At 72.2% G+C, this 229,474-nt stretch carries 203 protein-coding genes, 1 pseudogene and 1 riboswitch (2 of these 205 only partly in view); of the genes and pseudogenes, 102 read left to right on the top strand and 102 right to left on the bottom strand.

Going from position 1 to position 229,474, the window contains the following annotated elements; all coding sequences use genetic code 11:
• The 3 genes from AMIS_RS25730 to AMIS_RS25740 all read right to left on the bottom strand — a co-directional run.
• On the bottom strand, positions 1-521 hold the start of the coding sequence (locus tag AMIS_RS25730) for an efflux RND transporter periplasmic adaptor subunit (protein ID WP_014445344.1). Its footprint begins 781 nt before the window's first position; 521 of the gene's 1,302 nt are visible here — the first part of the coding sequence; its start codon is at positions 519-521; its stop codon lies off the left edge, out of view.
• A gap of 65 nt (positions 522-586) precedes the next feature.
• On the bottom strand, positions 587-1,300 hold the full coding sequence (locus AMIS_RS25735; RefSeq protein ID WP_014445345.1) for a L,D-transpeptidase family protein: 714 nt from the start codon (positions 1,298-1,300) through the stop codon (positions 587-589).
• Between the two features lie 187 nt (positions 1,301-1,487).
• Entirely contained in the window at positions 1,488-2,024 is a 537-nt protein-coding gene (locus AMIS_RS25740; protein WP_197537971.1) for a CAP domain-containing protein, read from the bottom strand.
• A 289-nt stretch (positions 2,025-2,313) separates the two neighbouring features.
• Between AMIS_RS25740 and AMIS_RS25745 the strand changes: the two genes are divergently transcribed.
• The 8 genes from AMIS_RS25745 (at position 2,314) to AMIS_RS25780 (ending at position 12,845) form a co-directional block, all read left to right on the top strand.
• Positions 2,314-3,666 carry an acyltransferase family protein gene (locus tag AMIS_RS25745; RefSeq protein WP_014445347.1) on the top strand — a complete coding sequence of 451 codons (1,353 nt, stop codon included), beginning with the start codon at positions 2,314-2,316 and terminating at the stop codon, positions 3,664-3,666.
• 128 nt (positions 3,667-3,794) lie between these two features.
• Positions 3,795-4,280 (top strand): chemotaxis protein CheW, encoded by a 486-nt coding sequence (locus AMIS_RS25750; RefSeq protein ID WP_231859083.1) that lies wholly within the window; start codon positions 3,795-3,797, stop codon positions 4,278-4,280.
• Complete coding sequence (locus tag AMIS_RS25755; protein WP_014445349.1) at positions 4,277-5,761, top strand: CheR family methyltransferase; 1,485 nt, start codon at positions 4,277-4,279, stop codon at positions 5,759-5,761. The genes AMIS_RS25750 and AMIS_RS25755 overlap by 4 nt, the downstream gene beginning before the upstream one ends.
• On the top strand, positions 5,758-6,300 hold the full coding sequence (locus AMIS_RS25760; protein WP_014445350.1) for a chemotaxis protein CheW: 543 nt from the start codon (positions 5,758-5,760) through the stop codon (positions 6,298-6,300). Before AMIS_RS25755 ends, AMIS_RS25760 begins: the two co-directional genes overlap by 4 nt.
• Complete coding sequence (locus AMIS_RS25765) at positions 6,297-7,766, top strand: methyl-accepting chemotaxis protein (protein ID WP_014445351.1); 1,470 nt, start codon at positions 6,297-6,299, stop codon at positions 7,764-7,766. Before AMIS_RS25760 ends, AMIS_RS25765 begins: the two co-directional genes overlap by 4 nt.
• On the top strand, positions 7,766-9,829 hold the full coding sequence (locus tag AMIS_RS25770) for a hybrid sensor histidine kinase/response regulator (protein ID WP_014445352.1): 2,064 nt from the start codon (positions 7,766-7,768) through the stop codon (positions 9,827-9,829). Before AMIS_RS25765 ends, AMIS_RS25770 begins: the two co-directional genes overlap by 1 nt.
• Complete coding sequence (cheB, locus tag AMIS_RS25775; protein ID WP_014445353.1) at positions 9,826-10,893, top strand: chemotaxis-specific protein-glutamate methyltransferase CheB; 1,068 nt, start codon at positions 9,826-9,828, stop codon at positions 10,891-10,893. Before AMIS_RS25770 ends, cheB begins: the two co-directional genes overlap by 4 nt.
• Positions 10,890-12,845, top strand: coding sequence for a response regulator (locus AMIS_RS25780; RefSeq protein ID WP_014445354.1), 1,956 nt, complete (start codon positions 10,890-10,892; stop codon positions 12,843-12,845). The genes cheB and AMIS_RS25780 overlap by 4 nt, the downstream gene beginning before the upstream one ends.
• Before the next feature lies 1 nt (position 12,846).
• On the opposite strand, the gene AMIS_RS25785 is transcribed toward AMIS_RS25780, so the two are convergent.
• From AMIS_RS25785 to AMIS_RS25795, 3 genes are all read right to left on the bottom strand, one after another.
• On the bottom strand, positions 12,847-15,177 hold the full coding sequence (locus tag AMIS_RS25785) for an N-acetylmuramoyl-L-alanine amidase (RefSeq protein WP_014445355.1): 2,331 nt from the start codon (positions 15,175-15,177) through the stop codon (positions 12,847-12,849).
• Positions 15,178-15,283: 106 nt separating this feature from the next.
• Positions 15,284-17,839: an FtsX-like permease family protein gene (locus tag AMIS_RS25790; RefSeq protein WP_014445356.1), complete on the bottom strand. Its 2,556-nt coding sequence runs from the start codon at positions 17,837-17,839 to the stop codon at positions 15,284-15,286.
• On the bottom strand, positions 17,836-18,585 hold the full coding sequence (locus AMIS_RS25795) for an ABC transporter ATP-binding protein (RefSeq protein WP_014445357.1): 750 nt from the start codon (positions 18,583-18,585) through the stop codon (positions 17,836-17,838). Before AMIS_RS25795 ends, AMIS_RS25790 begins: the two co-directional genes overlap by 4 nt.
• A 121-nt stretch (positions 18,586-18,706) precedes the next feature.
• Between AMIS_RS25795 and AMIS_RS25800 the strand changes: the two genes are divergently transcribed.
• Both AMIS_RS25800 and AMIS_RS25805 read left to right on the top strand, forming a co-directional pair.
• Complete coding sequence (locus tag AMIS_RS25800) at positions 18,707-19,870, top strand: sensor histidine kinase (RefSeq protein WP_014445358.1); 1,164 nt, start codon at positions 18,707-18,709, stop codon at positions 19,868-19,870.
• Entirely contained in the window at positions 19,867-20,571 is a 705-nt protein-coding gene (locus tag AMIS_RS25805) for a response regulator (protein ID WP_014445359.1), read from the top strand. Before AMIS_RS25800 ends, AMIS_RS25805 begins: the two co-directional genes overlap by 4 nt.
• 43 nt (positions 20,572-20,614) lie before the next feature.
• Here the strand turns inward: AMIS_RS25805 and AMIS_RS25810 are convergent, their stop codons facing one another.
• Together AMIS_RS25810 and AMIS_RS25815 are read right to left on the bottom strand one after the other, a co-directional pair.
• Positions 20,615-21,613 carry a sulfotransferase family protein gene (locus tag AMIS_RS25810; RefSeq protein ID WP_014445360.1) on the bottom strand — a complete coding sequence of 333 codons (999 nt, stop codon included), beginning with the start codon at positions 21,611-21,613 and terminating at the stop codon, positions 20,615-20,617.
• A gap of 139 nt (positions 21,614-21,752) precedes the next feature.
• Entirely contained in the window at positions 21,753-22,640 is an 888-nt protein-coding gene (locus AMIS_RS25815; protein WP_014445361.1) for a DMT family transporter, read from the bottom strand.
• Between the two features lie 70 nt (positions 22,641-22,710).
• On the opposite strand from AMIS_RS25815, the gene AMIS_RS25820 reads away from it, so the two are divergent.
• Entirely contained in the window at positions 22,711-23,616 is a 906-nt protein-coding gene (locus AMIS_RS25820) for a LysR family transcriptional regulator (RefSeq protein WP_014445362.1), read from the top strand.
• Here AMIS_RS25820 and AMIS_RS25825 read toward each other — a convergent pair.
• The 4 genes from AMIS_RS25825 to AMIS_RS25840 all read right to left on the bottom strand — a co-directional run bounded on the left by AMIS_RS25825 (position 23,606) and on the right by AMIS_RS25840 (position 27,033).
• Positions 23,606-24,130, bottom strand: a complete 525-nt coding sequence (locus AMIS_RS25825; RefSeq protein ID WP_014445363.1) for a GNAT family N-acetyltransferase — start codon at positions 24,128-24,130, stop codon at positions 23,606-23,608. The two genes, AMIS_RS25820 and AMIS_RS25825, sit on opposite strands and share 11 nt — an antisense overlap.
• A gap of 25 nt (positions 24,131-24,155) precedes the next feature.
• Entirely contained in the window at positions 24,156-24,713 is a 558-nt protein-coding gene (locus AMIS_RS25830; RefSeq protein ID WP_231859084.1) for a DUF305 domain-containing protein, read from the bottom strand.
• The gene (locus tag AMIS_RS25835; RefSeq protein WP_014445365.1) at positions 24,698-25,462 is read right to left on the bottom strand and encodes a lytic polysaccharide monooxygenase; all 765 of its coding nucleotides are present in this window, start codon (positions 25,460-25,462) and stop codon (positions 24,698-24,700) included. The genes AMIS_RS25830 and AMIS_RS25835 overlap by 16 nt, the downstream gene beginning before the upstream one ends.
• A gap of 119 nt (positions 25,463-25,581) precedes the next feature.
• Entirely contained in the window at positions 25,582-27,033 is a 1,452-nt protein-coding gene (locus tag AMIS_RS25840) for a helix-turn-helix domain-containing protein (protein ID WP_014445366.1), read from the bottom strand.
• A gap of 155 nt (positions 27,034-27,188) precedes the next feature.
• Between AMIS_RS25840 and aceA the strand changes: the two genes are divergently transcribed.
• Positions 27,189-28,475, top strand: a complete 1,287-nt coding sequence (gene aceA / locus AMIS_RS25845) for an isocitrate lyase (RefSeq protein ID WP_014445367.1) — start codon at positions 27,189-27,191, stop codon at positions 28,473-28,475.
• A gap of 1 nt (position 28,476) precedes the next feature.
• Positions 28,477-30,102, top strand: coding sequence for a malate synthase A (gene aceB / locus AMIS_RS25850; RefSeq protein ID WP_014445368.1), 1,626 nt, complete (start codon positions 28,477-28,479; stop codon positions 30,100-30,102).
• A 51-nt stretch (positions 30,103-30,153) separates the two neighbouring features.
• Here aceB and AMIS_RS25855 read toward each other — a convergent pair whose 3' ends face one another.
• On the bottom strand, positions 30,154-30,792 hold the full coding sequence (locus tag AMIS_RS25855; protein ID WP_041830064.1) for a VOC family protein: 639 nt from the start codon (positions 30,790-30,792) through the stop codon (positions 30,154-30,156).
• Positions 30,793-31,260: 468 nt separating this feature from the next.
• Positions 31,261-31,566, bottom strand: a complete 306-nt coding sequence (locus tag AMIS_RS25860; RefSeq protein ID WP_014445370.1) for a DUF1905 domain-containing protein — start codon at positions 31,564-31,566, stop codon at positions 31,261-31,263.
• 105 nt (positions 31,567-31,671) lie between these two features.
• Here AMIS_RS25860 and AMIS_RS25865 point away from each other — a divergent pair, with 105 nt between their 5' ends.
• Positions 31,672-33,096: a sulfatase-like hydrolase/transferase gene (locus tag AMIS_RS25865; RefSeq protein ID WP_197537972.1), complete on the top strand. Its 1,425-nt coding sequence runs from the start codon at positions 31,672-31,674 to the stop codon at positions 33,094-33,096.
• Here AMIS_RS25865 and AMIS_RS25870 read toward each other — a convergent pair.
• From AMIS_RS25870 to AMIS_RS40820, 5 genes are read right to left on the bottom strand one after another with little or no spacing between them, the layout of a single operon-like run.
• Positions 33,071-33,616: a DUF402 domain-containing protein gene (locus tag AMIS_RS25870; protein WP_014445372.1), complete on the bottom strand. Its 546-nt coding sequence runs from the start codon at positions 33,614-33,616 to the stop codon at positions 33,071-33,073. The genes AMIS_RS25865 and AMIS_RS25870 overlap by 26 nt on opposite strands.
• The gene (locus AMIS_RS25875) at positions 33,613-33,999 is read right to left on the bottom strand and encodes a RidA family protein (protein WP_014445373.1); all 387 of its coding nucleotides are present in this window, start codon (positions 33,997-33,999) and stop codon (positions 33,613-33,615) included. The genes AMIS_RS25870 and AMIS_RS25875 overlap by 4 nt, the downstream gene beginning before the upstream one ends.
• Positions 33,918-34,670, bottom strand: a complete 753-nt coding sequence (locus AMIS_RS25880) for a phosphatase PAP2 family protein (protein WP_014445374.1) — start codon at positions 34,668-34,670, stop codon at positions 33,918-33,920. Before AMIS_RS25880 ends, AMIS_RS25875 begins: the two co-directional genes overlap by 82 nt.
• An 11-nt stretch (positions 34,671-34,681) precedes the next feature.
• Positions 34,682-35,362, bottom strand: a complete 681-nt coding sequence (locus AMIS_RS25885) for a phosphatase PAP2 family protein (protein WP_014445375.1) — start codon at positions 35,360-35,362, stop codon at positions 34,682-34,684.
• Between the two features lie 21 nt (positions 35,363-35,383).
• Positions 35,384-37,174, bottom strand: coding sequence for a methyl-accepting chemotaxis protein (locus tag AMIS_RS40820; RefSeq protein ID WP_172666625.1), 1,791 nt, complete (start codon positions 37,172-37,174; stop codon positions 35,384-35,386).
• 142 nt (positions 37,175-37,316) lie between these two features.
• On the opposite strand from AMIS_RS40820, the pseudogene AMIS_RS44690 reads away from it, so the two are divergent.
• Together AMIS_RS44690 and AMIS_RS40825 are read left to right on the top strand one after the other, a co-directional pair.
• A pseudogene (locus AMIS_RS44690) lies at positions 37,317-37,616 on the top strand (serine/threonine-protein kinase); the annotation flags it as partial.
• 79 nt (positions 37,617-37,695) lie between these two features.
• On the top strand, positions 37,696-38,892 hold the full coding sequence (locus AMIS_RS40825; protein WP_014445377.1) for a serine/threonine-protein kinase: 1,197 nt from the start codon (positions 37,696-37,698) through the stop codon (positions 38,890-38,892).
• Between the two features lie 4 nt (positions 38,893-38,896).
• Here AMIS_RS40825 and AMIS_RS25900 read toward each other — a convergent pair whose 3' ends face one another.
• On the bottom strand, positions 38,897-40,342 hold the full coding sequence (locus AMIS_RS25900; protein ID WP_014445378.1) for an ATP-binding protein: 1,446 nt from the start codon (positions 40,340-40,342) through the stop codon (positions 38,897-38,899).
• 180 nt (positions 40,343-40,522) lie between these two features.
• On the opposite strand from AMIS_RS25900, the gene AMIS_RS25905 reads away from it, so the two are divergent.
• Positions 40,523-42,046, top strand: coding sequence for a M28 family metallopeptidase (locus AMIS_RS25905; protein ID WP_231859085.1), 1,524 nt, complete (start codon positions 40,523-40,525; stop codon positions 42,044-42,046).
• A gap of 822 nt (positions 42,047-42,868) precedes the next feature.
• Here AMIS_RS25905 and AMIS_RS40830 read toward each other — a convergent pair.
• Positions 42,869-44,155: an FUSC family protein gene (locus tag AMIS_RS40830; protein ID WP_014445380.1), complete on the bottom strand. Its 1,287-nt coding sequence runs from the start codon at positions 44,153-44,155 to the stop codon at positions 42,869-42,871.
• Positions 44,156-44,247: 92 nt separating this feature from the next.
• On the opposite strand from AMIS_RS40830, the gene AMIS_RS25920 reads away from it, so the two are divergent.
• Entirely contained in the window at positions 44,248-44,805 is a 558-nt protein-coding gene (locus AMIS_RS25920) for a hypothetical protein (protein WP_014445381.1), read from the top strand.
• Between the two features lie 136 nt (positions 44,806-44,941).
• Here the strand turns inward: AMIS_RS25920 and AMIS_RS25925 are convergent, their stop codons facing one another.
• Complete coding sequence (locus tag AMIS_RS25925; RefSeq protein ID WP_014445382.1) at positions 44,942-45,865, bottom strand: alpha/beta hydrolase family protein; 924 nt, start codon at positions 45,863-45,865, stop codon at positions 44,942-44,944.
• A gap of 98 nt (positions 45,866-45,963) precedes the next feature.
• Between AMIS_RS25925 and AMIS_RS25930 the strand changes: the two genes are divergently transcribed.
• Entirely contained in the window at positions 45,964-46,614 is a 651-nt protein-coding gene (locus AMIS_RS25930) for a LysE family translocator (RefSeq protein WP_041831288.1), read from the top strand.
• On the opposite strand, the gene AMIS_RS25935 is transcribed toward AMIS_RS25930, so the two are convergent.
• On the bottom strand, positions 46,568-46,924 hold the full coding sequence (locus AMIS_RS25935; protein ID WP_014445384.1) for a hypothetical protein: 357 nt from the start codon (positions 46,922-46,924) through the stop codon (positions 46,568-46,570). The two genes, AMIS_RS25930 and AMIS_RS25935, sit on opposite strands and share 47 nt — an antisense overlap.
• Positions 46,925-47,247: 323 nt before the next feature.
• Between AMIS_RS25935 and AMIS_RS25940 the strand changes: the two genes are divergently transcribed.
• From AMIS_RS25940 to AMIS_RS25960, 5 genes are all read left to right on the top strand, one after another.
• Positions 47,248-48,369 (top strand): ABC transporter substrate-binding protein, encoded by a 1,122-nt coding sequence (locus AMIS_RS25940; RefSeq protein WP_014445385.1) that lies wholly within the window; start codon positions 47,248-47,250, stop codon positions 48,367-48,369.
• A 25-nt stretch (positions 48,370-48,394) separates the two neighbouring features.
• Positions 48,395-49,255, top strand: coding sequence for an ABC transporter permease (locus AMIS_RS25945; RefSeq protein WP_014445386.1), 861 nt, complete (start codon positions 48,395-48,397; stop codon positions 49,253-49,255).
• On the top strand, positions 49,243-50,040 hold the full coding sequence (locus tag AMIS_RS25950; protein WP_157435066.1) for an ABC transporter permease: 798 nt from the start codon (positions 49,243-49,245) through the stop codon (positions 50,038-50,040). The genes AMIS_RS25945 and AMIS_RS25950 overlap by 13 nt, the downstream gene beginning before the upstream one ends.
• Entirely contained in the window at positions 50,037-51,062 is a 1,026-nt protein-coding gene (locus tag AMIS_RS25955) for an ABC transporter ATP-binding protein (protein ID WP_014445388.1), read from the top strand. Before AMIS_RS25950 ends, AMIS_RS25955 begins: the two co-directional genes overlap by 4 nt.
• Before the next feature lie 182 nt (positions 51,063-51,244).
• Positions 51,245-52,633, top strand: coding sequence for a cellulase family glycosylhydrolase (locus AMIS_RS25960; RefSeq protein WP_014445389.1), 1,389 nt, complete (start codon positions 51,245-51,247; stop codon positions 52,631-52,633).
• Between the two features lie 120 nt (positions 52,634-52,753).
• On the opposite strand, the gene AMIS_RS25965 is transcribed toward AMIS_RS25960, so the two are convergent.
• A complete protein-coding gene (locus AMIS_RS25965; RefSeq protein ID WP_014445390.1) occupies positions 52,754-53,761 on the bottom strand; it encodes a sulfotransferase family protein in 1,008 nt (335 codons plus the stop codon).
• 85 nt (positions 53,762-53,846) lie between these two features.
• Here AMIS_RS25965 and AMIS_RS25970 point away from each other — a divergent pair, with 85 nt between their 5' ends.
• The 4 genes from AMIS_RS25970 to AMIS_RS25985 all read left to right on the top strand — a co-directional run bounded on the left by AMIS_RS25970 (position 53,847) and on the right by AMIS_RS25985 (position 57,599).
• Entirely contained in the window at positions 53,847-54,194 is a 348-nt protein-coding gene (locus AMIS_RS25970; RefSeq protein WP_014445391.1) for an MmcQ/YjbR family DNA-binding protein, read from the top strand.
• A gap of 97 nt (positions 54,195-54,291) precedes the next feature.
• On the top strand, positions 54,292-54,981 hold the full coding sequence (locus tag AMIS_RS25975) for a hypothetical protein (RefSeq protein WP_014445392.1): 690 nt from the start codon (positions 54,292-54,294) through the stop codon (positions 54,979-54,981).
• A 12-nt stretch (positions 54,982-54,993) separates the two neighbouring features.
• A complete protein-coding gene (locus AMIS_RS25980; protein ID WP_014445393.1) occupies positions 54,994-56,958 on the top strand; it encodes a sensor histidine kinase in 1,965 nt (654 codons plus the stop codon).
• Entirely contained in the window at positions 56,955-57,599 is a 645-nt protein-coding gene (locus tag AMIS_RS25985) for a response regulator transcription factor (RefSeq protein WP_014445394.1), read from the top strand. The genes AMIS_RS25980 and AMIS_RS25985 overlap by 4 nt, the downstream gene beginning before the upstream one ends.
• A gap of 9 nt (positions 57,600-57,608) precedes the next feature.
• Here the strand turns inward: AMIS_RS25985 and AMIS_RS25990 are convergent, their stop codons facing one another.
• From AMIS_RS25990 to AMIS_RS26010, 5 genes are all read right to left on the bottom strand, one after another.
• A complete protein-coding gene (locus AMIS_RS25990) occupies positions 57,609-58,397 on the bottom strand; it encodes an ABC transporter ATP-binding protein (RefSeq protein WP_014445395.1) in 789 nt (262 codons plus the stop codon).
• Complete coding sequence (locus tag AMIS_RS25995; protein WP_014445396.1) at positions 58,394-59,434, bottom strand: FecCD family ABC transporter permease; 1,041 nt, start codon at positions 59,432-59,434, stop codon at positions 58,394-58,396. Before AMIS_RS25995 ends, AMIS_RS25990 begins: the two co-directional genes overlap by 4 nt.
• Entirely contained in the window at positions 59,431-60,453 is a 1,023-nt protein-coding gene (locus tag AMIS_RS26000; protein WP_014445397.1) for a FecCD family ABC transporter permease, read from the bottom strand. Before AMIS_RS26000 ends, AMIS_RS25995 begins: the two co-directional genes overlap by 4 nt.
• 1 nt (position 60,454) lies before the next feature.
• Positions 60,455-61,450 carry an iron-siderophore ABC transporter substrate-binding protein gene (locus AMIS_RS26005; protein WP_014445398.1) on the bottom strand — a complete coding sequence of 332 codons (996 nt, stop codon included), beginning with the start codon at positions 61,448-61,450 and terminating at the stop codon, positions 60,455-60,457.
• A gap of 69 nt (positions 61,451-61,519) precedes the next feature.
• Positions 61,520-62,563, bottom strand: coding sequence for an ABC transporter substrate-binding protein (locus AMIS_RS26010; protein WP_014445399.1), 1,044 nt, complete (start codon positions 62,561-62,563; stop codon positions 61,520-61,522).
• Positions 62,564-62,677: 114 nt separating this feature from the next.
• Between AMIS_RS26010 and AMIS_RS26015 the strand changes: the two genes are divergently transcribed.
• Genes AMIS_RS26015 through AMIS_RS26030 form a run of 4 tightly spaced genes read left to right on the top strand, consistent with a single transcriptional unit; the run spans position 62,678 to position 67,196 of the window.
• Positions 62,678-63,727, top strand: a complete 1,050-nt coding sequence (locus AMIS_RS26015) for a FecCD family ABC transporter permease (protein ID WP_051042138.1) — start codon at positions 62,678-62,680, stop codon at positions 63,725-63,727.
• Positions 63,724-64,761 carry a FecCD family ABC transporter permease gene (locus AMIS_RS26020; RefSeq protein ID WP_014445401.1) on the top strand — a complete coding sequence of 346 codons (1,038 nt, stop codon included), beginning with the start codon at positions 63,724-63,726 and terminating at the stop codon, positions 64,759-64,761. The genes AMIS_RS26015 and AMIS_RS26020 overlap by 4 nt, the downstream gene beginning before the upstream one ends.
• A 28-nt stretch (positions 64,762-64,789) precedes the next feature.
• Positions 64,790-65,599 (top strand): ABC transporter ATP-binding protein, encoded by an 810-nt coding sequence (locus AMIS_RS26025; protein ID WP_014445402.1) that lies wholly within the window; start codon positions 64,790-64,792, stop codon positions 65,597-65,599.
• 13 nt (positions 65,600-65,612) lie between these two features.
• Entirely contained in the window at positions 65,613-67,196 is a 1,584-nt protein-coding gene (locus AMIS_RS26030) for a methyl-accepting chemotaxis protein (RefSeq protein ID WP_014445403.1), read from the top strand.
• A 116-nt stretch (positions 67,197-67,312) separates the two neighbouring features.
• Here the strand turns inward: AMIS_RS26030 and lhgO are convergent, their stop codons facing one another.
• The 6 genes from lhgO to AMIS_RS26065 form a co-directional block, all read right to left on the bottom strand.
• Positions 67,313-68,506: an L-2-hydroxyglutarate oxidase gene (gene lhgO, locus AMIS_RS26035; protein WP_014445404.1), complete on the bottom strand. Its 1,194-nt coding sequence runs from the start codon at positions 68,504-68,506 to the stop codon at positions 67,313-67,315.
• Positions 68,507-68,716: 210 nt separating this feature from the next.
• Positions 68,717-68,995 (bottom strand): hypothetical protein, encoded by a 279-nt coding sequence (locus AMIS_RS26040; RefSeq protein ID WP_157435072.1) that lies wholly within the window; start codon positions 68,993-68,995, stop codon positions 68,717-68,719.
• Positions 68,996-70,083: 1,088 nt separating this feature from the next.
• On the bottom strand, positions 70,084-71,490 hold the full coding sequence (locus tag AMIS_RS26050; protein ID WP_014445407.1) for a HAMP domain-containing sensor histidine kinase: 1,407 nt from the start codon (positions 71,488-71,490) through the stop codon (positions 70,084-70,086).
• Complete coding sequence (locus AMIS_RS26055) at positions 71,487-72,185, bottom strand: response regulator transcription factor (protein ID WP_041830068.1); 699 nt, start codon at positions 72,183-72,185, stop codon at positions 71,487-71,489. The genes AMIS_RS26050 and AMIS_RS26055 overlap by 4 nt, the downstream gene beginning before the upstream one ends.
• 33 nt (positions 72,186-72,218) lie before the next feature.
• Positions 72,219-72,620 carry an FMN-binding protein gene (locus AMIS_RS26060; protein WP_014445409.1) on the bottom strand — a complete coding sequence of 134 codons (402 nt, stop codon included), beginning with the start codon at positions 72,618-72,620 and terminating at the stop codon, positions 72,219-72,221.
• A 20-nt stretch (positions 72,621-72,640) separates the two neighbouring features.
• Positions 72,641-74,044, bottom strand: coding sequence for a ferredoxin reductase family protein (locus AMIS_RS26065; protein ID WP_041830069.1), 1,404 nt, complete (start codon positions 74,042-74,044; stop codon positions 72,641-72,643).
• Between the two features lie 158 nt (positions 74,045-74,202).
• Between AMIS_RS26065 and AMIS_RS26070 the strand changes: the two genes are divergently transcribed.
• From AMIS_RS26070 to AMIS_RS26105, 8 genes are all read left to right on the top strand, one after another.
• Positions 74,203-74,799 carry a DUF4956 domain-containing protein gene (locus tag AMIS_RS26070; protein WP_014445411.1) on the top strand — a complete coding sequence of 199 codons (597 nt, stop codon included), beginning with the start codon at positions 74,203-74,205 and terminating at the stop codon, positions 74,797-74,799.
• A complete protein-coding gene (locus AMIS_RS26075; protein WP_014445412.1) occupies positions 74,796-75,533 on the top strand; it encodes a polyphosphate polymerase domain-containing protein in 738 nt (245 codons plus the stop codon). The genes AMIS_RS26070 and AMIS_RS26075 overlap by 4 nt, the downstream gene beginning before the upstream one ends.
• A gap of 10 nt (positions 75,534-75,543) precedes the next feature.
• The gene (locus tag AMIS_RS26080; protein WP_014445413.1) at positions 75,544-77,328 is read left to right on the top strand and encodes a carbohydrate-binding domain-containing protein; all 1,785 of its coding nucleotides are present in this window, start codon (positions 75,544-75,546) and stop codon (positions 77,326-77,328) included.
• A gap of 144 nt (positions 77,329-77,472) precedes the next feature.
• Entirely contained in the window at positions 77,473-78,351 is an 879-nt protein-coding gene (locus AMIS_RS26085; RefSeq protein WP_014445414.1) for a helix-turn-helix domain-containing protein, read from the top strand.
• Positions 78,352-78,397: 46 nt separating this feature from the next.
• A complete protein-coding gene (locus tag AMIS_RS26090; protein ID WP_051042140.1) occupies positions 78,398-79,354 on the top strand; it encodes a phosphodiester glycosidase family protein in 957 nt (318 codons plus the stop codon).
• Between the two features lie 5 nt (positions 79,355-79,359).
• Complete coding sequence (locus tag AMIS_RS26095) at positions 79,360-80,430, top strand: GtrA family protein (RefSeq protein WP_014445416.1); 1,071 nt, start codon at positions 79,360-79,362, stop codon at positions 80,428-80,430.
• A gap of 51 nt (positions 80,431-80,481) precedes the next feature.
• The gene (locus AMIS_RS26100; protein ID WP_041830070.1) at positions 80,482-83,313 is read left to right on the top strand and encodes an NACHT domain-containing protein; all 2,832 of its coding nucleotides are present in this window, start codon (positions 80,482-80,484) and stop codon (positions 83,311-83,313) included.
• On the top strand, positions 83,306-84,055 hold the full coding sequence (locus AMIS_RS26105) for a hypothetical protein (RefSeq protein WP_014445418.1): 750 nt from the start codon (positions 83,306-83,308) through the stop codon (positions 84,053-84,055). Before AMIS_RS26100 ends, AMIS_RS26105 begins: the two co-directional genes overlap by 8 nt.
• A 9-nt stretch (positions 84,056-84,064) precedes the next feature.
• Here AMIS_RS26105 and AMIS_RS26110 read toward each other — a convergent pair whose 3' ends face one another.
• From AMIS_RS26110 to AMIS_RS44695, 3 genes are all read right to left on the bottom strand, one after another.
• Positions 84,065-85,360, bottom strand: a complete 1,296-nt coding sequence (locus AMIS_RS26110; RefSeq protein WP_172666626.1) for a type IV secretory system conjugative DNA transfer family protein — start codon at positions 85,358-85,360, stop codon at positions 84,065-84,067.
• A gap of 49 nt (positions 85,361-85,409) precedes the next feature.
• The gene (locus tag AMIS_RS26115) at positions 85,410-86,741 is read right to left on the bottom strand and encodes a type IV secretory system conjugative DNA transfer family protein (protein ID WP_041830072.1); all 1,332 of its coding nucleotides are present in this window, start codon (positions 86,739-86,741) and stop codon (positions 85,410-85,412) included.
• Positions 86,742-87,067: 326 nt separating this feature from the next.
• Positions 87,068-87,193 carry a hypothetical protein gene (locus AMIS_RS44695; RefSeq protein ID WP_269447694.1) on the bottom strand — a complete coding sequence of 42 codons (126 nt, stop codon included), beginning with the start codon at positions 87,191-87,193 and terminating at the stop codon, positions 87,068-87,070.
• Positions 87,194-87,477: 284 nt separating this feature from the next.
• Between AMIS_RS44695 and AMIS_RS40835 the strand changes: the two genes are divergently transcribed.
• From AMIS_RS40835 to AMIS_RS26140, 5 genes are all read left to right on the top strand, one after another.
• A complete protein-coding gene (locus AMIS_RS40835; protein WP_172666627.1) occupies positions 87,478-88,413 on the top strand; it encodes a GGDEF domain-containing protein in 936 nt (311 codons plus the stop codon).
• 336 nt (positions 88,414-88,749) lie between these two features.
• Positions 88,750-92,178 (top strand): AfsR/SARP family transcriptional regulator, encoded by a 3,429-nt coding sequence (locus AMIS_RS43740; protein ID WP_014445422.1) that lies wholly within the window; start codon positions 88,750-88,752, stop codon positions 92,176-92,178.
• Positions 92,179-92,325: 147 nt separating this feature from the next.
• Positions 92,326-93,267, top strand: coding sequence for a daunorubicin resistance protein DrrA family ABC transporter ATP-binding protein (locus tag AMIS_RS26130; RefSeq protein WP_014445423.1), 942 nt, complete (start codon positions 92,326-92,328; stop codon positions 93,265-93,267).
• A complete protein-coding gene (locus tag AMIS_RS26135; RefSeq protein WP_014445424.1) occupies positions 93,264-94,103 on the top strand; it encodes an ABC transporter permease in 840 nt (279 codons plus the stop codon). The genes AMIS_RS26130 and AMIS_RS26135 overlap by 4 nt, the downstream gene beginning before the upstream one ends.
• Before the next feature lie 424 nt (positions 94,104-94,527).
• Entirely contained in the window at positions 94,528-95,355 is an 828-nt protein-coding gene (locus AMIS_RS26140; protein ID WP_014445425.1) for a DUF1028 domain-containing protein, read from the top strand.
• Positions 95,356-95,435: 80 nt separating this feature from the next.
• On the opposite strand, the gene AMIS_RS26145 is transcribed toward AMIS_RS26140, so the two are convergent.
• Entirely contained in the window at positions 95,436-97,826 is a 2,391-nt protein-coding gene (locus AMIS_RS26145) for an ABC transporter permease (protein WP_014445426.1), read from the bottom strand.
• A complete protein-coding gene (locus AMIS_RS26150) occupies positions 97,823-98,677 on the bottom strand; it encodes an ABC transporter ATP-binding protein (RefSeq protein ID WP_083888829.1) in 855 nt (284 codons plus the stop codon). The genes AMIS_RS26145 and AMIS_RS26150 overlap by 4 nt, the downstream gene beginning before the upstream one ends.
• Before the next feature lie 111 nt (positions 98,678-98,788).
• Between AMIS_RS26150 and AMIS_RS26155 the strand changes: the two genes are divergently transcribed.
• Both AMIS_RS26155 and AMIS_RS26160 read left to right on the top strand, forming a co-directional pair.
• A complete protein-coding gene (locus AMIS_RS26155) occupies positions 98,789-100,132 on the top strand; it encodes a sensor histidine kinase (RefSeq protein ID WP_014445428.1) in 1,344 nt (447 codons plus the stop codon).
• Positions 100,129-100,779 (top strand): response regulator, encoded by a 651-nt coding sequence (locus AMIS_RS26160; protein ID WP_014445429.1) that lies wholly within the window; start codon positions 100,129-100,131, stop codon positions 100,777-100,779. The genes AMIS_RS26155 and AMIS_RS26160 overlap by 4 nt, the downstream gene beginning before the upstream one ends.
• Before the next feature lie 25 nt (positions 100,780-100,804).
• Here AMIS_RS26160 and AMIS_RS40840 read toward each other — a convergent pair whose 3' ends face one another.
• Together AMIS_RS40840 and AMIS_RS26180 are read right to left on the bottom strand one after the other, a co-directional pair.
• Positions 100,805-101,494, bottom strand: a complete 690-nt coding sequence (locus tag AMIS_RS40840; RefSeq protein ID WP_157435076.1) for a peptidase associated/transthyretin-like domain-containing protein — start codon at positions 101,492-101,494, stop codon at positions 100,805-100,807.
• Positions 101,495-102,399: 905 nt separating this feature from the next.
• Positions 102,400-103,605: an EAL and HDOD domain-containing protein gene (locus AMIS_RS26180; RefSeq protein ID WP_231859088.1), complete on the bottom strand. Its 1,206-nt coding sequence runs from the start codon at positions 103,603-103,605 to the stop codon at positions 102,400-102,402.
• A 175-nt stretch (positions 103,606-103,780) separates the two neighbouring features.
• On the opposite strand from AMIS_RS26180, the gene AMIS_RS26185 reads away from it, so the two are divergent.
• The 11 genes from AMIS_RS26185 to AMIS_RS26235 all read left to right on the top strand — a co-directional run bounded on the left by AMIS_RS26185 (position 103,781) and on the right by AMIS_RS26235 (position 119,201).
• Positions 103,781-105,328 (top strand): long-chain-fatty-acid--CoA ligase, encoded by a 1,548-nt coding sequence (locus AMIS_RS26185; RefSeq protein WP_014445433.1) that lies wholly within the window; start codon positions 103,781-103,783, stop codon positions 105,326-105,328.
• A 53-nt stretch (positions 105,329-105,381) separates the two neighbouring features.
• Positions 105,382-106,674 carry a hypothetical protein gene (locus tag AMIS_RS26190; RefSeq protein WP_014445434.1) on the top strand — a complete coding sequence of 431 codons (1,293 nt, stop codon included), beginning with the start codon at positions 105,382-105,384 and terminating at the stop codon, positions 106,672-106,674.
• A gap of 17 nt (positions 106,675-106,691) precedes the next feature.
• Entirely contained in the window at positions 106,692-107,687 is a 996-nt protein-coding gene (locus tag AMIS_RS26195) for a glutamate ABC transporter substrate-binding protein (RefSeq protein WP_231859089.1), read from the top strand.
• Positions 107,684-108,853 (top strand): hypothetical protein, encoded by a 1,170-nt coding sequence (locus AMIS_RS26200; RefSeq protein ID WP_014445436.1) that lies wholly within the window; start codon positions 107,684-107,686, stop codon positions 108,851-108,853. Before AMIS_RS26195 ends, AMIS_RS26200 begins: the two co-directional genes overlap by 4 nt.
• Positions 108,850-111,081, top strand: a complete 2,232-nt coding sequence (locus tag AMIS_RS26205; protein ID WP_014445437.1) for a serine/threonine-protein kinase — start codon at positions 108,850-108,852, stop codon at positions 111,079-111,081. The genes AMIS_RS26200 and AMIS_RS26205 overlap by 4 nt, the downstream gene beginning before the upstream one ends.
• 11 nt (positions 111,082-111,092) lie before the next feature.
• A complete protein-coding gene (locus AMIS_RS26210) occupies positions 111,093-112,556 on the top strand; it encodes a PP2C family protein-serine/threonine phosphatase (protein ID WP_041830074.1) in 1,464 nt (487 codons plus the stop codon).
• 9 nt (positions 112,557-112,565) lie between these two features.
• Positions 112,566-113,831, top strand: a complete 1,266-nt coding sequence (locus AMIS_RS26215) for a vWA domain-containing protein (protein ID WP_014445439.1) — start codon at positions 112,566-112,568, stop codon at positions 113,829-113,831.
• Entirely contained in the window at positions 113,828-114,460 is a 633-nt protein-coding gene (locus AMIS_RS26220; RefSeq protein WP_014445440.1) for an FHA domain-containing protein, read from the top strand. The genes AMIS_RS26215 and AMIS_RS26220 overlap by 4 nt, the downstream gene beginning before the upstream one ends.
• Positions 114,461-114,482: 22 nt before the next feature.
• The gene (locus AMIS_RS26225) at positions 114,483-116,726 is read left to right on the top strand and encodes a tetratricopeptide repeat protein (RefSeq protein WP_014445441.1); all 2,244 of its coding nucleotides are present in this window, start codon (positions 114,483-114,485) and stop codon (positions 116,724-116,726) included.
• Between the two features lie 96 nt (positions 116,727-116,822).
• The gene (locus tag AMIS_RS26230; protein WP_014445442.1) at positions 116,823-117,656 is read left to right on the top strand and encodes an alpha/beta fold hydrolase; all 834 of its coding nucleotides are present in this window, start codon (positions 116,823-116,825) and stop codon (positions 117,654-117,656) included.
• 189 nt (positions 117,657-117,845) lie between these two features.
• Complete coding sequence (locus tag AMIS_RS26235; protein ID WP_014445443.1) at positions 117,846-119,201, top strand: MFS transporter; 1,356 nt, start codon at positions 117,846-117,848, stop codon at positions 119,199-119,201.
• Here AMIS_RS26235 and AMIS_RS42975 read toward each other — a convergent pair.
• From AMIS_RS42975 to AMIS_RS26250, 3 genes are read right to left on the bottom strand one after another with little or no spacing between them, the layout of a single operon-like run.
• Positions 119,116-119,751: a hypothetical protein gene (locus AMIS_RS42975; protein ID WP_157435078.1), complete on the bottom strand. Its 636-nt coding sequence runs from the start codon at positions 119,749-119,751 to the stop codon at positions 119,116-119,118. The two genes, AMIS_RS26235 and AMIS_RS42975, sit on opposite strands and share 86 nt — an antisense overlap.
• Positions 119,748-120,989: a DUF3500 domain-containing protein gene (locus AMIS_RS26245; RefSeq protein ID WP_014445445.1), complete on the bottom strand. Its 1,242-nt coding sequence runs from the start codon at positions 120,987-120,989 to the stop codon at positions 119,748-119,750. Before AMIS_RS26245 ends, AMIS_RS42975 begins: the two co-directional genes overlap by 4 nt.
• A 29-nt stretch (positions 120,990-121,018) precedes the next feature.
• The gene (locus AMIS_RS26250; protein WP_331429008.1) at positions 121,019-121,858 is read right to left on the bottom strand and encodes an inositol monophosphatase family protein; all 840 of its coding nucleotides are present in this window, start codon (positions 121,856-121,858) and stop codon (positions 121,019-121,021) included.
• A 112-nt stretch (positions 121,859-121,970) separates the two neighbouring features.
• Here AMIS_RS26250 and AMIS_RS26255 point away from each other — a divergent pair, with 112 nt between their 5' ends.
• From AMIS_RS26255 to AMIS_RS26265, 3 genes are read left to right on the top strand one after another with little or no spacing between them, the layout of a single operon-like run.
• On the top strand, positions 121,971-122,675 hold the full coding sequence (locus AMIS_RS26255; protein WP_014445447.1) for a TetR/AcrR family transcriptional regulator: 705 nt from the start codon (positions 121,971-121,973) through the stop codon (positions 122,673-122,675).
• On the top strand, positions 122,675-124,459 hold the full coding sequence (locus AMIS_RS26260) for an AMP-dependent synthetase/ligase (RefSeq protein ID WP_041830076.1): 1,785 nt from the start codon (positions 122,675-122,677) through the stop codon (positions 124,457-124,459). The genes AMIS_RS26255 and AMIS_RS26260 overlap by 1 nt, the downstream gene beginning before the upstream one ends.
• Positions 124,460-124,468: 9 nt before the next feature.
• Positions 124,469-124,849 (top strand): VOC family protein, encoded by a 381-nt coding sequence (locus tag AMIS_RS26265; RefSeq protein WP_014445449.1) that lies wholly within the window; start codon positions 124,469-124,471, stop codon positions 124,847-124,849.
• A gap of 7 nt (positions 124,850-124,856) precedes the next feature.
• Here AMIS_RS26265 and AMIS_RS26270 read toward each other — a convergent pair whose 3' ends face one another.
• From AMIS_RS26270 to AMIS_RS26280, 3 genes are all read right to left on the bottom strand, one after another.
• The gene (locus AMIS_RS26270; RefSeq protein WP_014445450.1) at positions 124,857-125,210 is read right to left on the bottom strand and encodes an STAS domain-containing protein; all 354 of its coding nucleotides are present in this window, start codon (positions 125,208-125,210) and stop codon (positions 124,857-124,859) included.
• Complete coding sequence (locus AMIS_RS26275; protein WP_231859091.1) at positions 125,207-125,992, bottom strand: ATP-binding protein; 786 nt, start codon at positions 125,990-125,992, stop codon at positions 125,207-125,209. Before AMIS_RS26275 ends, AMIS_RS26270 begins: the two co-directional genes overlap by 4 nt.
• 248 nt (positions 125,993-126,240) lie before the next feature.
• Positions 126,241-128,997 (bottom strand): DEAD/DEAH box helicase, encoded by a 2,757-nt coding sequence (locus AMIS_RS26280; protein WP_014445452.1) that lies wholly within the window; start codon positions 128,995-128,997, stop codon positions 126,241-126,243.
• A gap of 74 nt (positions 128,998-129,071) precedes the next feature.
• Here AMIS_RS26280 and AMIS_RS26285 point away from each other — a divergent pair, with 74 nt between their 5' ends.
• Positions 129,072-129,809: an HAD family hydrolase gene (locus tag AMIS_RS26285; RefSeq protein WP_014445453.1), complete on the top strand. Its 738-nt coding sequence runs from the start codon at positions 129,072-129,074 to the stop codon at positions 129,807-129,809.
• A 20-nt stretch (positions 129,810-129,829) separates the two neighbouring features.
• On the opposite strand, the gene AMIS_RS26290 is transcribed toward AMIS_RS26285, so the two are convergent.
• The 7 genes from AMIS_RS26290 to AMIS_RS26320 form a co-directional block, all read right to left on the bottom strand.
• Positions 129,830-130,018, bottom strand: coding sequence for a hypothetical protein (locus tag AMIS_RS26290; RefSeq protein WP_014445454.1), 189 nt, complete (start codon positions 130,016-130,018; stop codon positions 129,830-129,832).
• A 41-nt stretch (positions 130,019-130,059) separates the two neighbouring features.
• On the bottom strand, positions 130,060-130,959 hold the full coding sequence (locus tag AMIS_RS26295) for a diacylglycerol/lipid kinase family protein (protein ID WP_014445455.1): 900 nt from the start codon (positions 130,957-130,959) through the stop codon (positions 130,060-130,062).
• Positions 130,960-131,112: 153 nt separating this feature from the next.
• Entirely contained in the window at positions 131,113-132,069 is a 957-nt protein-coding gene (tatC, locus tag AMIS_RS26300) for a twin-arginine translocase subunit TatC (protein WP_014445456.1), read from the bottom strand.
• A gap of 9 nt (positions 132,070-132,078) precedes the next feature.
• Positions 132,079-132,438, bottom strand: coding sequence for a Sec-independent protein translocase subunit TatA (gene tatA, locus AMIS_RS26305; RefSeq protein ID WP_014445457.1), 360 nt, complete (start codon positions 132,436-132,438; stop codon positions 132,079-132,081).
• A 135-nt stretch (positions 132,439-132,573) separates the two neighbouring features.
• Positions 132,574-132,816 (bottom strand): hypothetical protein, encoded by a 243-nt coding sequence (locus AMIS_RS26310; protein ID WP_051042568.1) that lies wholly within the window; start codon positions 132,814-132,816, stop codon positions 132,574-132,576.
• A gap of 15 nt (positions 132,817-132,831) precedes the next feature.
• Positions 132,832-133,818, bottom strand: coding sequence for a helix-turn-helix transcriptional regulator (locus tag AMIS_RS26315; protein ID WP_014445459.1), 987 nt, complete (start codon positions 133,816-133,818; stop codon positions 132,832-132,834).
• Complete coding sequence (locus tag AMIS_RS26320; RefSeq protein ID WP_014445460.1) at positions 133,815-134,798, bottom strand: helix-turn-helix transcriptional regulator; 984 nt, start codon at positions 134,796-134,798, stop codon at positions 133,815-133,817. Before AMIS_RS26320 ends, AMIS_RS26315 begins: the two co-directional genes overlap by 4 nt.
• Before the next feature lie 59 nt (positions 134,799-134,857).
• Between AMIS_RS26320 and AMIS_RS26325 the strand changes: the two genes are divergently transcribed.
• Together AMIS_RS26325 and AMIS_RS26330 are read left to right on the top strand one after the other, a co-directional pair.
• A complete protein-coding gene (locus AMIS_RS26325; RefSeq protein ID WP_014445461.1) occupies positions 134,858-135,835 on the top strand; it encodes a cation diffusion facilitator family transporter in 978 nt (325 codons plus the stop codon).
• A 9-nt stretch (positions 135,836-135,844) separates the two neighbouring features.
• The gene (locus AMIS_RS26330) at positions 135,845-136,927 is read left to right on the top strand and encodes a DUF3866 family protein (protein WP_014445462.1); all 1,083 of its coding nucleotides are present in this window, start codon (positions 135,845-135,847) and stop codon (positions 136,925-136,927) included.
• Between the two features lie 130 nt (positions 136,928-137,057).
• Here AMIS_RS26330 and AMIS_RS26335 read toward each other — a convergent pair whose 3' ends face one another.
• The 9 genes from AMIS_RS26335 to arc form a co-directional block, all read right to left on the bottom strand.
• Positions 137,058-137,705: an O-methyltransferase gene (locus tag AMIS_RS26335; protein WP_014445463.1), complete on the bottom strand. Its 648-nt coding sequence runs from the start codon at positions 137,703-137,705 to the stop codon at positions 137,058-137,060.
• A 39-nt stretch (positions 137,706-137,744) separates the two neighbouring features.
• Positions 137,745-137,897 (bottom strand): hypothetical protein, encoded by a 153-nt coding sequence (locus AMIS_RS40845; protein WP_014445464.1) that lies wholly within the window; start codon positions 137,895-137,897, stop codon positions 137,745-137,747.
• 132 nt (positions 137,898-138,029) lie between these two features.
• Positions 138,030-139,388: a Pup--protein ligase gene (gene pafA, locus AMIS_RS26340; RefSeq protein ID WP_014445465.1), complete on the bottom strand. Its 1,359-nt coding sequence runs from the start codon at positions 139,386-139,388 to the stop codon at positions 138,030-138,032.
• Positions 139,389-139,525: 137 nt separating this feature from the next.
• The gene (gene prcA / locus AMIS_RS26345) at positions 139,526-140,341 is read right to left on the bottom strand and encodes a proteasome subunit alpha (RefSeq protein WP_014445466.1); all 816 of its coding nucleotides are present in this window, start codon (positions 140,339-140,341) and stop codon (positions 139,526-139,528) included.
• A 34-nt stretch (positions 140,342-140,375) separates the two neighbouring features.
• Positions 140,376-141,215 (bottom strand): proteasome subunit beta, encoded by an 840-nt coding sequence (prcB, locus tag AMIS_RS26350; protein WP_014445467.1) that lies wholly within the window; start codon positions 141,213-141,215, stop codon positions 140,376-140,378.
• A gap of 197 nt (positions 141,216-141,412) precedes the next feature.
• A complete protein-coding gene (locus AMIS_RS26355) occupies positions 141,413-141,628 on the bottom strand; it encodes a ubiquitin-like protein Pup (protein WP_014445468.1) in 216 nt (71 codons plus the stop codon).
• Between the two features lie 80 nt (positions 141,629-141,708).
• Positions 141,709-143,226: a depupylase/deamidase Dop gene (gene dop, locus AMIS_RS26360; RefSeq protein ID WP_014445469.1), complete on the bottom strand. Its 1,518-nt coding sequence runs from the start codon at positions 143,224-143,226 to the stop codon at positions 141,709-141,711.
• 47 nt (positions 143,227-143,273) lie between these two features.
• On the bottom strand, positions 143,274-144,464 hold the full coding sequence (locus AMIS_RS26365) for an acyltransferase family protein (RefSeq protein WP_014445470.1): 1,191 nt from the start codon (positions 144,462-144,464) through the stop codon (positions 143,274-143,276).
• 60 nt (positions 144,465-144,524) lie between these two features.
• Positions 144,525-146,306, bottom strand: coding sequence for a proteasome ATPase (gene arc, locus AMIS_RS26370; RefSeq protein ID WP_014445471.1), 1,782 nt, complete (start codon positions 146,304-146,306; stop codon positions 144,525-144,527).
• A gap of 174 nt (positions 146,307-146,480) precedes the next feature.
• On the opposite strand from arc, the gene AMIS_RS26375 reads away from it, so the two are divergent.
• Positions 146,481-146,771, top strand: coding sequence for a ferredoxin (locus AMIS_RS26375; protein WP_014445472.1), 291 nt, complete (start codon positions 146,481-146,483; stop codon positions 146,769-146,771).
• Here AMIS_RS26375 and AMIS_RS26380 read toward each other — a convergent pair.
• From AMIS_RS26380 to AMIS_RS26390, 3 genes are all read right to left on the bottom strand, one after another.
• The gene (locus AMIS_RS26380) at positions 146,768-147,358 is read right to left on the bottom strand and encodes a hypothetical protein (protein ID WP_014445473.1); all 591 of its coding nucleotides are present in this window, start codon (positions 147,356-147,358) and stop codon (positions 146,768-146,770) included. The two genes, AMIS_RS26375 and AMIS_RS26380, sit on opposite strands and share 4 nt — an antisense overlap.
• A 61-nt stretch (positions 147,359-147,419) precedes the next feature.
• A complete protein-coding gene (locus tag AMIS_RS26385; RefSeq protein ID WP_014445474.1) occupies positions 147,420-148,373 on the bottom strand; it encodes a tRNA (adenine-N1)-methyltransferase in 954 nt (317 codons plus the stop codon).
• Positions 148,374-148,383: 10 nt separating this feature from the next.
• Positions 148,384-149,571 carry a site-2 protease family protein gene (locus AMIS_RS26390; protein ID WP_014445475.1) on the bottom strand — a complete coding sequence of 396 codons (1,188 nt, stop codon included), beginning with the start codon at positions 149,569-149,571 and terminating at the stop codon, positions 148,384-148,386.
• 320 nt (positions 149,572-149,891) lie between these two features.
• Between AMIS_RS26390 and AMIS_RS26395 the strand changes: the two genes are divergently transcribed.
• Complete coding sequence (locus AMIS_RS26395) at positions 149,892-151,004, top strand: RecB family exonuclease (protein WP_014445476.1); 1,113 nt, start codon at positions 149,892-149,894, stop codon at positions 151,002-151,004.
• Positions 150,997-151,848, top strand: coding sequence for a LuxR C-terminal-related transcriptional regulator (locus AMIS_RS26400; RefSeq protein WP_014445477.1), 852 nt, complete (start codon positions 150,997-150,999; stop codon positions 151,846-151,848). Before AMIS_RS26395 ends, AMIS_RS26400 begins: the two co-directional genes overlap by 8 nt.
• Here the strand turns inward: AMIS_RS26400 and AMIS_RS26405 are convergent.
• The 3 genes from AMIS_RS26405 to AMIS_RS26415 are packed head-to-tail and all read right to left on the bottom strand — an operon-like array spanning position 151,833 to position 153,477.
• On the bottom strand, positions 151,833-152,069 hold the full coding sequence (locus AMIS_RS26405) for a hypothetical protein (RefSeq protein WP_157435084.1): 237 nt from the start codon (positions 152,067-152,069) through the stop codon (positions 151,833-151,835). The two genes, AMIS_RS26400 and AMIS_RS26405, sit on opposite strands and share 16 nt — an antisense overlap.
• A 15-nt stretch (positions 152,070-152,084) precedes the next feature.
• On the bottom strand, positions 152,085-152,732 hold the full coding sequence (locus tag AMIS_RS26410; RefSeq protein ID WP_014445479.1) for an HAD family hydrolase: 648 nt from the start codon (positions 152,730-152,732) through the stop codon (positions 152,085-152,087).
• A 52-nt stretch (positions 152,733-152,784) separates the two neighbouring features.
• Positions 152,785-153,477, bottom strand: coding sequence for a neutral zinc metallopeptidase (locus AMIS_RS26415; protein WP_014445480.1), 693 nt, complete (start codon positions 153,475-153,477; stop codon positions 152,785-152,787).
• A 55-nt stretch (positions 153,478-153,532) separates the two neighbouring features.
• Between AMIS_RS26415 and AMIS_RS26420 the strand changes: the two genes are divergently transcribed.
• The 3 genes from AMIS_RS26420 to AMIS_RS26430 all read left to right on the top strand — a co-directional run bounded on the left by AMIS_RS26420 (position 153,533) and on the right by AMIS_RS26430 (position 157,998).
• A complete protein-coding gene (locus tag AMIS_RS26420) occupies positions 153,533-154,510 on the top strand; it encodes an aldo/keto reductase (protein ID WP_014445481.1) in 978 nt (325 codons plus the stop codon).
• A 180-nt stretch (positions 154,511-154,690) separates the two neighbouring features.
• Positions 154,691-155,464 carry an ABC transporter ATP-binding protein gene (locus AMIS_RS26425; protein WP_014445482.1) on the top strand — a complete coding sequence of 258 codons (774 nt, stop codon included), beginning with the start codon at positions 154,691-154,693 and terminating at the stop codon, positions 155,462-155,464.
• Entirely contained in the window at positions 155,464-157,998 is a 2,535-nt protein-coding gene (locus tag AMIS_RS26430; protein WP_014445483.1) for an ABC transporter permease, read from the top strand. The genes AMIS_RS26425 and AMIS_RS26430 overlap by 1 nt, the downstream gene beginning before the upstream one ends.
• A gap of 276 nt (positions 157,999-158,274) precedes the next feature.
• Here AMIS_RS26430 and AMIS_RS26435 read toward each other — a convergent pair whose 3' ends face one another.
• Complete coding sequence (locus AMIS_RS26435) at positions 158,275-158,829, bottom strand: hypothetical protein (RefSeq protein WP_041830078.1); 555 nt, start codon at positions 158,827-158,829, stop codon at positions 158,275-158,277.
• A gap of 116 nt (positions 158,830-158,945) precedes the next feature.
• Here AMIS_RS26435 and AMIS_RS26440 point away from each other — a divergent pair, with 116 nt between their 5' ends.
• The gene (locus AMIS_RS26440; protein ID WP_014445485.1) at positions 158,946-159,815 is read left to right on the top strand and encodes a PAC2 family protein; all 870 of its coding nucleotides are present in this window, start codon (positions 158,946-158,948) and stop codon (positions 159,813-159,815) included.
• 353 nt (positions 159,816-160,168) lie between these two features.
• On the opposite strand, the gene AMIS_RS26445 is transcribed toward AMIS_RS26440, so the two are convergent.
• The 3 genes from AMIS_RS26445 to AMIS_RS26455 form a co-directional block, all read right to left on the bottom strand.
• A complete protein-coding gene (locus AMIS_RS26445; RefSeq protein ID WP_231859092.1) occupies positions 160,169-160,402 on the bottom strand; it encodes a DUF397 domain-containing protein in 234 nt (77 codons plus the stop codon).
• A gap of 48 nt (positions 160,403-160,450) precedes the next feature.
• Positions 160,451-161,374: a helix-turn-helix domain-containing protein gene (locus tag AMIS_RS26450; RefSeq protein ID WP_014445488.1), complete on the bottom strand. Its 924-nt coding sequence runs from the start codon at positions 161,372-161,374 to the stop codon at positions 160,451-160,453.
• 115 nt (positions 161,375-161,489) lie between these two features.
• The gene (locus AMIS_RS26455) at positions 161,490-161,906 is read right to left on the bottom strand and encodes a DUF6232 family protein (protein ID WP_014445489.1); all 417 of its coding nucleotides are present in this window, start codon (positions 161,904-161,906) and stop codon (positions 161,490-161,492) included.
• Positions 161,907-162,214: 308 nt separating this feature from the next.
• Between AMIS_RS26455 and AMIS_RS26460 the strand changes: the two genes are divergently transcribed.
• The gene (locus AMIS_RS26460) at positions 162,215-163,006 is read left to right on the top strand and encodes a GntR family transcriptional regulator (RefSeq protein WP_014445490.1); all 792 of its coding nucleotides are present in this window, start codon (positions 162,215-162,217) and stop codon (positions 163,004-163,006) included.
• Here the strand turns inward: AMIS_RS26460 and AMIS_RS26465 are convergent.
• Complete coding sequence (locus AMIS_RS26465) at positions 162,998-164,287, bottom strand: alpha/beta fold hydrolase (RefSeq protein WP_014445491.1); 1,290 nt, start codon at positions 164,285-164,287, stop codon at positions 162,998-163,000. The two genes, AMIS_RS26460 and AMIS_RS26465, sit on opposite strands and share 9 nt — an antisense overlap.
• 109 nt (positions 164,288-164,396) lie before the next feature.
• On the opposite strand from AMIS_RS26465, the gene AMIS_RS26470 reads away from it, so the two are divergent.
• Together AMIS_RS26470 and AMIS_RS26475 are read left to right on the top strand one after the other, a co-directional pair.
• Positions 164,397-165,548, top strand: a complete 1,152-nt coding sequence (locus AMIS_RS26470) for a sensor histidine kinase (protein WP_014445492.1) — start codon at positions 164,397-164,399, stop codon at positions 165,546-165,548.
• Complete coding sequence (locus AMIS_RS26475) at positions 165,545-166,237, top strand: response regulator transcription factor (protein ID WP_014445493.1); 693 nt, start codon at positions 165,545-165,547, stop codon at positions 166,235-166,237. Before AMIS_RS26470 ends, AMIS_RS26475 begins: the two co-directional genes overlap by 4 nt.
• Positions 166,238-166,297: 60 nt before the next feature.
• Here the strand turns inward: AMIS_RS26475 and AMIS_RS26480 are convergent, their stop codons facing one another.
• Both AMIS_RS26480 and AMIS_RS26485 read right to left on the bottom strand, forming a co-directional pair.
• Positions 166,298-167,290 (bottom strand): IS481 family transposase, encoded by a 993-nt coding sequence (locus AMIS_RS26480; RefSeq protein ID WP_014445494.1) that lies wholly within the window; start codon positions 167,288-167,290, stop codon positions 166,298-166,300.
• Positions 167,291-167,594: 304 nt separating this feature from the next.
• On the bottom strand, positions 167,595-169,001 hold the full coding sequence (locus AMIS_RS26485) for a hypothetical protein (protein WP_014445495.1): 1,407 nt from the start codon (positions 168,999-169,001) through the stop codon (positions 167,595-167,597).
• A 134-nt stretch (positions 169,002-169,135) separates the two neighbouring features.
• Here AMIS_RS26485 and AMIS_RS26490 point away from each other — a divergent pair, with 134 nt between their 5' ends.
• Together AMIS_RS26490 and AMIS_RS26495 are read left to right on the top strand one after the other, a co-directional pair.
• On the top strand, positions 169,136-170,248 hold the full coding sequence (locus tag AMIS_RS26490; protein WP_172666628.1) for a sensor histidine kinase: 1,113 nt from the start codon (positions 169,136-169,138) through the stop codon (positions 170,246-170,248).
• A gap of 157 nt (positions 170,249-170,405) precedes the next feature.
• Positions 170,406-171,095, top strand: coding sequence for a response regulator (locus AMIS_RS26495; protein WP_014445497.1), 690 nt, complete (start codon positions 170,406-170,408; stop codon positions 171,093-171,095).
• Positions 171,096-171,117: 22 nt separating this feature from the next.
• On the opposite strand, the gene AMIS_RS26500 is transcribed toward AMIS_RS26495, so the two are convergent.
• From AMIS_RS26500 to AMIS_RS26525, 6 genes are all read right to left on the bottom strand, one after another.
• The gene (locus AMIS_RS26500) at positions 171,118-171,408 is read right to left on the bottom strand and encodes a hypothetical protein (protein ID WP_014445498.1); all 291 of its coding nucleotides are present in this window, start codon (positions 171,406-171,408) and stop codon (positions 171,118-171,120) included.
• Between the two features lie 227 nt (positions 171,409-171,635).
• Positions 171,636-172,880 (bottom strand): cysteine--1-D-myo-inosityl 2-amino-2-deoxy-alpha-D-glucopyranoside ligase, encoded by a 1,245-nt coding sequence (mshC, locus tag AMIS_RS26505; RefSeq protein WP_014445499.1) that lies wholly within the window; start codon positions 172,878-172,880, stop codon positions 171,636-171,638.
• A 296-nt stretch (positions 172,881-173,176) separates the two neighbouring features.
• Positions 173,177-173,992: an SCO1664 family protein gene (locus tag AMIS_RS26510; protein ID WP_014445500.1), complete on the bottom strand. Its 816-nt coding sequence runs from the start codon at positions 173,990-173,992 to the stop codon at positions 173,177-173,179.
• Entirely contained in the window at positions 173,989-174,591 is a 603-nt protein-coding gene (locus AMIS_RS26515) for a DUF3090 domain-containing protein (RefSeq protein WP_014445501.1), read from the bottom strand. Before AMIS_RS26515 ends, AMIS_RS26510 begins: the two co-directional genes overlap by 4 nt.
• Positions 174,592-174,700: 109 nt before the next feature.
• Positions 174,701-175,378 (bottom strand): histidine phosphatase family protein, encoded by a 678-nt coding sequence (locus AMIS_RS26520; protein ID WP_014445502.1) that lies wholly within the window; start codon positions 175,376-175,378, stop codon positions 174,701-174,703.
• The gene (locus AMIS_RS26525) at positions 175,378-176,400 is read right to left on the bottom strand and encodes an LLM class F420-dependent oxidoreductase (RefSeq protein WP_014445503.1); all 1,023 of its coding nucleotides are present in this window, start codon (positions 176,398-176,400) and stop codon (positions 175,378-175,380) included. The genes AMIS_RS26520 and AMIS_RS26525 overlap by 1 nt, the downstream gene beginning before the upstream one ends.
• A gap of 114 nt (positions 176,401-176,514) precedes the next feature.
• Between AMIS_RS26525 and AMIS_RS26530 the strand changes: the two genes are divergently transcribed.
• Together AMIS_RS26530 and AMIS_RS26535 are read left to right on the top strand one after the other, a co-directional pair.
• A complete protein-coding gene (locus AMIS_RS26530) occupies positions 176,515-177,504 on the top strand; it encodes an aldo/keto reductase (RefSeq protein WP_041830081.1) in 990 nt (329 codons plus the stop codon).
• A gap of 32 nt (positions 177,505-177,536) precedes the next feature.
• Positions 177,537-177,728, top strand: coding sequence for a DUF5703 family protein (locus AMIS_RS26535; protein WP_014445505.1), 192 nt, complete (start codon positions 177,537-177,539; stop codon positions 177,726-177,728).
• 147 nt (positions 177,729-177,875) lie between these two features.
• Here AMIS_RS26535 and AMIS_RS26540 read toward each other — a convergent pair whose 3' ends face one another.
• Positions 177,876-178,544, bottom strand: coding sequence for a hypothetical protein (locus AMIS_RS26540; RefSeq protein ID WP_014445506.1), 669 nt, complete (start codon positions 178,542-178,544; stop codon positions 177,876-177,878).
• A gap of 21 nt (positions 178,545-178,565) precedes the next feature.
• Positions 178,566-179,873, bottom strand: a complete 1,308-nt coding sequence (locus AMIS_RS26545; RefSeq protein ID WP_014445507.1) for a M20/M25/M40 family metallo-hydrolase — start codon at positions 179,871-179,873, stop codon at positions 178,566-178,568.
• A 64-nt stretch (positions 179,874-179,937) separates the two neighbouring features.
• Between AMIS_RS26545 and AMIS_RS26550 the strand changes: the two genes are divergently transcribed.
• Both AMIS_RS26550 and AMIS_RS26555 read left to right on the top strand, forming a co-directional pair.
• The gene (locus tag AMIS_RS26550; protein ID WP_014445508.1) at positions 179,938-180,486 is read left to right on the top strand and encodes a hemerythrin domain-containing protein; all 549 of its coding nucleotides are present in this window, start codon (positions 179,938-179,940) and stop codon (positions 180,484-180,486) included.
• 116 nt (positions 180,487-180,602) lie between these two features.
• Entirely contained in the window at positions 180,603-181,595 is a 993-nt protein-coding gene (locus tag AMIS_RS26555) for a LysR family transcriptional regulator (RefSeq protein ID WP_014445509.1), read from the top strand.
• 208 nt (positions 181,596-181,803) lie between these two features.
• Here the strand turns inward: AMIS_RS26555 and AMIS_RS26560 are convergent, their stop codons facing one another.
• On the bottom strand, positions 181,804-184,401 hold the full coding sequence (locus tag AMIS_RS26560; RefSeq protein ID WP_172666696.1) for an ATP-dependent Clp protease ATP-binding subunit: 2,598 nt from the start codon (positions 184,399-184,401) through the stop codon (positions 181,804-181,806).
• A gap of 159 nt (positions 184,402-184,560) precedes the next feature.
• Between AMIS_RS26560 and AMIS_RS26565 the strand changes: the two genes are divergently transcribed.
• From AMIS_RS26565 to AMIS_RS26585, 5 genes are all read left to right on the top strand, one after another.
• The gene (locus AMIS_RS26565; RefSeq protein WP_014445511.1) at positions 184,561-185,025 is read left to right on the top strand and encodes a PIN domain-containing protein; all 465 of its coding nucleotides are present in this window, start codon (positions 184,561-184,563) and stop codon (positions 185,023-185,025) included.
• Positions 185,026-186,275: 1,250 nt separating this feature from the next.
• Entirely contained in the window at positions 186,276-186,536 is a 261-nt protein-coding gene (locus AMIS_RS26570) for a hypothetical protein (RefSeq protein WP_014445512.1), read from the top strand.
• Between the two features lie 4 nt (positions 186,537-186,540).
• Positions 186,541-187,449, top strand: coding sequence for a hypothetical protein (locus AMIS_RS26575; RefSeq protein WP_014445513.1), 909 nt, complete (start codon positions 186,541-186,543; stop codon positions 187,447-187,449).
• Positions 187,450-187,479: 30 nt separating this feature from the next.
• A complete protein-coding gene (locus AMIS_RS26580; RefSeq protein ID WP_014445514.1) occupies positions 187,480-190,227 on the top strand; it encodes an FtsK/SpoIIIE domain-containing protein in 2,748 nt (915 codons plus the stop codon).
• Positions 190,224-190,931 carry a hypothetical protein gene (locus AMIS_RS26585; protein WP_014445515.1) on the top strand — a complete coding sequence of 236 codons (708 nt, stop codon included), beginning with the start codon at positions 190,224-190,226 and terminating at the stop codon, positions 190,929-190,931. Before AMIS_RS26580 ends, AMIS_RS26585 begins: the two co-directional genes overlap by 4 nt.
• Positions 190,932-190,991: 60 nt before the next feature.
• Here the strand turns inward: AMIS_RS26585 and AMIS_RS26590 are convergent, their stop codons facing one another.
• The gene (locus AMIS_RS26590; protein ID WP_014445516.1) at positions 190,992-192,197 is read right to left on the bottom strand and encodes a cupin domain-containing protein; all 1,206 of its coding nucleotides are present in this window, start codon (positions 192,195-192,197) and stop codon (positions 190,992-190,994) included.
• Entirely contained in the window at positions 192,194-192,454 is a 261-nt protein-coding gene (locus tag AMIS_RS26595; protein ID WP_014445517.1) for a hypothetical protein, read from the bottom strand. Before AMIS_RS26595 ends, AMIS_RS26590 begins: the two co-directional genes overlap by 4 nt.
• 90 nt (positions 192,455-192,544) lie before the next feature.
• Between AMIS_RS26595 and AMIS_RS26600 the strand changes: the two genes are divergently transcribed.
• Positions 192,545-193,330 (top strand): DUF72 domain-containing protein, encoded by a 786-nt coding sequence (locus tag AMIS_RS26600; RefSeq protein WP_014445518.1) that lies wholly within the window; start codon positions 192,545-192,547, stop codon positions 193,328-193,330.
• Between the two features lie 61 nt (positions 193,331-193,391).
• On the opposite strand, the gene AMIS_RS26605 is transcribed toward AMIS_RS26600, so the two are convergent.
• The 3 genes from AMIS_RS26605 to AMIS_RS26615 form a co-directional block, all read right to left on the bottom strand.
• Positions 193,392-193,814, bottom strand: a complete 423-nt coding sequence (locus AMIS_RS26605; RefSeq protein ID WP_014445519.1) for a TraR/DksA family transcriptional regulator — start codon at positions 193,812-193,814, stop codon at positions 193,392-193,394.
• A gap of 207 nt (positions 193,815-194,021) precedes the next feature.
• On the bottom strand, positions 194,022-194,651 hold the full coding sequence (locus tag AMIS_RS26610; protein ID WP_041831303.1) for a nucleoside/nucleotide kinase family protein: 630 nt from the start codon (positions 194,649-194,651) through the stop codon (positions 194,022-194,024).
• 170 nt (positions 194,652-194,821) lie between these two features.
• Positions 194,822-195,277, bottom strand: coding sequence for a winged helix-turn-helix domain-containing protein (locus AMIS_RS26615; protein WP_014445521.1), 456 nt, complete (start codon positions 195,275-195,277; stop codon positions 194,822-194,824).
• A 314-nt stretch (positions 195,278-195,591) separates the two neighbouring features.
• Here AMIS_RS26615 and AMIS_RS26620 point away from each other — a divergent pair, with 314 nt between their 5' ends.
• The gene (locus tag AMIS_RS26620; RefSeq protein WP_014445522.1) at positions 195,592-195,969 is read left to right on the top strand and encodes an ankyrin repeat domain-containing protein; all 378 of its coding nucleotides are present in this window, start codon (positions 195,592-195,594) and stop codon (positions 195,967-195,969) included.
• Here AMIS_RS26620 and secA2 read toward each other — a convergent pair.
• The 3 genes from secA2 to AMIS_RS26635 are packed head-to-tail and all read right to left on the bottom strand — an operon-like array spanning position 195,953 to position 200,369.
• Positions 195,953-198,244, bottom strand: coding sequence for an accessory Sec system translocase SecA2 (gene secA2 / locus AMIS_RS26625; RefSeq protein WP_014445523.1), 2,292 nt, complete (start codon positions 198,242-198,244; stop codon positions 195,953-195,955). The genes AMIS_RS26620 and secA2 overlap by 17 nt on opposite strands.
• Before the next feature lie 57 nt (positions 198,245-198,301).
• Positions 198,302-199,399 (bottom strand): zinc-dependent alcohol dehydrogenase, encoded by a 1,098-nt coding sequence (locus AMIS_RS26630; RefSeq protein ID WP_014445524.1) that lies wholly within the window; start codon positions 199,397-199,399, stop codon positions 198,302-198,304.
• Positions 199,392-200,369 (bottom strand): Gfo/Idh/MocA family protein, encoded by a 978-nt coding sequence (locus AMIS_RS26635; protein WP_041831304.1) that lies wholly within the window; start codon positions 200,367-200,369, stop codon positions 199,392-199,394. The genes AMIS_RS26630 and AMIS_RS26635 overlap by 8 nt, the downstream gene beginning before the upstream one ends.
• A 190-nt stretch (positions 200,370-200,559) precedes the next feature.
• Between AMIS_RS26635 and AMIS_RS26640 the strand changes: the two genes are divergently transcribed.
• From AMIS_RS26640 to AMIS_RS26665, 6 genes are all read left to right on the top strand, one after another.
• On the top strand, positions 200,560-201,558 hold the full coding sequence (locus AMIS_RS26640; protein ID WP_014445526.1) for a glucosyl-3-phosphoglycerate synthase: 999 nt from the start codon (positions 200,560-200,562) through the stop codon (positions 201,556-201,558).
• An 8-nt stretch (positions 201,559-201,566) separates the two neighbouring features.
• On the top strand, positions 201,567-202,682 hold the full coding sequence (locus AMIS_RS26645) for a glycosyltransferase (protein WP_041831305.1): 1,116 nt from the start codon (positions 201,567-201,569) through the stop codon (positions 202,680-202,682).
• 66 nt (positions 202,683-202,748) lie between these two features.
• Positions 202,749-203,489: an ATP-binding protein gene (locus AMIS_RS26650; RefSeq protein ID WP_014445528.1), complete on the top strand. Its 741-nt coding sequence runs from the start codon at positions 202,749-202,751 to the stop codon at positions 203,487-203,489.
• The gene (locus AMIS_RS26655) at positions 203,486-203,866 is read left to right on the top strand and encodes a chemotaxis protein CheB (protein ID WP_014445529.1); all 381 of its coding nucleotides are present in this window, start codon (positions 203,486-203,488) and stop codon (positions 203,864-203,866) included. The genes AMIS_RS26650 and AMIS_RS26655 overlap by 4 nt, the downstream gene beginning before the upstream one ends.
• 21 nt (positions 203,867-203,887) lie before the next feature.
• The gene (locus AMIS_RS26660; protein WP_014445530.1) at positions 203,888-205,726 is read left to right on the top strand and encodes a CheR family methyltransferase; all 1,839 of its coding nucleotides are present in this window, start codon (positions 203,888-203,890) and stop codon (positions 205,724-205,726) included.
• Positions 205,727-205,784: 58 nt separating this feature from the next.
• On the top strand, positions 205,785-206,516 hold the full coding sequence (locus AMIS_RS26665; protein ID WP_014445531.1) for an ATP-binding protein: 732 nt from the start codon (positions 205,785-205,787) through the stop codon (positions 206,514-206,516).
• 72 nt (positions 206,517-206,588) lie between these two features.
• On the opposite strand, the gene AMIS_RS26670 is transcribed toward AMIS_RS26665, so the two are convergent.
• Positions 206,589-207,728: a SigB/SigF/SigG family RNA polymerase sigma factor gene (locus tag AMIS_RS26670; protein WP_014445532.1), complete on the bottom strand. Its 1,140-nt coding sequence runs from the start codon at positions 207,726-207,728 to the stop codon at positions 206,589-206,591.
• Positions 207,729-210,234: 2,506 nt separating this feature from the next.
• Here AMIS_RS26670 and AMIS_RS26680 point away from each other — a divergent pair.
• Entirely contained in the window at positions 210,235-210,756 is a 522-nt protein-coding gene (locus AMIS_RS26680; protein WP_014445534.1) for a hypothetical protein, read from the top strand.
• Between the two features lie 185 nt (positions 210,757-210,941).
• Positions 210,942-212,420 carry a glutamate--cysteine ligase family protein gene (locus AMIS_RS26685; RefSeq protein WP_014445535.1) on the top strand — a complete coding sequence of 493 codons (1,479 nt, stop codon included), beginning with the start codon at positions 210,942-210,944 and terminating at the stop codon, positions 212,418-212,420.
• Here the strand turns inward: AMIS_RS26685 and AMIS_RS26690 are convergent.
• The 4 genes from AMIS_RS26690 to AMIS_RS26705 all read right to left on the bottom strand — a co-directional run bounded on the left by AMIS_RS26690 (position 212,396) and on the right by AMIS_RS26705 (position 217,053).
• On the bottom strand, positions 212,396-212,815 hold the full coding sequence (locus AMIS_RS26690) for a cobalamin biosynthesis protein (protein ID WP_014445536.1): 420 nt from the start codon (positions 212,813-212,815) through the stop codon (positions 212,396-212,398). The two genes, AMIS_RS26685 and AMIS_RS26690, sit on opposite strands and share 25 nt — an antisense overlap.
• Positions 212,812-214,158 carry a cobyrinate a,c-diamide synthase gene (locus AMIS_RS26695; protein ID WP_014445537.1) on the bottom strand — a complete coding sequence of 449 codons (1,347 nt, stop codon included), beginning with the start codon at positions 214,156-214,158 and terminating at the stop codon, positions 212,812-212,814. The genes AMIS_RS26690 and AMIS_RS26695 overlap by 4 nt, the downstream gene beginning before the upstream one ends.
• Positions 214,152-214,751 (bottom strand): cob(I)yrinic acid a,c-diamide adenosyltransferase, encoded by a 600-nt coding sequence (gene cobO / locus AMIS_RS26700; protein WP_014445538.1) that lies wholly within the window; start codon positions 214,749-214,751, stop codon positions 214,152-214,154. The genes AMIS_RS26695 and cobO overlap by 7 nt, the downstream gene beginning before the upstream one ends.
• Before the next feature lie 151 nt (positions 214,752-214,902).
• Positions 214,903-217,053, bottom strand: coding sequence for a VWA domain-containing protein (locus AMIS_RS26705; RefSeq protein WP_014445539.1), 2,151 nt, complete (start codon positions 217,051-217,053; stop codon positions 214,903-214,905).
• 36 nt (positions 217,054-217,089) lie between these two features.
• Positions 217,090-217,260, bottom strand: a riboswitch (cobalamin riboswitch).
• Between the two features lie 168 nt (positions 217,261-217,428).
• Between AMIS_RS26705 and AMIS_RS26710 the strand changes: the two genes are divergently transcribed.
• Positions 217,429-218,994: a gluconokinase gene (locus tag AMIS_RS26710; RefSeq protein WP_014445540.1), complete on the top strand. Its 1,566-nt coding sequence runs from the start codon at positions 217,429-217,431 to the stop codon at positions 218,992-218,994.
• Positions 218,995-219,172: 178 nt separating this feature from the next.
• Here AMIS_RS26710 and AMIS_RS26715 read toward each other — a convergent pair whose 3' ends face one another.
• On the bottom strand, positions 219,173-220,456 hold the full coding sequence (locus AMIS_RS26715; RefSeq protein ID WP_014445541.1) for a citrate synthase: 1,284 nt from the start codon (positions 220,454-220,456) through the stop codon (positions 219,173-219,175).
• A gap of 173 nt (positions 220,457-220,629) precedes the next feature.
• Between AMIS_RS26715 and AMIS_RS26720 the strand changes: the two genes are divergently transcribed.
• Positions 220,630-221,439 carry a universal stress protein gene (locus AMIS_RS26720; RefSeq protein WP_014445542.1) on the top strand — a complete coding sequence of 270 codons (810 nt, stop codon included), beginning with the start codon at positions 220,630-220,632 and terminating at the stop codon, positions 221,437-221,439.
• Positions 221,440-221,512: 73 nt separating this feature from the next.
• Positions 221,513-223,840, top strand: a complete 2,328-nt coding sequence (locus AMIS_RS26725; RefSeq protein ID WP_014445543.1) for a putative bifunctional diguanylate cyclase/phosphodiesterase — start codon at positions 221,513-221,515, stop codon at positions 223,838-223,840.
• A 7-nt stretch (positions 223,841-223,847) separates the two neighbouring features.
• Here AMIS_RS26725 and AMIS_RS26730 read toward each other — a convergent pair whose 3' ends face one another.
• Positions 223,848-224,471: a hypothetical protein gene (locus AMIS_RS26730; RefSeq protein WP_014445544.1), complete on the bottom strand. Its 624-nt coding sequence runs from the start codon at positions 224,469-224,471 to the stop codon at positions 223,848-223,850.
• 258 nt (positions 224,472-224,729) lie between these two features.
• On the opposite strand from AMIS_RS26730, the gene AMIS_RS26735 reads away from it, so the two are divergent.
• The 4 genes from AMIS_RS26735 (at position 224,730) to AMIS_RS26750 (ending at position 228,667) form a co-directional block, all read left to right on the top strand.
• Positions 224,730-225,506, top strand: coding sequence for an exodeoxyribonuclease III (locus AMIS_RS26735; RefSeq protein ID WP_014445545.1), 777 nt, complete (start codon positions 224,730-224,732; stop codon positions 225,504-225,506).
• 64 nt (positions 225,507-225,570) lie between these two features.
• A complete protein-coding gene (locus tag AMIS_RS26740) occupies positions 225,571-227,238 on the top strand; it encodes a PP2C family protein-serine/threonine phosphatase (protein ID WP_014445546.1) in 1,668 nt (555 codons plus the stop codon).
• Positions 227,235-228,254 carry a cobalamin B12-binding domain-containing protein gene (locus AMIS_RS26745; RefSeq protein ID WP_014445547.1) on the top strand — a complete coding sequence of 340 codons (1,020 nt, stop codon included), beginning with the start codon at positions 227,235-227,237 and terminating at the stop codon, positions 228,252-228,254. Before AMIS_RS26740 ends, AMIS_RS26745 begins: the two co-directional genes overlap by 4 nt.
• A 203-nt stretch (positions 228,255-228,457) precedes the next feature.
• Positions 228,458-228,667, top strand: a complete 210-nt coding sequence (locus tag AMIS_RS26750) for a hypothetical protein (RefSeq protein ID WP_231859094.1) — start codon at positions 228,458-228,460, stop codon at positions 228,665-228,667.
• 192 nt (positions 228,668-228,859) lie between these two features.
• On the opposite strand, the gene AMIS_RS26755 is transcribed toward AMIS_RS26750, so the two are convergent.
• On the bottom strand, positions 228,860-229,474 hold the 3' portion of the coding sequence (locus tag AMIS_RS26755; protein ID WP_014445549.1) for a LamG-like jellyroll fold domain-containing protein. The gene runs 135 nt beyond the window's last position; the window shows 615 of its 750 coding nt (coding positions 136-750); its start codon lies beyond the right edge, outside the window; the stop codon is at positions 228,860-228,862.

The raw sequence follows: 229,474 nt of genomic DNA on the forward strand, positions 1-229,474 counted from the left end.
GCCTCGCCGGCCGCCTCGGACGCCGCCGCGTACTGCTGCCTCGCCGCGGTGATCTGGTGTTTCAGCGCCTTCTTCAGCTCCGGATCGGCGATCTTGTCGGCCGCCGCGGAGGCGTGCTCGAACGCGTCGGCCGCCTGCTCGTCGGTGCGGTGCCGCACCGCGGCGAAGCCCGACGTCCCACGGGGGACGGTGACGACCTCCGACTCGTCAAGACTCCGCTCGGCGAGATCGCGCCGCTGCTCCAGCTCGGGTGAGTCGATCACGGCGAGGAGGTCGCCCTTGTCGACCCGGTCGCCGGACTCGACGCGCAGCTCGGTGAGGGTCCCGGCGGCCGGCGCGGTCAGGGTGGCGGCGGTCCGGGCGGTCACCGTCCCGGGCGCCTCGACGATCTCCTCGACGTCGCCGACGGCGGCCGTGCCGAGCCGGATCGCGCTGGGCTCGTCGTCACAGGAGGCGGCGGTCAGGGGAAGGAGCAGGAGGGCGGCGGCGGCGATGATCACGATGGGTGAGCGTCGGGACACAGAGGCCACTCTATGTCCTCATCGACGGAACGGGCCGCCCCCGATGCGGGGGCGGCCCGTGTGGATCAGGTGCCGGGACGGCGCCCGTAGACCTTCACCGTGGAGCCGATCTTGCCGAGGCTCCAGTACTTCTTGGCATCCTGCGGGAGCAGGTTGACGCAACCGTGCGAACCGCGCCACATGTCGTGGATGTAGGTGGTGGTCTGGTGGAAGCCACGTCCGCCGATGAAACGCTGCCAGTACGGCAGCCACACCTCGTACGGGTCCGACCACTCCTTCTTGGTCCGCTTGTTGATCTTGAAGGTGCCGGCCGGGGTCCGGTAGCCCTTCATGCCGGTCCGGGTGATCGTCGGCTTGACGTGCACCTTGCCGTTCTTCATCACGTACGTCGTCTGATTCTTCAGATCGACGCAGAACGTGATGCCCTTCTTCTTCGCCTTGCAGGCCGACGTCTTCGTCGACGCCAGTCGCTTGGCGACGTCGTAGGTTGTCGGGCCCGCAAGACCCTTGGCCGGCTGGATGCCGAACCGCTTCTGGAACTTGACGATCGCGGCACAGTCGGCGGCGGACTGCTTGCCGTCGACCGTGAGCGTCCCGTACCCGCCCAGCTTCTTGAGGTAGCCCTCGACCTGCTTCTGGTACTTGCCGGTCGCGCACGACGCGGCAGCCGCCTTGGTGACCACCGCGGTGGCCACGGACGTGGTCACCGGCGCTGCCGCACCGGCGCCCGCCGGCGTCAGCGCGAACGCGCCGAGACCACCGCCCACCAGCGCCGCCATCGCGGCGCCGATGAGGCGGGCGGAAACCCGTCTCACTGCCAAATCTGCATCCTCCCCAGGAGTTTCTGTCCGCACATCGAAGCACAGCCGTCCCACTTCCGGCGTACGGGGAAGGGCCGTGACACGAAACCGGTATGCCATCGGCACGCCGGTGACGCGCTTGAGAATCCGGGGAGTTGTCAGACCGTCAACGCGGAGTGGCGAAGTCCTGAACCCAGTACGGAGTGTCACCGCCGGCGATCGCCAATCCGACACCCATCTGCTCCAGCCGGCAGTCCAGGATGTTCTCCCGATGACTCGGGCTGGCCATCCAGTCGCCGACCACCTCGAACGGCGACTTCTGCCCCCGGGCGATGTTCTCGCCGTAGCGGCGCCACGAGTACCCCGCGTGACTGACCCGCTCGCCGGCCCGGTCGCCGCGCCCGTCCTCGTGGTCGAAGTAGTTGCGGCGCGCCATGTCCGCGGCGTGCCGGTTCGCGGCCTCGATCAGCCGCCGGTCCGCGGTCAGCGCGTCACAGCCGTGCCCGCGCCGGTTCTGGTTGACGAGTGCGAGGACCTCCTGCTGGACCGGGGCGGTGGGGCTGTCCGAGATGTCCCGCGCCGACACCGCGTCACGCGCCGTCCGCTCCAGCACCATCCCGCCCGGCTGCCGCGCCTGCACTGGTATCCCACCCGCGGCCAGCATCGCGGCGGCCGCGCAGGCCACCGTCAGAAGTCTCCGCATAACGTTGTCGATCCCGTCGATCAGGGCGTCCCGGCCGTTCCGCGACGCACGCCGGTTGACCAACGGCCGCTGATTCGCGCCGGACACTCGCCGCTTTCCGGCCCCTGAAGATCAACACCCTTCTCTGGTACGGGGTGAGCTGCGCGAACGTCGTTTCCCGGCAGCACACGCGTCGCACAATCGCACCGGAAAACCGGATCATTCCGTCTATCGGGGTAATCCGCTCAGGCGTTATTGACGGCCGCCCGGCCGGTCCCGATCCCTCCCCCGCCGCCGCTACTTTTTCGCGGTGCGAAATCGATACCTGGATCTTCTCCGCGCCGCCGCGATCATCCGGGTGATCGTCTATCACCACTTCGGATGGCCGATCCTGTCCATCGTGTTCCCGGCCATGGGCGTGATGTTCGCGGTGGCCGGCTCGCTCACCGCGGCGTCCCTGGCGAAGCGGTCCGCCGGGAGCGTGGTGACCTCCCGGATGCGCCGCCTGCTCCCCCCGGTCTGGCTCCTCGGCCTGGTCGCGGTGCCCGCCATGCTCTACGCCGGATGGCGGGGCGAGACCGGCGGCGAGCACCCGTTCCAGCCGTCCACACTGGTCTTCTGGCTGCTCCCGCTCGGCGACCCGCCGGGCAGCGACGCGGGGGCCTTCGTCTGGGACGCGCTCTGGTACGTCCGGACGTACCTCTGGCTGGTTCTGCTCTCCCCCGTGCTCTTCCCGCTGTTCCGCCGGGTGGGCTGGCCGCTGCTCGCCCTGCCGCTGCTGCTCATGGTCGTGCTGGAGCGCGGCTCGTTCGGGATGCCGGCGCCGGTCGAGTCGGCGCTGTGGGACCTCGCCACGTACGGCGCGTGCTGGCTGGCCGGTTTCGCACACCGGGACGGGCGGCTCGGCCGTACCCATCCGGTCCTGGTCCTCAGCGCCTTCGCCGCGCTCGCCGGCCTCGGCCTGACGTGGCTCGTCCAGGGTCACGAGGAGACCGGCTGGGACCTGAACGAGGTCTCCGAGGCGCAGGCGGTCTACTCGCTGGCGTTCGTCCTGCTGGTGCTGCGCTGGCAGCCGCCGATCGAGAAGCTGGTCGCGGTCCCGGCCGTGGACCGGCTGGTGAACCTGCTCAACGCGCGGGCCGTCACGGTCTACCTCTGGCACGGCGCCGCGATCGCCGCGGTCTGGCCGATCCTCGCCGCGATCGCGATGGAGGATCTCGGATCGTTCGAGGCTCCGGTGACGCTGGGGATCACGTTCGGGGTGACCGCGCTCGCCGTGGTGGCGTTCGGCTGGGCCGAGGATCTGGCCGCGAGACGCCGGCCGCGGCTGTGGCCGGCCGACCCGACGGCGGTCCGCCCCGCGCCGCCGCAGCCGGTTGGCCCGGCTGGCCCGGCTGGTCCGGCCGGCTCCTCGGCACCGGCCGGCTCGCGGAGTCCCGCCGGACCGGCGCCGGCCGGCTCGCCCGTCGTCCACCCGTCCGAGCCGGTCACGCTCGGTTTCCAGGCAACACCGGGGCTGCGGCTGACGCCGGGCGGGACCGACATGCCGGTGGCCGGGCGCCCGGTGCCGGGGTACGGGTTCGACGAGGCCGCGCCGCAGCACCAGGCCGGGTACGGCGGCGTGCCGTGGACCGGTCACTCCGGGGACGACGGCGCCCCCTGAAAGCCCGGTCCCGGCGCGAGGAGGGCGGCCACGCGCCGGGACCGGCCCGTCCCCGGCCGGGAAAGCACGCCACCTGAAAGCGAGCGAAGCTCACTGAAGCTGGCAATACGGTCGCTAGTCTGAGCTTTGTGGGAGGGCTGCAGGGGGAGGCAGTGGTCGGCGCTCGGGTGACAGCGCTGGTGTTCCACGCTGGGCCGCTGTACTGCGCGTTCCCCCTGGACGAGGTGGTCGAGACGATGCGGCCGCTGCAGACCCGGCCGCTCGCCGGGACGCCGCCCTACGTCCGCGGCCTGTCCATCCTGCGCGGCATGCCGTCACCCGTCGTCGACGTCACCCACCTGCTCACCGGGGAGCCCGGCGAGATCAGCCGGTACGTCGCGGTCCGGGCCGGCCGGGGCGTGGTGGCCTGCGCGACCGGGCCGGTCCTCGGCGTGCAGGAGGTCGAGGTGGAACCGGCCGAGGGGCCCACCGCCGCGCTCAGCGGCGTGGTGTCCAAGGCGCTGATCGCCGCGGTCGGGCGGATGGAGACCGAGCCGCTGGTCCTGCTGCGCGGGATCCGGACCGTCCCCGACGAGGTGTGGGAGGCCGCCGGCAGCACGGGGGCCGCCGCATGACGCGCGCGACGGACCTGAGCCGGTTCTGGGAGATCCTCGAGCGGCGCCTCGGGTGGACGCACACCGACCAGGACGGGACGCAGACCACGACCGTGCTCGCCGAGCGGGCCGCCGCGCACGGGCTGAGCGAGCGCGCCTACCTGGCCCGGCTGACCCGGGCCGGCTGGGAGAGCGAGACCACCGCGCTCGCCGACGCGCTCAGCATCACCGAGACCTACTTCTTCCGGCACAGCGACCAGTTCCGGATCCTGCGTGAGCAGGCCCTCCCCCAGCGGCTGGCGGCCCGCGCGGGACAGCGGGTGCTCCGGCTCATCTCGGTGGGGTGTTCGTCCGGCGAGGAGGCGTACTCGCTGGCCATCGAGGCGTACCGGGCCCGGCCGGGCAGCGACTGGATCGTCGCGGTGACCGGGGTCGACGCCAGCCGGCGGATGCTGGCGAAGGCGCGCGACGCGACATATCCCGAGTGGTCGCTGCGGGAGACCCCGGACGACGTGCGGCAGCGCTGGTTCCGCCGGTCCGGCGACGATTTCCGGGTGGCGCCGGAGGTGGTGTCCACGGTCCGGTTCGCCGAGCAGAACCTGGCCGAGGAGGCGCCGGACCTCTGGCAGACCGGCCGGTACGACGTGATCTTCTGCCGCAACGTGCTGATGTACCTGACCCCGGCCATCGCGGGCCGGCTGATCCGGTGGCTCACCGACGCGCTCGCGCCCGGCGGCTACCTCTTCCTCGGGCACACCGACTCGCTCGGCAGCGATCCGGACGGCCTGCGGCTGTGCCACGACGGCGGAACCGTCTTCTACCGGCGCGAGGAGGCCGAGCCGGACCGGCCGGCGCGGCCGCCGGAATCCGGGCGGCCGGCGGAATCCGGGCGGCCGGCGGAATCCGGGCGGCCGGCGGAATCGGGACCGGGATCGGACGCGGCCTCGCCGCCGCAGCGGACGCCGCCGGCACCGCGCCGGATGGAGACACCGGTTCGCCGGGTGGAGCCGACCGGGACACCGGCCTACGACCGGGCGCTCGGACTGCTCCGCGACGACCTGTTCAGCGACGCGCTGGACGCACTCGGCGACCCGGCCGGGATCCGCGAGCTGCTGCTGAGCGGCGTGCTGCTGGCCCAGTCCGGCCGGATCGACGAGGCCCGGGACGCCGCACACCGGCTGATGGAGATCGGCGGGCCGCACCCGGACGCGCATCACCTGCTCGGCGTCTGCCACGAGCTGGACTGCGCGGATCAGGCGGTCGGGCAGTACCGGCTGGCCGCGTACCTGGATCCGGGGTTCGCGATGCCCCGGCTGCGGCTCGGCCTGCTGGCCCGGCGGCGTGGCGACGGCCGGGGCGCGGTCGCCCACCTGGAACCGGCCCTCGGGTTGCTGGCGGCCGAGGACGAGGAGCGGATCGTGCTGTTCGGCGGCGGATTCGGGCGGCTCGCGCTGACCACGCTCTGCCGTACCGAACTGGAGGCCTGTGGGGTGCGGCGGTGACCGGGCCGTCGGTGGCCGACCGGGTGAGCCGGCTCCGCACCGAGTTCGACAGGTCGTTCGCCGAGCCGGCCCGGACCGTCGGCGCGGACAGCGTGGAGCTGCTCGCGATCGGGGTGGGCGGCCGGCCGTACGCCCTCCGTCTCGCCCAGGCCTCCGGCGTGCACCCGGACCGGCCGGTGACCGCGCTGCCCACCCCGGTGCCCGCGCTGCTCGGCGTGGCCGGGTTCGCCGGCACCGTGGTGCCGGTCTACGACCTGGCCGCCCTGCTCGGCCACCCGATCCCGGAACGGCCCCGCTGGCTGGTTCTGACCAGCGGCACGCCACCGCTGGCGCTCGCCTTCCACCAGCTCGACCACCACCTGCGGGTGCCGGTGACCGACGTGGTGGCGGGTTCGATCGGTGACGGCGGGCCACAGGCGTACCTGCAGGGACTGGTCCGGCTGCCGGACGGCAACCGGCCGATCGTGGACGTGCCGGCGACCCGCGCGCTCGTCCATCAGCTGGCCGGGCACCGGCCTGATTCTGAGGAGTCGTCATGATGGCCGGAAGCACCTACGGCCGGAAGCTGGCCTTCGGCGTCGCCATCACCATCGCCCTGACCCTGCTCTCCATCGGCACCGCGGTCGGGGCCCTGATCTTCGTGGTGAACTACAAGGACCGGGTCATCACGAACGCCACCACGAACCTGGTCGGCGCGGAGACGCTCGGGCGCACGCTGGAGACCCGGCTCGCCGACTTCCGCGGTTACCTGCTCTACCGGACCCAGGATTTCTCGGACGCGGCCGAGGCCGACCGCAAGACGTTCGCGACCCAGCTGACGGCCCTGCGCGCCGCGATGCCGGAGACCGCGCTGCAGACCATGCTCGACGAGGTGGAGCAGCTCGAGGCCGAGCACGCCGCGGCGGTCGCCCGGGTGATGGCGCAGCGGGCCGCCGGGGCGACCGTCGACGAGATCATCCGGGTCAACGACAACCAGTCCGTGCCGTTGCGGGAGCAGTTGCAGTCCGCGCTCGCGGACCTGATCGCCCGCGTCCGATCCGACCTGGAGACCGATCGCCGGGAGTCCTCCGAGCGGGCCAACCTGGCGATCACCGCGATCATCGCCCTGGGGGCGCTGGCCACGGCCTGTGCCGCCGCGGTGGCCTGGCGGCTGAGCCGGGACCTCAAGCGGGAGGTGGGCGCCGCGGTCGGGCACATCCAGAGCTCCTCGGCGCAGCTGGAGGCGGCCGCGTCGCAGCAGGTCAGCGGCGGCCGGGACCAGGCCAGCGCGATGAGCGAGATCACCACCACGATCAGCGAGCTGCTGATCACCTCGCGGCAGATCGCCGACTCCGCCCAACGGGTGTCCAAGATCGCGGAGGAGACCGAGGCGGCGGCCCGGGCCGGTGACGCGACGATCGATCAGACCCGCGCGTCGATCACGGCGATCCGTACCCAGGTGGACCAGATCGTGCAGCACATGCTGTCGCTCGGCGAGAAGTCGCAGCAGATCGGTTCGGTCGTCGACCTGGTCTCGGAGCTGGCCGAGCAGACCAACATCCTGGCCATCAACGCCACCATCGAGGCGAGCGGCGCGGGCGAGTGGGGCCGGCGGTTCGCCGTGGTCGCCGAGGAGATCCGCAAGCTGGCGGACCGGACGGCGGCGTCGGCCAAGGAGATCCGGGCGCTGATCGAGGACGTGCGCGGGGCGGTCAACACCACGGTGATGGCCACCGAGATCGGGGCGAAGGCGGTGGACTCCGGCGCCCGGCAGTTCAACGAGGCCACCAACTCGTTCCGCGAGATCGTCAAGCTGGTCGCCACCACCAACGACGCCACCCGGGAGATCGAGCTCTCGACGAAACAGCAGACCACCGCGGTGGAACAGGTGAACGTCGCGGCCGGCGACACCGCCCGGGTGTCCCGGGAGACCGAGAGCAGCGCGGTGCAGACGAAACAGACCGCGGCGCATCTCACCGCACTCTCCGGTGATCTGCTCGAACTCGTCGGGTCCGGAAAGCACTGATGGCTCGCGACCCGCTGCGCTACTTCCGGCTCGAGGCCCGGGAACTGATCGACCAGATCAGCGCCGGCGTCCTCGACCTGGACCAGCGGCCCGGCCCCGAGCCGGTGGGCCGGCTGCTGCGCGTGGCGCACACCCTCAAGGGCGCGGCCCGGGTGGTGAAGCAGAAGGAGATCGCCGACCGGGCGCACGCGTTCGAGGAGATCCTGGTGCCGCACCGGACGGGCGACAGTCCCCTGGCGGCCGAGGAGATGCGGGAGCTGCTCCGCCTCAACGACGAGATCCTGGCGCACGTCGCCGAGATGGAGACGCCCGGACCGCCGGACGAACCGCCGGCCGTCCCGGACGCCCCCGCCCCGCCGGTCGCGCCGGCCATGCCGGAACCGGAGGCCGTCGTGCCCAGCCGGGCGTCCTCCAGCGACCTGGACGAGTTGCTCGACGCGATCAGCGAGACCAGCGCCCAGATGGCCCCGATGCGCGAGGGCTGCGGCACGATCGAGCGCCTGCACCGCTTCGCCGAGACGCTCGCCGACCAGCTGCGCACCGGCGATCCCGCCGCGGCACGGACCTCCGCGGTCCGGCTCGCCGGCGAGATCGGCACGGCGAGCCGCCGGTTCACCGACGCAGCCGATCAAATCGAGCGCGGACTCGACGACGTCCGGGCCAAGGCCGAGGCTCTGCGGCTGGTGCCGGCCGGCACCATCTTCACGGCGCTGCGCCGGGCGGTGCGCGACGCGGCGGACACCGAGGGCCGGAAGGTACGGTTCGTCACCCACGGCGCCGACATCCGGATGGGCGCCCACCTGCTCGGCCCGGTCAGCGGGGCGTTCCTGCACGTGGTGCGCAACGCCGTGGCGCACGGCATGGAACCGGAGGAGGTGCGGCTCGCCGCCGGCAAACCGGCCGAGGGCACGGTCACGGTCACGGTGGAGCGGCGCGGCCGGTGGGCGGTGTTCCGCTGCGTGGACGACGGGCGCGGCTTCGATCTCGCGGCGCTGCGGCGGACCGCCACCGAGCGCGGGATGCTGGGCGAGAGCGAGCAGGCGCCCGCCGACCAGGAGCTCCTCGATCTGGTGCTGCGCGGCGGCATCAGCACCTCGGCGCAGGTCACCGAGGTGGCCGGGCGCGGCATCGGGATGGACGCGGTCCGCGACGTCGCGGCGCAGCTGCACGGTGAGGTCGACGTCCGCAGCAGGCCCGGCGAGGGCGCCACGGTCGAGCTGACCATCCCGCTCACCCTGCTCAGCATGACCGGGCTGATGGTCGAGGCGGGTGGCTCCAGCGCGACGGTCCCCCTGGACGCGGTCCGCGGATGCCTGCGGCTGAGTGCCGCGGAGGCGGCCGCCGCCGCCGCGAGCGGGCAGATCCTGTACGACGGGAGCGCCGCCCCCTTCCTCCCCCTCGCCGAGGTGCTCTACACCGGTGACACGGTCCCCGACACCCCGGGCACCGGCGCCGCGATCGTGGTCGACTGCTCGACCGGCACGTTCGCGGTCGGGGCGGACCGGCTCTGCGGGACCTCGGCCCTGGTGGCCCGGCCGCTCCCGGAGCTCGCCCCGGCCTCCCCGGTGATCAGCAGCGTCTCGATCGAGGCGGACGGCCGCCCCCGGCTCGTGCTGGACCCGGAAGGGCTGGCCTCGGTGGTGCTGCGCGGGCACCACACCAACCCCCGGACGGCGGGCGCCTCGGCCACGCCGCTGCCGATCCTGGTGGTGGACGACTCGCTCACCACCCGGATGCTGGAGCGCAGCATCCTGGAGTCGGCCGGGTACGAGGTCGAGCTCGCCGCCTCCGGCGAGGAGGGCCTGGAGAAGGCCCGCGGCGGCCGGTACGGGCTGATCCTCTCCGACATCGACATGCCCGGCATCGACGGCTTCACGCTGGTCGAGCGGATCCGGGCCGACCCGCGGCTGGCGGCCGTCCCGTGCGTGCTGGTCAGCTCGCGGGCCGGCGCCGAGGACCGGGAACGCGGCCGGGAGGCGGGCGCCGACGCGTACGTGGTCAAGGGCGAGTTCGACCAGGAAGAGCTGCTGGCCCACATCCGTCGACTGGTGGTGCGCTCATGATCCGGGTTCTGATCGTCGAGGACTCCCTCACCATGCGCCACCACCTGCGGGAGGCGCTCGCCCCGGACCCGGAGCTGCAGGTCGTCGGCGAGGCGGTGGACGGCGAGCGGGCCGTCGAGCTGGCCGGCCGGCTGCGCCCCGACGTGATCACGATGGACATGATGCTGCCCGGCATCAGCGGGCTGGATGCCACCGAGCACATCATGGCCGAGCATCCGACGCCGATCCTGGTCGTCTCGTCGGCGGACCGGCAGGAGCTGTTCAGCACGTACAACGCGCTCGCCGCCGGGGCGGTGGACGTGCTGGAGAAGCCGCGCGGCGACGACTCGGACGCGGACTGGGGCCAGCGGCTGCGCACCACCCTGCGGATGGTCTCCCGGATCCGGGTGATCACCCATCCGCGGGCCCGGCTGGGCGGCCGGGCCCGGCCCGCGCCGGTGGCGGTGACGTCCGCGTCCACGGCGCCGGCCGCCGCGGCGGCGCTCAGCGTGGTCGCGATCGGCGCGTCCACCGGTGGCCCGGGCGCGCTCACCACGCTGATCCGCGAGCTGCCGCCGAACTTCGGCACCCCGGTCCTGGTGGTGCAGCACATCGCGGCGAGCGAGCAGTTCGCGGTGGCGTTCTCCGACTGGCTCGCCGGGCAGACCGGCCGCAACGTGCGCTACGCGACCGACGGCACCCCGATCAGCCGGATCGGCGGCCAGGTGCTGCTCGCTCCCCCGGACCGCCACCTGTACGTCCGGGACAAACTGCTGCGGCTCAGCGACGGGCCGCCCCGGCACTCCTGCCGGCCCGCCGTGGACGTGCTCTTCGAGTCGGTGGCCGCCGAGTTCGGCTCGACCGCGGCCGGCTGCCTGCTCACCGGGATGGGCCGGGACGGCGCGGCCGGGCTGCTGCAGATGCGCAACCGGGGCGCGATCACGTTCGCCCAGGACGAGGGGAGCTGCGTCGTCTACGGCATGCCGCGGGAGGCGGCGCTGATCGGCGCGGCCGTGCACGTGCTGCCGCCGGGGCGGATGGCCGCCCGGCTCGCCGAACTGCATCCGGCGGTGTCCCGGCGATGACACCGACCGTGCTGATCGTCGACGACAGCCTCACCGTGCGGATGGACCTGAACGACGCGTTCTCCGACGACGGCTTCACCACCATCCTCTGCGCCACCGGCGCGGAGGCACGGGCCGCGTTCGCGGCGTCGGTCTTCGACGCGGCGGTGCTCGACGTGGTCCTGCCCGACGCGGACGGCCTGGAACTGCTCACCGAGCTGCGCGGCTGCCGGGCCGGCGTGGTCACCATGCTGCTCTCCAGCGAGCACGAGGTGGCGGACCGGCTGGCCGGGCTGCGGATCGGCGCCGACGAGTACGTGGGCAAGCCCTACGACGCCGGGTACGTGGTCGCGCGTACCCGTCAATTGCTGGGTGAGGCGCCGCAGGCCGCCGGGCACACCACCGTGCTGGTGATCGACGACAGCGTGACGTTCCGCGAGCAGCTGCGTGACCTGCTGGAGCCGGAGGGGTACGCGGTGCTGACCGCGGCCAGCGGCGAGGACGGCCTGCGGATGGCGGCCGACCGGCGGCCGAACGCGGTGATCGTGGACGGCGTGATGCCGGGCATCGACGGCGCGACGGTGATCCGCCGGATCCGGCTGGACCCGGCGCTGCGGGACACCCCGTGCATCCTGATGACGGCCGCCGACGACTACGCCACCGAGATGCAGATGCTGGAGGCCGGCGCCGACGCGTTCGTCCGCAAGCAGCAGGATCTCGCGGTGGTCCTCGCGAAGCTGGCCGCGGTGCTGCGGCAGAGCGCGGAACAGCTGCCGATCGAGTCGATCGGCAGCCTGCACGGTCCGGGCAAGGTGCTGACGGTCAGCCCGGAGCGGACCGAGCGGGAGCGGTGGGCGGAGTCGCTGCGCACCGAGGCGTACGACATCGTGCAGGCCGGCGGCATCGACGACGCCCTGGAGCTGCTGGCCGCCCAGCCGGTGGACTGCATCGTGCTGGGCCTCGACGGCGACCTGGAGCTGGCGAAGGCGACCTGCCGGCGCTTCCGCGAGGTGCCGCAGGTCGGCGAGCTCCCGATGATCATGACCGGGCCGGAGGACCGGATGCTCGACTGCCTGGCCGCGGGCGCCGACGACTACGTCCGGGACAGCGACGTGCCGGAGGGCCTGCGGGTGCACGTCCGGGCGCAGATCCGCCGCAAGCAGTCGCACGACGAGGCCCGGCGGATCCGGGAGGAGCTGATGCGCCGCGAGCTGGACGCCGCCGAGGAGCGCGCGGCCCGGCACCTGGCCGAGACCCGCGCCGCGCTGGTCGAGGAGCTGGAGTGGCGCAACCGGGAGCTGGAGGCGTTCTCCGGGTCGGTCTCGCACGATCTGCGCGGGCCGCTCCAGGTGATCAGCAGCTTCGCCGAGCACGTGCTGGACGAGGAGGACGGCGAGCCGCTCGGCGAGGCGACCCGGCACCGGATCACCCGGATCCACGCGGCCGCGCTGCGGATGGCCGATCTGGTGGAGTCGCTGCTGATCCTGGCCCGGGCGAGCCGGGGCGACCTGCGGCGGGAGACCTTCGACATGACCGCGACGGCCCGTCAGGTGATCGGCGAGGTGGCGGCCCGCGACCCGGACCGGACGGTCGCGTTCACGGTGGTCGAGGGGATGACCGCCGACGGCGACGAGGGCCTGGTCCGGGTCATCCTGGAGAACCTGATCAACAACGCGGTGAAGTTCAGCCGCAAGGTGGAGAACCCGGTGGTCGAGGTGGGCGCCGAGGAGGACCGGTTCTACGTCCGCGACAACGGCGCCGGTTTCCCGTCCGAGCAGGCCGGGCAGCTGTTCCGGCCGTTCGCCCGGCTGCACGACGCCCGCGACTTCCCGGGCACCGGCATCGGGCTGACGACGGTGCACCGGGCGGTCGAGCGGCACGGCGGGGAGATCTGGGCGGAGAGCACCGAGGGCAAGGGCGCCACGTTCTGGTTCACCCTGCCCCCGGAGCACCCCGCCCCGCGCCGCTCCTGACTCAGTTGCCGACGACCAGGCCGTCGGAGATCACGGTGGGGCGGCCCTTGGTGCCCAGGACCTCGATCATGATCTTGTGCTTGCCGCTGGTGAGGTTGCGGGTCCAGACCGCCTGGCGGTAGGCGTTCTTGGCGGACTTCAGGTCCAGCGTGCTCACCTTCTTGCCGTCGACGTAGATCGCCACCTTGCCGGACTTCGGGGTCTTCATGAAGGTCAGCGCCGCGGTACGGCCGGTGAACGACCAGGTCAGCTTCCGCCCCTTGCTCGACGCGGAGAGCGCCTTGCCGCTCAGGTGGGCCTTGTTCTTCACGGTGGTCCACGTGCCGGTCTTCTTCGCCGAGGTCTCCGGGACGATCGCCAGCTTGCGCCCGATCTGCGCGGTCCTGGTGTTGCCGGCGACGTCGCGGGCCGTCACCGCGTACGTGGTCGTGCCGGGTTTGACGTTGACGTTCCAGCCCTTGGCGGACGCGCCGAGGGTCGCGGCCCGCGGCTTGGTCACGGTGAACCCGGCGAACGCCGCGTTGTCCTTCGCCGACAGCGTCAGGGTGACCGGCACCGACGTGGCGTTGTACGTTCCGGGACGCAGGTTGACCGCCATGCCCGCGGTCCAGGCCGGCGCGGTCGGGTCACCGATGACGGTGACGCCGAACTGCGCGGTGCCGCCGGTGGCGTGCACGCCCCGGACGATCACGCTGTGCCTGCCGGCGGCCAGGGTGACCGTGGCGGACCGGGCCGAGCCGGCCGGGGAGGCGACCTTCTTGTTGTCGACGTAGATCTCGAAGCGCGCGATCTTCGCGGTCGGGGTGGTCACCGCCCAGGACACGGTCGCGGTCTTCTTCGTGTAGTAGACGCTGCCCTGCTTGGTGGCGCCGGTGATCCGGCTCAGCGCGAGGCCGGTGATCTGCTCGGACGCGAGGGCCCGGATGGCCGGCAGGCGCGGGTAGAGATTCTTGCCGGGGCAGGCCGTGGCGTCGCCGTCCATGTGCCCGGCGATCCGGTTCAGCGTCACCCAGGCGCCCTCGGCGAACTTGCCGTTCGTGGCGCCGGCCTGAACCTTGGCAGTGCTGGTCGGGCTGTAGTTGTACTTGCCGAGCCGGGCGGCCGCCACCTGCGCGAGGGTCTTCTCGATCGCGGCGTTCGACTGCAGCGGGACCTTGCCGGTCTTCACGTCGCCCTCGAAGTCGCCGATCACCGCGATGCCCGCGTAGTTGGTGTTGAAGCCCTTGGTCTGCGCGCCGACGACCGGGTTCTCCACGCCGCCCTTGCGGCCCTCGAAGAGCTTGCCGCACTTGTCGACCAGGTAGTTGTAGCCGATGTCGGAAAAGCCCTTGCCGTTCACGTCGTTGCTCTGGATGCTCTTGACGATCTTCCAGGAGTCGGCGCAGTTGTAGTCGTTGCCGGTCGCGGTGTGGTGCACCCAGAGCACCCGGACCTCCTTGGCCACCTCGATCGACTTGACGATCGACTCGTCGGCCTGCCAGCCCGCCCGGTTGACGTACGACGGGAACTGCGCCTTCACCGGCGTGGTGGAGGTCGGCACGGCGTTCGCCGTGACCCCGGCCGACGACGGCTTCGCGCTCGTCGCGGCCGGCGCCGTGGTGGCGGTGGTCGCCGCCGGCGCGGGGGTCGTGGTGGCGACCGGCGCGGTCGTCGTGGCCGGCACGGCCGCCGGGGTCGTGGTGGTGGCACCCGTGGTCGGCTCGGCCCCCGGCGCCGTCGTGGTGGGATCCACGGTGGGGGTGTCGCTCGGCTCGGCGGACGGGCTCTCGGTCACCGCCGCGCCGCCGCCCCGGCCGCCGCTCTCCTCACCCGGATCGGTCAGGTCCAGGCGCAGGCCCGCCGGCAGACCCGACCCGCCGCCGACGACCCGCGCCGCCACGCCGTCGGACAGACCGGCCCAGAGCGGCACGGTTCCCCCGCGGAGCCCCGGGTTCCCGGCCTCCAGACCGTCCGGGCCGTCGGCCTCGCGCTGCAGCGTCTTCCAGACGCTCCACCTGCCGGAGGCGGCGCTGCGGGTCTTCACCTGGATCTCGCCCTGCGGCACCGCGGCCGGGTCCGACCAGCTGACGCCGACCATGCTGAACCGCTTGGTCTTGCGCTCCGGCAGGTCCACGTCGCCGCCACCGGACGACGCCGCGATCTCGACGGTGTTGAAGGCCGTCTTGATCTTCGGAGGGGCCGCGGACGGGTCCGGCGGCAGCACCGTGACCTGCTCCGCCACGACCGACGCACCCGCGTCGCCGCTGTCCGGCCAGGCCAGCACGGCCACTCCTCCGCCGGCCGCGAGCACCGCTGCCGCGGCGCCCACTCCGATAGCGAGCCGTCGATTCATCAGCGCGGTCCCCCATGCAGTTGAAGATCTTGCGGGCGTGAACGCTACCGGACCGTCCGCTCGCGCACCTCCCCGGATCGAAGGATCGTTATCTGTGACTTCACGCTCACTCCGTGCCGAGCGCCGCCACCGGGCTCACCCGCGCGGCACGGCGGGCCGGCAGCATCCCGGCCAGCGCGGTCAGCGCCACCAGCACGAGGAACACCGCGGCCAGCTGCCACACCGGCAGCGTCAGCGGCACGGTCACGCCGGTGGTCTTCAGGGCCAGCCACGCGTACGGGACACCGAGCAGGATCCCGAGGGACGCGCCGATCACCCCGTACAGTGCCGACTCGGTGGTCAGCATGGTGCGCAGTCCGGCACGGGACATCCCGACGGCACGCAGCAGGCCGGACTCGCGGACCCGTTCCACCACCGACAGCGCCGTGGTGGCGCCGACCCCGACGATCGCGATCAGCACGGTCAGCCCGATCAGGACCAGCGCGATCGCCAGCAGCACGGTGAGCGCGCTGGTGACCTGGTCCCGTTCGTCGGCGAGCACCGTGACGCCGGCGCCGCTCTGTCCCGCCGAGGTCTGGCGCAGCGCCCGCAACCCCGCGGTCCGCGCCTGTTCACCGTCGCGGGCGGCGTCGGCGAGGATCCCGGTCGGTGCCGCCGAGGCGCCCAGCCCGGTCAGGTCGGCCGGGTCCAGCAGCAGGCCCGCGTGCAGCGGCGCCATGTCGGTGAGCACCGCGGCGACCCGCAGCCGGACCTCCCGGCCGCCGGCCGAGGCCACCAGCGTGTCACCGGTGGAGAGCCCGGCCAGATCGGCGACGAACCGGGCGATCACCACGCTGCCCGGCCGCAGGTCGCCGACCGAGCCGGACGCCGAGGAGAGCTCGGCCATCCGGGGCAGCGCGCTCGCCGCCACGTCGGTGGCCGCGACGTCGTCCAGAGCGGAGGTGTCGTCCCGAGCGGACGCGTCGTCCCGAGCGGAGGCGCCGGCGACCCGGACCGCGGGGACCCGCCGGTACGGGGTGACGTGGGTCAGATCGGCGCTGGTCCGCAACCGGTCGGCGATCCCGGCCGGCAGCGACGCCCCCTCACCCGCGGTGAGCTCGAAGTCGGCCGGCGCGGAGGCGGCCAGCTCCCGTTCCGCGAGGGTACGCACCGACGCGCCGCCGACCAGCACTCCGGCGATCATCGTGACGCCGAGCGCCACCACCACCGCGACCGCGGCGGCCCGCCGGGCGCTGCCACCGACACCACCGACAGCGAGCCGGCCGACCGGGCCGAGCCGGCGCAGCGGCCAGCCGGCGACCGCCAGCACCGGCCGGACCAGCGCCGGTCCGAGCGCGATCAGCGCGAGGAACGCGAGTCCGCCGGAGCCGACCACGGCCAGCAGCAGCGGCAGCGGGTTGTAGTCCTCCGGATCCGGGCCCGGCAGGTTGACCACCACCAGCCCGGCCACGGCCGCCGCGACGAGCGCCAGCAGCAGGCCGGTCACCCAGCGCGAACCGCCGATGCCGCTCCGGGCGCCGGTGGTGGCGGCGCTGCGCAGCGCCTCCAGCGGCGCGACCCGGGACGCGGAGATCGCCGGCGCGCCGACGGCCACCAGGGTGATCAGCACGGCGAGGGCGACGGTGCCGAGGGCGGCGGCGATCGGGAAGCCCGGCGCCGACACGGTCCAGCCGAACACGCCGAGCAGGGCCGGGAGCCCGTGGCCGGCCGCGAGCGCGGCGAGCACACCGGTGACGCCGGCGATCAGGCCGGTCAGCAGCCCCTCGGCGGCCAGCGCGCGGGCCAGCGCGGACCGGCCGGCGCCGACCGCGCGGAGCAGGGCCAGCTGGCGCATCCGCTGGGCGAACACGATCCGGAACGTGGACGCGGCGATCAGACCGGCCGCGATCACCGCGACCGCGACGAACGCGCCGACCACGGCGAAGACCTGGTCCACCTCGCTCGCCGCCGTGCGGGCCTCGTCCAGCCGGACGTCGGCCCCCGTGACCACCTCCGGCTGCACCTCCTGACCCTTGCCGGCGGCGACCAGCCTGGTCACCGCGCCGGCGACGGCGCCCTCGTCGGCCCCGCCGTCCAGGCGCAGGTCGATCTGGTTGAGGAGATCGCTCCCGGCCAGCGTGGCCACGGTGCTCGTCGATGCGTACCCCTGGGATCCGAAATCGTCGCGAACAGCGACGATCCCGACCACCGTGAGTGGCGCCGTCCTGCCCTCGCCGGTGCCGGCGCGCACGCTCGCGCCGAGCGCGAGGCCGAGCCGCTCGGCGGTGCGCGGCGTGACGGCGATCTGGCCGGGGCGGTCCGGGAACGTCCCCTTCTCAACCGTGAGCACGCTGAGCGGGCCGCTGCCGGGATCCGAGATCAGGCCGAGGTAGTCGCCGTTCACCTCGAGTCCGGCCTCGGCCCGGCCGGTCGCCTCCGCGACACCCGGCAGCGCCGCGATCCGGTCCAGCTGCCCGGTGGTGATCGTGCCGTTGCGAACCACCAGGCCGACCGCCTCCGGGGTGCCGCTCAGGCCGTTCAGCACGCTGCGCTCGGTGATCTGCTGGGCGAGCACCGTCGCGTAGACCACGAACGCGGCGACCAGCACCGCCAGGCCGGTGAGCAGCATCCGCGCCGGTCGGCGGGCCACCCCGGCGAGCTGGGTACGCAGCACCGCGTTCATCGGGCGGCCGCCAGGTTCTGCAGCGCGTCGGTGACCGAGGCGATGTCCGGGCGGTCGATCTCGCCCGCCAGCCGGCCGTCGGCGAGCAGCACGACCCGGTCCGCGTACGCCGCCGCGCCCGGATCGTGGGTGACCATCACGATGGTCTGGCCCAGATCCCGCACCGAGTCACGCAGCAGGTGCAGCACCTCGGCGCCGGAGCGGGAGTCCAGGTTGCCGGTCGGCTCGTCGGCGAAGAGCACCTCCGGACGCGACACCAGCGCGCGGGCCAGCGCGACCCGCTGCTGCTGGCCGCCGGAGAGCTCGCTGGGCCGGTGGGTGAGCCGGCCGGCCAGGCCGAGCGAGGTCACCAGGCGGTCGAACAGCTGCGGGTCGGGAGTCCGCCCGGCCAGGTCCAGCGGCAGCGTGATGTTCGCGGCGGCGGTGAGCTGCGGCAACAGGTTGAACGACTGGAACACGAAGCCGATCCGCTCCCGGCGGGCGCGGGTCAGCACCCGGTCCGGCTGGCGGGTCAGGTCGGTCTCACCGAGCAGCACCTGCCCGGAGGAGGCGGTGTCCAGCCCTGCCAGGCAGTGCATGAGCGTCGACTTGCCGGACCCGGACGGGCCCATGATCGCGGTGAAGCGGCCCCTGTCGAAACCCACCGTGACCCCGTCCAGCGCGCGCACCGCCGTGTCGCCCTCGCCGTACACCTTGACCAGGTCCACGGCCGCGACCGCCGTGTGTCCTACCACCTTCATCTGCATGCGAGGCAGCCTGTTCGATCCGTTCGGCTGCGGCATCGGCCCGCGGACCGGGTTCCGGCCGGGCCCGGGTCTGCCTTTCGGCCGATGGGGACGCCCTGCCCAGCGCTTACGCTGGGTCACGATGCTGAACACGTTCCTCGTCCGTGCCGGCCAGATCGCCGCCCTCGGCCTGCTGGCCCTGCTCGGCGTCGTCGACATCACCAGCGGCCGGTTCGACACCGCGCTGGTGCCGGTCCAGGTGCTGATCGCGATGGCGGTGGCCGCGGTGTGGCTGCCCCGGCACCGGCACGGCTCCCGGACCCTCCCGGTCGCCGCGCTGCTCGCCGCCGGCCTCTCGCTGAGCTTCACCGCGCTGCTGATGCACCGCGACCTCTACGGCGGCGTCTGGGGCCTCGCCGAGTCGGCCGCGTTCCTCGGGGTGGCCGCCGTCGTCGCCCGGCACGCGCCGCCGCGGTGGGCGGTCCTCGCCTGCGCGGCCGTCGGCCTGGCCGTCGGCCTCATGCCGCTGCGCTCAGGGCAGTCCAGCATCTACGTCACGTTCGGCCTGGTCCAGGCGCTCGGGATCGCCGGCGCGATCGGCGCCGGCGTCACGCTGCGCACCATGGAGGGCAACCGGACACGAGCATTGGACACGGTACGGTCGGAGCAGCGCGCCGAGTTCGCCCGCGACCTGCACGACTTCATCGCCCACCACGTCACCGGGATCGTGGTGCAGGCGCAGGGCGCCCGATTCATCGCCGAGCAGGACCCGAAACGGGCGATGCTCGCGCTCGAGCAGATCGAACGGGCCGGCGCCGAGACGATGGCGTCGATGCGGCGGATGGTCGGCGTGCTCCGCGACCCGGCCTCCGAGCCGGACGCGCCGCTCGCCCCGGTCGCCGGCGTCGGTGACCTGCACGCGCTGGTGGAGCAGTTCACCGCGGCGGGCGGACTGCCGGCCCGGCTCGACACCGGGGGCGACGACGGCGCCGGGTTGCCGGTGGAGGTGTCCACCTCGGCGTACCGGGTGGTGATGGAGGCCCTCACCAACGCCCGCCAGCACGCGCGGCACGCCACCGTGATCGACGTCTGGCTGCGCCGCACCGACTCCCAGCTGCTGGTCCGGGTGGCGAATGACGGTCCCCCGCCGCGTCCGGCGGGCCCGCGTGATCGTCCGGGGTACGGTCTTGCCGGGCTGACCGAGCGGGTGCGCGCGGTCGGCGGGCAGATCTCGGCCGGGCCGGGAGTGGACGGCGGATGGGTCGTCGACGTGGCGCTGCCGCTGAACGGAAAGAGCGATTGGTGAGCGACCTTCAACCTGGTGCGGCGTCCTCGTCGGGGGCTGTCCCCTCTGCCGGTGGCGGCTCGCCGATCCGTGTGCTCATCGCTGACGACCAGGCGATGGTCCGGACCGGCTTCGGCATGATCATCGGGGCGCAGCCGGACATGGAGGTGGTCGGCGAGGCGTCCGACGGCGTGGAGGCGGTCGCGGCGGCCCGCCGGCTCCGGCCGGACGTGGCGCTGCTCGACATCCGGATGCCGAAGATGGACGGCCTGCAGGCACTGAAACTCCTCGCCGGGCCGGGTGTCGCCGATCCGGTCAAGGTCGTCGTGGTCACCACGTTCGACCTCGACGAGTACGTGCATGCGGCGCTCCGCGGCGGCGCGGCCGGCTTCCTGCTCAAGGACTCCGGCCCGGCGCTGCTGGTCGAGGCGGTGCGGGCGGCCGTCTCGGGCGACGCGCTGATCAGCCCGTCGGTGACCGTGCGCCTGCTCAAGCACCTCGCCACCCCGGCGCAGCCGGCGGACGACAGCGGCCTCTCCCCGCGCGAGCTGGACGTGGTGCGGCTGACCGCGCGCGGCGCCACCAACGCCGAGATCGCCAATGAGCTGTTCATCTCGATCGGCACGGTGAAGACGCACCTCGGCAGCGTCCACGCGAAGCTCGGCACCCGCAACCGCGTGGAGATCGCGGCGTGGGCCTGGGAGCGCCGCCTCCTGGGCTGACCCTCTCCCTCACCGCCGCGCCGCCCGCGGCGCGGCGGTGGGGTCAGGCCGAGCGCTGGCGGGTGGTGAGGCGGGCTGCCACCGGGGGCTCGCCGTGGCCGGTTCGGACCTGGGTCCACAGGTCCTTCGCCACGTTGCGGGCCGGGGCCAGCCGGTGCCGGGCGATCAGCCGCGCGTCGGCGCGCATCCGGGCGCTGCGGGGCACCGGCAGCGACGGCAGGTAGCCGAACTTCGCGAGACGGTCGCCGAACGCGGTCTCGCAGCGGCGCACCTCCTCCTCGGTGAGCCGGGACCGCCAGCTCGCCACCCGCTCGGTGGTCGGCGCCTTGTGGGTCATCGTGTGCCAGGTCTTCCACTCCGGGACGGCGACCGAGGCGAGCTGGTTCGGCCGGGTCATCGCCGGCTCGAACTCCTCCTCCAGGAACGCGCAGATCTTCCGCAGGTGCGGTTCCGGGTCGGCGACCAGGTCCTCGTAGCGGACCTGGTGGAAGACGTCCGCCGGGTAGCGCCGGGCGGCGAGCAGGGACGCGTCGGCGGACTGCGACCAGTAGTCGATCAGCGTGTCGAAGTCGGCCGGTTTCCAGGGGGTCTCCTTGAGGGAGGAGACGCAGTCCCGGCCGTCGCGCATGATGTTGATGATCTGGGCGTCCGGGAAGAGCCGCAGGATGGTCGGCAGGTGGCGCAGGTAGAGCGGGCGCTTGTCGCCCCAGCGGGGCTTGCCGAACCGGTCCGCGTACATCGTGAAGACGGTGCCGAACGCGGAGCCGAGCGTCGGCGGGGCGGCCACGACGGCGTCCACCACCGCGTCCGGGTCCAGGCCCAGGTCGCCGAACTGCGACGTCCCCACGATCCAGTCGGCGAGCGCGCGGCGGCGGGTCTCGTCGGTCAGGTCGCCGAACTCGGCGCGCTTGCCGTACCCGGCCAGCAGGAACCGGGTCTCCGGCGGGATCGCGATCCGGGAGTGCGCGTGCAGCATCAGCTGGAGCATGGTGGTGCCCGAGCGGGGGCAGCCGACCACGAAGACCGGGCGATCACTGGACATGACGACCACCGTAAATACCCCGCGACGCCATGACGCTCCTTTCGCGATCTCCCCGGCGATCTTGGATACCAGGAAAAGATTTCGCAAAGTCTCTGTGCAGGGCGGATGCACACGCTGTCGTGACGCTGAGAGTTACCTGTCAATCTTGACCCACGAGGTGAAGTTCCCCGGCCGGGACGCGCGCCGGGCGGGTGGAGAGCCAGCAGCCGGCCACGATCAGGGCGAAGCCGGCCATTGTCGCGGCACCGATCTCCTCGTTCAGCAGGACCACGCCGAGGAGAAGAGCGACAACCGGATTGACGTACGTGACGAGGCCCGCCCGACTCGACCCGGCGAGGACGATCAGCCGGTAGAAGGCGAGCAGCGCCACCGCGGTGCACAGCACGCCGAGCGCCACCAGCGCGGACCACGCGTCGGTGCTGACCGGCTCGGAGGGGAGCCGGAGCAGGGCGAACGGCAGCAGCACCACCGTGGTGATGACCGTGGTGCCCACGGTCAGCGCCTCCGGCGGGATGTCCGAGGCCGTCCGCTGCACCAGTATCGTCGCGACCGCGTAGCTGATCGCGGCGAGCAGCACCATCCCGGTGCCGAGCAGGCCGTACCCGTCGCCGGAGACGTCCAGTCCGACGAGCACCACCACGCCGGTGAAGCCGATCGCCAGGCCGGCGGCCCGGAGCGGGGTGAGGGGTTCGGCGCGGGACAGCAGCAGCGCGATCACGACCGGCTCGACGGCGATCAGGATGCCGGTGAGCGACGAGGAGATGTGCTGTTCCCCGTACGTGAGGAGGGTGAACGGCACGACGATGTGCACCATCGCGATCAGCGTGACCACCCCCAGCCGGCCGCGCAGCGCCCCGAGCGTGCCGCGAGCCAGGGCGATCGGGATGAGCACGGCCGCCGCGATGGCGGTGCGCCCGGCGACCACGAGAACGGGCGAGAGGTCCTCGATCGCGATCTTGATGAGGAAGTACGGGATTCCCCAGAGGACGGAGACCAGGACGAAGAGCAACCAGGCGAGACGATTCACGACCTGAGCCTCACCCCGTACGGTGATAAGCGGTAGTGACAACCTGCTGTTGGCGTTTTAAGGAAAACTGATGATCGACGCGCGTCGCCTCCAGATGCTGGCCGAGGTCGCCCGGCACGGCAGCTTCAACCGGGCCGCCGCTGAGCTGCGGCTCACCCCGTCCGCGGTGTCCCAGCAGATCAGCGCCCTGGAACGGGCCGTCGGCACGCCCGTGGTGCGGCGCAGCACCCGGGGCGTCGAGCTGACCGACGCCGGCCGGGTCCTCGTCGAGACGGCCGAGTCGATCGCCGCCGAGCTGCTCTGCGCGCAGGCCGAGATCGAGAGGATCGCGGCGGCACGGACCGCGCGGCTCACCGTGGCCACCTTCACCAGCGGCGGCCAGCGGCTGCTGCCGCCGGCGCTCACCCGGTTCACCGCGGAGCATCCCGGCGCCGACCTCACCGTGATCGAGAGCGAGCCGCAGGAGAGCCTCGGGCTGGTCCGGACCGGGGCCGCCGACATGGCGCTCGCCTACCACTACGACGGGCCTCCACCGATGCCGCCGGGCCTGGTCTGGACGCCGCTGGTCGAGGACCCGATGTGGATCGTCTTCCCGGACGGGCACCCGCTCGCCGACCGGTCGTCGATCACCATCGCCGAGCTCGCCGGCGAGCGCTGGGTGCACGGCTGCCTCGTCGTCGGCGACATGCTGGACCACTACGCGGCGATGGCCGGGTTCGAGGTCCGCGCCGCCTGCCGGGGCACCGATTACCAGTTCGCCCAGTCGCTGGTCCGGGCCGGCGTCGGGATCAGCATGATCCCGGAGGTGGCGCTCACCGCGGACCGCAGCGGGCTGACCGCGATCCGGCTCGCCCCGCCCGGCCCGTGCCGGTTCGTCGGCATCGCCACACCCCGTCGCCGCTCCCCCAACCCCCTGGTCACCGAGGTGACGCGGCTGCTGCGGGACACCGTGAGCGCGCTCGGCGTCAGAGCGTGATCCAGTACCGCTTGACCCGGCCGATCTCGGAGTCGCGGATGTCCTCGAGGACGCCGCCCGCCCGCTCGATGACCCGCGCCGACGCCTCGTTCGTCAGGTCGCAGCTGATCATCACCCGGTCGATGCCGAGCTTGCCGGCCTCGCCGAGCATCTCGCCGAGCGCCCAGGTCACCAGGCGCCGCCGGCGCGCCGAGGGGCGAATACCGTACCCGATGTGGCCGCCGGCCCGGAACAGGAAGTCGTTGAGCGTGTGCCGCAGCGAGATCGCGCCCAGGTAGTCGTCGCCGTCCACGATCCACCGGTACGTGCAGTGCACCAGCCCCTCGGCCGGCGGGATCGATGTGTCCCCCTCGGCCAGCAGCCGGCTCACCCAGGCGGCGAACCCGGCCGGGGACACCACGTCGTCCTTCGGGCGCAGACCGGAGCCCGGCTGGTGCACCCCGTGCCCCCACTCGTCCCGGGATGCCAGCCAGGACGAGTGGAGGCGGACCGTCGGGCTGATCAGGTCAGGCATGCTCCGACCGTACCCAATGATGGTCTTAACCGGCGGCCATGGCGAGCAGCCTCTGGATCTGCGCCTGCCGGGTGGTGGTCATGGTCCCGGCGAGGCTCTTCGCGTCCGGGTGCGCGCCGCCGTCCGTCTCCAGGCGCAGCGTCTCCATGGCGTTGTGCAGGTTGCCGAGCAGGAGCGCGACAGCGATCCGATCGAGATCCGTGCCCGTCGCCGCCCGCAGCCCTTCGACGTCACCGGGCTGGAGCGCGTGCAGATCACCGTGACCGGCGTGCGGGGACGACCCGGAGGGCGCCGTCATCGGCTGATCCCAATCGGTCAGCCACTGCTTCATCGTGGCGGTCTCGGACTGCCACTGACCGCGCAGCTCGGCGGCCAGCGCACGCAGGCCGGGATTGACGGCGGACCGCTCGGCCACCGCCGCGACCTGCTCGCCCTCGGCGATCTGGGCCACGCTCATCTGCAGGAACATCACGTCGGTGTCGTTGTGCGCGGCGGGCTCCGCGCCGCACCCGGAGAGCAGCAGCGCGAGCAGCAGGAGGAGGCCTCCCGCTGCTCGCCGAGCCTGCCTCAGACGGCGGTCCACAGCGCCGCGACGTACGGAGGCTCCCACCCGGTGATCGCGGTGTGCGCCTGACGGCACTGGTAGCTCTTGCCGGAGTACGTCACGCGGTCACCGACCTTGTACGCCGTGCCGGCCGCCCACGTGGTCGCGCCGGGGTTGCTGGTCGCCGTGGGACCAGGCGTGGGGCTGCTGGTGGGACCAGGCGTGGTGGGAGTAGGGGTAGGCGTGGTGGGGGTGGGCGTCGGGTTGCTGGTCCCGCCGCCGAAGTTCAGGTCCACACACGAGTAGAACGCGTTGATCGTGTCGGCGACGTTCCAGCGGGCGAGCACCGTCTGCCGGCCGGAGTAGCCGGAGAAGTTCACCGTGTGCGACTTGCTGGCCCCCGGCTGCGCGCCGTTGTCGTTGAAGGACGCCACCAGCTTGTTGCCGATGAAGTACTCCCAGGTCGACGTCGCGTGCCGTGCCGTGATCACCCAGTTGAAGGTGACGCTGGAGCCGACGTTCGCGGCCGGCCAGGCCTTGCTGTTGTCGTTGAGCACAGTGAAACGGCTGCCGCCTCCGTTGCACTGCGTCGAGCCCTTGGGGTTCTCCACGCTCTGGGGTTCGTAGACGATGTCGCCGCAGCCGGAGACGGCGCCGCTCGCGCAGTTGGCCTGGCGGCTGGGCGGGGACGAGATGTATCCGTGGGCGGAGGCCGGAGAGACCGCGACGAACATCGATCCGGTGACGGCGGCGACGGTCAGGGCGGGCAGGGTGAATCTACGCTTCATGAACTGCTCCTAGCTCGGGGATCGTTGGGGAGCGTGTTCATCAACGTAAATTAAGTCTTGTTAACAGTAAAGACTGTTAAGGATTCTTTAGGATCTTCAGCCGCCCGCACGCCGGCGGCTCAGGCGCGCCTCTCCAGGAAGTCGTACACGTCGCGGTTGTCCACACCCGGGAACGTCCCCGGCGGCAACGCCGCCAGCAGATGCGAGTGCACCCGCGCGCTCGGCCACGCGTTCCCCGCCCACCGGTCCACCAGCTCGGCCGGCGGCCGCCGGCAGCAGTCCGGATCCGGGCAGTTCGACACGGTACGCCCGGTGACGTCTCCGCCCCGGAACCACCGCGCATGCTCGTACGGCGTCCCCACCGTCACCGAGAACAACCCGGCGCTCGTCGACTCCACGTGGACCGTGCACCAGTACGTCCCGGCCGTCGTGTCGGTGAACTGATAGAACGACGAGTACGGGTCGTCCGCCTCGAACACCGTCCGGGACGCCCACTTGCGGCACACCGGCTGACCCTCGATCGCCCCGGTCACGTCGGACGGGAAGCGCACGTTGTCGTTCTCGTACGCCTTGTACACGATCCCGCTCTCGTGCACCCGCGCGAAGTGCACCGGGATCCCGAAGTGGTGCGTCGCCAGATTGGTGAACCGGTGCGCCGCGGTCTCGTAGGAGACACCGAACGCGTCCCGGAAGTCGTCGATGGCGAGCGCCTTGTCCGCCTTCGCCGCGCTGAGGAACTCGGCCGCGAACTTCTCCGGCATGAGCAGCGCCGCCGCGAAGTAGTTGACCTCGACCCGCTGGCGCAGGAAGTCGCCGTAGTCGGCCGGGTCGTTGTGGCCGAGCACGAAGTGCCCGAGCGTCTGCAGCACCACGGCTCGCGGGTCGTGCCCCTTGCCGCTGGCCACCTGTGGGAGGAAGATCCGGCGATTTTTCAGGTCGGTGACGCTGCGGGTGGAGCTGGGCAGGTCGTTCACGTAGTGCAGCGTGAAGCCGATCTGGGCGGCGATGTCGAGGATGCCGCGCTGCGACAGGGGACCGGTGGTGTGCCGTACCGATCGAAGGACGTTTGCCGCAGCCTGCTCGATCTCGGCGAAGTAGTTGTTCCGCTTGCGCATCTCCGCGCGCAGCTGCGCGTTCGCCCGGCGAGCCACCTCGGGGGTGGCGCTCTGCTCGGTGAGCACCCGGTTGAGCTCGCGGTGCATCCCGATCAGCGCCTCCAGCGCGTCGGCCGGCAGCCGCCGCCCGGCGCGCACGACCGGCAGGCCGAGCGCCTGGTAGGCCGGGTTCTGCTGGAAGTGCGCCAGCTCGATCTCCAGCCCGGCGCGGCGGCTCGGCGCCTCCGGGCGGAGAAGATCCTGCAGCGGTACGCCCAGGGCGCCCGCGATCGCCTGGAGCACCGAGAGCTTCGGCTCCCGTTTGCCGTTCTCGATCAGCGACAGCTGTGACGGGGCCCGTCCGACCGCGTCACTGAGCTGGTCGAGGGTCAGGCCCTTGGAGCGCCGCAGGTGACGGAGCCGCTGCCCGAGGGTCACCAGATCGACGGAGGGCTCGGCAGAAGATGAAGCGGTCACGTGTTTGACCGTAACAGAAATTCTGCGTTTCTTTCCACGAGAAAGGCCTTCAAGACCCTGGTCCGCATCCCCGAGAGTGAAGTTCTTCCCCCGGAACACCCGGAACACCCGGGACACGCCGGAAGAACGCGACAGGGCAGGAAAGGGACTTCGTCATGACTGAGCTGACCGACAACCGTGGCGGTACCGCAGAGGACCTCACTCGGGAATGGGCCAGTGATCCCCGCTGGACCGGCGTCAAGCGCGACTACACCGCTCAGGACGTCGTGAAGCTGCGGGGCACCCTGCAGGAGCGGCACACCCTCGCCGAGCGCGGCGCCGCGAAGCTGTGGAGCCTGCTGAACACCGAGGACTACATCAACGCCCTCGGCTCGCTGACCGGCGGCCAGGCGACCCAGATGGTGCGCGCCGGCCTGAAGGCGATCTACCTCTCCGGCTGGCAGGTCGCGGCCGACGCGAACCTCTCCGGCCACACCTACCCGGACCAGTCGCTCTACCCGGCGAACTCGGTTCCCGCGGTGGTCCGCCGGATCAACAACGCGCTGCTGCGCGCCGACCAGATCGACACCGCGGCCGGCCGGTACGAGCGTGACTGGTTCGCCCCGATCGTCGCCGACGCGGAGGCCGGCTTCGGTGGCCCGCTCAACGCGTTCGAGCTGATGAAGGCCATGATCGCGGCGGGCGCGGCGGGCGTGCACTGGGAGGACCAGCTGGCCAGCGAGAAGAAGTGCGGCCACCTCGGCGGCAAGGTTCTCATCCCCACGCAGCAGCACATCCGTACCCTCAACGCCGCCCGTCTCGCGGCGGACGTCGCCGGCGTGCCCACCCTGGTCATCGCCCGCACCGACGCGCTCGCGGCGGACCTGCTGACCACCGATGTGGACGAGCGCGACAAGCCGTTCCTGACCGGTGAGCGCACCAGCGAGGGCTTCTTCCGGGTGCGTCCCGGTGACGACGCGGCGATCGCCCGCGGTGTCGCCTACGCCGACTACTCGGACCTGCTCTGGGTGGAGACCGGCAAGCCCGACCTGGCGTTCGCGAAGAAGTTCGCCGAGGCGGTGCACGCCAAGCACCCGGGCAAGATGCTGGCCTACAACTGCTCGCCGTCGTTCAACTGGAAGAAGAACCTGGACGACGCCGACATCGCCCGCTTCCAGAAGGAGCTCGGCGCGATGGGCTACAAGTTCCAGTTCGTCACCCTCGCCGGCTTCCACGCGCTCAACCACTCGATGTTCGAGCTCGCCAAGGGCTACGCCGAGACCGGCATGACCGCGTACGTGAAGCTGCAGGAGGCCGAGTTCGCGGCCGAGACCGACGGCTACACCGCGACCAAGCACCAGGCCGAGGTCGGCACCGGGTACTTCGACGCCGTCTCCACCGCGCTGAACCCGCAGAGCTCCACCACCGCCCTGTCCGGCAGCACCGAGGCGGAGCAGTTCTGACATGGGCGGCGAAGAGGTCACCATCACGGGCACCACCGACGGCCGCTACTCCGAGATCCTCACCCCCGAGGCCGTCGCCTTCATCGTGGCGCTGGACCGCGAGTTCGGCGCCCGCCGGGTGCAGCTGCTGGAGCGCCGCCGGCGCCGCCGGGCCACCCGGACCACCGACCTGGACTTCCTGATCTCCACCCGGCACATCCGGGACGACCTGTCCTGGCAGGTCGCCCCGGCCGCGCCGGACCTCACCGACCGGCGGGTCGAGATCACCGGCCCGCCGGAACGGAAGATGACCATCAACGCGCTGAACTCGGGCGCTCGCGTGTGGATGGCCGACTTCGAGGACGCCACCGCTCCCACCTGGGAGAACGTCGTCCTCGGCCAGGCCAACCTGCGCGACGCGCTGGACGGGACGCTGGGCTTCACGGCGGCCGACGGCAAGAAGTACGAGATCGGCGCGACGATGCCGACGATCATGGTCCGGCCGCGCGGCTGGCACCTGCCCGAGTGTCACCTGCGGATCGGCGGCCGGGCCGTCTCCGCGTCCCTGTTCGACTTCGGCCTGTACCTCTACCACTGCGGGCAGAAGCAGATCGACCGGGGCAGCGGGCCGTACTTCTACCTGCCGAAGATGGAGTCGCACCTGGAGGCCCGCCTCTGGAACGACGTCTTCCTCTACGCGAGTGAGTACCTCGGCATCCCGCGCGGCACGATCCGGGCCACCGTGCTGATCGAGACGATCAACGCGGCGTTCGAGATGGAAGAGATCCTGTACGAGCTGCGCGAGCACTCGGCCGGCCTGAACGCGGGCCGCTGGGACTACCTGTTCAGCATGATCAAGAACCGTCCGGACGTGGTCCTGCCCGAGCGTTCCCAGGTCACCATGACGGCGCCGTTCATGCGGGCGTACACCGAACTGCTGGTCCGCACCTGCCACAAGCGCGGCGCCCACGCGATCGGCGGGATGGCCGCGGTCGTCCCGAGCCGTGACCCGGTCGCCGCGAAGCGGGCGCTGAACCAGGTCCGCCAGGACAAGCGCCGGGAGGTCGGCGACGGCTTCGACGGCTCCTGGGTGGCGCACCCGGGTCTCGTCGAGACCTGCCGCGAGGTGTTCGACCAGTGGCTCGGCGACGAGCCGCACCAGATCGTGCGCAAGCGCGAGGACGTGCGGGTCACCGCGGCCGACCTGCTGGACGTGCGGAACTCGGACGTCACCGTCAGCGAGGTCGCGCTGCGGACGAACGCGAGCGTCGCGCTGCGCTACATCGCGGCGTGGCTCGGCGGCCGCGGCGCGGTCGCTCTCGGCGGGCTCATGGAGGACGCCGCCACCGCGGAGATCTGCCGCGCGCAGCTCTGGCAGTGGATCTCCTCGGGAACGCTCACCGACTACGGCGTGCCGGTCACGGCCGCCCTGGTCACCAGAATGCTCCGCGAGGAACTGGACGTGCTCAGCGAGACCGGCGCGCTGGACGAGGACGCGGCCCGGTGTTTCGGCCAGGCCCGGACGCTGCTGACCGTCCTGCTCACCGAGCGGACCTGCCCGGAGTTCCTCACCCTGCCGGCCTATCTTCGGCACCTGTCCGGTGGGGCGACGGCTCCGGTCACCACTCAGGCTCCTGTCGCGGCCTGACGCGGTGAAGGGGAGGCGGGGTGGCTCGAGCCACCCCGCCTCTTTGCTGCTCTATGCCCGGTCCTGCCAGGTGCAGAGGCACACCTTGTTGCCCTCCGGGTCGGCGAGAACCCAGAAACTCGGCGCCTGCTCGTCACTGACCAGCGTCCCCCCGGCCCGCACGGCCGCCTCGATCCGCCCGCGCACCTCCGACGGGTCCACCCAGAGATCGGGGTGCCAGCGCTGCCGCGGCTCCTGGTGCCCGGACTTCTGGAACCACACCGTCGGCAGCACCCCGCTCGGATCCTTCAGGTCGTCCTCGCCGGCCGTCCCGCCGAGCACCGCGGTCCAGAACGGCAGCACCGCACCGATCTCCGGGCTGTCCAGAGCCAGCTCCAGCGCGCTCAGCCCGTCCCGCTGCAGCGCCACCCCGGCCTGCCCGGCCAGGTCAGCGATGGTCCGGGCCATCCGTAGATCCCGCTCGGTCACCGCACCCACGTCGTGACTGACCAGCGCGACGTCCACCCACGAATACCGCAGATCCAGATCCGGATGGTGATCAGCCGCCTCGGCCGCCGCCCCGATCGCGGTCACCAGCCCCAGCCCGGTGGCGAAATCCCCGGTCCGCAGCCGCGTCCGCAGCACCCCGAGCAGATAGACCCACCCGTCCGGCGCCCGCTCCACGATGTCCCGTGCCGTCAGCTTCGTCATGCCCCTCATGCTCGCCCACCCCCGCCGGTCCAGCCAGGCATTCGGCGTCACTCTCCTCCGCCGGTACGCCCCACAGCCGTCCCCACCCCCCCGACCCGTCCCACCCCCGCAACCCCTGACGCCCCTCCCCCCGGCGCCCTTCGCCGCCGCCCCCGGCGCCCCCGCAAGCTCCCAACCCCCCAGTCCCAGTCCCAGTCCCCGGCCGAGCCGTAGCCCCGGCCCCGACCTCGGCCCCGGCCCCGGCCCCGGCCCCGAGCCGTAGCCCACACAGGTTTCCCGGACACCGGCCGTAGCCCTCGCGGGCTTCCGGGGCTTGGTGACAGGCGTGCGCTACGGCCCGGCCTCCCGAGCCGTAGACCACGCTTGTCATCCGCGCTTGATCACAGGGCTGAGCTACGGCCGGTGCCGGCAGCGCGAGGCACACCGCGCGGAGCCGGCAGCGCGAGGCACACCGCGGGAGGGCGGGGCCTACAGGTCGAGCAGCTCGACGGTCACGCTCGTGGCGTCGCCTGCCTCGAGGGACTCCGCCGTGCGGATCTTCCGCTTGATCGGCAGCACGTAAGCGCCCTCCCCGCTCCCCGGGAAGATCGACGTCGTCCACGTGCTCGCGCCCACCGTGGCCCGCACCCGCAGCGACCCGAACCCGCGCCGGACCACCCCCTCCGTCACCTCCCGGATCAGCTCCGACTGCTCCACCGGCAGGCTCACGAACGTCCAGCCCTCACCACGCCGCGCCTCCCAGATCCACAACTCCGCCTCGAACTCGACTCGCATCCCCGCAGCCTCGCACACCGGTACGACAGAAATGGGATAGACCTTTACTCCTATCGAGCCGATAGATAATGTCGCCATCGCCTTCCGCGATCCCCTGGAGACGATGTGACGAATTCCGGAACCACCCGCCGTGGAATGATCGGCGCGCTCGCCGGCGCCGCCGCCGTGACCGCGCTGCCCGCCGAGTCCGCCACTGCTGGGACAAAAGCCGCGGAGACAGAAGCCGCGGTGACGAAAGAGACCCCGTTCCGGGCCAGGCCGGGCTCCTCGAAACGCCCGAACATCCTGTTCATCCTCGCCGACGACCTCGGCTGGGCCGACCTGAGCAGTTACGGCTCACCGGAGATCAGGACGCCGAACCTGGACCGCCTGGCGCGCAGCGGCGTGCGGTTCACCCAGGGGTACTCGGCCGGCGCAGTCTGCTCGCCCACCCGCGTCGCGCTCTACACCGGCCGCCTCCCCGGCCGCACCCCGGGCGGCCTGCCCGAGCCGATCGGCAGCGTCAACGAGCGGGACGGCATCCCGGCCACCCACCCGACGCTCGCCTCGCTGCTGAAGAAGACCGGGTACGCCACCGCGCTGATCGGCAAGTGGCACGGCGGCTTCCTGCCGAACTTCAGCCCGCTGCGCACCGGCTGGGACTACTTCTTCGGCAATTACTCCGGTGGCGTCGACTACTACTCGAAGTACAGCCACACCGGCAAATACGACCTCTTCGAGGGCGAGACCGAGGTCCCGGACGACGGCCGGTACTACACCGACGTGATCGCCGACAAGGCCGAGGACTGGATCACCAAGGCGAAGAAGCAGGGCAAGCCGTGGCTGCTGAACCTCAACTTCACCAGCCCGCACTGGCCGTGGGAGGCGCCCGGCGACCGCAAAATCAGCGAGGAGATCACCGCCAAGATCAAGGCGGGTAACACACAGGCGATCTTCCACAACGACGGCGGCTCGCTCGAGACGTACACGAAGATGGTGGAAAATCTCGACGCGCGGATCGGCCAGGTGCTGAACGCGCTGCGCCGCAGCGGCCAGGAGGAGAACACCCTGGTCGTCTTCGCCAGCGACAACGGCGGCGAGCGCTTCTCCTACAACTGGCCGCTCACCGGCAACAAGGGCAGCCTGTCCGAGGGCGGGATCCGGGTGCCGACGATCCTGCGCTGGCCGGCCCGGATCCGCAGCGGGCAGGTCAGCCACGAGCCGGTGGTCACGCACGACTGGACGGCCACGCTGCTGGAGATCGCCGGCGCGGCGCCGAGCCCGGACCACCCGCTCGACGGCGCGAGCTTCGCCGGGTACCTGCTGCGCGGCGCGGACGCTCCGGAGCGGGACATCTTCTGGCGTACCCGTGCCAATCGGGCGTTGCGCCGCGGTAAGTGGAAGTACCTGCGGCTGTCCACCAGCGACGCGCTCTACGACGTCGAGGCCGACCCGCGCGAGCAGGCCAACCTCGCCGCCAAGCACCCGCAGATCGTCGCCGAGCTCCGGGCGAAGTGGGAGCAGATCAACGCGGGGCTGCTGAGCTACTGAGATAGGCAGCCAACCGGGAAGCCGCCGCGCTCTCGAACGGCTGGACCCCGCTGGTGAGCCGCTCGACCAGGTCGCCGGTGGTCGCGATCGCTCGCGCGACCACCGGCTCCGGGTAGCCGTAGAGCACCTGGTGCTCGGCGAACTCGTCCTCGTCGAGCACCCGCACCGAGCCGTCGAAGAGCCGGATCACATCCAGGTCGAGATCAACGGCAGAGACCACACCACCGGTGTACGCGGGACGCGTCGTCACGTCGATGTAGAGCGCCACCTGATGCTCCGTGGAGAACGGGTTGAAGCTGGCGATCCAGTCACCCTCCCGCGGCACCAGCGTGACGAAGTCGTGTTTCTGGACGACCGGTTCCTCGTACCCCCGCTGCAGGACCGCCCCGGCGCGCGTGCCGAACCACCAGCCGTGCTCGTCGGAGCCGAGCGGCTCCAGCGGGAAGTGCCAGTGCAGCTTCCCGCCCCACTTGGTGAACCGCATCGACGCCCCGCTCATGAGCTCTCTCCGGTCGCTCATGACGCCACCGCGGCCAGCGCCTCCACCTCGATCAGCAGGTCCGGCCGGAACAGCCCGGCGACCTGGACCAGCGAGCTGGCCGGCGGCCGCGCCACGTCGACGAACTCGTCCCGGACCGCCCGCACCGTGACCAGGTGATCGACATCGGTCACGAAGAACGTCAGCTTCACCACGTCGGACCAGCCGGCCCCGGCTGATTTCAGCGCCTCGGCGAGGTTCTCGAAGACCAGCCGGGTCTGATCCGCCCAGCCGGACGGCACGCTGCCGTCGGCGGCGATCGGCACCTGGCCGGACGTGACGATCAGACGGCTGCCCGGCGCGACGGCGACGACGTGGCTGAACCCGTTCGGCGTGGGCGGGGAAGGGAAATCGAGCGTGGCCATCCGCTCACCTTAGGCAGCCGCCACGACACCGCGCGATCGAGTATCGCCCGCGCCATCACGATCACGCAGGTGATGCCGTTGAGGAAGGCGGCGACGACGTCGCTCGGGTGGTGCATGCCCCGGTACATCCGGGAGAACGCCACCCCGATCGGCACCAGGACCAGCGCCCAGCAGAGCGCCTTGAGCCAGGTGTGCCGGGCCAGCCCGGCGAGCAGCAGCGCCAGGCCGAGGTAGAGCGCGACCGAGGCGGAGGTGTGCCCGGACGGGAAACTGCTGGTCGGCGGCGACGCGTCGAGGCGGTGCACGTCCGGGCGGGGCCGGTCGATCGCCTTCGTGGTGAAGAAGAAGACGAGCGCCTGCGCGGTGACCGCGAGACAGAGGAAGATCGGCTCACGCCAGCGGCGCAGCACCAGCCGCAGGATCAGCGCGACGACCGCGGTGACCGCGATGATCCAGCCGGTGTTGGCGACCGCGCTGACCCAGCCGGAGACCGCGGTGAGGGGTTCGGTGCGGTCCGCGGCGAACTCCCGGTTCACCCCGTCCTCGACGGTCAGCGGCCACCAGTGCGCGGCCTGATGGGTGAGCAGCAGCCCGAGCCCGATGAGGAAGAGCAGCAGGGCGCCGATCGGCAGCACGATCCGTTTGACGGCCTGCACGGCGACAGCGAACATGGTCGCTGCGTTTACCCGGACACCGGCTCCGGAACACCTCGGCGGGAGAATGCGGCAGCCGTCGCCACCGCCACGGCCGCCCCGAGGACCAGCCCGGCCACCACGTCGCTGAGCCAGTGCACCCCGAGGACGACCCGGGTCAGCGCGGTGAGCAGCGGCAACACGACCACTCCGGTCCACAGCGCGGCCCGGGCGAGCGGCCGGCCCCGGGTCATCGGGAGCAGGACCAGCAGGAAGATCGTGGCGCCGAGCGCGGCGTTGAGCGCGTGACCCGACGGGAACGCGTACCCGGAGGCCTGAGCGACCGGCTCGAGGAACTCCGGCCGATGGCGGCTCACCAGCAGTTTCAGCACGGCGCCGAGCACTCCCCCGGCGATCATCGTGACCGCCGCCCAGAACGCGACGGCCCGCGACCCGCGCCGGACCAGCCAGATCACCAGGGCGAGCACGGCGAGCCGCCAGGCGGTCGGGCTGAGCAGATGGGTCAGCCAGGTCAGGACGTCCACCACGCCGGGATTCGCCCGCGCGACCTCGTGCAACCGGTCGGACACCGAGCGGTCGAGGTCGTGCAGGGGCGCCCACCGGCCCATGACCAGGGCGGCGAGCAGGGCGAACGGGACCAGCAGCACGGGGGTAGCCACGGCTGCCGCGCTGGTCCGTACCTCCAAGGCGGTGTGGTGATCCTGGCGCATGACGACCGATTACCCCATACGTCAGCTGCGAAGCACCTGGGGGGCCGGACCGGCGGCCAGTTCGTCGATCCCGCCGATCGCGTCGCGCACCTGGTCGACGAGCACGCTGATGGTCCGCTGCTGGTCGTCGGCGACCGACCGGACCTGGCCGATCGCCACCCGGACGCTGTCGATCGCCTCGGTCATCGTGGCGACCGCGCCGGAGACGTCGGTGGCGGTCGTGGTCAGCGTGCCGAGCGTCGCGGTGATCCGCTCGGCGGACTCGGCGGTGTCGTCGGCGAGCTTGCGGACCTCCTCGGCGACGACCGCGAAGCCCAGGCCGGCGGGTCCGGCGCGGGCCGCCTCGATCGTGGCGTTGAGCGCGAGCATCCGGGTCTGCCCGGCGATCGAGGCGATCAGCGCCACCAGGTCCCGGGTGGCGGGCAGGCTCACGGTGAGCGCCTCGACCGCCCGGTCGGCCTGCGCCGCGTTGCCGGCCATCTCCTCGGTCGCGGCGTGCGCGGCCACCGAGCCCGCGGTGATGTCGGCGACCGAGGCCCGGACCGCGTCCACGCCGCGCACCGCGTCGCCGAGCCGGCCGGACACCCCGCTGATGATCTGCTCGGACTCGGCGCGGACCCGCTCGGCCGTCTCCCGCCGATGGTCCTCCTGCTCGCGCAGCCGCGCCTCGCGGTCCTGCTCCTGACCGGCCCGCATGGCGTCGATCTCCGCCGTGTTCCGGTCGATCGAGGTGAGCATGTCGTTGATCGCGCCGCTCAGCGCGTCGATGTCCGGGCTGCCGGCCGGCGGCACGCGCAGCCCCAGGTTCCCGGATTTCATGATCTTTTCAACGGTACGGCGTAACGGCCGCACCTGGTTCCGGACCGCCCGCAGCTGCGCCATCGCGATCATCGCACCGGCCAGCGCCACGGTCGCCAGCACCACCAGTCCGAGCCGCCACAGCGTCGACCGGGCCAGGCTGTGGATGGCCCGCTCGTTGACCGACTCCAGCGTCACCGCGACGCCGTCCACGCCGGTGATCGTGCAGGCCACCGCCATCGTGTCGCCGGCCGCCGCGGTGGTCACCGCGATCGTGCCGAACGCGCTGTCCAGCTCCCGCAGCGCCTGAGCGCCGGCCCGGGGCGCGGCGCGCAGGTCGATCACGTCGTCGGTCTGGCCCGCGAGCGAGGCCACCCCGGCGTCGTCGAGGGCCCGCACCACCAGCAGCGCGCCGGCCGGGTCGCCGGTGCCCATGTCGTGGTAGACGGCGAAACTGCAGAACTCGGCCGGCTCGCCCGTGACGCTGGTGATACCGCAGTACCCGTCCCCGGCCTCGGCGTCCGGGCGGATGTAGTCGCGCATCGTGGCCGGGTCGTCGAACGGTGGCGGCATCGGCGCGTACCGGCCGTCCCGCATCGTCCCGCCCACCCGGATCGACCCGTCCGCGGCCACCCCGACCGCCGCGGTGATGCCGTAGTCCTCGCTCAGCACGGCCGGCGGCAGGTCGATCGCGAACTGGGCGTCGTCGCCGGCCGCGATGTCGTCGTAGAGCCCGGTCCAGATCGAGTTGGTGACGCCGAAGTCGCGCAGCCGCTGCGCGTGCGCGCCGATCGCCACCCGCAACTCCTCGGCCTCCCGGCCCAGCTCGCTGCGTTCCAGCTGGTCGAAGGCGCGCAGGGTGATCAGGTAGACCGGCACGCCGAGCACCACGAGCATCAGCGCGACGAGCACCAGGGTCGGCGGCAGCTCACCACGCCGCAGCGCCGCCACCGGCCGGAACCCCACACCTGCCCGTTCGGCAGCCGCCGCCGCTCGCTGAGCGGTACTTCTCACGGGTCGCGACAAGGCGGTATATGTACCCGTTTGCCGCTGGGCGGTGGTTTGTAGCGTGCCGCGCGTGACGACACCCCTGAGGCCGGACGATCCGCGCCGGCTCGGCGAGTACCACCTGCGCGCGCGGCTCGGCGCGGGCGGCATGGGCACGGTGTTCCTGGCGCACGACGCCGACGACCGGCGGGTGGCGATCAAGCTGATCCGCCCGGAGCTCGCGGCCGACCCGGCGTTCCGGGCACGCTTCCGCAGCGAGGTGCGGCGGGCCCGGCAGGTGCCGCCGTTCTGCACCGCCGCCGTGCTCGACGCCGACCCCGAGCACCCCACGCCGTACCTGGTGGTCGAGTACGTGGAGGGCGCCAGCCTGGAGGAGATGGTCCGCCGGGACGGCCCGCTGCGCGGCGGCGCCCTGCACAGCGTGGCGATCGGGGTGGCCACCGCGCTCGCCGCGATCCACAGCGCCGGGGTGATCCACCGTGACCTGAAACCGGCGAACGTGCTGCTTCCCCTCGGCACCCCCAAACGTGATCGACTTCGGGATCGCCCGGGCGGCCGAGGCGCCGACCGAGCACACCCGGCCGGACCAGATGGTCGGCACGATCGCGTACATGGCGCCGGAACGGTTCGCGACAGGCGCCGGCCGCCGCCCGCCCGAGCCGGCCATGGACGTGTTCGCGTGGGGCGTGCTGGTGGCGTTCGCGGCGACCGGGCGCACGCCGTTCGCGGCCGACTCGCCGGTCGCCACCGCCGCCCGGATCCTCACCCAGCCGCCCGAACTGGACGGCCTCGGCGGTCCGATCCGCGAGCTGGTGGCGGCCGCCCTGGCGAAGGACCCGGATCAGCGCCCGAGCGCCCACGAGCTGCTCAGCCGGCTGCTGGCCGCGGGCGCCGCGGATCAGGCCGGGCCGGTCGAACCGCAGCTGCAGTGGGCGGCCCTCGCGATGCGCAACAACGCCGACGCCGCGACCGAGAGAGCCGAGGAGGCGGCCGAGGCATGGGCCTGGGTGGCCCGCCGCAGGCGCGTGCGGCAGGGATTGCGGAACACCGTGGTCTTCCTCGGTCTCACCGCCTTCGTGCTGGCGGTGGCCGGGGTCGGTACGGCGGCGATGGACTGGCGGGTGACCCGCCCGGTGGAGGACTCGTTCCGCACCGTCGCCATCGCCGACCCGCTGCGCGGCCCGGGAACCTGGATGCCGGCGGCCGGCCGGCACCAGGCCGGTGGCACCTGCGACTTCTCACCGGACGGGCTGACCGCTGTGCGGCGGGCCGCCGCTGATCACCGCTGTGCGGGGCCGGAGCGGTCGTTTGCCGGCCCGATCATCACGGTGCGGTTCCTGGTCGCCGAGGAGGGCGACTGCGCCGCGGTCTGGCTGCGCATCAGCGCCAGCCGGGCGCACCGGGTGGCGGCCTGCGCCGAGCGTGTGACGGTGGCCGCCGAGAACCGGGACGGGGTCACCACGCTCGGCAGCGCACCGGTGAACCCGGGATTCTGGTACCAGTGGACCACGCTGACCATCGTCGCGCGGGGCTCCTACATCGACGTCGAGCTGGAGGGCTCGGGCAAGCTGCGCACCCGGATCCCGGCCGGTGGGCCCGACGACGGGCGGCTCGCCCTCGGTGTCGTGCGGGACGACGCCTCGACGAGTGTGCCGGACGGCTCGGACCCGCTGAACGAGCACGGACTGGCGTACTTCGCCGATGTCCGGGTGTGGGAGCCCTGAGCGGTCAGGGGGCGCCGCGCAGCGCGCGGACCGCCGTCAGGAGCTCCTCCTGGGTGATCGGCTCCGCTCCCCCGGCGCGGGCGTCCTGCATCGCCTTGGAAAGCTGCACCCGGCGCAGCACCTCCTTGATGTCGGCGCCGGTCATGCCGGTGCTCGCCACGCCGAGCGCGCCGAAGTCCAGGTCGTCGGCGAACATCCGGAAACCGGGCGTCTCGTGCACCGTGATCAGCGACCGGACCATCTTGCGGAAGATCTCGGCGCGGGCCGTCTCGTCCGGTTTCGGGACGCTCACCTTGATGTCGAAGCGACCGGATCTGATCAGCGACTCGTCGACCCGGCCCGGGAAGTTCGTGGTCGCCACGACCAGGACGTTCGGGTTCGCCTCGATGAGGTCGTTCATCTCCTGCTTGAAGATGCCGGCGACCGCGTTCAGCGCCTGGCTGGCCGCGTCGCCGCCCGCACCCGCGTAACTGACGATCGAGTCGAACTCGTCGAAGAGCATCAGCGTCGGCACCCGGTACCGCCGGGCGTCCCGGAAGATCTGCTTGATGTTGCGCTCCGAGCCGCCCAGCCACTTGTCGAGGATCTCCGGCGTGCGGATCTCCCGGAAATCGGCGCCGATCTCGTTGGCCAGGGCCCGGGACAGCATCGTCTTGCCGGTGCCCGGCGGCCCGTACATCAGGATGCCCTGAGGGCGGCGGGCCCCCCAGCGCGCCATCGCCTCCGGGTGCCGGAAGGAGACCGCGACCTGGCGTAGTTCGGCGACCACGTCGGCGAGGCCGCCCACCATGTCGAGGGTGACCGCCTGCGTGGTGACAGGTGTCTTCTGGACGCTCTCCCGGCTCACCACGTAGGTACGCCCGCGCAGCGCGTCCGGCTCGGTCAGCTCCAGCACCGCCTGCAGGGTCAGCGTGACGAACGCGCGCAGGTGCTCCGGGCCGACCTCGTCCCGCGGCACCAGGGCCTCCAGCCGGGCGACCGACCCGCTCTCCTCGTAGGTCACGCTCGCCTGCAGACCCACCGCGGCGTCGGCGAGGACTCCCGGTTCGCGCTCGGCCGCCGGCCCGGTGGGCCGATCAAGACCCAATTTCCGGTACGCGGCAGCGGCCGCCGTCCCGACCCCGTCCACGATGCGCGTCGCGACCGGATCACCGGCGGCGATGCGTTTCGAGAGCAGGAGTCCGATCGGATCGTTGCCGAGCACCAGCCGGCGCATCCGCTCGGTCGACATCGGCTCCTCACCGGCGGCGATCCGGGCGGTGAAGACGTGGTTCGCCCCGTCCGCCGCCACCGTCAGGTCGACCCGCTGCACCGGGGCCGGCCACGCCGACCGGCGCAGCAGCTCGACCGGGTTCACCCGGGCCGCGGCGAGCAGCGTGACGGCGTCGACCAGCTGGACGGTCGCTCCCCCGTACTCGAAGGTCTCGGTGTTGGGTCGTGCCTGCGACATGCTGGCCTCCGCGATGGTCTCGTTCCACCAACAGTGACACGGCCGTGCATTCACGTGACCGTTCCGCTTCCGGAAGGCATCCAGCCGGGTTAATCTCAGCGACGCTGACAACCCTCGATGTCGCGGGATGGCGCCGGCTTCCGGCGGCGGATCGCGACTGTCGCTCGGAGGAGAGTTTCGTTGCGCAAACTGGCCATCCCCGTCATCGCGACACTGCTCGTCGCCGGCGCCGCCCAACCCGCCGCGGCCGGCCACGGGCACCATTCGGAGAGCTCCAAGCGGCTGCGCGAGGCGGTCACCGTCTCCGGCGTCCGGGACCATCTGAAGGCGTTCCAGAAGATCGCCGACCGGAACGACGACACCCGTGCCTCCGGCACCCCCGGCTTCGAAGCCAGCGCCGCCTACGTCAAGAAGAAGCTGCAGCGGGCCGGATACAAGGTCACCGAGCAGAAGTTCGTCTTCCCGTTCTTCGACGAGCTGGCGCCCGCCCAGCTCACCCGGGTCTCCCCGGCCGGACCGGCCTACGAGACCCACACGTTCGACTTCTCCGGCTCCGGTGACGTCACCGGCCAGGTCGTGCCGGCGCTGAACAACGTGCTCCCGCCCACCCCCGAGCCGAGTTCCACGGCCGGTTGCGCCGCCGCCGACTTCGCTCCGGCGTCGGCGACCGCGCCGCAGATCGCGCTGGTCCAGCGCGGCGGCTGCGACTTCGCCGTGAAGGCGGCGAACGCGAAGACCGCAGGGTACGACGCGGTGATCATCTTCAACGAGGGCCAGCCGGGCCGGGACACACTGCTCACCGGCACCCTGGGCGGCCCGTTCGACCTGCCGGTGGTCGGACTGAGCTTCGCCGACGGCAGCGCCCTGGCGACGGCCGCCGCCGCCGGTGCCGTCACGCTGCGGGTGGTGACCAGCACGTTCACCGACCCGAACGCGACCACCAGCAACATCATCGCGGACAGCCGCGGCGGCGACCCGAACCGGGTCCTCGTGGTCGGCGCGCACCTCGACTCGGTCACCGCCGGTCCGGGCATCAACGACAACGGCAGCGGCTCCGCCACGATCCTGGAGATCGCCGAGCAGGTCTCCCGCTTGAAGATCAAGACTTCGCAGCGGCTGCGGTTCGCGTTCTGGGGCGCGGAGGAGGCCGGGCTGCTCGGCTCCGAGCACTACGTGGCCAATCTGTCGGCCGCGGAACAGTCCAAGATCTACGCGAACCTGAACTTCGACATGGTCGGCTCGCCGAACTACGTGCGGTTCGTCTACGACGGCGACGGGTCGGACACCGGCACCGCCGGCCCCGACGGCTCCGGCGAGATCGAGGCGGTCTTCACCGACTACTTCGCGGCGCAGGGCCTGGCCAGCGACCCGACGGCGTTCGACGGGCGCTCCGACTACGGGCCGTTCATCGCGGTCGGCATCCCGGCCGGCGGCCTGTTCAGCGGCGCCGAGGGCGTCAAGACGGAGGAGCAGGCCGCGGAGTACGGCGGGACGGCAGGTGAGCCGTACGACCCGTGCTACCACGAGGCCTGCGACGACATCAGCAACCTGAACAACCGGTCACTCAGCGAGCTGGGCGACGCGGCGGCGCACGCGGTCTACACGGTGGGCCGGCTGAAGGGCGACCTGGCGGGCGCGGCGGCGCCGGCCGGGGGCGCGGGTGGGGCGAGTAGTGGTGGGTCCCACGGCCACCCGGCCAGCTGATCCTTCCGCACGTGCTTGATCGGGGCGCCGCTGGATGGCGGTGCCCCGAGTCACGGGAGCGGGTCAGCACGCGGTCCGCGCCCTTGATCGTCCCGCATCGCACCGGCGTCCGCATCGCGCCAGCGTCCGCATCGCGCCAGCGTCCGCATCGCGCCGGCGTCCGGATCGCGCCGGCGTCCGGGGGAAGGTCGCGCTTTGCGGAAATCCGCGGACGCTGGATGCCCCGCAGAGCCACAGCGCTTCGCTGATGCTGATGACCCGCCGTGACGAACAGCGGGGAACCGGGACATCGCCGGCGTTCTGGCCCCGGTGCGGGCCGGATGGCATCCCGCGCGGCGCAGCCGTCGCCCACGCATGTGATCACGACCGGGAAGGCGGCGTCAGCTACGGCTCCGACAGCTCAGCCGTCGTCCACGCATGTGATCACGGGCCGGATGGTGGCCTGCGCTACGGCGCGGCGGCGTGGATGAGACCACACGCAACGCCGGCGCCGCAGGGACGAGGTCACACGCAACGCCCGTGCCACGGGGATCAGGTCACACGCAACGCTTGTGTGGCGATCCATCAACGCCAGGGCCGGGATGGAAGCACACGAACCGTTTCCGTGCGACCTCATCGCGGTCGGCGTGAACGTCGCCGCACCGTGAGCCGCCACCCACGCCTGAGCTCACCGTGAGCCGCCACCCACGCGCAAGCTCACCGTGAGCCGCCGCCCACGCACGAGCCCACCGTGAGCCGCCACCCTGATCGACTTCAGCTAAGTGGCATGGGGCCTCCTGAGCCGTAGTTCGCGCACGAATCACGGCCGGGAAGCTGCGTGAGCTACGGCTCGGCCTGCGGCGTCCGGGTGGTGAGGCTGTGGGTCAGGATGATGATCAGGCAGGCTATGGCGCCGCCGATCACGGTTTCCAGGCCTCGGTCCCACAGGAGGTCGGCCATCGGGCGGGGCGCGGCCACCTGGTTCATCAGCAGGGCCAGCGGGGTGATGAAGAGCATCGCGACGCCGTAGTTGCGGCCCACCACGAGTTCGGCGGCGATCTGCAGAACGGCGAGGATCGCCACCGCCGGGTAGGGGCCGAACCCGGGTGCCAGGACCAGTGCGGCCACCAGGAGTCCGCCGAGGGTTCCGGCTATCCGGTGGGCGGCGCGGACCAGCTGGGCGGAGCGGCCGCGGGCGGCAAGCGGGGCTACGGCGGCGACCGTCGCCCAGTAGGGATGTCCGATCCCGAAACCCGTCGCCACCGCGCCGGCCACCAGCGCGGACGAGGCAGCGGCCGCCGAACCGGGCAGGGCGTGCCGGAGCCTGCCCGGCACATTCACGCGAGGCAACTCTCCAAGATCGGCACGCGGCGGGACCGCGACCGGAACATCCGCGGGCGACGCGGGCGCAGGAGGAGTGGGCGCTGACGCAGGCGGAGGGGGCGCGAGCGGCACGGGCGGCACGGACGGGACCGGCGGCGCGGACGGGACGGGCGGCGCGGACGGCATGGACGGCACGGACGGCACGGGTGGAGAGGGCGGCACGGGTGGAGAGGGCGGCACGGACGGCGCAAGCGGCGCGGGCGGCACGGACGGCGCGGGCGGAGAGGGCGGACCGCCTGCGGCCGGGGCCGGGCCCGGTGGGGTGGGGCGTCTGGGGCGGAGCAACGTGGGAACACTGCCCACCAGCAGGGAGAACGCCGCGCTCGCCACGGCCACCGCCACGGCCGCCGGCACGTCGGCGAGCTCGTGGTGCACCGACGCCACCGCGCCGAACGCGAACACCAGGAACAGCGCGCCCGGCGGATGCCACTCGGCGACCGAGGCCAGAGCGCTGCCCGCCCCGCCGATCAGCGCGGCGATCACGACGGCCAGCCAGGTTCGGGCCTGCAGGACGCTGACCAGCACGCCCACCAGGACCGCCAGCACCAGGGCCAGCGCCGCCCCGGACTGCATCGCCAGGCGGGCGCGGCCGGTGCGGGTCCGGCCGTAGAGGGAGGTGAACGCGCCGAACGCCGCGTACATCGACCAGTGCGGGCGATCGATCAGCAGCACGGCCAGCAGCGGCGTCGCCACGCTGACCCCGGCGCGCAGGGCGGCCGGCACGTCCTTGAGCAGCAAGATCCCCATCGGGTACGAGACTAGGCGCAGATTTCCGCGAGGGACGCAATAGTCAGTTCCGTGCGATGACCTGGGCGGCGACCCGATGGCAACATGACGCAATGTTGGTCTTGTTCGCGCACAGCGGTACCGGTTCGACAGTCGCCACGGTGCATCGCGGTGACGGCGTGGTCCTTCAACTACCCGGCTATGACCGGAAGTATCGGGTCCCGCACGACCTCGCCCACTTCGCCACCGAGCGGGCGCTCGGGATCAGCGCCGGCGTCTTCGGGGCGATCGCGGCCGGGGGCGTCTTCTCCAATATGCGGCTGGTCAGCGGCAAGCCGCGCCACGACGCCGCCCAGCGCAGCCGCCGGCTGCTGGACGCGAACAAACGCGCGCTCACCATGGCGGAGCTGGTGGCCGGTGTGGTGCACCGGGCGGTCGAGGAGGACGAGACGGATCGGGTCACGGCTCTGGTGCGGGACGCCTGGATCTCGTTCGACGGGTCCGACTTCCCGTGGTCCGACGAGCAGGTGACCGAGGCCGCGGTCACGCTCGCGGAGCTGGCCGCGGAGTGGGAGGCGCTCGGCGTTGTCAAGGCGATGTGGCCGGACGACCTGGTCGCGCCGATGCCCGTACCCCATGGGGTGAAGAGAGGCAGGCGCGGGCGCACCTAGCGTGCGCCCGCGCCGCCCGACAAACCGGTGCCGCCCGACAAACCGGTGCCGCCCGACAAACCGGTGCCGCCCGAAAACCGGTGCCGCCCGAAAAACCGGTGCCGGCCGAAAAACCGGTGCCGCCGGGGCAACCCGGTTACTTCACGTAGGTGACCGTGACGTTGGGGTCCGCCGCGTCCCCGGTGGTGTAGACGTATTTGCGGGCCGCGCTGCTGCCCAGCTGCGCGAGCAGCCACTGCGCGGACCAGCGGGCGGTCGTCTCCACGCCGGTCGCCTGGTTCAGCGTCTGCGCCGACGGGTCGGGCAGCGCGCCGGCCGGGTTCTGACCGTTCGTGATGCCGTAGTGGTTGGCGCCGGCGACCGTGATGTAGGCCTTCGGCGTGCCGGCGGTCAGGTGGTACGTGGTCTGCCCCTCGTCCGGGGTGGCCACGCCGTCCGCCGTGCCCTGGATGTAGCCGACCGGCACCGTGTTGAGCACCGGCAGCACCAGGTCGGTGCCGTAGAGGACGTTGTTGCCGCCGTAGGTGACGACGGCTTCCAGCTCGCTCGGCGCGAGGTTCGCGATCGCGCAGAACGGGATGACGCAGAGGCCGGCGCTGATGCTGAGCGCCGTCGCCGCGCCGAACGAGTGCCCGGCCAGGACCAGGTCGTTCTCGTTGATGCGGTCGAAGAGCGGGGACGCCGGGTTGTCGTCCTCGGCCTCGGCCCAGTCGGCGGTCCAGCCGGCCTGCGCGCCCTCGGGGTAGAGGCCGTTCACGCCGAACAGGGACCGGGTGTGGTTGGGGACGGCGACGACGAAGCCGTACGAGGCGACCGTCGACGCGTAGGTGGAGTAGTGGGACTTGTCGACGTTCGCGCCCTGGAGGAAGAGCGCCACCGGCAACCGGTTCCCGGTCGTCGGGTAATACACGTCGGCACTGTCGCCGTTGATGGTCGTCGTGTAGCTGGCGACCGTGCTGGTCGCGGCGGCCGCGGGCGCGGCGGCGAACGTCGCAGCGAGCAGGGCAGCCGAGAGCACCGCGGCCCGCTGTTTCCAAGAACGGAACAACGTCACATTCATGGATACGGACTATGTCGATCGATCGGTGCGCCGTCAAGAGGGCCACGAGGCGCTGATTGGTCGTCGCGGACATGCCGGCCACGCGAAAGGCTGACCGGGTGGTCACGATCTCCTCGGTTCTCGCCGTCTCCGCCGTGGCACTCGGCATGGTCCTCACCCCGGGACCGAACATGATGTACCTGGTGTCGCGCAGCATCACCCAGGGCCGCCGCGCCGGAATCGTCTCGCTCGGCGGCGTCGCCCTCGGGTTCCTGATCTACCTGACCGCCACCAACCTGGGGCTCTCGGTCCTCTTCGCGGCGGTGCCCGAGCTCTATCTGGCGATCAAGCTGGCCGGCGCCGGCTATCTGGGCTGGCTAGCCTGGAAGACCCTCAAGCCCGGCGGCATGTCCGTTTTCGATCCCCAGCCGGTGGCCCCCGACTCACCTGGCCGCCTATTCACCATGGGCTTGCTGACCAACCTGCTCAACCCCAAGGCCGCGATCCTGTACGTGTCGCTGATCCCCCAGTTCGTCCGGCCGGAGGAGGGGCACGCGATCGTGCAGGGCTTCCTGCTCGGCGGGGTGCAGATGACCGTCAGCCTGGCGGTGAACCTCGCGATCGTGCTCGCCGCCGGGACGATCGCGGTGTTCCTGGCGCGCCGGCCGTCCTGGCTGCGGGCGCAGCGCTACCTGATGGGCACGGTCCTCGGCGTGATCGCCGTCAAACTGGCGACCGATCGGGCACGGCCGATCGCGGCCGGAGCCTGATCAGGACCAGCGCGCCGAGCAGCAGCTGGGCGGCGGGCACCGCCAGGACGGTGACCAGCATCGCGCCCTGCGGACGCATCCCCAGGTGCAGCAGCATCATCAGCCCGCTCAGCGCCAGCAGGCTGACCCACGCCGCCCGGTCCGACGGCCGGCGCCACAGCCGCAGCCCGCACGGCAGGCAGATCAGCGCGAGCACGGCCAGCGCCGCGAGCGCGGCGGGCGCGTGCCCGGCATGCTCCCCGGCCAGCGCCAGGTGCACGGCGATGCCGCCGGCGCCGATCAGGGCGGCCAGCCTCCCCGGAGAAGTCACCCGGCTGACTATGCCAACCAAGGTCCACTCCAGACAAGAGTGAAGGGCCCGCCCGCACCCCCTCTGGCGGGAGGGAGCGGACTACCGGGCGGGCCCCGGAAGCCCGGCCGATGATTGCTGGGGACAAGTCCGGCCGGGTCCATCCGATCAGTGGCCGGGCGGGCCCGGCGCGTTGCTCCGGTGTGACAGGCGTCTCAGCCGGGCCCAAGGCCTTCACCCCGGTTTAGCCGCGAGCCGTATTCCGTACGTTTTTGATCAACCAAGCGCTCTCATGATCCACCTGCGTCCGCCGGATCCCGGCGGCGCAGGACGAGGAGAACGACGTGCGCAAGCTTTCCCGCCCGGCAGCGGTGACCCTCGCTGCCGCGACCATCATTTCGCTCGGCACCGCCTGCTCCCCGCCGGAGAAGAAGGCCGAGGCCTCCGGCAGCAAGGCGGCGACCGCCACCAGCGCGGCCGACCTCGGCGGGCTGGACGCTCTGGTCGCCGAGGCGAAGAAGGAGGGCGCGCTCAACGTGATCGCCCTCCCGCCGGACTGGGCGAACTACGGCGAGATCATCAAGGCGTTCGGCGACAAGTACGGCATCAAGGTCAACTCGGCTCAGCCGGACGGGTCGAGCCAGGACGAGATCAACGCGGCGACCCAGCTCAAGGGCCAGGACTCCGCCCCGGACGTGTTCGACCTCGGCATGTCGGTCGCCACCGCCAACACCGCGATGTTCGCGCCGTACAAGGTGTCGACCTTCGACGAGATCCCGGCGGACCTCAAGGAGGCGAACGGCGCCTACGTCAACGACTACGGCGGCTACATGTCGATCGGGTACGACAGCGCCAAGGTCCCGGCCCCGACCAGCGTGGCCGACCTGCTCAAGGCCGAGTACAAGGGCAAGGTCGCGCTGAACGGCGACCCGACCCAGGCCGGCTCCGCGTTCGGCGGCGTGCAGATGGCGTCGATCGCGAACGGCGGCACCGCCGAGGACATCACCAAGGGCGTCGACTTCTTCGGCCAGCTGAAGAAGGCCGGCAACTTCCTGCCGGTCGACCCGTCCCCGACCACCATCGAGTCCGGCCAGACCCCGGTCGTCTTCGACTGGGACTACCTGAACGCCGCGCAGGCGAAGAAGACCCCGACCTGGAAGGTCTTCGTCCCGTCGAACGCCGTGCTGGGGTCGTACTACACCCAGGCGATCAACTCCGACGCTCCGCACCCGGCCGCCGCGCGCCTGTGGCAGGAGTTCCTCTACTCCGACGAGGGCCAGAACCTGTGGCTCTCCGGCGGCGCCCGCCCGGTCCGCGCGGACGCCATGACCAAGGCCGGCACGATCGACGCCGCCACGGCCGCCGCGCTGCCCAAGGTCGAGGGCACCCCGGTGATCCCGACCGAGGCGCAGAGCACCAAGGCCAAGGAGTACCTGACCGCGAACTGGGCCAAGGCCATTGGCTGAGGTCGTCTCGGCAGTCCCGCAGCGCGTGGCCTCCCGGCCGCGCCTGCGGGGCGCCGCACTGTTCGGGACGGCGCCGTTCTTCGCCTACGTGGCGATCTTCCTGATCATCCCGACGCTGGTCGTGGTGATCGGGGCGTTCGCCGGAGACGAGGGCGGGTTCACCCTGTCCAACGTGCGCGCGCTCGGCGACGCGTACATCGTGGAGGCCTTCGGCCGCAGCATCGCGCTCTCCGCGATGAGCGCGCTGATCGGCGCGGTGCTCGGCGCCGTGCTCGCCTACGCCCTGGTCACCGCCCGCAAGGACGGCCTGCTGCGGCGGGTGGTCACGGCGGCGGCCGGCGTGCTGGCCCAGTTCGGCGGCGTCACCCTGGCGTTCGCCTTCCTGGCGACCATCGGCCTCTCCGGCTTTCTCACCCTCTGGTTGTCCGACCACGGCATCGACCTGTACGGGAACGGCGTCTGGCTCTTCGAGCTGCCCGGCCTCACGCTCGTCTACACCTACTTCCAGATCCCCCTCATGGTGATCGTCTTCCTGCCCGCCCTGGACGGCATCCGGCCGCAGTGGCGGGAGGCCGCCGAGAGCCTGGGCGGCACCACCTGGCAGTACTGGACCCGGGTGGCCGGGCCGCTGCTCGCGCCGGCGTTCCTCGGTTCGGCGCTGCTGCTCTTCGCCAACGCCTTCTCCGCGTACGCGACCGCGGCCGCCCTGGTCAGCCAGGGCAGCCCGATCGTGCCGCTGCAGATCCGCGGCGCCCTGACCAGCGAGGTGGTGCTGGGTCAGGCGAACCTCGGCAAGGCGATGGCGCTCGGCATGGTGATCGTGGTGGCGGTCGTGATGGCCCTGTACGCCCTGCTCCAGAAGAGGACGGCCACGTGGCTGGGTTAGCCGTCAGGAAAGCGCGTAAACAGCGGGCGTTCCGCTGGACCGTGCTGGTCGTGCTCGGCGCGTTCTTCGCGTTCCCGCTCGCCGCCATGGTCGAGTTCAGCACCCGGGACGCGCAGACGTGGCCGCTGCTGGTGAACTGGCCGGAGCTGAGCGAGACCTACCCCGACCTGGCGGAAGGCATCCTCTCCTCGCTCGGTCAGGCCGCGCTCACCGCGCTGCTGATGCTGGCGCTGCTCGTGCCGACCGCCATCTGGGTACGGCTGCGGCTGCCGAGGCTGCGACCCGTCGTGGAGTTCCTCTGTCTGCTGCCGCTCACCATCCCGGCGATCGTGCTGGTGGTCGGACTGGCGCCGGTCTACGCGTGGGTCAACTACTTCCTCGGCGGATCCTCGCTGACCCTCGTCTTCGCGTACACCATCCTGGTTCTGCCCTACGCCTATCGCGCGATCGACGCGGGGCTCTCGGCGATCGACGTGAAGACCCTGGCCGAGGCGTCCCGGAGTCTCGGCTCGGGCTGGATGACGGTGATCTGGCGGGTGGTGCTGCCGAACATCCGCTCGGCGGTGCTCTCCGCGGCGTTCCTCACCGTGGCGCTGGTGCTCGGCGAGTTCACCATCGCGTCCCTGCTGCACCGCACCAACCTGCAGGTCGCCATCGACTACCTCGGCAAGAGCAGCGCCACCATGTCGGTCGCGGTCTCGCTCGCCGCGCTGCTGCTGGCGTTCGTGCTGCTGATGGTCCTGTCCCTGTTCGGCGACCGCCGTACCTCCAAGGAGACCCGATGACCGGTGTCGCTGTACACCTCGACGGGCTGCGCCGGACCTTCGGCGCCACACACGCCCTCGACAACCTGGACCTGCGGATCGAGCCGGGCGAGCTGATCGCGCTGCTCGGGCCGTCCGGCTGCGGCAAGACCACGGCGCTGCGGATCCTCGCCGGCCTGGACGACGCGGACGCCGGACGGGTCCTGGTCGGTGGCAAGGACGTCACCGCGCTCGGCGCCAACAAGCGCGGGATGGGGATGGTGTTCCAGGCGTACAGTCTCTTCCCGCACCTGGACGCCCAGCGCAACGTGGAGTTCGGCCTCCGGCTGCGCGGCGCTCGCGACGCTTCCAAGAGGGCGTCCGAGATGCTGGAGCTGGTCGGGCTCGGCGCGTTCGCGAAGCGGTTCCCGCACCAGCTCTCCGGCGGGCAGCAGCAGCGCGTCGCGCTCGCCCGCGCGCTCGCCATCGAGCCCACCGTGCTCCTGCTGGACGAGCCGCTGTCGGCTCTGGACGCCAAGGTACGGGTGCAGCTGCGCGACGAGATCCGCCGGATCCAGACCGAGGTCGGCACCACGACGCTGTTCGTGACGCACGACCAGGAGGAGGCGCTCGCGGTCGCCGACCGGGTGGGCGTGATGCGGGCCGGGAAGCTGGAGCAGCTGGCCCCGCCGGCCGAGATCTACCGGCGTCCGGCGACCGCGTTCGTGGCGGACTTCGTGGGGCTGAGCAACCGGCTGTCCGGGACCGTCTCCGGGGACGTGGTCGAGGTGCTCGGCGCCCGGCTGCCGCTGGTCGCGCCGCACACCGGCGGGGCGGCGGTGACCGCGCTGGTCCGCCCGGAGACGATCACGGTGACGCCTGATGCCTCCGGCGGTGCCACCGTGGTGGGCGCGAGCTTCCTCGGCCCGACCAGCCGGGTCACGGTGGCGTCGGGTGATCAGCTCGTGATCGCCCAGGTGCCGAGTGGGGAGTTGGCGTCGCTGACGCCGGGGACCGCGGTGCGGCTGGACTTCCAGCCGGTGGCGGTGGCGCTGGCCTCCTGATCCCCCAGCTGAGCGAGCCGTCCACACCGGCCACCGCCTCGTGATGCCCGGCCGCACACCGCGGCCGGGCATCACCGGTTTTACACGCCTCGATGCTCGGGTTAGAGTCGGAGCTCCCTGGGAGCGCTCCCAGCGGTTTATCCCCACCCCATCCCCGAGGTGTTGCCGTGACCCGACTTGTCATGAAACGCAGACCGAAAGTCCTCCTGGCCGCGGCGCTCGCCGTGGCCGCCGCGACGGCCACCGCGTTCTTCGCGCTGCCGGCCGGCGCGGAGACCGCGACGTTCACCGTCACGAACTCCTGGAACAACGGTTACCAAGGTCAGGTGACGGTCGGCAACGACACGTCGTCGGCGATCAGCACCTGGAAGGTCGAGCTGACGTTACCGGCCGGAACCACCGTGGGCCAGGCCTGGAACGCTACGATCAGCTCGGCCGGGAACACCGTGACCTTCACGCCGGCCGGCTGGAACGCGACGATCGCGGCCGGGGCCTCGACCAGTTTCGGCTTCATCGCCAACGGGTCCGGGCGCCCCACGAGCTGCCTCGTCAACGGGAAGGCGTGCACCGGTGTGACAACACCCTCGTCACCCGCCGCCTCATCACCCGGCGCGAGCGCCTCCCCCAGCGCCTCGCCCAGCACGCCCACCTCGGGCACCCCGGTCGGGGTCAACGGGCAGCTGCGCGTCTGCGGCACCAAGCTGTGCAACGAGAGCGGCAGCGCGGTCCAGCTCAAGGGCATGAGCACGCACGGCCTGCAGTGGTTCCCCAGCTGCTACACCGACGCCTCGCTCGACGTCCTCGCGAACGATTGGAACGCCGACCTCTTCCGGATCTCCATGTACGTCCAGGAGGGCGGTTACGAGACCAACCCGAGCGGGTTCACGGCGCAGGTCAACAACCTGGTCGAGAAGGCCACGGCGCGCGGCCTCTACGCGCTCGTCGACTTCCACATCCTCACGCCGGGTGACCCGAACTTCAACCTGGAGCGGGCCAAGACGTTCTTCCGCGAGGTGTCCGCGCGGCACGCGTCCAAGAAGAACGTGATCTACGAGATCGCCAACGAGCCGAACGGCGTGAGCTGGGCGCAGATCACGAGCTACGCCGAGCAGGTCATCCCGATCATCCGGGCGAACGACCCGGACGCGGTCGTGGTCGTCGGCAGCCGGGGCTGGTCGTCGCTGGGCGTCTCCGAGGGCGGGTCGTCGTCGGAGATCATCAGCAACCCGGTGAACGCGTCGAACGTGATGTACGCGTTCCACTTCTACGCGGCGTCGCACCAGGCGAACTACCGCGCCGAGGTGGAGCGGGCCGCCGCGTCGATCCCGCTGTTCGTCACCGAGTTCGGCACGGTCAGCTACACCGGGGACGGCGCGGTCGACGTGGCCAGCACCAACGCCTGGTTCGACCTGCTGGACCGGTTGAAGATCTCGTACGCGAACTGGACCTACTCGGACGCGAGCGAGGGCAGCGCCGCGTTCCGTCCGGGCACGTGCAACGCCGGCTCGTTCGCCGGGACCGGCTCGCTCACCGAGTCGGGCGCGCTGCTGCGGAACCGGATCCGCGCGTAGGACGCTCCGGGCGCCGGGGGTAAGGGCCCGGCGCCCGGAGGTGTGGATTCCGGGTGCGCAACAGCGCGCCCGGAATCCACAGGCACCTACCGGACCGGAGGGCGGGCCCGCTGCGCGGGGTCAGCGGGTGCGGGACTGCTCGGCCGCGGTCAGGCGGGCGGGCAGGGCCGGACCCCGCCGGCGGGTGCGCAGGCGTCCCCGGACGTCGTCGGCGCGCAGCCGGGCCGGGCCGAGCCGGTCGCGGACCGCCAGCCAGGTGCGGGTCGCGCGGGCCCGGGGCGTCGGGTTCGCCGTCGTGGCCAGCTGGTACCCGAAGTGCCGGAGCCGATCGCCGAAGACCGCCTCGCACCTGTCGATCTCGTCCACCGTGAGCCGGTGCTGCCAGCTCGCCACCCGGGCCGTGGTCACCGCGGAGTGGGTGAGCGAGTGCCAGGTCTTGTACTCCGGCACCGCCACCGGGGCCACCTCGGACGGGCGGGCCATCGCCGGGTCGTAGTCCTCGCCGAGGAACGTGCAGATCGCCCGCAGGTGCGGCTCCGGATCGGCGACCAGGTCCTCGTAGCGGACCTGCTGGTAGACGTCGGACGGGTACTCCCGGGAGGCGCGCACCGAGGCGTCCGCGGACCGCGCCCAGGTGTCGACGAGCTTGCCGAAGTCGGCCGGGCCCCAGGGCGTCTCCTTGAGCGACGCCACGCAGTCCCGGCCGTCGCGCACGATGTTGATGATCTGGGCGTCCGGGAAGAGCCGCAGAATCACGGGAAGATTCCGCAGGTACGAGGGCCGCTTGTCGCCCCAGCGCGGTTTACCGAAGCGCTGCGCGTACATCTGGAAGATCGTCCCGAAGGCGGAGCCGAGGGTGGGCGGGGCCGCGACGACGGCCTCGACCACCGCCTCGCCGGACAGGCCCAGGTCGCCGAAGTGCGGGGACGCGACGATCCACTCGGCGAGGGCGCGCCGCTGCTCCGGGCTGCTGAGATCGCCGTACTCGTGGCGGCGCTCGTAACCGGGGAGCAGGAAGCGGTTCTCCGGCGGCAGCGCGATCCGCGGATGGGCGTGCAGCATCAGCTGAAGCATCGTGGTGCCGGAGCGGGGGCAGCCGACGACGAAGATCGGGCGATCACTGGACATGGCGTAGACCGTAAAGTAGTTTTTGTCCGATTTGCAAAGAACGTACCATCTATATGGAGGCGCATGGGTGTGATAAGCCGATCCCATGACCGGATCTGAGCTGTTGAGCCACTGTCTCGCCAAGCCCGGCGCCTGGCAGGACGAGCCCTGGGAGGGCGACGTCGTGGTGAAGGTCGGAAGCAAGATCTTCGCTTTCCTCGGCGACGTCGCGCACGGGACGAGCGTCGGCCTCAAATGCGGCACGGGACGCGACGCCGCCGACGAGTGGCTGGCGCGGTACCCGCAGGACGCGTCCGCGACCGCCTACATCGGCCGGCACGGATGGAACTCGCTGCGCTTCGGCGGGGCCATCCCGGACGAGGAGATCCTGGAGGCCGTGGACGCGTCCTACGAGATGGTGGTGGCGGGGCTGCCCAAGCGGGAACGTCCCTAGAGGTCGGATCCTTGGTTCTCGGGACCGCAGCCCGTGGAACCCGGGACGGCGGGCGGGACACCGTTGCGGCGACAGCGACGCGACGAAGGAGTTCCGCATGACCCACACGACCGGCCGCGGCTGGGCGATCACCGGCCTTCTCGCCGGCTGCGCCGGCTTCGGCGCCCTGGTGCTCGAGTCCGGCCTGGCGATGTTCAGCGAGGAGCGGGTGTACGCCGACGCGGCGCTCATGTACGCCGAGACCTACGACCGCCGGCTGATCATCGCGGCGTTCCTGCCCCTGATGGTCCTCGCCGGGCTGGGCGCCGCGATCTTCGGCGCCGGGCTGCGGCGCTGGCTGGCCGCCCAGTCGCCGGCCGGGAGCCTGCTCCCCGAGCTGGCCGGCTGGGGCACGCTGCTCGTCGCGGCGCTCAGCCTGGTCGGCTCCGGCCCGGTCACCGAGGTGTATTTCCAGGTGATCCACGCGTACAACCCGGCCGACCCGGACATCGCGATGACCCTGCAGCGACTGATGGACACGCTCCCGTGGGTCTGGACCGGGCTGCTGCTGACCACCGGCGCGATCACCGTGGCGGCGCTGCGGCACGGCGCCGCGCCGCGCTGGCTGGGCTGGGTCAGCGCGGTGGTCAGCGTGCTGATGGTGGCGGTCAACGTGTTCCCGCAGCAGTACCTCAGCGGCTATCTCGGCGGGCTCTGGCTGATCGTGGCGGGCGCCGCGTTCGCGTTCCGCCGGGCCGCGAACCCGTCCACTGTCTCGCACCTGACTGGCCAGGGCGTCACCGGCTGACATAGTGGCCGCGTGCCGACAGCGATACATCGGACGGCGGCGGCTCCGGTCGCCGCCGTCGCGCTCCTCACCGCGGTCACGGCCGTCGTCCTGCTCCCGTTCTCGCGGGCCGACGAGGCGTGGACCGAGTGGTTCTACCTCACCGACCTGACCGTCGCCGTGGTCTACGGCCTCCTGGCGTACCTGCTGCTCAGCCGCGGCGCCCGGGCGGTCGGCGCGCTCGCCGGGCTGGCCGCGATCGGCGGCGGGCTCGCGGCGATCGGGCAGCGGGTCCCGGAGCTGCTCCCCGACCTGGTCGGGACGGCCTGGGTGCCGGGCACGCTCGCGCTGATCACGGTGCTGCCGTGGCTGGTCCGCGACGACCCGCTCCCGCCGCACGCCCGGATCGCGGTCGCCACCGGGGTGGTCTGCAGCGCCGTGCTCACCGCGATGCGGGCGTGCCGCGCGGTGAGCCAGCGGTGGAGCGACATCCTCGACGAGACCCTTGCCGTGCAGATGAGCGTGGTGGTCGTTCTCGGACTCCTCACCACTGCGGACGCGGCCCGGCGATGGCGGCGGCTGCCCGGCGAGCGGCGGCGCGGCCTCGGCTGGCTGACCGTGGGGTCGGCGCTGATGGCGCTCTCCTTCGTGCCGATGGCGCTGCCGATGGAGATGGCTCAGTCGATCACGTACGCGTCGGTCACCCCGGTGCTGCAGCTGACCGCGCAGGCGTTCTTCCCGGCCGCGATCCTCGCCGTGGTGCTCCGGCAGCGGCTCTGGGGTGTCGACGTGGCGGTCAGCCGGACGCTTGTCTGGTCGCTGCTGACGGCCGGGGCGATCACCGCCTACGTGCTGATCACGCAGGCCGTCGTGCTGCTCGCGCCGCTGCCCGGAGGCACCGCGGGCGCGGTCGCGGCGGGCGTCCTGGCGGTGGCCGTCTTCCCGGCCCGGGCATGGCTTCAAACCAGGATCGACCATCTGGTACGGGGACCGTCCGCACGCCCGGGAGCCGCGGCGGAGCGGCTCGCCCAGCGGATCGGGACGGACGCGGCGGGCCCGGTGGCGGGCGCGCTGGAGGCGATCCGGGAGTCGCTGCGGCTGCACTCGGTGCGGCTCGAAACCGGCGAGGTCGTGCAGGAGATCGGGGTGTCCGGCGGGCCCGCGCTGACGGTGGGGCTCAGTCTCGGTGGGGTTCCGGCGGGACGGCTCACCGTCACCGGGGCGCCCGGGGAGCGGCTGGATGACCGTACCCGGAAGGATCTGGGAATGCTGGCCGGACCGGTGGCCGCGGTCGCGCAGCTGGCCGTGCGCACCGGCGAGCTCGCGTCGGCCCGCGCCCGGACCACCGCGGCGCGCGTCGAGGAACGCCGGCTGCTGCGCCGGGAACTCCACGATCGGCTCGGGCCCACCCTGGTCGGAATCGGACTCACCGTGCAGGGCGCGCGCAACCTCGTCGATGCCGGGCGGACCGCCGAGGCCGCGGAGACGCTGGACCTTCTGCGCGTCGAACTGGATCGCAGCGCGGAGGACGTGCGGACCCTGGCGCGGGCGCTGCTGCCGCCCTCGCTGGAACGGCACGGGCTCGGGGTGGCGCTGACCGAGCTCGCCGAACGGCTCAGCGGGCCCGAACCGGACCCGGCCGTCCGTGCGGAGATCACCGGAGAGGTGGCGGGGTTGACGCCGGAGGTGGCGGCCGGGCTGTACGGGATCGCGGCGGAGGCGCTCGTCAACGCGCGGCGGCATGCGGGGGCGTCGGCGGTCCGGGTCGGTGTGGCGGTGGACGCGTCGGGCGTGGTTCTGGAGATCGTGGACGACGGGCGGGGCATCGCGGAGGACGCCGAGCCGGGCGTGGGGTTGCGGTCGATGCGGGAGCGGGCGGAGGAGCTGGGCGGGACGCTGACCGCCGGGCCGGTGTCCCGCGGCTCGTCGCCGGCCGGTTCGGGTGCCCGGACGCTGGTGCGGACCGGGACCGTCGTCCGGGTGGTGCTGCCCCGATGAGTCTCCGGGTGGTGATCGTTGATGATCATCCGATGTTCCGGATGGGCGTACGCTCGCTGATCCTCTCCCTGAACGGCCTGGAGGTGGCCGGTGAGGCCGCCGGGCACGCGGCCGCCCTCGAGGTGGTGGCGGCGACCCGGCCCGACGTGGTGCTGATGGACCTGCACCTCGGCGGCGACTCCGGGGTGGACGCGACCGCCGACCTGCTGCGCCGCGATCCGGGCGCCCGGGTGCTGGTGCTGACCATGCTGGACGACGACGACTCGGTGTTCGCGGCGATGCGGGCCGGGGCGCGGGGCTACCTGCTGAAGAACGCGTCCCCGGAGGAACTGGAACGAGCCGTGCACGCGGTCGCGAACGGTGACGTGATCCTGTCCGGGCCGGTCGCGCAGCGGGCGCTCGGGTTCCTGACCGGGGCGCGGGTGGGCGGGTCGCCGTTCCCGGAACTGACGTCGCGGGAACTGGACGTGCTGGATCTGGTGGCGCGCGGGCTGGACAACCTGGCGGTGGCGCGGCGGTTGTCCCTCAGCGACAAGACGGTGCGCAACTACCTGTCCGCGATCCTGGCGAAGCTGCGGGTGGCCGACCGGTCGCAGGTGATCGTCCGGGCGCGGGAGGCGGGGCTGGGCGGGGCCAGATAGCGGGCTCGGTCAGGTGGTCCGGGGGATGGGGACCACCAGTGGAGTGCCCGTGGCCGGATCGGGGACGACCATCGCGTGGAGGCCGAAGACCTCGTCCAGCAGTTCGGGGGTCAGCACCTCCTCCGGCGCGCCCGAGGCGACGATCCGGCCGTCCTTCATCGCTATCAGGACGTCGGCATATCGGGCGGCCAGTGACAGATCATGCAGGACCATCACGACCGTGCGCCCCTTCTCCCGGTGCAGGCGGCGGATCAGGTCGAGGACGTCGATCTGGTGGGCGAGGTCGAGGAACGTGGTCGGCTCGTCGAGCAGCAGCAGGTCGGTGCCCTGGGCGAGCGCCATGCTGATCCAGGCGCGCTGGCGCTGGCCGCCGGAGAGGGCGTCGACCGGGCGGGAGGCGTACTCCAGCATGCCGGTCCAGCGCAGCGCGTCGGCTACCAGGCTCTCGTCGTCGCCGGACCACTGGCGGAACCACGACTGGTGCGGATGGCGGCCGCGCATCACCAGGTCGGCGACGGTGAGTCCGTCGGGGGCGGCCGGGGACTGCGGCAGGACGCCGAGGACGCGGGCCACGTCGCGGGTGGGCGTCCGGTCGATGCGGCGGCCGTCGAGGAGGACCTCTCCCCCGCCGGGTCGCAGCAGGCGGCCGAGGGCGCGCAGCACCGTCGACTTCCCGCAGCCGTTCGGCCCGATGATCACCGAGATCCGACCATCCGCCACGGGTATGTCCAGATTTTTCGTGACTTGGACATCGCCGTATGACAGGTCGAGGTTCGCCCCGCGAAGCCTCCCGTTCACGCGCTGATCCTCCGCGAGCCTCGCACCAACAACCACAACAAGTACGGCGTCCCCACGATCGCCGTGACCAGCCCGACCGGCAACTCCGCCGGCGCCACCACGATCCGCGCCAGCAGGTCGCACCCCACCACGAGCAGCGCACCGAGCACCGCCGACGCGACGAGCGGCGGCCGGCTCCCGCCGCAGAGCCGCAACGCTATCTGCGGCACCACGAACGCGACGAACTCGATCGGCCCGGCGGCCGCCACCGCCGCGGCGGCTAGCGCGGCCGCGACCACCACCACGGCGAGCTGGGCGCTCGGCAGCCGTAATCCCAATCCCCGCGCCGTGTCGTCGCCGAACTGCAGCACCCGCAGCGCCAGGCCGGTGGCGAGCGCCGCCGGCAGCAGCACGAGCAGGGCAAGGGCGAGCGGCCGGACCTGTGACCAGTCACGACCGGCGAGCGAGCCGGTCAGCCAGATGCTCGCCCGGGTCAGGTCGGTCTGGTCGGCGCGGAGCAGCAGCCAGGAGGTGACCGCGGCGAGCAGCTGTCCGGCGCCGAGCCCGATCAGCACCAGGCGATAGCCGTCGATGCCCTGCTTCCAGGCGAGCAGGTAGATGCCGGCCGCGCTGAGCAGCGCCCCGCCGAGCGCGGCGAACGGGACGGCACCGATGCCGAGCACGATCGCGGTGACCGCCCCGGCGGACGCGCCGAACGTGACGCCGAGGACGTCCGGGCTGGCCAGGGGGTTGCGGGCGAACGTCTGGGTGAGCGCTCCGGCGACCGCGAGGGCGGCGCCGGCGAGCAGGCCGCAGAGCACCCGCGGCAGTCGCAGGTTGAGCAGGATGTGCCGTTCGATGCGGGTGCCGCCGCCGGTGGCGACCTGCCAGACGGTCTCCGGGCTGATCGGGAAGTCGCCGTGCCCGACCGCGGCGACCCCGGCCGCGACGGTGGCGACCAGCGCCAGCAGCGTGACGGCGACGGTCCGGATCGGCACCGACGCCGAGACCGGCCCGGCCCGGAGCACGCGCCGGCCGGGAAGAAGCAGCGAACTCACAACCGCACCATCCGGATCCGCCGGACCAGCCAGATGAAGAACGGCGCACCCACGAACGCCAGCACGATCCCGGTCTGCAACTCCGCCGGGCTCGCGATGAGCCGCCCCACCACGTCCGCGACCAGGATCAGGCTCACGCCGAGCAGCGCCGAGAACGGGATCAGCCAGCGGTGGTCAGGCCCGGTGATCAGGCGTGCGATGTGCGGGACGATCAGGCCGGCGAACGCGAGGGGTCCCGCCGCGGCGGTGGCGGCGCCGGCCAGGAGCACGATGGCCGCGACCCCGACGGTACGGGCGGCGGCGACGTTCTGCCCGAGCGCGCGGGCCACGTCCTCGCCGAGCCCGAGGGCGTTCAGGGCCGGGGCGTTGACGGCCGCGACCACGAGTCCGGCGGCGATGAACGGCAGCACCGCCCAGGCCGTCGCCCAGTCACGCCCGGCGAGCGAGCCGACCACCCAGAACCGGAACACCGACAGCGTCTCCGGGTCACTGATCAGGATCGAGGAGGTGAACGAGGCGAGCAGCGCGCTGAGCGCCATGCCGGCCAGCGCGAGGGTCACCGGGGTCGGGCCGCCCGCGCCGGCTCTGCCGAGGGCGAAGACGAGCACGCTCGCTCCCAGCGAACCAGCGAACGCGAAATACACGTACCCCTGGAAGTGGGTTATGCCCAGGAAAGCGATGGCGACGACGACGGCGAAGGAGGCGCCCGCCGAGACGCCGAGCAGGCCGGGGTCGGCGATCGGGTTGCGCGTGTGCCCCTGCATCAGCGCACCGGCCGCGCCGAGGGCCAACCCCACCAAGACCCCCAACAGGGTACGGGGCCCGCGCAGCTCCCGCACCACGGCGGTGGCGTCCGAGCCGTCCGGGTGGACGAGCGCCTGCCACACGTCGGACGGGTGCAGGGTCTGCGCGCCGAGCCCGAGGCTGAGCAGCACCGCGACGCCGGCGAGAAGCAGCAGCCCGGCGAGAGCGGTGAGCCGGGATCCTCGCCCGGTGCGGGTGAGTGCCCCGGCTGTCACATCAGGCTCCGGCCGCCTTGGCGACGGCCGGGACGGTGTTGTCGATGAAGTACGGCACCGACAGCGGGCTCGGGTTGCGCAGCGCCATGAACTCGTCGGCGCCGAGCGCGATGTACTTACCGCCCTTGACCGCCGGCAGGTTCTTGAACAGCGTGTTCGCCTCGAGGGCGGTCTTCAGCTGCGGCTCGGTGTAGTAGATCAGCATCACGTCGGCGTCGATCGTGGCGATCTTCTCGAGGCTGAGCGTGACCGCGAACTCGTCGCCGGGCAGCGCCGCGACGGCGGGCGCCAGCTTCATCCCGAGGTCGTTGAAGGCCTTGACCGTGACGTCGGAGCCGGACCGCAGCACACCGATCGTGCCGGCTTCGAACACCTGGGAGATGGTGAAGGTCTTGCCCGCCAGGGCCGGGTGTTGTGTCTTCACCCCGTCCACCTTGGCCTGGACGTCGGTGATGATCTGCTCGCCCTGGTCCACCTTGCCGACGAGCTTGGCGACCTGGCGCAGGGTGGTCTGCCACGGGTCCTCGAACGGCCCGGTCTCGTACGCGGTGGTCGGCACGAGCGGCGACAGCGCCTTGTACTCCTGGTCGATGTAGTAGTCGCCACCGGCCAGCACCAGGTCCGGGTTGAGCTTGGCGACCTCCTCCGGGTCGACCCCGGTCTCGCCCATGACCAGCTGCACGGGCGTGCCGGTGATCTTCGGCTTGGCCCACGGGTTGATGCCGCCCTCGGCGACCGACTGGGCGATCCCGACCGGCTGGATGCCGAGCAGCAGCAGCGCGTCGATGTCGGCGTCGGAGAGCGCGACGATGCGCTCGGGCGACTTCTCCAGGGTGGTGGTGCCGAGCTTGTGGGTGACCGTCACCGGGAACGCCCCCGCGGCGGCCCCGGACGATCCGGCATCCGGTGTGGCGGTCTCGTCATCGGAGGATCCGCAGGCGGCCAGCGCGCCGGCGGTGAGAGTGAGGGCTAGAAGGGAGGTGAGAACACGGTTCAACGCAACACTTCGCTTCCCAGAGGGCGAATCCCCGCCACCGCGGAGGCGACGGGGATTCACCGAGGAGAATCAGGCGAGCTTCTTCGACTTCTTGATCGCGGCGGTGAGCGCCTCGAGCAGCGGGGCCGCGCCGTTCCAGGAGTAGATCGGGACGGCCTGCCACGGGAAGACCTGGTTCGCCTTGACGGCGGGCAGCGCGTTCCAGGCCGGCTTCGACGCCAGGTCCTTGGGCTGCAGGGTGCCGGTCCGCGAGTCCAGGAAGATGATGTCCGCGTGGTACTTGTCGGCGTTCTCCCAGCTCAGCGACTCGTAGTAGTCACCGCCGTCGGTCTTCTCCGGGACGATGATGTCGACGCCGAGCTCCTTGAAGTACATGATGTCGGACGACACCTTGGGGTTCGACACGTAGAAGATGTCGGCCGCGCCGGAGCCGGCGAGCACCTTGATGCCACCGCTCGCCTTGGCGGCGGCGGAGAGGTCGGCGGCGGCCTTCTCGAATCGGGCCTTGGCCTCGGCGACCTTCGGGGCGTTGAGGTCGGCGCCGAGGGAGGCGGCAAGCGCGGCGTACCGCTCGATCGGCTTGGTCAGCGGGACGCGGCCGACGGTGATCGTGGCGGTCGGGGCGAGGCCGAGGATCTTGTCCTTGCTCTCGTCCGGGATGTACCAGTACGCGCCCGGGTCGAACATGTGGGTGATCAGCAGCTCGGGGCTGAGCGCCGCGTACTTCTCGACGGAGAACTCGCCCCAGGCGTTACCGATGATCTCGACCTTGCTGATGTCGAGGTCGCCGGCCTGGTCCTCGGCGGTGCCGTCGGCCTTCTTGGTCTCACCGAACACGCCGACGATCTTGTCCTGGAGGCCCAGGTCGACCAGCGCGGCGGCGGTGCCGGTGAACGCGACGATCTTGCTGGGGGTCTTGTCGGCCTTCAGGTCCTTGGGCTGGTCGTCGGTGAACGACCAGGGACCGGCGGCCGCGGCGGGGGCGGAGGCGGCGGAGGAGGAGGACCCGGTCTCCTCGTTGCTGCCGCACGCGCTGAGCAGCGCGCCGAGACCGGCGGCGCCGCCGGCGGCCAGCAGGCCACGACGGGACAAAGAAAGGTTCGAGTACGACATCTTCAAGTCTTTCTCATGGGTACGACCGGTCACTCGACCGCGTGAATGGTTAGGCTAACCTAACGAACCGAACGCGCGTCAACAGGATCCGCCGAAGCGTGACGGGAGCATCAACTGTCCACCTATGACACCCCCACGGATCAGGGGGTTCGCACCACGGCTCCGGCAGCGGCCGCGCCCGCGGCCAGACGTGCCTCGGTCCGGCTCGCCGGCCTGCTGATCTCGTTCGCCCTCCTGGCCCTGGTCCTGGTGCTCAGCATCGGGTTCGGCGCCCGGTTCCTCAGCATCGGCGAGGTCTGGGCCGGACTCACCGACCCGGCGTCGGAGTACTACCGGATCGTCCACGAGATGCGGCTCCCGCGTACCCTGCTCGGCCTGATGGTCGGGATGGCGCTCGGCCTGGCCGGCGCGATCATGCAGGCGCTGACCCGCAACCCGCTCGCCGACCCCGGCCTGCTCGGCATCAACGCCGGCGCGTCGGCCGGTGTCGCCTCGGCCGCCGTGTTCCTCGGCATCGGCTCGTTCTACGGCTACATCTGGTTCGCCCTGGCCGGCGCCGCGGCCGTCACCGCCATGGTCTACGCGGTCGGTGGTGGACGCTCGGCGACCCCGGCCCGGCTCGCTCTCGCGGGCGCCGCCCTCAACGCGACGCTCTACTCCTATGTGAGCGCCGCGCTGCTCTCCGACTCGCAGGCGATCGAGAAGGTCAAGTTCTGGACGGCCGGCTCGCTGGCCAGCGCCGACTTCGCCACAGTGACCCGGCTGCTGCCGTTCTTCGCGGCCGGCCTGGTGGTGGCGCTGCTGGCGGCCCGCCCGCTGAACGCGCTGTCGCTCGGTGACGACGCGGCCCGCGCGCTCGGCGCCCGGCCCGCGGTGATCCGCACCGCCGTCATCATCGCGGTCACCCTGCTCTGCGGCGGCGCCACCGCCGCCTGCGGCCCGATCGTCTTCGTCGGGCTGCTCGTCCCGCACATGGTCCGCCCGTTCACCGGGCCGGACCTGCGCTGGCTGCTGCCGTACACCGCGGTGCTCGCGCCGGTGCTCCTGCTCGGCTCGGACGTGCTGGGCCGGATCCTCGGCAGCCCCGGCGAGCTCCAGGTCGGCACGGTCACCGCCGTCCTCGGCGGTCCCCTCTTCCTCTACCTCGTGCGAGCCGCCCGATGACCACCGCCGTAATCGAGAAGCCGGCCACCCCGACCGGCAACCGCGTGGGGGTCCGCCCGCGCGCCGTCGTGGTCGGCGTGGTCGCCGTGCTGCTCACCGCCGCGATCAGCGTGATCACGCTGGGCACCGGCGAGTTCCCGATCGCGCCCGCTGACGTGGTGAAAACCCTGTTCGGCCAGGGCACCGCCGCCCAGGACTTCATCGTCAACGAGCTGCGCCTGCCCCGGCTGATCACCGCGATCCTGGTCGGCATGGCCCTCGCGGCCGGCGGCGCGGTCTTCCAGTCGCTGGTCCGCAACCCGCTCGGCAGTCCGGACGTCCTCGGCGTCACGAACGGCGCGAGCACCGCCGCGCTGGTCGTGGTGATCCTCGGCGGCAGCAGCACCCAGCTGTCGCTCGCGGCGGTCGCCGGTGGTCTCGGCGCGGCCCTGCTCATCCAGCTGATCGGCGGCAAGCACGGCCTGCACGGCTTCCGGTTCATCCTGGTCGGCATCGGCCTGTCCGCCATCTTCACCGGCATCAGCGGATACCTGCTGACCCGTGGTGTGCAGATGGAGAACGCGCGCGCCCTGCTCTGGCTCACCGGCAGCCTGGACGGCCGGGACTGGGAGCAGGCCGGGCCGCTGCTCGGTGTGCTCGCCGTGACGCTGCCGATCCTGCTGCTGGCATGCGGTCCCGGCCTCAAGATCCTGGAGATGGGCGACGACGCGGCAGCGGCTCTGGGCGTACCGGTGAAGGTTCTTCGTACGTCTGCTCTCTTCGTGGCCGCCCTGCTGGTGGCGTGTGCCGCGGCAGCGGCCGGACCCGTCGCCTTCGTCGCGCTCATCGCGCCGCACCTGGCGAAGAAACTCACCCGGGCGCCCGGGCCGAACCTGATCCCGTCCCTCGCCATGGGCGCGCTGCTGCTGGTCGGCGCGGACTGGCTCGCGCAGCACGCTCCCCGGGCGCTCCCGGTGGGCGTGGTGACCGGCATCGTCGGCGGCGCCTACCTCGTCTGGCTGCTCACCATGGAACGCCGAGCAGGCCGGATCTGATCGACATGACGAACACAGGAGAGAAGAGATGAGTCGCCTCAGCGGTACCGGAATGACTCTGGCCTACGACAAGCGAGTCATCGCCGAGCAGCTGAGCGTCGACATCCCGGACGACTCGTTCACCGTGATCATCGGCCCGAACGCGTGCGGCAAGTCCACGCTGCTGCGGGCCCTCGCGCGGCTGCTCAAGCCGGCCGCCGGGACCGTGCTGCTGGACGGGCAGGACCTGCAGTCCCAGCCCACCCGCCAGGTCGCCAAGACGCTCGGCCTGCTGCCGCAGTCGTCGACCGCGCCGGACGGCATCACCGTCTCCGAGCTGGTGGCCCGCGGCCGGTACCCGCACCAGAGCCTGCTGCGCCGCTGGTCGACCGCGGACGAGCAGGTGGTGACCGAGTCGATGACCGCGACCGGGGTCGCCGACCTGGCCGACCGCAACGTCGACGAGCTCTCCGGCGGCCAGCGCCAGCGGGTCTGGCTCGCCATGGCGCTCGCCCAGCAGACGCCGCTGCTGCTGCTCGACGAGCCGACCACGTACCTGGACATCGCGCACCAGATCGAGGTGCTCGACCTCTGCGCCGAGCTGCACGAGACCCAGGGCCGGACCCTGGTGGCGGTGCTGCACGACCTGAACCACGCCGCCCGGTACGCCACCCACCTGATCGCCATGCGGGGCGGCAAGGTCGCGAAGTCCGGCAGTCCCGCCGACGTGCTCACCGCGGATCTGGTCGAGGAGGTCTTCGGCCTGCCCTGCCGGGTGATCGACGACCCGGAGACCGGCACCCCGCTGGTGGTCCCGGCCGCCCGTCGCCGGTTGGCCTCAACATCGGAATCTGTCTGACGATAAGGGGGACATGTCCCCTGATTCCGCCCTGGCCCGGTGGTTCACGAACCTCCGGGTCAGGACCAAGATTCTCGCCGCGGTGGTGCTGGTGGCGGTCATGATGACCGCGGCCACGTCGTTCGCGACCGTCCGGATGAGCGAGATGGACGACCGCATGAACGAGATGCGGAACATCCACGTGCAGAACCTCACGCTGCTCGGCCACATCCGTGGCGCGCAGTCCGACATCAACCACTACTCCACGTCGCTGGTCTCGGCCGGCACGTCGGCTGCCGACCGGGCCGCCGCCGGCAAGGGCCAGGCCGCGGCGGTGCAGGAGCTCGACGAGGCACTGGCCGAGTACACCGCGCAGCCCAAGACCACGGCGGCCGCCACCACGCTGACCGCGTTCACCGGCTACTGGGAGCAGTTCAACACGGCGATGGCCGCGGCTCAGGCCGGCAAGGACTCCGGCATCGACTTCGACGAGGTCATCACCGGCATGTCGGCGTCGGTCGACGACCTGGTGATCGAGGAGGGCGCGAGCGCGGCGGAAGCGGCCGACAAGGCGCACTCCGCCTACCAGGCCGCCAACCGCGACGTGCTGCTCAGCCTCGCCGCCGCGCTGGTGCTCGGCATCGGCTTCGCGATGCTCGTCGCCCGCTCGATCACCCGCCGCCTGCAGCCCGTCGCCGAGGCGATGGAGGCGGTCGCGACCGGCGACCTGACCCGGACCATCCCGGCCACCGGCTCCGACGAGATCGGCGCGATGGCGCGCTCGGTCAACCGGGCCACCGAGAGCGTCCGGGAGACCGTCGGCGCGCTGGCGCACAGCGCCGAGATGCTCGCCGCGAGCACGGGCGAGCTGAACCGGGTCAACGACCAGACCGTCGCCGGCTCGCAGTCGGTCTCCGAGCGGGCCGGTTCGGCGAACGCCTCGGCCGAGGAGGTCTCCCGCAACCTGCGGACCGTCGCGACCGGCGCCGACGAGATGGCGATGGCCATCCAGGAGATCGCGCAGAGCGCCGCGGCCAGCGCCGGGGTCACCCTCGAAGCGGTCTCCGTGGTCTCCGAGACCACCGAGACGGTGAGCAAGCTCGGCGCCAGCTCGCAGGAGATCGGCGCGGTGGTCAAGGTGATCACCTCGATCGCCGAGCAGACCAACCTGCTGGCTCTGAACGCGACGATCGAGGCGGCCCGCGCCGGCGAGTCCGGCAAGGGCTTCGCCGTGGTGGCCGGGGAGGTCAAGGAGCTCGCCCAGGAGACCGCGAAGGCCACCGAGGACATCTCCCAGCGGGTCCAGGCGATCCAGGCCGACACCGAGAGCGCGGTCGCCGCGATCACCCGGATCGGCGAGGTGATCGAGCGGATCAACCAGTTCCAGACCACCATCTCGGCCGCCGTCGAGGAACAGACCGCGACGACCGCGGAGATGAACCGCAACGTGGCGACCGCCGCGGCCGGCAGCGCGGAGATCGCGTCGAACGTGAGCCACGTGTCGAGCGCGGCCGAGCAGAGCCGGGCCGCCGTGGCGTCGGGTCAGCAGGCGGCCGCGGAGCTGGCAGCTCTCGCCGGGGACCTGAACGATCTGGTGGGCCGGTTCCAGTACCGCTGACCGCCCTTCGTGGGGATGCCCGGCCCTTCGGGGCCGGGCATTTCTTTACTCGACGACCTGTCCCACCCCGTGCTCATCTCCCTACTCGAAGATCTGTCCCACCACGTACTCATCTCCTACTCGAAGATCTGTCCGACCACGTGCTCGGCGATCGCCAGTGAGGACGTCGCCGCGGGTGACGGGGCATTGCGCACGGCCGTCACGGGACCCAGCCGGTGGATCCGGAAGTCGTCGACCAGGCTGCCGTCGCGGTCCAGCGCCTGCGCGCGCACCCCCGCCCCGGCACGCTCGACGTCGGCCGCGCCGATCTCCGGCACGTACCGCATCGCCTCGGCCATGTAACGCCGCTGGGACAGCGACCCGAGGACCTCCTTCACCCCGGTCCGCCAGTGCTGCCGCGCCATCCTCCACGTCCCCGGCCACGCCGCGATCCCGGCCAGATCAAAAACATTCACCTGGGTACGGCGGTAGCCCTCCTTCGCCGTGGCGAGCACCGCGTTCGGCCCCACCTCCACCACACCCGTCACGCGCCGGGTGAAATGCACCCCCAGGAACGGGTAGCGCGGATCCGGAACCGGATAGATCATGCCCCGCACCAGGTCCGCCTTGGCCGGCTTGACCCGCATGTACTCCCCGCGGAACGGGATGATCCGCGGGCCGGGCGCGTCGCCGGCCAGCTTCGCCACCCTGTCCGACTGGATGCCGGCGCAGACGATCACCCGGTCGGCGAGCAGCCGCCGCTCCCCCGCGGCGATCTCGATGCGCGCCCCCTGCGGGGTGAGCCGGTCCACCGCGAAGCCGGTGCGCACCTCTCCCCCGGCCGCCCCGATGTCCGCCGCGAACGCCCTGGCCACACCCGGGAAGTCGGTGATCGCCGTCTCCGGCGAATGCAGCGCGGCCAGACCGGCCGCATGCGGCTCGATCTCGCGGATCCCGGCCGGGTCGACCCGCCGCAGACCGGGTACGCCGTTCTCCCGCGCCCGCTTCTCCAGGTTGTCCAACCGGCCCAGCTCGTCCGCGCGCACCGCCACGACCAGCTTGCCGCACTCGTCGTACGCGATCCCCCGCTCCGCGCAGTACTCCCGCAGCAGCAGCCGGCCCCGGGTGCAGAGCTCCGCCTTCAGGCTGCCCGGCGTGTAGTAGATCCCGGCATGCACGACCCCCGAGTTGTGGCCGGTCTGATGCTGGGCGACCTCCGCCTCCTTCTCCAGGAGCACGACACGGGCGCCCGGCCGGCGCAGGGTGATCTCCCGCCCGATCGCCAGGCCGACGATGCCGGCCCCGATGATCGCGATGGTCTCGTCGGCCACGTGTGTTGCCTCTCTGCTGCTGCCCACCGGAAGCGATGGCGAAAGTTGTGACAGAGGTATAGAACCGCAACGCCTCCGCCCCGTGGTCCTCGGAGGGGCGGAGCGGGCCCGGAACCCGCCGAACGGCCGGTGCCCGCCCCACCCGGATGTCCCGGTCGTGACAGCGATCCGGCCGGGGCCCGGGTCCGGTCGGGAGCCGGCGCTCAGCCGTCAGGTGGTGCCGGTCCGCACCCGGTCGAGAGCCGGCGGGTGGCCGGATCGCGGGGCGGGCGTGACGCCGACCCAGCCGGAGGGGTGCTCCAAACGCAGGGCTGTCGGCAAGCGATGGGCCATGTCGGCGGCCACGTTGCCGGGCGTCGCCGCCGGGCGTCGCCGCCGGGCGTCGCCGCCGGGCGTCGCTGCCGGGCGTCGCTGCCGGGCGTCGCTGCCGGGCGTCGTCGCCGCGGCGCCGATCGCGGCGGCGGCGAGCATGCCCAGCCCACGGTCCACAGTGATCCGATCACGCGCCCCGGTCCGGAAGCCCGCGCCGGCCATAGGCGCGAGCGGGCAACGCGGCAATTGTTGACGATGCTGCTTGAAGAGCCCTCTCGCACTGACGCGACCCGTCGGCGTTCCGCTCACCCCGCGGAGGGCAGGCAGCGCCCGCAGCCGAGCGAGCCGTAGCCCAGGCATGCCCGACGCGGCGATAACCTGCCCCACCTACGGCTCGCATGCGCCAGCCGTAGCCCGGACCGGTAACAACGCGCCGAGGACCTGCGCCGACTACGGCTCGGCACCGCCAGCCTCAGTTGATCTCCATCTCGGGCGGTGAACGACCGCGCGGCTCACGGTGGGCTCGTGCGCGGGTAGCGGCTCACTGTGGGCTCGTGCGCGGGTAGCGGCTCACGGGCGGGTCCACGATCATGTCGCGGGCCCGGGCCTCGCGCGGGGGTGGCGGCTCACGGTGCGGGGGCGGCGCACCGATGTTCATGCCGGCCGCGATGGGGTCGCACGGAAACGGTTCGTGTGCTTCCATCCCTGCCCTGCCGTTGATGGATCGCCACGCAAGCGTTGCGTGTGACCTGATCCCCGCGGCGCCGGCGTTGCGTGTGGCCTTGTCCATGCGGCGCCCGCGCTGCGTGTGACCTCGTCCCCGCGGTGCCGGCGTTGTGTGTGGCCTTGTCCATGCGGCGCCGGGGTTGCGTGGCCTGATCCAGGCCGCCGTCACCGCCGTCACCGCCGTCACCGCCGTCACCGGTGGTGCCACGGCGTCTCGGGCCGGGCCACACGACTGCGGCGTGGCCGGTCGATGTAACGGTCCAGGCGCTCCGCCCGGGTGGGCGAAGCAGCACGTCACCGAGATGATCAACCTGAGCTGAGTGGCATTGACCGTCGCTCGGGCGCGGTGAAACGCCCACGGACCTGCGTGGGCTACGGCTCAGGCTTGGGGCTCGCCCTCTCGGGCGGCGACCTGGGGTGAGCGGGACGGGTGGCCGGGGCCGGCGGCGGGATGCGCCGGCGGAAGGGGCGTCAGGGGTGGCGTGTCAGGGGACCGGTCGGCCGTGGGGGGAACGGCGCGCGGCGTACCCGGAAAGGCCTCACGCAGGGGTCCCGGGAAGGCGGATCGTCAGGATCGTCCCGGTGGGGCTGTTGGGGAGGGCCTGCACTGTGCCGCCGTGATTTGTGGCGGTTTGGGCCACTATCGCCAAGCCCAGGCCCGAGCCTGGCATGGCGCGGGCGGCGGCTGATCGATAGAAGCGGTCGAAGACGTGGGGGCGGTCCTCGTCGGCTATGCCGGGGCCGGTGTCGGTGACCGTGAGCAGGCAGGCGCCGGGGCCGTCGGGGATGAGGCGGACCTGGACCTTGCCCGCGGGTGGGCTCCATTTCGCGGCGTTGTCGAGGACGTTGACGACCATGCGCTCCAGCTCGCCGGGGCGACCGAGGACGGTTGCCGGGGTGAGGGCGGTGTCGAAGGTCAGGGCGGGGGCGCGCAGCTGGACGCGGCTGACCGCGGCGGTGACCACCTCGGCCAGGTCCAGCGGCTCGACGGCCTCGCGGCTGGCCTCCTCGCGGGAGAGCTCGACCAGCTCGGTGGTGAGCGTGGCCAGCTCGCGGACCTGGGCGTCCAGATCCTCGAGGAGGCTGGTGCGGTCCTCGGTGGTGAGGCGGTGGGCCAGCTCGGGGTTGCGCTCCACGGTGAGCAGGAGCTCGACGTTCGTCCGGATGCTGGTCAGCGGGGTGCGCAGCTCGTGGCCGGCGTCCTCGACCAGGGCTCGCTGGGCGCGGCGGGACGCGTCGAGCGTGGAGAGCATCGTGTTGACCGAGCGGCCGAGGCGGGCTATCTCGTCGTTGCCGGCCACCTCGATCGGGCGGGCCTGTGCCCACCGGGAAAGGTCCATCGTGACGGCGACGTCCTCGACGGCACCGGTGAGACGGTCGACCGGGGCCAGGCCGGCGCGCGAGACGGTGCGGCCGAGCAGGGCGGCGCCACCGATGCCGGCCGCGCAGCCCACCGCGAGGAGCAGGGCGAACGTCATCAGGACGCGGTCGTCGGGGCGCCTGTCGAGGGCCACCTGGACCGCTCCGCCGCCGGGCAGCGGCTTGGTGAACATGAGGTACTCCCCGGGGCCGAGGGTCACCTCCTCCCGGACCGGCTCGCTGCTGCCGGCGGCGACCGCGACGGCCGCGTCGGTGACCGGCAGCGGGGTGGCGGTGCCGCCGACGACCGTGCCGGACGCGTCGATGATCTGCCAGCAGGGGCCGATCTCCTTGCCGTGCCGGTAACCCGAGGCCTCCCGCTTGCCCTCCATCGCCAGCCAGTACGCCGGGTTCGCCGCGATCGTGCTCGCGTCCGACGCCAGCTCGGCGGCGACCTTGTCCTGCTGGATCTCCCGCACGGTGAACCAGGCGCCGGCCGAGACGACCAGGACGGCGGCGGCCACCGCGCCGGCCACCAGCAGGGCGAGCCGGGCGTGCAGGGTGCGCTCACGCCACCAGAGGGTCACAGGGGCTCCTCCCTCAGCACGAAACCCACGCCCCGGACCGTGTGCAGCAGCCGGGTCTCGCCGTCGGCCTCCAGCTTGCGGCGCAGATAGCCCAGGTAGACATGCAGGCTGTTGGACTGCTCGCCGAAGTCGTAACCCCAGACCTGCTCGAAGAGCGCGGCCCGGGACAGCACCTGCCGGGGATGACGGAGGAACGCCTCCAGGATGGTGAACTCGGTGCGGGTCAGGCGCAGCGCGCGGGCACCGCGCCACACCTCGCGGGTGCGCGGGTCGAGCCGGATGTCGGCGAAGGCGAGCAGATCGTCCGGCTCGGCGGCCGCGGCCGGGGCGGTCAGCGCGGACCGGCGCAGCAGCGCTCGGATGCGGGCGAGCAACTCCTGCAGGGCGAACGGTTTCACCAGGTAGTCGTCGGCGCCCGCGTCGAGGCCGGCCACCCGGTCACCGACCGTGTCGCGGGCGGTGAGCATGAGGACCGGCAGCACCACCCCGTCGGCGCGCATCCGCCGGCACGCCTCCAAGCCGTCCATGCCCGGCATGTTCACGTCGAGGATCACCGCGTCGGGCTCGCCGGCACGGACCGCGTCGAGCGCGGCATGGCCGTCACCGGCGCTCTCCACCTGGTAACCCTCGAAGCGCAGGGTCCGCGCCAGCGAGTCACGCACCGCCGCATCGTCCTCGACCACCAGGATCCGCATGCCCTCCACCCTGCCAGCCGGGTACGACAGTTCTCACAGCTGGGCCGCGTCGAGCGCGGATTGCAGCGACTCCTTGTATCCGCCGCTGGTGAACGTGGCGCCGGAGACGGAGTCGATGTCGGCGCTCTGCGCGTCCAGGGTCTCCTGCACGAGCACCGGGATGGCCCGGGCGCTGATCTCGTCGTGCCGGGAGCTGCCGCTCGGGTGGACCGGCACCGTGACCGCGGTGATCTTCCCGTCGGTGACCGTGATGGTCACCTGGACGTCGCCCTCCTGCGTCTGCACGACGTCGCCGGCGTAGGTGTCCCCGGCCGGCGCCGCCGTCCCGACGGCCACCACCTCGGGGGTGATGGACGCGCCGGTGCTGGTCCGATAGCTGAACAGCAGCACGAGAGCCGCCACGGTCGACAGAAGCCACAGAGTGATACGTCGCATTTTTCCTCGAATTCCCTGTTCTACCAGCTGAAGAGCTCGGTGTGCACGCGAGCCGGCTTGACCCCCGCCTCGACCGCCGCCGCCCGTGCCGTCCCGGCCCACTGCTCCGGCCCGCAGATGTAGACGTGCGCGGCCGCGACCTGCGGCGCCACCTGCCGCAGCACGGCGGCGTCCGGCTGGCCGGCCAGGTTCGCCGGCAGCCACGAGTCGCGGTCCGCCCGGCGCCCGGTCAGCGGGACGACCCGCACCCCGCGCTGCGCCGCGAACCACTCCAGCTCGCCGCGGAACGCCAGGTCCTCCTCGCTGCGGGCCCGGTAGATGAGCGTCGCCTCGCCACTGCGGTACGGCAGCTCCCCGAGCAGCGACAACAGGGGCGTGATCCCGATCCCGCAGGCCATCAGCACGACCGGCCCGCCGGAGTAGGACTCCCCGGTCAGCTTCCCGTACGGCCCCTCGACCAGCACCCGGGTGCCGGGCTTCAGGGAGGCGATCCGCCCGCTGCCGTCCCCGGAGTTCTTCACGGTGATCCGCAACGAGTCCGGCTGCGGTGCGGCCGAGAGCGAGAAGGGGTTCGACCGGGTCCAGCCGGGCCCGTCCAGGAACCGCCAGTGGAAGAACTGCCCGGCCCGCACCGTCAGGCCGGTCAGGTTCTCGCCGGTCAGGTAGACCGAGGTCAGACCGGGCCCCTCCGGCACGACCCGGGTGACCACCAGGCGGTGCCACCAGTTGCGCCAGGCCGGCACGCCGAGGCGGTGGACGACGACGGCGACGAGCGCCACCGCGTACAGCGTCCACCAGTACGCGCGGGCGAGCGCCGAGCCGGTGAAGTCGGAGCCGGTCCAGATCTGGTGCGGCAGGGCCAGCCCGACGCCGAGGTAGGCGTAGAGGTGCAGGAGGTGCCAGGACTCGTACCGCAGCCTGCGGCGCGCCTTACGGATCGAGGTGGCGACCACCAGCAGGAGCAGCAGCGTCCCGGCAGCGGCGAGCAGCATGCCGGGGTACGTCCGTACCAGGTCCCAGAACTGGGTGACAACGTTCGTGGTGCCGGCCGCGTACCCGATGGTGACCGTGACGATGTGCGCCAGCATCAACCAGAACGACGTGAAACCGGTCCACCGGTGCCAGCGGGCGAGCCGGTCCTGCCCGAACGCGCGCTCCACCATCGGGATCCGGGCCATCAGCAGCACCTGGATCAGCAGCAGGTCGGAGGCCCAGAGACCGGCGAGCCGGGCGACCGCGGTGATCGCGGCGGAGCCACCACCGGTGATCTCCCGCACCCCGCCGTTGCTGACCCAGAGCGCGGTCACGATCAGCAGGCTCAGCCCGGCGGCGACGCCACCGGCGTCCTTCCACCATCGCGGCGCGGCGCGAGGCCGGCGATGGGCAGCGCTTCGAGCATTTCCGGGTACGGCGGTGGTGGTCATGCGCCAACCCTGACCGGACCGGATAAGAGGTGGTCAGGGCGAACCTAAGGGTTGCCTAAGAACACCTTTCACCAACGCCTTACGCCCCTCACAGGGTCCCTACAGCTCTCTGGTGCGCAATGGGGAACACCCGATGAACAGAGCCTGAAGGACAGACTGTGACCACGTTGCTAGCCGCCGCGGTGGACCTCGCCGCGATCGCCCTCCTGACGTTCGGCGTCTATTTCCCCCGGCATCGCCGGCGCGACCTGGTGACCGCCTTCCTCGGCATCAACATCGGCGTCCTCGCGGTCGCGATCGTGCTCGGTTCGACGACCGTCGGCGCCGGCCTCGGCCTGGGTCTCTTCGGTGTCCTGTCGATCATCCGGCTGCGGTCCGACGAGATCTCCCAGCACGAGATCGCGTACTACTTCGCGGCGCTCGGCCTGGGCCTGATCGCGGGACTCGGCGGCACGCCGGACTCGACCACCGCCGGCCTGATGCTGCTGATCATCGTGGGGCTCTGGATCGGTGATCACCCGGCGCTGTTCCGGCGGTACCGCAATCAGCAACTGCGGCTCGACGTCGCGTACACCGACGAGGACGCGCTGCGCACGCACCTGGAGACGCTGCTCGGCGGCCGGGTGACGAGCATGGTGGTGCGCCAGGTCGACATGGTCAACGACAGCACGCTCGTCGACGTCCGGTATGTGGCGCCGGCGGCCGGCCGCGCGCCGCAGGAGCCGGGACTGCGTCAGCGGGTGAACGCCGCATGATCGCCTTCGCCCCGATCTCCCTGGACGAGCTGGTCGGCGAGGCGGCGCTGCTCACCCGCCTGGACCGCAAGTACCTGCTCCCGGCGGCCGGGCTGCCGGAACTGCTCAACCGGATGCCGTCCTCGGTGCGGATGCTGGAGATCGGCGGGCAGCGCTCGTTCGGCTACCGGTCGGTCTACTTCGACACCGCCGGCCTGGACAGCTATCTCGCGGCGGCGCACGGGCGCCGGCGGCGCTTCAAGGTACGCATCCGCACCTATTTGGACACCGGACTCGACTTCGTCGAGGTGAAGACGCGCGGCGCGCGGGGGGTCACGGTCAAGGAGCGCATTCCGTACGAGGGTGACGGGTCCCGTCTCGGCCCGGCCGGCCACCGGTACGCGCACACCGTGCTCGCCGACGCCGGGATCCCCGCCGAAGGGCTGGACTTCCACGCGGTGATGGCCACCTACTACCGGCGGACCACGCTCTACGTCCCGGAGACCGGCAGCCGGGTGACCCTCGACAGTGACCTGGCCTGGCAGCTCCCGGACGGCTCGACCACCCGGATGCCGGACTCGGTCGTGGTGGAGACGAAATCGGCGCGCGCCGCCTCGGACGTCGACCGCCTGCTCCGGTCGCTCGGGCACCGCCCGTGCCGCATCTCCAAGTACGCCACCGGCCTCGCCGCCCTGCGTCCCGATCTGCCCGCCAACAAGTGGCACGGCGTCCTGCGACGTCACTTCACCTCCTGAGGGGTTCCCCATGCGCCTGCGTAAGAAGATCGTCGCCGCGGTGAGCTCGGCCGTGCTGGCCGCCGCCATGATGGCCGGTTGTTCGAACTCCTCGTCGTCCTCCGCCGCGGCGGACACGACCGGCACCACCGCCGCCGTGGTGGCGTCCACGGTGGACGGCACGCAGGGCGCCGCGGTGGTGCTCGCGGCGAACAAGGCCGTGCACACCGCCGCTTCGGCCGGCTCAGCCTCCGAGATCAGCCTCTCCGGATCGTCGGCTTCGTCCACGGCCTCCGGTGTCACGATCGACGGCTCCACCGTGACGATCACGGCCGCGGGCACATATCGGATATCGGGCTCCCTGACGGACGGGCAGATCGTGGTGAACGCCCCGGACGCCACCGTCACGCTGATCCTCGACAACGCCTCGATCACCAGCTCGACCACCGCCGCGATCGCCGCCACCGAGGCCGAGCAACTGGTGATCGAGCTTGCCGGCGGCAGCACCAACACGCTCGCCGACACTTCCACCTACGCCGAGGACGCCGACGTGAACGCTGCCCTGTTCAGCGCCGGTGACCTGACGATCACCGGCAGCGGCGCGCTCACCGTGACCGGCAACGGCAACGACGCGATCGCGAGCAAGGACGGGCTGCTGATCCGGTCCGGGACCATCACCGTGACCGCGAAGGACGACGGCATCCGCGGCAAGGACTACGTGGTGGTCGGCGGCGGGACGATCACGGTCGAGGCGGGCGGCGACGGGATCAAGGCCGACAACGACACCGACGCCGACTCCGGCTATGTCGCGATCTCGTCGGGCACGCTCACGGTGACCGCGGGCGGCGACGGCGTGGACGCGGCCACCGACATCGTGGTCACCGACGGGGCGATCACGATCAGCTCCGGCGGCGGGCACACCGCGCAGGTGGCCGGCGACGCCTCGGCGAAGGGGCTCAAGTCCGGCGTCATCACGGTCCTCGAGGGTGGCACGGCCACGGTCGACGCCGCCGACGACGCGGTGCACAGCGACGGCGCGGTCCACTTCGCCGGCGCGACGGTCAGCGTGGCGAGCGGCGACGACGGGGTGCACGCGGAGGGCGCGCAGGTGATCGACGGCGGCAGCCTCGAGGTCACGGCGGCCGTCGAGGGCCTGGAGGCGGCGGAGTTCGTGCTGAACGCGGGCGATGTGCACGTGGTCTCCAGCGACGACGGCATCAACGGCGCCGGGGGCACCTCCACGCCCGACCAGGGCTTCGGCGGCGGGCCGGGCGGCGGCGAGACCGTCGGCGACTTCTCCGTCACCATCAACGGTGGCACCCTGGTGATCGACGCCGAGGGCGACGGGCTCGACTCCAACGGCACCGCCGCGATCACCGGCGGGACCGTGGTGGTGAACGGGCCGCAGGGCAACGGCAACGGCGCGCTCGACGTCAACGGCAGCTTCACGATCAGCGGCGGTGTCCTGCTCGCGGCCGGCAGCGCCGGCATGGTGGTCACGCCCGGTACCGACTCGGCGCAGGGCTGGCTGTCCGCCACCCTGGACGACGCGGTCGCGGCCGGCACGACCATTCAGATCACCGACAGCGCGGGTACGGTCGTCGCCTCCTACGTGACCAGTAAGGCTGTGCAGAACATCGTCTACTCGTCGCCGGCGATCACGTCCGGCGAGAAGTACACGGTCTCCGTCGGCGGGACCGCGAGCGGGGACAGCATCGGCGGGCTGGCCGCCTCCGGGTCGCTCGGCTCGGCCGGCACGGTCGCCACGGTGACCGCGGGCGAGGCCCCGGCGGGGGGCTTCGGTCGCCGGCGCTAGGATCACAGGCCCCCGGGAAGATCACCGGGGGCCTTCTCGTCACTCTGCGTGTCCACATAGGATTACCTGAGTTCTGGAGAAGAGACGCCTGTCGCAGTACGATCGGCGCAGCCCGGCGCGTGGGCGCCGACGACCCCTGAAGGGTTGGCCGGGGTGACCGAGAACGACAACGGCGGGGCAACCGTGCGCCGGTTGCAGCTGGGCGCACATCTGCGTGCCCTGCGCCGCGCCAAAGGGGTGACCCGTGACGAGGCCGGGTACCGAATACGCGGCTCCGAGTCGAAGATCAGCCGGATGGAGCTGGGCAAGGTCAGCTTCAAGGAACGCGACGTCACCGACCTCCTCAAGCTGTACGGCGTGGAGGACCCGGCCGAGCACCAGCGGGTCCTGGCCCTGGCCCGGGAGGCGAACACGCCCAGCTGGTGGCACGCGTACGGGGACGTCCTCGACACCTGGTTCCAGAACTACCTCGACCTGGAACAGGCCGCCGAACTGATCCGCACCTACGAGGTCCAGTTCGTCCCCGGTCTGCTGCAGACCGACGCCTACGCCCGCGCGGTGATCCGCCTCGGGCACGACCACGCCGACCCCGGCGAGATCGACCGCCGGGCCCGGCTCCGGATGGCCCGCAAGCAGGTCCTCGCACGGCCGGACGCGCCGCGGCTCTGGGCGGTTCTCGACGAGGCGGTGCTGCGCCGGCCGATCGGCGGCCCCGAGGTGCTGCGCGAGCAGATCCAGTCGCTGCTCGACGTCTGCGACTCCCCCGCCGTACGGCTGCAGGTGATGCCGTTCGCCTCCGGTGGGCACGCGGCCGCCGGCGGCGCCTTCACCATCCTGCGGTTCCCGCACGAGAAACTGCCCGACGTGGTCTACATCGAACACCTCACCAGCGGGCTCTACCTGGAGCGGCGGGAAGAGGTCGACCACTACGCGGCGGCGTTCGGCCGGCTCTCGATCGAGGCGGAGCACCCGAGCCGTACCCCGGATCTGCTGCGCGCCATGCTGGCCGACATCGACTCCTAGGGTCACGCACAGACCCGCCACAAGGTAGCCCGTTTCACTGGGCCGCGTGACAGCCAATCCCGCAGCTCAGCGTCCTGCTCGCCGGTTCGGCCGGCGTGGTTTCCTGGCCGGCGGCCTCGGTGTGCTGGCGGCTGCCGCCGGCGGCGGCGCCTGGGCCCTCGACAGGTACGTCCTCGATCACGTCGAGGTGTCCGGCGCCTCCGCGATAGCCGCCCAGAACGTCTCCGTCGCGGAGGCGGCCGGCACCGGCACGGCGACCGCGACGACCTGGACCAGCGACACGTCGACGATCGCGATCGAGACGGTGGCGACCGGCTCGGGCACCGGCAAGATCACCTACTTCGTGGCGGACGTCAAGGTCAGCGACGCGACGATCGTCCGGTCGGCGTTCGCCAACGACCAGTTCGGCGAGAACATCGTCGCGAACCCGTCGGCGATCGCCGCCTCGGTGAACGCGGTCCTCGCGATCAACGGGGACTACTACGGGTTCCGGGACACCGGGATCGTGATCCGCAACGGGGTGAAGTTCCGCGACGCGGGCGCCCGGCAGGGGCTCGCGTTCTACGCCGACGGGTCGATGAAGCTCTACGACGAGACCGCCACCAGCGCCGACGAGCTGCTCGCGGCCGGCGTGTGGAACACCGTGTCGTTCGGTCCGGGACTCGTCGACGGCGGCCGGGTGATCGACGGGATCGACGGGATCGAGGTGGACACCAACTTCGGCAACCACTCGATCCAGGGGCAGCAGCCGCGCACCGGCGTCGGGCTGATCGACGAGAACCACCTGCTCTTCATCGTGGTCGACGGACGCAGCCAGGGGTACAGCCGGGGCGTCACGATGCCGGAGTTCGCACAGATCTTCGCGGACCGGGGCGCGACCGTGGCGTACAACCTGGACGGCGGCGGCTCCTCGGCGATGATCTTCCGGGACGAGCTGGTCAACAACCCCCTCGGCAAGGGCCAGGAGCGGGGCACCAGCGACATCCTGTACGTCGCGGGCTGAGCGCGATGATCGTCCTCATCCCGGCCTATCAGCCGGATCAGCGGCTCGTCGAACTCTGCCGGAGCCTCGGGCACTATCGGATCGTCGTCGTGGACGACGGGAGCGGCAGCGCGTACACCGCCGTCTTCAACGCCGCTCGCGCGGCCGGCGCCGACGTGCTCACGCTGGACCACAACCGGGGCAAGGGGTTCGCCCTGAAGACCGGTTTTGCCCATATCGCGGCACGGCACCCCGGCCAGGACGTCGTGTGTGCGGACAGTGACGGCCAGCATCGCCCGGACGACATCGCGGCGGTCGCCGGGCGGGTCGCGGTCACCGAGGCGGCGATGGTGCTCGGCGTGCGGCGCTTCACCGGGACCGTGCCGGCCCGCAGCCGGTTCGGCAACACCGTCACCCGGGGACTGTTCCGGCTCGTCACCGGCCGATCGGTGTCGGACACGCAGACCGGGTTGCGGGGATATCCGTCGTGGGTGCTGAAGTGGCTCGGGGACACGCCGGGCGACAGGTTCGAGTACGAGCTGCGGCTGTTGCTGCGGGCCGCCCGGGAGGACCTGGCGATCGAGGAGCTGGAGATCGCCACGGTGTACCTGGACGGCAACCGGTCATCGCATTTCCGGCCGCTGCAGGACTCGGTCCGCATCTACCGACCGCTGCTCGGCTCGGTCTTCGCCTTCGCCGGGTCGTCGCTGCTGGCGTTCGCGGTGGACGCCGCGCTGCTGGCCGTCCTCGTCACGGCGAGCGGGCACCTGATCGCCTCCGCGATCGCGGCCCGGCTGGTGAGCGCGACGCTGAACTACACGGTCAACCGGCGTACCGTCTTCGGTCCGGTCGCGCCGCACCGCAAGGCGGCGCCCCGGTACGCGGCGCTCGCGCTCCTCTCCCTCGCGGCCAATGTGGCGCTGCTGCGGGCGCTGGCCGGACTGTCCGGATCACTTCCGGTCGCGAAGCTGGTGACGGAGGTGTCGTTGTTCACCGCCGGCTTCGTGATCCAGAGGGCGTTCGTCTTCAGCCGCAACCGGGTCCGGACGGCGATCGCGCCACGACCGATGGCCGGAACGGGACTCCCATCAGGTTGACATCCGCTTCTCGCCGGGCGTCCGGTGTGCACACCGGCCTAGAATGTGTCGATGGAGTTCGTGCTGGACCGGATCGGGCCCAACTCCTTCAAGGTGCTCGTCGCGGATCTGACCAGAGAGCTGACCAAACTTTCCCTCAAGGTCATCGACACGGGGACTCTGCACTTCCCCGCGGACACGCCTCCCACGACCGTGCGGTGGCCGTCGTTCCTCCAGGGCGGGGTGTGGACCGGCCACACCGTGATCGATTGCCTTTACGTGCCGAAGGAGAGCCGCAGTTCCTGGACCGCAGCCGAGTTCCGCGCGGCGCTGGCCCAGCGGCTCGACAAGGAGTTCCAGACACGGGAACGGGCGCGTGCCGTGCAGGACGGGGACGGGTTCCCTCCGAACCCGTTCGACTACCGTCCGCCGGACTACCGTCCGCCGGATTACTCGTCCGGCGCCGCGCCGCCGCTCCCGCCCGAGCCTTCCCCGGTCTTCACGGACTATCTCGTCATCGCGACGAACCTGCCGGCATCGGTGATCTCCCCGCCCGACTGTTCCCGGCTGCTCGCGGAGCACGCCGAGGCGCTCGGCCTGAAGGGCTGGAAGATCTGGGACCTCACCACCCTCACGACGATGCTGGCGCAGGCCGAGCCGGTCCGCCGGAAGTACCTCTCCGAGATCGCGCCGGACGACGTGTTCAGCCGCCTCCACGAGTACGACCTGGGCGTCACGAAACCGGTCCTCGACCTGTTCATGACGCAGGCGACGAACGAGCTGGACGGCGAGAAGTACGTGCGCCTGTCCCAGGCCGGCGACGCGACGGCCGGCAAGATCCCGCTGAGCCAGGTGGGCGTCGACCTCCCGGTCAAGGGCGAGGCGAAGATGGCCGCCCGCCTGATCATCGAGGCCGCCGACACGGCGTCGCCGTTCCACCGGTCCGGGCCGGTCCCGAACGTCCTGCTGCTGGGTGGACCGGGCCAGGGCAAGAGCACGATCGCGCAGCTGATCGGCCAGTGCTACCGGACCGCCCTGCTGGACGGCTCGCTGAGCCCGCAGCGCACCAGCCACGCGCTGCTCGTCTCCCTGCAGAAAGGTCTGCAGGAGGCGCGGATCCCCCGGCCCCGGCTGCGGCGCTGGCCGGTCCGGGTCAACCTCGCGGAGTACGTCGACTGGGCGGCCCGGCACCACCAGTCGCTGATCACGTACATCGCCGAGGCCGCCACGCCGTTCGTGGAGGGCATGACCGGTCGGAAACTGCGGTCCTGGCTCAAAGCTTGGCCCTGGCTGCTGATCCTGGACGGATTCGACGAGGTCGCCTCGGCACACGACCGGGACACCCTGATGCAGCAGCTGCGCAACTTCATGAACGAGTCCGAGAGCCTCGGCGGTGACGTCTTCGTGCTGGCGACCACCCGGCCGCAGGGTTACGCCGGCGAGTTCTCCCAGCACGGCTACCAGAGCGTCGAGCTCGCCTCGCTGGAGCGGCAGCAGGCGGTGGACTACGGGCTCAAGCTCGCGCAGGCACGGCACAGCGACGATCCCGAGATGCGCAAGAAGGTCTCCGAGCGGATCAACGTGGCGGCCAACGACAAGTTCACCGCGCGCCTGATGCGGTCACCGCTGCAGGTGACCATCATGTCCATCCTGCTGGAGGCCCGGGAACGGGTGCCGCGGGCGCGCTACGCGCTGTTCAACGGGTACTACGAGACGATCTACGCCCGTGAGACGACGAAGAAGGACAGCTTCCGCGAGCTCCTCGAGAACCGTGACCGGGACATCCACGAGCTGCACAACTGGCTCGGGCTGATGCTCCAGGTGAAATCCGAGCAGGCCGGCGACCTGGACGCCTCCATCCCGGCCGACGACCTGCGCCTCAAGGTCGTGCAGAGGCTGCGGGACGAGGGGTACGACCAGGCCAAGGCCACCAAACTGGCCCAGCAGATCATCGAAGCCTTGATCGAACGCCTGGTGCTGATCGTGCCGAAGCGCGACCGGGAGTACGGGTTCGAGGTCCGCAGCATCCAGGAGTTCTTCGCGGCACGGGCGATCGTCTCCGGGTCGGACACCGCCGTGCTGCACCGGATGGGCCAGATCATCGAACCGGCGCACTGGCGCAACACCTGGCTCTTCGCGGCCGGCAAGGCGTTCAGCGAACGCGAGCACATCCGCCGCGACATCGTCACGCTGCTCACCGACATCGACAGCCGGGACCTGGTCCGGATGCTGGTGTCGCCCGGCGCCGACCTGGCCTTCGACCTGCTCGACGACGAGGTGGCGAACAACGTGCCGGTCCTCCAGCGCCTCCTCTTCGACCGGGCCCTGGAACTGCTCAAGTACCCGCCGGACCACGACCTGCGCCGCCGCGCGCCGGTGCTGTTCCAGCAGGCCGCCCTCGCCGACGCCGACTACCTGGCGGTCAAGCTGGACCAGGCGATCGCGCAGGCCGCCGGCGGCACGCCGGCACAGGTCGAGGCGGCGCACGCCGTGCTCCGGCTGGCCGGTCAGCGCGCCACGCCGCTGGCGTTGAAGCTCCGCCAGCGGCTGCGGGCCCTGGAACGGGAGACCGATCCGAGCCGGCTCACCGGTGAGGCCGTCACCCGGCGGATCACCGATGCCTGGGACCGCTCGCTGCGGGACTCGCATCTCTCCGTACCGGATGACGCCACCGCGAAGGCCTTCCTGACGCAAGCGATGACCAGCAGCACCGAGGAACCCCTGCACTGGGACTATCTCGACAGTTGCCTCAGCCGTCCCGCCGTCGCCGCGGCTCTGGCCCGGGCCACCCTGGCGACCGCCGAGATCGACGCCGCGATGGCCTCCAAGCTGCGCGACCTGATCCGCCTCTGGGTCCAGCGCAAGGCCTCCGGTGCCGGCCTGCTGGACGACACGGATGCCTGAGACGCCCGGCGCCGGGCGGGCGGTCCGCCGCCGGCTCCAACTTCTTCTGTACGGGGCCGCGGGTGCCGTCGCCGTGCTGCTCACCGTCGTTCTCGCGCTGATCGTCGTGGCCCGCGACGACCTGGACCTGTCCGACCGGCTGGCCGCGGTCAACGACGTCTTCGCCGGCGCCGCCCTGTTCGTGGCGCTGACCGCCGGCGGGATCGCCCTGCAGACCTACGCCGCCGCGACCGGTTCACCGGTGATCAAGGCGCAGGTGTGGTTCGGCGGCGACCCGCCGAACCGGCTGGTCCTCGTCGCCGAACCGGCGCCCGGCGGCCTGCTGCGCTCGGTCGGCGTCACCGGGCAGTCCCGGCTGCACCTGCGGCTGAACAACGTCAGCGAGCACCCGGCACATCAGATCACCGTTCAGGTACGCCTCGACGGCCTCTACTTCGACCGGGAGTTCGACGCCACCGGCAACGAGTGGCGGGTGGTGGACGCCACCGACGGCCGGGGCGCGACGGTCGCCGAGTGGAGCGGCGCGGCGGTGCTGCACGGGCACACCACCCGGCGGCTGCCGGCGCTCGATCTGCGGTCGATCGTGGCGTACCCGGACGCGGGCGACCCGGCCGTCCGGATCCACGTGGCGAGCACCGGGTACGTGCGGGCCGTTCCGCCCGTACCGGTCGTGCTGCTCCGCGCGGACCAACCCGGCCCGAACGCGGACGCCGGCCGGATCGGGCCGCCGGAGTGGATCTGAACCGGCCGATCAGTAATCGCCGTCGGTCACCCCGCGCAGCGCCAGCAGGTCGGGGTCCGCGACCGACGAGCGCAACTCGATGATCTCCGGCGGCGCGGTGCCGGTGACGCAGAGCGCCCTGCCGCGCGGCAGGATCCGCAGCGCTTCGGCGCTCGTCCGCGCGGCCGGCAGCCCCGCCGGCCGGGCCGAGCCGAGCAGCTGCTCGCTGAGCTCGGCCGTGGCCGTGTCGTGCCCGCCGGGGAGCACCAGCACCGACGAGTGGTTGTTCACGATCGAACGGGCGAGGTTCTCGCCGTAGACCGATCGCAGCTGTGACACGTCGGTGCACACGGTGATCAGCTGAATCGCGGCCTTGGAGGCGGTGCTGACCAGGCCGCCCAGGTCCGGGATCGGCGCCACCGAACCCGCGTCGTCGAGCGCCATCAGCAACGGCTTCACCGGGCTCTCCGACTCCTCCAGTGCGGCGACCGGGCCCCGCAGGTCGAGCAGGGAGCTGGCGAAACCACGGTTCGCCCGGTAGACGCTGCGCACGAAGAGCGGGATGAACGTGGTGAAGTACGGCCGGAACTCGTGTTGCGCGTTGGGCGGGGCACAGACGTACACCGTGTTGTTCCGGCCGTTCAGGAACTTGCTCATCTGGAACCGGGGTTCCGCGTCCGCCAGGTTCTGCACCGACGAGAAATGCCAGACCGCGATGGCGACCTCCAGCGAGAGGTAGACGACGGCCCGCTGCTGCTCGTCCCTGGTCAGCGTCACCTTCGCCACCTCGGCGCCCTCGTCGTCGCCCAGGCCCTCGATGATCGCGGCGGCCTCGTCCTCGGCCTGCGTGCCGATCCACCTCATCACGTCGGCCATCGTGCGGTCGCCGCGCGCCGCCGCGTACAGGAACGGGGCGAGGAGCCGAATCGCCGCCTCGGTCCAGTGGTTCTCGTTCACGCCGCCCCGCCGGTGGCCGGCGTCCACCATGATCCGGGCGGTCAGCATCGCGTCGTCCCACGAGGCGATGAAGTCCAGCGGGCTCCAGCCGACCCGGTCCGGCCACTCCTCCAGCACCCCGCCGGGGTCGATGATCATGACTTCGCCGTGGCGGCGCCGGGCCTCCAGGGTCTGCTCGATCACATCCTCGCGGATCGAGGTCACCAGGGCCGGACCGGGCCATTCGAGCAGCGCCGGGACCACCACGCCGGTGGTCTTCCGGCTCCGGTGCGGACCGAGCACCAGGGCCGGCCCGAACGGCTCCGCCCGCACCCGCTCACCCTCCCGGTCGCCCAGCGAGATCCGGAAAGTCTCGTCGTCGCCCCTCATCAGCCACCACCTGTTCTCCGGGCCGCCGGCCCCCATCCGCCGGTTGTCATCAGCGCTCCGCCGCCCGGCCCGGCCGGCCGCTGGGCAGTCCCGCGATCCCCTGCCAGGCGGCGGCCGCCGGCGACCGGTCCAGGTCGAGGATCACCGGGGGACCCTGCCGGGAGACGGCGAGCGCCCGCCCCCGGGGCAGGCGCCGCACCATCTCCGCGGGTGGCAGCCCGTCCGCCTCGCCGAACGGGTTCTGGTGGCGCAGCAGCCGATTCACGAGATCAGCGGTCGCCGGATCACGGCTGCCCGGCAGGATCACGACCGTCGCGTGGTTGTTCACCAGCGACAGCGCCGCCTCCCCCCCGTACACGGACTGCATCTGTGCGACGTCCGTGAAGACCGAGATCACCTGCACGGCTGCCTTGCCGGCGGTGCTGACCAGGTCGTTCAGGTCCGGGATCGGCGCGACGTCGGCCGCGTCGTCGAGGACCACGAGGAACGGTTTCACCCGCGGTGGCGACGCCGCGATGGCCGCCTCCGGACCGTGCCGGTCCAGTTTCGACGCTGCGAAACCTCGGTTGTTCAGGTAGCCCGAACGAATCGCCGTCCAGGCGAACGCGGTGCTGTACGGCCGGTAGTCGTGGCGGGCGTCCAGTGGCGCGCACAGGTAGAGCGTGCCGGCCGAGCCTTCCCAGAAGTTCTGGATCAGATCTCGATTCTCCGGTTCATCCCTGCCAGGCCGCCAGCCGAGCCCGAGACTGACCTGGAGTTCGGCGTAAATCTCGCTGCGGCTCTTCGCCTCCCGCTGCCAAGCAGACTCGGCCACCATTATGGCCGTCTCCATCCCGGTCGCCTGCAGCAGGCTGCGGACCTCGAACTCCTCTTCAGTGTCGATCCAGCGCAGGACGTCCGCCCATCCGTAACCGTTGGCCGCGGCTGCGAACAGATGGGTGGCCAGCAGCGCGACGCCGGCGGCGTGCCAGCGTTGATCGCCGTTGGGCACCAGCGGCGCCGAGTCCGCGAGAATACGCGCCGTCACCTGCGCCTGGTCCCACTCCCTCGCCTGTTCCATCGGCGTCCATCGCGTTCGCTCGACCACGTCGCCCAGCAGGCCGCCGGGGTCGAAGGCCACGACACCGCCGAGAGCAGCCCTGTCCGGAATCGTCGGCCCGGCGACGTCACCGCCGAGCGACGTGACGAGTGCCGGGCCGGGCCAGTCCCGCAGCGCCGGGATCACCACTCCCGTCGTGCGTCTGCTGCGGTGCGGGCCGAGAACCAGGATCGGTCCGAATGGCTCTGCGTGCCAGGGGACGCCGTCCACCCAGCCCAGAAGGATGCGGAGGCTTTGATCACCGGCTTTCTCCGCCGCCGTCGGCTTTCGCTTCGTCGGCATCACACTCCCGTGGGCCCGGATCGGCGGCCGATGTTCCCGGCGGCACTGCGCCGGAGGCACACCGGTAGATTTGCACGACGCCCGGTCACCGGGCAAGAGCCGTCACACGCGCGCGGGCCGTGCTCCGCACCTGATCCGCAACCGGGGTGCAGCCGTCCGGCACCCCGGTCCGCTCACTCTTGCGCCATGAGTTCTGTGGTCAGCACGGCCACCACCACGCGTCGCGTCCAGGTCTGGCAGCTCTGCCTCGGCGTGGGCGCGCTTGCCATGATCGCTTATTTCGGCCTCGGCCACCTCGGCGTGCTGCCCGGCACCCAGGTAGCCCTCTACTGCAGCGCGAACGGCGCCCTCGCCGTCGCCGCGATCGTCTCGGCGCGGCAGCACCCGTCGCTGCGTGGCCCGATGCTGCTGATCACCGCCTCCGCGGTCAGCAGCGTGATCGGTGACGTCACCTACTACTTCGTGGCGCTGGTCAGCGGCGAAGAGGTCTACCCGAGCATCGCCGACGTCTTCTACCTGGCGGCGTACCCGTTGATGGCGCTCGGCCTGCTGCTCATCGTGCGGCGCCGCACCCCGGGCTGGGACGGCGCGAGCATCATCGACGCGTCGATCGTGGCGATCGGCACCGGTTTCCTGGTGTACCAGTTCCTGATCGCCCCGGCAGGCCACGGACCTGACCTCGGCGGACCAGTTCGTCTCCGTCGCGTACCCGGTCGGCGACCTCATGCTGATCGTCGTGGGCTCCCGCCTCATGCTCGGCGCCGGGCCGCGCGGCACCGCACTGCGGATGATCGGCGCCTACCTCGGCCTGGTGCTGTTCGCCGACACGGTCTACAGCTACCAGTCGGTCAACGACATCTTCCAGGCCGGCAACGTCCTCGACGCGTTCTGGATGACCTCCGGCTTCGTCTTCGCCGCCGCGGTCCTGCACCCGTCCGCACCGACGCTGGTGACCCGCTCGAACGCGGCCACCCCGGACGCCACCACCGGCCGCCTGATCATCCTCGCGATCGGTGCGATGACCGCGCCCACGTCGATCCTGATCCAGGAGGCGCTCGGCCAGACCCCGGACACGATCGCCGCCGCGATCGTCTGCAACCTGCTGTTCCTGCTGGTCCTGGTCCGGATGACCGGCCTGGTCCGGGCCCAGCGTCTGGCCGCGATCACCGACGGTCTGACCGGCCTGCGCAGCCGTCGCTACTTCGAGGAGTCCCTCGGCAACGAGAGCGCCCGCGCCGAGCGCTACCACCTCCCCCTGAGCATGCTGCTTCTCGACATCGACCACTTCAAGAACGTCAACGACACGTACGGCCACAACGGCGGCGACCGCGTCCTCGTGGAGGTCACGCACCGCCTGCGCGAGCTGGTCCGCCCCGGCGACGTGGTGGCCCGTTACGGCGGCGAGGAGTTCGCGGTGCTGCTGCCGGCGACCGGCCCGGAGCAGGCCCGCGAGATCGCCGAGCGGATCCGCCGCGGCGTGGGCGCGGCGCCGATCGCGGTCAGCGATTCCCGCCTGGTCCGGGTCACGGTCTCGGTAGGCGTCGCCGGCATGCCCGCCGTCGCCACGACCGCCGAGCTGGTGCTGACGGCGGACCGCGCCCTCTACGCCGCGAAGAACGCCGGCCGCAACCGGGTGACAAGCGCCGCCGACTCCTACCCAGGAGCCGCCTGACCCGGCCCAGCCGCCTGATTCCCGTCCGCCTTCCCCTGCTCACGCCGCCGCCCTCCTGCTCCTTGCAACCTCGCCCGCCGCCTACTCCCCATGTGGCGCTCTCCCTCTTTGCCTTCCGCCCTCCGTTCGGGGTTGCCCTCTCCCCCTTCCGCCCCCGTTCGGGGTTCCCCTCGCCGCCTTCCGCCCTCCGTACTGGTTCGCCTCTCCGCTGCCGATCTTGGAACGCGGCGCGGAGAGCGGACCGGCTCGGTGGCCGAGGTTCGGTGGGACGGCTTGCGGGCGGCGGCGGGCGAGCCGGGTGGGACAACCGGCGGCGGAACCGTAAGAATCGTCGCCATGCGGTTCGGCATCCTCGGTCCACTCCGGGCGGAACAGCCCGACGGGAGTCCGATCCCGCCCGGCGGTCCGCGGCTGCGTGCCCTGCTGGTGATGCTGCTGATCGACGCGGGCCGCCCGGTCGGGATCGAGCGGCTGATCGACGGCCTCTACGGGGAGCACCCGCCGACCGGCGCCGCGAACGCACTGCAGTCCCAGGTGTCGCGCCTGCGGCAGAGCCTCCCGGTCGAACGCGAGCCCGCCGGTTACCGCCTCGCGATCGATCCGTCCGAGGTGGACGCCCACCGCTTCACCGTTCACGCCGCGGAGGGCCGCCGCGCCCTGACCGCCGGCGAGCCGCACCGGGCCGCGAAGATCCTGCGTGAGGCGACAGCCCTGTGGCGGGGCGAGGCACTGGCCGATGTGCGAGACGCGCCGTTCGCCGCCGCGCACGCCGATCGCCTGGCCGAACTGCGGCTGACCGCCACCGAGGATCTCTTCGAGGCCGAGCTCGGCAGCGAACTCTCCGGGGACGCGATCACGGAGCTGCGCGCGCTGGTTGCCGCGCACCCGCTGCGGGAAAGGCCGTGGGGCTTGCTCATGCGCGCTCTGGCGGCGGCCGGGCGGTCCACCGAGGCCCTTTCCGTGTACGCGGACGCGCGCCACACCTTCGCCGAGGAACTCGGTGCGGACCCCTCGCCGGAACTCACCGAGATCCACACAGCGCTCCTGCGCCGGACCACTCGCCCCCGAACCCCTGCCCCGGGAGGCGCCGCTCCCCCGGTCACCGCCCCAACGGGCACCGCCCCAACGGGCTGCGCTCCAACGGGCAGCGCTTCCATGGGCGCCGCCTCCCCGGGCGCCACCCCATCGGGCACCGCACCAACGCGCACCGCTCCAACGGGGGCCGCCTCCCTGGGCGCCGCTCCATCGGCGGGTGGCTCGCCGCTCGCCGGCGCGGCGGGTGGGCCGCTGATCGCCGGTTCCCGGGGCGGTCCCGCCCGGCGCGGAGTTCCGGTGGCGCTGACCAGCTTCGTCGGGCGGGACTCCGACCTCAGCCGTGTCACCAAGGCCCTCACCTCGGCGCGGCTGGTCACCCTGCACGGGCCGGGCGGCGCCGGCAAGACGCGGCTCGCCACCGAGACCGCGGCCCGGCACGACGGGGACTGCTGTTTCGTGGAGCTGGCCGCCGCGACCGGTGACGACGTGCCCCGCGCAGTACTTGAAGCGCTCGGCCTGCGGGAGGCCGGCCTCAGTGACCGTACCCATGCCGGCGCCGAAGCACCTGCCGCAATCGACCGCATGGTCGCCGCGCTCGCCGACCGGCGGATGCTGCTGGTGCTGGACAACTGCGAGCACGTCGTCGAGGAGGCCGCCGCGCTGACCGGACGACTGCTGGCCGCCGCGCCCGGGTTGCGCGTGCTCGCCACCAGCCGGGAGCCGCTCGGCATCACCGGTGAGGCCCTGCATCCGGTCGGCGGTCTCCCGGTTCCGCCGCCGGCGGGCGTGGTTCCCGAGGTCGGCGTGGTTCCCGGCGTGGACGACCTGATGACGTACCCCGCGGTGCGACTCTTCGCCGACCGGGCCGCCGACGTCTCCCCGGGGTTCGCGGTGACCAGTGAGAACGCGGCATCCGTCGGCCGGATTTGCCGGATGCTGGACGGCCAGCCGCTCGCCGTCGAACTCGCCGCCGCCCGCCTGCACGGGCTCTCGGTCGACGAGGTAGCGGCGCGGCTCGACGACCGGTTCCGGCTGCTCTCGCGGGGCAGCCGCACCGCCGCGAGCCGGCATCGGACGTTGCATGCGGTGGTGGCCTGGAGCTGGGATCTGCTGGCCGAGCCGGAACGGGTGCTCGCCCGGCGGTTCACGATCTTCGCGGGCGGCGCCGACCTGCGGGCGATCGAGGCGGTCTGCGGTGAGGCGGCCGGCGTTTCCATGGGTGCCCTGGCTCATTCGGATGCGGGGTGGGACAAGTCGGAAATAGTCGACATACTCGCCGGGCTGGTCGGTAAGTCGCTGATCGAGCGGGACGGCGGCCGCTACCGAATGCTCGCCACCATTCGGGCATTCTGCGCGGAACGGCTCACCGAATCCGGGGAGCGGCCGCGGATGGTGGCCGCGCACGCCGCATACTTCCGGGATCTGGCCGTCACCGCGGACCCCTGGCTGCGTACCGCCGGCCAGCTCACCTGGCTGGACCGCCTCGACGCGGACCGCGACAACCTGCATGCGGCGCTGCGCCACGGTGATGTCCGGACCTCGTTGCGGCTGGCCGCAGCGCTCTCCTTCTACTGGTGGCTGCGCGGGCTGCGGGCCGAGGCCACCGCGCTCAGCGAGCGTCTGCTGCAACGCGCCGGCGCCGAACCGCCGCCGGGCATGACCGAGGAGTACGCGCTCTGCGTGCTCAACGCCGCCCTCGGCGGAACACGGCCGGCCGAACCGTGGGACTCCTACCTCATGAGCCTGGAAGCGCCGCCCACTCAACCGTTCCTCCTCTACCTGTCGGCCATGGCGGTGGGCCCACCTGAATCTCCGCCCGGCGACGTGGTCGCCCTCAACAAGCACCTGCGCGAACGCCTCGGCGGCGAACCGTGGTGCGCCGCGCTCGGCGCCATCGGCGGCGGCTGGATGCTGCTCTTCGCCGGTGCCGGACCGGACGCGGCGGAATCGGACTTCGCCGTGGCACTCGCCGGGTTCCGGGCGATCGGCGAACGCTGGGGCGCCATGCTGGCCCTGTCCGGCATCGCCGAGCTGGAGATCTGGCGGGGCAACCCGGCGGCCGCGATCGAACCCATCGGTGAGGCGTTGCGGCTGGCGACCGAACTCGGTTCCACCGTCGACGTCGCCGACCTGCTGCGCGGCCGCGGCGAAGGCCGGCTCAGTGCCGGGGATCTCGGCGGCGCGGCCGAGGACTTCGCCCGTTCCGCCGAGCTGGCCCGCGACTGCGGCGCGCTGGAACTCCTCGCCGCGGCCCGTCTCGGAGAGGGTGCGATCGCACTGCGTACCGGAGACCTGGACGAGGCCAGCCGTCGCTGTGCGGCAGCTCTCGCGGCGTGCCCGGCCGGCTGGTTCGGCGCCGACGGCACCCGGATGTCGATCTTCGTGATGCTCGGCCGGATCGCCGAAGCCCGCGGCAGCACGGCCGAGGCGGCTGAACACTATCGATCGGTCCTGACGGTCCGGGGCGGGCTTCTCGGCGCCCAGACGACGGCCGAGGCGATCGACCGGCTCGCCGGGCTGGCTCTCACCGCCGGCGAGCCGTCCCGGGCGGCCGAGACGCTGGGGACGGTGGTCGCGCTGCAACTGCGCGCCGGCTCGGCGGAGAGCGAGCTCGCCGCGCGGGTGGCGGCCGGGGTGGTGGCCGAGCTCGGCGAGCAGGGGTACGCGGCGGCGCTCTCCCGGGGTGAGTCGCTGTTCCCGGAGGACGCGTTGGCGCTGCTCCGCTCCTGATCCACGCACCGCCGCGCGTGCGGCCAGAACCGCCGCGCGTGCGGCCAGAACGGCCCTGCGTCCGACCAGAACAGCGGTGCGTGCGGCCCAGGGCGGCCGTGCGTGCGCGGTGCGTGGCCGGTCAGCGGGAGCGGCCAGTCTTCCGGCATGACTTATGCGGTTGCGGCCGACGGGCTGCTGAAACGGTATCGGGGCGGTACGACCGCGCTCGACGGGTTCGACCTGAACGCCCCGGCCGGCGGTGTCTACGGCCTGCTCGGCCCGAACGGCGCCGGCAAGACCACGGCGGTCCGCGTCCTGTCGACGCTGCTGCGCTTCGACGCCGGCCGTGCGGAGGTGGCCGGCGCCGACGTCCGGGACAACCCCGGCCTGGTGCGCGACCGGATCGCGATGACCGGCCAGTACGCCGCCGTCGACGAGATCCTCAGCGGCCGGCAGAATCTGATCCTCTTCGGACGTCTTCACCATCTCACTCCCCGTGACGCACGACGCCGCGCCGACGAATTGCTGGAACAGTTCGGGCTCACCGAGGCGAAGGGCCGCTCCGCCGCCGAGTACTCCGGCGGCATGCGCCGCCGCCTCGACCTGGCCGCCAGCATGATCCGGCGGCCACGCGTGCTCTTCCTCGACGAGCCGACCACCGGACTCGACCCGCGCAGCCGCAACCAGGTGTGGGACGCCGTCCGGGCCCTCGTCGCGGACGGCACCACGGTCCTGCTCACCACGCAGTACCTGGACGAGGCCGATCAGCTCGCCGCACGGATCGCGGTGGTCGACGCCGGCCGGGTGATCGCCGAAGGCACCCCGGCGCAACTGAAGGCGACGATCGGTGCGGACCGTCTGGAGATCGTGGTCGAGAGCGCCGACCGGCTCGCCGACGCGGCCTCCGTCGTGGCCCGGCTCACCGGCACGAACCCGGACACCGACACCGATCAGCGCCGGGTGCGCGTACCTGTCACGGATCGGGTGGGCACGCTCGTCGAGACGGTACGGGCGTTGCAGGACGCCGGGATCGTCGTGGCCGACGTCGGGGTGCACCGGCCCACTCTGGACGAGGTATTCCTTCAGCTGACGGGAGCAACCCGATGACCACGCTGGCACCGACCCGTACCGAGGAAGTGGTGAGCCCGACCACCCACCGCGGCCGCGCCGTCGCGGATGGCTGGGTGATGACCGGGCGGTACCTGCGGCATGTGGTGCGCGCGCCCGAAGAGATCGTCATCTACTTCTCCTTGCCCATCATGTTCGTGCTGGTCTTCGGCTATGTGTTCGGCAGCGGCATGCAGGTGCCGGGCGGGGGTGGATACCGGGAGTTCCTGCTGCCCGGCGTCTTCGTGATGACCATGCTGTACGGCATCGGCGCCACCGCGACCGGCATCGCCACCGACGTGGGGCGGGGCGTAGTCGATCGCTTCCGGTCGATGCCGGTGGCACGGTCCGCTCTGATGACCGGACGTGCCGCCGCGGACCAGGTGCGGGCGCTGCTCGAAGTCACGGTGCTCGTGGTGTGCGGTCTGCTGGTCGGCTGGGACTGGCATCGCGGTATCGGCAACGCGCTGCTCGCCATCGGACTCCTCCTACTCCTGCGGCTCGCGCTGAGCTGGGCGGGCATGTTCCTCGGTCTGGTCGCCCCGAACCCGGACACCGTCGCGACGATCGTCTTCCCGCTCGCCTTTCCGCTGAGCGCCGTGTCGAACATCTTCGTGGCTCCGGAACTGATGCCCGGCTGGCTCGGCGCCGTCGCCGCCTGGAACCCGATCTCGGCGACCACGACGGCGATCCGGGAGCTGTTCGGCAATCCCGGGCTGGGCGGGGATTCGTGGGCTACTCAGCACGCGTTGTTCCTGGCGGTGGCGTGGCCGATCGCGCTGATCGCGGTGTTCGCACCCCTGGCCGTCCACCGTTACCGCCGCCTCGGCAGCTGACCACGCCGGCGCTCCGTAGCGGGGCTTGCGACGCGGGGCCCGCGCGAGGGACCGCGGCGCGGGCCTGGTGTGGTGACGCGGACCGGCGGCGTCGGCCCCGAGCGGGGGCGCGACCCCAAGTGGCGGCGCGGCATCGGGGCAGCAGCGCGGCATCGCGGCGGCGGCGCGCGGCGCCGCGGGCGGGGTCGCGGCAACGACCGGTCCCGCCCGCAGCGCCGCCGGCCGGGGGACGCTTCGGGCGGAAAGCGCCCCTCCAGCCGTGGACCGCGCTCCGGCCAGAGCGGTCCATGACCGGCCGCGCCCCTGCGGGGAACGGGCGCGACCGGAAGTCCTGTCCGCAGTCTTGAACCCGGAAGGCGCTCCGCGCAAACTCAGTCCGAGCACATCCTGCGCCTCGCGTGTTTCCGGCGGATACCGTGCGCCCATGACATTTTCGATCGTGGGCCGGTCCGACGACGGCGCGGCCATCGGCGTGGCCGTGGCCAGCAAATTCCTCGGCGTCGGCGCGGCGGTGCCGGCCGCGCTGGTCAATGTGGGCGCGGTCGCCACCCAGTCCTACGCGAACCTCGCTTACCGCCCGCAGGCGCTCGCCCTCCTCGGCACCGGTGTGGACGCCGAGTCGGCGGTGAAAGCACTGATCGCCGCGGACTCCGGGCCGGTCTCGCACCGCCAGCTCGGCGTCGTCGGAGCCTCCGGGCCGGGCGCGACCTTCACCGGCACGGACTGTCATGCCTGGGCAGGGGGCGTAGCCGGAGAGGGTTACGCCGCACAGGGCAACATGCTCGCCGGTCCGGAGGTGATCGCGTCGATGGAGCGCGCATGGCTGAACTCGTCGGGCGCGCTGCCTCAGCGGCTGCTCGCCGCGCTTCGCGCCGGCGATCAGGCAGGCGGGGACCGGCGTGGGCGGCAGAGCGCGGCCTTGCTGGTGGTTTCCGAGGGCCGGGGGTACGGCGGGACCAGCGACGTCTGGGCCGATCTGCGCGTGGACGACCACACGGATCCGGTCGCCGAGCTCGGCCGGCTGCTCGAGATGCACAGTCTGTATTTCGAGTCCCCGGATCCCGCGACGCTCCTGACCCTGGAGGGTGAGGTGGCCGAGGAGGTGCGGTCGCGGCTCGCAGCAGCCGGGTTCACCGGAGCCGACCTCGATGAGGAACTGGCCTCCTGGGCCGGCGTGGAGAACCTGGAGATGCGCGTGGTGACCGGCGCTATCGACCCGCTGGTGCTGGCTCATCTGCGGGCATCGGCGTAACGAGCCGGCGCTCAGGCCCGGACTCGCGCCCGGGTGACCGGGACGCACGGCCGGCCGGCGGACTGCCTGGCGGCTCGTCATCAGGCGGCCCGCCCGCGGCGCGGCGCCGGGACAGCGGTGGCAAGGACGGCGACGACGGCGCATCCGACGGTCACCGCGGTCCCGGCGCCCCACGGGATGACCAGCGCGATGTCGTGCCCCAGCTCGGACTCGAGGGCCGCGCGGATCCCGAACATGGAGAGCCCCGCGACCGCAGCGCCGAGCAGGGCACCGACCCCGACCGCGAGCAGCGCCTCGGCGGAGAGCACACCGAGCACCTGGCCGCGCCCGGCACCGGTCAGCCGGAGCACCCGTAGCTCGGCACGACGGGCCGCGGTCGCCATCAGCAGGGTGTTGCCGACCGCGATGCCGGTGTATCCGGCACTCAGGCCGATCAGCGCCCACAGGAACAGATCCACCAGTCGCCCCTCCTCGTCGACCTCCCGTTGCGCGTACTCCTCGACCGGCAACACCTCTCCCCCGGCCGCCGCCGTCGCCGTCCCGTCCAGGACGACCAGGTTGGTGAGAGCGTCGGGATCGTGCGCGCGGACCAGCTCGTGCGGCAGGACCACGGGCGCTTCGGCCTCCGGGTCGACGGCGCGGACCGGCAGCTCGGCACGGGTGCCGTCGGCCAGGCGCAGGGCGACCGTGCGGCCCGTCGTGACGCCCAGCTCGGAGGCGGTCTCGGGGTTCAGCACGACGGCCCCGGCGGGATCAGCGGCCTCACCCGTGTGATCTCGCTCGGTGCGGGTGAGGCCCACGGCGTCGTACCCGGTCGTGGTCGTGCCCACGGTGACCAGCACGCGCGTCTCCAGGCGGGACGACCCCGGGTGAGCCGCGACCGCGGCCTCGGAGAGCCCCGGTGTGCCGCTCGGCACCAGCAGGTCGGCTGCCGGGTACTCCGCGGCCGCGTCGATGCCGGCCGCCTCCTCGATCGTCGCGATCATGCCGGTGAGCAGCACGGTCAACCCGACGGTGGCGAGCACGGGCGCGGCCGTGGAGGCGACGCGGCGTACTCCGGTGAGCGTGCCCTCGCGAACCAGCATGCCTGTCGCTGACCGCCGCCACGGCGCCGCGACCACCCGCACCAGCGGTCCGATCACCACCGGGGACAGCATCGCACCCGCGGTGATCAGCAGCATCGCGGCACCCAGCCCGGCAGTCGTCTTCGTCTCGTCGGGCAGGGACGGCATCACCGCCAGCACCGCGCCACCGCCCGCCGCGCTCAGAAGGCCGGCCACCCACCGGGACACCGGCATCGGACGGGGATCGACGGCGGCTTCCCGCAGCGCGTCCAGCGGCGGGATCGTGGACGCTCGGCGGGCTGCCACGATCACACCCGCCAGCGCGGCGAGGACGCCGACGAGAGCGGCGCCGGTCATCGCCAGGGGCTGCTGGGTCGCCGTGAAACCCGCCGGCTCAAGACCGTTCTCGACCATCGGCCCGGCCAGCAGTGGCGCGCCGAGCGCACCGAGCGGGGCGCCGACGACGCCGGCAGCCAGGGCGATCAGGGTGGTCTCCGCGTACATCATCCGGCGCACCTGGCCCGGCGTCGCGCCGACCGCGCGCAGAAGTCCCAGCTCGCGCCGCCGCTGCGCGGCGCTCAGCGCACATGTCGAGGAGACCACGAAGATCGTCGCGAACGCACCGAGCGTGACGAGCGCGATCAGCAACTGTGCGCCGATCCACCGGATCCGGCTGACACTGGCCGGCTCCAGCTGATCACGATCTCGGCCGGTCAGGACACTGCCGGCCGGCCCGACCAGCGCCTGCGCCGCTGCCGCCACCCGCTCTTCGCTGCCGGTCAAAGTCAGGCCGATCAGCGGTACGCCGGAAGCGCGCCCCAGAGCCTCGGCGTCCGCCACGAAGTATCCGGCCATCGAGCCGGCGCCGGTGAAGCGACCGCCGTCGATCACGGTCCCGGTGACCGTCCACGTCTCCGGGCCCCGGGCCGTGAGCACCTCGATCCTCTCGCCCGGTGCGGCCCCCGCCATCGCGACCTCGCCGGCTCTCGCCGGGGCCCGGCCACGCTCGAGCCGGTAGCCACCGAGAACCGCCGACGACCAGGCGTGCCCATCGGACCGGGCGGCGTCCGGGTCGTCCACCGCTGTGCCGTCACGCAGCCGCTGGACGTAGAAGGACGGATCCGGGACGGCGGCCTGGACGCCCGGCAGGGCAGCCAGCTCACGGGCCAGCGCTGTCGCCTCGTCGGCGGTCCACGCCGGGCGTTCCGGTTCGCCGTAGTCGTTCGTCCCGGTCGATGGCGGCTGGACCAGCACCGGCGAGCTCGCGAGCCGGGCCGGAGCCTGCGGAAGCGAGCTGAGCTGCAGCGTCCCCGCGGCGGCCAGGATCGCCACCCCCAGCGCAACCGCGACGAACGTGCCGGCGAAGCTCGCGAACCGGTGCCGGACCGTCGCCCAGACCGTGCTCATCGCGCCACCTCATCGGTGAGCGGGCCGAAGCCGTTTCCGTGACCGAAGCCGGCGCCGTGACCCACCACGCTGCCGTGATCAGCACGGCCACCGCCACGACTGGAGCGGTGGGCGGACTCCAGGCGAGCGGTGCGGACCGCGATGACCTCCGCATCCGCCGGGCCGGTCAGCTCGTCGACCACCCGGCCATCGGCCAGGAACAGCACCCGGTCGGCGTGGGCCGCCGCATAGGGATCGTGGGTGACCATCACGACGGTCCGGCCATGCCGGTCCACGGCGGATCGCAGCAGGCGCAGCACCTCGGCGCCCGACGTGGCGTCGAGCGCCCCGGTCGGCTCGTCCGCGAACAGCACGGCCGGGCGGGTGACCAGCGCGCGAGCGATCGCCACCCGCTGCTGCTGACCGCCGGAGAGCTCGGACGGCCGGTGACCGGCTCGGCCGTCCAGACCGACCTCGGCGAGGGCAGCGGTCACCTCGCCCGCTGCCGGGCGCCGGCCGGCCAGACGCAGCGGCAGTGCCACGTTCTGCGCGGCGGTCAGCGCGGGGACCAGGTTGAAGGCCTGGAACACGAACCCGACGCGGTCGCGGCGCAGCCGGGTGAGGGCCCGCTCGCTCAGGCCGGTCACCGTCGTCCCGTCGATGCGGACGTCACCGGACGTGACGCGGTCCAGCCCGGCGGCGCAGTGCAGCAATGTGGACTTGCCGGATCCGGAAGGGCCCATCACGGCGGTGAACGTGCCGGCGCGGAAGGTGGCGTCGATGGCGTCCAGGGCGGTCACGGCCCGCTCGCCGGCGCCATACCTCCTGGTCACCGCCGTGAGCTCGACAGCGTGGGTGGAGTTCGTCGTCATGCCGTCGAGCTTGCTCGGCCGAGCGGCCGGGCGCATTCAAGCAGGGGGTACTTCTGGAGGTATAGCCTGCACTACCGACAACGCGGCCTGCGCTCGGTAGCGTTGCGTGGCATGCCGGTCCGCAACGCCCTCGAGTCGCTCACGCTGCGGCCGACCGTGTTCCTGCGGTCGGCGTGGCCGTGGCGCTCCCTGGCCTATCTCCTGGGCGGCGCGCTGGTCGGCTGGGCCACCATCCTCGTGGTGCTCGCCCTCCTGGTCGCCGGGACGCTGCTGTCCGTGCTGGTGGTGGGCTTCGCCGGGTTCGTGGCCACGGTCCTCTCCGGGATCGTGGTGGCGCGCGTCGAGCGATGGCGGCTGCAGCTGGTGGACTTCGCCGACCTGCCGGATCCGCATCATCCGATCACCGAGCCGGGGTTGCGCGCCTGGCTCGGCGTGCGGCTGCGGGAGGAGGTGACCTGGCGGGAGCTGGGTTACGCGGCGCTCTCCGCGGGCCTGTTGTGCTGGATGGACGCGCTCGTCCTCGGCGGCGTCGGCTACACGGTGCTCGCCACGCTCGGCGCGCCGTACTACATCAGCGACGAGCCGCTGCAGAACACGTTCCTGATCGCCCTGGTGGGGATCCCGCTGACGGTCGTCCTGGCGTACCCGGTGACCGCCTGGGCCGGCGCCCGCGCCGCGATGGCGCGCGCCCTTCTCGAGCCACGCACCGACGAGCGCCTCGTCGAGGTCACCCGATCCCGGGCCCGCCTGGTCGACGCCTTCGAGGTCGAGCGCCGCAGGATCGAGCGCGACCTGCACGACGGCGCCCAGCAGCGACTCGTCGCGCTCAGCATGCAGCTCGGCCTCGCCCGCCTGGAGCTGCCGCCAGGCTCGCCGGCGGCCGAGTCCGTCGCTGCCGCCCACGAGCTGGCCAAACAGGCGCTGACCGAGCTGCGCGAGCTGATCCGGGGCGTGCACCCGCAAGTGCTCACCGGCCGGGGCCTGGAGGCCGCCGTCGGGGAGGTCGCGTCGACGGCGCCGCTGCCGGTCGAGCTCGACTTCACGCTACCCGGCCGGCTGCCGCCCGCGGTGGAGGTGACGGCGTACTTCGTCACCGTGGAGGCGCTGACCAACGTGGCCAAGCACAGCGGAGCGTCGCGCGCCGTGGTCTCCGCCTGGCTGGAGCGGGAGCAGCTGATCCTTCAGGTGCGGGACGACGGGCGCGGCGGGGCCGATCCGGGCTCCGGTTCGGGGCTGGTCGGGCTGGCCGACCGGGTGGCGGTCCTGGACGGCGCCGTGACGGTCTCCAGCCCGCCCGGTGGGCCGACGATGTTGCGAGCGGAGATCCCGCTGCCCGCGGACAGGCAGCCGGGTGCGGGGGCATCACCCGTACCCTCGCGGGCTCGTGCGTCTCCCCGCGCCCAGCCGCAGCCTTCCCACGGCCTTGTCTCGAAGCTTGGAGAGGAGCGTTCATGACCGGTTTACGCGTCGTCATCGCGGAGGACGGGCTGATCGTGCGGGAGGGCGTCGCCGGAATGCTGCGGCGCTTCGGGCACGACGTCGTCGCCGCGGTCGGTGACGCGGACGAACTCGTCGACGCGGTCGGCAGGCATCGGCCGGACGTCGTCGTCACCGACGTGCGGATGCCACCCGGGTTCAGTGACGAGGGGCTGCAGGCGGCCATCACGCTGCGGGCCGCCGATCCCGAGCTGGCGGTGCTGGTGCTCAGTCAGTATGTCGAGCAGACCTACGCGGCCGAGCTGCTCGACTCGGGGCACGCCGCCGGAGTGGGGTACCTGCTCAAGGACCGGATCGGCGAGGTGACCGAGTTCGTGGACGCGCTGCAGGCGGTGGCGGCCGGGCGGACCGTCGTCGACCCGGAGGTCGTCCGGCAGCTGCTCGGGCGTCGCCGTGACCCGCTGCACCGGCTCACCGGCAGGGAACGCGAAGTGCTCGCGCTGATGGCCGAGGGGCGCTCGAACGCGGCGATCGCCCGGACGCTCGTCGTCACCGAGGCGGCCGTCGCCAAGCACATCGGCAGCCTGCTCTCCAAGCTCGATCTGCCACCCGACTCCGACGATCATCGCCGGGTCCGGGCCGTTCTCGCCTACCTGCGGGGCTGACGTGACACGCCGGGTGCCGCCACGATCAGCGGGTCACCGCGACGACGATCGACGCCAGAAGGCCGGACGCGAGGTGGAAGCGGTCCCGGGGTACGACGGTGAGCGTGCCGGCGTGTTCCTGGCTCACCGCTCGCGGGGTGCGGATGGCCCGGTACGGCGCGAGCTGGGCCACCTCCGCCGTCAGCGGCTCGGGGAAGCCGAGGCGGCCGGTGTGCGCGAGCGAGCGGCCGCCCGCCAGGTAACCGCCTACGTGCACCTCGACGGCGATGTGGACGGGTTCGTTCGGATGCCATCCGGGGTGGACGGTGCGGAACTCGGCGTAACCGTTCCGGTCGGTCAGTTGCGCTCCTCGGACCTGGGTCCGCGCGAGCGCGTCGCAGTGCCGGATGTCGATGACCGCGCCGGTGACCGGGTCGCCGGAACTCTCCTCGAGTACCCGGATGCGCAGCATGAGCGGAACGCCGGGGTGATCACCGGCGATGTCGCGGCGGACGAGTTCCAGGGGGAGGTGGTGAGCCTTCTTCTCTAGATCCGGGGTGAGGGAAAGCGCCGAAAGCCTGGTGGTGGCGCTCCTGCCCGGCCGTGTGGTGGAGCGGTGGAGGGTGGCGCTGTCCAGCTGGATGGTGGCGCGCTGGAGGCCGGTGTTGTGCGGGCGCGCGGTGACGCCGAGGTCCTCGGTCGAGCGCGCCGCGCTCGGGATCATCGGGGCCGGCATTCCCGAATTCGGGGCGGTCGCACTGGACGGCGCCGGGGTCGGGTTCCCCGAGCTCGGGCCGGTGGCGCCGGACAGCGCCGGGGTCGGGCCCGCCATCCACGCCGTGCCGGGTACCGAGCGGTTCGGGCGAGTGGTTCCGCCGGCTCCGGGGATGGTGGGTGTCGGCGAGGCGTTCACCGGGCGCGCCGGCGCAGTGCGGGTGACGCTCGCTTGATCGGCGGGTGCGCCGCCGGCGGGCGGCGCGGTTCGCGCGGCCGGCGGCATCGCCGGTACGGCCGTCGGGCTCGTCTGGGCTGCCACGGGCACCGCAGCTTGTACATCGGACGACGCTTGCGCGGCCTGCGATCCCTGCGGGACCGGCTGGGTGGGCTCGTGGCCTGGCGGCGCTTCGGCTCGGCGGGCGCCTGGCAATGCCGTCGCGTTGTCTTTCTGGCTGACTACTGGCGTGCCGCCGTCTTCGTCGCTCCGCACTTCGGTCACTTCCCCCGCTGTCGATCACAGGACCGCAGTTGATCTTCGCAGGGAAACTACGCGAAAAAGCTGTTTTGAGATATTTGTTGCCGTGTGTCCTTTGCGGGCCACAGGCAGGGCCTTCGTAACCGAACACCCGAAACAACTGCCGTCGCGCTGAGCGCCTCGCTCGCCGGATAGTCGACGCAAAGCGACGCGGGGCGGCACAGAGCGACGCGACGCGAGGCGAAGCAAGGCGGGGCGAGGCGGGGCGAGGCGGGGCGGGGCGAGGCGGGGCGAGGCGGGGCGAGGCGGGGCTGGGCGAAGCGAGGCGGGGCGAAGCGAGGCGGGGCTGGGCGAAGCGAGGCAGGACGAGGCAGAGCGAGGCCGGGGCGGGGCCCGAGAACGGGCACGCGTTCAGAATGCCCCCGGGACGAAAGCGCCGCCATCCCCCATCACGGGCGAGGGGCCGCCGTCACCGGAGCGAAGCGCTGTGCTGCTGACAACGTCCTCGTCGACCACCGCATGGCGTCCAGGAACGGCCCGGCCAGGTCCCCGGCCCCCCACTCGCCGGCACCGTAGGCACGGACCGCGCGCAGCACCTCGCCCAACCGGCCCGCGCCCGTGGTCAGCGCGTCCGACACATCCTCCGACAGCGGCAGCTGCTCCACCATGGCGGCCGGCGTCATCGCCATCAGCTCGGCCATCCCGTTGATCAGGCCGGCCACGAACGCGGCGGCCGGGTCGGCGCCGAAGCGGGGGGCGACGGTCTCGCAGAGGCGGGCCTGGGTGAGCGCGGTCAGCAGCTGCTCCTCCGGGGCCTCGCCACCGACGTCGTCGACGACCATCAGCGTGGCCCAGCGGCGGATGTGGGTCAGGCCGATCAGCATGATCGCCTGGCGGACCGAGGAGACCCGGCTGACGACGCCGGCCGCGACCGAGTTGCTGACCCGCAGGACGCGCATGGCCAGGGCCGGGTCGCTGGCGATGATCGCGGTGACCTTGTCGAGGCGCACGTCGGGGTGCATCAGGGCGGCCACCAGTTCGAGGCGGCGCATCCGGGACGGGGAGAGGCTGGGCGTGCTGAGCACCTGGGGACGGCTCAACGCGTACCCCTGGCGCAGTTCCATGCCGTAGCGGTCGGCGATGGCGACCTGTTCGGCGGTCTCCAGGCGTTCGGCGACGATCTGCAGGCCGGGGTGCCGCCGGATCTCGGCGACGAGCCGGTCGAGGTTGCTCAGGTCGCCGTCGAGGAGGTCGAGTTTCACGTACGAGGCGATGCCGAGCAACTGTTCGTGCCCGGAGCCCCAGACGAAGTCGTCGAGGGCGATCCGGTACCCGGCCTCGGCGAGCGCGGTGATCCCGGCGATCACCTCCTCGTCGATCTCCACGGTCTCCAGGATCTCCAGGACGACCTGTTCGGGGCCGAACGGCAGGGGGAGCCGCCCGGTCACGAACTCGCGGGTGAGGTTGATGAAGCACGGCCGGTTGCCGGCCACCTCGGCGATGCCGAACTCGGTGAACGCGTTCACCATCACCGTGCTGGTGGCGTAGGTGTCCTGCCGCCCCGACTCGACGGCGTCCATGCGACCGCGGAAGAGCAGCTCGTAAGCCGCCACGACGCCCTTGGCGTCGAAGATCGGCTGACGGCCTACGTGCACGGCGTCCAACGTCGGGATTCCCACGTCGAGGCCATCGGCAGCAAAACGACCCAGTTGAGAAACCAGCGCAGGAAACAAAGTCGAAACGGAGGGTTCCTCACCCGGCCGCTCCCGTGCTCAGATGAGACGGCTCGGCTGAGACGGCCGTCACACACTGATGCAAAGGATCCACCGGATGCTCAACCTCTCCGTACTCCTGGAGGACAGCGCCCGCCACCACCCGGACCGCGCCGCCGTGGTGCTCGGTCCGCAGCGGCTGACGTATGCGCAGGTGAACGCCGCGGCCAACCAGGTCGCCGGTCTGCTCGCCGCTCGCGGTATCCGACCCGGTGACAAGGTGGCGCTCTCCTGCCCCAACCTGCCGTACTTCCCGATCGTCTACTACGGGATCCTGAAGGCGGGCGCGGTCGTCGTGCCGCTGAACGTGCTGCTCAAGGGCCGCGAGATCGCCTACCACCTGAGGGACTCCGAGGCGAAGGCGTACTTCTGCTTCCAGGGCACCCCGGAGCTGCCGATGGGCGCCGAGGGCTGGGCCGGTTTCGGCGAGACCGAGGGCGCCGAGCACTTCTTCCTGATCACCGCGGACCCGGCGGCCGCCTCGACGGTCGAGGGCGCCGAGACGCTCGGGCAGGCCCTGGCCGGCCAGAGCCCGGTCTTCGAGACCGTGCAGCGGGCCGAGACCGACCCCGCGGTCATCCTCTACACCAGCGGCACCACCGGGCAGGCCAAGGGCGCCGAGCTGTCCCACGCGAACCTGGTGTTCAACGCGCTGACCTGTAACCGCCTCTTCGGCACGCAGCCGGCCACCGACACCCACCTGCTGGTGCTCCCGCTGTTCCACTCGTTCGGCAGCACGGTGAACATGAACGCCGGTTTCGCCACCGCCTCGACGCTGGTGCTGCTGCCCCGCTTCGACGCCGACCAGGCGGTCGCGCTCCTGCAGAGCGAGAACGTGACGTTCTTCGCGGGCGTGCCGACGATGTACTGGGGCCTGCTGAACGCGCTGAAGGAGGGCGTGGACGTCGACCGGATCGCCGGCAACATGCGGGTCGCGGTCTCCGGCGGGTCCAGCCTCCCGGTGGAGATCATCAAGGCGGTCAAGGAGCGGTTCGGCGTGACGATCCTGGAGGGCTACGGCCTCTCCGAGACGTCGCCGGTCGCCACGTTCAGCGACCCGCACAGCGATCCCCGGCCGGGCTCGATCGGCATCCCGATCTGGGGTGTCGAGGTGAAGCTGATCGACGCCGACTGGAACACCGTCGACGGCATCGACGAGATCGGTGAGATCGCGATCCGCGGCCACAACATCATGCGGGGGTACTACAACCGCCCCGAGGCCACCGCCGAGGTGATGAACAACGGGTGGTTCCGCACCGGTGACCTGGCCCGCCGTGACAAGGACGGCTTCTACTACATCGTCGACCGGGCCAAGGACATGATCATCCGGGGTGGCTTCAACGTCTACCCGCGGGAGATCGAGGAGGTCCTGCTCACCCACGAGGCGGTCTCCCTGGCCGCGGTGATCGGCGTGCCGCACCCGAGCCACGGCGAGGAGGTCAAGGCGTTCGTGATCCTCAAGCCGGACGCGTCGGCCACCGAGGAGGAGATCGTGGCCTGGAGCAGGGAGCAGATGGCGAGCTACAAGTACCCGCGGGTGGTGAGCATCGTCGACTCGCTGCCGATGACGGCGACCGGCAAACTGCTCAAGCGTGAACTGAAGTAACGGGAGGTTGCGCCGGTGTCGCACAGTGGAGGGTGGATGTTACGGAGGTCCGCTTGACCACAGCACTGGCGCAACGCCCCACCGCGGGCGGCCGTGGAGTCCTGCGCCGGGTCGGTCAGCTCCGGCACACCTCGCCCGGCCGCCTGCAACTGCTGCTCGTCGTCCTGCTGGTGCTCGGCGCGCTGACCGGCCTGGTCGCCGGGGTCACCGCGCAGTCCGCCGCGGGCGGCACCGCGGATCTGCGTGACCGGGCCCAGCCGCTGCTCGCCGAGGCGGAGACGGTCTACTCCGCCCTGGCCGAGGCGGACACCATCGCGGCGCAGGCGTTCCTCGCCGGCGGCTTGGAGCCACGCGAGCTCACACAGAGGTACGAGGAGCGCCTCGCCCAGGCGACCACGGCTCTCACGGCGGCCTCACGGCGTACCCCGGAGGGAAGTGCCGCCGCCGAAGCGGTGCACGCCCTCGCGGCCGGGACCACCCGCTACGCCGCGCTCGTCGCCACCGCGCGCGCCGCCAACCGGCAGGGACTGCCGGTCGGCGCGTCCTACCTGACCACCGCGTCGGAGCTGAACCAGCGGACGCTGCAACCACAGGCGCAGGCGCTGTTCCAGTTCGCGAGCCGCGAGCTCGACGCGGGGTACGAGCAGGCACGCAGCTCCTGGTGGCTGATCCTGCTCCTGGTCCTGGTCGTCGGGCTGACCCTCGCGCTGGTCGGCACGCAGGTCTACCTGAGTCACGCCACCCGCCGCACATTCAACGTGCCGCTGGTCGCCGCGACGGCGCTGACCGTGCTGCTGATGGCCGCCACCGGCGTGCTCTTCGCGCTGCAGCGCGACCACCTGCGGGCCGCCGGTGAGGACGGCTCGGCCCCGGTGACCGCGCTCGCCGAGCGGCGCATCCTGGCGTTGCGGGAGCGCGCCTCGGAGGCGCTGACCCTGGCCGCGCGGGGCGGCGACGACATGCACGAGGACGACTTCCGCGAGGCGCAGTCCCGGCTCACCTTCGACGACCGGGAGCTGCTCACCGAGGCGGCGCTGATGCACCAGGCCCGCGCGCAGCACGACGCCTATCTGCGGCTGCACGAGAAGGTGCGGGAGCTGGACGACAACGGCGACTACGACGCGGCGGTGAAACTGGCCGTCGGCACGGAGTCGACCGAGGCGTTCGCGGCGCTCACCGAGACCCTGGATCAGGCGCTCACGGCGCGCCGGGCGATCTTCGACGCCGAGATCCAGCACGCCGGGCGCGGCCTCGGCGCGCTGACCGTGCTGGCGCCGCTGCTCGCGCTGACGGTCTGCGTGCTGGCCGCGCTGGGACTGCGCGCCCGCCTGGAGGAGTACCGGTGATGCGACGGGGAGTGCCGGTGAGACGAGACGGAGCAGCGCGGAGGCGTACCCTCGCCGTGGCCGCGGGCTTGACCATGATCCTGGCCGCCGCCGGCTGCACGGACCCGGACCCCGGACCGGACGCCGCTCCCCCGCCGCCACCGGCCGCCGGGTCCACGCCCCGGTCCGCGCCGGCGAAACCGGCGTGCGACGCCCGCGCCAGCCTCCGGCCCGCGGGCGCCCTGCCCGCGCCGGGGAAGATGCCGGCCGGCGGCTATCTGGCCGCCATCCAGAAACGCGGCCGGCTGGTCCTCGGCACCAGCCAGGACAGCCCGCTGTTCAGCTCGCGCAACGCGTTCACCGGCCGGGTCGAGGGCTTCGACATCGACATGGGCCGGCTGATCGCCGCGGCGATCTTCGGCGATCCGGGGAAGCTGCAGATCAAGGTCATCCCGCACGCCGACCGCACCGCGGTGCTCTCCGGAGACGAGGGCGAGGAGGGCCAGCCGGACGCGGTCGACCTGGTGATCAACACGATGACCGCGAACTGCGCGCGCTGGCAGGAGGTCGACTTCTCCACGGTCTACCTGGAGACCGGGCAGAAACTGCTGGTCGCCAAGGACTCGGCGGTGGACGGCCTGGACGACCTCGCCAAGCAGAAGGTCTGCGCCGCGGTCGGCTCCACCTCCCTGCAGAACCTGGAGAACGCCGCGTCGGACCCGGTCCCGGTGGCTCGCAACGGCTGGGGCGAGTGCCTCGTCGCGTTCCAGCAGAACGAGGTCGCCGCGATCTCCACCGACGACACGATCCTGGCCGGACTGGCTGCTCAGGACCCGTTCGCCAAGGTCGTCGGCGAACGGTTCACCGAGGAGCCGTACGCTGTCGCCGTCTCGAAGAGACACCCCGATCTGACCCGCTTCGTCAACGCCGTCCTGGAGCAGAGCCGCCGCGACGGCACCTGGAAGACCATCTATGACCGCTGGCTGGGCGCGCTGGGCCCGGCCCCGCAGCCACCGGCGGCGCGATACCGATGACCGACCCCGCACTGACCCGGGCCGACACCGAGCTCGAGCGCCTGGAGAACGCCCTCACCGCGATGGCCGCGAACCTCGTCGAGCTCGACGAGAACCCGGACCGCAAGGAGCTGGGCGCCACCGCGCTGACCGGCCGGACCGCTACCGCGTGGGCGGACGCCGAGGACGCCCTGGCCCGGCTCTGGCAGGGGCACCGGCAGCTCGGTGAGGTGATCGCGCAGGCCCGGGCGCTGCGCGGGCAGCGCCGGGTGGACGCGCAGGCCTACACCCGGCTCGTGCTGGGCGGCTCGATCACGCTCTCCACCAGCACGGTTCCGCTGGCGCAGCGCGGGCTGCTCGGCGCCGGCCAGGTCAGCACGGTCTGCTCCCCCGCCGATCTGCTCGCGGTGATGGAGTCCGCGTTCGCCACTGCGGTCGACGTGGTCGCCACCGCGGGCGAGCGGTGGCGCACGCTGCTGCCGGGCGCCGCCGACGCCGCGGCCGCGCTCGCCCACGCCCGGGCGCTGAGCGGGAGCGCGCTGCTGGACGACGCGGACCGCCTGCTCACCGCGTTCACCGGTGCCCTCGCCTCCGATCCGCTCAGCGCCGACCCCTCGGTGCTGGCCCGGGCCCGGGAGCTGATCGCGCGCGCCGACGCGGAACGCACCTCCGCCTCCGAGCTGCGCGCCTGGCTGGAGCAGCGGCTGCGCGACGCCAGGCAGCTCTGCGCCGAGATCGAGACCGCCGCCCGCGCGGCGGACGCTGCGCGGTCGGCGGCGGCCGGGCGTTTCCCCGAGCACACCCTCTCCCGGGTACGGGGTGAGGACCCGCGCACCGAACTGGCCGGCATCGACGCGCTCGCGGCCGCCGGACAGTGGCCGCTGATCGCGCCGCGGCTCACGACGTGGAACCGCCGGGCCACCGAGCGCCTGACCGCCCTGCGCGCCGCGGCCGCCCACAACGCCGGGCTGCTGGCCGAGCGCAACGAGCTGCGCGGGCGGCTGGACGCGTACCGGGCGAAGGCGCTGCGCCGCGGGCTCGGCGAGGACGGCACGCTGACGCCGCTCGCCGACGCCGCCCGGACCGCGCTCTACCAGGCGCCCTGTGACCTGAACGCGGCGCGGGCGGCCGTCGGCGCGTACCAGGAGGCGCTGTCCACCACGATCGCTGCGAGGGATGCCCGGTGACCAGATGCCAGCGGAACTGCCCCGGCACGATCGAGGACGGGTACTGCGACACGTGCGGCATGGCCCCAGCGGCTGTTCCGGCCGCCGCGCCGGTCGCCGCCGCGCCGGCCGCCACACCGATGGTCGTCGCCGCGCCGTTCTCGGAGCCGACCACGCCCCGGCCCCGGGTGAACGGGTCGGCCTCGCTGCGGTCGTCCTCGTCGGCGCTCTCCACCCGCACCGGTGGCAGCCGGACCAGCTCGCGCGCCCAGTCCCGGCGGCGCTTCGGCGGCGGGCTCGTGGAGATCGCGCCGCTGGTCCAGGCGGACCCGGCGACCGCCGTCATGGTGGCCGGCGAGGTGCCGGAATCAAAACGGTACTGCGCGAAGTGCGGCACCGCGGTGGGCCGCAGCCGGGGCGACCGTCCCGGCCGTACCTCCGGGTTCTGCGCCTCCTGCGGCGAGCCGTTCAACTTCACCCCGAAACTCGTCAAGGGCGACCTGGTCGCCGGCCAGTACGAGGTGGCCGGCCCGCTCGCCCACGGCGGTCTCGGCTGGATCTACCTGGCCGTCGACAAGAACGTCTCGGACCGCTGGGTGGTGCTCAAGGGCCTGCTGAACTCCGGTGACGAGGACGCGCTCGCCGCCGCGGTCGCCGAGCGCCGGTTCCTGGCCGAGGTCGAGCACCCGAACATCGTCAAGATCTACAACTTCGTGGAGCACGACGGCGCCGGGTACATCGTGATGGAGTACGTCGGCGGCAAATCCCTCAAGGACCTGCTCAAGGCGGCCGCCGCGCCGCTGCCGGTGGACCAGGCGCTGGCGTACGTCCTGGAGATCATGCCGGCGTTCGCCTACCTGCACGACCGGGGACTGATCTTCTGCGACTTCAAGCCGGACAACGTGATCCAGTCCGGCGACCAGATGCGGCTCATCGACCTCGGCGGGGTCGTGCACGTCGACGACCAGGAGGCCGCGATCTACGGGACCGTGGGCTACCAGGCGCCCGAGATGGCCGTCGCCGGGCCGTCCATCGCCTCGGACCTCTACACGATCGGCCGTACCCTCGCGGTTCTGACCACCGACTTCCGGGGCTATCAGAGCACGTTCAAGGAGAGCCTGCCGGACCGCGGCTCGTTCGACGTCTACATGCGGCACGAGTCGTTCTACCGGCTGATCGACCGGGCCACCCGGACCGACCCGGCCGAGCGGTTCGAGGACGCCGGCGAGATGGCCGACCAGATGCTCGGCGTGCTGCGCCAGGTGCTCGCGGCCGGCGGTGAGCCCCGGCCGGCGCCGTCCAAGCTGTTCACCGGGGAGATGCGCACCGACCCGCACTCGGACGGCGTGCGCTGGCAGGACCTGCCCACCCCGCTGATCGACCTCGGCGACCCGGCCGCCGCGTTCCTCGCCTCGGTCACCGTGACCGACCCGGCCGAGGTGCTCACGCTGCTCGGCAAGTCACCGCAGTACACCCTGGAGGTGCGGCTGCGGGAACTGCGGGCGCACATCGACCTCGGCGCGCGGACCGGCCGGTTCACCGAGGCCGCCACGTTCCGGGCGCTGCTCGCCGAGTCGGCCGGCCCCGACTGGCGGGTCGCCTGGTACGACGGCCTGCTCGCGCTCGCCACCGGCGACCACGCCCAGGCCCGCGCCCGGTTCGACGCGGTCTGGTCGGCGCTGCCCGGTGAGCTGGCGCCGCAGCTGGCGCTCGGTTTCACCGCCGAGCTGGCCGGTGATCTGGACGCCGCCTGCGAGCACTACGACGTGGTGAGCCGGACCGATCCGGCGTACACCACGGCCGCCGCCGGGCTGGCCCGCTGCCGGCTGGCCGCCGGGGACCGGGCCGGGGCGGTGGAGGCGTACAACCGGGTGCCGGGCACCTCGTCGGCGTTCTCCGGCTCCCAGGTCGGGGCGATCCGCGCGCTGGTCCGGGCGCACCCGTCGGCCGCCGTCGACGTGGACGCGCTGACCACCGCCGCGCAGCTGATCGACCGGCTCACGATGGAGGCGGCCCAGCTGGCGGCGCTCCGCGCGGAACTCCTGGAGCAGGCGCTGAGCGCGCTCGGCCGGGGCACGGCGGTGCCGGTCGCGGTGCTCGGGCGGTCCACCGGCGGGTTCGCCGGCGAGCGGGATGTGCGGTTCGCGCTGGAGGCCGCGTACCGGGAGATGGCCCGGGCCGCACACGGCCCGGAGAAGATCCGCCTGGTCGACCGGGCCAACGCGGCCCGGCCCCGGACGCGGACGTGAAAGAGGCAACGATGATCGTGGTGGACTGTGCCTCGTGCGGCGACGAGCGGGACGCCGGCGCGGCGTTCTGCGAGGCATGCGGGCGGGCGCTGGAAATCGGGGGTTCGGCCCCTTCCGGAGCGGGCGAGGGTGGCGGCAGGCTGGGGGCGGGGGACGATCCTGATCCGTCGTCCGCACGCCGGCGGGCGTGCCCGCACTGCCGGGCGGCCCGCGCGGTCGGCGCGGACGGCTACTGCGAGGAGTGCGGCATGCTGGCCGGTCGGCCGCGGGACCATATCGAGGCGGACGGCGGCGCGGTGGCCGCCGCGGTGAGCGACCGCGGGCGGCGGCATCACCGCAACGAGGACGCCATGTGGCTGGCCGTCGGTGAGGCGGCCGCCGACGTGGTGGTCTGTGACGGGGTGTCGGCGTCCTTCGACCCGGACGCGGCGTCGGACATCGCGGCGCGCACGGCGGGGGAACTGCTGGCCGCCGCCCAGCACCCGGAGGACGAGGTCGCCGGTGGGGCGAGCGGTGACGGGCTCGCGGCGCTGCTGTCACCGGGCGACAAACCCGAAATGTCCGGCACCGCGGTGCGGGACCGCAGCGAGAGCTCAGCGCACGGCGACGGCCAGGCCCGCGGCGGTGCCGAGGGCGCCCGGCACGAGGGCCCGGCCGGTAAAGGTGCCGAGGAAGCCCGGCACGAGGACTCGGCCGGTGAAAGCGCCGAGGGCGCCCGGCACGACGCGGATGAGGCCGTCGCCGACGGGGACGCCACGCCGGCCGTCGCGATCGCCGGGGTCGTCGCCGCCGCCATCGCCGGAGCGGCGGAGGCGGTGGTGTCGCTCGCGCACACCGGGGATCCGCGGCGGGCGGCGTCCAACCCGGCCTGCACGATCGTCGCCGCGGCGGTGCGCGGGCCGCACGTCGGGTTCGGCTGGGTGGGTGACAGCCGGGCCTACTGGCTGAACGCGGACGGCCCCGCCGAGCAGCTCACCGAGGACGACTCGTGGGCCGCCCACATGGTGAAGCTGGGCGCCGACCCGATCGAGGCGATGGACGACCCGCGGGCCCACGCGATCACCGCCTGGCTGGGCGCGGACGCCGGGCCGATCATGCCGCGGGTGGGCGCGTTCACCGCGACGCACGACGGGTTGCTGGTGCTCTGCAGCGACGGGCTCTGGAACTACCTGCCCGACCCGGAGGCGTTCGCCGCGACGGTCCGGGACTGCGCGGCCGGCCGGTCGCTGCTGGAGGCCGCGCGGGCGCTCGTCTCGTTCGCGAACCGGGCCGGCGGCGCGGACAACATCACTGTCGCGCTGGTCCCGGTGCACGCGCCGGCGCCGCCCGCCGCCGGCCAGCACGCGGGCCAGCCCGCCGCCGGCCAGCACGCGGGCCAGCCCGCCGCCGGTCAACTCGCCGCCGGCCCGCCGGCCGCGGGCTCCCCCGCTGCCGGCCCGGATCCCGCCGACTCGCCCGCCGCCGAGGACAACTGAGGAGATCGAGTGTCGTACACCGCTGAGGCGTTCCAGAACGAGTACCTCGCCCTGGGCGCGAGCGAGGTCAACGCGATCGTCACGGTCACGTCGACCGGCGCGGCGGGCGGCGTCCGCACCGCCGGGGCCACCGAGATCATCATCGTGGACGCGTCCGGATCGATGCAGGCCGAGGGCCGGATCGGCGCCGCCCGGCAGGCCGCGAAGGCCGCCGTCGAGTGCATCGACGACGGCGTCCACTTCGCGATCATCGCGGGGGTGAGCACGGCGCAGCAGCTCTTCCCGGAGCCCGGCCGGCTCGCCGTCGCGTCGCCGGAGACCCGCGCGGCCGCGTCCCGGTCGATCGACCGGCTGCAGGCCAGCGGCGGCACCGCGATGGGCGCGTGGCTGCTGCTCGCGGCGCAACTGTTCGCGCAGCGTCCCGGCGACATCGCGCACGCCATCCTGCTCACCGACGGCGACAACGGGGAACGGTTCGGCTATCTCGAACAGGTCCTGGAGTCGATCACCGGCCGGTTCACCGTGGACTGCCGGGGCGTCGGCACCAACTGGAAGGTCTCCGAACTCCGCAAGATCGCCACGGCGATGCTGGGCACGGTCGACATCGTGGCCCGGCCGATCGAGCTGACCGCCGCGTTCCAGCAGATGATGACGACCGCGATGGGCAAGACCAGCGCCGACGTGCAGCTCAAGATCTGGACGCCGGTGAACACCACGGTCCGGTTCGTCAAACAGGTCGAGCCGCAGGTCACCGACCTGACCGGCAAACGGGTCGAGGACGGGCCGCGCGCCGGGCGGTACCCGCTGGGCTCCTGGGGCCAGGAGAGCCGGGACTACCACGTCTGCGTGCAGGTGACGCCGGGAGCAGCCGGCGACGAGATGCTGGCCGCCCGGGTCTCGGTGGTCGAGGGTGACACCGTGCACGCGCAGGCGCTGGTCCGGGCCGTCTGGACCGACGACACCGCGCTCTCCACCCGGATCAACCGGCAGGTGGCGCACTACACCGGGCAGGCCGAGCTGGCGTCCGCGATCCAGGAGGGCCTGGCCGCCCGCGAGTCCGGGGACGACCGGACCGCGACGCTGAAGTTCGGTCGGGCCGCCCAGCTCGCCCACGCCAGCGGGAACACCGCCACGTCCGAGCTGCTGGCGAAGGTGGTCGAGATCGAGGACCCGGTGACGGGCACGGTGCGGCTCCGGCGCCGGGTCAACGCGGAGGACGAGATGGCGCTGGACACCCGCTCCACGAAGACGGTCCGGGTGGGGCGGGCGCAGTGACGGCGTACACCTGCCCGAAGGGCCATCAATCGGCGGAGAGCGACTTCTGCGACACCTGCGGGGTGAAGATCACCGGCGCCGATCCGACGGTCGTGGCGGTCGCCCCGCCGGCGGCGCCCGCCGGCACGGAGAGCGCGGAGACCTGCCCGCACTGCGGCGCGCCGCGGGGCGGCAGCGCCCGCTTCTGCGAGGACTGCGGGTACGACCACGAGACCGGCCGCCTCCCCGCGATGGACGCCGCCGCGCCCGCCGCCTGGACCGCGACCGTCTTCGCCGACCGGGTCTACTTCGACGCCAACGAGGTCGACGGCGTGACGTTCCCGCAGGACGCGCCGGAGCAGACCGTCACGTTGCCGGCACCGCAGGTCCGGATCGGGCGCCGCAGCTCGTCCCACGGAACCGCGCCCGACCTGGACCTCACCGGCGACCCGGGGGTCTCGCACAACCACGCCCTGCTCACCCTCACGATCGACGGGCAGTGGCTGCTCTCCGACCTGGGATCGACCAACGGGACATATCTGAACGCCGAGGACACTCCGCTGACCGCCGGACAGAGCCGCACCCTCAAGGACGGTGACCAGGTGCACGTGGGGATCTGGACGACGATCACACTGCACGCCCCTTCGTGATCTCGTCTGGTTCACTGGTGCCGTGTCGTCGTTCGGTGCCTCCCTTCGCTCCCTCCGCCGGTCCGCCGGCCTGACCATCGAGCAGCTCGCCGAGGCGTCCGGGGTGAGCGGCCGGGCGATCAGCGACATGGAGCGCGGGCACAGCCGGGCGCCGCAGACCCGTACCCTCGCGGCTCTGGCGAAAGGCCTGGGCCTGGGCGACGACCGGCTGGCCGTGCTGGAGGACGCGGCCCGGGAGCAGCGGGCCCGCAACACCGGCGACCGGCCGCGGGTCTGCGAGCTGCCGCGCGCGGTGGCGGACTTCGTCGGCCGTGCCGCCGAGCTGGACCTGGTCCGCCGGCACCTGGTCCGCTCGCACCTTTCCGCCGAGGGCGAGCGCGGCCCGGCGCCGGTCGTGGTGGTGCACGGGCAGGCCGGGCTCGGCAAGACCGCGTTCGCCCTGCGGGTCGCCGGCGATCTGGGCGACCGGTTCCCGGACGGGCGGTTCTACCTCGACCTGCGGGGCACCGACGCCGAGCCGATGACGGTCGGCGAGGCCCTGGTCCGGCTGCTGCGGGCCCTGGAGATGAGCCCGCGCCGGATCGCCGAGACCGACGAGGAACGCTCCAGCCAGCTGCGGTCCGTCCTGCGCGACCGCCGCTGCCTGCTGGTGCTGGACAACGCCGCCGGCGAGGCACAGGTACGCCCCCTGCTGCCCGCCGACGGCGCCGGCGTCGCCGTGGTGACCAGCCGGCGGGTTCTCGGCGGCCTGGAAGGGGTGCTCCGGATCCCGCTGCCGCCGTTCGCCGCGGCCGAGTCGGCGGAGCTGCTCGCCACCATCGCCGCCCAGGCGGTCGGCCCCGGCGTCGGCCAGGTCGCCGACCTCTGCGGCCACCTCCCGCTCGCGCTGCGGATCGCCGGCACCCGCCTCGCCACCCGGCCCGCCTGGACCGTCGATCACCTGGTGACCCGGCTCGCCGACGCGGACCGCCGGCTCGCGCTGCTCGCGCTCGGCGACACCGGGGTGGCGACCGCATTCGCGCTGTCGCACGCCCAGCTCTCCGGGCCGGCCCGCACCCTGTTCCGGCGCCTCGCGCACGTGCCGGGTGTCCGCTTCTCCCCGGAGATCGCGGCGGTGCTCGCCGGGATCGGGGCGGACGACGCCGTCGACGGGCTGGAGGAGCTGGTCGAGCTCGGCCTGCTGATGCCCGAGCCGGACGGCTGGGTGCGCTACCGCTTCCACGACCTGATCCGGCTCTACGCCGCGCAGCGGCTCGGCATCGAGGAGCCGCCCGGCGTCCGCGCCGAGACCGACCAGCGCCTCACCCGGTGGCTGCTGGAGACCGCGATCGTGGCCGGCCGCTGGTTCGAGCCGGGTTATGGCAAACTCCCCGACGACTACGACGGCCTGATTCCGCTCGCCACCGAGAAGGAGGCCGCCGAGTGGCTGCAGGCCGAGGCGGAGAACTGGCTCGGCGCGCTGCGACAGGCGGCCGCGGACGGCCGGCACCAACTGGTCGTCGACGTGGCCGAGGCGCTGCACTGGTTCTCCGACTCGATGGTCTTCTGGGAGGGCTGGTACGAGGTGTACGGCCTGTCCCGTGCCGCCGCCGCCGAGCTGCCCGACCGGCACCAGGAGGTCACCCACCTGAACTACCACTCCTGGGCGGCCACCCACGCGGCGCGCCGGCCGGAGGAGGGCGCCGACATCGCGATGGCCGCGTACGAGCTGGCGGCAGCAATCGGTGACGTGAAGGAGCAGGGCTGGGCGCTGACCTACGCCGGGACCGCGTCCCGGTTCGCCGGGCAGCTGGACCGGGCGCTGCCGCTGTACCTGCGGGCGCAGCAACTCGCCGCCGACGCCGGTGACCACGACGCGTACGTGCAGCACTTCCAGGGCCTGGGCCTGCTGCTGGCCGCGATGGGCCGGCGCGAGGAGTCCCTGGAGATGTTCGCTGCGACGCTCCGCGAGCTGGACGTCCGGCCGGTGTCGCCCCGGCCGGCCGCGAGCGCCCGGGCCGGCGCGCACACGTTCGCCGCGGAGGTCCTCGCCGACCTGGGCAGATGGCCGGAGGCGCGGCGACAGGCCGAGCTGGCGCTGCCGCTGGTCCAGCGGACCGGGGACAACAGCCTGGTCGGGCAGGTCCACCTCACGCTGGGCCGGGCCCGGGGCGCGCTGGGCGAGCCGGAAGAGGCTCGGGCGGAGCTGATCCGGGCGCTGGAGCTGCTGGAGGAGACGCACTTCCGGAAAGGTGTCGAGCTGGCTCGCGCGCTGCTCATGCAGTAATCCGACTTCTGCGTATTTTCCTGCGTGGTCCGGCGGGCCGTGGACTGATGAGATCTCTGGTAGAAGGCGGCGCCGCCGCCCATCGAAAGGAAACCCATGAGCTTCGTCACGACCTCCGACGGCACCCAGATCTTCTACAAGGACTGGGGCACCGGCCGCCCGGTCGTGCTCAGCCACGGCTGGCCGCTGAACTCGGACAGCTGGGAGGCTCAGCAGCTGTTCCTGGCCGAGCACGGCTACCGCGTCATCGCGCACGACCGCCGCGGTCACGGCAGGTCGACGCAGACCTGGCACGGCAACGAGATGGACACGTACGCCGCGGACCTGGCCGCCGTGATCGACCACCTGGACCTGCGCGACGTCACGCTGATCGGCTTCTCCACCGGCGGCGGCGAGATCAGCCGCTACATCGGCAACTACGGCACCGCCCGCATCGCGCAGGCCGTGCTGGTCTCCGCGGTGCCGCCGCTCATGCTGAAGACCGACGACAACCCGGGCGGCGTGCCGATCGAGGTCTTCGACGGCCTGCGCGCCGGTTCCCTCGCGGACCGCTCGCAGCTGTACAAGGACCTCGCCGACGGCCCGTTCTTCGGCAACAACCGCGACGGCGTCACCATCGCCCGTGGTCCGCGTGACGCGTTCTGGCTGCAGGGCATGGCGGCCGGGCACCGCAACGCGTACGAGTCGATCGCCGCGTTCTCGGCCACCGACTTCCGCGGCGACCTCGCCAAGTTCGACGTGCCGACGCTCGTCATCCACGGCGACGACGACCAGGTCGTCCCGTTCGAGGTCGGCGGCAAGGCGTCGGCGGCGCTGGTCAAGGGCGCCGAGCTCAAGGTGTACGCCGGTGGGCCGCACGGCATCACCGACACCCACAAGGAGCAGCTCAACAACGACCTGCTGGAGTTCCTCAACAGCTACAACGCGTGATTTCATGGGTGGTCCCGGCGCCTGCCGGGACCACCCGTCCGCAAAGGAGCGTCTGATGCGCCTGCGCCCGGTCACGGTCACCGCTGCGGTCCTGCCGGAGCCGGCCGCCCGCTGACAGCCGCGCGGCGGCGACTCCTCAGGCCGGAGCGGTCCTTCCCGACCGTTTCCCTCCAGGCTCGAGGAGCTCCTTTGCGTACCCTCCTCCCGCGCCTCGGCGCGGGCTTCAACCGTCTCTGGGCCGCTGCGGCGGTCTCCAACACGGGCGACGGCATCACCATGGTGGCCGGCCCGCTCCTGCTCGCCTCGATCACCGCGAACCCTGCCCTGATCGCCGGCGGGGTCTTCGCCCAGCAACTGCCGTGGCTACTGTTCTCCCTGGTCAGCGGCGTCTTCGCGGATCGGCTGGACCGTCGCCGGCTGATCGTGGTGTCCAACCTGGTCCGGGCCGCCGCGCTGGCCGTGCTGACCCTGGCCGTCGCCACCGGGCAGGTGCCGGTGGCGCTGGTCTACCTGGTGCTGTTCGTCCTCGGCACGGGCGAGACGATCGTCGACACGGCGGGCGGCGCGCTGCTGCCCCGGCTGGTCGCGCCGGACCTGCTGCCGCGGGCGAACGCCCGGCTCAGCGCCACGTTCACGATCGCCAACCAGTTCGCGGCGAAGCCGCTCGGGGCGTGGCTGTTCGGCATCGCGGCCGCCGCGCCGTTCGCCGCGGACGCGCTGAGCTTCGTGGTCTCCGCGGCACTGATCGCCGCCCTCCCTGCCGCCGCGTCACAAGCCACCTACCCCGCCACGCCGCCGGAAACCGCGCCGTCGGAACCCGCCCCGCCGGAAACCGCGCCGTCGAAAACCGCGCCGCCGGAAACCGCAGCGTCGGAAACCGCGCTTCCGCCACCCGGCGACGGCCCGGCGACGTTGCGCGCGGACATCGCCGAAGGCGTGCGCTGGCTGCGCGGCCACCGCCTGCTCCGCACCCTCGCCGCCGCCATGGGCCTGGGCAACGTCGCGTTCTGCTCGGCGTTCGCCGTCTTCGTCCTCTACGCCCAGCAGCGCCTGGGCCTCTCCGGCGCCGGCTACGGCGTCCTGCTGACCACGTTCGCGGCCGGCGGCCTGATCGGCGCCGCGGTGGCGGCCCGGGTGACCGTACGGTTCGGCAGCCCGGCGGTCCTGCGCGCCGGTCTGCTGGTCGAGGTGATCACCCATCTGACCCTGGCGTCGACGACGAACGCCCTGGTCGCCGGCGCGGTGCTGGTGCTGTTCGGCGTGCAGACCGTGGTGTGGGGCGTGATCACCGCGTCGCTGCGGCAGCGCCTGGTCCCGGACCGGCTGCTGGGCCGGGTGGGCAGTGTCTACGCGCTCCTGGAGACCGGCGGCGCGGCGGCCGGCACCCTGATCGGCGGGCTGCTCGCCGCGGCGCTGGGGCTGACGACGCCGTTCTGGGCGGCGGCCGCCGCGATGGCCGTCATCCTGGCAGTCGCGTGGCGACCGCTCGCCGAAGCCGGCCGGCGGCACGGCGGGACCGGCCCGCCCGCCGGAGCGCGATCATGACGAGGACCGCGGCCAGGAGCGTCGGCACGGCGACGCCGGCCGCCACGGAGACACCCGGCCCGGCGGCCGGCCCGAGGTCGATCGTCACCGGCGGGACCGTCATCGTCCGGTTGTCCGTCGCGAGGACCGCCACCTGCCGGCCCGGGCCGCCGTCCTCGCGTACCGAGATCAGCGCCCGGTGGGTCGCGACCTGGTGCACCACGGCGTCGTACCCGAGCACGAACCGCCGCGTGCCCGCCGACTCCGGCGGGGTCAGCACCGCGTGCGCGACCACCTCCCGGTACGCCCCGGACTGCTCGGTCTCCACCGCGTCCAGGGTCACCCGCCACGGCTCACCCGCGGCCGTGGCGGGACGCAGGTGCGCGGCGAGATATCCGCGCACGTCCGGCCCGCTGGCCAGCATCAGCTCCTCGGCCGGCAGCCGCAGGTCGGCGCGGACCTCGCCGGGCCGCACGTCGAGGACGACGGTGGAGTCCGGCATCGGGTGGGCATAGGCGGGCGGCGGCGCCCCGAGCAGGAGCGCCGCCGCCAGTGCCACCAGCACGATCATGAGAAGGAGAACTCGCCACCGTAGTCGCGGGTGTGGTCCCGGTACACCGTGTGGTAGTGGATCTTGTTCTGGATGACCACGCCGTTCTGGCAGACGAACTCCACCCACACGCTCGGCCCGTCGATGCGGACGTAGTCGGCGTGCGTGTCCAGCCCGGTGGTGCCGGACCAGCCGACGTACGTCTTGTCCAGCTCCCCCTCGTACGTGGCGAGCAGTGAGGTGGCGGTCGCGTCGTCGGCGCCCGCGACCCACGGTTTGATCGCGGCGAGGACCAGGTCCTTCTGGTCGTCGGTGAGCGAGCTGACCGCCAGCCCCTGCTTGGTCGCCGGGAACTGGCCGTCCTCCTGCGGGCCGACCAGCACGTCGGAGAAGCTCTGGCTGAGCTTCGCCTCGCTCTGCTCGGCGTCGCTGAGGCCGTCGAGCATGGCCAGCATCGCGTCCTTCATGTCGCCGAGCGGGGTGTGCGTGGCGTTGCTGTCGTCGGTCCAGCTGGTCGGCTCGACGCCGACGAAGTACGGCGAGGCCCCGACGACCTCCCCCGACTTGTACGACATGTGGACGGCGAGGTGGTGCCCGCCGAAGTTCAGCTCCCAGGTGCCGGTCGTGCTCGGCGTGCCCAGGAACGCCAGGTAGTAGAGGCCGCTGCCGTACCCGCCGGTGCCGCCGGTGCCGCCGCCGGGTCCACCGGACATCATGCCGCCACCGTCCGGCCCGCCCGACATCATGCCGCCGGGGCCACCGGACATCCCGGCCGGCGGCCCGCCGGACATCATGCCCCCACCGGGCCCGCCGCTGCTGCCGGCACTGCTGCCGCTGCTGCTCCCCTGCGCGTCGGCCAGGTAGTCGTCGGCGAGCAGCAGCTGCTCCACCCGCTCGTACCCGCTGCCGGTCTGCGCGCCGAGCGCCGTCTTCAGCACGCTCTTCGCGGCGGCGAGCTGGCTCGCGTCGAGGTCGCCGAAGCTGATCCCGGGGCGGCAGGTGGAGCCGCACGGCAGGTTCGACCAGCTGACCGCGTTCTCCTCGGTGAGCTCCAGCTGAGCCTCGGTCTTCTGGTCGTCGTCGAGGGTGGCGAGGAAGGCCTCGGCCGCCTCGACGACGCCGGCCACCGACTTGTCGTACGACTTCACGGCCGGCGCGGTGGTCGCGGTGGTGGTGGCCGTCTCCTCGTCGTCCCCGCCGCACCCGGCGACCGGGAGCAGCAGGACCGCCGTGACGGCGAGACGCAGTAGTTGTTTCACCAATCGGACGTTACAGCTTTTTTATGCTTTTATACGGCGTTTACCATCTTCAACGCCTCATCGCGCAGTTCCGGGCTGCGCGCGTAGATCGAGGCGCCCGGCCCCGGCCGGTCCCCGCCGTCGAACCGGGCATAACACCCGCCCGCCTCGGTCACGATCAGCGAGGTCGCCGCGAAGTCCCAGATCTGCCCGCTGGTCTGCGCGCCCAGGTCGAGGTCACCGCGGGCCACCAGCAGCGGCGGGTGCAGCGCCCAGGGACGCTCCTGCGCGCGCTCGATCAGCGCGGCGGCCGGCGCGCGCCCCCAGTCGGGCACCACCCCGAGCGTGCAGGCGCCGAGCGCCGGCGACGGCCCGTCCGCCACGCGGATCCGGGTGGCGTCCGCGATCCGGCCGTCCCGCACGCTCCCCTCGTACGCCCCGGTCCCGAGCCCGGCCCACCACAGGCGCGCCTGCGCCGGCACCACCGCGACCGCCGCCGTGATCGCGCCCTGGTCCTCGAGGGCCACCAGCACGAGCCACCTGTCGTCGCCCTCGACGAACAGCGCCGTCCCGTCGATGGGGTCGATGATCCAGCGGCGGCCGGCGTCCCCGCCCGTCGCGCCGTGCTCCTCGCCGAGCACCGCGTCGCCGGGACGCGCCGCGCCGAGCACGGCCCGGATCGCGGTCTCGACGGCCCGGTCCGCGGCGGTCACCACCGATCCGTCGGATTTGAGCTCGCGGGGCAGCTCTGCCACCACCGCGAAGTGCCGGAGTGCCTCCTCGGCCCCGGCGAGCGCCGCGGCTTGTGCGATTTCCAGGTCGTCTGCGCTTTTCAGATGGTCTGGGCTTCTCAGGTGGTCTGGGCTTCTCAGGTGGTCTGGGCTTCTCAGGTGGTCGGTCACGGTTCCCATCCTGCCCGGAGCGACCGGAGGGCTTGTCGAGTGACGCGACAACGGCATGCAAAGGTTGAAGTAACATCACGTACCCCGATAGGAAGCCCGCGTGCCGGACCGGATCACCAGCGGCGTCGTCTTCACCACGCCACCGTCGCTGCCCCGCGGCCGGCACGTACTCAGCCGCGACGAGGTCACCGCGGCGCAGCGGGAGCGGATGCTGATCGCCGCGACCGAGCTGCTGGCCGGCGCGGGTTACCGCGGTTTCGGGGTGCGCGAGATCTGTTCCCGGGCCGCCGTGTCGCGGGCCGCGTTCTACGCCTGCTTCGCCGACAAGGACGCCTGCGTCTACGCCGCCTACGACCGATTCATCGCGGTCTTTCTCGGTCACCTCGCCGACAGCAGGGCGTCCGGCTCCGACTGGGCCGGCTGCGTCCACGGCTTCGTCGCCTCCTACCTCACCACCCTGCAACGCGACCTGGTCGCGGCCCGCGCCTTCCAGGTGGAGATGGACGCCCTGGGCCGCGCGGCGCGCGAGCGCCGCCGCGCGGCCCTCACCGAACTGGCCGGCTTCGTGCGCGACCTGCGCTTCCACCGCTTTCCGGGTACGGCCGGAGCCGTCCCGTTCAGCGCCTACCTGGGCGCGATCCACGCGTTGCGGCAGGCCGCCTCGGACGCCCTGGACGCGGAACCCGAACCGGACCTGTCGGCCCTGGCCGACGAGCTGACCCCGTGGCTGTGCCGGATGGTCGAGGCCCCGCACACCCCGCACCCCCCGCACACCCCGCACACCCCGAAGACCGAGGAGTCCTGATGGCAGAGGAGTGCGCCGCCCCGGCGGCCGAGGAGGCTCTCGTCGCACGGCTGCGGCAGGACAGCCCGCGATCGTTCGGCGCGATGTTCCTGGAGCGCTCCGCCCGTACCCCTGATGCTCCTGCCTATCGTGCACCCGGCGCCGACGGCAGCTGGGTCTCGCGCACCTGGGCCATGACCGCGCAAGCGGTCACCGAGATCGCCGCCGGCCTGATCGCGATCGGACTGCGCCCGCAGGACCGGGTGGCGATCTGCTCGGCCACCCGGGTGGAGTGGATCGAGGCGGACTTCGGGGTGATGTGCGCGGGCGGCGCGACCACCACGGTCTACCCGAGCTCGTCGCCGGAGGAGGTGCTGCACATCCTCACCGACTCGGGCAGCCGGTTCGCGGTCGTCGAGAACGCCGGCCACCTCTCCAAGATCCTCGCCTCGCCGCTGATCGAGAAGGCGATCCTGATCGACGGGTCCGACGAGCGGGCGCTCTCCTGGGACGACCTGCGCGAGCTCGGCCGGACGACGCTGGCGGCGAACCCCGACGCGGTGACCGACGTCGTCGCGGGGATCGGGCCGGACGACCTCGCCACCCTCATCTACACCTCCGGCACGACCGGCCTGCCCAAGGGCGTGCGGGTCGGCCACGACGCCTGGATCTACCAGGGCCTGGCGATCCAGGCGATGGGCATCGTGCACCCGGACGACCTGGGCTACCTCTGGCTGCCGCTCTCCCACGCGTTCGGCAAGGCGCTGCTCTCCTGCCAGCTGTCGGTGGGATTCGAGTTCGCGGTCGACGGCGACGTCAGCAAGATCGTCCAGCGGCTCGCCGAGGTCCGCCCGACGATCATGCCGGCCGTCCCCCGGATCTTCGAGAAGGTCTACGCCGGGGTCGCCGCCACGATGGAGCGCGAGGGTGGCCTCAAAGCCCGCCTCTACCGCTGGGCGATCGGTGTCGCGCTGCGCCGCGGGGTCCTCCGGCCGATCGCCGACCGCCTGGTCCTCGCCAGGGTCCGGGACCGGTTCGGCGGGCGGATGCGGTTCTTCATCTCCGGCGCGTCCGCGCTCTCCCCGGAGATCGCCGAGTGGTTCGACGCGATCCGGTTGCCGATCGCCGAGGGGTACGGTCTCACCGAGTCCTGCGCCACCACGATCTTCAACCGCCCGTTCGACGCGGAGTACGGCACGGTCGGGGTCCCGCTGCCCGGCACCCGGGTGCGGCTCGGCGACGACGGCGAGATCCTGCTGAAGGGTCCCGGCCTGATGCAGGGCTACCACGGCATGCCGGAGGAGACCGCCGCCGCCCTGACCGACGGCTGGCTGCACACCGGCGACATCGGCGAGATCACCGAGCGCGGATCGCTGCGGATCACCGACCGCAAGAAGGACCTGATCAAGACGTCGAACGGCAAGTACGTGGCGCCGCAGGCCATCGAGGCCCGGTTCAAGGGGATCTGCCCACTCGCCGGCCAGATCCTCGTGCACGGGGAGAACCGCAAATTCGTCACCGCGCTGATCGACCTGGACCCGGACGAGACGCGCAAGTGGGCGTCGGTCCATCTCCCCCGCGCGTCACACGCGGAGATCGCCCGCTCGGACCAGATGCGCAACGAGATCGCCCGCTGCCTCGACGAGCTGAACAAGACGCTCAACTCCTGGGAGACGATCAAGAAATTCGTGATCCTGGAGGAGAACCTGGACGTCGAGGGCGGCGACCTCACGCCCTCGCTCAAGCTGCGCCGCCGGGTGGTCGAGCAGCGCTATCAGTCGCAATTGGACGATCTGTACGCCTAGGCTCGCGGTATGCATCGCAGCCGCCTCTTCGGCATCTTCATCGACACCCCGCTCGCCGAGGCCGGCGCCGCCGCCACGTTTTGGTCGGCGGCGCTCGGCTCGACCGCCAAGCCCGTGCCCGGCGAGGAGGAGTTCACCGCCCTGCTCGGCGCGTTCCCCGGCCTGGCCGTGGACGTGCAGGCGGTCGACGACGCGCCGCGCTACCACGTGGACATCGAGACCGACGACGTCGCGGCCGAGACCGCCCGGCTGGTCCGGCTCGGCGCCGAGGTGGTGGTCGCGGGCGGCGGCCACCAGACCCTGCGCGCGCCGGGCGGCCACCTGCTCTGCGTGGTCCCGATCCAGAGCGAGGGCGACCTGTTCGCCCGCGAGGCGCGCGCCTGGGACTGAGCACCCGTCAGAAATGCACCTGGAACAGGTCGCCGGCGCGGGTGGCGCGCAGCAGCCACCGCAGGTGCGGCTGGGGATCGTGCAGGTGGCAGCTGGCCTGCCGGGACTCCGCGACCCGGCGGGCCGCCACCAGCATCCGCAGGCCGGCCGCGTCGCAGAAATCCACCCCGGCCAGGTCGATGTGGATGTGCCGGACCGGCACGCCCAGCCCGAGCAGGTCGTGCACCTGGGTGAGGTCGTAGAGCTGGGTCTGCAACGCGGACGCCGAGATCGCGTCCAGGCTGCCCTGCAACGTGATCAGAAGCCGGTCGCCGTCCCGCTCCCCCGCGATCCGCGTGCCACCGGTGTCTGAACCGCTCACGTCATCTCCTCCGGCCGGGCTCGGACGATCGCCCACACCAGCTTGCCGCTGCGGGCCGGCAACGCGCCCCACGCGGAGGCCGCCGCGTTCACGATCCGCAGACCCAGGCCCCGGTCGACCAGGGACGGGCCGAGCCGCCCCGGGACCGGGTCGCGGACCTGCGGCAGGATCGCGTCCCCGTCGTAGACGGCCAGATGCAGCGCCGCGCCCGTGCCCGAGCCGCGCAGCGACACGATCACCTCGACGTCGGTGCCGGCGTGCTCGGCGGCGTTCACCACCAGCTCGGAGACGACCAGCCGGGCGCGCTGGCCGAGATGCCCCACGTCCCAGGCCCGGCAGGCGTCGTTGACCAGCCCGCGGGCCAGCACCGCGGCCGCCGGGTCCGGCGGCAGCGCCAGGTGCATCCGGTCGGCGAGCGGGTGCCGGCCGGCCATCGCGGCCCGGGCCTGCGCGACGGTCGCGTAAAGCACCAGCCAGTCCCGGGCGCCGAGACGCCGCAGCCGGCGGGTGAGCGGGGCGTTCGGCTTCGCGCAGACCGCCACGGCGACCGGCGGCTGCATCGCGGCGCCCTGCGCGCAGGCGGTCAGCCAGAGCGGGGCGCTGACCGCGTGCGGGTCGCTCAGCTCGTGCAGGTCCACGATCACGCCGGTGGGATGCTCGGCGAGGCACTTGTCGAGCACCGTGCGCGCCTGCGTGGAGAGTCCCCGGTCCCAATGGCCCCAGACCGAGAACTCGATGACTGCCGTGTCGGTGTCGATGACCGCCAGCACGGAGTCCGCCACGGAGTCACCGGACCAACCGATCAGATGCGGTGAGCCCGCGCTCATGGGCACTACTCCCGGCAAAATGCAATCAGCTGTGTCAATACTGCCGCCGCAATTCTTGGTTTCCGCGCGAGACAGCGTCAACGGAGATTCACCATCCGCGACGACGGCGGCAGCCGGGAGCGTGTGGCACCCCCGGCTGCCCGACCGATCCGACCGTCACACGGCCGCAGTCCGAGCAGTACCCCCTCGGCAGCCGATCACACTCACAGCCCGCGCTGCAGCGCCAGCACCCCCCGGTTCACCGCCGAGATCGCCTTGCGGGCGGTCTCCTTCACGCTGGGCGACGCCGAGCCCGCCTCCCTGATCTGGCCGAGCAGGTCGAGCACCTGCCGGGCCCAGCGCACGAAGTCACCGGCCGGCATGTCCGCGTCGTACTGATGGCCGCTCGCCAGGACCCGGGCCAGCGGCTCGCCGCGGGCCCACCGGTACATCGGCCAGACGAACCCCGGGTCGGGCTCGCGGGTCAGCGTCAGACCGTGCTCGGCCTCGTCGGCGGCGATCTCGCCCCACAGCTTGGCGCAGGCGTCCACCGCCGCGGTGATCGGGCCCTTCGGCACCGACGCCCGGTCCTCGCTCTCCCGGCGCGACTCGTAGAGCACCATGCTGACCGCCGCGGCCAGCTCGTCCGGCGCCAGGCCGTCCCAGACGCCCTGGCGCAGGCACTCGGCGACCAGCAGGTCGGCCTCCGACCAGATCCGCCCCAGCGTGCGCCCGGCGTCGGTCACCTCGCCGTCGGCGGAGAGGTAACCCCGGGTGGTGAGCACCGCGCAGACCTGGTCGAACGTCCGGGCCAGCGAACCGGTGCGCCCGGCCACCTTGTCGCGCAGCGCGTCGGTGTCGCGCAGCAGCCGGTGCCGGCGCTCGGCCCAGCGGGCGTGGTCCTCCCGCTCCGGGCAGGCATGGCAGGGGTGCTGCCGCATCCGCACCTTGAGCAGGGCGATCTCGGCGTCCTCGCCGGGCGACTGACGGCTGCGCCGCCGCCGGTCCGGATGCCGGTCCAGCCCGGTCCCGCTCACCTGCGCGGCCAGGTCGCGGCGCGCCGCCGGCGACCGGTGGTTGAAATTCTTCGGTACACGCACGCGCGCCAGCACGTCGACCGGGCCGCCGAAGTCGGCGGGGCTGACCCGCCCGGCCCACCGGTCCTGGGTGAGCACCAGGGGCCGCGGCTCGCCGAACCCGCCGGTCACCGGCTCCAGCACGACGGCCAGCCCGGCCCGCTTGCCGTTCGGCACCCGGATCACGTCGCCGATCCGCAGTTTCTCCAGCGCGGCGACCGCGGCCGAGCGGCGCTGCTGCACGCCCTGCCGGGACAGCGATTTCTCCCGGTCGGCGATCGCCACCCGGATCCCGAAATACTCCTCGAAGTCGCCGTGGTGGCAGGTGGCGTCCTCCGAGTAGGTCTGCATCGTCTCCTCGTTGCGCTGCACCTGCCGGGCCAGGCCGACCACCGACCGGTCCGCCTGGAACTGCGCGAACGAGGACTCCAGCAGCGCGCGGGACCGCTCGGCGCCGACCGTGCCGACCAGGTTGACCGCCATGTTGTAGGACGGCCGGAACGACGAGCGCAGCGGATAGGTGCGGGTGGACGCCAGGCCGGCGACGTGCCGGGGGTCGACATCCGGGCTCCAGAGCACCACCGCGTGCCCCTCGACGTCGATGCCGCGCCGCCCGGCCCGGCCGGTGAGCTGCGTGTACTCCCCCGGGGTCAGGTCGACGTGCGCCTCGCCGTTGAACTTGACCAGTCGCTCCAGCACGACACAGCGGGCCGGCATGTTGATGCCCAGCGCCAGGGTCTCGGTGGCGAAGACCGCCTTGACCAGGCCCCGGACGAAGCACTCCTCGACCGCCTCCTTGAAGGCGGGCAGCATGCCGGCGTGGTGCGCCGCGACGCCGCGCTCCAGACCGTCGAGCCACTCCCAGTAGCCCAGCACCGACAGGTCCTCGGCCGGGATGTTCGCCACCTTGGCCTGGGCGATCTCGCGGATCTGGGCCCGCTCGTCGGGGCCCGTGAGCCGCAGCCCGGCGGCGAGGCACTGCTGCACCGCCGCGTCACAGGCGGCCCGGCTGAAGATGAACAGGATCGCGGGCAGCAGGCCGGCCCGCTCCAGCCGCTCCACCACCTCGGCGCGCGGCGGCGGCTGCCAGCGCCGGGACCGCCCGCCCCGCCCGGACCAGCCGGAGCCGGCCCGGTCGGTCAGGTCGAGCCGGCGGTCCATCTCCCGCGTGTAGCGCAGCAGCTCGGGGTGGACGTCGTGTTTCTTCGCCGCGTCGGCGTCGTGGAACAGGTCGAACATCCGCCGGCCGACCAGCATGTGCTGCCAGAGCGGCACCGGCCGGTGCTCGCTGACCACCACCTCGGTCTTGCCGCGGACCGTGACCAGCCAGTCGGCGAACTCCTCGTAGTTGCTGACCGTCGCCGACAGCGACACCAGCGTCACCGAGGCCGGCAGGTGGATGATCACCTCTTCCCAGACCGCGCCGCGGAACCGGTCGGCGAGGTAGTGCACCTCGTCCATCACCACATAGGCCAGGTTGCGCAGCTGGTCGGAGCCGGAGTAGAGCATGTTGCGCAGCACCTCGGTGGTCATCACCACCACCGGGGCGTCGCCGTTGATCGCGTTGTCGCCGGTGAGCAGGCCGACCTTGTCAGCGCCGTACCGCGCGACGAGGTCGTTGTACTTCTGGTTGGAAAGGGCCTTGATCGGCGTGGTGTAGAAACACTTGCGCTCCCCCGAGCGCAACGCCAGGTGCACCGCGAACTCGCCGACGACGGTCTTGCCGGCGCCGGTCGGGGCGCAGACCAGCACGCCGTTGCCCCGCTCCAGCACCTCACAGGCCTCGCGCTGGAAATCGTCGAGGTCGAAGCCGACGTCGAGCATGAAGTCCTCGAGCGCGGGGAACTCGGCGACTCGCGCCGCCCGCCTCTGGGAAGCCGCGTACCTCTCGGCGGGACTAGTCATGAACACAAGGCTAGTCGCGGTGTATGACAAAACGCAGCACGGTGGTGGCGTCGGAAGCGTCAGGGGGCATCGGTATGGTGCTCCACGTGCCGGATGCCAACCACCCTCCCCATACCGCACGGCCGGTGGAGGCCGTCCTCTTCGACTTCCACGGCACGCTGGCCCAGGTGGAGGATCCGCTGACCTGGGTGATCGCGGCGGCCGCGGCCTGTGGCCGGGAGCTGGACCGGGGGAAGGCGACGATCCTCGCCGATCGGCTGCTGACGGCGGGCCGGGCCGGTGGGCCGCTGCCGCACCGGGTGCCGCCGCAGCTGGCCGAGCACTGGGCCGACCGGGATCTCTACGCGCACAGTCACCGCGCCGCCTACACCGGCCTGGCCGCGACCGTGCACACCGACGTGGAGGGGCTCGCGGACGCGCTCTACGACCGGCTGCTCACACCGGACGGCTGGCTGCCCTACCCGGACACCGAGCCGACCCTGCGCAAGCTGCACGACGCCGGGATCAAGACCGCGGTGGTGAGCAACGTCGGCTTCGACATCCGCCCGCACTTCGCGGCCTGGGGGCTGGACTCACTGGTGGACGCGTTCGTGCTGAGCCTCGAGGTGGGCCGCACCAAACCGGACCCGGCGATCTTCCTGCGCGCGTGCGGGATGCTCGGCGTGGACCCGGAGCGCACCCTGATGGTCGGCGACACCCCGGCCGACGCGGGCGCGGTCAACGCCGGCTGCTCGGTGCTGGTCCTGCCGGCCGCCGAGGCCGGTCGGGCCAACGGCCTGACCGCGACCCTCTCCCTGACCGGCTGCGCCTAGCGCTTCCCGTTTCCCCGGGGTCAGGCGTAACTGTCGAGCAGGGTGCCGCGACGGCCCTTCTTCGCGGCGGTCTCGGCCGGGGCCGGCGCGGGCTCGGCGGGAGCGGTCGCCGCCTCGGCCACCGCCTTGAACATCTGCTTGGCATTGCCGAAGATCATGGAGCCGAACATGGCGGACATCGAGCTCTTGGTGCCGATCGTGTTCGTCATGCCAGACACTTCGGCCCGCCCTCGGAAATCTGACCCCCGGCTCACCGCAGCAACCGGATCGCACCCGGAACGCACGTCACGTCGAGCGGCAGCGCCGCGAGCCGCTCCCCGTCCGCGTACCCGATGATCCCCTCCGCCTCGATCCGCACCTCGCGGGCCCGCAGCACGGTGACCCGCGGATCGCTGACGTGGGTGCCGAGCCGCAGCCGCGGTTTGAGACGGGTCAGATGCGCCCGCCCCAGCCGCGACGCGAAGATCACGTCGAGCATCCCGTCGGTGGGGTCGGCGTCCGGCAGGATCCGCATGCCACCGCCGTAACTGGCGCAGTTGCCGACCGCGACGATCTCCGCGGTGAGCCGGTGTTCCACCCCGTCCAGGCGCAGGACGTAATCGCGGGCCCGCAGCCGGGCCAGTTCCAGGACGATCGCCAGGTCGTAGCGCCGGGGACCGCGCGGCCGCCGCATCCGGTTCGCGCGTTCGTTGACGAGCGCGTCGAATCCGGCGGCGAGCACCGCGCAGAACCATCGCCGGTCACCCCGCGCGGTCCGGGCCAGGGCCAGATCGACGCGGTGGGCACGCTGATCGCGCAGCGCCAGCCCGATCGCCTCCGCGGCCCGCAGAGCCTGCGAGGGTACGCCCACCGCACTCGCGAAATCGTTACCCGTCCCGGCCGGCACCACCCCGAAGCCGGCCTCGGTGCCCGCCACCGCCTGCAGTGCCCGGTGCACGGTCCCGTCCCCGCCGACGGCAACCACCGCGGCTGCCCCCTCGGCGACCGCCGCGTGACAGACCGCTTCCGCCTCCGCGCCGCTGTGCGCCTCCAGGATCCGCACCGGCCGCCCGCCGACGCCGAGCGCGTCCACCACCCCCGGAAGCAGACCGCGGTGCCGGCCCCGCCCCGCGAAGGGGTTGGCCAGCACCGCGACAAAATCGCCCGTCATGGCGGAGGAGGCTATACCCCACTCCCGCGATCGCCGCCGGTGAGGGGGCACGTGGTTTCTCGACGCCCGCGGGGTTTGCGGGTGGCGGGAATCCACCTGCCCCCTCACCGGCGAACCAGGTGATCGCCTGCGGAGCGAAGCGGAGCCAGACGGCTACGTCATGTCGTCGAAACGACGCTCCAGCGGCGCGGGCTTCTCGACGGGCGCCGGAGACTCGATCGACGTGGGGGACTCGATCGGATCGGAGGCACCGACCGGCACCCGCTCCTCCGGCAGCTCCGAGATCGCGTCGTCGTCCAGGCCCTCGTAGAGCTCCTTGCCACGGCCCTTGCGCTTGTCGTTCAGGAACGCCACACCGACCGCGATGAAGTACAGCAGGGTGATGCACGCCGCGAGCAGCGTCATCCCGAACGGCCCCGGGTCGGGGGTGGCGATCGCGGCGAACGCGAACGACAGGAACACCACCGCGCGCCACCAGCTGAGCAGCCTGCGGGCCGAGACCACGCCGGTGAAGTTCAGCATGAGCAGCAGCAGCGGGAACTCGAACGCCCCGCCGAACAGCAGCAGCATGTTCATCACGAAGCCGACGTACGACGTGACCTCGAGCTTCGTCGGCTCGCCGATCACACCGGCTTCCATGATGAACGCCAGGCTGTGGCCGATCACGAAGTAGGCCAGGGTCGCGCCGGCGAGGAACAGCGGCGTGGCGAGGGCGACGAAGACGTACGCCCACTTGCGCTCGTGGCGGTGCAGGCCGGGCGCGACGAACGCCCACAGCTGGTACAGCCAGACCGGCGCACCGATGATCAGGCCGACCCACAGCGCGATCTTCAGTCGCAGCATCAGCTGGTCGGTCACGGCGAGCGTGATGAACTCACAGCTGCCGGTCGAGTCGACCGACGTCGGCAGATTGCAGTAGGGCGCCTTCAGGATCCCGAAGACCCACTGCGAGATGACGAAGCCGATGATCAGGCCGACGACCACGCCGATCGACGCGACGAACAGCCGGTTACGCAGCTCCCGGACATGCTCGATGAGGGTCATCGAGCCGTCGGAGGCCTGCTCGAACTTGCTCGGCTTCTTGGGCCCCCGGCGCAGGCTCAGTGCCATCGGATCGGATCAGCGGTCGTTGGTGCGCTGCACCGGGTCGACGAAGGGCTGAGCCGGTGGCTGCTGCTGGTAGCCAGGCTGCGGCTGCTGGTAGCCCTGCGGCGGCGGCGCCTGCTGGTAACCGGGCTGCTGATAGGGCTGCTGCTGATAGGGCTGCTGCACCTCGCCCTGCAGCGGGCTGCGGCTGTGCTGCGGCTCCGCCTTCTCCGCGACGTTGTTGTCGTCATCGACGAGGCCCTTGGTCTCGGCCTTGATGATCCGCAGCGAGCGCCCGAGGGAACGCGCCGCGTCCGGCAGCCGTTTCGCGCCGAACAGCAGCACGAGCACGACGACGAGAACGATGATGTGCCATGGCTTGAGGGCGCCCATGGAATGACTCCAGTCGGTCGGATCAGGTTGCGGGGTCCATCGTACGTGTGGATTCCTGGGATATCGCTTTCCGGATGCCCTGGGATTCTCAAGATCTTGCTAAGTCTCGGACAACGGGGGCGGAACACCCCGGGATCATCGACCGAGATTAGCCTTGATCTGGGTGACCGCGTCCTGGGCCCGCTCGGCCTTCTGCTGCACCACGAGCACGGTCCGCTGCAGCTCCTCGCCGGCCACCTGCAGCCGCATCGCCTCCTCCTGACGGCGCTGCAGCTTCACGGCCGCCCGCCGAAGATCCGGCAACCGGCCCAGAAGGCGCGTAGCGGCGAAAATCAGGACGATCAGCGCGATCGCCCCGACGGCGATCCAGACCCACATCAGCACCCGGCCACCCTACCGGCCGGCCGGTTCGCCGGCGTCGAGCGCGTGCGGCGCGGCGTACTGTTCCAGGGCCGCGGTGGCCTGCGCGTGGATCCGGTCGATCAGCTCGGGCGGCCCGAGCACGGTGACGTCGCGGCCCAGCCCGGCGAGCAGCCGCTGCGCCCAGCCCAGATCGGTGACCCGCATGGTGACCAGCCACTCCGCGCCGTCGCGCTGCACCTGCTCGACCGGGTAGTACTCGGTGATCCACCGGCTGCCCCGGCCGACCCGCAGGGTGACCAGCGGCAGCTCGGGCCCGGGCCGGAAGACGCCGTCGCTGACGTCGTGCGGCACCGCGCCGACCGGCGGCACGGACGGCTCCGGCAGCTCGGTGAACGCGTCGATCCGGTCCACCCGGAACATCCGGGTGCCCTCGGCCCGGCGGCACCACGCCTCCAGGTACGCGAACCCGCCCACCATCAGCATCCGCATCGGGTCGACGACCCGTTCGGTGGTCTCGTCCCGGGCGGCCGTGTAATAGGTGAGCCGCAGCGCGTGCCCGGAGTCGACGGCGGCCCGCACCGCCTCCAGCTTCTTCTGGTTCGCCGGCAGCTTGACCGTGACCGGCGCGTCGGCCAGGTCGCCGGCCGCGCTCTCGATCTTGGCAAGGGCCCGCTCGATCGCGTCCCGGGTGCCGATCCCGGGCGTCTCGGCGAGCATCCGCAGCGCCACCACCAGCGCGAGAGCCTCGTCCTGGTTGAGGCGCAGCGGCTTGTCGATGCCGGCGTCGTGGCTGATCGTCACCCGGTCGCCGTCGAACGCCATGTCGATCAGGTCGCCCGGGCCGTACCCGGGCAGGCCGCACACCCAGAGCAGCTCCAGGTCCTCGCGCAACTGCTTCGCCGTGACGCCCAGGTCCGCCGCCGCCTCGGCGATCAGGATCCCCGGCCGGGCCAGCAGGTACGGCACCAGGTTGAGCAGCCGGCCGAGCCGGTCCGCCGAGGTCCGTGGCCCGGTCACAGCGCCACCTGCTCGTGCCGGGCGGCCAGCTCCTTCAGGTTCTGGATCACCGCGCTGCGCAGCTCGGGCGGGCCCTCGGCCCGCACGTCCGGCCCGTACCCGGCGATCCTGGCGGCCAGCCACTCGACATCCCCGTACGCGATGGTCAGCCGGTCGCCCTCGGGCAGGCTGACCGAGGCGGAGGCCATCCGGCGCAGCCCCGCCGCCCGCCCCGTCCGCACCGTCACCACGGCCCGGCCGTCCCGCGCGACCGGCCCGGACGAGCGTGCCACGTGGCTGATCAGGTCGGCGTCGGCGGGCGGCGTGAACGCGTCCGGCTTGCCGGTGCCCTTCACCTCGCCGGTGATCCGGGACAGCCGGAAACAGCGGGTGGCGTCCCGGTCCCGGTCGTGGCCGACCACGTACCACCGGCCGCGCCAGCAGACCACGCCCCACGGCTCGAGGCGGCGGGTGCTCGGCTCGTCGACCTCGGGCACCCGGTACTTGAAGCTCACCGCGCGGCGCTGCCGTGCCGCCACGGTCAGCGGCCCGAACGCCGGGTCGACCGTCACCACCGGCTCCATGCCGAGGGTGGCCTGCGGGTCCACCTCGACACCGGCGGCCCGCAGCTTGGCCAGGCCGCTGCTCGCCGCGGCGGCGAGCCCGGCGTGCTGCCAGAGCCGCGCCGCGATGCCCACCGCGGCCGCCTCGTCGGGTTCCAGATGGATGTCGGGCAGCGCGTACTCCCGCTGGGCGACGCGGTAACCCGGCTCCTGGTCGAAGATGCTCGCCGTGCCGGTCTCCAGCGGGACGCCCAGCTCGCGCAGCTCCGCCTTGTCCCGCTCGAACTTGCGCTGGAACGCCTCGTGGTCACGCGGATCGGACGGGTCGTGCTCGTAACCGGGCACGGTCGCGGCGATCTGCGCGGCGGTCAGGAACCGGCGCGTCGACAGGAGACAGATCACCAGGTTTACCAGGCGCTCGGTGCGAGTGCGCGACACGAGAGGCAACGCTAGCAGCCTCGTCACACGGACGGTTATCCGCGCGGGGCCGGGGGAAGATGGCGTCCGTGACAGAACCCCAGGAATCCGAGAGCGTCGGCACCGTCGTGGTGGCGGGCGCCGCCAACCTGGCGATCGCCGCCGCGAAACTGGTGGCCGGCGTCACCTCCGGCTCCGCCGCGATGCTCTCCGAGGCCGCGCACTCCTTCGCCGACACGGTGACCGAGGTGTTCCTCTTCGTGGCGTTGCGGCGCGGCGCCAAACCCGCCGACGAGGAACACCCGTTCGGGTACGGCAAGGAGAGCTGGGTCTGGGCGTTCATCGCGGCGCTGTTCACGTTCGTGGCCGGCGCCGGGTTCTCCATCTACCACGGCATCGAGACCATCGTCGAGGGCGAGGAGTCCGGCCCGTTCCTCGCGTCGTACATCGTCCTGGCCGTCTCGTTCGCGGCCGAGGGCGTGTCGTTCCTGAAGGCCCGCCGGCAGATCCGCACCGAGTCCAGCCGCTGGAACGTGACGACCCGCCGGTTCCTGCGCCTCACCCCGGACACCACGGTCAAGGCGGTCTACTTCGAGGACTCCGCCGCGCTGATCGGCCTGGTCCTGGCCGCCGCCGGGCTCGGGCTGACCGAGCTGACCGGCAACAGTGTCTGGGACGGCGTCTCGTCGATCGTGATCGGCCTGCTCCTGCTCGTGGTCGCCACCGTCCTCGCCAGCAGCAACGTGTCCCTGCTGGTCGGGCGCTCCGTCCCCCGCCGGGTGCACACCGCGATCGCCGCCGAGATCGCCGCGCTGCCGGTCGTGACCGCCGTGCCCACCCTCTTCACCATGCAGCTCGGCCCGGACGGCATCCTGGTCGCCGCCAAGGTCGACTTCGCCGACGACGCGCCCGGCGGCGAGATCGAAAGGGCCTCCGACGAGGCCGAGCGGCGCTTGCGCGCCAGATTCCCCGAGATCCGGTACGTCTTCCTCGACCCGACCCGTGGCGAGCCCGGCCGCAACCACCTCGATGGCGGACTCGACGCCCGGCCCTTGTAGGGTCCCGGCATGGTGCGGTGGCGGTCCGGGACGGTTCGGTCGGTGCGGGGCGGCTGGCGGGGCGCGTGCGAGCTGGACGTCGAGACGCCGGACGGCCCGCTGCGCGCCCTCGCCTACCCGCATCTGGTCGGCACACCGGAACCCGGAGACCGGGTGCTGCTCAACGTCGGCGCCCTGGTCATGGGCCTCGGCACCGGGGGGTACGCCCTGGTCGTCGCCCTGCCCGACCGGCTGCCCGCCGACCCGCCCGCCGACGGCGCCACCCGCGACAGCGGTCACCTGGTCAAGGCGCGGTACACCCCGCTGCAGGCGATCCTGCTCGGCGTCGACGAGGAGGCCTCACCGCACCGCGACGTGATGGCCGCCGCCACCTCGCTCGACGGCATGCCGGTGGTCACCGCCGACCTGCACTCGGCGCTGCCCGCGATCCTGGCCGGCATCCACGCCGACCGGCCGGAGGCCACCGTCGCCTACGTGATGACCGACGGCGGCGCCCTGCCGGCCTGGTTCTCCCGCACCCTGGACGACCTGCGCGGTCACCTGGCCGGGACCGTCACCACCGGCCAGTCGTTCGGCGGTGACCTGGAGGCCAGCACCGTGCACACCGGCCTGCTCGCGGCCCGGCACGTGCTCGGCGCTGACGTCGCGATCGTCGCCCAGGGCCCCGGCAACCTCGGCACCGGCACCACCTGGGGGTTCTCCGGGGTGGCGCTCGGCGAGGCGATCAACGCGATCGCGGTGCTGGGCGGCCGGCCGATCGGCTCGCTGCGGATCTCCGACGCCGACGGGCGTGACAGGCATCGGGGCATCTCCCATCACAGTCTCACCGCGTACGGGAAGGTCGCTCTGGCCCGCGCCGACCTGGTCGTGCCCCGCGGCCTGGACCCCCGCCTGGCCGCGGAGGTGGAGGGCGCGCTGGCCCCCCTCGGCGCCCGGCACAGCCTGGTCAGCGTCGCCAGCGAGGGCCTGGACGCGGCGCTGCGGGCGTCGCCGGTCGGGCTCTCCACGATGGGCCGCAAGCTGGACCAGGACCACAGCTACTTCCTGGCAGCGGCCGCCGCCGGCCGCCACGCCGCCACCCTGCTCCCCTGACCGCCCACCCCGCTGCTCATTCCGGCGGGCGGCGAGCGGCGGGCGGCGGTCAGGCGCGGCGATCAGGCGCGGCGATCAGGCGCGGCGATCAGGCGCGGCGATCAGGCGCGACGATCAGGCGCGACGGCGATCAAGCGCGACGGCGGACCAGCGTCACGCCGTCACGGACCGGCAGCATCACCGACTCCACCCGCTCGTCACCCACGATCCGGTCGTTGAGGCCGGCCACCGCCGCCGACGACGCATCCCGGGGATCGAGGACCTGCCCGTGCCGCAGCACGTTGTCGACCACCAGCAGTCCGCCCGGTCGTAGCCGGGGCACGATCTCCTCGTAGTACGCCGGGTACCCGGTCTTGTCCGCGTCCAGGAACACGAAGTCGATCACCGGGTCGGCCGGCAGCGCGCGGACCGTCTCGATCGCCGGGCCGAGCCGCAGCTCGATGCGGTCGGCGAGGCCGGCCTTCGCCCAGTAGGTGCGGGCGATCGACGTCCACTCCTCGGAGACGTCGCAGGCGATCAACCGCCCGCCGGGACGCAGGCCGCGGGCGATGCAGATCGACGAGTACCCGGTGAACGTGCCGATCTCGACCGCCATCAAGACCCCGGTCAGCCGGGTCAGCATCGTCAGCAGGGCGCCCTCGTCCGCGGAGATCTGCATCCCGGCGTCGGGCGGATATCTCGTGGAAGTCTCCGCCGCCAGCCCCCGCAGCAGGTCGTCCGCGGGGGTGGCGTGCGCCCGCACGTAATCGGCGACGGCCGGATCAACGATGTCTGCCATACCCCGACCCCACACGATCGAGGCCGCGCCGACAAGCCCTCAGGAGGTGATGATCAGGTACAGCCAGCCGGCCAGCAGCAGCCCCAGGATCGTGGCGTAGAGCCACGTCGGGATCTTGTGATTGCCGGCCCGATCCTTCTGGATCTGGCGGTAGATCCGCTCACGGCGGCGCTCGATCCGGTTCCAGCGCACCTCATGCTCGGTACGCTCCGGGGGCTCAGGGGGAGAAGGCTGGTCAGGCATAACCCGACCAGCCTAGCTGAGCCGTCTGGCTCCGCTTCGCTCCGCTGGCGCTCGCCTGGTACCCGGTGAGCGCCGCCACTCTCACATGCTCGCGATCAGGCGCTCCACCCGCTCGTCGTAGGCGCGGAACGGGTCCTTGCAGAGCACCGTCCGCTGCGCCTGGTCGTTCAGCTTCAGATGCACCCAGTCGACCGTGAAGTCGCGGCGCTTCTCCTGCGCGTGCTTGATGAACTCGCCGCGCAACCGGGCCCGCGTGGTCTGCGGCGGCGTCTCCTTGGCCTCGTAGATCTGCAGGTCGTTGGCGATCCGGTCGACCTGCTTGCGCTTCTCCATGAGCGCGTAGAGGCCCCGGCCGCGACGGACGTCGTGGTACGCCAGGTCGAGCTGCGCGATCCGCGGATGCGACATCGGGATCTCGTGCTTGGCCTGGTAGCGCTCGATCAGCTTGTACTTCGAGACCCAGTCGATCTCGCGGGCCACCGGGTCGAGGTCACCGCTCTCGATCGCGTTGAGGACCCGCCCCCACAGCTCCACGACCCGCTTGGCGACCGGGTCGCCGCCGCGCCGCTCGACGAACTCGGTGGCCTTCGCCAGGTACTCCTGCTGGATCTCCAGGGCGGAGACCTCTTTGTTGTTCGCCAGACGGATCTTGCGGCGGCCGGTGACGTCGTGGCTGACCTCGCGGATCGCCCGGATCGGGTTCTCCAGGGTCAGGTCCCGCATCACCACGCCCGCCTCGATCATGCGAAGGACGATGTCCGCGCTGCCGACCTTCAGCAGCGTGGTGACCTCGTTCATGTTCGAGTCGCCGACGATCACGTGCAGGCGGCGGTAGCGCTCGGCGTCCGCGTGCGGCTCGTCACGGGTGTTGATGATCGGGCGGCTGCGCGTCGTCGCGCTGGAGACGCCCTCCCAGATGTGCTCGGCGCGCTGCGACAGGCAGAACACCGCGCCGCGCGGCGTCTGCAGCACCTTGCCGGCCCCGCAGATCAGCTGGCGGGTGACCAGGAACGGGATCAGGACGTCGGCGAGACGGCCGAACTCGCCGTGCCGGCTGACGAGATAGTTCTCGTGGCAGCCGTAGGAGTTGCCGGCCGAGTCGGTGTTGTTCTTGAAGAGGTAGATCTCCCCCGCGATGCCCTCGTCGTGCAGACGCTTCTCCGCGTCGACGAGCAGGCCTTCCAGGATCCGCTCGCCGGCCCGGTCGTGGGCGACCAGATCGGTGACGGAGTCGCATTCGGGGGTCGCGTACTCAGGGTGGGAACCGACATCGAGGTAAAGGCGTGCGCCGTTGCGAAGGAACACGTTGCTGCTGCGTCCCCAGGAGACCACTCGGCGGAACAGGTAGCGGGCCACCTCGTCCGGAGACAGCCGCCGCTGCCCCCGATAGGTGCACGTGACTCCGTACTCGGTCTCGAGGCCGAAAATTCGCCGTTCCATGACAGAACACTAGCCGCAAGAAACGGTTCAGCGGCAGTCACAACTCGCTCTTTCCCGCACACACCCCGTTCATGGGTACGCGTAAGGGCACGTCCCATCCCCACCGGACGGAAGGTGCCCTCAAACGCCTGAACCGCTCAGGACTTCTCGTCAGGAGTCTCCTCAGTGTCCGACGACGCCGCCGAGATCGTCGGCTTCGCCTCGCCCGGCGCGGGCGGCGCCGCGTCCACGTCGCCGAGCTCCGCCTCCGGCACCGACTCGTGACCGAGCAGCGTGGTCAGCGCCGTCCCGGTGAGCCGCCGGAACGCCCGGCCCTGCCGGCGCCGGTCCAGCACCGCCACCTCGAGCTGCTTGGCCGTAAGGGTGCGGGTCTGCCCGTTCTCCCCGCCGACGCTGCCCAGCGCCTCCGCGGCGAGCGCCAGCGCGGTCTGCAGGTCCGCGGCGGTGTCGTGCCGCTCGCGCAGCACGTTCGAGATCGCCTCGGCCTGGCCGCCCATCGCCATGAAGCCGGGCTCGTCCATGACCGAGCCGTCGTAGGTCACCCGGTACAGCTCGTCGGCCTCGGGCGTGGCGCCGACCTGGGCGACGCAGAGCTCCACCTCGTACGGCTTCTGCGTCTCCGAGAAGATCGCGCCGAGCGTCTGGGTGTACGCGTTCGCGAGCGCCCGCCCGGTCACGTCCCGCCGGTCGTAGCTGAGACCGAGCATGTCGGCCATCCGGACACCGGCCCGGCGCAGGCTCTCGAACTCGTTGTACCGCCCCACCGCCGCGAACGCGATCTTGTCGTAGATCTCGCTGATCTTGCGCAGGGTGGTGATGTTCTCGGCGACCAGCAGGATGCCGCCCTCGTAGGTGAGCACCACGGCCGACCGGCCGCGGGCGATGCCCTTACGGGCGTACTCCGAGCGGTCCCGCTGGACCTGCTCGGGCGAAGCGTAGAACTGCATGGCCACGGGTGGCTTCTCCTATCTGGTGAAAGAGAGCGGATCAGCCGCCCGGGTTCTCCATACGTCCCTGGACGACCCGCTCGGCCACCGTGGTGATCTCCTCGTCGCTGAGCCGCTGCGTGCCGTTCGCGGTCGCCGTCATGACCACCGGGTAGATCTTGCGGGTCACGTCCGGCCCGCCGGTCGCGGTGTCGTCGTCGGCCGCGTCGTAGAGCGCCTCGACCGCCAGCGTGATCGCGTCCGCGGTGCTCACACCCGCCCGGTACCGCTTCTTCAGCGCCGACTTCGCGAACAGCGAACCCGAGCCGATCGCCTCGTAGCCGGTCTCCTCGTAGAGACCGCCGGCCACGTCGAAGCTGAAGATCCGGCCGGCCCGCGCCGGGTCGGCCGGCGACAGGTCGAACCCGGCGAACAGCGGCACGACCGCGAGGCCCTGCATCGCCGCGCCCAGGTTGCCGCGGACCATCGCGGCCAGGCGGTTCGCCTTACCGTCGAGGGAGAGCATCGCTCCCTCGATCTTCTCGTAGTGCTCCAGCTCCACCTGGAACAGCCGGATCAGCTCGATGCCGATGCCGGCCGTACCCGCGATGCCGATCAGCGAGTACGAGTCCGCCGGGTGGACCTTCCTGATGTCGCGGCTCGCGATCAGGTTCCCCATGGTCGCGCGCCGGTCACCTGCCATCACCACACCGTCGGCCGTCGCGATCGCGACGATCGTGGTGCCGTGCGGCGCGACGTCGCCGGAGAGCCCGGGCGGAAGCGGCCGCCGCCCCGGCAGCATCTCCGGAGCGGCCTGACTCAGGAACTGCGTGAAGGAGGACGTCCCCGTGTTGGTGAAGAAATCCGGTAGACGCCCGGATGGATCAAAGCCCGTCGCCACGTGGTTCCTTTCAGATACGTGATCGCATCGGCGCGAGAATGGCCGCCGTTGCAGTTGAAGCACACTATCGCGCTCACCGACCAGGAGCGATGAACATCATCGACGTGTTGTGAGTAGCCCGCGCCACAGGAATGGCGCGCCGGACGCCGCGACGGCCGTGAGCCATCGCCGACGCCCGGCATAAACGGACAATTAACTCACTGGCCGCCTTTTTGGACGTATCCGCGGACAAACTCTTCCGCGTTCTCCTCGAGAACGCTGTCGATTTCGTCCAGCAGGTCGTCGACGTCCTCGGTGATCTCCGCGTGCCGCTCGGCTACCTCAGGATTGGCCTCGACGGTGACGTCCTCGACTTCTTCGCCGCTGCGCCCGCGCTCGGACTGCGACTGACCACCTGTGTCTCGGGTTGCCATGGATGTCCCCCTTCTCAGCCGCCCGAAGTCCTGCAACATCGGGTTGGAAAAAACCTACCTCGCGCCTGTGACAAAACACATCACCGGCTGGTGATCACCTCGAGCAGGTCCTTGGCGCTCTCGCACGTGTCGAAGAGCGCGCCGACATGCTTCTTGGTGCCACGCTCGGGTTCCATCATCGGCACCCGCACCAGAGACTCCCGCCCGACATCGAAGATCACCGAGTCCCAGCTGGCGGCGACCACTTCGGAGGCGTACTGCGCGAGGCAGCGGCCGCGGAAGTAGGCCCGGGTGTCGTCCGGCGGCTCGTACATGGCGCGCTGGGTCTCGTCCGCCTCGAGCAGGGTCTTCATCGACCCGCGGGCGACGAGGCGGTGGTAGAGGCCCTTCTCCGGGCGCACGTCGGCGTACTGCAGGTCGACGAGCTGGAGTTTCGGCGAGTTCCAGCCGAGGTTCTCGCGTTCCCGGTAACCCTCGAGCAGGCGCAGTTTGGCGACCCAGTCGAGGCTGTCGGACAGCTCGAACGGGTCGCGGCCCAGGCCGTCGAGCACCGATTCCCACCGGTCGAGCACGTCGGCGGTCTGCTCGTCGGCGTCGGTGCCGTACCGCTCGTCGACGAACGCTCGGGCCCGCTCGTAGTACGCCCACTGCAGGTCGAGCGCGGTGAGCCGGCGGCCGTCGCGCAGCCGCATCAGATGCTTCAGCGAGGGGTCGTGCGAGACGGCCTTGAGCTCGCTGACCGGGTCGGCGATGCCGAGCTCCCCGGTGAACACCTTCTCCTCGATCATGTTGAGGACCAGCGAGGTGGTGCCCATCTTCAGGTACGACGCGATCTCGGAGAGGTTCGCGTCGCCGATGATGACGTGCAGCCGGCGGTACTTGTCGGCATCGGCGTGCGGCTCGTCCCGGGTGTTGATGATCGGCCGCTTGAGTGTCGTCTCCAGACCGACCTCGACCTCGAAGAAGTCGGCACGGGAGGAGATCTGGAAGCCGGCGCCGCTGCCGTCCTGCCCGATGCCGACCCGGCCCACGCCGGTGAAGATCTGCCGGGTGACGAAGAACGGCGTGAGGTGCGCGACGATGTCGGCGAACGGGGTCTGCCGGCGCATCAGGTAGTTCTCGTGGGACCCGTACGAGGCGCCCTTGTTGTCGGTGTTGTTCTTGTAGAGCTGGATGCGGTGGGTGCCGGGGATGGTGGCGGCGCGGCGCGAGGCCTCGGCCATGACCCGTTCGCCGGCCTTGTCCCACTTGACGACGTCGAGCGGGTTGGTGCACTCGGGTGTCGAGTACTCCGGGTGCGCGTGGTCGACGTAGAGCCGGGCGCCGTTGGTCAGTATCACGTTGGCCAGGCCGAGGTCCTCGTCCGCGAGGGCCTCGGCGGGGTCGTAGGCGGCGCCGGAGTAGGTGAAGCCGCGCGCGTCGCGCAGCGGCGACTCCTCCTCGTAGTCCCAGCGGGCCCGGCCGCCGCGGTTGAGCTCGGGCCGGGCGCCGTAGGCGTTGACCACCTGCGAGGAGGTCACCATCGGGTTGGCTCCGGGCTGTCCGGGCACCGAAATGCCGTATTCGACCTCGGTTCCCATAATCCGTCGAACGCTCATGCGACCACCCTGTCCGCCACGAAGCCAAGCGTGCTCATTCATTGAGCCTAGACGCTCTGGCGGCGCTTCCCGAAGCGGGGAGTGCGCGGCGTTTCACCTTCCGTGGCGTCAAAGATCACCGCGAGCCGCTGACCGGGTCGCTCGATCAGGCGATGACCGGCGTGCGCGGCGAGCAGAGTTCCGGCCACGAAACCGAAAACGATCAGCGGCCGGTTGTCGGTGAGCCGGACCAGCACGCCGAGAACCAGCAGGTGCAGCAGGTAGAGCGAGTAGCTGACGGTGCCGAGCCAGGTCAGGATGCCGGGCACCGCACGCCGGCGGAGGGCGAAAGCGATCCCGAAAGTTCCGGCCACCGCGACCGCGCACGGCGCGCCGAACTGCGCCGTCACTCCGGCGAGAACCGCGGCAAGTCCGCCGATCGTGGCGATTAGCCCGGTTTGCCGCTGTTGCGCGCGGTAGATCACGGTCCCCGCGAACATCACCGCCAGCATGGTCAGCGCCTGCGCCGAGGACGCGCTCGTCACCCACGTCGTGGCATGGCCGTTCGCGAGCGGCAGCGCGAGCAGGCCGAGTGCCGCGACACCGGCGACGCGGGCCGTCACACCCCCCGTCCGGTACGCCCCGAGCACTCCCGCGACCACCAGCAGCACCCCGCCCGCCGTCACCGCCCGGGCCGCGCCGCTGCCGCCGAACAGGTCGTCCGGCAGCCTCGTCCCGCCGGCCAGGGCGACGCCCGTGAGCCCGGCCGCCCAGCATGCGCTGAACCGGTGCAGCCGCCACGCGAACAGCCCGGCGACCAGCAGGTAGAACAGCATCTCGTAACTGAGGGTCCAGAACGGCCGGACGAGCCCTCGTACCCCCAGAAGGTCTTGCAGCATGGTGGCGTGCGCCAGCACGCTCGCCGAGGTCTCGGTCCGCAGCTGGCCCGGCAGGCGATGGAGCCCGGCGGCCGCCAGGCCGGCGGCGAGGACGACGGTGACCAGGTACGCCGGGTAGATCCGGCACAGCCGCCCGGCCCAGAACCGGCGCAGCGAGCCGTGCCGTTCCAGGGACATCGGGATGACGTATCCGCTGACCAGGAAGAACAGCAGAACAGCGTATTTGCCGAGGTCGAAGGCGCGGTAGATCTGCAGGTGCAGGCCGGCGCCGAGGACGACCGGGCTGAGGTGGAAGAGGGCGACCACGACGGCCGCGTAGCCGCGGAGCGCGTCGAGCCACGCGAGTCGGGGTGCTGTCACACGGGTTGAACGACAGCCGGGCCGGAGGGTTGCCCCCTCCGGCCCGGCTCACATCGCGTTCTACAGGTACTGACCGGTGTTGGACGCCGTCTCGATGGAACGGCCGGCCTCCGCGCCCTTGCCGCCGGAGACGAGCGTGCGGATGTAGACGATCCGCTCGCCCTTCTTGCCGGAGATCCGGGCCCAGTCGTCGGGGTTCGTCGTGTTCGGCAGGTCCTCGTTCTCCCGGAACTCGTCGACGCAGCTGTCGAGCAGGTGCTGCAGCCGCAGACCCTTCTTGCCGGAGGTGAGGAACTCCTTGATCGCCATCTTCTTGCCGCGGTCCACGATGTTCTGGATCATCGCGCCGGAGTTGAAGTCCTTGAAGTACAGGACCTCCTTGTCACCGTTGGCGTAGGTGACCTCGAGGAAGCGGTTCTCCTCGGTCTCCGTGTACATCCGGAGCACGACCGCCTCGATCATCGCGGCGACCGTGGCGTCCCGGTTGCCACCGTGCTCGGTCAGGTCGTCCGAGCTGAGCGGCAGGTCGGAGAGGATGTACTTGGCGAAGATGTCCTTCGCGGCCTCGGCGTCCGGACGCTCGATCTTGATCTTCACGTCGAGACGGCCGGGGCGCAGGATCGCCGGGTCGATCATGTCTTCCCGGTTCGACGCGCCGATGACGATCACGTTCTCCAGGCCCTCGACGCCGTCGATCTCGCTGAGCAGCTGGGGAACGATGGTGTTCTCCACGTCGGAGGAGACACCGGAGCCACGGGTACGGAAGATCGAGTCCATCTCGTCGAAGAACACGATCACCGGCGTGCCCTCGCCGGCCTTCTCCCGGGCCCGCTGGAAGACCAGGCGGATGTGCCGCTCGGTCTCACCCACGTACTTGTTCAGCAGTTCCGGACCCTTGATGTTGAGGAAGTAGCTGGTGTGCTTCTCCTCGCCGCGCCGCTCGGCGATCTTCTTCGCCAGCGAGTTGGCGACCGCCTTGGCGATCAGGGTCTTGCCGCAGCCGGGCGGGCCGTAGAGCAGGATGCCCTTCGGCGGGCGCAGCTGGTGCTCCCGGAACAGGTCGGCATGCAGGAACGGCAGCTCCACGGCGTCGCGGATCTGCTCGATCTGCGCGTGCAGGCCACCGATGTCGGTGTAGTCGACGTCGGGGACCTCCTCGAGGACGAGCTCCTCGACCTCGCTCTTCGGGATCCGCTCGTACGCGTACGCCGAACGGGGCTCGATCATGAGCGAGTCACCGGCGCGCAGCTTGCTGATCTCGAGCGAGTCGGCGAGGAAGACGATCCGCTCCTCGTCGGCGTGCGAGACCACCAGCGCCCGGTCGGCGAGGCCGCCGGCCGGATTGTCGAGGACCTCCTTGAGCAGGACGACCTCACCGGTGCGCTCGTAGCCGAACGCGTCGACCACGTTGAGCGCGTCGTTGAGCAGGACTTCCTGGCCCCGCTTCAGTTCCTCGGTCTCCAGGGACGGTGAGACCGCCACCCGGAGCTTGCGGCCTCCGGTGAACACGTCCACCGTGCCGTCGGAGTGTGCCGCCAGGAAAACGCCGTAACCGCTGGGCGGCTGGGCGAGCCGGTCAATCTCTTCCTTGAGAGTGACGATCTGGGTCCGGGCTTCCTTGAGGGTCGCCACGAGCCGCTCGTTGTTCTCGGTCACTCGGGCCAGCTGCGCCTGCGTTGCCGCGAGCCGTTCCTCGAGCTGCCGGACGTGTCGGGGGCTTTCCGTCAACTTCCGCCTGACCAGGGCGAGTTCCTCTTGCAGGAACGCAACCTGGCTGGAGAGATCGTTGGCTTCCTTCTCCCATCGTGCGGCGCGGGAGTCCGCTTCGTCGCTACGTGCCACGTCCCACCTCCCCGGGGGGCTCGAACGTCTTGGGATAACACTAGCCGTTGCGAACCGATTTTCGACCCATGCAACACCCTCGTCACCGACTCTTGATCGATTGATCAACCCGCGGCCGATGGGTGTATCGGATCTTCGGGTACGGTCGGAGCGGGCACGTTGCGGGAGGTATGGGTGTCGGCGGAGACTGCGGATGACCTGCGGGTCTGGATCGATCAGGACTTGTGCACGGGTGACGGGCTCTGCGCGCAGTACGCGCCGGAGGTCTTCGAGCTCGACATCGACGGACTCGCCTACGTGAAGAACGACACGGGTGATCTTTTGCAGGAACCGGGCGTGCGGGCGGACGTGCCGGCCCGGTTGCTGCTAGAGGTGATCGACTCCGCGAAGGAGTGCCCCGGCGACTGCATCCACGTGGTGCGCCGGGCCGACGGCGTCGCCGTGGCCGGCCCGGACGCCGCCTAGAGAGTGGGCCGGCCCACCAGAGACGCCACGACCCGGGAGAACTCCTCCAGGCGGGCGATCTGGCCGGCGCCGCCGTCGTCGATGGTCTTGCCGAAGCGCAGCGCGTCGTGCCGCAGCGGCGCCCGGCCCTCGTCCTCGCCGACGCCGGGCGGCGGCACCGCGTCGTCCACCGAGCTGAGCAGCAGGTAGACGTCGATGCTGTCGACCCGGGCCTGACCGTTCGGCGTGCGGGTGAGCCGCCGCCGGCAGCCCACCTCGGTGACCGTGGAGAGCGGCACCACCCGCAGCGACGACGTCATCGACCCGGCCGGCCCGTCGCCGGGCGCCACGTCCTCGCCGTGCCAGAGCACCAGGCGGCTGCCGTCGCAGACCACCACCTCCTGCCACACCCCGTTCACCTCGTTGACGAAGCGTTCCAGGGTGAAGCAGAGCACCGACGCGCCGCGCAGCACGCCGAACAGCGCCTCCAGGGCCACGTCGGGGTCGCGCAGGTAGGCCCGGGCCGCCGAGTCCAGGTCGGGGTAGGGCGACCAGTCGGGGAAGACCGCCGGCATCTCGTTGCTGCCCCCGAACGGCGGTGAGCTCATGGTGCCCCTTCCCGGCGGTTGTCGGATCCGTTCGGAAACCTACCCGAGGTGACGACGCCGGTCACTCCCCGGTGGGGTCCTCCGGGGCGGCTCCGGCCTGCTGCGCGTGCAGCGCCGCCTGGGTGGCCTTGCGCAGCGCGTACGCCTCGGCGCCCTTGCTCGGCTTGCGGCGCCGCGGCGGCGCGATCACGCCGGGCGCGAGCTTACGGGCGGAGACCAGGAACGCGGTGTGCGCGATCATCCGGTGGTCCGGGCGGACCGCGAGGCCGTCGGCGTGCCAGTCACGCACCAGCGACTCCCAGGCCCGCGGCTCGGTCCAGCCGCCCCGCTCGCGCAGCGCCTCGACGAGCTCGGAGAGCTGGGGGGTGGTCGCCACGTACCCGATGAAGACGCCGCCCGGCACGAGCGACTTCTCGACCATGTCGAGCGCCTCCCACGGGGTCAGCATGTCCAGCACGATCCGGTCGAAACCGGTGATGTCGTTGCCCGCCACGTCACCGTTGTGCAGATGCCACGCCGGGTGCGGGCCGCCGAAGAACGCCTCCACGTTCTTGCGGGCGACCGCGGCGAAGTCGTCGCGCAGCTCGTAGCTGTGCACCTCGCCGGTGCTGCCCACGGCCCGCAGCAGCGAGCAGGTGAGCGCGCCCGAGCCGGCGCCCGCCTCCAGCACCTTCGCGCCGGGGAAGACGTCGCCCATCGCGACGATCTGCGCCGCGTCCTTCGGATAGATCACCTGCGCGCCGCGCGGCATGGAGAGCACGTAGTCGCTGAGCAGCGGCCGCAGCGCCAGGTACGCGGTGTTGCCCGCCGAGGTGACGACGCTGCCGTCCGGCAGCCCGATCAGGGCGTCGTGCGCCAGCGCGCCGCGGTGGGTGTGGAACTCCTTGCCGGGCTCCAGCACGATGGTGTGCATCCGCCCCTTGGGGTCGGTGAGCTGCACGCGGTCACCCACCCGGAACGGTCCGCGGTGCGCGGGCACCTGCTCGTCGGCGGCGGTGGTCGGGGTTGTCGTCACAGATCTACTCTCAGCTGTCTTTTCTCGGGGCCGGGTTGGCTCGTCTGGGGCTCGGTACCGTCCGGCGCGGCTCCAGGACCGCGGCGACGTCGGCGACCCGCAGGACGCCGACGACATCCTCCCCTGCCGTCACCAGGTACTGCGCACCCGGGTGAGCCTGCAGGGCGCGGACCACCTGCTCGCCGGTGAGCCCGAGCGGCAGGGTGGTCAGCGCGTCACGGGACCGCGCGACGCTCTCCACGCTCACCCACGGCCGCCGGTCGACCGGGATCCGCTCGGCGGCGACCGGGTCGACCACGGCGGTGAGGCTACCCGCCGCGTCGGCGACGGCCAGCACCACGTCCGGCCGCGGATCCTCGGCACGGCGGCGCTGCGCCTCACCGAGCGGCGTCCCGGCCGGCACCGCGAGCACCGGCCGGGCCAGGGCGCCCAGGTCGATCAGCGGGAACCGGCCGGTCATCCGCCCCAGCCGGATCGACTGGCCGGCGCCCTGCCACAGGGTCAGCACCACCAGCAGCACGAAGACCAGCCCGAACACGGTGAGGAACCCGAACCGGTAGAGCCCGAACACCACCACCACGGTCAGCAGCGCGAGGATCCGGCCCGCCCAGCCGGCCACCACCGTCGCCCGGTTCCGGTCCTTCAGCAGCGCCCACACCCCGGCCCGCAGCGCCCGCCCGCCGTCCAGCGGCAGCCCCGGCAACACGTTGAAGACCGCGACGAGCACGTTGCTGACCGCCAGCTGGAACGCGATCTGCCCGGGCACGGTGTCCGCCGGCAGCAGCAGCGCCGCCACCGTGGCGATCCCTCCGAGCAGCAGCGACACCAGCGGCCCGGCGAGCGAGACCAGCGCGTCCACCCGCGGCGTCGGCGCGTCCCGCTCCATCTCGGTCCAGCCGCTGAGCAGCTCGAGGGTGATCCGCCGCACGCCGATCCCGTGCCGGCGGGCGGTCACCGCGTGCCCCAGCTCGTGCAGCAGCACCGAGCCGAGCAGACACACCACGAAACCCAGCCCCACCAGGTACGACCATGGCGCGCCCAGTCCGAGCTCGGACTGCGCGTAGTTCCCGTAGACCACGGTGACCAGGACGGCGAGCAGCAGCATCGACGCGTTGGCGTGCACCGGGATGCCGAGCACGTGCCCGACCGGCCGGCCGGCCGGCGGCGGATTACGGGTCGCGCGTCCCTGGTCCTCCACGCGACTGATGCTACGGACACGCCGCCGCCGGACCCACCCCGGCGTTTTCGTCATACCCCTGGCCTAGCCTCTTGGACATGACGGCGCACCCCCCCACGACGGCACCGGCGGGTCCGATCCCGCCCCAGCCCGGCGACCCCCTCCCGCCGGCCGGCCCGGCGCTCACCACGAGCGGCGCTTCCGGCGCCGGCGTCTCGGGTGCCGGCGATGCGGTGACCAGCGCGGATGGGGTGACCAGCGCGGATGCGGTGACCAGCGCGGATGCGGTGACCAGCGCGGATGCGGTGACCAGCGCGGATGCGGTGACCAGCGCGGATGCGGTGGCCCTGGGCCGTGGGCGGCGACCGGAGGCGCCCGCCGGGCCGTCGCTGTCGCCGTCCCGGGCCGCCGACTTCAAGACCTGCCCGCTGCTGTTCCGTTTCCGGACCATCGACAAGCTGCCCGAGCTGCCCTCGGCCGACCAGATCCGCGGCACGCTGGTGCACGCGGTGCTGGAGCGCCTCTTCGACCTGCCGGCCGCCGGGCGCACTCCGGAGGCCGCAGCCGCCCTGGTCGCCCCCGAGTGGGACAAATTGCTCACCCAGGACCCGTCCCTGGCCGAGATCTTCACCACGCCCCCGCCGGTCGCGGCCGGCACGGCCGGCGCGGCCGGGGAGACCGGCGCAGCCGGGGAGACCGGCGCGGCCGGGGAGACCGGCGCGGCCGGGGCGCTGCCGCCCGCCGTGGACCCGGCGGCGGTCGCCGTCGACCCCGCCGCGGTGGCCGCCGAGGCCGACGCGACCGGCCAGGCCGCCCTGATCGACGTGCCCGCCGACGACGCCGAGGCGGCCCGCGTCGCGGCGTTCCTGTCCAGCGCGACCGCGCTGCTCAGCGGCTACTTCGCGGTGGAGGACCCGCAGCGTCTCCAGCCCGCCGAGCGGGAGACCCTGATCTCCACGGTGATCGGCGACGACCTCCTGCTCCGGGGCTACATCGACCGCCTCGACGTCTCCCCGGCCGGCGACATGCGCGTGGTCGACTACAAGACCGGCGGCGCCCCGCGCGAGGCGTTCGAGGGGCGGGCCCTGTTCCAGCTCAAGTTCTACGCCCTGGTCCTGTGGCGCACCCGCGGCATCGTGCCCCGCGTCCTCCGCCTGCTCTACCTGAAGGACGCCGAGGTCTGCGACTACAGCCCCGAGGCCGGCGAGCTGGAGCGTTTCGAGCGCACCCTGACCGCGCTCTCGGCCGCCATCGAGCGCGCCAAACGCGAGCGCGACTTCCGCCCCAAGCCGAGCCGCCTCTGCGGCTGGTGCCGCCATCAGCAGCTCTGCCCCGAGTTCGGCGGCACCCCGCCGCCGTTCCCCGAGCTCCCGCTGACCATCGTCCAGCCCGCCACCCCCGACGTCGAGCCGGACCGCGTCGGCGCCCTCCTGCGAGACGATCCCCTTGGCTGACCAGCCTCCCGGCGACCCCGCCGAACCGCCCGGCGCGGCCGGTCCGGTGGGCGCGGCCGGGCGGCGGCCGCCGGTGCGGGTGCTGCTGGCCGACCCGGCGCCACTGCAGCGGGCGGGCCTGCGGGCGCTCCTGACAGCCCCGGACGCCGGCGCGGGCCCAGCGCCGGCAGCGACCTCAGCCGCCTCGGCCGACACCGGCTCGACCGCGACCGCGACCGGTGCCGGTGCCGGTGCCGGTGCCGCTGAGATCGTGATCGCCGGGGAGGCCGCGGACGGCGTGGACGCCCTCGATCTGGCCCGCCGGCTCCTGCCCGACGTGCTGGTCACCGAGCTGGCCCTGCCCCGGCTCGACGGCCTCGCCGTGATCCGGGCGATCACCGAGGCCCGCCTGCCGGTGCGGATCCTGGTCGTCACCGACGAGGACACCGACGACCGGATCGTGGCCGCCGCCGGGGCGGGCGCCACCGGGTACCTCTGCAAGGACGCGCCCCACGACCAGCTGACCGCCGCCGTCCGTGCCGTCGCGGCCGGTGGCGCGGTGATCGCCCCGCAGCTGCTGGCCCGCGTTCTGCGCAGGCTGACCGAGTCGCTGCCCGCCCGGTCCGGCAGCGGCGCCGCCGCCCTGGACGCGCTGACCAGCCGGGAACGCGAAGTGCTCGTCCACGTCGCCCGGGGTCTCACCAACACCGAGATCGCCGAGGTGCTGCAGGTCAGCGAGACCACGGTGAAGACCCACGTCGGGCACGTCCTGACGAAACTGCGGCTGCGCGACCGTACCCAGGCGGTCGTCCTCGCCTACGAGACCGGCCTCGTCAAGCCCGGCGGCCCTCAGGACGGGAGGTAACCGGTGACCCGCTTGCCGGACCACGCGCCGTGGGCGGCCGGCGGCGGGCCGTGCTGCTGGCCGACCGCCACGGTCACGGCCCGGACCAGCCACGCGTTGACCGAGATGCCCTCGACCGCGGCTATCTGCTCGACGTGCGTGCGCAGCGACTCCGGCAGCTGCAGCATGATCTGAGCCAGGTCCGCGTCCTCGTCCACCGGCGGGGCGACATGGTGGTCCACGTGACCCATCGTGCCTCAGCGGCGAATCAGACCGGCCAGGAAAGCGGGATCGACCCCGACCAGCGACGACCGCAGGTGCACGCCGTCGACCGGGGGGAGATCCAGTTCCGCCGGGACCGCGAGCACCGCCGCGCCGGCCGCGACCGCGCTGGCCAGGCCGCTCGGCGAGTCCTCGATCGCGACGCAGCGGGAGATCGGCACGCCGAGCAGCGCCGCCGCGGTCCGGTACGGCTCCGGGTCCGGTTTCGGCGTCGTCACCTCGTCGCCGCAGACGACCACGTCGAAGTTCTCCGCGCCGAGCGTCTTGAGGGCGACCTCGACGAGCCGCCGCCCGGTGGAGGTGACGAGCGCCGTGCGGATGCCGGCGTCGCGGACGGCGAGCAGCAGCTCCATCGCGCCGGGCCGCCAGACCAGGCCGTCGGCGAACAGCTCGCCGACCCGGTCGGTCAGCCACGCCACGTCGGGCGCCTCCGGCCGGTCCGGCTGGCCCAGGTCCTCCCGGAAGATCCGCATGCTGCGGCTCATGCTGCTGCCGACCATGGCCAGGCGCGCGGCGCCGGAGAGCGTCCCACCGGCCCGGACGGCCAGTTCGGCCAGCGCGATGCCCCAGAGCCGCTCGCTGTCGACGAGGGTCCCGTCCATGTCGAAAAGTACGGCGTCCATCGCGGCAATTCTGCGGGGCCCGGACGAGGATCCCCAGCGAACGTGACGACCCCTACAGCCCGCAGGCGTCCAGGGAGTTCTCGTACCCGCCCGCGAACGCGTCCATCCGCTGCCCGGCGGTGCCGTGCGACCCTTCGGCGAACCACGGCTGGCCGGGCTCGTCGCCGACCGCCTCCAGCCCGTCGGCGAGTTCCCGGGTGTCGCCGTCCTGCATCCGTAGCCGGCCGTCGCGGGCCTTGTCGCCGATGAACGCGCCCGCCATGCAGTCGGCCTGCAGCTCCTGCTCGATGGTGAACTGTTTCCGGATGCCGAGCCGGGCCTGGATGCCGTGCGCGTACTCATGACCGAGCAGGTAGAACAGGAACGCGTCACCGATCTGCCGGAACGCGGCGAACGCCCAGTTCACGTCGTAGGCGATGAAGTCACCGGCGGAGCAGTAGACCGCGTTGTTGCGGGGAAGCGGCTCCCGCGCGCAGGCCACCTCGCCCTCCTGCTCGTACGCGATCAGTTGCCGGACCGGCGAGAAGCCGGCGCCGAGCCGCTGTCCCCAGTATTCCTCGGCGATCTGCTGGGCGGCCTCGATGTCGCGGGCGAACTCCTCGGGGGTGTCGGTGCCGTCCGGATCGACGGAGCCCCCGGCGCCGGTCGGGGCCGGTTCGGGGCCGCTGCCGAGCGGTTCCCCGACCACGCAACCGGCGGTGAGGATCAAGACCATCAGGGGTACGAGTGCCGCACGTGCGCGCATGAATCCACCGTAGACGCGCCGCACCGGATCCGCGCGGCGCGTAGGTTCGGCGAGCATGAGGACGATTTCACTGGGCGGGCTCGCGGTTTCGGCGATCGGGCTCGGGTGCATGGGGATGTCGCACGCCTACACCGGCCACGGCAGGGACGACGACGAGTCGATCCGGGCCATCCACCGGGCCCTCGACCTGGGTGTCACGTTCCTGGACACCGCGGAGGTGTACGGGCCGTACACGAACGAGGAGCTCGTCGGGCGGGCGCTCGCCGGACGCTGGGACGGCGTGGTGGTGGCCTCGAAGTTCGGCCTGCTGTCGCATCGGGCGGGCGGCCCGGAACAGATGACCGTCGACGGCCACCCGGACAACGTGCGGCCGGCCGTGGAAGGCTCGCTGCGCCGGCTCGGCACCGACCACATCCACCTCTACTACCAGCATCGGATGGACCCGGCGGTGCCGGTGGAGGAGACCGTGGGGGTGCTCGCCGAGCTGGTCGCCGAGGGCAAGATCGGCCACATCGGACTCTCCGAGGCGGCACCCGGGACGATCCGCCGGGCGCACGCCACGCACCCGGTCGCCGCGCTGCAGTCGGAGTACTCCCTGTGGACCCGTGACCCGGAGGACGGCGTGCTGGACACGATCCGGGAGCTGGGCGTCGGGCTGGTCCCGTTCTCGCCGCTGGGCCGGGGCTTCCTCACCGGGGCGCTCACCTCGACGGCCGATCTCGCCGACGACGACTTCCGCCGCGGGCTGCCCCGGTTCGCCGGCGGTAATTTCGACGCGAACCTGCGGATCGTCGACGAGGTCCGGGCGGTGGCGGCCGAGGCCGGCGCGACCCCGGCGCAGGTGGCGCTCGCCTGGGTGCTCGCGCAGGGCGACGACATCGCCCCGATTCCCGGCACGAAACGGGTGTCCCGGGTGGAGGAGAACGCCGCTGCCGCGGACCTGCGGCTCACCGGGGACCAGCTGGCCCGGCTCACCGCGATCACCCCGCCGGCCGGTGCGCGCTACGCCGACATGAGTGCCGTCCGACGGTAGCAGTCAGGGACCACCCTGAGAGTTCCCTGGGTGACTCCCCCATCGAACTCTCCGCGCCAAGTACTCCCCCGGGCGGACGCCGCCCGCCGATTCCGCCGACACACTGAGTTGGCCGGCCGGGGCAGGCTGCCCCGGCCGGACCACAGAGGACCAGGACCACAGTCGGTCGAAACCAGGGGGATGACAGTGGCAGCGACGAATGCCGGCGGGCCGGTGGCGGCGCGAGCGGACGAGATCTGGAAGGTCTACGGCACGGGCGAGGCCCAGGTCGTGGCACTGCGGGGGGTCAGCGCCGAGTTCGGCCGGGGCCGGTTCACGGCGATCATGGGTCCGTCGGGCAGCGGCAAGTCGACGCTGATGCACTGCCTCGCCGGTCTGGACACGGTGGACAAGGGCACCGTCCACATCGGCGGCACCGAGATCAGCAAGCTGGGCGACAAGGCGCTGACGCGTCTGCGCCGTGACCGGATCGGCTTCATCTTCCAGCAGTTCAACCTGCTGCCGACGCTGAGCGCCGCGGAGAACATCCGGCTGCCGCTGGACATCGCCGGCCGCAAGCCGGACCAGGCCTGGTGGGACACCGTGATCGACACGGTCGGCCTGCGGGACCGGCTGAGCCACCGGCCGAACCAGCTCTCCGGCGGCCAGCAGCAGCGGGTCGCCTGCGCGCGGGCCCTGGTCGGCCGTCCCGACGTGATCTTCGCGGACGAGCCGACCGGCAACCTGGACTCCCGGTCCGGCGCCGAGGTGCTGGGCTTCCTGCGGGACAGCGTGCGCGAGCACGAGCAGACCATCGTGATGGTCACCCACGACCCGGTCGCGGCGAGCTACGCGGACCGGGTGGTGTTCCTGGCCGACGGCGCGATCGTCGACGAGCTGGCGGACCCGACCGCGGAGACCGTGCTGGACACCATGAAGCGGCTGGACACGTACACCGAGCCGGTGACGCTCTGATGCTGCGCGCGACGCTGAAGAGCCTGCTCGCCCGCAAGCTGCGGCTGGTCCTGTCCGGGCTGGCCGTGGTGCTCGGGGTGATGTTCGTGTCGGGCGCGCTGGTGCTCACCGACACGCTGAACCGGACCTTCGATTCGATCTTCGCCGACGCGTACTCGGCGACCGACGTCTCGGTCACCGCGAAGCCCAAGGTCGAGGTGTCGGAGTTCGAGGGGGAAGAGGTCGCCGCGCCGCTGCCGGCCGCGACGGTGGACAAGATCAAGGACCAACCGGGAGTACGGTCGGCGGTCGGCCGTGTCGACACCGACGGCGCCCGGGTGATCGGCTCCGACGGCAAGGTGCTCACCTCGATGGGGCCGCCCCGGCTCGGGGGGAACTGGACCGGCGCCGACGGCGTCATGGAGATGCGCGAGGGCCGCGGCCCGGAGAGCGCCGGCGAGATCGCGATGAACGCGACCACCGCCGAGCTGTCCGGTTACCGGATCGGCGACACCGTCCCGGTGCTCACCCAGAAACCCAAGCGTGAGTTCACGCTGGTCGGCATCTGGGGTTACACCGGTGACCGGGACAGCATCGGCGGCACCCAGGAGGTCGCGTTCACCACGCCGGTGGCGCAGGAGCTGATGCTCGGCGAGAAGGACGTCTTCACCTCGGTGACCGTCGAGTCCGCCGACGGGGTCAGCCCGGCGGAGCTGCGGGACTCGCTCGCGCCCGCGCTCGGCGCGGACTACGTCGTGAAGACCGGCGACGACCTGGCGAAGGAGAGCTCGGAGAGCATCAAGGAGGGTCTCGGCTTCTTCAACCAGATCCTGCTGGGTTTCGCCGGCATCGCGCTGTTCGTCGGCATCTTCCTGATCCTCAACACCTTCTCGATCGTGGTGGCCCAGCGCACCCGCGAGCTGGCCCTGCTGCGCGCGATCGGCGCCAGCCGCCGCCAGGTGATCAACTCGGTGCTGGTGGAGGCCGTGGTGGTCGGTCTGATCGCCTCGATACTCGGCCTGGCCGCCGGGATCGGCGCCGGCGCGGGCCTCGGCGCCCTGTTCGGCTCGATGGGCGGCGGGCTCGATCTGGCCCCGGTCGGCGTGCCGCCGTCCGCGGTGATCGCCTCGTTCGTGGTCGGCCTGGTCGTGACGGTGGTGGCGGCGGTGCTGCCGGCGCTGCGCGCGTCCCGGATCGCCCCGGTCGCCGCGATGCAGGACGTCGCCACCCCGGACCGCCCGCTCACCCGGATCAGCGTGTCCGGCGGGCTGGTCACCGCGGCGGGCGCGGCCGCGCTCGGCGTCGGCCTCTTCGCCGACGCGGGTGACGCCGACCTCTGGCTGATCTTCGGGGGCGTGCTCGTCACGTTCATCGGGGTCGCCCTGCTCACCCCGCTGATCAGCAAGCCGGTGGTGTCGCTGCTCGGCCGGATCTTCTCCTGGTCGGTGCCGGGCCGGCTGGGCCGGCTCAACTCCGGGCGCAACCCGCGCCGCACCGCGATCACGGCCGCCGCCCTGATGGTCGGCATCGCCCTGGTCACCGGCGTCACGGTCGTCATGGACTCGGCGAAGAGCAGCCTCAAGGCCGAGGCCGCGCGCATCCTGAAGGCCCAGATCATGATCAGCGGCGACCAGAACGGTCCCCGGCCGCCGACCTACGACCCTGCGGTCATCACCGACACCGCCACGATCCCGGGGGTACGCGCGGCGGCCGGCCTCTACAACGACCTCGTCGCCGTGGGTGGCGAGCGGGAGTACGTCGCCGCCAGCGAGGACCTGGCGACCCTGGCCCAGGCGTACGGGTCGAGCGCCGCCACGCTGCGCGACGACCAGATCGCGGTGAGCGCGCCGCAGGCCACCGAGAGCGGCTGGCAGGTCGGCACGCCGGTGACGATCCAGACGTCGCGGGGCGCGGAACGCACGTACACGGTGTCGTTGATCTTCGCGGAGAACACCCTGCCGGGCAGCATCATCATGCCGGGCGCCGCGATCAAGGACTTCGGCATCACGCAGCCGGTCTTCGGTTTCGTGCGGCTCGACGACGGGGTGCCGGTCTCGGCCGTTCTGCCGCAGGTCAAGGCCCTGCTGGCGGACAGTCCCGAGGTGTCCGCGACCGACCAGCAGACGTGGGTCGACGGGCAGGCGGCACAGTTCGACCAGATCATCACGATGATCCAGATCCTGCTCGGACTGGCCATCCTGATCGCCGTCCTGGGCGTGGTGAACACCCTGGCCCTCTCCGTCCTGGAACGCACCCGCGAACTCGGCCTGCTCCGCGCGGTCGGGCTGGGCCGGGCGCAGACCATGCGGATGGTCACCGTGGAGGCCGTCGTCATCTCGGTCTTCGGCGCGCTGCTCGGCGTCGCCGTCGGCGCCGGCATGGGCAGCGCTGTCGCCCGCGCCCTGGAGAACGACGGGATCAGCGAAATCGTCCTTCCCTGGGGCCGGATGGGCACCTACCTGGCGCTGGCCGCCCTGGTCGGCGTCGTCGCCGCGGTGGCGCCGGCGATCCGCGCAGCCCGCCTGAACATCCTGAACGCCATAGCCCACGACTGACCCTCACGACAGCCCTGAGCGCCGGCCGGTCGAGCCGGCGCTCAGCGGCGGTCGCGGGCGGTGCGCCGGCGGGGAACGTGACGGCTTCGGCAGGGTGACCGGGCGGTGCGCCGGCGGGGAACGTGACGGCTTCGGCAGGGTGACCGGGCGGTGTGCCGGCGGCGAACGTGACGGCTTCGGCAGGGCGGCGGGGGCGGCGGTGGGATGCGCCGGGGCTTGGACCGGCAGGTGACTGCTTCTCAGGGACACGGTCGCCTCGCCCTCGGCGGAACGACGTCAAACCTTGCTGGGTACGCGCCGATGCAGCTCGGCGAGGAGCACCTCCGGACCCGGCGACATCAGTCCGACGTCCACGACATAGGCCGTTTCGGAGCCGCGGCGGCGGATGCGGGGATGCCCGCCTTTTCCGGACAACTCCGTCGCGTAGTCGTCGCTCACCGGCGTGACGATCAACTCGGTGAAGGCGCCCCGGCCGTGCAGAGCCACCGAGGCGATGCCGGACCAGGGGATGTGCACCGGGCGGCGGCCGGTCGCGGCGAAGTCCAGCCCGTGCACGGACGTGTGCAGCCAGCCGAGCCGGCGCCAGACGATCAGCATCACCACGGCCGCGGAGACGGCCGGCACGATCAGGGCCGCCTCGACGTAGATCACGATGTCCGCGGGCTCCGGGCGGTGGCCCGCCGCGATCTTGATGAGCAGGTACAGGGCGAGCATCGGCGCCCAGGTGGCGGCGAGCACCCAGAGGGCTGTCACGAAGAACATGCCGCGTGCCTGGACGAAGCTCACGGTGTCGTCGGTGGGTCCGAGCACCTGATCCACGTGGTCGGTCATGGTGCGATTATGCGCGGATTTCACCCGGTTGATCCGATAGATGACGGACTCCGGGTGGCCGGATCCACGGCGCGGCCGCCGGGTGCCTCCGCGAAGCCGCACGTAGGCTGTGTTGCATGACTGAGTTCGACGGCCTCCCGATCCTCCGCTCGCCTGTGGCTATCGCCGCCTTCGAGGGCTGGAACGACGCGGCGGACGCCTCGACCGCGGCCGTGGAACACCTCGAACAGGTGTGGCAGGCCAAGGAGATCACCAGCATCGACCCGGAGGACTTCTACGACTTCCAGGTCAGCCGCCCCACCATCACCATGGCCGAGGGCGAAACCCGCAAGATCGAGTGGCCGACCACCCGGTTCACCGTGGCGAGCCCGCCCGGCAGCGACCGCGACGTGGTCCTGATCCGGGGCATCGAGCCGAGCATGCGGTGGCGCACGTTCTGCGAGTCCGTCCTGGAGATCTGCCACAGCCTCGAGGTGAACCGGATCGTGCTGCTCGGCGCGCTGCTGGCGGACGTTCCGTACACCCGGCCGCTCCCGATCAGCGGGAGCGCCTCGCACAGCGAGGTCGCGGAGAAGTACAACGTGGTCCCCACCCGGTACGACGGGCCCACCGGCATCGTCGGCGTCCTGCAGGAGGCGGCCACCCGCGCCGACGTGGACGCGCTGTCCTTCTGGGTGCACGTGCCGCACTACGCGAACAACCCCCCGTGCCCGAAGGCGACGCTGGCGCTGCTCAGCCGGATCGAGGACGTGCTCGACCTGCCGGTGCCGATGGCGGATCTCGCCGAGCAGGCCGACGAGTGGGAGAAGCGGGTGCGGGCCGCGGCGGAGCAGGACGCGGAGCTCGGGGAGTACGTGCGGGAGCTGGAGGAGCGCGTGGGGGACGCGGGGATCCAGCCGCTGACCGGGGACGAGATCGCCAGCGAGTTCGAGAAGTACCTGCGCCGGCGGGGCGGGTCGGCGGGACCGACGGCCGGGTCCTGGTGAGACGAGACGGCGGTCCCGGGTGTCGACCGGGACCGCCGTGCTCTCACACCGCGACCGCCGTGCTCTCACACCGGGACCGCCGTGCTCTCACACCGGAAAGTCTCCTCGCCGGATGCTCTCCTTGAGCGCTGACCACTCGGATGCGGACAACGTGATGATCTCTGCGGGGCGCTCGGAACTGCGGAGGAGGACGTCGTTGTCCTGAACTGCGACTTCGGCGCAACTGCTGTCGGCACATGGCCGGTGCCAGACGAGCTCCCGATCGGACGTTTCGCTCATGGCTCACTCCCCACACGGTGACTACCTAGGGTACGGCTCCATGCACTCCGTGTCTTGTCCGGCGGGACGGCGCCTCACAGCCCAGCGTATCGCCCGCCTTCGATGTCACGGAGGAATCCGGCCCAGTCCTCCTTGGAAAACTCCAGATGTTCGCCCTGGTCACGACGCTTGCCGTCCCGGATCAGCACACTGTCTCCGGACCCGGCGACCTCTACACAGGAGGTGTCCGCACAAAAGGAACTACGCCGCCACTCCGTCGTGGTGTCGTGCATGGTGCTGCCGCCCCAATCCTTCGTCTTCATCATCATCAAAGGACGTGGGGCACCGAAGACGTCGCAGAACCCCACGTACGTCTTCTACGGACTGTCGGCGCCGGCAGCCTTGGCCCGCGCCTCCCAGGCTTTCAACTCGTAGATGCGGGCCACGATCATCGCCCGGCTGACCTCTTCGTCGTAGGCCAGCTTTCCCCAGAAGCGCTCGAAGGCCTTCTGATGGTCGCTGACCACGTCCGGGTCCTGGATCAGCTCGTCCTGAAGGTAGACCTCGCGGTAGAGGACCGCGTCCTCCGCGTCGGCGTCGTCCAACTGGGCGATCGTGAACGACCCGTACGAACTCGTGTACGCCCCGACGTTGAACGGCAGCACCCGCACCTGGACACCGGGGCGATCGGCGACCCGCACCAGCTCCTCGAACTGCCGGGCCGTCACCTCGAATCCGCCGACCTCGTGCTGGAGCACGGACTCGGAGATCACGAGCTGGAGCCGCGGAGCACCGTCCCGGTCGATCACCCGCTCACGCCGGGCCAGCCGATGCTCGTACCGGATGCGGCGATCCTCCTCGCTCAGGCTCTGATCCCACCAGCCCAGGATGGCGCCGGCGAACTCCGCGGTCTGCAGCAGGCCCGGCACCACACCGATCTGATAGATCCGGATGATCGAGGCGGCTTCCTCGAACTGAATGAGCTGGCGCAGGCCCGCCGGCAGCGACTGGCGGTCGTCCTGCTCGGTCCAGTACCGCTCGCGCCGCGCGACCCGCGCGTCATCGGTCAGCCGCGCGATGCGTCCCTCGTCGGCAACCCCGTAGTGGTCGAGCAGCGCGCGCAGGTCGGTCGGCGAGATCGCCACCTCACCGATCTCCACCCGCTGGAGCTTCGACAGCGACCAGCCGAGTTCCTTGACCACCGCGCCTTGGCTCAAGCCGGTGGCTTCGCGAGCCGCCCGCAGGGCCAACCGGACCCGCCGTCGCGAGACGGCAGGCAGTTCACCCTGCGAGTCTGACATGCCGCTCCCCAACAAAGCAGTACGTAAAGGGCGCAAGAGCAACATCGCCAACAGCTATGTTGCTTCGATAGCACCGCAGATTACTCCTTCCGGCAAAACGGACACACACCGGGGGTCACGAGTCGTGGTACTCGAGAGCGCGCACGAGGCCCCGGCGCACCTCCGCGAACTCACGCGAGTCCTCGGAGGTGAAGATCTCCACGGCTCGGCCCTGGTAGCCGGCACGCAGCCGCCACCGGCGCCGCGGCCGGCGGACGAGGCAGAACACGGCGCAGGCGCCCAGGACCAGGAACAACATGGCCGCGACAGGCACCGACGAAGGGCCCACCACCCTCAGCTGAACCACGGCGGCGACCAGCGCGGACACGCCCGAGACGCGACTGCCGGGAGCCGCCGGCACCACCTCGTCCACGACGACCCGGACGTCGGACAGACCGTCGACCGGATACCGCCGGCGGCCACACTCGGGAACCTCGATGACCCGATGCGTGATGTAGGCCCGCGGACCTCGATAGAAGACCGGCATCTCCATCCCTCCTCCCAGGGGCTTGCACGAGAAAGGAGGGTGCTCCAAGATGGCAGGGGACACAGGGGCACTCCCTCCGGACATGTGACGGAGAGCCCGAAGAGGCGCTCAGTTGGCCCTGAGCGCCTCTCCTCATGTGGGCCTCCCCACTTAATCTGCGTTCAGTATGGGGTGCAACTACCCGCGAGCGCTAGATACCTAACAGCTATGTAGCCGTTAAACGCATTCATTCAAGTCTTTCCCGCGTGTCACTGCGCCCCAGCGCACCCTGGATAGGGCATCCTAGGAACCTAGCCAAAGGCGCGGGAGGGAAGATGACGATCAATCCGGGCAACCCGGAGTTTCCCCATCGGCAGATCTCCAACCAGCTCAAGGAGCGGGTCCGGCGCGGCGACTGGCAGCCCGGCGAGCGGCTCCCCTCGATCCCGGCCATGGCCGAGATGTTCGGGGTGGCGAAACAGACCGTCCAGCGCGCCGTCGACCAGCTGCGGGTCGAGGGCATCCTGATCACCAAACCCGGATCCGGTACGTATGTCCGGGGCACCCGCCGCCGTCTGAACCGTCTCTCCCGTGGCCGGTACGGCGCCCACCGGGGATACCACGCCGACCTCGCCGCCCGGTACCGCCAGCAGCTCGTCCGGGTCGGCCGCGAGCCCGCCCCGCCGGAGGTCGCCGACGCGTTCGGGGTGCGGGACGGCACCGAGCTGCTGGTCCGCCGGCACGTGGTCCGCACCGACGACGCGACGGTCGAGCTCGGCGCGTCCTGGTTCCGGGTCACCGACGCGAGCGGCACCTCGCTGGAACGCCTGGAGGCGTTCGGCCGCCCTCTCTACCAGGAGGCCGAGGAGGCGATCGGCCGCCGGTACGCCCAGGCCACCGACACGATCAGCGCCCGGCAGCCCAGCCGGGAGGAGGCGGAGATCCTCCAGATCCGGCCGGACACCCCGGTGCTGCACCTGCTGCACGTCGCGTTCGACGAGACCCGCAAGCCGATCGAGGTGGCGCAGGCGACCTGGCCGGGCCCGATGACCACGCTGACCGAGGAGTACCGGATCCCGGCGCCGGCTCCGGAACCCGACCCCGATCCGGGCCTGACCTTAGCGTGATATCCCGGCCATGACGGCGGTGAAGCCGTCCGGGTCCTCGAACATCGCCCGGTGTCCCCCGCCGGGCAGCACGAAGAGCCGCTTGGACGGCGCCCGCAACGCGTCGTACCACGGCTGGAACAGCTCGGCCAGCCCGCGCATCTCTCGCTCACCCTGGACGAAGTAGGCGGGCACCGCCAGGTCGGGCACGTCCCGGCGCAGGTCCACCTCCTGCATCCGGGGATACAGCGTGTGCCAGGTGTCCATGATTGCCGTCATCGTGTGCGCCTTCCGCAGGGGCGTGTACTCGGACGCTCCGAGATCCAGATCCGGCGTGGGCAGTCCGTAGGCCGCGTTCTCGTACTGAAGAAAAGGTTCGTAACCCCAGAAATCCCGGTACGGGGGTACGCCCTGACGCTCCAGCCGATCGGCCACGTCCCGGCGACCGGTGGAGCGCGCCCACGCCAGGATGTCCGTGTAGAAGATCCGATCGCTGGCCAGCAGGTCCACGGCCTGGCCGGTCCCGATGTAGGCGTGATAGCGGGACGGCTCCCGGTGGGCCGCCAGCGCTCCCGGGATCGACCCGCCGGAGAAGGCGAGCAGGTAGATCTTCGACTGGTGGAAGCGGTCACGCAGGTAGTCGGTGACGGACAGGACGTCGGACACCTCGTCGTCGACCGTCACGTCCGGGGACGGATACGCGCGCCGGTCCATGGTCGCCACCACGAACGTCTCCTCCAGACCGGACAGCCGGGTCCGCATGGTGCCCTGCTCCGAGCCGCCCGGCGTGCCCGGCACGAACAGCAGGACCGGCCGCGCGGCGTCCCGGCCCCGGATCAGCACGCTCAGGCCGTCCACGCTGGTCAGTTCCGCGATGCCACCGGGGATCGGCGGGGTGCGGGCCGGGATCGCGACGGCCACGGTGAGTGTCGCCAGCAGAGCGGCCGCCGTCCCGCCGAGGATCCGGCGCCGGAGCAGACGGGGCGCCAGCGCGCCGAGCATCATCGGCAGCAGCGCCAGCACCCCGTGCACGCCGCGTCCGGTGACCAGCGCGATCACGCCGAACGGGCTGAGGTGCGGCGCGTCGACGGACGGGCCGGAGGTGCGGAGTCGGACGAGTTCGCAGGTCACGGCGTACAGGAAAGGGGTTGCCAGGAACGCCCGGCGGGAGCGGGCCGCGAGCAGGCCCACGGCGAAGCTGATCGCGATCGTCAGGAGGGCGTCGGCGGAGGTGAGAGGGCCGCGCGGCATCCACCAGGCGGAGACCGCGCCCCAGAGCACGGCGGGAAGCATCCAGATCATGGTGAATACGATGGCGACGGCCCTGGTCAGCGCACACCGGCCGGGGGATATACCGCCGGCGATACTTTGGTAGGTGTTCGGCGGCGGCCCCGGCTTCTAGGCTTCGGACATGTTCTTCGCCCTGCTGGTGCCGGATTCCGGCGACACCGGTCCTCGTGACCGGCTCGCCGACGGCATCGCGATCGTCCTGGCGCTGGCCTACGGGTCGGTCATGGTGGTGCTGGGTGACGCGGCCGATCCGGGCGCCTTCCTGCCCCTGCCTGCCGACGTGGCGGCCGGGGTCGCCGCGGCGGCCGCGTTGCTGGTCCGGCGACGACATCCGCTCGGGGTCACGGTGGCGCTGCTGCCGCTCGGCGCGATCTCGGTGATGGCCACCGGTCCGATTCTGATCGCCCTCTTCACCGCGGCGATCCGCCTGCCCGCACGGGTGCCGATCCTGCTCGGCGCGCTCAACGTGGCCACCGCGGGCCTCTACTTCCTGCTGCACGACAGACCGGCCGCCGACATCTGGGTGGATTTCGCGATGCGCGGCGTGGTCACCGCGGCGGCGCTCGGGTGGGGACTGTTCACTCAGGCGTACCGGCGGCTCACCGCCTCGCTGCGCGATCAGGCCGCCCGTCTGGAGTCCGAGCAGCAGCTCCGCGCCGACCAGGCGAGACTCACCGAGCGGGCCCGGATCGCGCGGGAGATGCACGACGTTCTCGCGCACCGGATGTCGCTGATCAGCCTGCATGCGGGCGCCCTCGAGGTGCGCGGGACGGTCTCGGCGGAGGAGTTGTCGATCGCGGCCGGGGCGATCCGGACCGGCGCGCACGATGCCCTCGACGAGCTGCGGGCGGTCGTCGGGGTGGCGCGCACCCGGCCGGAGCCGCCGCAGCCCGGTCTCGGCGACCTTCCGGAGCTGGTGGCGGGCGTGCGCGAGGCCGGGATGAGCGTCGACTTCACGAGCGTGGTGCCCGCCGACGGTCCGCCGGTCGTGCTCGGCCGCACCGCCTACCGGATCATCCAGGAGGGCCTCACCAACGCCCACCGGCACGGGTCCGGGCCGGCCGCGTCGGTGCGCGTGCGGGGTGCCGCCGGGCACGGTCTGCGCATCACGATCATCAACCCCCTCGGGGGTACGGGTGGAGCAGCGGCCCCACGAGACGGCCTCGGCCTCATCGGCATCGCGGAGCGGGTGGCGCTCGCCGGCGGGACCGTCCGGTTCGGGCCGGAACGTGAGGAGTTCCGGCTGGAGGCGGAGCTGCCGTGGCCGGCGTGACCACCGGTCTGACGCCCGGGGCCGGCGGCGGGGTCCGGCCGATCCGGCTGCTTCTGGTGGATGACGATCCGCTGGTGCGGGCCGGTCTGCGGATTCTGGTGGGCGGGTCCGATGACATCGAAGTCGTCGGTGAGGCCGGCGACGGGGCGCAGGCCGTGACCGCCGCCGAGGCGCACTGGCCCGACGTGATCCTGATGGACATCCGGATGCCGCGCGTCGACGGCCTGGTCGCCACCCGGCGCATCCGGGGCCGGCCGAACGCGCCGCAGGTGATCGTGCTGACGACGTTCGACGTGGACGAGTACGTGCTGGAGGCCCTCCGCGGCGGGGCCGGCGGGTTCCTGCTGAAGGACACGCCGCCCCGGGAGATCCTGGAGGCGGTGCGCACCGTGGCGTCGGGGGCCGCCACCCTCTCCCCCACGGCGATCCGCCGGCTGATCGACCACGTGGCCGACCCGGCGGCCGGCAACCGGCGGGCCCTGGCGCGGGCCCGGCTCGCCGCGTTGACCGGCCGGGAGACCGAGGTCGCGGTGCTGGTCGGGCACGGCCGCTCGAACGCCGAGATCGCGGGCGATCTGGGGATGGGCGTGCCGACCGTGAAGGGCCACGTGTCGCGGCTGCTGACGAAACTCGACCTGAACAACCGTGTCCAGATCGCCCTGCTGGTCCACGACGCCGAGCTGCTCTGACGCGCCGGGCCGCTGGCTCCCGGCCGCTGGCGCCGGCACGCTGGCGCCGACCCGCCGGTGCTAGCTGTGATGTCCAGCCAGGTTGTTCAACCGGGTGATGGGTGCCAGTTTGCCGATGGCGGTGTGGGGTCTGTGGTGGTTGTAGTCGTGCAGGAATGCGGGTAGTGCGGCGCGGCGGGCTTTCTCCGAGGTGTAGAGCTTGGCGAAGGCCCAGCCGTCGGCCAGGGTGCGGTGGAAACGCTCGATCTTGCCGTTTGTCTGAGGCCGGTAAGGGCGCGTCTTCTTCACCGTGATGCCCAGTTCGGCGCAGGTGTCTCGCCAGAGGTGTGATTTGTAGGCGGAGCCGTTGTCCGACAGCACTCGCCGGGTGGTGACGCCGCGTTCGGCGAACCAGGTGGTCGCGCGGCGTAGGACTGCGGTGGCGGTGACCGCGGTTTCGTCGTCGTGGATTTCGGCGTAGGCCACGCGGGAGTGGTCGTCGATGACGGTGTGCACGAACGCGGTGCCGATCATGGGGTTGTAGTGCTTGTTGCGTGGCTTGCCGATCGTGGTGGCCCGGTTCTTCTTGCCTTGCTGACGGCCGAGGTAGCGCCAGCCGCCTCCATCAGGCACGTTGCCGAGTTTCTTGACGTCGACATGCAGCAGGTCGCCGGGCTGGGCGTGTTCGTAGCGGCGGATCGGTTCGCCGGTGGCACGGTCGAGGTGAGACAGCCGGTTCGCTCGCTGGCGGAGCAGGACGGCGTGCACGGTGGAAGCTGCCAGGCCGATCTCATCGGCGATCGGGACCGGACCCCAGCGTCGTTTACGGCGTAGGTGCAGAATCTTGCGTACCACCGGTGCCGGGGTCCGGTTCGGCTGTCGGTGGGGTCGTGACGAGCGGTCGTGCATGCCGGCTTCGCCTTCAGCGCGGTAGCGGCCGGCCCATTTCGCGGCGGTGCGCCAGGACACGTCGTAGCGTTCGGCTGCTCGTGCGGGTGACCAGCCGTGGTCCACGATCAGACGCGCCAGCCGCAATCGCGCTCGTGGGGTCAGCGCGGCGTTAGCGTGGGACATGAAGGCCTCCAGCCTGGTGAGAGTGGTTCCGTGACAGCTCCACTGCACCGTTGGAGGCCTTCATCTGTTCACAAGATCAGGTCTTGATCGTCAGATCGAGTGGTCGCACTTCCTCGACCAACGTCCCTGGACATCACAGCTAGCCCGCCAACGCCGGGCCGCTGGCGCCGGGCCGCCGATGTCGGGCTGTGCCTGCCGCGCGAGCGGGCCGGGCCGGGCCGCCGGTGCCGGGCCGCGCGGGCGGGCCGGCCCGTCCGCGCTGCTGTGCCCGGACGGGCGTCCCTCTCGCGGGCGCCGGGGCCGGTCAGGCCGGGACTGCGGGGGCCGGGACGGGCAGGGCTGCGGGACGGTTCAGGTCGTGGGCCATCAGGGCGCAGCCGGCCAGCAGCAGGAGCGGGCCGGTCACGCCTATCGGGCCCAGGCCCAGGAACAGGAACGCCACGATGCCGGCCGCCACCAGGGCCGCCGCCGGCCAGCGGACCGTTCGGCTCGCTGCGGCGCCGGCGGCCACCGCGATCAGGCCGAGCAGGCTGAAGACCATGCCGGGGAGCGCCCAGCCGAACGTGAACGCCGCGTATCCGCCCAGAGCGTCGTTCACCCGGGTCGCGGTCGCCTCGTCCAGGACCTGGTGGGCGGCCAGGTCGGCGCTGTCGCCCACCATCAGGCCGCTGAAGTTGATCAAGGCGAGGACGGTGATCGCGGCGGCCACCCTGGTGAACGTTCCGGCCCGCGTGCGCCTTCCGGGGCGGGCGGAGGCGAGCAGCAGGACCGCGGGGATGAACAGCAGCCAGCCCAGGTGCAGGAGCAGCGCGCTGATCTGGGTCTGCACCGGCGACGCCAGGGAGTCGGCCATGTCGCCGGTGTGGTCCGGGACGGTGGCCATTCCGGCGGCGAACGTGAGCGGGGCCGCGTACAGGGAGAAGAGGCCGAACCGGCGCCGGAAGGCCCCGAAGGTGTCCGGCTCCGCCGCGAGGCCGCCGGGCGAGCGAAGGTCCGGCTCCGCCATGGAGCCCGCGGGCGAGCGGAGGGCCGGCTCCGCCATGGAGCCCGCGGGCGAGCGGAGGGCCGGCTCCGCCGCGATGCTGCCGGGTGCGGGAGTGGCCGGGCGCAGCAGGCGGGCGGCGGCTGTTCCGTAGGCGCCGGTCATGACCAGCGGCCCGAGCAGGCAGAGCGGCACCGGGGAGATGGCGAACGCGAAGTACAGGGCGGTGCCGAGCAGCGCGGCCCCGGCGATCCACCAGCTGATCACGCGGCCGCGTGCCGCCGCGATCGGGGTGAGCACCAGGGCGAGTCCCCAGCCGATCAGGCCGGGCCACTGCCAGCCGGCGATCGTCACGGCGAGCGACTGGAACCGCTCGTCGACCGCCGCCACCTGGGCGTCCGGCAGGGTCTGCTCCAGGGCGAGGAGCACGAAGTCGTTCGCCATCAGCGCGGAGAACGTGGTCAGTCCGAGAATGACCGCGATCCAGGCGATCCGCGCGAGCACGGCGCCGCGCCGGCGGACGGGTGCGAGGAGAGCGAGCAGACCGGGTACGAACAGGACCCACGCCCAGTGCAGCAGGATCGAATGGGCCAGTACGCCGTCCGGGTGCTGACGATAGATCCCGTAGCCCTCGGTGAGCCCCAGCGCCGGGTCGACCCCGGTGGCCACGGCCAGCAGCACGGGCGCCGTGACGAGGCAGGCGGCGCCGAAAACATCCTTGGTAGACATGTCATCGGACGCTAGGAACCGCGGGGCCCGGCGTCGCCCGTACCCGGGATGATCGGTTCTCCCCCTCACGGGGGATGCGGAAGTCATCCCCGAGGTGGGTCCGCCCCGCACAGTCCAACCCCTACGGTCGTGGCGTGAGCGTGAAGCGGTCGGATGTGGCGGTGGCGGTGGCGTTCGCCGTCTTCGCGCTCTTCGAGGAGTTCACCATCCGGATGCCCGGGGGCTGGTGGCCCTATGCGCTGGCCGGCTTCACCCTGCTGATCCTGTTCCGCCGGCGGATCCCGGTGCTCGCGATGGTCGCGAACGCCCTGGCCGCGACGCAGGTGTTCTACGTCGAGGCGACCATCGCCGACGAGAGGACCGTGAATTTCCGGCTGTGGCAGGTCGTCTCCATGATGATCATCTCTTACACGGTGGGCCGCGAGCGGCCGTCCGACAAGCGTGGCATCGCGGCCGTCGCGTTCACCTTCGCCATGTATTTCGGGTTCAACCCCGGCGATCCGATGGCCGACATCTTCTTCCCGATCGCGCCCTACCTACTGGGGCTGGGGGTGGCGGCGCAGGCCCGGCGCAGCGCGGAGTCGGCGCGGGTGCTCGCCGACCTCCGCGGGCAGCAGGCGCACGACGCGGTCATGGAGGAACGGGTCCGGATCGCCCGCGAGCTGCACGACATGGTGGCGCACAGCGTGACCGTCATGGTGATCCAGGCGGGCGTGGTGCGCCGCCGGATGGAGGCCGGGCTCGACGTCGACCACGACCTGCTGCGCAGCATCGAGTCCGGCGGCCGGGACGCGGTCGGCGAGCTGCGCCGCACGCTGGGCCTGCTCCGCGGTGAGGAGAGCGGCGAGGAGAGCGGCGTCACGGTGCTGCCGCCGGCCGGGATGGATCGTCTGGACGAGCTGATAGCCCAGGTCCGGGAGGCGGGGCTGACCGTGACGGTGCGCCGGGAGGGCACGCCGGCGCCGCTGCTGCCCGCGGTGGACCTGTCGGCGTACCGGATCGTTCAGGAGGCGCTCACCAACGTGCTGAAACACGCCGGGCCGGTGCGGGTGACGGTCGGCATCGCCTATCGCGGGGACGGGGTGCATCTCTCGGTGGTCAACGACGGTCCGGTCGCGGCGGCGCCGGCGGGTGGCGGGCAGGGGCTGATCGGGATGCGGGAACGGGCCGCCCTCTTCGGCGGGGAGCTGACGGCGGGACCGTGCCCGGGCGGCGGCTTCGCGATCACGGCACGGCTCCCCCGATGAGCCGCCGACGCGCCGACGCCCCGATGAGCCGCCGACGCGCGGACGCCCCGGCGAGCCCCCGACGCGCGGACGCCCCGGCGAGCCGGCAACCCGCGGACGCCCCGGCGAGCCGGCACCGCGGGCACACCCCGGCAAATCACGGCGGCGGGCCCGCCCGATGAGCATCACGGTGGTGATCGCCGACGATCAGCGGATGGTGCGTGCCGGCCTGCGCATGGTGATCGAGACCGAGCCCGACATGACGGTCATCGGCGAGGCCGGCGACGGCGCCGAGGCGGTGGCCCTCACCCGGCGGATGCGTCCCGACGTGGTCCTGATGGACATCGCGATGCCCCGCCAGGACGGCCTCACCGCCACCGGGACCCTGCTCGCGGGCGCCGACCCGCCCCGGATCATCGTGCTGACCACGTTCGACACCGACGAGAACCTGCATCGGGCGCTGCGGGCCGGCGCGAGCGGTTTCCTGCTGAAGGTGTCTTCACCGGAGCATCTGATCACCGCGATCCGGGTGGTGGCGGCCGGCGACTCGCTGCTCGATCCGGCGGTCACGACGCGGGTCATCGCGGCGTTCGCGGGGCGGCCGGGGCCGGTGCCGCCGCCGGAGCTGGGTGATCTGACCCCGCGGGAGACGGACGTGCTGCGGCTGATCGCCCGGGGCATGTCGAACGGGGAGATCGCCGCGGCCCTCACCGTGGGCGAGGCAACCGTGAAGACCCACGTGGCGCGGGTGCTGATGAAACTGGGTTTGCGGGACCGGGTGCAGGCGGTCGTCTACGCGTACGAGTCCGGGCTGGTCCGGGCCGGGAACGGGTCAGGCCCGGAACGCGGCGGCGTTCCGGGCCTGTGATGTACCTGTCGGAGCTTGATCTCTACCAGTACCAGTAGCCGTAGCCGTAGCCCGGGTAGTAGTGGCCGCCGACGCCGAGGCGGAAGTCGAAGCCCAGTCCGAGCCAGTAGCTGGAGCTGTACCCCGTGTAGCCGTAGCCCGGGTAGTAGTAGGCGTAGGGGCCAGGGTAGGGCCAGTCGAGGTTGGCGACCGCGGCGGTGGCACCGGCGTCCCGCTGGGCCGTGCCGTCGGTCGCGAGGGCCGGGCCGGACACCGCGAGGCTCGCGCCGGTGGCCAGGACGAGACCCCCGAGGAACAGAGCCGTACGACGCATGATTCTTCCCTTCAGAGATGTTATGACCGGACTCAGTCTTGCCCCTCTCGATCCGCATTGAGGTAATTTTCCGTGACAAAAGAACAATGGTGCATTTTTTATTGATTCCTGCTACGTAGCAGGTCAGAGGCGTCTAGGGTCGCCGCGGGGACAGCACACTCTGTGGCCGGAAGGGGCCGGAAAAAGAAAAAGCCCCCGCGAACGGGGGCTTTTCCGAAAACGCGCGCCTACAGGCGGATACCGAGCAGAGCATCCACGGTCCGGGCCATCAGGGCCGGCGCCTCGGTGTCGTCACCCGCGCCGGCCAGGGCGGCCTCGGCCCACGCGTCCACCACGGCGAGAGCGGCCGGAGCGTCCAGGTCGTCGGCGACGGCCTCGCGGACCGCGCCGAGCAGGCCGGCGCCGGACGGGCCGGACGCGGCGGCCGCCGCGCGACGCCAGCGGGCCAGGCGCTCGAAGCCCTCCTTGAGCACCTCGTCGGTCCACTCCCGGTCACTGCGGTAGTGCCCGGCGAGCAACCCGAGCCGCACCGCCATCGGGTCGACGCCGTCACCGCGCAGCCGGGACACGAAGACCAGGTTGCCCTTGGACTTCGACATCTTCTCGCCCTGCAGGCCGATCATGCCGGCGTGCGCGTAGTGCCGGGCGAACGGCGCGGCGCCGGTGAGCACCTCGGCGTGCGCTGCCGAACACTCGTGATGCGGGTAGAGCAGGTCGTTGCCGCCACCCTGCACGTCGATCGTGTCGCCGAGCAGGCCCAGCGCGATCGTCGCGCACTCGATGTGCCAGCCGGGGCGTCCCGGGCCCAGCTCGCCGCCGTCCCAGACCGGCTCGCCCTCGCGGGCGCCGCGCCACAGCAGCGGGTCGAGCGGGTCACGCTTGCCGGCCCGGTCCGGGTCGCCGCCACGCTCGGCGGAGAGCACGCGCATCTCGCCGGGCGAGAGGTGCGACTCGTAACCCCAGTTCGGGGCGGAGGTGATGTCGAAGTACACGTCACCGGTGCCGTCCTCGAGACGGTAGGCCGCGCCCTTGCCCATCAGCTCCACGACGTGCTCGACGATGCTCGGGATCGACTCGACGGCGCCGACGTAGTGCGCCGGCGGGATGATCCGCAGCGCCTCCATGTCCTCGCGGAACAGCGCGGTCTCCCGCATCGCCAGGACGATCCAGTCCTCGCCGTCGCGGGCGGCGCGCTCCAGCAGCGGGTCGTCGATGTCGGTCACGTTCTGCACGTAGTTGACCTCGTTGCCCGCGTCCCGCCACATCCGGTTCACCAGGTCGAACGCGATCATCGTGGCGGCGTGCCCGAGATGCGTGGCGTCGTAGGGGGTGATCCCGCAGACATACATGGTGGCGGTTCCCGCGGGCGTGCTCGGCTCGACGGAGCCGCGCGCCGTGTCGTAAAGCCGCAGCGGCGGCCGCCCCTGGGTGTCCGGCAGGCGGGGCACGTCATGGCCGGTCCAAGCATCCATCCCCGGAGCCTATCCAGGCCATGACCGACATGGCTCACCGCGTGACCTAAACAACGTCAACCACTGATCGAGTACGGCCGGAGAGCGCCCCCGTTGGTGCCGCCCGCCGGACACGCCCGAGATCACCACGCTCACGGCGGTTGGGCCCGCGTTGTGCACTTCAGGTGCGCAGCGCGCCCGAGGTCGACACGCCGGGGCTCGGCGGCACGCCGGGGCCGGCGGCGGGAAGCGCCGGGGGAACGGACGTCAGGCACGGGTGGGGCGGGGACTCTCTCCGGGGCGTACCCGATGGGGTCTCACATGGGTGGCCAGGGGATGGCCGGCCAGTCCGTGGGGGGCTGGGGGAAACGTGCCGCGCGCAGCAACCTTTTCACCCGCAGGCCGACATGCTGCACCTCGGAGATGGTCAGGTGCTCGTCGAGGGCCTCGCCGAGCGGGCCGGCCAGGTCGGCGCCGAGCTTGGTGAGCACCTCGACGGCCTCGCCCGGCAGGGGCTTGCCGGTCCAGCCCCAGAGGACGGTGCGCAGCTTGTTCTCCACGTGGAAACTGACGCCGTGGTCGACGCCGTGCACGCCGCCGGTGGACGGGTAGAGCACGTGGCCGCCCTTGCGGTCAGCGTTGTTGATCACCGCGTCGAAGATCGCGAGGCGGGCCAGGCGGGGGTCGTCGGCGTGCGCGAGGGCGTAGGCGTCGCCGTCGTCGTCACGGGCCGCGGCGACCGGGAGCCAGCCCTCGGGCACGTCGTAGGCCGGGACGAAACCGATCAGCCCCTCGGCCTCGGACGGCTCGTCGATCCAGAGCTGCAGCGCGCCCGGGCCGAGCGGGCCGTCCCGCAGGATCGTCGGCGGAACCAGGTCCCAGCCGGTCGCGCGGGACACCAGGTACGCCGAGACCTCCCGGCCGGCGAGCGTCCCGTCCGGGAAGTCCCAGAGCGGGCGCTCACCGCGGACCGGCTTGTAGACGCAGCGCCGGGTCAGCCCGCCCAGGCTGATCTCGGCACGCAGCGTGGTGTTGGAGGCGTCGACGAGACGCCCCTCGATCTCGATGGCGCCCCGGCCGAGCAGTTCAAGGGCGTCGGCCTCGGCCAGCACCGCCGTGGGCTCCGCCGTCACCGGTGGTAACCGTTGTGCCGGGGACAGAGATGACCGGCCGGGTCGAGCGGCTGGCCGCAGAGCGGGCACGGCGGCCGTCCGGCCGCGACCACCCGGCGCGCGCGGTCGATGAACGCCCGGGTCGCCTCCGGGGTCAGCCGCACCCGCAGGCGGTCGAGGTCGTCGTCCGGCTCGTCGTCGTCCTCATCGGCGTCGTCGTCGTCCTCGTCGGTCTCGTCGTCGAGCGGGCCGCCGGAGAGATCGGCCTCCGGCTCACCGGCCTCGATCGCCTCGATCACGACGGTGCTGGTGTCGACGTCGAACGCCAGCCCCAGCGTGCCGACGCGGAACTCCTCGTCGACCGGGGTGTCCAGCGGCTCGTTGTCGTGCACGGCCGGCAGGACGCCGTCCGGGAGGCTCACGCCGAAGCGCTTGTTGGCCTCGAGGAGCAGCTCCTCGAGTTTCTCGGCGAGCAGTGACACCTGGACCTTCTCCAGCGCCACGCTGATCACCCGGCCGCCACCGCGGGCCTGGAGGAAGAACGTGCGGTCCCCCGGCTCGCCCACCGTCCCGGCGACGAACCGCTCCGGCGGCTCGAAGGCATGCACTTGGTGGGTCATACCGACAACCCTAGCCATCCGCGACGGTAACCGCGCGGGTCGTCGCGGCCGGTTCGCCGAGGGCGCAACGCCCTGCACGCTGCGACTATCCGGCGGTCACGCAGCGTCGTCAAACGGCTCCGCCTCCCGCGCCGCCGCCGACGGCCGCGTCGCTGTCGGCCTGCTTCGGGGGTACGACGGAGGCCAGGTCACCGGTCTCGTTGAGCCGCACCACGAACGGGCGGGTCGGGGTGTAGCGGATCGCGGTGATCGACGCCGGATCGGCCACGATCCGCTGGAACTGGTCCAGGTGCAAGCCGAGCGCGTCGGCCACGATGGCCTTGATCACATCGCCGTGGCTGCACGCCACCCAGACCGCTTCCGGCCCGTGCTCCTTCGTGATCAGGTCATCCCATTTCCTGATGGTCTTGACGGCCCTGGCGGACATCTCGGCCATGGCCTCGCCGTTCGGGAACACCACCGCGCTCGGGTGCTGCTGGACGACCGGCCAGAGGGGATCCTTGGCCAGCTCCTTCAGCGGCCGGCCCTCCCAGTCGCCGTAGCCGCACTCGATCAGGCCCTCGTCCGGCTGGTGCGCCAGGTCGGGCAGCGCGATCTCCAAGGTCTGCCGGCACCGGATCAGCGGGCTGGTGACGACCTCGGCCAGCGGAAGTTTCCGCAGCCGCTCGCCGACCCGGGCCGCCTGGTCACGGCCGGTGTCGTCGAGCTCGACGGGCTGGCGGCCGGCCAGTCCTCCGGCCGCGTTGGCGGTGGTCCGGCCGTGCCGGAGCAGCAGAACGGTGGCCATCAGACGCCGGACTCCTCGAACGCCTCGGCGACCGTGCGCAGCGTCGCGATGCCGTCCTCCAGGTCACCCACGTACGGGCTGACCGAGAGCGTCCCGACACCGGCCGCCGCGTACTCGCGGATCCGGTCGCGGATCCGGTCCTTGGTGCCGATCAGCGAGGTGCGCTCGATGAACTCCTGCGGGACCGCGGCGGCCGCCTCGGCGACCTGCTTGCTCAGGTAGAGGTCCTGGACGAGCTTCGCCTCCTTCTCGTAGCCCATCCGGACCGCGAGCTGGTTGTAGAAGTTCTGCTCGCGGCTGCCCATGCCACCGATGTAGAGGGCGGCGTACCAGCGGATCACGTCGGCGCAGGCGGCGAGATCGTCACCGACCACGACGGGCACGGTCGGTGCGATGTCGAAGCCGGGCTTCGGGCCGATCTGCGCGACGTACTCCCCCGCCATGTCCGGGGCGAAGAAGATCGCCAGCCAGCCGTCCGCGATCTCGCCGGCGAGCTTCAGGTTCTTCGGGCCGACCGCGGCCAGGTAGAGCGGGATCTCCGAGCGGTGCGGGTGGAAGCCCAGCTTGATCGCCTTGCCCGCGCCGTCCGGCAGGGGCAGCCGGTAGTGCTCGCCGTCGTAGGCGACCCGCTCCCGCGCCAGGGCCATCCGGACGATGTCCACATACTCCCGGGTCCGGGCCAGCGGTTTGGCGAACCGCACGCCGTGCCACCCCTCGGAGACCTGCGGGCCGCTCACGCCGAGGCCGAGCCGGAACCGGCCGCCGGAGAGCGTGTCCAGGGTGGCGGCGGTCATCGCGGTCATCGCCGGCGTCCGGGCCGGGATCTGCATGACCGCGGCGCCCAGATCGATCCGCTGCGTCTGCCCGGCCATCCAGGCCAGCATGCTGACGGCGTCCGATCCGTACGCCTCGGCGGCCCACACCACGGCGTAACCGAGCCGGTCCGCCTCCTGCGCCATCGCGAGATGGTCAGCGGGTGTGCTCCACGCCGTCTGATAGCCGAGGCTGAGTCCGAGCCGCACATGCCCTCCCGAGATGGTGGTCTTCGCCGCAAAGCATATTTCCGTCCGGTAACCGACGCGCCACGCGGGTGCTCGGCCGTTTCGCGAAGTGCGAGGTCTGAATAAGGTTCACTCATGCATCAGCGACCGCTCGGCCGAAGCGGGCTAGCGGTTTCGCGGCTCGCGCTCGGCACCATGACCTGGGGCCGTGACACCGACCCCGATGACGCGGCCGCCCAGCTGAAGCTGTTCCTCGAGACCGGCGGCACGCTGATCGACACCGCCGATGTGTACGGCGACGGCGACGCCGAGTCCGTGATCGGCTCACTGCTCGACCACCTCGTGCCCCGTGACCAGGTGGTGATCGCCACCAAGGCCGGGCTGACCCCGCGCGGCTGGCGGGCGCGGGACGGCTCGCGAGGCAACCTGCTGCGCTCGCTCGACGCGTCGCTGCGCCGGCTCGGCACCGACTACGTGGACCTGTGGCAGGTGCACGGCTACGACGGCCAGACCCCGTTCGAGGAGACCCTGGCCGCGCTCGATCACGCGGTAACCAGCGGCCGGGTGCGCTACGTCGGGGTCTCCAACTTCGCGGCCTGGCAGACCGCGCGGGCGGCGACGTGGCAGTCGGCGTACCCGGGACGCGCCCCGATCGTGGCCGCCCAGATGGAGTACTCGCTGCTGGAGCGCGGCATCGAGCGTGAGCTGCTGCCGGCCGCCGCGGCGCTCGGGTTCGGGGTGCTCGCCTGGTCGCCGCTGGGCCGGGGCGTGCTCACCGGCAAGTACCGCAACGGCCGGCCGCTCGACTCCCGGGCCGCCTCCGAGCACATGGCGCCGTTCGTGCAGACCTACCTGGAACCGCGCAGCTCCAGCATCGTGGAGGCGGTGGTGATCGCGGCCGGCGGGCTGGGCGTCTCCCCGCTGGAGGTGGCGCTGGCCTGGATCCGGGACCGGCCCGGTGTGGCCTCGGCGATCCTCGGCGCCCGCACCGCGGGGCAACTGCAGGGCGCGCTGCGCAGCGAGCAGCTGGTGCTGCCGGCCGAGATAGCGATCGCGCTGGACGACGTGTCAGCGATCGACGTCGGCTACCCGGAACGTGAGGGAACAGGCTATCCCGAAGCTTGAGGATGGCCTGATCGCGGCGCATATTAGACCGCATGGACTACGAATACGCGCCGCTGCGGTTGCCCTCAAATGTCGACAGGTTGACCGCGGCGGCGCAGCTCGCCATTCAGGCGGAGTTCTCCGGGTGGGAGCTGGCCCGCGTCCAGCTCTTCGCCGACGGGACCCGCAAGGTCATGCTCCGCCGGCGGCTCGCACCGACACCGCAGCCCGGCCTCAGTTACTGAGGCCGGGCTTCTTGCGCCGCCCAAGTCGCATTTCGCCCGTCGATGACGAGAGTGCCGAAAACGACTAGCGAAGCGTGGTCGTTTTCGGTGCTCTCGTCATCGACTCTCAGGGGCGAAATGCCCGCCGAGCGAAGCGAGGCCATAGGCTCAGTGCTGGTGACCCGCGTGGTCGTCCTCGTCGTCCGGCAGGAACGGGTGCTCGTCGAGCCGCCCCACCAGCTGGTCGCCCTCGGCGGGGGCGAACGGGCCGGCCCCGTCCGCGTCGTCGAACGCCTCGAGGTCCAGCGGCGCGGTCACCTCGGTGACCGTGAGCAGGCCGTCGAGCGGCTCCAGCTCGGGCACGTCCAGCGACGCGAGTGAGCCGTCGCCGGCCTGGAGAAGCTCGAGCACGGCCTCGCCGACGGACTCGACCGGTCCGGCGTCCTCGTCCTCCGGCACCGAGCCGCGGCGGGCGGTCTCGGCGACCTTGAGCAGGGCGGCCACGCTCGGCACCCGGTAGTCGCGGCGCTGCCGGACCGAGATCACCTGGTCGTACGGGTCGTCGGCCGCGCCGTCCGCCCCCGCGCCGGCCATCCCGAACCGCTGGTCCGCCTCGTCCGGGTCGATCGACTCGACGTCCCACGGCGTGACTTCGCCGAACGCGTCGAGCAGCTTCTCGTCGTACGCGTACGAGGTGTTGTTCAGGTGGACGTACGCCTGCCAGACGTCGTCGTCGTCAATGCGGCCGGCGGCTGCCTTGACGGCCGCGAGGTGCGCCCGGGCCGCCTCGATCACAGCTTCGAGGGCGGCGTCGAGCTCCGCATTCTGGTCGGTCATCGAAATTGGTTCCTTCCGGATTCAGCTGTTTCGAAGCAGTCGGTCCAGCACACGCACGCCGAACTTTAGCCCCTCGGTGGGAACCCGCTCGTCGATGCCGTGGAACAGTGCACTGAAGTTGAGGTCGGGTGGCAGCCGCAACGGCGCGAAGCCGAAGCAGCGGATCCCGAGGGTGGCGAAGGCCTTGGCGTCGGTGCCACCGGACATCAGGTAGGGCACGGTACGCGCACCCGGGTCCTCGGCGCGCAGTGCGGCACCCATCGCGTCGACCAGGTCACCGTCGAAGCTGGTCTCGACGGCCGACTGCTGGTGCACGTGCTCGATCTCGATGTCCGGCCCGATGATCTCCCGCAGCTCGGCGAGGAACGAGTCGGCCTGCCCGGGCAGGGTCCGGCAGTCGATGGTGGCGGACGCCTTGCCGGGGATCACGTTGTCCTTGTAGCCGGCTTCCAGGCGGGTCGGGTTCGCGGTGTTGCGGATGGTCGCGCCGATCAGGTTGGCGATCGGGCCGAGTTTCGCGATGGCCAGCTCCGGCTCGTCCGGGTCCAGGTCGATGTGCAGCGCCTCGCTGACCTGCTCCAGGAACTGCCGCACGGTCGGCGTGACGACCGTCGGGAACCGGTGCCTGCCGACCGCGGCGACCGCCTCGGCGAGCGCGGTGACCGCGTTGTCGTCGTGGATGAACGAGCCGTGGCCGGGCCGACCGTGCGCGTGCAGGCGCAGCCAGTCAAGGCCTTTCTCGGCGGTCTGCACGAGGTAGAGGCGCAGGTCGTCGTTGACGGTGTACGAGTACCCGCCGACCTCGCCGATCGCCTCGGTCACGCCCTCGAACGCGTCGGCGTGGTTACGCACCAGCCACTGCGAGCCGTACTCCATGCCGGCCTCTTCGTCGGCCGTGTAGCAGAGCACGATGTCGCGGGGCGGGACGTACCCGGTCCGCTTCCACTCGCGGACCACCGCGAGCGCCATCGCGTCGAAGTCCTTCATGTCGACCGCGCCGCGGCCCCAGAGGTACCCGTCCTTCTCCTCGCCGGCGAACGGCGGGACCGACCACTCGCTGGCGTCGGCCGGCACCACGTCGAGGTGGCCGTGCACGAGCAGCGCGCCGCGGGAGCTGTCGGCGCCGGGGATCCGGGCGATCAGGTTGGCCCGGTTCGGCGCGGACTCCAGCAGCCGGATCTCGACGCCGACCTCGTCCAGGCGCTCGGCGACGTACTCGGCGGCGACGCGTTCGCCGACGGTCGTCCGCGGGTCCCCGGTGTTGGTGGTGTCGATACGCAGCAGGTCACGGCAGAGGCCGACGACCTCGTCCACGGCGGTGGTGTCCATCCGCCCTTCATACCAGCAAGGTGTAACAACCAGCCCGACGGGGAACTTGGCGGCCGTGTCTGAAGTGAATCTTCCCCCGCTGCCGCCGACCGGCGGTGAGACTCCCGGGCGCAGCATCGTCGATCTCGTCAACAGGCAGCACCGGGAGCTGCTCGCCCTCCTCGAACTCGACAGGTCCGACGACAAGGTCAAGTCGGTGATCGTCGCCGCCACCTCGCGCCACCTCTGCGCCGAGGAGCAGTACCTCTACCCCGCCATCCGCGCGGCGGTACCCGGCGGCGAGGAACTGGCCGACCGCGAGCTCGCCGAGGATCAGGCCCTCCTGCGCCTGCTCGGCGAGGAGGACCTGGACTCCGCCGCCGAGGCGATCCGCCGGCACGTCGCGGCCGACGCCGAGGAGCTGCTGCCGATGCTGGAGCAGATGGTGCCGCCGGAGGATCTGATCCGGCTCGGCAACCGGATGGAGACCGCCGCGGAGGCCGCGCCGACCCGTCCGCACCCGGCCACCCCGTCGACGCCACCGTGGAACAAGGTCGTCGACCCGCTCGTCGGCGTGGTCGACAAAGTCCGCGATGTCGTCACGGCGCGTACGACATATACGCGCGATCTGTAACGAGCGGCCGATACGTACAGTTTGTCATGTTCGTTAATATGTTTGTCACGTGTTGCCGATCTTTCCCCCGCTCACAGGGCTAGCGTTAAATCGTGTCTTGGTCCTAACGTCACGCTATGAACCTGGAGCTGCGGCATCTGAAGGTGGTCTGCGCCATCGCGGAGACCGGCAGCGTCACCAAGGCCGCGTCGCAACTGGGCCTCGCCCAGCCGGCGCTCACCGCGCAACTGCAGCGCATCGAGCGGACCCTCGGCGGGCCGCTCTTCGACCGGGACCGTCGCGGCGCGCGCCCGACCGCGCTGGGCGAGTTGGTGCTCTCCCGCGCCCGGGTGCTGCTGCCCGCGATGAAAGGCCTGCAGGACGAGGCCGCACGCCTGGCAGCAGGCGGCGACGACATGCTGATGACCCGGTACCGTATCGGCGCGATCGGCGGCCCGGTCGTCGCCCACCTGCTGCACCGCCTCTCGGCGACCCAGCCGGAGGCCCAGATCTCCACCCACGCGTCGTACTACGTGGACGAGCTGGCCACCATGGTCCTCGCCGGCAAGCTGGACTACGCCCAGGTCGGCGTCTGCGGCGACGCCCTGCCGTCGGCGGAGTACGGCCTGGTCTGGCACACCATCGCGGTCGACGCGGTCTGCGCCCTGCTGCGCGAGGACCACCCCCAGGCGGCCGCGACCGAGGTGGACCTGGCCGACCTCTCCGAGGAGCAGTGGGTGGCCGGCGCCGGCGACGGCTGCTTCGCCGACTGCTTCGCCGCGGCCTGCGCCCGGGCCGGCTTCGCGCCCAGGAAGGTCCTGGAGACCGACCCCCGCGCCTGCGTCGACATGGTCGAACTGGGCCTCTCGGTCGGCCTCTGCCAGCCCACGTTCCGCCCACCGGTCGGCCTCACCTCACGCCCGCTCAAGGGCGCGCCCCTGCGCTGGCGCATCGCGGTCGGCTGGCACCCCGACTCCCCCGCGGCCCGCAGCGCGCCCAAGCTCATGCAGATGGCCAACGAGGCGTACCAGGACGTCATCGCCCGCAACGAGAACTACGTCAAGTGGGTCGCCGACCACCCCGACCTCAACGGCATCGGAGCGGTCCCACCCCAATTGGCAGCAGCATGATCGGGTACGCGGCCCGCCGCCCCCGCACCCAGCCCCGTCCCGCCCCTTCCCCTGACTGACGCACCCTCCGCCGGCGCATCCCGCCGCCGGCCCCGGCGTCCCCGCACGGCCCCTTCGGCCGTTCCGCCGTTCAGAGGTCGCGCCGGGTTCCACGATCGCCAAAAGGGCGCCGGAGCTTCCGCTCCGGCGCCCGTTGTGCTGCTCAGGATCAGCGAGCCGCCACCGAGGACTGCACCTCGAAGGTCAGCTTGTCGTCGGCGACGTCGACGTGGACCTTGCGGCCCGGCGCCAGGTCGGCGGCGAGGAGCATCTTCGACAGACGGTTGTCGAGCTCCCGCTGGATGGTCCGGCGCAGCGGCCGCGCGCCGAACTCCGGCTGGAAACCACGGTCGGCGAGCCAGTCCACGGCCGCGTCGGTGATCTCCATCTCGACGTCCTGCGCGTGCAGGCGGCGCCGCGTCTCCTCCAGCAGCATCGACGTGATCTTGTGGAGCTGATCCGTCTCCAGCTGGCGGAAGATGATGATCTCGTCGATCCGGTTGATGAACTCCGGCCGCAGCGACTCCTTGAGCCGGCGGTCGAGGCGGTCACGCAGCTCGTCGTCGGCCGACCGGCCACCCGCCGCCGCGCCGAAGCCGACACTGCGGGTCGAGCCGGTGATCAGATCCGAACCCAGGTTCGACGTCATGATCAGGACGGTGTTCTTGAAGCTGACCGTCCGGCCCTGGCTGTCGGTGAGACGGCCGTCGTCGAGCACCTGGAGCAGGATGTTGAAGACGTCCGGGTGGGCCTTCTCGATCTCGTCGAGCAGCACCACGCTGTACGGACGCCGCCGCACCGCCTCGGTCAGCTGTCCCGCCTCGTCGTAGCCGACGTAGCCGGGAGGGGCGCCGACCAGCCGCGACACGGTGTGCCGCTCCTGGAACTCGCTCATGTCCAGCCGGATCATCCGGTCCGGCTCGCCGAACAGCGCCTCGGCGAGCGACCGTGCCAGCTCGGTCTTGCCGACACCGGTCGGGCCGAGGAAGAGGAAGCTGCCGACCGGCCGATCCTCGTCACCCAATCCGGCCCGCGAGCGGCGGACCGCCTCGGCGACCGCCTCGACCGCGTCCTCCTGGCCGATGACGTGCTCGTGCAGGTGCTGCTCCAGCCGGAGCAGGCGGTCCCGCTCGGCCTCGGTCAGCTGCGCGACGGGCACGCCGGTGGAGCGCGACACCACCTCGGCGATGTCGTCCTGGGTCACCTGCGGGATGCCGTCCGCGCCGACGCCGGCGCTGGCGATCTGCTCCTTGAGCTGGTTGATCTCGTCGCGCAGTTCGGACGCCTTCTCGTACTTCTCGGCAGCGACCGCCTGGTCCCGGTCCCGGGACAGCTCCTCGAGGCGGCGCTCCCGCTCGCGCAGGCCGGCGTCCGGCGTCTTCACGCGCAGGCGGACCCGCGCGCCGGCCTGGTCGATCAGGTCGATCGCCTTGTCCGGCAGGAACCGGTCGGTGATGTAGCGGTCGGACAGCACCGCCGCCGCGTCGAGCGCCTCGTCGGTGATCCGTACCTGGTGGTGGGCCTCGTAGTTGTCCCGCAGCCCGCGCAGGATCGCCACGGTGTCCTCGACCGACGGCTCGCCGACCAGGACCGGCTGGAACCGGCGCGCCAGGGCGGCGTCCTTCTCGATGTTCTTGCGGTACTCGTCGAGGGTGGTCGCGCCGATCACGCGCAGCTTGCCGCGGGCGAGCGCCGGCTTGAGCATGTTGCTCGCGTCCATGCCGCCACCCTCCCCGCCGCCACCACCGGCGCCGACCAGGGTGTGGATCTCGTCGAGGAAGACGATCAGACCGTCACCGGACGACTGGATCTCCTCGATCACCTTGCGCAGGCGCTCCTCGAAGTCGCCCCGGTAACGCGTACCCGCGACCAGGCCGGCCAGGTCGAGCTGGATGACCCGCTTGTCCTGCAGGGTGAGCGGGACGTCGCCGTCCACGATCCGCTGGGCCAGGCCCTCGACGATCGCGGTCTTGCCGACGCCGGCCTCACCGATCAGGACCGGGTTGTTCTTGGTACGGCGGGAGAGGATCTCCACGGCCTGCTCGATCTCGTCGGCGCGCCCGACCACCGGGTCGATCTCGCCACGGCGGGCGGACTCGGTGAGGTCCACGCCGAACTGCTCCAGCGTCGGGGTGTTCGGGTTGCTCGGGTGCGGCTGGTGAGAGCCGCCGCCGGTGCCCGAGGCGGCCTCCGGGTGCGGCATGTTGCGCGGGTCGAGCCGGCCGGCGAGCAGCCGTCCCGCCGCGGAGTCGGTGTTCAGGCCGAGCGCCATCAGGATGTGCTCCGGCCCGATGTAGGAGGCGCCGACGGCCCGGGAGATCTGCAGGCTGTCCAGCAGCGCGCGCTTGGCGGCCGGGGTCAGCGCGACCTGCTCGGGGAGTTCACGGGCGGCCGCGCCCATGTCGGCGAGACGGTTCGCGGCGGCGGTGCGCGCGACCTCGTTGTCGGCCTGCGCGTCGAGTTCGGCGAGGAGCGCGACCGGGTCGGTGCCGGCGCGGCGCACGGTCTGCTTCATCGGCTCCTGCTGGAGCACGGCCCAGAGCAGGTGATCGGTGTCCAGGTCGGCCAGCGCGTTGCCCCCGCCGGAAAGCTCGGCGGCCCGCCGGGCGGCGTCCGCGAGAACCTGCCGGGCGTCGTTGCTCATGTATCGCGCGATGTCGAAACGCTGCGACGGCCGCTGCGGGCCGGCGGCGCCTCCGGTGGCGCCGAAGAAGCGTGCGAACAGGTCGTCCCAACTACCGGACCCAGCTGGTCCGAACGGTCCGATGCTCATCAGGGTCTCTTCTCTCTGGTACCTCACTCAGGCGGATGTCGGCCTACCCGGCCCATCCAGGCAACAAACGGACGTTGCCGGGGATCACAGCGCTTCCGCCGCCCTCCTGATTCCCGATTCGGCGAAAAAGTTGACTGGAGTACGCTCAACTTCATGAGTTCACCGGAGCCCGCACCCTCCTCGGCAGGGTCTCTGACACCAGCGTTCCAGGAGCCGGGCGAGCGCGAGCCCATATCCCACGAGATCGGAGTCCCGCTGGTCGTCGTCGACGGGGCGAACGTGGTGGGCTCCGTCCCGGACGGCTGGTGGCGCGACCGGGCGGGCGCGGCGATCCGGCTCCGCGACAGCCTGGCCACCGTGCCGGCGACCGGCCTGGCCGGCCTGCCGGGCCCGGTGGAGGTGGCGCTCGTCGTCGAGGGCCGCGCGCGGGACATCCCGGCGGGTTCCGGCGCCGTCCGGGTCGTCCGCGCCCCCGGCTCCGGCGACGACACGATCGTCGAGCTGGCCGCCGCGGCGCCCGGCAGGAGAGTCGTCGTGGTCACCGCCGACCGCGGCCTGCGCCAGCGGGTGACAGCCGTCGGTGCCGAGGTGCGCGGTCCGTCCGCAGTCCCCCGCTGACCGGCCCGCGCCCCGCCCTCCCGGCGCACGCAGGCGTCACCCGCCGCGCAGCACGAGAGTCCGGCCCGCAGGGGACGAGGGCACACCGGAGCCCGCCCCGGCAAAGACGAAGTCACACCAAAGCCCACGCCAGCCGGGATGAAGTCACACCGAAACCCGCGCCGGCCCGGACGAAGTCACACCGAAACCCGCGCCGGCCCGGATGAAGTCACACAATGGCTCTCCGTGTGCCGGCGTCCTCGCTCTAGCGGTGCTAAGGACACACACAGCCGTTGCGTGTGCCCTGCCCCTGCCCCTGCCCACGCCGGCACCGGCACCGGCACCGGCACCGGCGATCTTGGAACGCTGCACGCTGCCCAGCTCACGCGCCTGATCCGGATGCATGCCGTGCGTCGCACCTCGCGGCCGCAAGGCCGTCGCGCAACCGCCAGGCCGTCGCGCGACCGTTAGCGGCGTCTCGCGGTCCCCAGGCTCACAGATCTTGGAAACGCCGGTCCCGGCTGGCGCCCAGTGCGGACAATCCGGACGGCAGGCAGCACTGGTGACCAGCCGAGCGAGACGAGCTGGCTAACAGTGCTGCCGGGAGCGCGCTCGGACAGCTCTGAGAGCCAGCTGGACCAGCTGGCTCTCAGTGTCGGCCCGGCGGCTTCGATCATGCGAACGGGCGTTGTGGCCCAAACCCGCGATCACCGTGAGCCCTCGTCCGGCGGATCAGGACGCACCGTGGGCCCTCGTCCAGCCCGGATCAGGGCACACCGTGGGCCCTCGTCCAGCCCGGATCAGGACGCACCGTGGGCCTGGGGCCGGGTCGGGATGGGGTCACCGTGGGCCTCGGGCCGGGTTGTCATGGGGTCACCGTGGGCCGCTGTCCGGGCCGGCGCAGCCACGAATGGCGGGCCGGAGCGGAACAGCGGCGGAGCGAGACGGCACAGCACGGCACAGCGACGAAGCCCAGCCGAGCGGCGCGGGGTTTTAGCACTGGAGTGTGGGAAATGTGGGAAGCCACCCCCGACTCGCCCAGCGTGTGCCACTGGCGAGTGGATCTAGCGGCCCCCGGCGACGCCACCGAACCGGCCATGATCCACAATGGACATGGCGATCACCTGGGCGGATCGCTTGTTCGGCGCTGCGTCCACACCGAACCTCGGATACCCCGGGCTCTGCCAAATTGGGGCATCCGAGGACGGCCGGGCGACAACCGGGCGGTAGGCTTCAGGGCAAGCAAGAGTTTCGTACAGGAGGCTGCACGGGTGGCCAGTGTCGCCGAAGTCAGAGCTGCCGTGGACGCCGCACTTCAGCAGGTTTCCGAGGGGCAGGCGGCGATCGAGGCGGCGCGGCAGCGGATCGGTGAGGCGCAGCAGAGCCTCGCGGCGGCCCTCGACGGCAGCGCCAGCGACCTGGTCGGCGCGGCGCACGCCTCGCTCTCACAAGCGGATCAGCAGTTGGAGGAGTGTCTGGGCGCGACGTTCGTGGCAGTCGAGCAGGCACAGACCTACACGGCGCAGCTCTGACGCGATGTCGCTGCTGCAGGAGCTCGGCGCCCAGCTTCGCGCCACGTCGGACGAGCTACCCACCGGCCTCGTCACGGCCGCGATGGAGCGGCTGCGCAACGCCACCGAGATCTTGAATTGGGTTCGCGAGCAGTCCGTCGACGACTTGGGCGTACCCATGCTGGGAAATGCCACCGAGCACGCGGAGCGCGCGGCAGCGGCCGTGCGGGCCGCGCAGGACGCGATCGAGGCCTACCTGGCGGCGATCGGGCTGGCCGGGACGCCCGGGGCCGCGCCCGGTCAGGAGTGGCGGGCCGCCCTGCGGGAGGACGAGACCCCGCGGGCGGAGGCGCCCGGCCCCGCGGAGAAACCGGAGGCGCTCGGTCCCTGGTGGCAGCAGCGCGTCGCCCAGCTGACCGGTGAGCCGGCCCCGGAGAAACAGCAGCCGCCGGAGAAGACCGGCACCCCCGAGCTGTTGCGCCGGGTGGCCGCCGGGGTGCGTGCCGGCGACCGCGCCCGTCTCGGCCGGGAGCTGCACGCGGTGACCGCCTCGACCGGGCTGGGCCTGTCCGCGGTGACCGCGCCGGTGCTGCACCGCCTCGCCGGCGATCTGCTCGGCCACGATCCCCGCCCGGAGGATGTGCCCCGGCTGCGCAGCGCGGCCGAGTCCCGGGTGAAGGCGCTGCTGCCGGGCACCTCCCCGGCGGTGCTGGAGACGCTGATCAGCCGGATCTGCCGGGCGCCGGTCAAGGAGCCGCCGCCGCAGGCCGGCGAGGCGCAGGACACCAGCACTCACCCCGCGGACAACGCGGTGACGGCGAGCGTGCTGACCGGGGTGCTGCTCGCGCGCCTCGGCCGGGACGCCGCGTCGCTGAACCCGGACGCGCCGGAGCCGGTGCGCCGGCAACCCGAGGCGGACGAGGACCGCCGATGACCACAGCCCCGCTTCCCCCATGGGCAGGAAATGGCTGAATCCACCAAACAGCGGGTCATGGAGATCCGGGCCGGCCTCTCGCACGCCCTCGGGGCCGCCCAGACCGCGCTGGAGCTCGCCCAGCAGGCCGCTGCCGCGGCGGACGAGCGCCGGCGGCGGGTCACCGCCGCCGTGACGGCCCGGCGGCGCAAGCTCGCGGCGGCGCGGGACGAGCGGATCTCCGAGATCGACGAGTGGCACGACACCGAGCTGGCGGCGCTCGCCGGGGCGGCCGCCGCGTCGGCGGACCGGGCCGCGCCCGGAGCGGCCGGCGAGCCCTGGCACAGCTGGGAGCCCACGCCGCTGGCCAGGGCCGCCGAGCTGCGGGTGGGCCGGCTGCTGCTGCCGGAGGCGCCGATACCGCACCCGGAGCGCACCCGGCGGGCCGAGACCGGTCCATGGGCGACCGCGCCGGGCACCCCGCGGGAGCCGGTGACCGAGGGCCCGGCGGACGACGCGGACCCGCCGGAGGTGCCGGCGCTGGTGCCGCTGCTCGATCACGGGCACATCGTGATCGGTGGCGACGACCGGCTCGCCGACGAGCTGGTCGCGAGCTTGCTGCTGCGCGCGCTGGGGACCAGCGAACCGGGCCGGGTGCAGATCATCGGGTACGACCCCGAGCACCTCGGCGGCGGACTGGCCGGCTTCGCTCCCCTGGCCGGTGCGGGCGTGCTGACGTTCGCCGGGCCGAGCGAGCTGCCCGGTCTGCTGGAGGACCTGGTCGGGCACGTCCGCCGGATCAACGAGAAGGTCCTCGCCGGTGAGTACACGTCGTTGCGCGAGCTGCACGCCGCGACCAAACGCCGGCCCGAGCCGTGGCGGGTCGCCGTGCTGCTCGGCGCGCCGGAGCTGTCCCGGCACGAGCGCTCGCAGCTGGACCGGTTGCTGCGCTCCGGCGCCGCCTGCGGGGTGCACCTGGTGATCCGCGGGCTCGCCGTCGAGCCGGGACCGGGCATCGAGTTCGTGCACGCGGCCACCGGTGACGACACGCGCGTCTCCGGGGCCGGTGACCTGCCGGTCCGCCTCGACCGCGGCCCCTGGCCGGAGCTGGTCACCGCGACCTGCCGGCAGATCGCCGAGACGGTCGCCGCCGGTCCCGCGCCGGTCGCGCTGGAGAGCCTGCTGCCGGATCCCGGCGACGAGTGGCAGCAGAGCTCGGCGGCCGCGCTGACCGCGCCGCTCGGCGACAGCCCGCAGGGGTCCCCGGTGCTGGTGACGCTGAGCGACTACCCGCCGCACGCGCTGATCGCCGGGCCGTCCGGCACCGGCAAGACCAACTTCATCTACGCCTGGCTGGGCGCGCTCGCCGCCCGGTACTCCCCGGAGGAGCTGGCGTTCTATCTGCTCGACTTCAAGGAGGGCGTGTCGTTCGCCCGGTTCGCGCCGGGCCGGCGGGACCCGAGCTGGCTGCCGCACGTCCGGCTGGTCGGGGTGAACGTCAACACCGACCGGGAGTTCGGGCTGGCGCTGCTCCGGTTCCTCAGCGCTGAGCTGCGCCGCCGGGCCGACGCGGCGAAACAGCACGAGGTGACGAACCTGGCCGAGCTGCGCGCCGAGGATCCGGAGGGCTCGTGGCCGCGCATCGTCGCGGTGGTCGACGAGTTCCAGGTGCTGCTCGCCGGCCGGGACGCGGTCGCCGCGGAGGCCGTCGACCTGCTCGAGGACCTGGCCCGGCGCGGCCGTTCGCAGGGCATCCACCTGGTCCTGGCCAGCCAGGACATCTCCGGGATCGAGGCGCTCTGGGGCCGTCCCGCGCTTGTCGCCCAGTTCTCGCTGCGGATCGCCCTGCCCAAGGCCCGCCGGGTGCTGGCCGAGCAGAACAACGCCGCCGACTCGCTGGCCCGCTACCACGCGGTGGTGAACGCGGACTCCGGCGCCGCCGAGGCGAACCGGGTGGTGCGGGTGCCCGCGGCCGGCGACCGGGACCAGTGGAGCGCGCTGCAGCACCGGCTGTGGCGCCGGCGGCCGGCCGAGATGGGCCCGCCCCGGCTCTTCGACGGTGACGTGGTGCCGCGGCTCGCGGAGAGCCCGGACTTCCGCGGGCTGCGGCCGTCCGCGTCGCCGGCGGCGCCGATCGCCCTGCTCGGCGAGACCATCGACGTGACGGCACGCTCGGCGCGTACCGTGCTGCGCCGCGCGCCGGGCCGCAACCTGGCCGTGCTCGGCACCCGGGTGGACGAGGCGTGCGCGGTGCTCGCCACGGCCGGGCGCTCGCTGGCGGCGCAGTTCCCCCCGGAGGGCGCCCGGTTCTCGGTGGTCTGCCTGGACCAGGACGCCCGGGCCGCCGCCGAGGCGCTGCACGCCCGGCTGCCGGAGTGCGGGTGGTACGACACCGAGAACGTGGACTGGCTGCTGGAGGACGCCGCCGCCGAGGCGACCGCGGCGTGGCCGGCGGACCGCCCGCACTTCATCCTGATCTACGCGGCGGACGCGCTGCCCGGCGGCCGGGCCGCCGCCGACCAGTTGCGGACGGTGCTGCGGCAGGGCCCGGAACGGCGCCTGCACGTGCTGGGCTGGTGGCGCGGGGCGGGTCTGCTGCGGGACAGCTTGGGCGGGCAGGCCTCCCGGACCGACCCGATCGGCGCCTGGGTGGCGCTGGACGTGCACGGCAGCGAGCTCGCGCCGTACTACCCGGGTGCCGGGGCGCCGCACTGGTACCCCCGTCCGTGGCGGGCCCTGCACTTCGACCGCTCGGTGCACCGCGGCGCCGAGGTGATCATCCCTTACGGAACCTCATGAGCGAACTGCAGCCGTCCGACTTCGAGCGGGCCGACTACCGTACCGTCCTGCGCCGTCTCACCACGCTGGACCAGCGCGCTTCCGCGCTGCGCGAGGAGGCCGAGCGGTGGCACGCCGAGCGGGCCGCTTCGGCGTCCGAGGCGGTCCGGGCCGCCGAGGACGAGGTACGCGAGGCGCGTGCCGCCGTCCGTGACGCGCAGCGGGACCTGGAGGCGGTGGACGCCCGCGCGGCCGGGCTCTGGTCGGAGTTCGTGCACCGGGTCGGCCCGGCCGCCGAGCGCTGGGGCCGGACCCTGCCGCCGGCCAGCATCCCCCGGCAGCGCTCCGAGCGGGACGCCCAGGACTACCTGGACGAGGTGGAGACCCGGGTGAAGTACACCGCCCCGGCCCGGCCGCTGACCGCGGGCACCCAGGTGTTCTTCGGGCTCCTCGGGTTCTCCGGCGGTGTGCTCGGGGTGATCGGGAACACCCTGCTGCGGCAGACCGGCGCGGCGGCCGGCGGGGACTGGCAGCAGGCCGCGCCGGTGGTGGCGCTGCTGGTGCTGCTGGTCTGCCCGGTGCTCGCGGTGGTCGCCGCGAAACTGGTCGCCGACCGGCGCGGGGTGGGGCTGGACACGGCGGCGGTCGCCACCGTGCTGACCACCGGGCTGGTGACGGCGGGGTTGCTGTTCACGGCGGTGCAGTTCAGCCAGTCGTCGGCGTGAGGCCGCGGGGCTCCACTGTCACGGCTGCACTGTCACGGCTGCACTGTCACGGCTGCACTGTCACGGCTGCACTGTCACGGCCAGGGCCTCGGTCAGCAGGCGGCGGGCCAGGACGAGGCGGTCCGTGTCGTCGTCCAGCGGCAGGTCGCCGACCCGGTGCGGGGCGCCGTCCAGGGCCAGCCGGACGGCCGGCACGCACGAGGCCGGGAAGGTCACGGTCCGGACCGGTGAGCGCAGCTCCCCGTCCGCGGTCAGGGTCCAGCGCAGCCCGGGCCGGACGGCGATGGCACCGGCCGGGGTGAGCGCGGCCGCCGCGTCCAGCTGGGCCAGCGGGCTGATCGGGGCGGGCCGGGCGGACGACCAGGAGCGGGCGCGCAGCCGGTCGGCGACGGCGGCCGGGTCGGCCGTGGCGAGCCAGTCCCGCAGGGCGGCCACGGTGGCGGTCAGCTCCGGCGCTATCGCGTCCGGGTCGGACATCTCCAGGCCGTACGGCAGGGTGGCGCGCAGGGCCGGGTCGGCGGACGCGAGGGCCAGCAGCTCCTCGACCAGGGCGTAACGGGTCAGACCCCGTACCCCGGCGGTGATGTGCAGCGAGCGGCCGCCCAGCGACCGCGCGGAGTGCAGCCAGCCGCGCGGGAGGTAGAGGGCGTCACCGGGTTCCAGGACGACGTCGAGGGCCGGTTCGCCCGCGGCGGTGGCGGCCACCTCGTCGGCCCGGCCACCCCACGGCTGGCGTTCCAGCGGGTCGGGCAGCACCGGCGGGTGCACGCACCACCGCTTGGCGCCGTCGGCCTGCAGCACGAAGACGTCGTGGGTGTCGTAGTGGGTGGCGAAGCCCTGACTGCCCGGCGGGGTCAGGTACGCGTTGAGCTGCACCGGCCGGTTCAACGCCGCGCCCAGCTCGCCGGCGAAGGCGATCAGTGGCGGCCAGAGCCGGTGCAGGCCCTGCAGGACCAGGGTGGCGCCGGTGGCGTACAGGTGCATGGCCCGGTCGTCGAGGACCTGGTCGGTGACCTCCGCGCCGGCGCCGCCACCGCCGGTGAAACGGGCCGGTGGCAGCACCTCGCCGTCGCGCGCCACCCGCAGGAACGGGGTGCGCAGGCCGCGCCGGCTGAGCAGCTCGTCGACGGCGGCCGGGGAGAGCAGGTCGGTGAAACCGTCCGGGCCGCCGAGGTCGGCGGCCCGGGACAGCAGGGGTTCACGGCCCCACACGGTGTCGGCGAACTTGCCCTCGTCGAGGGCGACGACCCGGGAGAGTGCGGTCATCCGGCGGTTCCGTCGGCGCCGCCGTCCTGGCCGGACGGGTTCGCTCCCCCGTCGGCCGGTCCCTCGCCGCCCGCGCCGCCGTCCGCGCCACCGTCGCGGCCGGACGGGTTCGCCCCGCCGTCGGCCGGTCCCTCGCCCCCGGCGCCGCCGTCCGCGCCACCGTCGCGGCCGGTCGGGTTGGCGCCGCCGTCGGCCGGTCCCTCACCGTCGTGGCCGGCCGGATCCGAGCTGATGATTTCCTGATCGCTGAGCCCCATGACTGCCCCCTCATAACCGAAATACCAGGACAACTGGTGTACCCGAGATGATCAGGTCTAATCTGCCGGAGCAGCGGGTATCCGGGCGTCATGCTCTGGATCGGGACCTCGGGGTGGCAGTACCAGGACTGGCGGCCCGCCAGGGGTGCGGACGACACCGGCTACCTCTACCCGGGCGGCCTGCCGCAGCGGCTCTGGCTGGAGCACTACGCCGGCCGGTTCGACGTGGTGGAGGTCAACAACGCGTTCTACCGGCTGCCGGAGCGGGACACGTTCGCGAAGTGGCGGGACACCACCCCGGACGGCTTCCGGTTCGCGGTGAAGATGAGCCGGTACCTGACCCACATCAAACGCCTGAAGGAGCCGGCCGAACCGGTGGCCCGGTTCCTGGACCGGGCGAGCGCGCTCGGCGACAAGCTCGGCCCGGTGCTGCTGCAGCTGCCGCCGACGCTGCAGGCGAACCTGGAGGCCCTGGACGAGACGCTGAGCCGGTTCCCGCCCGACGTGCGGGTCGCGGTGGAGCCGCGGCACGAGACCTGGTTCACCCGCGACTGCGAGGATCTGCTGCGCCGGCACGGCGCGGCGCTCTGCTGGGCGGATCGGCGCGGTCGCCCGGTCACGCCACTGTGGCAGACGGCGGACTGGGGTTATCTGCGATTCCACGAGGGAGGCGGACGGCCCTGGCCCCGATATGGACGGCAGGCGTTGCAATCGTGGCTGGAGCGGATGACCGTACCCCCGGAGGTCTTCGTCTTTTTCAACAATGACCCCGGCGGCGCGGCGGTGGTCGACGCTGCCGTGCTCGCCCGCCTGGCCGCGCGAAGCGGCCGGAAATTCAGCCGGGTGCCGCCGATGAAGCAGCGGTCCCATTCTTGAGAAATGGCGGGAATCCCATTTCCCGGAGCCGGCCGAGTTCGTGCCGGCTCCGGGACCGGAATCAGCTCGCGCGGCGTTCGCGCACCGCCTTGCAGTTCACACACGTGGTGGCGGACGGGAAGACCTCCAGCCGCTCCACCGGGATCGGGTGCGAGCAGCCCTCACAGTTGCCGTAGGTGCCGTCCTCCAGGCGCGCCATGGCGTGCTCCGCCTGGGTGCGCCGCTCCAGCAGGGTCCGCAGCAGCGACGTGGCCGCGTCGCGCTCCGCCGTCTTGGATCCACTGTCGGCCTGGTCGTCGCCGGCCGCGTCGCCGATCTCGACGAGCCTGAGTCGATGGTTCTGCGCTGCGGCTTCCTCGTACTCGGCATTGAGTTCGTCGAACCGGCTGCGCAGGATCACCCGGATCTGCTCGATCTCCTCGGACGAACGCGCCTTGACCGCGCCCGCGCCCTTACCCGCAACAATCGCTCCGTTGACGAGCATGCAGTCCCCCTGCCTTCCCTCAGCCCCAGCCGGTGGTATCGGCCCCGCGTCGTCCTCGACCCGGGTCCGGCTCGGTGGAGCCGGACGATACCCACCGCCGGAGATCCCAAACGGGACCCCCGCGAAAAAGTAACCGGAGCATAACTGTCAGTGGTTGAATCCGCCACGGACTCGGCAAGCGGGTCTTGTGCCGAGCCTCACCCTGATTCATCTCTCCAGGACGATGGCGGGGCGGCGCGGGTCGTCCACACGCACGACGACGTCGGCGAACGTCTCCGGGGCGACCTCGTCGGCGTACCGGCGGAAGGCGGGCAGGGTCCAGCGCTGATCCTCGGCGGTGCGGCGCTCCAGGGCCGCGGCGGACAACTCAAGGTGGACGGTGACGTCGAACGGCAGCCCCGATCCGAGCAGCAGCGGGCCGCTGACCAGCACGATCGCGCAGGCGGGCAGCTCCTCGTAGGGCTGCCGCGCGGACCTGTCCCGGCCCGCGTCCCAGAGCCGGGTGAGCACCCGCCCGGACCCCTCCGGCGCGGCCGGGACCAGCAGCTCCCGGGTCAGGCCGGCCTCGTCGAACCAGCCGTTGTAGAACGAGTCCGGATTGGTCCGCCCGAACTCCAGCCGCAACGACGCGGGCCGCAGGAAATCGCTGGTGGCGACGCGGACCACGGGCCGCCCGCGGACCCGCAGCGGATCAGCCAGCGCGTCGGCGAGACGCGCCGGATCAGCGGCGTCGGGGCCGTCCACGGCCACCCGAATCCTAGTGTCGGATTCCCGACTGGCGAGCCGATCCGCCAGATCTTCCACAAGGCTCTCGAACGAGACCGGAACGACGCGCATGCGTCCATGATCGGCCTCGACGGGACCAGGCCGCAGTCCGGGCCGCAGCGGCACGTCCGACGTCACACGGCGCAGCGGCACGCCCGACGTCACACCGCCCAGCGGCTCGCCGGACGTCACACCGCGCAGCGGCACGCCGGACGTCGCGCACGTCACACGGCGCGGCGGGCTCAGTCGTGGGGCAGGACCGCGATGTGCGCGTCGTCGGCCAGCCGGTACCCGACACCGTAGACCGTCGTGATCGCCGGGACGTTCGCCCCCAGCTTCAGCCGCAGCCGCCGCACGTGCACGTCCACGGTCCGCTCACCGGCCCGCTCGTAGCCCCAGACGGCGGCGAGCAGCTGCGCGCGGGAGAACACCCGCCGGGGCCGCTCGGCGAGGTACAGCAGGAGATCGAACTCGAGCCGGGTGAGCGGCAGCGCGGCGCCGTCGAGCAGCGCCTGCCGGGAGCCGGTCAGCAGCCGCACCTCGGGCCCGGAGACGAGTGGCGGCTCGACCGGCTCGGCGGCGGCCTGTTCCACGGTGACGGTGCCCTTGCTCAGCTCCACCAGTTCACGGACGGCGCTGAGCAGTTTGTGCGCCTGTGGCGAGACGGTGTCGCCGGTCAGCGGAATGGCCAAGGTCACGGTCAGCGCCGGCTCGGCGGGTCGGCGGCCGGGGCCACGGCCCGGTCCGGCGGAACGGCGATCGGCACGCGGCGACAATGCGCTGCCCGGCATTGATTCATCCCCCAGAATTTGCTGCGGCAAGCGAATACAAGTGATCACTGTGCGTAAACGCGGACGATATTTCCCGCCCGCCGGTTCGCGGGTCAAGTCGCCAACCACAGTGTGGGAAAGACGTTCCATATTGTTCGCGTGCGCAGAAACGCATTCGAGTAACGCTTTCTTTCAACCTCATTAAAGATTGCCGAACGGCATGCACGGGTACGCACACCGGCGTGGCTGAGCTTGACGAAGAGACCCTGGCGTTCGCGCACCGCATGTTCGATCTGGCACGTTCCGGGGACCCGGAGCTGCCCGCCCAGGTGGCGGCTGGACTCCCGGTGAACCTGACCAACGACAAGGGCGACACCCTGCTGATCCTGGCGGCGTACCACCAGCATCCGGGCATCGTGACGGCCCTGCTCCAGCTGGGAGCGGACCCGGACCGGGTCAACGACCGCGGGCAGACCGCGCTCGGCGCGGCGGTGTTCCGGAAGAACCAGGAGACGGTGAACGCGCTGCTGGCCGCCGGCGCGGATCCCCACGCCGGACGGCCCTCAGCGGTGGAACTGGCTGAGTACTTCAAACTGCCGGAGGTCAGCCTCCGGACGTGAGGCGGCGCCCCACCGCGGCGATGAGCCGGTCCAGCTCGCTGCCGAACGGGTTGTCGTGCACCAGGTACGTCCAGGTGGCGCTGGGCCGGACGATCTCGGCACGCTCGGGCTGCCAGCCGTCGGCGAGGTCGACCTCCTCGAACGTCTCGATGGTGCGCGCCTCGACCTGGGTGAGCAGTTCCTGGAACGCCGGCACGGCGGCCCGGTGGAACTCGTCGAGCGGGTCCAGCTTGCCCAGGGCCCGCAGGTGCACGCCCTCCCGGACCTCGGAGAGGAACGCGAGGTGGTCGGCCCAGAGCCGGTCCAGGTGGAAGAGGGCGATCGCGCGGGCCGCGTCGGAGAGGACGTCCTCGTCGGTCTCCTTCGCCTTCTCCGCCGATTTCTCCAGCAGCATGATCGCGGCGACCTCGGAGGTGAGCAGCCGCTCCCGGCGCTCGGCCAGCAGCAGGCGCTGCTGCTCGATGATCTGGCTGTACCGCCAGGTGTTGCGGTGGATCTCGTAGTTGACGCCCTCGGCGACCCGCTGGGCGTGCTCGACCGCGTAGTCCACCTGCGGGTCGTGCACGACGCCGTCCATGTCCATCCGCGGCGAGGACGGGACGATGTCACCCGCGTGCCGGCTGACCAGCTCGTCCTCGAGACTCACGAAGAAGACCGAGGCGCCCGGGTCACCCTGCCGGCCGGCCCGGCCACGGAGCTGGTCGTCGACCCGGCGGCTGTCGTGCCGGCCGGCGCCGATCACGTAGAGACCGCCGAGCTCGACCACCCGGTCGCGGCCGGCCTCGTCGCTGCCGCCGAGGCGGATGTCGACACCACGCCCGGCCATCTGGGTGGAGACGGTGACCGCGCCGAGCGCGCCGGCCTCCGCGATGATCGCGGCCTCCTCGGCGTCGTTCTTCGCGTTCAGCACGTTCGCGGGCACCCCGGCCTCGGCCAGCTGGCGGGCCAGCGTCTCCGAGGCCTGCACGTCCAGGGTGCCGATCAGCACCGGACGGCCCTTCTCGTGCGCGATCTTGATTTCCTCGACCAGGGCCTCGTCGCGCGTGTCGTGCGCCGAGTAGATCCGGTCCGGGTCGTCCTCGCGGATGTTCGGCGTGTTCGGCGGGATGACCGCCACCTCGAGCTTGAAGTACTCCCGGAGCTGCTCACCGACGTGCACCGCGGTCGCGGTCATGCCGCAGACCGTCGTGTAGAGCGCGATGAAGGCCTGCACGGTGATCGTGTCGAGGACCTCGCCCTCGGCGGTCGCGGACAGGCCCTCCTTGGCCTCCACGGCCGCCTGCAGCCCGTCCGGCCAGCGGCGGCGCTGAGCCACCCGGCCGCGCATCTCGTCGATCAGCTCGACGCCGCCGTTGCGGACGATGTAGTCGACGTCGCGGCGCAGCAGCGCGTGCGCGTGCAGCGCTACGTTCAGCGCGGAGAGGTGCGCGACCTGCTCGTCGGCGTACAGATCGATGCCGCCGAGCTCCTCCTCGAGGTGCTTGAGCCCCTCGTCGGTGAAGGCCACGCTGCGGCCGTCGTCGGCGGCCTCGTAGTGCTTGCCGGCACGCAGCCCCCGCATCAGGGCTGCGGCCTCGTGCACCGGGTCGCTCTCCACCGCGGTGCTGCCGGCCAGGACCATCGGCACCCGGGCCTCGTCGATCAGGATCGAGTCGGCCTCGTCGACGATGGCGGTCGCCAGGTCGCGCTGCACCCGGTCGGCCACGTCGGTGACCAGCTGGTCACGCAGGTAGTCGAAGCCGGCCTCGCTGACCGAGACGTAGGTGACGTCCGCCGCGTACGCCTCGCGGCGCTCCTCCGGCGTCATCAGCTCGGTCACCCAGCCCACGGTCAGGCCGAGGAGCGTGTAGATCGGCTCCATCCAGGTGGCGTCGCGCTTGGCGAGGTAGTCGTTGACCGTGAGCACGTGCACCGGGCCGTGCCCGAGGCGGGTGTGCCCGTACGCCGCGAGGGTCGCGGTGAGCGTCTTGCCCTCACCGGTGGCCATCTCGGCGACCCGGCCGTCGAGCAGCGCCATCGCGCCGAGGAGCTGGACGTCGTACGGCCGCTGACCGATCGCCCGCCGGGCCGCCTCGCGGCCGATCGCGCAGATCTCCGCGTAGTCGTTCGCCTCGCGTGCCGCCTCGGTCAGCGCCGCGTCGTCCAGTTCCTTCAGCGCGTCCTCGCGCGCCTCGATCGCGCCGAGCCGCTTCGACAACGGCGCGAGGTCCACCGTCGTGCCCGGGCGCTGCAGAAACTTACGGACACGGCTCTTCAACCGCTGCGACACTCCCATGGCGCGCAACGGTACTTCATTTCCGCCCTTCTCAGGCGGCGGACCTCCGCCGGGCCGTCAGAAGGAGAGCACCACCTGCAACTCCTGCCGCGTCCGGTCGGCGAGGCCGGCGAGGACCGCGGGCCCCTCGGCGAACGGCACGACCGCTGTCACCAGATGGTCGCGGATCGCGCCGCCGTCGGCCCGGAGCAGGTCGAGGGTCGCGGCGGAGAGCCGTTCCCGGTCCCAGGAGTGCGCCAGCCCGCGCGGCACCCGGCCGATCTGCGCGCAGCGCACGCCGAGGCCGTTGTGGTGGAACTCCTCGCCGAGCCGGACCTCGTCCGCGCCGCCCGGATAGAAGGCCAGGTCGATCACGGTGCCCTGCGGGCGGAGCAGGCGCAGCCCGAGGTGCAGCGCGGCGGCCTGGCCCCGGCACTGGAAGACCACGTCGGCGCCGCGGTCGCCGTCGGCGTGCCGCCAGCGGGTCTTCAGGACGACCGCCGGATCATCCGCGTCCGGGCCGCTGTCCAGCGTCTCGATGCCGAGGGCCTCGGCGATCGCGCGGCGCTGCGGCGTCGGGTCCAGGATCACCACCGAGGCGGCGCCGTGCTGCCGGGCGAGGAGCGCGGTGAGCAGGCCGACCACGCCGGCGCCGACGACCGCGACCCGGGCGCCGAGGACGCCGTCGCCGAGCGAGCGCACCGCCGGGCCGAACCGGTCGGCGGCCGCGTGCAGCAGGCCGTTCGCGCAGATCGGGCCCATGTGCGCGGCGTAGATGCCGAGCACCGGGTCCAGATCCTCGGGCAGCACCACCACCCGGTCGCGCAGCGGGTCACCGATGTAGGCGGTGCGGTGGCCGTAGGTCATCGCCACCACCGTCCCGTCCCGGTAGGCGGGCGTGCGGCTCTCCTCGATCCGGGCCACCTCCATGTACCCCAGCCGGTTCACCGGGTAGGCCTGCTCGGGCGGTGCGCCGAAGAGCCCGAGCGCGGTGTCGAAGCCGGCGTGCAGGGCCGGGTTGGTGCCCTTCAGGAACGTCAGCTCGGTGCCGGCCGAGATGCCGCTGAACAGGGTGCGGGCCCGGAATCCGCCGTCCGGCACCTCCTCGTGGGGAACCTCGGCGATCTCGAGGCGGCCGGGTCCGGCGACGATCAGGTTCTGCTCGGTGTCAGACACGCGCGGCCTCCGCGCGGGGCACGGCGATCGGGCGGCCGGCGGCCACCGACTCGGCCACGGCCAGGGCCACCTCATGGGTACGCAGGGCCTCGCCGTACGGGACACGCACGTCCTCGGCCTCGCCCCGCACCGCAGCGACGAACGCCCGGTCGACGGCGGTGTGCGCGCTCACCGGGTCACAGGTGATCACCTCGGCGCCGCCCGCGTCCCGGACCACCAGCTCGCTCTCGGTCAGCGCGAGGGCGAGCCCGTCCGCGTACACCTCCAGACCGGCCCGCTGCTTCCAGCCCAGCACGCAGGTGGCCGCCAGGGTGCCGACCGCGCCGGAGGCGAACCGCAGCACCGCGGTGGTGGCGCCGTCCACGTCGGCATCCGGGGCGTCCGGTGGCGTCCCGTTGCCGTAGGCGAACACCTCGTCCACCTCGCCGCCCAGGTGCCGGGCCAGGTCGATGACGTGGGCCGCCTGCTCGACGACCGGGCCGCCGGACTTCTCGGCGCGCGCCCACCAGGCCACCGGCGGCACCTTGTCGAGCCAGGCGCCGCTGATCAGCCGGATCGGCCGGCCGGCGAGCAGTTCCCGGGCGCGCTCGACGACCGGGAGGTACCGCCAGTGGTGACCGACCGCTGTCAGGAGGTCACGGTCAGAGATGAGACCGGCGATTTCCACGGCGGTGTCTCTATTGATCGAAATGGGCTTTTCCACGAACATCGGCAGTCCTGCCGCGACCACCGCACGCTCAGCGTCACCGTGCGCGAACGGCGGCACGCAGACGTAAACGGCGTCCGGTCCGGATCCGATCAGGTCCTCGACGCTGCCGTACACCTGTGCGCCGACCTCGCCGGCCAGGCGCGCCGCGGCCTCCGGCACCACGTCGGTCACTCCGGTGACCTGCGTGTCCGGCAGCCCGGACAACACCCGGGCGTGCCGCTGCGCCACACCTCCGGCGCCGATCAGACCGATTCGCGTCATCGTCACGTGCTCCCCGTCCGTCATACCCGTCAGTTGCGGACCGATGGATATCCCGACGCCCGGATCCCAAACTCTCCACGGAGGAGTGCACCTGTACGCATTCAACCGGTAACCAACCGGAAAGATTGGTAAAGCCGCGAACTGGGAAAGGCTGGCCCCGCGGAAGATCGCGAACTTGGGGGGAACGCTGATGTGGCATTCGCACGAGACCGCCTCACCGATCGTCGAGGCATGGACGACATACCGGACCGGCCGGGCAACACAGTGGACAGCCCGGCAGCTGGCCGCCGCGAAGGGCGGCACGGGGGTGAGCGTCGTCATCCCGGCCCGTGACGAGCAGGCCACCATCGGCGCGATCGTCGCCACGATCCGCCGTGAGCTGATCGAGAAGGTTCCGCTGGTCGACGAGATCGTGGTCGTCGACTCGCGCTCCACCGACGCCACCGCCACCATCGCCCGCCGGGCCGGCGCCCGGGTGGTCAGCCAGGACCGGCTCACCCGTGGCCTGCCCCGGATGGAGGGCAAGGGCGACGCGCTCTGGGCCGGGCTGGCCGCCAGTACCGGGGACGTCGTGGCGTTCGTCGACGGCGACCTGCGGGAATTCTCCGCGCACTTCGTCACCGGGCTGCTCGGGCCGTTGCTCACCGAGGCGGACGTGGAGTTCGTGAAGGGCTTCTACCACCGCCCGCTGATCGGCCCGGCCAGCGTCGAGACCGACGGCGGCGGACGGGTCACCGAACTGGCCGCGCGGCCGCTGCTCAACCTCTTCTTCCCGGAACTGGCCGGATTCGTCCAGCCGCTCGCCGGCGAGTACGCGGGCCGCCGCCGCACCCTGGAACGCATCCCGTTCGTCTCCGGCTACGGCGTCGAGGTCGGCATGCTGATCGACCTCGTCGACCTGGTCGGCCTGGACGCGCTCGCCCAGGTGGACCTCGGCGAGCGCAAGCACCGCCACCAGGGCACCGAGGCGCTCGGCCGGATGGCCGCGCAGATCATGGTGACCGCCTGGTCCCGGATGCACCGCCGCGGCCTGGTCGCCGATCCGATGCCGCCCTCCACGCTGCTCACCCAGTTCCGCCGCGGCGTCGGCGACGCCCTGCCCAACCTGGACCGGCAGATCGCGGTCACCGACACCGGCGTGACCGAGCGTCCCCCGCTGGCCTCGCTGGACCGGGCGGTGGCCGCGTGAAGGTGCTGATGAACGCCGGCCCGTGGCTGCCGGTTCCGCCACCGGGTTACGGCGGCATCGAGAACATCGTCGCCGCGCTCGTGCCGGAGCTGCGGCGGCTCGGCGTCACGGTGGTGCTCGCCAGCGTCGGCGAGAGCACCCTCGAGGCGGACGCGCACGTCGCGGTCTTCGACCGGGGACAGTTCCCGGCGATCCAGCGGCCGTACAACCAGGCCGTCGGCGTGGTGCAGGCACACCAGCACGCGGTGGTCCGGGCGCTGCGCGAGCACGGCGACGTCGACCTGATCCACGACCACGTCGAGGCGGCCGGGCTGGTCACGCTCGCCACCCTCGGCGGCGACGCGCCGCCCGGCCTGCAGACCCTGCACTGGGACCTGCACAAGCACCCCGAGCTCTACGGGAGCTTCGACGGCGGCGGGCGGGTGTTCGTCAACGGCGTCTCCGCGGCCCAGCTGGCCCGGGCCCCGCAGGCGCTGCGGGACCACGCGGTCGGGCACGTCCACCTCGCCACGCCGCTCGCCGCGGAGCCGCCGATCGAGGTGAACAAGGGCTCCTACGCGGTCGTCCTCGGCCGGATCAACCCGGGCAAGGGACAGGATCTGGCGGCCCGGCTCGCGCACGAGCACGGGTTCGATCTCGTGCTGGCGGGACCAGTCGGGCCGTACCGGAACGCCTCGGAGCTCGCCGCCGCCGAGAGTGACCCGGCCGCCCAGCTCAACCCCGACGTGATCTTCTGGCGGGAGAAGGTCGCCCCGCACGTGGACGGCGTGCGGGTTCGCTGGATCGGCACGGTGACCGGCCGGGACCGGGACCTGCTGGTGGCCGGGGCCCGCGCGGCGCTCTTCCCGCTGCGCTGGGAGGAGCCCGGCGGCACCGCGGTGGTGGAGTCGCTCGCGCTCGGCACCCCCGTCGTCGGCATCGCGCGGGGCTGCCTGCCGGAGCTGATCGAGGACGGGGTGACCGGGCTGCTCACCGATTCCGAGGAGGCGCTCGGCGAGCTGACCGGCAAGGCCGTCACCATCGATTCGCGGGCGTGCCGGGCCGAGGCCGAGCGCCGGTTCACCCCGGCGGTGATGGCGGAGGGTTATCTGTCCCTCTACGAGCAGATCCGGAACCGGTCCTGACGTTTGCCGGACCCGGACGCCGGGCACCTCCCACCACGACGTACGTGGTGAGGAGGCGGGACCCCTATGCTCAGCCAGCTCGTGTGCCGGCCGGAGCGGGATCTGCCGGTGGCGGTGCTCACCGTCAGCGGGACCCTCGACCGGGTCACCGGTGACGCGCTGAGCACCGCGGTCCGGCGCAGTCTCGCCCGGGTGCCGGAGCGGCTGCTGCTCGACGTGGCGCGACTGCGCGTCGCCGACCCGCTCGCCCTCGCCACGCTCGGCACCGTGGTCTGTCAGACGGCAGAGTTCCCCGCGGTGCCGATCGTGGTGTGCGGGGCCGACGCGGCCACCCGGGACGCACTGGCCGCCGCCCCGGACTGCGCCGGACTGGAGATGGCCGGCGACTGCGCCGCCGCCCTCGCCGCGGCCGACGCGGCGCCGCACCCGCCCGGCATCCGGGTCCGGCTGCGGCCCGTCCCGGAGGCCTGTCGCCAGGTCCGTCAGCTGGTCACCCAGGCCTGTGCCGCGTGGCAGCGCTCGGACGCCACCGCGACCGCCACCCTGGTCGCCACCGAACTCGTCGCCAACGTGGTCCGGCACGCGCACACCACCATGCAGTTCACCCTGGGCCTGCGGGACGGGAGACTCACCATGGCGGTCCGGGACGGCAGCCGGCGCATGCCGCGCGCCCTCGATCCGTCGATCACCGACGCCGGCGGGCGCGGGTTGCGCCTGGTCCGGGACCTCACCGACGCCTGGGGCGTCCTGCCCACGGCTGACGGGAAGGTGGTCTGGACCCAGCTCACCGCGGGAGCGGCGGCGTGACGGGAGAACACCGGGACGTGGTCGCGGTCGGCGCCTCCACCGGCGGCGTCGAGGCCCTCCGCGCGCTGGTCGCCGGGCTGCCACCCGATTACCCCGGCACGCTGCTGGTCGTCCTGCACGTCCCGCGGGACGCGCCGAGCGCGCTCCCCCGGATCCTCACCCGCAGCGGCCCGCTGCCGACGCTCTCGGCGAGCGACGGCGAGCCGATGGTGCCCGGGCACGCGCTGAGCCGCCGGATGGCGGCGACCCGGCCGGCCCGCGGCAGCGGCGCCCGCTTCCTGGCGATGGCCGAGGACGCCAGCGCCGCCGGCGCCACCCTGCGGGAGCTGATCGGCCGGCTCGGCTCGCCCGCGTCCAGCGCGGCGAAACCGGCCTGACGTACGGTAGCGTTGCCAGCCGTGCAAGGGATCGACCCGAACTTCGAGGCGCTGCTCGCCTACCTCAAGGAGTCCCGGGGTTTCGACTTCACCGGCTACAAGCGCTCCAGCCTGATGCGCCGGGTGTCCCGCCGGATGGGGCAGGTGCAGGCGCGGGACTACCAGGAGTACCTGGACTACCTCCAGGTCCATCCGGACGAGTTCACCGCCCTCTTCAACACCATCCTGATCAACGTGACGGCCTTCTTCCGGGATGCCGACGCCTGGGACTATCTGCGATCCGACGTGCTCGAGCCGATGATCGCGTCCCGGCCGGCGGACTCCACGATCCGGATCTGGTCGGCCGGGTGCGCCTCAGGCGAGGAGGCCTACACGCTCGCGATGGCGCTCGCCGAGGTGGTCGGGCTGGACCAGTTCCGGGAACGCGTGAAGATCTACGCCACCGATGTGGACGCGGAGCAGCTCAACGAGGCGCGGCAGGCGGCGTACGGCAAGCGCGACGTGCAGGCCCTGCCCCCGGAGCTGGTGGAGAAGTACTTCGAGCCGATCAACGGGCGGTTCGTCTTCCGCAAGGACCTGCGGCGCTCGGTGATCTTCGGGCGCAACGACCTGGTGCAGGACGCCCCGATCTCCCGGATCGACCTGCTCACCTGCCGCAACACGCTGATGTACTTCAACGCCGGAACACAGGCGAAGATCCTCGGCCGGTTCCACTTCGCCCTGGCCGACACCGGCGTGCTCTTCCTCGGCAAGGCGGAGATGCTGCTCAGCCACTCCAGCCTGTTCACGCCGATCGACCTGAAACGCCGCGTCTTTCGCCGGGTGCCCCGCCTCTACGCCCCGCCCGGCGTGGTCTTCACCGACCCGCCGGCGGTGCCGGCCGTCGGGGCCACCGGCCTGGACGAGCTGCGCAACGAGGTGTTCGCGTCCAGCCCGCTGGCACAGCTCGCGCTCACCTCCGACGGCATGGTCGCGCTCTCCAACCGGCAGCTGGAGAACCTGTTCGGCGTCTCCTCGCGGGACATCGGCCGGCCGTTCCGCGACCTGGACCTGTCGTACCGGCCGGTGGAGCTGCGGCGCTTCATCGAGCAGGCGCAGCTGGAACGGCGCACGCTGCGGGTCAGCGACGTCGAATTCCACCGGGGCACCGAGGTCACCTACCTCGAATTGCAGATCAGCCCGCTGAGCGGCGCCGACGGCAACCTGCTCGGGGTCAACCTGATCTTCCACGACGTGACGTCGGCTCGCCGCCTCCAGGACGATCTGGAACACGCCAACCAGCAGCTCGAAGCGGCGTACGAGGAACTCCAGGCGACCAACGAGGAGCTGGAGACCACCAACGAGGAGCTCCAGTCGACGGTCGAGGAGCTGGAGACGACGAACGAGGAGCTCCAGTCCACCAACGAGGAGCTGGAGACCACCAACGAGGAGCTCCAGTCCACCAACGACGAGCTGCAGAGCATCAACGACCAGCTGCGGATCAGCACCAGCCAGCTGGACGAGGCGAACGTGTTCCTGGAGACCGTGCTGACCAACCTCCAGGCCGGCGTCGCCGTGGTCGACCCGGACCTGCGGATCCGGATGTGGAACCGGCGGGCCGAGGACCTGTGGGGGCTGCGCTCCAGCGAGGTGATCGGCCAGCACTTCCTGAATCTCGACATCGGCCTGCCGATCGACCAGCTCCGGCCGCTGCTGCGCGGCGTGCTCGGCCCGGACGGCATCTCCGCGGGCACCGAACTCGACGCGGTGAACCGGCGTGGCCGGGCGATCATGGTGCGGGTAGCGTGCACGCCGTTGAGCCGTCCCGGCGGCGCTCCGGGCGAGGGCGACGGGGCCATCGTCGTGATGGAGACCGCCTGACAGTTTTGTTCCGTCCCGGCGAGGGTATGCGGCGGTCCTCGGAGAGAAGGCGGAAATCATGGCGGTCCACTGCGACGTGCGCTCCGACGGTCACACCCTTGTCGCGTCCCCGATCGGCCGGCTCCAGCTCACCGACGTGGTGCCGCTGCGGGACAGCCTGCTCAAGTGTCTCGCCGAGCAGCCCGAGGCGCTCCTCATCGACCTCGCCCGGCTCCACGTCGAACAGCCGCTCGCACTCGCCGTCTTCACCACGACACTGCGGCAGGCCGCCCGCTGGCCGGGCACGCCGGTGTTGCTCTTCGGCCCGCCGCCGCGAACCCGGGACCTGCTGATCAGCGGCGCTTATCAGCAGCTACCGCTCGCCGCCGATCTGGCGTCGGCCCGCGCCCGGCTCAGCGACGGCCGCCGCGTCATACCCGTGATCCGGGAGGACCTGCTGCCGGCGACCGGCTCCACCCGGCACGCCCGGGACGTCGTCACCGACGCCTGCCTCTGCTGGGACCTGCCGGACCTGGTGGCGCCGGCCAGCCTGATCGTCACCGAGCTCGTCGCCAACGCCATCGACCACGCGCACACCATGATGGCGCTGCGGGTCTCCCTGCGGACCCGGTACCTGAGCATCGCGGTCCGGGACGGCTCGACCGATCCACCGGTGCCGGAGGGCTCGGATCAGCCGGATGTGGCTCGCGGCCGCGGGCTGTTGCTGGTCAGCTCGGTCGCCGATCATTGGGGCTGGCTGCCGTCCGAGGGCGGCAAGGTGGTCTGGGCCGCCCTCCGGCGCGAGCCGTAATCCTCGGCTCTCTTCAGCCGCGCCGCCGGCCCTTCGCTGCGGCGCCTTCGCCGCCGGTCCTTGCCAGCGCGGTCAGCAGCGGCGCAGCACGGCCTCCAGGCCGGAGACCGCCAAAACCCGGGCGACGTACGGCTGAGCCCCGCTCACGCAGAGATCCACCCGCGCCTCACCGGCCGCCCGCACCGCCTCCACCAGCACCGCGACACCCGCCGCGTCGACGAGCGGCACACCGGAGAAGTCCACCACGACCGCGCCCGAACCCGAGCCGATCGCATGCCGCAGCCCGATCCGCAGTCGCTCCACGGTGTCCCGGTCAACCTCGCCGCGGACCCGCACCACGGCCGCCGCGTCCTCGGCGTCCACGAGCACCTGCATGCCGTGATGCTGTCCGGTGCGGGACTCGGCGCCCTCCCAGCGCGGCGTGGTGTCACTGAGCATCGCCTCGCGCAACCACGCCAGCGCCCGGCTGAGCAGCCGGGACACGTGCATCTGGGAGATGCCGAGCTCGGCGGCGATCTCCGCCTGGGTCCGGTTGCCGTAGAAGCGCATCGCCAGCATCCGGCGCTCCCGGGCCGGCAGGCGCATCAGCAGGTCCGTCACGGTGAGCTTGTCGGTGATCGACTCCAGGTCGTCGTCCACGTCGCCGAGCAGGTCACCGAACTCGGCGAGGCCGTCGCCGGTGACCGGGGCGTTCAGCGACGCCGGCGAGTATCCGGCGGCCGACTCCACCGCCTCCAGCACGGCGGCCTCGGTCACCCTCAGGTGGGCGGCAAGCTCGGCGATGCTGGGGGTACGGGCGAGAGTGCTGGTCAGGACCGTCGACGCGTGCCCGACCTCGAGGCTGAGATCCTGCACCCGGCGCGGCACGTGGACGCCCCAGGTGCGGTCCCGGAAGTGGCGCTTCAACTCCCCCGAAATGGTGATCACCGCGTAGGCCGTGAAGGAGCCGCGCTCCGGGTCGTACCTGTCGATCGCCTTCACCAGGCCGAGCCGGGCCACCTGCTCCAGGTCCTCCAGGTACTCGCCGCGGCCGCGGTAACGGCGGGCGAGCCGGCCGGCGAACGGCAGGCAGTACCGGATCAGGGTCTCCCGCAGGGAGTCCCGCTCCGCAGAGGTCGCCGTGTCACGGCACTCCGCGTACCGCGCCGCGGCGGCGTCGAGATCCTCGAGCGTGTTGTCCGCGGCTTCGCCGACGATATTGCGCGAGGTCATATCAGGCCTTTCCAGGACATAATCCGGGGCAGCGCGGCGTGCGTCTCCTCATCGGCACGCTAGTGCCCTGCCCATATGCGATCCAAACACCATCCGCCGACGGTGCGCCGCAGGTCGTCCACCGGCGTGTCATCGCTGCCGGTTCCGCCGGGAGGGCAGCCCGGACGGCGCCTCGTCCGGGCCCTCGTCACCCGGGCCGGCACCCGCGGCGTCCGGTCCCGGTCCGGGGCCCGCAGCGTCTCGTCCCGGCCCGGGGCCCGCAGCGTCCCGCCCCGGCCCGGGACTCGCAGCGCCCCGTCCCGGTCCGGCGTTCCCGACCGGCGCGGCGGCCCGGCCCGGCAGCCCGGACGGGGATTCCGGGGCCGACGGGGGGTTGTGCTGCCCCATGTCGGGCGCCTGCAGCGGCGGGCGGCCGGCGGGGTTGTGCTGGCCCATGTCGGGAGCTTGAAGCGGGGGCCGCTTAGCGGAAGCACCGGCGCCGGCGCCGAGCCCGGCAGGCGGTCCGGGAACGGCGGGTGCTCCAGGCCCGGCAGCGGGCGACGGCAAACCCTGGGAGGCCGCGGCCGGCGCTGGGGATGCGGCCGGAGGTGCGCCTGGCGGCTGGTGCTGGCCCATGTCAGGGGCCTGCAGCGGCGGACGCTTGGGGGTGGTCGCCGGGGAGCCGGGGGTTGTGGAGCTCCGAGGGAGGCCAGCAACCGGCAAACCGGACGGCGGCACATCGGGCGCCGAGGGCTTGGCCGGCGTTGCAGGGATCTGTGGGTCGCCGGCCATGGGCGCGCGGCCCGGCAAAGGGGCCGGGCCAGACAAAGGCGCTGCGCCCGGCAAAGGGGGCGGGCCGGACAAAGGGGCTGGGCCGGGCATGGGGGCGGCACCGGGGTGCTGGCGGTCGGCTTCGCGGCCCAGTATGGCGGCGGAGGGGAGGAAGGATGAGGGTTCGGGTTCGGCGAAGGGGGCGGACCCTGCCGCGGCCGGGATGCCGCGCGGTTCGGCAGGGAGGCCGACGCCGGACTGGCCGGCCGGTAACGCGCCTGCCGGCCGGGGCGAGCGCGGGAATCTCGGGGCGTCGAGAGGGCTGTTCTGCTGACTGTAGAGCGGGGGCTGCCGCATCAGCTCATCCAGGTCGTCGAGCGGAGGCACGGCGGCGGGGGCGGTTTCGGGAGCCGGGTGGGCGGCGGGGACGTTCGCGGGCTCCCGCAGCTGATTGCCGCCGGCCCCGGTGCTGATGCCGGACCCCAGGATCGGACCACCCGCAGACATGGCCGGACCCGGCACGCCAGGCCCGGACTGGGCGGGACCCGCCACGGAAGAGCCGGACAGCGACGGACCGGACGAGGATTCACCCGGCAGGGATACACCGGACGGCGAGATGACCGGCGGCAGGCCGGAGAGGGAGGACTCGGTCTCCGAAATGCCGGAATAGGACGCGGAGACGCCCACGTGATGGCTGGGCTGCGCCTGCGATGGGCCGACCGGCGTCCGGGGCAGCGAGACTCCAGCGTCGAACCGGCCCCCGGCAGCGGATTCGGTTGAACCGGCCTGAGCGGCGGATCCGGGCGGGACCGCTGGGCTGGGCGGTGAGGCCGGCTCACTGTGGCCGACCACCGTGCCCGAGGGCTCGTTCTCCGAGGCGGGGAGGCGCTCGGGTGAGTCGGCTGCCGGGTTCCACGGGGGGCGGCTGGTGGTGTTCTCCCCCGTACCCTCCGTGGTGGTTTGCGGAAGCCACGGCGGGGACGCCGGATTCGGCGCGGGCGCAATGATGCCGGACGACGACGGCGGGGCGGGCGGGGGCCAGGTGAGGCCCGGACCGGCGGCGGCCGGGGAGGTGGGCGGACTCCAGACCGGGGGCTCCGCGAGGCCGGGCACCGCCCAGGGCGGCGTCACCGACGCTCCGAGATCCGGCGACGGGGGCACGAACGAGGGGGACAGGAGCGACGAAGGCACCGGCGACTGAGGCACGGGCGACGGGGAGGGCGGCGACGGCGCGGGCACCGGGGAAGATGCCGGCACCGGCGCGGGGCCCGGCGTCGGCAGCGGACCCGGCATCGGTGCGGGCGCGGACGACAATGTGACCGGGCGGGCCGCCGCGGACAGACCCGACTCCTCGGCCAGCCCGGCGGCCACCAGCACCTCGGCTGCCGACTGGGCGGTCCGGCAGGGCAGGCGCTCGCCGCAGGCCGGGCATTCCGTGGCGCCCGGATCGCCGGTGTGCGCCTCGACCATCTCGCGCGCGGTGCGTGCCAGCACGCTCTCCGGTTTCACGTACGCCTTCGTGGTCGCCACTGGACTCCGCCCCCCATCGGCGGGTCGCGCCGGGGTGCACGCGGCCCGAAGTCCAGTTCACCCCGCCGGGCGTCGCGGCAGGGCCGGTTTCCGCAGATCGCCGCAAATCGCAGCGAAGTACCTCGTACCGGAGGTAAGCAGAGGTGTTGAGGAATCCGGCATTCACTCACGGTGCTTAAGCGCGCTCTCTCCGTAACATGAAGGAATATCCAGGAGGTGACCCCCCATGGACGACACCGAACTGCACCGTGAGCGAATCCTCCGGCACGTCAGCCCGATCATCACCGGCCGCTTCGTCGGCTTCCAGGCCTCGTACACCCGCGAGGTACGGGTGGGCCGAGCCCTCGCCATCGCCGTCTTCGTCACCGCGGGGATCGCGCAGATGATCGGCTCGCTGATGCGGATGCGGCCCGCCCGGCGCTCACTGAAGGACCTCCGCAAGGGTCCGGAGTTCCTGGTGACCCCGGTCCGGCTGCGGGACGACCTCGGGCAGACCTACGAGATCGAGATGCACGGGCAGCTCCCGCAGTCGGCGCTGCACCGCGGCGACCTGGTCCAGGTGCGCACCCAGCCGCAGGCCGACCCGACGCTGCCGGTGAAGCTGATGCAGGTGGTGAACCTGACGACGATGCAGCCGCTCACCCCGCGCATCCCGACCCGCTGGTCACACCTCGGCCCGGCGATGCTGCTGCAGGCCGCGGCCGGGTTGACGATCTTCGGCGTGGTCCTGGCCGCGCTGCTGCGGTGAGGCCCAGGTGAGAATTCCGCGCTGAACGGGTAACGCTCCGTCCATGCTCGTCGGAACTTCATCCTCGTCAATGTCAGTGGACACCTTGGCCATCTGGCGACAATGCCCGGCTCTCCCGATGAGAACGTCGATAGACAACCGTCATCATGAGGCCGACGCCGTCATCGGCTGAAGGGTGGTGCGCCATGGGCGAGAAAGTCGAACAGACCGAATTCTCCCGTGAGGACCGGACCCGCTATCGGCAGAAGATCCGCCGAAGCCTGGACGTCTTCGCGACGATGCTGCGGGAGGCCCGGTTCGAGTTCGAACGGCCACTGACCGGGATGGAGATCGAGCTCAATCTCATCGACGACAACGCCGACCCGGCGATGCGCAACGCCGAGGTTCTCGGCGCGATCGCCGATCCGGACTTCCAGACCGAGCTGGGCCAGTTCAACATCGAGATAAACCTCCCGCCGCGCCGGCTCGCCGGTGACGACTTCGCCGAGCTGGAACGGGGCTTGCGGGCCAGCCTCAACCAGGCCGAGCGGCGGGCCCGGGCGGCCGGCGCGCACATGGTGACGATCGGGATCCTGCCCACCCTGCGGCGCGAGCACCTCACCGGCGAGGCGCTCACCGTCAACCCGCGGTATCAGCTGCTCAACGAGCAGATCTTCGCGGCCCGCGGCGAGGACCTGGACATCCGCATCGACGGGGTGGACCGGCTCGCCGTCACCACCGACACGATCGCGCCCGAGGCGGCGTGCACCAGCACCCAGTTCCATCTCCAGGTCAGCCCGGCGGAGTTCGCCGCGTACTGGAACGCCGCGCAGGCGATCGCCGGCGTGCAGCTCGCGCTCGGCGCCAACTCGCCCCTGCTGCTCGGCCGGGAGCTGTGGCGGGAAACCCGGATCCCGCTCTTCGAGCAGGCCACCGACACCAGGTCGGAGGAGATCCAGGCCCAGGGCGTACGGCCGCGTGTCTGGTTCGGGGAACGCTGGATCACCAGCGTCTTCGACCTGTTCGAGGAGAACGTCCGCTACTTCCCGGCCCTGCTGCCGATCTGCGACGTCGACGACCCGGCCGACATCCTGGAGCGCGGCGACATCCCCGAGCTCTCCGAGCTGCGGCTGCACAACGGCACGGTGTACCGCTGGAACCGGCCGATCTACGCGGTGGTCAACGGGCGCCCGCACCTGCGGGTGGAGAACCGGGTGCTGCCGGCCGGCCCGACGGTCGCCGACACGATGGCGAACGCGGCGTTCTATTACGGTCTGACCCGCTCGCTCGCCGAGGCGGAACGCCCGTTGTGGACCCAGATGAGTTTCCGCGCGGCCGAGGAGAACTTCCACAATTGCGCCCGGCACGGGATCGACGCCACCGTTTTCTGGCCGGGGCACGGCACGCTGCCGGTCACCGAGCTGGTGCTGCGCCGGTTGTTGCCGCAGGCGTCCGAGGGGCTGGACCGGTGGGGTGTCTCACCGGCACAGCGGGACCGGCTTCTCGGCATCATCGAGCAACGCTGCCTGACCCATCGCAACGGCGCGTCGTGGCAGGTGAACACGCTGCACGGGCTGGAGGCGCAGGGTCACGACCGGCAGCACGCCCTGCACGAGATGCTTCGCAGATACCTTCCGCTGATGCACGAGAACATTCCCGTTCACGAATGGCCCGTGACGAAATAGGCGGCCCCGCCGGCGAGTCGCCCGGTGGGCGACTCGGCGAGCGCCACCGTGGTCCTGCCGCGGATCCGCTTCGGCGCCAGCAGCACGCCGCCCGGACCGGCGGCCAGCAGCGCCGCCGCCTCCGCCACACCCGCCGTGCCGGTGGCCGCCTCGGCCGCCGCACTGGGGTTCGGCACCGGCACCGCGGCCAGCGCGGCGGCCGGGAACCCGAGCAGCCGCCACCCGGCCGACGCGGCCAGCTCCTGAGCAGCGCGTTCGGCAACCCGCCGGTCCAGGGAGGCGAGCACGCCGACCCGGTCCGGCGGGATGCCGCAGGCGGCCAGCACCGACCGCACCGCGGCCGACAGCTCCGGCGCGCCCACCCCGGACCGGGCGCCGAATCCCACGACGATCACGCCGCCGCCCGCACCAGCCGCTCCGCGATCCCCCGGTGCCCGGCCCAGTGCAGGTGCAGGTACGACGCGTGCAACGCCGGCCCGGCGAACCCCTCCGGGTCCGCGCCCCGCCACGCCCACGCCGCTCCCCCGGCCGGCGACAGCAGCACCCCGGATCGCGGATGCACCACGGTCCGGTGGAACTCGTGCCCGGTGACCCGCGTCCCGGCCGCCGCCAGAGGGCTGTCCGACAGCGCGACAGCGTCCCGGTAGCCCAGCGTCAGCGACGGCGTCATCGCGGCCTCGGCGTCGATCACCCCGCACATCGGCTTGCCGTCCAGCGACTCGCACAGCCACAGCAGACCCGCGCACTCGGCGGCGATCGGCCCCCCGGCGGCGGCCAGCGCGGCGACCGAGGCGCGCAGCGGGGCGTTCGCGGACAGCTCGGCCGCGTACACCTCGGGGAACCCGCCGCCGACCACGAGGGCCCGGGTCCCGGCCGGCAGCGACTCGTCGCGCAACGGGTCGACGGTCACCACCTCGGCGCCGGCCCCGGCCAGCAGCTCGGTCGTCTCCGTGTACCCGAAGGAGAAAGCCGGACCACCGGCGACCGCGACGATCGGACGGCCCGGAACCGGATCCGCGGCGAGCGGGCTCCACGCGGGGACCGTGAGCGGCGGCGCGGAACGGGCGACCGCCGCGACCGCGTCCAGGTCGACCGAGGCGGCGATCAGCGTGGCGAGCGCGTCGACCGAGGCCAGGGCCTCCGCGCGGCGTTCCGCGGCGGGGACCAGCCCGAGGTGCCGGGACGGTGCGGCGACCGCCTCGGCACGGCGCAACGCGCCCAGCACCGGCGTGCCGACCTCCTCGCAGGCGTCCCGGAGGATCTGCTCGTGCCGGTCCGAGCCGACCCGGTTGAGGATCACCCCGGCCAGCCGTACCGTCCCGAAGCTGCGGAAACCGTGCACCAGCGCGGCCACCGAACGGCCCTGCGCGGCGGCGTCCACGACCAGGATCACCGGGGCTTGCAGCAGTTCCGCGACCTGGGCGGTGGATCCGGTCTCGCCGGCGCCGATCCGGCCGTCGTAGAGACCCATCACCCCCTCCACGATCGCGATCTCGGCGCCCGCCGACCCGTGCGCGAAGAGCGGCCCGATCATGTCCTCGCCGACCAGGACCGGGTCCAGGTTGCGCCCCGGACGCCCGGCCGCGAGCGCGTGATAGCCCGGATCGATGTAGTCCGGGCCGACCTTGAACGGCGCCGTCGTGAGGCCACGCTTGCGGAACGCCGCCAGCAGCCCGGTCGCCACGGTCGTCTTGCCGTGCCCGGACGCCGGCGCCGCGATCACGACCCGGTTCACCATTCGATGCCCTGCTGTCCCTTGCGTCCCGCGTCCATCGGGTGCTTCACCTTGGTCATCTCGGTGACCAGGTCAGCCGCGGCGATCAGATCCGGGTGCGCGTCCCGCCCGGTGATCACGATGTGCTGCGTACCGGGGCGGTCCTTGATCGTCGCGATCACGTCGGCCACGTCCACCCAGCCCCATTTCATCGGGTAGGTGAACTCGTCCAGCACGTAGAACTTGTAGCTCTCCTTCTCGAGATCGCGCTTGATCTGCGCCCAGCCCTCGGCGGCCTCGGCGGCGTGGTCACGCTCGGTGCCGGCCCGCTGGATCCAGGACCATCCCTCACCCATTTTGTGCCAGGTCACCGGCGTGCCGTTGACACCGTCGAGGGCCTTCAGCGCCGACTCCTCGCCGACCTTCCACTTCTGCGACTTCACGAACTGGAACACGCCGATCGGCCATCCCGCGCTCCACGCCCGCAGCGCCATCCCGAACGCCGCCGTCGACTTCCCCTTGCCCGCCCCGGTGTGCACGGCGAACACCGCCTGCCGCCGCCGCTGCCGCGTGGTCAGCCCGTCGTCCGGAGTCACCGCGACTTTGCCTTGAGGCATTCTTCAACCCTTTTCTCTGTACGGGCGACGCCGTCCCGCCACCCCAAGCCGTCCCCGACAACCCGGCGACCCGGCGCGGGCCGGCTCGCTCCCCTCACCCACCGTCAGTGGTCCCGCTTCCCGCGTGCCGCTCCCCGCCTGCGTGCGGGGTTCAGGCCGCCCGGCGATACGCGCGGTCCGCCGGGGCGGGCGCCGCCGCGGAGCCGGGCACGACCGCTGCCTGCAACCGTTCGAGCGGCATCAGCTCGGCCTTCAGCGCCGTGGCAAGCCGTCCCGCAAGACCGAGACGGATCGGACCGGACTCGCAGTCGACGACCACGGTCGCGACCCCGTTCAGCATCGGCGCGAGCCGCAGCGGATCCGGGCCGCTGGTGGCCCGCCCGTCCGTGACAAACACCAGCAACGGCCGCCGGCGCGGATCACGGCGGCGTTCGGTCGCGATGGTCGCCGCCGCGGCGCGCAACCCGGCCGCGATCGGGGTCCGCCCACCGGTCCGTAGCGCCGCCAGCCGCATCACGCCGACCTCATGGCTGGACGTGGGCGGCAGCACCACCTCCGCGTCCGCGCCCCGAAACGTGATCATCCCGATCCGGTCCCGCCGCTGGTAGGCGTCCCGCAGCAACGACAGCACCGCCGTCTTCACGAGCGTCATCCGCTTCCGGGCCGCCATCGATCCGGACGCGTCCACGACGAAGAGCACGAGGTTCGCCTCCCGCCCCACGTGCACCGACTCCCGCAGATCCCGAGGCGCCACCCGGACCCGCTTTCCCGACATTTCGGAGAAGTCGGAGGGCGCCCGGGAGGCCGCCTCCGCGCCGGCTCGGTCCAGGGCGGCACGGAGCGTCGCCGGAAGGTGCGGGGCGCCGGCGAGCTTGCCGATCGGGGTACGGCTGCCGACCACCCGCCCGCGACGGGCGTAGGCCGGAGAGCGCCGCCCGGCATGACCACCCTCACCCCGGGCCGAGATGCGCAGTGTCCGCGTTCGGTAGGCCGGCCCAGCGGTCGCCGCCGCGCCCGCTTTGTCCCCCTGCGCGGCCTGCTCCTGCTGCCCTGAGTCGTCCCCTGCCTGCCCGGAGCCGTCCGCCGCCGCCCCGGAGCCGTCCGCCGCCGCCCCGGAGCCGCTCGCCGGACCGCCGCCGTCCCGCGGGCCCTCCGGTCCGCCACCGCCACCGCCGCTGGGTGGGCCGTCGCCGTCCGGGTCGTCGCCGTCGTCATCGGCCGGCCCGGAAGCCTCACCGGCGGACGACTCCGCCGCCTGACGCTCGGCCTCGGCCTCACGGAGGGCCTCCTGCTCGGCCTCGGCCAGGGCCTGTTCGAGCTTCTCCTCGTCGGTGCCCGGCGGGTCGAGCGGATCGGTGCGCCGCCGGTGCGGCAGGGCCAGCCGGGCAGCGTCGCGGACGTCGTCGGCGGTCACCCGGTCGCGGCCGTGCCAGGCGGCCAGGGCGACGGCGCAGCGGGCCACCACGATGTCGGCGCGCATGCCGTCCACCCCGTAAGCGAGGCAGACCCGGGCGATCCGGTCCAGCTCCGTGTCGGGGAGCCGCACGCCGGGGAGCTGGGCGCGGGCGGCGGCGATGCGGGCCGCGTACTCCCGCTCGGCCTCGGCGAACCGGGCGGCGAACCCGTCCGGGCCGGCCTCGTAGGCCAGCCTGCGGCGCACCACCTCGGCCCGCTGCGCCGCGTCGCGGGGCGCCGCCACGGTGACGACCAGGCCGAAGCGGTCGACCAGCTGCGGGCGCGGCTCACCCTCCTCCGGGTTCATCGTGCCGACCAGCAGGAACCGTGCCGCGTGCTTCACCGACACGCCGTCGCGCTCGACGTGCGCGCGGCCCATCGCGGCGGCGTCCAGCAGCAGGTCGACCAGGTGGTCCGGGAGCAGGTTCACCTCGTCGACGTAGAGCACGCCCCGGTGGGCGGCGGCGAGCAGGCCCGGCTCGTACGCCTTCACCCCGTCGCTGAGCGCCCGCTGCAGGTCCAGCGTGCCCACCACGCGGTCCTCGGTGGCGCCGACCGGCAGCTCGACGAGCCGGGCCGGGCGGGCGTCGGCGGGGCCGCCGATCGGGTGCGGGCCGTCCGGGCAGCCCGGATCCGGGGCGTCCGGGTCACAGGCGAACCGGCAGCCGCGTACCGTCGCGATGCCCGGCAGCAGGCCGGCCAGCGCACGCACGACGGTGCTCTTCGCGGTGCCCTTCTCGCCGCGCACCAGCACGCCGCCGACGGCGGGTGAGACCGCTGTCAGCAGCAGCGCGAGGCGCAGGTCATCGAGGCCGACGACGGCCGAGAACGGGTAGGGAGTTGTCACGAGGGTCCCCTTCTGCGCGGGTGTCCACGCCCGCACGTCAGCCACGAACGAGCGGCCGGAGTCTCCTGACTCCCGGATCGGCGATCACCGCGCCTTCCGGCCCCTGTCGAAGCCGTGGCTGTGCTGCGGGTCGCTCCCCGGTCACAGTGGCGGGACCGTCCCGGATTCGCACCGGGTTCCTCCGCTACCGCTCGCCGGTCACTCTTTCTCACCGGCGGGGTACGCGTCAACGCGAGCACCGGTGACAACGATCGCTCCGGCGTCCCGGGCGGCCCCGCGGGCAGCGGTCACCGGGGCGATGACGAGCGGCGCGCCGGGCCGGTACGAAAGGATGTCCGCCGGGTAAGGCGAAGGGCAGGACGAGGGAGGCCACGCATGGACGTTGTGATCGGCATCGACACCGGTACCACCGCCACCAAGGGCGTCGCCGCCGGGCCGCGCGGGGAGATACGCGCGCTGACCAGCGTGCACTACCCGCTGTCGGTGCCCGGGCCGGGTCGCGCCGAGCTCGACCCGGCGCAGCTGGTCGACGCCGCGGTGAAGGCGCTCACCGACGTCGCCGCCGCGTGCCGGGAAAACGGCGACCGGGTGATCGCGATCGGACTCAGCGCGTTCCTGCACGCGCTCGTGCCGATGTCCGCGGACGGCGAGCCGCTGGGCCCGCTGATCACCTGGGCGGACGGGCGCTCGGCCGGGCAGTGCGAGCAGATCGTCGCGGCCGGGCGGGCCAAGGTCCTGCAGGCGCGCACCGGCACCCCGGTGCACCCGATGTCGCCACTGACCAAACTGGCCTGGTGGGAGGCGACCGACCCGGACACCCTGCGGGGCACGCCCCGGTGGGGCGGGGTGAAGGAGCTGATCGTCGCGGCGCTCACCGGCGGGCCGTTCCAGGTGGACCTGTCGCTCGCCTCCGGCACCGGCCTCTACGACATCCACTCGCGCAAGTGGGACGACGAGGCGCTCGGGATCGCCGGGGTGCGCGCGGAGCAGCTCGCCGAGGTGGTGCCGACGACGACCCGGCTGCGGCTGCGGCCCGAGGTGGCGCGGGCGGCCGGGCTCGACGAGGCCGTTCCGCTGATCATCGGGGCCGCCGACGGTCCGCTCGCCAACCTCGGCGTGGGCGCAACCCCGGCCGGGATCGCGGCCGTCTCGCTCGGCACCAGCGGCGCGCTGCGCACGGTCGTCGACCGGCCGGCCAGCGACGAGGCGGGCCGGCTGTTCTGCTACGCGCTCACCGAGGACCGCTGGGTGATCGGCGGCGCGGTGAACAACGCCGGCTCGGTGGTCCGGTGGGCCGGCGAGAGTTTCGCGGCCGGGTTCGAGCGGCCGGGCGCCGAGGGCGAGGACGCCGACGAACGGGACGCGGCGCTGCTGGAGGAGGCGGCCGGGGTCCGGGCCGGCAGCGAGGGCCTGCTCTGCCTGCCCTACCTGCTGGGTGAGCGGGCGCCGTGGTGGCGTCCCGGTCTGCGCGGCGCGTACCTGGGGCTGCGCCGCGAGCACAAGCGCCCGCATCTGGTCCGCGCCGCCGTGGAGGGGGTGTGCCAGCAGCTCGCGCTGGTGCGGGACTCGTTCGAGGCGGAGGGGTACCCGGTCACCGAGATCCGGGCCACCGGCGGGGCGGCCGCGTCCGAGCTGTGGGTGAGCGTGCTGGCCTCGGCGCTCGATCTGCCGGTCGCGGTCGCGGACACCCCGGAGGGCACCGCGCTCGGGGCCTGCCTGCTGGCCCGGCACGCCCTCGGCGAGTTCCCCGACCTGGCCGAGGCGGCCGCTCTGGTCCCGATCAGCCGGCACACCCGGCCGGAGCCGGAGGACGCGGAGCTCTACCGGCGGCTGCGTCCGCTCGTGGAGGAGTCGGCCCTGGCCGTGCTCGACGTGGTGGCCGAGCTGGACCGGCTCGCGCCGGAGCCGCTGCCGGGCACGGAGAAGGCGGTCGGCGCCTGACCCGGCGGGCGGTCGCGGGGTGACCACGCGGCCGTAGCGAAAGACGCCGGACGGCCGGGAGCGGGCAGACGGCCGCGCGGCCTGCCGGGGACCGTCGGCGTGCGGGGAGCCCGAACGCGTACCGGGAAGGAGAAACGCCCTGCCGGAAGGGACCGGCAGGGCGTTGTCGCTCGGTGGGTCAGCGCTTGTCGAGCGGGACGAAGTCGCGGACCGGGGAGCCGGTGTAGATCTGCCGCGGACGGCCGATCTTGTTGGCCGGGTCCACCATCATCTCGCGCCACTGGGCGATCCAGCCGGGCAGGCGGCCGATCGCGAACAGCACCGTGAACATCTTGGTGGGGAAGCCCATGGCCTTGTAGATCAGGCCGGTGTAGAAGTCGACGTTCGGGTAGAGCTTGCGGGAGATGAAGTACTCGTCGGAGAGAGCGATCTCCTCGAGCTTGAACGCGATCTCCAGCAGCGGGTCCGGCGTGTCGAGGGTGGCCAGGACCTCCTGGGCGGCCTTCTTCACGATCGCGGCGCGCGGGTCGTAGTTCTTGTAGACCCGGTGGCCGAAGCCCATCAGCTTGACGCCTTTTTCCTTGTTCTTCACTCGCGTGACGAACGAGTTGACGTCTCCACCGTCCTTGCGGATCTGCTCCAGCATCTCCAGCACCGCCGCGTTCGCCCCGCCGTGCAGCGGGCCGGAGAGCGCGTTGATGCCGGCCGAGACGGAAGCGAACAGGTTCGCCTGCGCGGAGCCGACCAGCCGCACCGACGACGTGGAGCAGTTCTGCTCGTGGTCGGCGTGCAGGATGAAGAGCATGTCGAGGATCTTGGCGACCTTCGGGTCCACGTCGTAGGGCAGCGTGGGGAGGCCGAAGGTGAGCCGCAGGAAGTTCTCGACGTAGTCCAGCGAGTTGTCCGGGTACGGCAGCGGGTGGCCGATCGACTTCTTGTAGGCGTACGCCGCAATCGTCGGAAGTTTCGCCATCAGGCGGATTGCGGAGATATCAACCTGCTCGGAATCGAGCGGGTCGAGCGAGTCCTGGTAGAAGGTCGAGAGCGCGGTGACCGCCGAGGAGAGCACCGACATCGGGTGCGCGTCCCGCGGGAAGCTGGAGAAGAACGTGCGCATCTCCTCCTGCAGGAGCGTGTGCACGCGAATCTTGTCCGCGAAGTCGCGCAGCTCGGCGGCGCTCGGGAGCTCGCCGTTCATCAGCAGGTAGGACACCTCGAGGAAGGTGGACTTCTCCGCCAGCTGTTCGATCGGGTAACCCCGGTACCGCAGGATGCCCTGGTCACCGTCGATGTACGTGATCTTCGACGTGGTCGACGCCGTGTTCACGAACCCCTGGTCGAGAGTGACGTAGCCGGTCTCCTTAAGCAGAGCACTGACGTCGATGCCGCCCGGCCCGTCGACGGCCTCGCGTACCGACATCGACAGCTGGCCACCAGGGTGGTCGAGCTTGACATCCGTCATGTATTTCCCTCACTTCACCGGCAGATGTCCCAAAGATTTTGCCGTTCACCGTAAACCCTCAACCTGAATGGGTCATCAGGTAGCCATCTGTTGAGGCATTGGTCACCAGTACGTATGGGTCGTTGCACCATAGACAATGGTCGGTATATTGCGGCTTTGTTACGGGAGGACCGATGCCAGATCCTGTCGTGGTAGGCGTCGACGGCACCGCGTCCGGTCGCGCCGCGGTCCGGCTGGCCGCGCGGGAGGCCGTCTCCCGCGGGTGCCTGCTGAAGGTCGTCCATGCTTTCACCTGGGCCGATCCGGGCGGCGGTTACGCCTCGGCTCGTGGCGCCGCCTCCCGCTTCGTCGAGGAGGCGGTCGCTTTCGCCAAGCGTTCCACACCCGGCCTCGACGCGCGGGGACAACTGCTGGATGGACCACCCGGACGCGTGCTGATCACGCAGAGCCGCGCCGCCCGCCTGCTGGTGGCCGGCGGTGACGGGCTGGACCGACTGGGCGCCGGCTCGGTGGTGCGTGACCTGGTCACGCGCTCCTGGTGCCCGGTGGCCCTGGCCCGCGGGCACCGGCCGCCGACCGGGCCGGTGGTCGCGGCCGTCGACGGCTCGGAGTTCTCCCTGCTGGGGCTGCGGTTCGCGATCGAGGAGGCGGAGCTGCGCGGCTGTCCGCTGCGGGTGGTGCACGTGGTCGGCGCGCTCGGGCTGCGGGAGCGGGCCGACCGGCTGCTCGCGGCGGTGCCCGCGGAGCAGCGGCGGGTTCTGATCGGCCCGCCCGGGGCCGCCCTGGTCCGGGCCACCCGCCGGGCCGGGCTGCTGGTGCTCGCCCCGCGCGGCGCGGGTGGCGCCCGGCGGATCGGCGCGGTCGCCGGCGAGGTGCTGCGCCGCGGCGGCTGCCCGGTGGTCTTCGCGCACGGTCTCCGGGCGAAGGCTCCGGCACCGTCTCCGGAGCCGCCGGCAGTTCAGCAAACCTTGGTTGGCGAATAGCCCGGATTGCTACCGTTGATCCCAACATTGGTCTTCGGGAGGAACGCCCGGTGCTCTTCGGGAGGAATGCCCGGTGCAACCCGCACTCCCGCCCCTGATCGTCCGGCGGCTCTGGCAGGTGATGGCCGCCTTCGGCATCCTCGCCACGGCGCTCTACGCGCTCTTCCCCGACACGCTGATCAGCGTCCTCAGCTTCATCCTGCTCGGCATCGGGAGCCTCGCGGCCTGCTTCTTCGGCCCGCGCCGCTGGGGCGCCGAGCCGCGCATCGCCTGGCTGCTGATGGGCACGGCCGCGATCACCTTCCTGATCGGGGTGCTGATCCGGCCCACGGTCACCGAATGGCACATGCCGTGGCCGCTGCTCGCCGACGTCTTCAGCTTCAGCGGATACGTGCTGCTCGGCATCTTCCTGGCGATGCTGCTGCGCCAGCGGCAGAGCGTCGACCGGCACGCCGTGCTGGACGGCCTGATCGTCACGCTCTCGGTCGGCATGACCACGACGCTGCTCCTGGCCCTGCCCGCCGCGGCGATCACCGACCGGTCCGCCGTGCTCTCGGTGATCCAGGGGACCTATCCGCTCTTCGACGTGATGATCCTGCTGCTGATCATCAACCTGACCTTCACCGCGAAGACGTGGCCGTTCAGCCTGGTCGCGATCACGGTCACGATGCTGGGGATGTTCGTCGGCGACGCCGCGTACGCGATCGTCGGGGTGAGCGGGCAGATCTACGCCTCGCCGCTGTTCAACGTGCCGTTCCTGATCGCCTACACCGCGCTCGGCGTCGCCGCCCTGCACCCCTCGGTGGTCGAGCTGAGCCGGGCCGCGAAGGCGCCGGTCCAGGAGTGGGGCTGGCAGCGCCTCACCATGCTGGCGCCCGCCCTGCTGCTGCCGTCGGTGATGCTGCTGACCAACCGGACCCGCGACCCGGAGGCGCGGATCCTGGTCGCCGTGATCGGGGCGGCCGTCTTCGGGCTGCTGCTGTTCCGGGCCACCTCCGCGGTGGAGGCCCAGGTCGCGGCCCAGCTGCGCTCCGAGCACCAGGCCAGCCACGACCCGCTCACCTCGCTGCCGAACCGGGTCTCCATCTCGGCCGAGATCGAGCGCCTGGTCACCGTCGTCGACCCGGAGGGCCACGACCGGGTCTGGGTCTACATGCTCGACCTGGACGGCTTCAAGTGGGTCAACGACTCCTGGGGGCACGACACCGGCGACCAGCTGGTCATCGAGGTCGGCCGGCGGCTCCGGGCCGCGGTGGCGGCCGGGGTCCCGGTGGCCCGGGTCGGCGGCGACGAGTTCCTGCTCGCCTACGTCGGTGAGAAGGGCGGCGCCCTGCACCTGGTCGACGACATCCGCGGCTGCTTCGCCCGGCCGTTCCCGGTTCGCGACACCGAGGTGGTGATCAGCGCGTCGATCGGCATCTCGCACGCCGCCGGGGACGCCGCCCGCGCCGCGGTCACCGCCGAGGCGCTGATGCGCGACGCGGACACCGCGATGTACCGCGCGAAGAGCGAGGGGCCGGGCCGCTCCTCCATCTTCGACACCTCGATGCACGACCAGGTCCGGGAGCGGATCGAGCTGGAGGTGGCGCTGCGACAGGCGCTCGCCGAGGACCAGCTGCGCGTGCACTACCAGCCGCTGGTCCGGCTGGAGACCGGCGTCCCGGTCGGCGCCGAGGCGCTGGTCCGCTGGGAGCACCCGGAGCGCGGCGCGATCCCGCCGATGACGTTCATCCCGATCGCCGAGGACGCCGGCCTGATCGGCAGCATCGGCACCTGGGTACGCCAGGAGGCGCTGCGCCAGCTCGGCGTGTGGCGGTCCGAGGGCGTGGTCGGCGAGGACTTCTACCTCTCCATCAACGTGTCGCCGCGCCAGCTCAGCGAGCCGGAGCTGCCGCTCATCGTCTCCGGCGAGATGCTCCGGTACGGAGTGCCGGCGCACTGCGTCGCCCTGGAGATGACCGAGTCGGTGATGGTGGACGGCTCCAGCGTCACCGCGCGGGTGCTGTTCGAGCTGCGCGAGCTCGGCGTCAAGCTGCTCATCGACGACTTCGGCACCGGCTTCTCGGCGCTCGGCTACCTGCGCCGCTTCCCGGTCACCGGCGTCAAGATCGACCGCTCGTTCGTGATCGGTCTGGGCGCCAACGTGGAGGACGACGAGATCGTCCGGGCCGTGGTGGCGATGAGCCACGCGCTCGGCCTCAGCGTGATCGCCGAGGGCGTGGAGACCCCGCTGCAGCGCGAGGCCCTCTACGCGATCGGCGTGGTCAACGGCCAGGGCTGGCTCTGGGGCGCGGCGGTGCCGGCCGCCGAGTTCGCCGAGCGCTGGCACCACGCCGCGGTCGCCACACCGGAGATGCCGGCCATGGCGGCCCTGTACGGCCGCCACCGCCGGACGGAGTGAGGGCCTCCTAGCCCCGCCCGCCGCGGCGTTCCGGCAGGTTGCCGCGCTCGCGGAAGCCGCTGCGGCGCTCCGGGCGGACCGGGGTGCCGGGCGGCGGGAACTCGTACATCCAGAACGACTGGGAGTCCAGGCGGGTCGGCTGGGCCCGCCCGGCGACCCGGCCCAGGATCATCGAGATCATCCGGGGCAGCGAGTTGCGCTCCTCGTTGAAGGCGCAGATGTCGACGAAAACCTTGCCGTCGACCGCGCCGATCGCGCCGTACATCGACCGCAGCAGGCTGATGAAGACCCCGGTGCCCCGGGCGCCCGCCTTGGCGCCGACGAAGACCACGTAGAAGAGCCGGCGCTGCTCGAACAGGTCCGGCCAGTGGTACTCGAAGTAGTCCGGCGAGATCAGCGAGACCGCGTCCAGCTCGTTGGTCATCACGCCCAGCCCGACGATGCCGCCGTCGGCGTCGACCGCCACGTACTTGTCGGCGCGCTTGTCGGCCATCAGGGCGTCGAACTCGCCGCGGTACATCAGGTGCCGGTTGACCGCGAGAACCGCGAGGTCGGCGAAGGTGTCCCGGTAGAAGTCCCAGGCCTCGTCGGACATCTCCGCCGGTAACTCCGGCAACACGCGCACTTCCATGATCTCCCCCGTCGTCGGCAGATGCCTCTTCCGATGACAAACCTGTCAGGAGGACTGGTGCCGTGCGGGCAACTCCGGCATTATTCGCCTGCGGAAATCTGATGTGCGCCAGGTCACTGCCGATCTTCCGGGCACATGCTTCGGTCGCCGGGGAGGGGACATGCTCGCTGTGCTGCTGCTCGTGCTGATGGCCGGGCTCGCCGCCGCTCTGTTCACCGCGACGCGCGGACGGACCCTGGAATAGGGCAGGCTGGGTGGATGCGCTTCGCCACCTGGAACGTGAACTCGGTCAAGGCCCGCCTTCCCCGCCTGCTCGACTGGCTCGGCACCACCGCCCCGGACGTCGTCTGCCTCCAGGAGACCAAGGTCGCCGGCGACGGGTTCCCGGCCGGCGAGGTCGCCGAACTGGGGTACGAGACCGCGGCGTACGGGCAGGGCCGATGGAACGGCGTCGCCCTGCTCTCCCGGATCGGGCTGGACGGTGTGCGCCGCGGGTTCGACGGCGAGCCGCAGTTCGGGGGCGTGGCCGAGGCCCGGGCGATCAGCGCGGTCTGCGGCGGCATCCGGTTCACCTCGGTGTACGTGCCGAACGGGCGCACCCCGGACGACCCGCACTACGCGTACAAGCTGGAGTGGCTGGCCGCGCTGCGCCAAGCGCTCGTGCCGGACCTGGCGGCCGGGCCGGTCGTGGTGGCCGGCGACTACAACGTTGCGCCGACCGACGCGGACGTCTGGGACATCGGGGTCTTCGCCGGCTCGACCCACGTGACAGCGCCGGAACGGGCCGCCCTGGCGCGGTTGCGGGAGCTGGGGCTCACCGACGTGCCGGCGCGGGCCCTCAAGGGTGATCACCCGTTCACCTACTGGGACTACCGCGCCGGTATGTTTCATCAGAACAAAGGCATGCGGATCGACCTCGTCTACGCGAGCGCCGACGTCGCCGGGCGCGTCGAGGATGCCCTGGTGGACCGGGATGCGCGCAAGGGCAAGGGACCTTCCGACCATGCCCCGATCGTGGTCGACCTGAAGGACTGAGCCGGGAAGCACGTAGGCTGGAGTCGATACTGCGAGGCTCAACGGGGAGAGACGGGAGGGATGGATGTCAGCGCTCACGCCGGCCGGGACCGGTGAATCGCTGCAGATTCCGGCCCCGGTTCTGATCCGGGCGGCCCTGGAGGCCACGACCGAGGGCGTGGTGCTCTGCACCGCCGCGGACGGCATCGTGCTGTTCGCCAACGCCGCGGCCCGCGACCTGGCACCGGAGCTCACGCCGGGGCAGGCCGTCCCGTTCACCGGCGACTCGTTCCGCACCACGGCCGGCGGCCGTCATGTGTACGGGATGCGGCGCCGGCTGGACGACGGCCACGACGCCTGGTTCCTGCGCGACCACACCGAGGAGACCGAGCACGCGGCGGCGCTGGAGGTGGAGCGGGCCCGGTCGGCGTTCCTCGCCGAGGCGGGACAGCGGCTCTCCGCGTCACTGCACGTGCGGCGGTGTGCGCGGACCACGGCGGAGCTGGCGGTGACCCACCTGGCCGACGCCGCGATCGTGGTCATGCCCGGCGGGACCGGCGGGCAGTGCTCCTGGATCCGCCTCTCCCCCGGCCACGCGCCCGAGGAGGGCACGCTCGCCGCCCGGATGCTCACCGAGGTGCCCGGCCTCTCCGAGGCGCTCGACGGGTTCCCGCCGATCCCGAGCCGCTGGCTCGACCCCGGCCAGACGCCCGGCTGGCTCTTCCCGGCCGACCTGGGGCCGGTCGGCGCGCTGCTGGTCACGCCGCTGCCCGGCAACGCCGAGACGGCCGGCGCGCTGATCCTGGCCCGGCTGGGGCCGCAGAGCGCGTTCGACGCCGGCGACGAGTTGCTCGCCCGGGTCTTCGCGGCACGGGCCGGCGCCGCGCTCGCCGCCGCCATGCTCTACCAGGAGCAGGTCGACACCACCGCGGTCCTGCAGGCCGACCTGCTGCCGCCGGAGCTGCCCCAGCCCGAGGGCTTCGAGCTGGCCGCCTCCTACCAGGCCGCCCGTGACTCGCTGCGGGTCGGCGGCGACTTCTACGACGTGCTCGGACCGACGCCCGGTGGCAGCGACACCGTGATCGCGCTCGGCGACGTCTGCGGCACCGGCCCGGAGGCCGCGGTGCTGACCGGCAAGGTGCGCCAGACGCTGCGCGCGCTGCGGCTGGTCGACGTCGCCCCCGAGTCGATGCTGACCGTGCTCAACCAGGCGCTGCTGCAGTCCGGGCGCCGCTCCCGTTTCGTCACGCTGGTGGTCGGCTCGGTCCAGCGGGTCGAGCACGGCCGGGTGCGGCTCCGGCTGGCGAGCGGCGGTCACCCTCCGCCGCTGGTCCTGCGCACCGACGGTACGGTCGACGTCGTGCCCACCAGGGGGACGCTGATCGGCGTCCTCCCGGAAACGGTCGTCACCCCGGCCACGGTCGAGCTCTCGCCGGGCGAGCTGTGCCTGCTCTACAGCGACGGCCTCACCGAGGCGCGCGGCGGTCCGAGCGGCGACGAGCAGTTCGGCGAGGAGCGGCTGCACCGGCAGCTCGCCGGTTGCCTCGGCATGCCCGGCGCGGTGGTGGTGGAGCGGCTGCGCCAGCTGGTCTCCGACTGGCTGCACGGCGGGCCCAGCGACGACATCGCGATCATGGCCGTCCGCGCGCACACCCGGCCACCGCTGAGCCTGCGGGGCGGCGGGGCGCCGAACGCGTCGCCGTACCTGGTCTCCGCGCGGCGCGGCGACCGGCGCAGCCGGGCCCGGTCATGAGCGGGGTCGCCGTGCACGTGGCGCTCGACCACTACCTGGAGCTGATCGGCGACGGCGACGAGCAGGGCGCCATCGACGTCGCCGCCGCGCTGCTGGACTCCGGCATGCCCGCCCAGCAGGTGATCAGCGATCTGATCGGCGCGGCTCAGCGGCGGGTCGGCGAGCTCTGGGCGTCCAACGAGTGGGGCGTGGCGCGGGAGCACGCCGCGACGGCGGTGAGCGAGCGGGTGCTGGCCGCCGTCGGCGCCCGCACCGCCGTGCCGGCGACCCGCGGCCGGATCACCCTGGCCTGCGTGGACGGCGAGTGGCACGGGCTGCCCGCCCGGATGCTCGCCGAGATGCTGCGCCTCGACGGCTGGCGGGTCGACTTCCTCGGCGCCAGCGTCCCCGGCCGTCATCTGATCACCCACCTGCACCAGACCGGGCCGGACGCGGTCGCGCTGAGCTGCATGATCCCGACCCGGCTGCCCCGCGCGCACGCCGCGATCACCGCGTGCCGCGCCGCCGGGATCCCGGTGATCGCCGGGGGCCGGGGCTTCGGTCCGGACGGGCGGTACGCGCGACTGCTCGGCGCGGACGCGTGGGCCGCCACCGGGGAGGAGGCGGTGGCCCGACTGGCCGACGACTGGCCGCCGCCGTACGTCGCGGATCACCCGGGCACGTTCCTCGGTGACGAGGAGTACACCCATCTGGTCCGCTCCCGCCCTCAGCTGATCACCTGCGCGATGGACCGGCTGCCGGCGGTCTACCCGGAGGCCCACCACTACGACCAGGCCCAGATCGACGCCACCGCCGAGGACATCGGCCACATCGCGGACTTCCTGGCCGCCGCCCTCTACGTCGGCGACGAGGCGATCTTCACGGACTTCGTGGAGTGGACGGCCGAGGTGCTCTCCAGCCGGGGTGTCCCGCCGGGCGCGTTGCGGGTCGGGTTGCGGCTGGTCCGGGACCAGCTCGTGGACTTCCCGATGGCGATCAAGATGATCGATTCCGCGGTGGCGGGCCTCCCGCGATAAATCGATTGCGGCGGCGCGGCCGGGCGGATTACCGTCGGCGCATGCTGTGATGAGAACCGGTCAGCCCCTGTCGCGCCCTCTGTGTGCGCGGGCTGCCTGAAGTCCGGAGCCCCGGCCGGCCACAGCGTTGCCGACTGCGGCTTGACGTCTTCTCTTCTTTCTCCAGGAGCCGCTTCATGCCTGCAAAGCCCTTTTCTGTATCGATGAATGTCGATGAGCTAGCCCACGCGGAGATCGCCGCCGCGGTGCAGCGGACGACGACTGCCGCCGGGGAGGACCACTCCGCCGCGGAGATCGCGCACCACGGCGCCCGGGATCCGCGTCAGGCCGCCCGCGACAGGTCCGGCCGGGACCGCGCCGGCCGTGCCGCCGGCGCGTCCGGTGGCCGCAGCTACGCCTTCCGGCGCAGCTAGGAAACACGCGAACAAAAAGGCGAAGGCGGCCTCGGCTGCCTTCGCCTTTTCCGTGCCGGACCCCGCGCCGGACGCCGTGCCGGACCCGGGCGGGTCGCCGCTCACGCCATCCAAACGGGCGGGTCGCCGCTCACGCCATCCAAACGGGCGGGCCGCCGCTCACGCCATCCAAACGGGCGGGCCGCCGCACGCTCAGCCCAGCTGGACGTACACGTCGTCGATCTGGCCGTGGTACATGTCGCCGCCGTTCTGCAGGTTCGGCCCGCCGATCCGCAGCGGCATCGCGTTGTCCACGGCGAGGGTCGACGGCACCGTCACCCGAGTGCCCGCCGCGCCGTCCACCGACACGCTCAGCGCGGTCCCGGACCGCTCACACACAACGCGGTGCCAGTTGCCGTCCGCGACCGGCCGCGCCGACGTCGCGGTGAACTTCTGCCCGGTGCCCTGCGCCACCATCACGCACTGCGCCCGGCCGGCCTTGCCGCTGATCTGCATCTTCCACTGGCTAGCCGAGCTGGCGACGCCCTTCTGCATGACGTTGGCGTTGCCGCTGAGCTGGGCCTGCGTGATCCGCACGCTGGCCGCCCACTTGAAGTTACGGGCCCCCGGGTCGAGGTCGGCGTCGTCGGCGGCCTCGAGGAGCGCCTTCGGGCAGGTGGGGGACGTGGCCGCGCAGGTGCCCGGGAACGAGGCGACCCGTCCCGCGCCGATCGTGGTGAACGCGACGAGCCCGTTGTTGGCGCCGCGCACGGTCAGCGGGCCGCCACGCCCGGACAGGTCGGAGACCCGGCCGCCGGTGGCGCCGCC

The organism is Actinoplanes missouriensis 431 (assembly GCF_000284295.1).
GTDB lineage: Bacteria > Actinomycetota > Actinomycetes > Mycobacteriales > Micromonosporaceae > Actinoplanes > Actinoplanes missouriensis.

Excerpts from the sequence above, each read along its gene's own strand:
- AMIS_RS25735 (WP_014445345.1), bottom strand. The coding sequence starts at position 1,300 with ATGGCGGCGCTGGTGGGCGGTGGTCTCGGCGCGTTCGCGCTGACGCCG.
- AMIS_RS25740 (WP_197537971.1), bottom strand. The coding sequence starts at position 2,024 with ATGCGGAGACTTCTGACGGTGGCCTGCGCGGCCGCCGCGATGCTGGCC.
- AMIS_RS25755 (WP_014445349.1), top strand. The coding sequence starts at position 4,277 with ATGACGCGCGCGACGGACCTGAGCCGGTTCTGGGAGATCCTCGAGCGG.
- AMIS_RS25765 (WP_014445351.1), top strand. The coding sequence starts at position 6,297 with ATGATGGCCGGAAGCACCTACGGCCGGAAGCTGGCCTTCGGCGTCGCC.
- AMIS_RS25770 (WP_014445352.1), top strand. The coding sequence starts at position 7,766 with ATGGCTCGCGACCCGCTGCGCTACTTCCGGCTCGAGGCCCGGGAACTG.
- cheB (WP_014445353.1), top strand. The coding sequence starts at position 9,826 with ATGATCCGGGTTCTGATCGTCGAGGACTCCCTCACCATGCGCCACCAC.
- AMIS_RS25780 (WP_014445354.1), top strand. The coding sequence starts at position 10,890 with ATGACACCGACCGTGCTGATCGTCGACGACAGCCTCACCGTGCGGATG.
- AMIS_RS25785 (WP_014445355.1), bottom strand. The coding sequence starts at position 15,177 with ATGAATCGACGGCTCGCTATCGGAGTGGGCGCCGCGGCAGCGGTGCTC.
- AMIS_RS25790 (WP_014445356.1), bottom strand. The coding sequence starts at position 17,839 with ATGAACGCGGTGCTGCGTACCCAGCTCGCCGGGGTGGCCCGCCGACCG.
- AMIS_RS25795 (WP_014445357.1), bottom strand. The coding sequence starts at position 18,585 with ATGCAGATGAAGGTGGTAGGACACACGGCGGTCGCGGCCGTGGACCTG.
- AMIS_RS25800 (WP_014445358.1), top strand. The coding sequence starts at position 18,707 with ATGCTGAACACGTTCCTCGTCCGTGCCGGCCAGATCGCCGCCCTCGGC.
- AMIS_RS25810 (WP_014445360.1), bottom strand. The coding sequence starts at position 21,613 with ATGTCCAGTGATCGCCCGGTCTTCGTGGTCGGCTGCCCCCGCTCGGGC.
- AMIS_RS25820 (WP_014445362.1), top strand. The coding sequence starts at position 22,711 with ATGATCGACGCGCGTCGCCTCCAGATGCTGGCCGAGGTCGCCCGGCAC.
- AMIS_RS25825 (WP_014445363.1), bottom strand. The coding sequence starts at position 24,130 with ATGCCTGACCTGATCAGCCCGACGGTCCGCCTCCACTCGTCCTGGCTG.
- AMIS_RS25835 (WP_014445365.1), bottom strand. The coding sequence starts at position 25,462 with ATGAAGCGTAGATTCACCCTGCCCGCCCTGACCGTCGCCGCCGTCACC.
- aceA (WP_014445367.1), top strand. The coding sequence starts at position 27,189 with ATGACTGAGCTGACCGACAACCGTGGCGGTACCGCAGAGGACCTCACT.
- aceB (WP_014445368.1), top strand. The coding sequence starts at position 28,477 with ATGGGCGGCGAAGAGGTCACCATCACGGGCACCACCGACGGCCGCTAC.
- AMIS_RS25855 (WP_041830064.1), bottom strand. The coding sequence starts at position 30,792 with ATGACGAAGCTGACGGCACGGGACATCGTGGAGCGGGCGCCGGACGGG.
- AMIS_RS25860 (WP_014445370.1), bottom strand. The coding sequence starts at position 31,566 with ATGCGAGTCGAGTTCGAGGCGGAGTTGTGGATCTGGGAGGCGCGGCGT.
- AMIS_RS25870 (WP_014445372.1), bottom strand. The coding sequence starts at position 33,616 with ATGAGCGACCGGAGAGAGCTCATGAGCGGGGCGTCGATGCGGTTCACC.
- AMIS_RS25875 (WP_014445373.1), bottom strand. The coding sequence starts at position 33,999 with ATGGCCACGCTCGATTTCCCTTCCCCGCCCACGCCGAACGGGTTCAGC.
- AMIS_RS25880 (WP_014445374.1), bottom strand. The coding sequence starts at position 34,670 with ATGTTCGCTGTCGCCGTGCAGGCCGTCAAACGGATCGTGCTGCCGATC.
- AMIS_RS25885 (WP_014445375.1), bottom strand. The coding sequence starts at position 35,362 with ATGCGCCAGGATCACCACACCGCCTTGGAGGTACGGACCAGCGCGGCA.
- AMIS_RS25900 (WP_014445378.1), bottom strand. The coding sequence starts at position 40,342 with ATGTCGCAGGCACGACCCAACACCGAGACCTTCGAGTACGGGGGAGCG.
- AMIS_RS40830 (WP_014445380.1), bottom strand. The coding sequence starts at position 44,155 with ATGGGGATCTTGCTGCTCAAGGACGTGCCGGCCGCCCTGCGCGCCGGG.
- AMIS_RS25920 (WP_014445381.1), top strand. The coding sequence starts at position 44,248 with ATGTTGGTCTTGTTCGCGCACAGCGGTACCGGTTCGACAGTCGCCACG.
- AMIS_RS25925 (WP_014445382.1), bottom strand. The coding sequence starts at position 45,865 with ATGAATGTGACGTTGTTCCGTTCTTGGAAACAGCGGGCCGCGGTGCTC.
- AMIS_RS25955 (WP_014445388.1), top strand. The coding sequence starts at position 50,037 with ATGACCGGTGTCGCTGTACACCTCGACGGGCTGCGCCGGACCTTCGGC.
- AMIS_RS25960 (WP_014445389.1), top strand. The coding sequence starts at position 51,245 with ATGAAACGCAGACCGAAAGTCCTCCTGGCCGCGGCGCTCGCCGTGGCC.
- AMIS_RS25965 (WP_014445390.1), bottom strand. The coding sequence starts at position 53,761 with ATGTCCAGTGATCGCCCGATCTTCGTCGTCGGCTGCCCCCGCTCCGGC.
- AMIS_RS25970 (WP_014445391.1), top strand. The coding sequence starts at position 53,847 with ATGACCGGATCTGAGCTGTTGAGCCACTGTCTCGCCAAGCCCGGCGCC.
- AMIS_RS25975 (WP_014445392.1), top strand. The coding sequence starts at position 54,292 with ATGACCCACACGACCGGCCGCGGCTGGGCGATCACCGGCCTTCTCGCC.
- AMIS_RS25985 (WP_014445394.1), top strand. The coding sequence starts at position 56,955 with ATGAGTCTCCGGGTGGTGATCGTTGATGATCATCCGATGTTCCGGATG.
- AMIS_RS26010 (WP_014445399.1), bottom strand. The coding sequence starts at position 62,563 with ATGTCGTACTCGAACCTTTCTTTGTCCCGTCGTGGCCTGCTGGCCGCC.
- AMIS_RS26020 (WP_014445401.1), top strand. The coding sequence starts at position 63,724 with ATGACCACCGCCGTAATCGAGAAGCCGGCCACCCCGACCGGCAACCGC.
- AMIS_RS26025 (WP_014445402.1), top strand. The coding sequence starts at position 64,790 with ATGAGTCGCCTCAGCGGTACCGGAATGACTCTGGCCTACGACAAGCGA.
- AMIS_RS26030 (WP_014445403.1), top strand. The coding sequence starts at position 65,613 with ATGTCCCCTGATTCCGCCCTGGCCCGGTGGTTCACGAACCTCCGGGTC.
- AMIS_RS26055 (WP_041830068.1), bottom strand. The coding sequence starts at position 72,185 with ATGCGGATCCTGGTGGTCGAGGACGATGCGGCGGTGCGTGACTCGCTG.
- AMIS_RS26060 (WP_014445409.1), bottom strand. The coding sequence starts at position 72,620 with ATGCGACGTATCACTCTGTGGCTTCTGTCGACCGTGGCGGCTCTCGTG.
- AMIS_RS26065 (WP_041830069.1), bottom strand. The coding sequence starts at position 74,044 with ATGACCACCACCGCCGTACCCGGAAATGCTCGAAGCGCTGCCCATCGC.
- AMIS_RS26075 (WP_014445412.1), top strand. The coding sequence starts at position 74,796 with ATGATCGCCTTCGCCCCGATCTCCCTGGACGAGCTGGTCGGCGAGGCG.
- AMIS_RS26080 (WP_014445413.1), top strand. The coding sequence starts at position 75,544 with ATGCGCCTGCGTAAGAAGATCGTCGCCGCGGTGAGCTCGGCCGTGCTG.
- AMIS_RS26095 (WP_014445416.1), top strand. The coding sequence starts at position 79,360 with ATGATCGTCCTCATCCCGGCCTATCAGCCGGATCAGCGGCTCGTCGAA.
- AMIS_RS26100 (WP_041830070.1), top strand. The coding sequence starts at position 80,482 with ATGGAGTTCGTGCTGGACCGGATCGGGCCCAACTCCTTCAAGGTGCTC.
- AMIS_RS26105 (WP_014445418.1), top strand. The coding sequence starts at position 83,306 with ATGCCTGAGACGCCCGGCGCCGGGCGGGCGGTCCGCCGCCGGCTCCAA.
- AMIS_RS26110 (WP_172666626.1), bottom strand. The coding sequence starts at position 85,360 with ATGAGGGGCGACGACGAGACTTTCCGGATCTCGCTGGGCGACCGGGAG.
- AMIS_RS26115 (WP_041830072.1), bottom strand. The coding sequence starts at position 86,741 with ATGCCGACGAAGCGAAAGCCGACGGCGGCGGAGAAAGCCGGTGATCAA.
- AMIS_RS43740 (WP_014445422.1), top strand. The coding sequence starts at position 88,750 with ATGCGGTTCGGCATCCTCGGTCCACTCCGGGCGGAACAGCCCGACGGG.
- AMIS_RS26130 (WP_014445423.1), top strand. The coding sequence starts at position 92,326 with ATGACTTATGCGGTTGCGGCCGACGGGCTGCTGAAACGGTATCGGGGC.
- AMIS_RS26135 (WP_014445424.1), top strand. The coding sequence starts at position 93,264 with ATGACCACGCTGGCACCGACCCGTACCGAGGAAGTGGTGAGCCCGACC.
- AMIS_RS26140 (WP_014445425.1), top strand. The coding sequence starts at position 94,528 with ATGACATTTTCGATCGTGGGCCGGTCCGACGACGGCGCGGCCATCGGC.
- AMIS_RS26145 (WP_014445426.1), bottom strand. The coding sequence starts at position 97,826 with ATGAGCACGGTCTGGGCGACGGTCCGGCACCGGTTCGCGAGCTTCGCC.
- AMIS_RS26150 (WP_083888829.1), bottom strand. The coding sequence starts at position 98,677 with ATGACGACGAACTCCACCCACGCTGTCGAGCTCACGGCGGTGACCAGG.
- AMIS_RS26155 (WP_014445428.1), top strand. The coding sequence starts at position 98,789 with ATGCCGGTCCGCAACGCCCTCGAGTCGCTCACGCTGCGGCCGACCGTG.
- AMIS_RS26160 (WP_014445429.1), top strand. The coding sequence starts at position 100,129 with ATGACCGGTTTACGCGTCGTCATCGCGGAGGACGGGCTGATCGTGCGG.
- AMIS_RS40840 (WP_157435076.1), bottom strand. The coding sequence starts at position 101,494 with ATGCCGGCCCCGATGATCCCGAGCGCGGCGCGCTCGACCGAGGACCTC.
- AMIS_RS26185 (WP_014445433.1), top strand. The coding sequence starts at position 103,781 with ATGCTCAACCTCTCCGTACTCCTGGAGGACAGCGCCCGCCACCACCCG.
- AMIS_RS26200 (WP_014445436.1), top strand. The coding sequence starts at position 107,684 with ATGACCGACCCCGCACTGACCCGGGCCGACACCGAGCTCGAGCGCCTG.
- AMIS_RS26210 (WP_041830074.1), top strand. The coding sequence starts at position 111,093 with ATGATCGTGGTGGACTGTGCCTCGTGCGGCGACGAGCGGGACGCCGGC.
- AMIS_RS26230 (WP_014445442.1), top strand. The coding sequence starts at position 116,823 with ATGAGCTTCGTCACGACCTCCGACGGCACCCAGATCTTCTACAAGGAC.
- AMIS_RS42975 (WP_157435078.1), bottom strand. The coding sequence starts at position 119,751 with ATGATCGTGCTGGTGGCACTGGCGGCGGCGCTCCTGCTCGGGGCGCCG.
- AMIS_RS26260 (WP_041830076.1), top strand. The coding sequence starts at position 122,675 with ATGGCAGAGGAGTGCGCCGCCCCGGCGGCCGAGGAGGCTCTCGTCGCA.
- AMIS_RS26265 (WP_014445449.1), top strand. The coding sequence starts at position 124,469 with ATGCATCGCAGCCGCCTCTTCGGCATCTTCATCGACACCCCGCTCGCC.
- AMIS_RS26280 (WP_014445452.1), bottom strand. The coding sequence starts at position 128,997 with ATGACTAGTCCCGCCGAGAGGTACGCGGCTTCCCAGAGGCGGGCGGCG.
- AMIS_RS26285 (WP_014445453.1), top strand. The coding sequence starts at position 129,072 with ATGGTGCTCCACGTGCCGGATGCCAACCACCCTCCCCATACCGCACGG.
- AMIS_RS26290 (WP_014445454.1), bottom strand. The coding sequence starts at position 130,018 with ATGACGAACACGATCGGCACCAAGAGCTCGATGTCCGCCATGTTCGGC.
- AMIS_RS26295 (WP_014445455.1), bottom strand. The coding sequence starts at position 130,959 with ATGACGGGCGATTTTGTCGCGGTGCTGGCCAACCCCTTCGCGGGGCGG.
- tatC (WP_014445456.1), bottom strand. The coding sequence starts at position 132,069 with ATGGCACTGAGCCTGCGCCGGGGGCCCAAGAAGCCGAGCAAGTTCGAG.
- tatA (WP_014445457.1), bottom strand. The coding sequence starts at position 132,438 with ATGGGCGCCCTCAAGCCATGGCACATCATCGTTCTCGTCGTCGTGCTC.
- AMIS_RS26310 (WP_051042568.1), bottom strand. The coding sequence starts at position 132,816 with ATGTGGGTCTGGATCGCCGTCGGGGCGATCGCGCTGATCGTCCTGATT.
- AMIS_RS26325 (WP_014445461.1), top strand. The coding sequence starts at position 134,858 with ATGGCGTCCGTGACAGAACCCCAGGAATCCGAGAGCGTCGGCACCGTC.
- AMIS_RS26330 (WP_014445462.1), top strand. The coding sequence starts at position 135,845 with ATGGTGCGGTGGCGGTCCGGGACGGTTCGGTCGGTGCGGGGCGGCTGG.
- AMIS_RS26335 (WP_014445463.1), bottom strand. The coding sequence starts at position 137,705 with ATGGCAGACATCGTTGATCCGGCCGTCGCCGATTACGTGCGGGCGCAC.
- pafA (WP_014445465.1), bottom strand. The coding sequence starts at position 139,388 with ATGGAACGGCGAATTTTCGGCCTCGAGACCGAGTACGGAGTCACGTGC.
- AMIS_RS26355 (WP_014445468.1), bottom strand. The coding sequence starts at position 141,628 with ATGGCAACCCGAGACACAGGTGGTCAGTCGCAGTCCGAGCGCGGGCGC.
- dop (WP_014445469.1), bottom strand. The coding sequence starts at position 143,226 with ATGAGCGTTCGACGGATTATGGGAACCGAGGTCGAATACGGCATTTCG.
- AMIS_RS26380 (WP_014445473.1), bottom strand. The coding sequence starts at position 147,358 with ATGAGCTCACCGCCGTTCGGGGGCAGCAACGAGATGCCGGCGGTCTTC.
- AMIS_RS26410 (WP_014445479.1), bottom strand. The coding sequence starts at position 152,732 with ATGGACGCCGTACTTTTCGACATGGACGGGACCCTCGTCGACAGCGAG.
- AMIS_RS26415 (WP_014445480.1), bottom strand. The coding sequence starts at position 153,477 with ATGCGCGCACGTGCGGCACTCGTACCCCTGATGGTCTTGATCCTCACC.
- AMIS_RS26420 (WP_014445481.1), top strand. The coding sequence starts at position 153,533 with ATGAGGACGATTTCACTGGGCGGGCTCGCGGTTTCGGCGATCGGGCTC.
- AMIS_RS26425 (WP_014445482.1), top strand. The coding sequence starts at position 154,691 with ATGACAGTGGCAGCGACGAATGCCGGCGGGCCGGTGGCGGCGCGAGCG.
- AMIS_RS26430 (WP_014445483.1), top strand. The coding sequence starts at position 155,464 with ATGCTGCGCGCGACGCTGAAGAGCCTGCTCGCCCGCAAGCTGCGGCTG.
- AMIS_RS26435 (WP_041830078.1), bottom strand. The coding sequence starts at position 158,829 with ATGACCGACCACGTGGATCAGGTGCTCGGACCCACCGACGACACCGTG.
- AMIS_RS26440 (WP_014445485.1), top strand. The coding sequence starts at position 158,946 with ATGACTGAGTTCGACGGCCTCCCGATCCTCCGCTCGCCTGTGGCTATC.
- AMIS_RS26445 (WP_231859092.1), bottom strand. The coding sequence starts at position 160,402 with ATGATGATGAAGACGAAGGATTGGGGCGGCAGCACCATGCACGACACC.
- AMIS_RS26450 (WP_014445488.1), bottom strand. The coding sequence starts at position 161,374 with ATGTCAGACTCGCAGGGTGAACTGCCTGCCGTCTCGCGACGGCGGGTC.
- AMIS_RS26455 (WP_014445489.1), bottom strand. The coding sequence starts at position 161,906 with ATGGAGATGCCGGTCTTCTATCGAGGTCCGCGGGCCTACATCACGCAT.
- AMIS_RS26460 (WP_014445490.1), top strand. The coding sequence starts at position 162,215 with ATGACGATCAATCCGGGCAACCCGGAGTTTCCCCATCGGCAGATCTCC.
- AMIS_RS26465 (WP_014445491.1), bottom strand. The coding sequence starts at position 164,287 with ATGATCTGGATGCTTCCCGCCGTGCTCTGGGGCGCGGTCTCCGCCTGG.
- AMIS_RS26470 (WP_014445492.1), top strand. The coding sequence starts at position 164,397 with ATGTTCTTCGCCCTGCTGGTGCCGGATTCCGGCGACACCGGTCCTCGT.
- AMIS_RS26480 (WP_014445494.1), bottom strand. The coding sequence starts at position 167,290 with ATGTCCCACGCTAACGCCGCGCTGACCCCACGAGCGCGATTGCGGCTG.
- AMIS_RS26485 (WP_014445495.1), bottom strand. The coding sequence starts at position 169,001 with ATGTCTACCAAGGATGTTTTCGGCGCCGCCTGCCTCGTCACGGCGCCC.
- AMIS_RS26495 (WP_014445497.1), top strand. The coding sequence starts at position 170,406 with ATGAGCATCACGGTGGTGATCGCCGACGATCAGCGGATGGTGCGTGCC.
- AMIS_RS26500 (WP_014445498.1), bottom strand. The coding sequence starts at position 171,408 with ATGCGTCGTACGGCTCTGTTCCTCGGGGGTCTCGTCCTGGCCACCGGC.
- mshC (WP_014445499.1), bottom strand. The coding sequence starts at position 172,880 with ATGGATGCTTGGACCGGCCATGACGTGCCCCGCCTGCCGGACACCCAG.
- AMIS_RS26515 (WP_014445501.1), bottom strand. The coding sequence starts at position 174,591 with ATGACCCACCAAGTGCATGCCTTCGAGCCGCCGGAGCGGTTCGTCGCC.
- AMIS_RS26520 (WP_014445502.1), bottom strand. The coding sequence starts at position 175,378 with ATGGCCACCGTTCTGCTGCTCCGGCACGGCCGGACCACCGCCAACGCG.
- AMIS_RS26530 (WP_041830081.1), top strand. The coding sequence starts at position 176,515 with ATGCATCAGCGACCGCTCGGCCGAAGCGGGCTAGCGGTTTCGCGGCTC.
- AMIS_RS26535 (WP_014445505.1), top strand. The coding sequence starts at position 177,537 with ATGGACTACGAATACGCGCCGCTGCGGTTGCCCTCAAATGTCGACAGG.
- AMIS_RS26540 (WP_014445506.1), bottom strand. The coding sequence starts at position 178,544 with ATGACCGACCAGAATGCGGAGCTCGACGCCGCCCTCGAAGCTGTGATC.
- AMIS_RS26545 (WP_014445507.1), bottom strand. The coding sequence starts at position 179,873 with ATGGACACCACCGCCGTGGACGAGGTCGTCGGCCTCTGCCGTGACCTG.
- AMIS_RS26555 (WP_014445509.1), top strand. The coding sequence starts at position 180,603 with ATGAACCTGGAGCTGCGGCATCTGAAGGTGGTCTGCGCCATCGCGGAG.
- AMIS_RS26565 (WP_014445511.1), top strand. The coding sequence starts at position 184,561 with ATGAGTTCACCGGAGCCCGCACCCTCCTCGGCAGGGTCTCTGACACCA.
- AMIS_RS26575 (WP_014445513.1), top strand. The coding sequence starts at position 186,541 with ATGTCGCTGCTGCAGGAGCTCGGCGCCCAGCTTCGCGCCACGTCGGAC.
- AMIS_RS26580 (WP_014445514.1), top strand. The coding sequence starts at position 187,480 with ATGGCTGAATCCACCAAACAGCGGGTCATGGAGATCCGGGCCGGCCTC.
- AMIS_RS26585 (WP_014445515.1), top strand. The coding sequence starts at position 190,224 with ATGAGCGAACTGCAGCCGTCCGACTTCGAGCGGGCCGACTACCGTACC.
- AMIS_RS26590 (WP_014445516.1), bottom strand. The coding sequence starts at position 192,197 with ATGACCGCACTCTCCCGGGTCGTCGCCCTCGACGAGGGCAAGTTCGCC.
- AMIS_RS26595 (WP_014445517.1), bottom strand. The coding sequence starts at position 192,454 with ATGGGGCTCAGCGATCAGGAAATCATCAGCTCGGATCCGGCCGGCCAC.
- AMIS_RS26600 (WP_014445518.1), top strand. The coding sequence starts at position 192,545 with ATGCTCTGGATCGGGACCTCGGGGTGGCAGTACCAGGACTGGCGGCCC.
- AMIS_RS26605 (WP_014445519.1), bottom strand. The coding sequence starts at position 193,814 with ATGCTCGTCAACGGAGCGATTGTTGCGGGTAAGGGCGCGGGCGCGGTC.
- AMIS_RS26610 (WP_041831303.1), bottom strand. The coding sequence starts at position 194,651 with ATGCGCGTCGTTCCGGTCTCGTTCGAGAGCCTTGTGGAAGATCTGGCG.
- secA2 (WP_014445523.1), bottom strand. The coding sequence starts at position 198,244 with ATGGGAGTGTCGCAGCGGTTGAAGAGCCGTGTCCGTAAGTTTCTGCAG.
- AMIS_RS26635 (WP_041831304.1), bottom strand. The coding sequence starts at position 200,369 with ATGACGCGAATCGGTCTGATCGGCGCCGGAGGTGTGGCGCAGCGGCAC.
- AMIS_RS26640 (WP_014445526.1), top strand. The coding sequence starts at position 200,560 with ATGTGGCATTCGCACGAGACCGCCTCACCGATCGTCGAGGCATGGACG.
- AMIS_RS26645 (WP_041831305.1), top strand. The coding sequence starts at position 201,567 with ATGAACGCCGGCCCGTGGCTGCCGGTTCCGCCACCGGGTTACGGCGGC.
- AMIS_RS26650 (WP_014445528.1), top strand. The coding sequence starts at position 202,749 with ATGCTCAGCCAGCTCGTGTGCCGGCCGGAGCGGGATCTGCCGGTGGCG.
- AMIS_RS26665 (WP_014445531.1), top strand. The coding sequence starts at position 205,785 with ATGGCGGTCCACTGCGACGTGCGCTCCGACGGTCACACCCTTGTCGCG.
- AMIS_RS26670 (WP_014445532.1), bottom strand. The coding sequence starts at position 207,728 with ATGACCTCGCGCAATATCGTCGGCGAAGCCGCGGACAACACGCTCGAG.
- AMIS_RS26680 (WP_014445534.1), top strand. The coding sequence starts at position 210,235 with ATGGACGACACCGAACTGCACCGTGAGCGAATCCTCCGGCACGTCAGC.
- AMIS_RS26685 (WP_014445535.1), top strand. The coding sequence starts at position 210,942 with ATGGGCGAGAAAGTCGAACAGACCGAATTCTCCCGTGAGGACCGGACC.
- AMIS_RS26695 (WP_014445537.1), bottom strand. The coding sequence starts at position 214,158 with ATGGTGAACCGGGTCGTGATCGCGGCGCCGGCGTCCGGGCACGGCAAG.
- cobO (WP_014445538.1), bottom strand. The coding sequence starts at position 214,751 with ATGCCTCAAGGCAAAGTCGCGGTGACTCCGGACGACGGGCTGACCACG.
- AMIS_RS26710 (WP_014445540.1), top strand. The coding sequence starts at position 217,429 with ATGGACGTTGTGATCGGCATCGACACCGGTACCACCGCCACCAAGGGC.
- AMIS_RS26715 (WP_014445541.1), bottom strand. The coding sequence starts at position 220,456 with ATGACGGATGTCAAGCTCGACCACCCTGGTGGCCAGCTGTCGATGTCG.
- AMIS_RS26720 (WP_014445542.1), top strand. The coding sequence starts at position 220,630 with ATGCCAGATCCTGTCGTGGTAGGCGTCGACGGCACCGCGTCCGGTCGC.
- AMIS_RS26730 (WP_014445544.1), bottom strand. The coding sequence starts at position 224,471 with ATGGAAGTGCGCGTGTTGCCGGAGTTACCGGCGGAGATGTCCGACGAG.
- AMIS_RS26735 (WP_014445545.1), top strand. The coding sequence starts at position 224,730 with ATGCGCTTCGCCACCTGGAACGTGAACTCGGTCAAGGCCCGCCTTCCC.
- AMIS_RS26740 (WP_014445546.1), top strand. The coding sequence starts at position 225,571 with ATGTCAGCGCTCACGCCGGCCGGGACCGGTGAATCGCTGCAGATTCCG.
- AMIS_RS26745 (WP_014445547.1), top strand. The coding sequence starts at position 227,235 with ATGAGCGGGGTCGCCGTGCACGTGGCGCTCGACCACTACCTGGAGCTG.
- AMIS_RS26750 (WP_231859094.1), top strand. The coding sequence starts at position 228,458 with ATGAATGTCGATGAGCTAGCCCACGCGGAGATCGCCGCCGCGGTGCAG.